This is a genomic window from Lysinibacillus sp. C5.1, from assembly GCF_016350185.1.
Classification (GTDB): domain Bacteria; phylum Bacillota; class Bacilli; order Bacillales_A; family Planococcaceae; genus Lysinibacillus; species Lysinibacillus sphaericus.
Genome location: NZ_CP066226.1, coordinates 1,108,255 through 1,338,940, shown reverse-complemented (window position 1 = coordinate 1,338,940; position 230,686 = coordinate 1,108,255). Strand labels below are relative to the sequence as shown.

General features: G+C 36.8%; 208 protein-coding genes, 5 pseudogenes, 1 riboswitch and 2 other annotated features (2 of these 216 running past the window's edge). Of the genes and pseudogenes, 36 read left to right on the top strand and 177 right to left on the bottom strand.

What is annotated here, in order from left to right:
- From I5435_RS06140 to I5435_RS06100, 9 genes are all read right to left on the bottom strand, one after another.
- Positions 1-256, bottom strand: partial view of a response regulator transcription factor gene (locus tag I5435_RS06140; RefSeq protein ID WP_024361488.1) — the 5' portion only. 461 nt of this gene lie to the left of the window's left edge; 256 of the gene's 717 nt are visible here — the first part of the coding sequence; the start codon lies at positions 254-256; the stop codon falls past the left edge of the window.
- 115 nt (positions 257-371) lie between these two features.
- Positions 372-1,553, bottom strand: coding sequence for a c-type cytochrome biogenesis protein CcsB (gene ccsB, locus I5435_RS06135; protein WP_108029605.1), 1,182 nt, complete (start codon positions 1,551-1,553; stop codon positions 372-374).
- Positions 1,550-3,223: a cytochrome c biogenesis protein ResB gene (resB, locus tag I5435_RS06130; protein WP_025218908.1), complete on the bottom strand. Its 1,674-nt coding sequence runs from the start codon at positions 3,221-3,223 to the stop codon at positions 1,550-1,552. The genes ccsB and resB overlap by 4 nt, the downstream gene beginning before the upstream one ends.
- Positions 3,224-3,236: 13 nt before the next feature.
- Positions 3,237-3,770, bottom strand: a complete 534-nt coding sequence (gene resA, locus I5435_RS06125) for a thiol-disulfide oxidoreductase ResA (RefSeq protein ID WP_024361491.1) — start codon at positions 3,768-3,770, stop codon at positions 3,237-3,239.
- A 275-nt stretch (positions 3,771-4,045) separates the two neighbouring features.
- Positions 4,046-4,777 (bottom strand): pseudouridine synthase, encoded by a 732-nt coding sequence (locus I5435_RS06120; RefSeq protein WP_025218907.1) that lies wholly within the window; start codon positions 4,775-4,777, stop codon positions 4,046-4,048.
- A 329-nt stretch (positions 4,778-5,106) separates the two neighbouring features.
- Entirely contained in the window at positions 5,107-5,688 is a 582-nt protein-coding gene (locus I5435_RS06115) for a hypothetical protein (RefSeq protein WP_025218906.1), read from the bottom strand.
- A gap of 126 nt (positions 5,689-5,814) precedes the next feature.
- On the bottom strand, positions 5,815-6,885 hold the full coding sequence (locus I5435_RS06110; protein WP_024361494.1) for a D-alanyl-D-alanine carboxypeptidase family protein: 1,071 nt from the start codon (positions 6,883-6,885) through the stop codon (positions 5,815-5,817).
- 79 nt (positions 6,886-6,964) lie between these two features.
- Positions 6,965-7,558, bottom strand: a complete 594-nt coding sequence (gene scpB, locus I5435_RS06105) for an SMC-Scp complex subunit ScpB (RefSeq protein ID WP_024361495.1) — start codon at positions 7,556-7,558, stop codon at positions 6,965-6,967.
- Entirely contained in the window at positions 7,530-8,309 is a 780-nt protein-coding gene (locus I5435_RS06100) for a segregation/condensation protein A (RefSeq protein ID WP_024361496.1), read from the bottom strand. The genes scpB and I5435_RS06100 overlap by 29 nt, the downstream gene beginning before the upstream one ends.
- A gap of 55 nt (positions 8,310-8,364) precedes the next feature.
- On the opposite strand from I5435_RS06100, the gene I5435_RS06095 reads away from it, so the two are divergent.
- The gene (locus I5435_RS06095; protein WP_107895149.1) at positions 8,365-8,868 is read left to right on the top strand and encodes a DUF309 domain-containing protein; all 504 of its coding nucleotides are present in this window, start codon (positions 8,365-8,367) and stop codon (positions 8,866-8,868) included.
- Here I5435_RS06095 and I5435_RS06090 read toward each other — a convergent pair.
- From I5435_RS06090 to I5435_RS06030, 13 genes are all read right to left on the bottom strand, one after another.
- Complete coding sequence (locus tag I5435_RS06090; protein ID WP_024361498.1) at positions 8,865-9,236, bottom strand: GNAT family N-acetyltransferase; 372 nt, start codon at positions 9,234-9,236, stop codon at positions 8,865-8,867. The genes I5435_RS06095 and I5435_RS06090 overlap by 4 nt on opposite strands.
- Before the next feature lie 200 nt (positions 9,237-9,436).
- Positions 9,437-10,756 carry a diaminopimelate decarboxylase gene (lysA, locus tag I5435_RS06085; RefSeq protein ID WP_337983405.1) on the bottom strand — a complete coding sequence of 440 codons (1,320 nt, stop codon included), beginning with the start codon at positions 10,754-10,756 and terminating at the stop codon, positions 9,437-9,439.
- 225 nt (positions 10,757-10,981) lie between these two features.
- Complete coding sequence (locus I5435_RS06080) at positions 10,982-12,424, bottom strand: spore germination protein (protein ID WP_024361500.1); 1,443 nt, start codon at positions 12,422-12,424, stop codon at positions 10,982-10,984.
- 15 nt (positions 12,425-12,439) lie between these two features.
- The gene (gene sigF, locus I5435_RS06075) at positions 12,440-13,228 is read right to left on the bottom strand and encodes an RNA polymerase sporulation sigma factor SigF (RefSeq protein WP_024361501.1); all 789 of its coding nucleotides are present in this window, start codon (positions 13,226-13,228) and stop codon (positions 12,440-12,442) included.
- A 10-nt stretch (positions 13,229-13,238) separates the two neighbouring features.
- Entirely contained in the window at positions 13,239-13,679 is a 441-nt protein-coding gene (spoIIAB, locus tag I5435_RS06070) for an anti-sigma F factor (RefSeq protein WP_024361502.1), read from the bottom strand.
- Entirely contained in the window at positions 13,672-14,025 is a 354-nt protein-coding gene (gene spoIIAA / locus I5435_RS06065; protein WP_024361503.1) for an anti-sigma F factor antagonist, read from the bottom strand. The genes spoIIAB and spoIIAA overlap by 8 nt, the downstream gene beginning before the upstream one ends.
- 358 nt (positions 14,026-14,383) lie before the next feature.
- Entirely contained in the window at positions 14,384-14,860 is a 477-nt protein-coding gene (gene tnpA / locus I5435_RS06060) for an IS200/IS605 family transposase (RefSeq protein ID WP_337982998.1), read from the bottom strand.
- A gap of 312 nt (positions 14,861-15,172) precedes the next feature.
- Complete coding sequence (locus I5435_RS06055) at positions 15,173-16,423, bottom strand: thymidine phosphorylase (protein WP_337983404.1); 1,251 nt, start codon at positions 16,421-16,423, stop codon at positions 15,173-15,175.
- A gap of 13 nt (positions 16,424-16,436) precedes the next feature.
- Positions 16,437-17,618 carry a phosphopentomutase gene (gene deoB, locus I5435_RS06050; RefSeq protein WP_337983403.1) on the bottom strand — a complete coding sequence of 394 codons (1,182 nt, stop codon included), beginning with the start codon at positions 17,616-17,618 and terminating at the stop codon, positions 16,437-16,439.
- Positions 17,619-17,746: 128 nt separating this feature from the next.
- Positions 17,747-18,649 carry a site-specific tyrosine recombinase XerD gene (gene xerD / locus I5435_RS06045; protein ID WP_337983402.1) on the bottom strand — a complete coding sequence of 301 codons (903 nt, stop codon included), beginning with the start codon at positions 18,647-18,649 and terminating at the stop codon, positions 17,747-17,749.
- A 201-nt stretch (positions 18,650-18,850) separates the two neighbouring features.
- Positions 18,851-19,315, bottom strand: coding sequence for a ferric iron uptake transcriptional regulator (gene fur, locus I5435_RS06040; RefSeq protein WP_024361507.1), 465 nt, complete (start codon positions 19,313-19,315; stop codon positions 18,851-18,853).
- A 124-nt stretch (positions 19,316-19,439) separates the two neighbouring features.
- Entirely contained in the window at positions 19,440-19,952 is a 513-nt protein-coding gene (locus I5435_RS06035; protein WP_024361508.1) for a hypothetical protein, read from the bottom strand.
- A 65-nt stretch (positions 19,953-20,017) separates the two neighbouring features.
- Entirely contained in the window at positions 20,018-20,563 is a 546-nt protein-coding gene (locus I5435_RS06030; RefSeq protein ID WP_024361509.1) for an NUDIX domain-containing protein, read from the bottom strand.
- Positions 20,564-20,639: 76 nt separating this feature from the next.
- Here I5435_RS06030 and I5435_RS06025 point away from each other — a divergent pair, with 76 nt between their 5' ends.
- On the top strand, positions 20,640-21,539 hold the full coding sequence (locus tag I5435_RS06025; protein ID WP_337983401.1) for an aldo/keto reductase: 900 nt from the start codon (positions 20,640-20,642) through the stop codon (positions 21,537-21,539).
- Positions 21,536-22,000 (top strand): VanZ family protein, encoded by a 465-nt coding sequence (locus I5435_RS06020; protein ID WP_337983400.1) that lies wholly within the window; start codon positions 21,536-21,538, stop codon positions 21,998-22,000. The genes I5435_RS06025 and I5435_RS06020 overlap by 4 nt, the downstream gene beginning before the upstream one ends.
- 135 nt (positions 22,001-22,135) lie before the next feature.
- Here the strand turns inward: I5435_RS06020 and I5435_RS06015 are convergent, their stop codons facing one another.
- The gene (locus tag I5435_RS06015) at positions 22,136-22,402 is read right to left on the bottom strand and encodes a YqkE family protein (RefSeq protein ID WP_024361512.1); all 267 of its coding nucleotides are present in this window, start codon (positions 22,400-22,402) and stop codon (positions 22,136-22,138) included.
- Positions 22,403-22,424: 22 nt separating this feature from the next.
- Entirely contained in the window at positions 22,425-23,609 is a 1,185-nt protein-coding gene (locus tag I5435_RS06010) for an acetyl-CoA C-acetyltransferase (RefSeq protein ID WP_337983399.1), read from the bottom strand.
- A gap of 257 nt (positions 23,610-23,866) precedes the next feature.
- Here I5435_RS06010 and I5435_RS06005 point away from each other — a divergent pair, with 257 nt between their 5' ends.
- Positions 23,867-24,841, top strand: coding sequence for an alpha/beta hydrolase (locus I5435_RS06005; RefSeq protein WP_024361514.1), 975 nt, complete (start codon positions 23,867-23,869; stop codon positions 24,839-24,841).
- A gap of 43 nt (positions 24,842-24,884) precedes the next feature.
- Here I5435_RS06005 and I5435_RS06000 read toward each other — a convergent pair whose 3' ends face one another.
- The 5 genes from I5435_RS06000 to sirA all read right to left on the bottom strand — a co-directional run bounded on the left by I5435_RS06000 (position 24,885) and on the right by sirA (position 27,323).
- The gene (locus tag I5435_RS06000) at positions 24,885-25,355 is read right to left on the bottom strand and encodes an S-ribosylhomocysteine lyase (protein WP_024361515.1); all 471 of its coding nucleotides are present in this window, start codon (positions 25,353-25,355) and stop codon (positions 24,885-24,887) included.
- A gap of 174 nt (positions 25,356-25,529) precedes the next feature.
- On the bottom strand, positions 25,530-25,727 hold the full coding sequence (locus I5435_RS05995) for a hypothetical protein (protein WP_108029599.1): 198 nt from the start codon (positions 25,725-25,727) through the stop codon (positions 25,530-25,532).
- A gap of 138 nt (positions 25,728-25,865) precedes the next feature.
- Positions 25,866-26,372 (bottom strand): cysteine hydrolase family protein, encoded by a 507-nt coding sequence (locus tag I5435_RS05990; RefSeq protein WP_337983850.1) that lies wholly within the window; start codon positions 26,370-26,372, stop codon positions 25,866-25,868.
- Positions 26,373-26,578: 206 nt separating this feature from the next.
- Entirely contained in the window at positions 26,579-26,797 is a 219-nt protein-coding gene (locus I5435_RS05985; RefSeq protein WP_024361518.1) for a YneF family protein, read from the bottom strand.
- A gap of 100 nt (positions 26,798-26,897) precedes the next feature.
- On the bottom strand, positions 26,898-27,323 hold the full coding sequence (gene sirA, locus I5435_RS05980) for a sporulation inhibitor of replication protein SirA (RefSeq protein WP_024361519.1): 426 nt from the start codon (positions 27,321-27,323) through the stop codon (positions 26,898-26,900).
- 230 nt (positions 27,324-27,553) lie between these two features.
- Here sirA and I5435_RS05975 point away from each other — a divergent pair, with 230 nt between their 5' ends.
- The 5 genes from I5435_RS05975 to I5435_RS05955 all read left to right on the top strand — a co-directional run bounded on the left by I5435_RS05975 (position 27,554) and on the right by I5435_RS05955 (position 30,973).
- Positions 27,554-27,907 (top strand): lmo0954 family membrane protein, encoded by a 354-nt coding sequence (locus tag I5435_RS05975; RefSeq protein WP_337983398.1) that lies wholly within the window; start codon positions 27,554-27,556, stop codon positions 27,905-27,907.
- A gap of 16 nt (positions 27,908-27,923) precedes the next feature.
- The gene (locus I5435_RS05970; protein WP_337983397.1) at positions 27,924-28,562 is read left to right on the top strand and encodes a PspA/IM30 family protein; all 639 of its coding nucleotides are present in this window, start codon (positions 27,924-27,926) and stop codon (positions 28,560-28,562) included.
- An 89-nt stretch (positions 28,563-28,651) separates the two neighbouring features.
- On the top strand, positions 28,652-29,332 hold the full coding sequence (gene liaF, locus I5435_RS05965) for a cell wall-active antibiotics response protein LiaF (RefSeq protein WP_024361522.1): 681 nt from the start codon (positions 28,652-28,654) through the stop codon (positions 29,330-29,332).
- Complete coding sequence (locus I5435_RS05960; protein WP_025218886.1) at positions 29,329-30,366, top strand: sensor histidine kinase; 1,038 nt, start codon at positions 29,329-29,331, stop codon at positions 30,364-30,366. Before liaF ends, I5435_RS05960 begins: the two co-directional genes overlap by 4 nt.
- On the top strand, positions 30,341-30,973 hold the full coding sequence (locus tag I5435_RS05955; RefSeq protein ID WP_024361524.1) for a response regulator transcription factor: 633 nt from the start codon (positions 30,341-30,343) through the stop codon (positions 30,971-30,973). Before I5435_RS05960 ends, I5435_RS05955 begins: the two co-directional genes overlap by 26 nt.
- 111 nt (positions 30,974-31,084) lie before the next feature.
- Here the strand turns inward: I5435_RS05955 and I5435_RS05950 are convergent, their stop codons facing one another.
- Positions 31,085-31,591: a hypothetical protein gene (locus I5435_RS05950; RefSeq protein WP_337983396.1), complete on the bottom strand. Its 507-nt coding sequence runs from the start codon at positions 31,589-31,591 to the stop codon at positions 31,085-31,087.
- 81 nt (positions 31,592-31,672) lie between these two features.
- Here I5435_RS05950 and I5435_RS05945 point away from each other — a divergent pair, with 81 nt between their 5' ends.
- A complete protein-coding gene (locus tag I5435_RS05945; RefSeq protein WP_337983395.1) occupies positions 31,673-32,311 on the top strand; it encodes a hypothetical protein in 639 nt (212 codons plus the stop codon).
- A gap of 357 nt (positions 32,312-32,668) precedes the next feature.
- Here I5435_RS05945 and tkt read toward each other — a convergent pair whose 3' ends face one another.
- Together tkt and I5435_RS05935 are read right to left on the bottom strand one after the other, a co-directional pair.
- Positions 32,669-34,663: a transketolase gene (gene tkt / locus I5435_RS05940; protein ID WP_337983394.1), complete on the bottom strand. Its 1,995-nt coding sequence runs from the start codon at positions 34,661-34,663 to the stop codon at positions 32,669-32,671.
- 297 nt (positions 34,664-34,960) lie between these two features.
- Positions 34,961-35,194 (bottom strand): DUF896 domain-containing protein, encoded by a 234-nt coding sequence (locus I5435_RS05935; RefSeq protein WP_024361527.1) that lies wholly within the window; start codon positions 35,192-35,194, stop codon positions 34,961-34,963.
- A 172-nt stretch (positions 35,195-35,366) separates the two neighbouring features.
- Between I5435_RS05935 and I5435_RS05930 the strand changes: the two genes are divergently transcribed.
- Positions 35,367-35,879: a GNAT family N-acetyltransferase gene (locus I5435_RS05930; protein ID WP_024361528.1), complete on the top strand. Its 513-nt coding sequence runs from the start codon at positions 35,367-35,369 to the stop codon at positions 35,877-35,879.
- Between the two features lie 56 nt (positions 35,880-35,935).
- Here I5435_RS05930 and I5435_RS05925 read toward each other — a convergent pair whose 3' ends face one another.
- Both I5435_RS05925 and yneA read right to left on the bottom strand, forming a co-directional pair.
- Positions 35,936-36,598, bottom strand: a complete 663-nt coding sequence (locus I5435_RS05925; RefSeq protein WP_024361529.1) for a YneB family resolvase-like protein — start codon at positions 36,596-36,598, stop codon at positions 35,936-35,938.
- On the bottom strand, positions 36,598-36,912 hold the full coding sequence (yneA, locus tag I5435_RS05920) for a cell division suppressor protein YneA (protein WP_337983393.1): 315 nt from the start codon (positions 36,910-36,912) through the stop codon (positions 36,598-36,600). The genes I5435_RS05925 and yneA overlap by 1 nt, the downstream gene beginning before the upstream one ends.
- Before the next feature lie 165 nt (positions 36,913-37,077).
- On the opposite strand from yneA, the gene lexA reads away from it, so the two are divergent.
- Complete coding sequence (lexA, locus tag I5435_RS05915; protein ID WP_024361531.1) at positions 37,078-37,695, top strand: transcriptional repressor LexA; 618 nt, start codon at positions 37,078-37,080, stop codon at positions 37,693-37,695.
- 141 nt (positions 37,696-37,836) lie between these two features.
- On the opposite strand, the gene I5435_RS05910 is transcribed toward lexA, so the two are convergent.
- From I5435_RS05910 to proS, 29 genes are all read right to left on the bottom strand, one after another.
- Positions 37,837-38,292, bottom strand: coding sequence for a GNAT family N-acetyltransferase (locus I5435_RS05910; protein ID WP_025218880.1), 456 nt, complete (start codon positions 38,290-38,292; stop codon positions 37,837-37,839).
- Positions 38,293-38,544: 252 nt separating this feature from the next.
- Positions 38,545-39,267 (bottom strand): gamma-glutamyl-gamma-aminobutyrate hydrolase family protein, encoded by a 723-nt coding sequence (locus I5435_RS05905; RefSeq protein ID WP_024361533.1) that lies wholly within the window; start codon positions 39,265-39,267, stop codon positions 38,545-38,547.
- A 12-nt stretch (positions 39,268-39,279) separates the two neighbouring features.
- A complete protein-coding gene (locus I5435_RS05900; RefSeq protein ID WP_337983392.1) occupies positions 39,280-40,032 on the bottom strand; it encodes a prepilin peptidase in 753 nt (250 codons plus the stop codon).
- A gap of 297 nt (positions 40,033-40,329) precedes the next feature.
- A complete protein-coding gene (locus tag I5435_RS05895) occupies positions 40,330-42,420 on the bottom strand; it encodes a DUF2339 domain-containing protein (protein WP_337983391.1) in 2,091 nt (696 codons plus the stop codon).
- A 91-nt stretch (positions 42,421-42,511) separates the two neighbouring features.
- Complete coding sequence (locus I5435_RS05890) at positions 42,512-42,763, bottom strand: phage holin (protein WP_024361536.1); 252 nt, start codon at positions 42,761-42,763, stop codon at positions 42,512-42,514.
- A 450-nt stretch (positions 42,764-43,213) separates the two neighbouring features.
- Positions 43,214-43,894, bottom strand: coding sequence for a 4'-phosphopantetheinyl transferase family protein (locus I5435_RS05885; protein ID WP_108029593.1), 681 nt, complete (start codon positions 43,892-43,894; stop codon positions 43,214-43,216).
- 88 nt (positions 43,895-43,982) lie between these two features.
- A complete protein-coding gene (locus I5435_RS05880; RefSeq protein ID WP_025218877.1) occupies positions 43,983-44,786 on the bottom strand; it encodes an ABC transporter ATP-binding protein in 804 nt (267 codons plus the stop codon).
- Positions 44,787-44,819: 33 nt separating this feature from the next.
- Positions 44,820-47,174, bottom strand: coding sequence for an ABC transporter permease (locus tag I5435_RS05875; protein ID WP_337983390.1), 2,355 nt, complete (start codon positions 47,172-47,174; stop codon positions 44,820-44,822).
- Between the two features lie 55 nt (positions 47,175-47,229).
- A complete protein-coding gene (locus I5435_RS05870; protein WP_024361540.1) occupies positions 47,230-48,552 on the bottom strand; it encodes an MFS transporter in 1,323 nt (440 codons plus the stop codon).
- 293 nt (positions 48,553-48,845) lie between these two features.
- On the bottom strand, positions 48,846-49,595 hold the full coding sequence (locus I5435_RS05865) for a thioesterase II family protein (RefSeq protein WP_108029591.1): 750 nt from the start codon (positions 49,593-49,595) through the stop codon (positions 48,846-48,848).
- Between the two features lie 26 nt (positions 49,596-49,621).
- Positions 49,622-50,452 (bottom strand): hypothetical protein, encoded by an 831-nt coding sequence (locus I5435_RS05860; RefSeq protein ID WP_337983389.1) that lies wholly within the window; start codon positions 50,450-50,452, stop codon positions 49,622-49,624.
- Positions 50,449-56,214 carry an amino acid adenylation domain-containing protein gene (locus I5435_RS05855; protein WP_337983388.1) on the bottom strand — a complete coding sequence of 1,922 codons (5,766 nt, stop codon included), beginning with the start codon at positions 56,212-56,214 and terminating at the stop codon, positions 50,449-50,451. Before I5435_RS05855 ends, I5435_RS05860 begins: the two co-directional genes overlap by 4 nt.
- A 16-nt stretch (positions 56,215-56,230) precedes the next feature.
- On the bottom strand, positions 56,231-66,922 hold the full coding sequence (locus I5435_RS05850; protein WP_337983387.1) for a non-ribosomal peptide synthetase/type I polyketide synthase: 10,692 nt from the start codon (positions 66,920-66,922) through the stop codon (positions 56,231-56,233).
- Positions 66,923-66,956: 34 nt separating this feature from the next.
- Positions 66,957-67,433, bottom strand: a complete 477-nt coding sequence (locus I5435_RS05845; protein ID WP_024361545.1) for a DUF6790 family protein — start codon at positions 67,431-67,433, stop codon at positions 66,957-66,959.
- Between the two features lie 46 nt (positions 67,434-67,479).
- On the bottom strand, positions 67,480-69,432 hold the full coding sequence (locus tag I5435_RS05840) for an aminotransferase class III-fold pyridoxal phosphate-dependent enzyme (protein WP_105928919.1): 1,953 nt from the start codon (positions 69,430-69,432) through the stop codon (positions 67,480-67,482).
- A 22-nt stretch (positions 69,433-69,454) separates the two neighbouring features.
- Positions 69,455-72,292 (bottom strand): type I polyketide synthase, encoded by a 2,838-nt coding sequence (locus I5435_RS05835; RefSeq protein WP_024361547.1) that lies wholly within the window; start codon positions 72,290-72,292, stop codon positions 69,455-69,457.
- A 15-nt stretch (positions 72,293-72,307) separates the two neighbouring features.
- Entirely contained in the window at positions 72,308-74,158 is a 1,851-nt protein-coding gene (locus I5435_RS05830; protein ID WP_337983386.1) for a beta-ketoacyl reductase, read from the bottom strand.
- The gene (locus tag I5435_RS05825; protein ID WP_337983385.1) at positions 74,139-79,769 is read right to left on the bottom strand and encodes a beta-ketoacyl synthase N-terminal-like domain-containing protein; all 5,631 of its coding nucleotides are present in this window, start codon (positions 79,767-79,769) and stop codon (positions 74,139-74,141) included. The genes I5435_RS05830 and I5435_RS05825 overlap by 20 nt, the downstream gene beginning before the upstream one ends.
- A 72-nt stretch (positions 79,770-79,841) precedes the next feature.
- A complete protein-coding gene (locus I5435_RS05820) occupies positions 79,842-80,816 on the bottom strand; it encodes an electron transfer flavoprotein subunit alpha/FixB family protein (RefSeq protein ID WP_258841945.1) in 975 nt (324 codons plus the stop codon).
- 23 nt (positions 80,817-80,839) lie between these two features.
- The gene (locus tag I5435_RS05815) at positions 80,840-81,610 is read right to left on the bottom strand and encodes an electron transfer flavoprotein subunit beta/FixA family protein (RefSeq protein WP_337983384.1); all 771 of its coding nucleotides are present in this window, start codon (positions 81,608-81,610) and stop codon (positions 80,840-80,842) included.
- Between the two features lie 12 nt (positions 81,611-81,622).
- On the bottom strand, positions 81,623-82,762 hold the full coding sequence (locus I5435_RS05810; protein ID WP_108029583.1) for an acyl-CoA dehydrogenase family protein: 1,140 nt from the start codon (positions 82,760-82,762) through the stop codon (positions 81,623-81,625).
- Positions 82,710-83,801 (bottom strand): HAD-IIIC family phosphatase, encoded by a 1,092-nt coding sequence (locus I5435_RS05805; protein WP_024361552.1) that lies wholly within the window; start codon positions 83,799-83,801, stop codon positions 82,710-82,712. The genes I5435_RS05810 and I5435_RS05805 overlap by 53 nt, the downstream gene beginning before the upstream one ends.
- Positions 83,798-84,046, bottom strand: a complete 249-nt coding sequence (locus tag I5435_RS05800) for an acyl carrier protein (RefSeq protein ID WP_025218865.1) — start codon at positions 84,044-84,046, stop codon at positions 83,798-83,800. Before I5435_RS05800 ends, I5435_RS05805 begins: the two co-directional genes overlap by 4 nt.
- Positions 84,047-84,062: 16 nt before the next feature.
- Positions 84,063-84,896, bottom strand: coding sequence for a 3-hydroxyacyl-CoA dehydrogenase family protein (locus I5435_RS05795; RefSeq protein ID WP_337983383.1), 834 nt, complete (start codon positions 84,894-84,896; stop codon positions 84,063-84,065).
- Between the two features lie 344 nt (positions 84,897-85,240).
- Complete coding sequence (locus I5435_RS05790; protein ID WP_337983849.1) at positions 85,241-85,870, bottom strand: response regulator; 630 nt, start codon at positions 85,868-85,870, stop codon at positions 85,241-85,243.
- Positions 85,857-88,103, bottom strand: coding sequence for a sensor histidine kinase (locus I5435_RS05785; RefSeq protein ID WP_337983382.1), 2,247 nt, complete (start codon positions 88,101-88,103; stop codon positions 85,857-85,859). Before I5435_RS05785 ends, I5435_RS05790 begins: the two co-directional genes overlap by 14 nt.
- 4 nt (positions 88,104-88,107) lie before the next feature.
- Positions 88,108-88,284: a competence pheromone ComX gene (locus tag I5435_RS05780; RefSeq protein WP_105928920.1), complete on the bottom strand. Its 177-nt coding sequence runs from the start codon at positions 88,282-88,284 to the stop codon at positions 88,108-88,110.
- Between the two features lie 12 nt (positions 88,285-88,296).
- Positions 88,297-89,166 (bottom strand): class 1 isoprenoid biosynthesis enzyme, encoded by an 870-nt coding sequence (locus I5435_RS05775; RefSeq protein ID WP_337983381.1) that lies wholly within the window; start codon positions 89,164-89,166, stop codon positions 88,297-88,299.
- A 932-nt stretch (positions 89,167-90,098) separates the two neighbouring features.
- On the bottom strand, positions 90,099-91,535 hold the full coding sequence (gene proS, locus I5435_RS05770; protein ID WP_337983380.1) for a proline--tRNA ligase: 1,437 nt from the start codon (positions 91,533-91,535) through the stop codon (positions 90,099-90,101).
- 203 nt (positions 91,536-91,738) lie between these two features.
- Positions 91,739-91,954: a binding site (T-box leader), on the bottom strand.
- 228 nt (positions 91,955-92,182) lie between these two features.
- Between proS and I5435_RS05765 the strand changes: the two genes are divergently transcribed.
- Together I5435_RS05765 and I5435_RS05760 are read left to right on the top strand one after the other, a co-directional pair.
- Positions 92,183-92,539, top strand: a complete 357-nt coding sequence (locus I5435_RS05765; protein WP_107894719.1) for a YbgA family protein — start codon at positions 92,183-92,185, stop codon at positions 92,537-92,539.
- Positions 92,540-92,611: 72 nt separating this feature from the next.
- Positions 92,612-92,959, top strand: a complete 348-nt coding sequence (locus I5435_RS05760) for a BRCT domain-containing protein (protein ID WP_024361560.1) — start codon at positions 92,612-92,614, stop codon at positions 92,957-92,959.
- A gap of 143 nt (positions 92,960-93,102) precedes the next feature.
- Here I5435_RS05760 and I5435_RS05755 read toward each other — a convergent pair whose 3' ends face one another.
- Complete coding sequence (locus I5435_RS05755; protein WP_036204821.1) at positions 93,103-93,714, bottom strand: peptidylprolyl isomerase; 612 nt, start codon at positions 93,712-93,714, stop codon at positions 93,103-93,105.
- A 109-nt stretch (positions 93,715-93,823) separates the two neighbouring features.
- On the bottom strand, positions 93,824-94,657 hold the full coding sequence (locus tag I5435_RS05750; RefSeq protein ID WP_024361562.1) for a metallophosphoesterase: 834 nt from the start codon (positions 94,655-94,657) through the stop codon (positions 93,824-93,826).
- Between the two features lie 293 nt (positions 94,658-94,950).
- Between I5435_RS05750 and I5435_RS05745 the strand changes: the two genes are divergently transcribed.
- The 3 genes from I5435_RS05745 to I5435_RS05735 all read left to right on the top strand — a co-directional run bounded on the left by I5435_RS05745 (position 94,951) and on the right by I5435_RS05735 (position 98,430).
- Positions 94,951-95,760: a hypothetical protein gene (locus I5435_RS05745; RefSeq protein WP_105928921.1), complete on the top strand. Its 810-nt coding sequence runs from the start codon at positions 94,951-94,953 to the stop codon at positions 95,758-95,760.
- Positions 95,750-96,139 carry a hypothetical protein gene (locus I5435_RS05740; protein WP_227665417.1) on the top strand — a complete coding sequence of 130 codons (390 nt, stop codon included), beginning with the start codon at positions 95,750-95,752 and terminating at the stop codon, positions 96,137-96,139. Before I5435_RS05745 ends, I5435_RS05740 begins: the two co-directional genes overlap by 11 nt.
- A 269-nt stretch (positions 96,140-96,408) precedes the next feature.
- On the top strand, positions 96,409-98,430 hold the full coding sequence (locus I5435_RS05735; protein ID WP_258841942.1) for a HelD family protein: 2,022 nt from the start codon (positions 96,409-96,411) through the stop codon (positions 98,428-98,430).
- On the opposite strand, the gene I5435_RS05730 is transcribed toward I5435_RS05735, so the two are convergent.
- Entirely contained in the window at positions 98,422-99,144 is a 723-nt protein-coding gene (locus I5435_RS05730; RefSeq protein ID WP_024361566.1) for a MerR family transcriptional regulator, read from the bottom strand. The genes I5435_RS05735 and I5435_RS05730 overlap by 9 nt on opposite strands.
- 239 nt (positions 99,145-99,383) lie before the next feature.
- Entirely contained in the window at positions 99,384-100,085 is a 702-nt protein-coding gene (gene istB / locus I5435_RS05725) for an IS21-like element helper ATPase IstB (protein WP_337983379.1), read from the bottom strand.
- A 285-nt stretch (positions 100,086-100,370) separates the two neighbouring features.
- Here istB and I5435_RS05720 point away from each other — a divergent pair, with 285 nt between their 5' ends.
- Positions 100,371-100,559 (top strand): hypothetical protein, encoded by a 189-nt coding sequence (locus I5435_RS05720; protein ID WP_337983378.1) that lies wholly within the window; start codon positions 100,371-100,373, stop codon positions 100,557-100,559.
- Between the two features lie 652 nt (positions 100,560-101,211).
- On the opposite strand, the gene I5435_RS05715 is transcribed toward I5435_RS05720, so the two are convergent.
- The 20 genes and pseudogenes from I5435_RS05715 to I5435_RS05620 all read right to left on the bottom strand — a co-directional run bounded on the left by I5435_RS05715 (position 101,212) and on the right by I5435_RS05620 (position 119,244).
- On the bottom strand, positions 101,212-101,499 hold the full coding sequence (locus tag I5435_RS05715) for a hypothetical protein (protein ID WP_337983377.1): 288 nt from the start codon (positions 101,497-101,499) through the stop codon (positions 101,212-101,214).
- Positions 101,500-101,800: 301 nt separating this feature from the next.
- Positions 101,801-102,316 carry a peptidoglycan recognition protein family protein gene (locus I5435_RS05710; RefSeq protein ID WP_337983376.1) on the bottom strand — a complete coding sequence of 172 codons (516 nt, stop codon included), beginning with the start codon at positions 102,314-102,316 and terminating at the stop codon, positions 101,801-101,803.
- Positions 102,317-102,995: 679 nt separating this feature from the next.
- Entirely contained in the window at positions 102,996-105,185 is a 2,190-nt protein-coding gene (locus tag I5435_RS05705; RefSeq protein WP_337983375.1) for a glycoside hydrolase domain-containing protein, read from the bottom strand.
- 312 nt (positions 105,186-105,497) lie between these two features.
- A complete protein-coding gene (locus I5435_RS05700; RefSeq protein ID WP_167492674.1) occupies positions 105,498-105,659 on the bottom strand; it encodes a hypothetical protein in 162 nt (53 codons plus the stop codon).
- Between the two features lie 323 nt (positions 105,660-105,982).
- Positions 105,983-106,384 (bottom strand): hypothetical protein, encoded by a 402-nt coding sequence (locus I5435_RS05695; RefSeq protein WP_337983848.1) that lies wholly within the window; start codon positions 106,382-106,384, stop codon positions 105,983-105,985.
- An 81-nt stretch (positions 106,385-106,465) separates the two neighbouring features.
- On the bottom strand, positions 106,466-107,044 hold the full coding sequence (locus tag I5435_RS05690; RefSeq protein ID WP_337983374.1) for a hypothetical protein: 579 nt from the start codon (positions 107,042-107,044) through the stop codon (positions 106,466-106,468).
- Positions 107,045-107,523: 479 nt separating this feature from the next.
- A pseudogene (locus I5435_RS05685) lies at positions 107,524-108,459 on the bottom strand (IS30 family transposase).
- A gap of 620 nt (positions 108,460-109,079) precedes the next feature.
- A pseudogene (locus tag I5435_RS05680) lies at positions 109,080-109,946 on the bottom strand (IS3 family transposase); the annotation flags it as partial.
- Positions 109,907-110,467 (bottom strand): helix-turn-helix domain-containing protein, encoded by a 561-nt coding sequence (locus I5435_RS05675; protein ID WP_025220230.1) that lies wholly within the window; start codon positions 110,465-110,467, stop codon positions 109,907-109,909. The pseudogene I5435_RS05680 and the gene I5435_RS05675, both read right to left, overlap by 40 nt.
- 169 nt (positions 110,468-110,636) lie before the next feature.
- Complete coding sequence (locus I5435_RS05670) at positions 110,637-111,185, bottom strand: hypothetical protein (RefSeq protein ID WP_337983373.1); 549 nt, start codon at positions 111,183-111,185, stop codon at positions 110,637-110,639.
- A gap of 64 nt (positions 111,186-111,249) precedes the next feature.
- Positions 111,250-111,966 (bottom strand): tyrosine-type recombinase/integrase, encoded by a 717-nt coding sequence (locus I5435_RS05665; RefSeq protein WP_337983847.1) that lies wholly within the window; start codon positions 111,964-111,966, stop codon positions 111,250-111,252.
- Positions 111,953-112,120, bottom strand: a complete 168-nt coding sequence (locus I5435_RS05660; RefSeq protein WP_238600123.1) for a hypothetical protein — start codon at positions 112,118-112,120, stop codon at positions 111,953-111,955. Before I5435_RS05660 ends, I5435_RS05665 begins: the two co-directional genes overlap by 14 nt.
- 4 nt (positions 112,121-112,124) lie before the next feature.
- Positions 112,125-112,325, bottom strand: a complete 201-nt coding sequence (locus tag I5435_RS05655) for an NUDIX hydrolase (RefSeq protein ID WP_337983372.1) — start codon at positions 112,323-112,325, stop codon at positions 112,125-112,127.
- A gap of 159 nt (positions 112,326-112,484) precedes the next feature.
- Complete coding sequence (locus tag I5435_RS05650; RefSeq protein WP_337983371.1) at positions 112,485-112,703, bottom strand: hypothetical protein; 219 nt, start codon at positions 112,701-112,703, stop codon at positions 112,485-112,487.
- A 44-nt stretch (positions 112,704-112,747) separates the two neighbouring features.
- Positions 112,748-113,344: a hypothetical protein gene (locus I5435_RS05645; RefSeq protein ID WP_337983370.1), complete on the bottom strand. Its 597-nt coding sequence runs from the start codon at positions 113,342-113,344 to the stop codon at positions 112,748-112,750.
- 802 nt (positions 113,345-114,146) lie between these two features.
- Entirely contained in the window at positions 114,147-115,124 is a 978-nt protein-coding gene (locus tag I5435_RS05640; protein ID WP_337983369.1) for a bacteriophage abortive infection AbiH family protein, read from the bottom strand.
- 428 nt (positions 115,125-115,552) lie between these two features.
- On the bottom strand, positions 115,553-116,440 hold the full coding sequence (locus I5435_RS05635; RefSeq protein ID WP_337983368.1) for a hypothetical protein: 888 nt from the start codon (positions 116,438-116,440) through the stop codon (positions 115,553-115,555).
- A gap of 520 nt (positions 116,441-116,960) precedes the next feature.
- Entirely contained in the window at positions 116,961-117,530 is a 570-nt protein-coding gene (locus I5435_RS05630) for a hypothetical protein (RefSeq protein ID WP_337983367.1), read from the bottom strand.
- Positions 117,531-118,108: 578 nt separating this feature from the next.
- A complete protein-coding gene (locus tag I5435_RS05625; RefSeq protein ID WP_337983366.1) occupies positions 118,109-118,702 on the bottom strand; it encodes a GNAT family N-acetyltransferase in 594 nt (197 codons plus the stop codon).
- A 257-nt stretch (positions 118,703-118,959) separates the two neighbouring features.
- Positions 118,960-119,244 (bottom strand): CD3324 family protein, encoded by a 285-nt coding sequence (locus I5435_RS05620; RefSeq protein WP_107894599.1) that lies wholly within the window; start codon positions 119,242-119,244, stop codon positions 118,960-118,962.
- A 530-nt stretch (positions 119,245-119,774) separates the two neighbouring features.
- Here I5435_RS05620 and I5435_RS05615 point away from each other — a divergent pair.
- A pseudogene (locus I5435_RS05615) lies at positions 119,775-120,938 on the top strand (IS1182 family transposase); the annotation flags it as partial.
- Between the two features lie 177 nt (positions 120,939-121,115).
- Here the strand turns inward: I5435_RS05615 and I5435_RS05610 are convergent.
- From I5435_RS05610 to I5435_RS05560, 11 genes are all read right to left on the bottom strand, one after another.
- On the bottom strand, positions 121,116-121,445 hold the full coding sequence (locus tag I5435_RS05610) for a DMT family transporter (protein ID WP_024361570.1): 330 nt from the start codon (positions 121,443-121,445) through the stop codon (positions 121,116-121,118).
- Positions 121,446-121,467: 22 nt separating this feature from the next.
- Positions 121,468-121,797, bottom strand: coding sequence for a DMT family transporter (locus tag I5435_RS05605; protein WP_337983365.1), 330 nt, complete (start codon positions 121,795-121,797; stop codon positions 121,468-121,470).
- A 359-nt stretch (positions 121,798-122,156) separates the two neighbouring features.
- Positions 122,157-123,101, bottom strand: coding sequence for an NAD(P)-dependent oxidoreductase (locus I5435_RS05600; RefSeq protein ID WP_108029564.1), 945 nt, complete (start codon positions 123,099-123,101; stop codon positions 122,157-122,159).
- Positions 123,102-123,126: 25 nt separating this feature from the next.
- Positions 123,127-124,059 carry a sugar phosphate isomerase/epimerase family protein gene (locus tag I5435_RS05595; RefSeq protein WP_108029563.1) on the bottom strand — a complete coding sequence of 311 codons (933 nt, stop codon included), beginning with the start codon at positions 124,057-124,059 and terminating at the stop codon, positions 123,127-123,129.
- Complete coding sequence (locus I5435_RS05590) at positions 124,056-124,790, bottom strand: HAD hydrolase-like protein (RefSeq protein ID WP_024361574.1); 735 nt, start codon at positions 124,788-124,790, stop codon at positions 124,056-124,058. Before I5435_RS05590 ends, I5435_RS05595 begins: the two co-directional genes overlap by 4 nt.
- A gap of 77 nt (positions 124,791-124,867) precedes the next feature.
- Positions 124,868-126,190, bottom strand: a complete 1,323-nt coding sequence (locus I5435_RS05585) for an ABC transporter substrate-binding protein (RefSeq protein WP_108029562.1) — start codon at positions 126,188-126,190, stop codon at positions 124,868-124,870.
- A 98-nt stretch (positions 126,191-126,288) separates the two neighbouring features.
- The gene (locus tag I5435_RS05580) at positions 126,289-126,429 is read right to left on the bottom strand and encodes a hypothetical protein (RefSeq protein WP_337983364.1); all 141 of its coding nucleotides are present in this window, start codon (positions 126,427-126,429) and stop codon (positions 126,289-126,291) included.
- A gap of 158 nt (positions 126,430-126,587) precedes the next feature.
- Positions 126,588-127,109, bottom strand: coding sequence for a carbohydrate ABC transporter permease (locus I5435_RS05575; RefSeq protein WP_337983363.1), 522 nt, complete (start codon positions 127,107-127,109; stop codon positions 126,588-126,590).
- Positions 127,110-127,124: 15 nt separating this feature from the next.
- A complete protein-coding gene (locus I5435_RS05570) occupies positions 127,125-128,015 on the bottom strand; it encodes a carbohydrate ABC transporter permease (protein WP_024361577.1) in 891 nt (296 codons plus the stop codon).
- Entirely contained in the window at positions 128,016-129,170 is a 1,155-nt protein-coding gene (locus I5435_RS05565) for an alkaline phosphatase family protein (protein ID WP_337983362.1), read from the bottom strand. It lies immediately after the preceding gene.
- Positions 129,167-130,255 (bottom strand): ABC transporter ATP-binding protein, encoded by a 1,089-nt coding sequence (locus I5435_RS05560; protein WP_337983361.1) that lies wholly within the window; start codon positions 130,253-130,255, stop codon positions 129,167-129,169. Before I5435_RS05560 ends, I5435_RS05565 begins: the two co-directional genes overlap by 4 nt.
- A gap of 400 nt (positions 130,256-130,655) precedes the next feature.
- On the opposite strand from I5435_RS05560, the gene I5435_RS05555 reads away from it, so the two are divergent.
- Positions 130,656-131,204 carry a GbsR/MarR family transcriptional regulator gene (locus I5435_RS05555; protein ID WP_337983360.1) on the top strand — a complete coding sequence of 183 codons (549 nt, stop codon included), beginning with the start codon at positions 130,656-130,658 and terminating at the stop codon, positions 131,202-131,204.
- A 198-nt stretch (positions 131,205-131,402) separates the two neighbouring features.
- Here the strand turns inward: I5435_RS05555 and I5435_RS05550 are convergent.
- The 5 genes and pseudogenes from I5435_RS05550 to I5435_RS05530 all read right to left on the bottom strand — a co-directional run.
- Positions 131,403-131,705, bottom strand: a pseudogene (locus tag I5435_RS05550) (group II intron maturase-specific domain-containing protein); the annotation flags it as partial.
- Positions 131,706-132,063: 358 nt separating this feature from the next.
- Positions 132,064-133,143, bottom strand: coding sequence for a saccharopine dehydrogenase family protein (locus I5435_RS05545; RefSeq protein WP_108029556.1), 1,080 nt, complete (start codon positions 133,141-133,143; stop codon positions 132,064-132,066).
- Between the two features lie 102 nt (positions 133,144-133,245).
- On the bottom strand, positions 133,246-133,566 hold the full coding sequence (locus tag I5435_RS05540; RefSeq protein ID WP_337983359.1) for an ArsR/SmtB family transcription factor: 321 nt from the start codon (positions 133,564-133,566) through the stop codon (positions 133,246-133,248).
- Between the two features lie 563 nt (positions 133,567-134,129).
- Positions 134,130-134,600 carry a hypothetical protein gene (locus I5435_RS05535; protein WP_108029554.1) on the bottom strand — a complete coding sequence of 157 codons (471 nt, stop codon included), beginning with the start codon at positions 134,598-134,600 and terminating at the stop codon, positions 134,130-134,132.
- Positions 134,601-134,866: 266 nt separating this feature from the next.
- Entirely contained in the window at positions 134,867-135,277 is a 411-nt protein-coding gene (locus I5435_RS05530) for a hypothetical protein (RefSeq protein ID WP_229388843.1), read from the bottom strand.
- A 569-nt stretch (positions 135,278-135,846) separates the two neighbouring features.
- Here I5435_RS05530 and I5435_RS05525 point away from each other — a divergent pair.
- The gene (locus I5435_RS05525) at positions 135,847-136,851 is read left to right on the top strand and encodes a nucleoid-associated protein (protein ID WP_108029552.1); all 1,005 of its coding nucleotides are present in this window, start codon (positions 135,847-135,849) and stop codon (positions 136,849-136,851) included.
- 97 nt (positions 136,852-136,948) lie between these two features.
- Here I5435_RS05525 and I5435_RS05520 read toward each other — a convergent pair whose 3' ends face one another.
- The 4 genes from I5435_RS05520 to I5435_RS05505 form a co-directional block, all read right to left on the bottom strand.
- A complete protein-coding gene (locus I5435_RS05520; protein WP_024361589.1) occupies positions 136,949-138,199 on the bottom strand; it encodes a DUF4179 domain-containing protein in 1,251 nt (416 codons plus the stop codon).
- On the bottom strand, positions 138,196-138,696 hold the full coding sequence (locus I5435_RS05515) for a sigma-70 family RNA polymerase sigma factor (RefSeq protein WP_024361590.1): 501 nt from the start codon (positions 138,694-138,696) through the stop codon (positions 138,196-138,198). Before I5435_RS05515 ends, I5435_RS05520 begins: the two co-directional genes overlap by 4 nt.
- A 127-nt stretch (positions 138,697-138,823) precedes the next feature.
- Positions 138,824-139,735 (bottom strand): hypothetical protein, encoded by a 912-nt coding sequence (locus I5435_RS05510; RefSeq protein ID WP_024361591.1) that lies wholly within the window; start codon positions 139,733-139,735, stop codon positions 138,824-138,826.
- Positions 139,736-139,957: 222 nt separating this feature from the next.
- A complete protein-coding gene (locus I5435_RS05505; RefSeq protein WP_337983358.1) occupies positions 139,958-140,950 on the bottom strand; it encodes a zinc-dependent alcohol dehydrogenase family protein in 993 nt (330 codons plus the stop codon).
- 241 nt (positions 140,951-141,191) lie between these two features.
- Here I5435_RS05505 and I5435_RS05500 point away from each other — a divergent pair.
- Positions 141,192-141,753, top strand: a pseudogene (locus tag I5435_RS05500) (cysteine hydrolase family protein).
- 165 nt (positions 141,754-141,918) lie between these two features.
- Here the strand turns inward: I5435_RS05500 and I5435_RS05495 are convergent.
- Positions 141,919-142,332 (bottom strand): GNAT family N-acetyltransferase, encoded by a 414-nt coding sequence (locus I5435_RS05495; RefSeq protein ID WP_024361594.1) that lies wholly within the window; start codon positions 142,330-142,332, stop codon positions 141,919-141,921.
- 24 nt (positions 142,333-142,356) lie between these two features.
- Positions 142,357-143,583: an MFS transporter gene (locus I5435_RS05490; protein ID WP_337983357.1), complete on the bottom strand. Its 1,227-nt coding sequence runs from the start codon at positions 143,581-143,583 to the stop codon at positions 142,357-142,359.
- A gap of 62 nt (positions 143,584-143,645) precedes the next feature.
- Positions 143,646-143,906, bottom strand: a binding site (T-box leader).
- Positions 143,907-144,160: 254 nt separating this feature from the next.
- Here I5435_RS05490 and I5435_RS05485 point away from each other — a divergent pair.
- The 9 genes from I5435_RS05485 (at position 144,161) to I5435_RS05445 (ending at position 150,593) form a co-directional block, all read left to right on the top strand.
- Positions 144,161-144,685 (top strand): sigma-70 family RNA polymerase sigma factor, encoded by a 525-nt coding sequence (locus I5435_RS05485; RefSeq protein ID WP_024361596.1) that lies wholly within the window; start codon positions 144,161-144,163, stop codon positions 144,683-144,685.
- The gene (locus I5435_RS05480; RefSeq protein ID WP_025218844.1) at positions 144,678-145,385 is read left to right on the top strand and encodes a DUF3600 domain-containing protein; all 708 of its coding nucleotides are present in this window, start codon (positions 144,678-144,680) and stop codon (positions 145,383-145,385) included. Before I5435_RS05485 ends, I5435_RS05480 begins: the two co-directional genes overlap by 8 nt.
- Positions 145,386-145,702: 317 nt before the next feature.
- Entirely contained in the window at positions 145,703-146,122 is a 420-nt protein-coding gene (locus tag I5435_RS05475; protein WP_024361598.1) for a hypothetical protein, read from the top strand.
- Positions 146,123-146,632: 510 nt separating this feature from the next.
- Positions 146,633-146,992, top strand: a complete 360-nt coding sequence (locus I5435_RS05470; RefSeq protein ID WP_024361599.1) for a GntR family transcriptional regulator — start codon at positions 146,633-146,635, stop codon at positions 146,990-146,992.
- Positions 146,993-146,995: 3 nt separating this feature from the next.
- On the top strand, positions 146,996-147,862 hold the full coding sequence (locus I5435_RS05465; protein ID WP_024361600.1) for an ABC transporter ATP-binding protein: 867 nt from the start codon (positions 146,996-146,998) through the stop codon (positions 147,860-147,862).
- Positions 147,859-148,554 (top strand): hypothetical protein, encoded by a 696-nt coding sequence (locus tag I5435_RS05460; RefSeq protein WP_108029548.1) that lies wholly within the window; start codon positions 147,859-147,861, stop codon positions 148,552-148,554. The genes I5435_RS05465 and I5435_RS05460 overlap by 4 nt, the downstream gene beginning before the upstream one ends.
- Before the next feature lie 21 nt (positions 148,555-148,575).
- A complete protein-coding gene (locus I5435_RS05455) occupies positions 148,576-149,319 on the top strand; it encodes a CPBP family intramembrane glutamic endopeptidase (RefSeq protein WP_337983356.1) in 744 nt (247 codons plus the stop codon).
- 35 nt (positions 149,320-149,354) lie between these two features.
- On the top strand, positions 149,355-149,891 hold the full coding sequence (locus I5435_RS05450) for a DJ-1/PfpI family protein (RefSeq protein ID WP_024361603.1): 537 nt from the start codon (positions 149,355-149,357) through the stop codon (positions 149,889-149,891).
- Positions 149,892-150,266: 375 nt separating this feature from the next.
- Entirely contained in the window at positions 150,267-150,593 is a 327-nt protein-coding gene (locus I5435_RS05445) for a CotD family spore coat protein (protein ID WP_024361604.1), read from the top strand.
- A gap of 53 nt (positions 150,594-150,646) precedes the next feature.
- Here the strand turns inward: I5435_RS05445 and I5435_RS05440 are convergent, their stop codons facing one another.
- The 7 genes from I5435_RS05440 to I5435_RS05410 form a co-directional block, all read right to left on the bottom strand.
- Positions 150,647-152,209 (bottom strand): sensor domain-containing diguanylate cyclase, encoded by a 1,563-nt coding sequence (locus I5435_RS05440; protein ID WP_337983355.1) that lies wholly within the window; start codon positions 152,207-152,209, stop codon positions 150,647-150,649.
- A gap of 462 nt (positions 152,210-152,671) precedes the next feature.
- Positions 152,672-153,211, bottom strand: a complete 540-nt coding sequence (locus I5435_RS05435; protein ID WP_337983354.1) for a PadR family transcriptional regulator — start codon at positions 153,209-153,211, stop codon at positions 152,672-152,674.
- A gap of 88 nt (positions 153,212-153,299) precedes the next feature.
- Positions 153,300-154,448, bottom strand: a complete 1,149-nt coding sequence (locus I5435_RS05430; protein WP_337983353.1) for a YhgE/Pip domain-containing protein — start codon at positions 154,446-154,448, stop codon at positions 153,300-153,302.
- A gap of 288 nt (positions 154,449-154,736) precedes the next feature.
- Complete coding sequence (locus I5435_RS05425; protein ID WP_025218839.1) at positions 154,737-155,336, bottom strand: hypothetical protein; 600 nt, start codon at positions 155,334-155,336, stop codon at positions 154,737-154,739.
- 198 nt (positions 155,337-155,534) lie between these two features.
- Positions 155,535-156,869, bottom strand: coding sequence for a type I glutamate--ammonia ligase (glnA, locus tag I5435_RS05420; protein ID WP_024361926.1), 1,335 nt, complete (start codon positions 156,867-156,869; stop codon positions 155,535-155,537).
- 99 nt (positions 156,870-156,968) lie between these two features.
- Complete coding sequence (locus I5435_RS05415) at positions 156,969-157,343, bottom strand: MerR family transcriptional regulator (RefSeq protein WP_024361927.1); 375 nt, start codon at positions 157,341-157,343, stop codon at positions 156,969-156,971.
- 222 nt (positions 157,344-157,565) lie between these two features.
- A complete protein-coding gene (locus tag I5435_RS05410) occupies positions 157,566-158,816 on the bottom strand; it encodes a methionine gamma-lyase family protein (RefSeq protein WP_107894619.1) in 1,251 nt (416 codons plus the stop codon).
- Between the two features lie 147 nt (positions 158,817-158,963).
- Here I5435_RS05410 and I5435_RS05405 point away from each other — a divergent pair, with 147 nt between their 5' ends.
- The gene (locus I5435_RS05405; protein ID WP_024361929.1) at positions 158,964-159,569 is read left to right on the top strand and encodes a trimeric intracellular cation channel family protein; all 606 of its coding nucleotides are present in this window, start codon (positions 158,964-158,966) and stop codon (positions 159,567-159,569) included.
- 220 nt (positions 159,570-159,789) lie between these two features.
- Here the strand turns inward: I5435_RS05405 and cobT are convergent, their stop codons facing one another.
- The 56 genes from cobT to I5435_RS05125 form a co-directional block, all read right to left on the bottom strand.
- Complete coding sequence (gene cobT / locus I5435_RS05400) at positions 159,790-160,845, bottom strand: nicotinate-nucleotide--dimethylbenzimidazole phosphoribosyltransferase (RefSeq protein WP_337983352.1); 1,056 nt, start codon at positions 160,843-160,845, stop codon at positions 159,790-159,792.
- Between the two features lie 110 nt (positions 160,846-160,955).
- Positions 160,956-161,130, bottom strand: a riboswitch (cobalamin riboswitch).
- 124 nt (positions 161,131-161,254) lie between these two features.
- Positions 161,255-161,557, bottom strand: a complete 303-nt coding sequence (locus I5435_RS05395) for a rhodanese-like domain-containing protein (RefSeq protein ID WP_024361931.1) — start codon at positions 161,555-161,557, stop codon at positions 161,255-161,257.
- A gap of 98 nt (positions 161,558-161,655) precedes the next feature.
- Complete coding sequence (hfq, locus tag I5435_RS05390) at positions 161,656-161,886, bottom strand: RNA chaperone Hfq (protein ID WP_024361932.1); 231 nt, start codon at positions 161,884-161,886, stop codon at positions 161,656-161,658.
- A gap of 107 nt (positions 161,887-161,993) precedes the next feature.
- Positions 161,994-162,878, bottom strand: coding sequence for a tRNA (adenosine(37)-N6)-dimethylallyltransferase MiaA (gene miaA, locus I5435_RS05385; protein ID WP_029747180.1), 885 nt, complete (start codon positions 162,876-162,878; stop codon positions 161,994-161,996).
- Positions 162,865-163,782 (bottom strand): alpha/beta fold hydrolase, encoded by a 918-nt coding sequence (locus tag I5435_RS05380; RefSeq protein ID WP_337983351.1) that lies wholly within the window; start codon positions 163,780-163,782, stop codon positions 162,865-162,867. Before I5435_RS05380 ends, miaA begins: the two co-directional genes overlap by 14 nt.
- Positions 163,783-163,785: 3 nt before the next feature.
- Positions 163,786-165,432 carry a glycerol-3-phosphate dehydrogenase/oxidase gene (locus I5435_RS05375; RefSeq protein WP_025218836.1) on the bottom strand — a complete coding sequence of 549 codons (1,647 nt, stop codon included), beginning with the start codon at positions 165,430-165,432 and terminating at the stop codon, positions 163,786-163,788.
- Positions 165,433-165,449: 17 nt separating this feature from the next.
- Entirely contained in the window at positions 165,450-166,943 is a 1,494-nt protein-coding gene (gene glpK, locus I5435_RS05370; protein WP_337983350.1) for a glycerol kinase GlpK, read from the bottom strand.
- A 97-nt stretch (positions 166,944-167,040) separates the two neighbouring features.
- Positions 167,041-168,927 (bottom strand): DNA mismatch repair endonuclease MutL, encoded by a 1,887-nt coding sequence (gene mutL / locus I5435_RS05365; protein WP_337983349.1) that lies wholly within the window; start codon positions 168,925-168,927, stop codon positions 167,041-167,043.
- Between the two features lie 14 nt (positions 168,928-168,941).
- The gene (gene mutS, locus I5435_RS05360) at positions 168,942-171,509 is read right to left on the bottom strand and encodes a DNA mismatch repair protein MutS (RefSeq protein ID WP_337983348.1); all 2,568 of its coding nucleotides are present in this window, start codon (positions 171,507-171,509) and stop codon (positions 168,942-168,944) included.
- A gap of 355 nt (positions 171,510-171,864) precedes the next feature.
- A complete protein-coding gene (gene cotE / locus I5435_RS05355) occupies positions 171,865-172,485 on the bottom strand; it encodes an outer spore coat protein CotE (protein ID WP_201262133.1) in 621 nt (206 codons plus the stop codon).
- A gap of 179 nt (positions 172,486-172,664) precedes the next feature.
- Complete coding sequence (locus I5435_RS05350; RefSeq protein WP_069510014.1) at positions 172,665-173,102, bottom strand: YlbF/YmcA family competence regulator; 438 nt, start codon at positions 173,100-173,102, stop codon at positions 172,665-172,667.
- Positions 173,103-174,647: a tRNA (N6-isopentenyl adenosine(37)-C2)-methylthiotransferase MiaB gene (miaB, locus tag I5435_RS05345; RefSeq protein WP_229388811.1), complete on the bottom strand. Its 1,545-nt coding sequence runs from the start codon at positions 174,645-174,647 to the stop codon at positions 173,103-173,105.
- A 230-nt stretch (positions 174,648-174,877) separates the two neighbouring features.
- On the bottom strand, positions 174,878-175,891 hold the full coding sequence (locus tag I5435_RS05340) for a histidinol phosphate phosphatase domain-containing protein (RefSeq protein WP_337983347.1): 1,014 nt from the start codon (positions 175,889-175,891) through the stop codon (positions 174,878-174,880).
- Positions 175,891-176,673 carry a DeoR/GlpR family DNA-binding transcription regulator gene (locus I5435_RS05335; protein WP_025218832.1) on the bottom strand — a complete coding sequence of 261 codons (783 nt, stop codon included), beginning with the start codon at positions 176,671-176,673 and terminating at the stop codon, positions 175,891-175,893. The genes I5435_RS05340 and I5435_RS05335 overlap by 1 nt, the downstream gene beginning before the upstream one ends.
- Complete coding sequence (locus I5435_RS05330; RefSeq protein ID WP_025218831.1) at positions 176,670-177,671, bottom strand: ABC transporter ATP-binding protein; 1,002 nt, start codon at positions 177,669-177,671, stop codon at positions 176,670-176,672. Before I5435_RS05330 ends, I5435_RS05335 begins: the two co-directional genes overlap by 4 nt.
- Positions 177,668-178,453: an ABC transporter permease gene (locus I5435_RS05325; RefSeq protein ID WP_024361944.1), complete on the bottom strand. Its 786-nt coding sequence runs from the start codon at positions 178,451-178,453 to the stop codon at positions 177,668-177,670. Before I5435_RS05325 ends, I5435_RS05330 begins: the two co-directional genes overlap by 4 nt.
- The gene (locus I5435_RS05320; RefSeq protein WP_370510656.1) at positions 178,453-179,283 is read right to left on the bottom strand and encodes an ABC transporter permease; all 831 of its coding nucleotides are present in this window, start codon (positions 179,281-179,283) and stop codon (positions 178,453-178,455) included. The genes I5435_RS05325 and I5435_RS05320 overlap by 1 nt, the downstream gene beginning before the upstream one ends.
- Before the next feature lie 99 nt (positions 179,284-179,382).
- Positions 179,383-180,216, bottom strand: coding sequence for an alkaline phosphatase family protein (locus I5435_RS05315; protein WP_024361946.1), 834 nt, complete (start codon positions 180,214-180,216; stop codon positions 179,383-179,385).
- A complete protein-coding gene (locus I5435_RS05310; RefSeq protein ID WP_337983346.1) occupies positions 180,206-181,294 on the bottom strand; it encodes an ABC transporter substrate-binding protein in 1,089 nt (362 codons plus the stop codon). The genes I5435_RS05315 and I5435_RS05310 overlap by 11 nt, the downstream gene beginning before the upstream one ends.
- 255 nt (positions 181,295-181,549) lie before the next feature.
- Positions 181,550-181,924 carry a 2-oxoglutarate ferredoxin oxidoreductase subunit beta gene (locus I5435_RS05305; protein ID WP_227665416.1) on the bottom strand — a complete coding sequence of 125 codons (375 nt, stop codon included), beginning with the start codon at positions 181,922-181,924 and terminating at the stop codon, positions 181,550-181,552.
- Between the two features lie 209 nt (positions 181,925-182,133).
- Complete coding sequence (locus tag I5435_RS05300; RefSeq protein WP_024361949.1) at positions 182,134-183,000, bottom strand: 2-oxoacid:ferredoxin oxidoreductase subunit beta; 867 nt, start codon at positions 182,998-183,000, stop codon at positions 182,134-182,136.
- Positions 183,000-184,739: a 2-oxoacid:acceptor oxidoreductase subunit alpha gene (locus I5435_RS05295; RefSeq protein WP_337983345.1), complete on the bottom strand. Its 1,740-nt coding sequence runs from the start codon at positions 184,737-184,739 to the stop codon at positions 183,000-183,002. Before I5435_RS05295 ends, I5435_RS05300 begins: the two co-directional genes overlap by 1 nt.
- 428 nt (positions 184,740-185,167) lie before the next feature.
- A complete protein-coding gene (locus I5435_RS05290) occupies positions 185,168-185,434 on the bottom strand; it encodes a stage V sporulation protein S (protein ID WP_010858535.1) in 267 nt (88 codons plus the stop codon).
- Between the two features lie 230 nt (positions 185,435-185,664).
- On the bottom strand, positions 185,665-186,462 hold the full coding sequence (locus I5435_RS05285; protein WP_024361951.1) for a TIGR00282 family metallophosphoesterase: 798 nt from the start codon (positions 186,460-186,462) through the stop codon (positions 185,665-185,667).
- Positions 186,463-186,629: 167 nt separating this feature from the next.
- On the bottom strand, positions 186,630-187,781 hold the full coding sequence (locus I5435_RS05280; RefSeq protein ID WP_337983344.1) for an acyltransferase family protein: 1,152 nt from the start codon (positions 187,779-187,781) through the stop codon (positions 186,630-186,632).
- 61 nt (positions 187,782-187,842) lie between these two features.
- Positions 187,843-189,345, bottom strand: a complete 1,503-nt coding sequence (locus I5435_RS05275) for a lipopolysaccharide biosynthesis protein (protein ID WP_337983343.1) — start codon at positions 189,343-189,345, stop codon at positions 187,843-187,845.
- Complete coding sequence (locus tag I5435_RS05270) at positions 189,342-190,385, bottom strand: glycosyltransferase family 2 protein (protein ID WP_337983342.1); 1,044 nt, start codon at positions 190,383-190,385, stop codon at positions 189,342-189,344. Before I5435_RS05270 ends, I5435_RS05275 begins: the two co-directional genes overlap by 4 nt.
- A 4-nt stretch (positions 190,386-190,389) precedes the next feature.
- A complete protein-coding gene (locus I5435_RS05265) occupies positions 190,390-191,730 on the bottom strand; it encodes a hypothetical protein (protein ID WP_025218826.1) in 1,341 nt (446 codons plus the stop codon).
- Positions 191,727-192,248: a glycosyltransferase gene (locus I5435_RS05260; protein WP_337983341.1), complete on the bottom strand. Its 522-nt coding sequence runs from the start codon at positions 192,246-192,248 to the stop codon at positions 191,727-191,729. The genes I5435_RS05265 and I5435_RS05260 overlap by 4 nt, the downstream gene beginning before the upstream one ends.
- A gap of 240 nt (positions 192,249-192,488) precedes the next feature.
- Positions 192,489-192,908, bottom strand: coding sequence for a glycosyltransferase family protein (locus tag I5435_RS05255; protein WP_337983340.1), 420 nt, complete (start codon positions 192,906-192,908; stop codon positions 192,489-192,491).
- Between the two features lie 38 nt (positions 192,909-192,946).
- Entirely contained in the window at positions 192,947-194,065 is a 1,119-nt protein-coding gene (locus I5435_RS05250) for a glycosyltransferase family 4 protein (protein ID WP_024361957.1), read from the bottom strand.
- 63 nt (positions 194,066-194,128) lie between these two features.
- Positions 194,129-194,893: a tyrosine-protein phosphatase gene (locus tag I5435_RS05245; protein ID WP_025218824.1), complete on the bottom strand. Its 765-nt coding sequence runs from the start codon at positions 194,891-194,893 to the stop codon at positions 194,129-194,131.
- Between the two features lie 31 nt (positions 194,894-194,924).
- Entirely contained in the window at positions 194,925-195,629 is a 705-nt protein-coding gene (locus I5435_RS05240) for a CpsD/CapB family tyrosine-protein kinase (RefSeq protein WP_337983339.1), read from the bottom strand.
- Between the two features lie 31 nt (positions 195,630-195,660).
- Positions 195,661-196,359, bottom strand: a complete 699-nt coding sequence (locus I5435_RS05235; protein ID WP_337983338.1) for a YveK family protein — start codon at positions 196,357-196,359, stop codon at positions 195,661-195,663.
- 325 nt (positions 196,360-196,684) lie between these two features.
- Complete coding sequence (gene rny, locus I5435_RS05230) at positions 196,685-198,244, bottom strand: ribonuclease Y (RefSeq protein WP_024361960.1); 1,560 nt, start codon at positions 198,242-198,244, stop codon at positions 196,685-196,687.
- 454 nt (positions 198,245-198,698) lie between these two features.
- The gene (gene recA, locus I5435_RS05225; protein ID WP_024361961.1) at positions 198,699-199,763 is read right to left on the bottom strand and encodes a recombinase RecA; all 1,065 of its coding nucleotides are present in this window, start codon (positions 199,761-199,763) and stop codon (positions 198,699-198,701) included.
- Between the two features lie 243 nt (positions 199,764-200,006).
- Positions 200,007-201,266, bottom strand: coding sequence for a competence/damage-inducible protein A (locus I5435_RS05220; RefSeq protein WP_108029532.1), 1,260 nt, complete (start codon positions 201,264-201,266; stop codon positions 200,007-200,009).
- Between the two features lie 17 nt (positions 201,267-201,283).
- Positions 201,284-201,862: a CDP-diacylglycerol--glycerol-3-phosphate 3-phosphatidyltransferase gene (gene pgsA, locus I5435_RS05215; protein ID WP_024361963.1), complete on the bottom strand. Its 579-nt coding sequence runs from the start codon at positions 201,860-201,862 to the stop codon at positions 201,284-201,286.
- Positions 201,863-201,909: 47 nt separating this feature from the next.
- Entirely contained in the window at positions 201,910-202,821 is a 912-nt protein-coding gene (locus tag I5435_RS05210) for a helix-turn-helix domain-containing protein (protein ID WP_174412969.1), read from the bottom strand.
- A 16-nt stretch (positions 202,822-202,837) separates the two neighbouring features.
- Positions 202,838-203,626 carry a DUF3388 domain-containing protein gene (locus tag I5435_RS05205; RefSeq protein WP_337983337.1) on the bottom strand — a complete coding sequence of 263 codons (789 nt, stop codon included), beginning with the start codon at positions 203,624-203,626 and terminating at the stop codon, positions 202,838-202,840.
- Between the two features lie 227 nt (positions 203,627-203,853).
- On the bottom strand, positions 203,854-204,111 hold the full coding sequence (locus I5435_RS05200; protein WP_024361966.1) for a DUF3243 domain-containing protein: 258 nt from the start codon (positions 204,109-204,111) through the stop codon (positions 203,854-203,856).
- A 48-nt stretch (positions 204,112-204,159) separates the two neighbouring features.
- On the bottom strand, positions 204,160-204,888 hold the full coding sequence (ymfI, locus tag I5435_RS05195) for an elongation factor P 5-aminopentanone reductase (RefSeq protein WP_025218820.1): 729 nt from the start codon (positions 204,886-204,888) through the stop codon (positions 204,160-204,162).
- Positions 204,888-206,186, bottom strand: a complete 1,299-nt coding sequence (gene yfmH / locus I5435_RS05190) for an EF-P 5-aminopentanol modification-associated protein YfmH (RefSeq protein WP_337983336.1) — start codon at positions 206,184-206,186, stop codon at positions 204,888-204,890. Before yfmH ends, ymfI begins: the two co-directional genes overlap by 1 nt.
- Complete coding sequence (gene yfmF / locus I5435_RS05185) at positions 206,183-207,454, bottom strand: EF-P 5-aminopentanol modification-associated protein YfmF (RefSeq protein ID WP_024361969.1); 1,272 nt, start codon at positions 207,452-207,454, stop codon at positions 206,183-206,185. Before yfmF ends, yfmH begins: the two co-directional genes overlap by 4 nt.
- A gap of 221 nt (positions 207,455-207,675) precedes the next feature.
- Positions 207,676-208,635, bottom strand: coding sequence for an ABC transporter permease (locus I5435_RS05180; RefSeq protein WP_024361970.1), 960 nt, complete (start codon positions 208,633-208,635; stop codon positions 207,676-207,678).
- A gap of 1 nt (position 208,636) precedes the next feature.
- Entirely contained in the window at positions 208,637-209,683 is a 1,047-nt protein-coding gene (locus tag I5435_RS05175) for an ABC transporter permease (protein WP_024361971.1), read from the bottom strand.
- A complete protein-coding gene (locus I5435_RS05170) occupies positions 209,683-211,230 on the bottom strand; it encodes an ABC transporter ATP-binding protein (protein ID WP_024361972.1) in 1,548 nt (515 codons plus the stop codon). Before I5435_RS05170 ends, I5435_RS05175 begins: the two co-directional genes overlap by 1 nt.
- Positions 211,231-211,585: 355 nt before the next feature.
- Positions 211,586-212,668, bottom strand: coding sequence for a BMP family lipoprotein (locus I5435_RS05165; RefSeq protein ID WP_229388783.1), 1,083 nt, complete (start codon positions 212,666-212,668; stop codon positions 211,586-211,588).
- A 53-nt stretch (positions 212,669-212,721) separates the two neighbouring features.
- Positions 212,722-213,450 carry a GntR family transcriptional regulator gene (locus I5435_RS05160; protein ID WP_024361974.1) on the bottom strand — a complete coding sequence of 243 codons (729 nt, stop codon included), beginning with the start codon at positions 213,448-213,450 and terminating at the stop codon, positions 212,722-212,724.
- A gap of 188 nt (positions 213,451-213,638) precedes the next feature.
- A complete protein-coding gene (locus I5435_RS05155; RefSeq protein WP_337983335.1) occupies positions 213,639-215,933 on the bottom strand; it encodes an FtsK/SpoIIIE family DNA translocase in 2,295 nt (764 codons plus the stop codon).
- 305 nt (positions 215,934-216,238) lie between these two features.
- Positions 216,239-217,906 carry a ribonuclease J gene (locus I5435_RS05150; RefSeq protein ID WP_024361976.1) on the bottom strand — a complete coding sequence of 556 codons (1,668 nt, stop codon included), beginning with the start codon at positions 217,904-217,906 and terminating at the stop codon, positions 216,239-216,241.
- 323 nt (positions 217,907-218,229) lie between these two features.
- On the bottom strand, positions 218,230-219,129 hold the full coding sequence (gene dapA / locus I5435_RS05145) for a 4-hydroxy-tetrahydrodipicolinate synthase (protein WP_024361977.1): 900 nt from the start codon (positions 219,127-219,129) through the stop codon (positions 218,230-218,232).
- Between the two features lie 13 nt (positions 219,130-219,142).
- Complete coding sequence (locus I5435_RS05140; protein ID WP_024361978.1) at positions 219,143-220,180, bottom strand: aspartate-semialdehyde dehydrogenase; 1,038 nt, start codon at positions 220,178-220,180, stop codon at positions 219,143-219,145.
- Between the two features lie 82 nt (positions 220,181-220,262).
- Positions 220,263-220,853: a dipicolinate synthase subunit B gene (locus tag I5435_RS05135; RefSeq protein ID WP_024361979.1), complete on the bottom strand. Its 591-nt coding sequence runs from the start codon at positions 220,851-220,853 to the stop codon at positions 220,263-220,265.
- The gene (locus I5435_RS05130; RefSeq protein ID WP_024361980.1) at positions 220,847-221,626 is read right to left on the bottom strand and encodes a dipicolinate synthase; all 780 of its coding nucleotides are present in this window, start codon (positions 221,624-221,626) and stop codon (positions 220,847-220,849) included. The genes I5435_RS05135 and I5435_RS05130 overlap by 7 nt, the downstream gene beginning before the upstream one ends.
- Positions 221,627-221,635: 9 nt before the next feature.
- Complete coding sequence (locus I5435_RS05125) at positions 221,636-221,899, bottom strand: YlmC/YmxH family sporulation protein (protein ID WP_024361981.1); 264 nt, start codon at positions 221,897-221,899, stop codon at positions 221,636-221,638.
- Between the two features lie 145 nt (positions 221,900-222,044).
- On the opposite strand from I5435_RS05125, the gene I5435_RS05120 reads away from it, so the two are divergent.
- Genes I5435_RS05120 through I5435_RS05105 form a run of 4 tightly spaced genes read left to right on the top strand, consistent with a single transcriptional unit; the run spans position 222,045 to position 224,525 of the window.
- Positions 222,045-222,422, top strand: a complete 378-nt coding sequence (locus I5435_RS05120; protein ID WP_024361982.1) for a GntR family transcriptional regulator — start codon at positions 222,045-222,047, stop codon at positions 222,420-222,422.
- The gene (locus tag I5435_RS05115; RefSeq protein ID WP_025218814.1) at positions 222,423-223,271 is read left to right on the top strand and encodes an ABC transporter ATP-binding protein; all 849 of its coding nucleotides are present in this window, start codon (positions 222,423-222,425) and stop codon (positions 223,269-223,271) included.
- Positions 223,268-223,894, top strand: coding sequence for an ABC-2 transporter permease (locus I5435_RS05110; RefSeq protein WP_337983334.1), 627 nt, complete (start codon positions 223,268-223,270; stop codon positions 223,892-223,894). Before I5435_RS05115 ends, I5435_RS05110 begins: the two co-directional genes overlap by 4 nt.
- 16 nt (positions 223,895-223,910) lie before the next feature.
- Positions 223,911-224,525 carry an ABC-2 transporter permease gene (locus tag I5435_RS05105; RefSeq protein WP_337983333.1) on the top strand — a complete coding sequence of 205 codons (615 nt, stop codon included), beginning with the start codon at positions 223,911-223,913 and terminating at the stop codon, positions 224,523-224,525.
- 220 nt (positions 224,526-224,745) lie between these two features.
- Here I5435_RS05105 and I5435_RS05100 read toward each other — a convergent pair whose 3' ends face one another.
- The 5 genes from I5435_RS05100 to truB form a co-directional block, all read right to left on the bottom strand.
- On the bottom strand, positions 224,746-225,969 hold the full coding sequence (locus I5435_RS05100; protein ID WP_337983332.1) for a M16 family metallopeptidase: 1,224 nt from the start codon (positions 225,967-225,969) through the stop codon (positions 224,746-224,748).
- Between the two features lie 73 nt (positions 225,970-226,042).
- Complete coding sequence (pnp, locus tag I5435_RS05095) at positions 226,043-228,157, bottom strand: polyribonucleotide nucleotidyltransferase (RefSeq protein WP_024361987.1); 2,115 nt, start codon at positions 228,155-228,157, stop codon at positions 226,043-226,045.
- A 282-nt stretch (positions 228,158-228,439) separates the two neighbouring features.
- Entirely contained in the window at positions 228,440-228,709 is a 270-nt protein-coding gene (gene rpsO / locus I5435_RS05090; RefSeq protein WP_008178982.1) for a 30S ribosomal protein S15, read from the bottom strand.
- 170 nt (positions 228,710-228,879) lie between these two features.
- A complete protein-coding gene (gene ribF / locus I5435_RS05085; RefSeq protein WP_024361988.1) occupies positions 228,880-229,830 on the bottom strand; it encodes a riboflavin biosynthesis protein RibF in 951 nt (316 codons plus the stop codon).
- A gap of 13 nt (positions 229,831-229,843) precedes the next feature.
- Positions 229,844-230,686, bottom strand: the 3' portion of a protein-coding gene (gene truB, locus I5435_RS05080; protein ID WP_229388778.1) for a tRNA pseudouridine(55) synthase TruB. 69 nt of this gene lie beyond the right edge of the window; 843 of the gene's 912 nt are visible here — the last part of the coding sequence; its start codon lies off the right edge, out of view; the stop codon is at positions 229,844-229,846.

Sequence of the window (230,686 nt, the reverse complement as noted above, 5' to 3'; positions counted from 1 at the left end):
CGCCTTTTGCAGTTAATAAAATAATTGGCGTTGCAGCTCTTTCGCGAATTTCTGCACATACCTCAAGCCCATCTTTTTCAGGCATCATAATATCTAGTAAAATACAGTGGTACTCTTTTTCTAAAGATTTTTCGATCGCTTCTTCACCATTCTCTGCTTCGTCAACTTGATACCCTTCGCGCTCCAAATACATTTTTAATAAGCGTCGAATACGATCCTCGTCGTCTACTACTAATACTGAAATATTTTCTGACACTTTCACGATCCCTCTCTTCCGATCTTTCTCTACCCTTCTATTGTACATGGTACGCTACGACTTGAAAAGAAAAGAAAGCCCTTTCGCAGCAGCGAAAAGGCTTTTCGTTCCCCTGTTACGCGTAGGAGTGTAAACCTGCAAGAATTAAGTTAACGGCAATAAGGTTAAATAATATAATACCAAAGCCAATTAATGCTAACCAAGCAGATTTTTCACCTTCCCAGCCCTTAGATAAACGTAGATGTAGGAATGCTGCATAGAATAACCATGTAATCAGGGCCCATACTTCTTTCGGGTCCCAACCCCAGAAACGACTCCATGCAAGTTGTGCCCAAATCATCGCAAAAATGAGTGCACCTAAAGTAAATACTGGGAAACCAATAATAACAGAACGATAACCGACTTCATCCAGTAATTGTAGATTTACACGTTTAACAAGCGGTTGGAATATCGCGCTTATGCGACGACGTGCAATAAGGCGAATGAATAAGTATAGTAATGAGCCTATTAATAATGACCACACGACCGTTGTTAATTTTTTAGCATTAATCAGTGCAGGCATTTCTACTAATGGAGACATACCATGTTCCTCTACTACCTCATACTCATTCATCCCAAAAATAGGTGGCAAATTATAAGTAATTTGGCGAGACATACCTTCTTTATCGATATACGTGTATTTCGATTCATAATCCATCGCACTAAATGTAGATGACACAATAACAAAGCCAAGCACAACGACTAAGCAGTACATAACTGCTTCAAGCCAGAAACGTTGCTTTGAAGGTTTGTTTAGATCTACAACTTTTAATAAATAAATTAAACCTGCAACTGCACTAATCGCTAAAATCGATTGCCCCATTGCAGCCGTAATAACGTGAATTGTTAACCAATGACTTTGCAATGACGGTACTAATGGACTTACTTCTGTCGGGAACATCGATGCATAGGCAATGATTAATAACGCTACAGGTAACGCCACTAAACCAAGCGCTGTTAGGCGATAAATAAAGTAAATTAAAATAAATGCACCAACAATAAACATCCCGAAAGCAGTCGTAAATTCAAACATATTACTAACAGGTGCGTGACCTGTGTGAACCCAACGTGTAATAAAATAACCAATTTGCGAAAGGAAACCTATAATTGTTACGACAATTGCCATTTTACCCCATTTATCTGTGTTTTTGCCAGAAGCATTGGATTGTTTAATGGCGCCGCCAAATAGTAAAGTAGCTACTAGATAGGCTAAGAATGCAACAAATAATAGATTTCCACTTAAGTCAATCAAACTCATAAGGTGTTGTCACCTTCCTTTTTAGTATTGCCACGATTTGTGGACTCTTCGCCTTCTTCAGACGGCTCTAACTGATCCTTATATTGCGGTAGACCAGCAAATGCAGTCACGGCATCTAAATCTTTTTTCATGCTGAACATATTTTTATTGACATGAGCAGCCATCAGCACACGGCCATCAGGCTCTACTTGTAACCAAAGTCGACGGTGGTTCCAATATGAACCGATTGCAACGCCGATCATGAAAATAATACCACCAACAAATAAAATTGGGATTGTGCGGTCTTTACGTATTGTAAAACCAGACATATCGCGTGTTTCCACACTTTCAAACTTCATTTTGTACTGGTTTTCACCTAGTGGCTCTAATGTTTGTTTAATCGCAACGAAGCTAGTTTCACCCTCTGGTGTTTCTGGTGTTGTCATTTTAAATAGAAATGCTGGATTATTAGGAACTGACGTCGCTGTTTGCGGTACACCATTTTCAAATCCAGAGAAGTCTGGTGTGTAAACAAGTAATTTAACAGATACACCATTTCCTAAATCGTATTCTTTTTTAGGGTTTGTTAAATCAATTCCTACTTTACCAAGTGATTGCTCCGTTGATTTATTTACTAATTGGAAATTCATTTGCTTCAATTCATTTAAGCGATAATCCATTTGATATAGTGCATAGCCTGCTTCTTTTAAAGGATGATTCACTCGAATTGAATAATCTCTCACCTTTTCTAGATTTTCCGTATCACCAGCAATAGCGTCTTCAGGTTGCTTATATAATGTAATATCCGTTTGGAAGTTTTTCGCAACGACGTTAACACCTTGCTTTAGCTGTTCACCTTGTGGTGTATTATCATGTGTTTCTAAAATAAAGTCTCGATTTTCAATAAAATAACCGTCCATGCCAGTAATTGCACGTGTTTCACCTTCACGTACCCATATCGATTCGTCGACATAGAAACCAGGAACTAAACGCAACATTACCCCAGTTAAAAAGATAATGAGGCCTACATGATTTATGTACGGACCGTAACGAGAGAAGCGGCCTTTTTCTGCTAACAAAGCACTGCCGTCTCGACGAACAATGTATTTCATCTCAGTCATTTTCTTTTCAACTTTACTAAGCGTCTCTTCAGGACTTGCTGTTACCTGTCCTTCTGCAACAATACGTTGGCGCTTTAAAAAACTTTCATGACGCTTAACACGTTGATTTTTCAATGATTTATAAAGTGGTATACCACGGTCAAGACTGGCAACAATAATGGATACCGCAAGCATTCCAACTAAAATTTGGAACCACCAAGAGCTATATAAATCAGACAGCCCTAATGTATAATAGATTTTCCCCACAAAACCATAAACATCCTCGTAATAGGCTCCCTTTTCCATGTCAGAAGCTTTTACGTAAAACTCTTGTGGTAGTAACGTTCCGATTGAAGCTGCTATTAATGTAATAATAATTAATGCTATCCCTACTTTAACACTTGAGAAAAAATTCCAAATTTTGTCGACAATTGATTTGTTGTACGTTTTTGAGCGAATAGCCGTACCATCATACCGCATGTCGACAACTTTATTTTGCTTTTCTTCTTCGGTTAAAGGACGACCGCATTTCTCACAGAGCTTCGTGCCAAACGGATTACTATGTCCACAAGCACAAATAATATTCTCCATCGTCTATTACCCCTCATTTTGGCTTTATTAATTCCATGTAAGAAGCGATTGTCGCCTCCGTCATTTCTCCAGTAGTAATCTTCACTACCTTACCGTCCGGATCAATTAAAACTGTTGCAGGTAAATTTCCAACATTGTAAGCAGTCATTACACTTTTTGTTTTGTCAATTACAACAGGAAATGTCAGGCCGTACTTATCAACAAAATTTTGTACTTCTAAATCCGTTTGTGCAATGTTGACAGCCAATGTCTGTACACCTAAATCCTTGAAAACTTGGTATTGGCTATTCATTGCAGGCATTTCCTTCTCACATGGTTTACACCAAGTTCCCCAGAAATTCAAAAATACCCCCTGTCCTCTATAATCAGACAGTTTGTGTTTCTCGCCATTTAAATCTACTAACGTGAAGTTCGGTGCTTCAGAGCCAACAGCTACTAACTCTACCTTTTCCTTTGTCGCTGTCCCGTATACGGTATACCCAATTGCGATCGCTAAGATGGCTAAAATAATAGTGCGGGTTACGAGACGTTTTTTCTTTTTCTCCAAGTTAATAAACCCCCTACTCAAATACGCCTCGAGGGTATTTGTCGATATTTCACTTCCACTTAAGAAATATCTGTTATCTCTCCCCCGAGACTTACTTTGTTTACGCGCCTGCTGGATAAAATTAAAACAGGTGTACTATTCTCACCTATTATAGCAAAATGATACAAATTCGCTTAGTTATTAATTATGAATGATTTATGAACGTTTTCACACGAGGAAAGTGAAAAACCCACCATACGTATAGCGGTATATACATTTTCCATGTTGTTATTCGTTTAGCCGATTTGCCCAGTTTCAGCTAACACGCGCAGTTGCTTGACTTCATGTTTCGACAATTCACGATATTCTCCTGGTGTTAGACCATATAAATCTAAAAATGCAAAACGTTCACGCTTTAGTTTGACAACCGGTGTACCGATTGCCTCAAACATACGACGTACTTGACGATTTCGCCCTTCATGAATTGTAATTTCACAAATCGCCTTGCCCGCCTGCTCATCAAAGGAAGTCATACTTACTTTTGCTGGTGCTGTTTTGCCATCTTCTAATTGAATACCACGTTGTAGCTTTTTTAAGCCCTCAATTGTTGGTATACCTTTAACACGTGCAATGTATGTTTTGTCAATTTTAAATTTTGGATGCGTTAACATATAGGAAAACTCTCCATCATTTGTCAGTAATAATAATCCAGATGTATCATAATCTAGACGACCAACAGGGAAAATACGTTGCGGAATATGTTTAAATAAATCTGTGACAGTTTTGCGTCCTTTATCATCCGTTACTGCCGAAATTGTTCCACGTGGTTTATATAGTAAGTAGTAAACTTTATCTTCTTTCTCAAGTTTTACACCTTCTACTTCAATTGTATCCGAGTTGGATACCTTCGTTCCAAGTTCACGTACAACAACGCCGTTTACCTTTACTTTACCTTCTACAATCAATTGCTCAGCTTTACGCCTTGAAGCGACACCTGCATATGCAATCACTTTTTGTAATCTTTCCATTGTTTCACCTCTAGTTAAAAATGTAACCTTTTGAAGGTTATTTTTCCCGTCAATCTGTGAAAATTATGTCATACTTTTGTGCAATATAAAAGAGAAACTCATTCCGCACTAGTAATACGATTATTCTAAATAGTGTATTATTTGCTAGTTTCTCATTTAATTGTCTTAGCACTACATAAAATAACCTAGCTATTTTTCGATTTATTTCTAATATAGACCAAACCACCAAATTTTAAAAAAAGGTGCCTGACACCCAAAAAATTCTGAACATTCATATTTGTTTCGGTGTCTGGCACCCTAAAAAAAGCTACCCTTTTAGGTAGCTTTTTTTATTGATATACATTTTCTATGGTAACGCCATTTTTACTTAATTCAAGATTGATAAATGGTTTTGCCTTTACTAACTTAGCTGTTAAAGATTGTTCAATTGTCGAGCCGTCATGCAACGTAAAAATCAACTTATCTGGTTTCGTCACACCATCTTTTTGCACGTTTGTTTGTTCTGCTTTAATGATTTCTTCCCAGCTTGTCAAATCTTCTTGCACACTAAAAAATGCATTCATATGGAGCCCTTTTTCATCCATTATTTGATAATGATTGATACATAAAAATAAAAATAAAAGGACGAGCAACCAAGATGTGCCGACAATCGCCCGTTGTATATTTCTACCCTTTTTTGTTTTTGGGACAATGATTATATTTACCAAAAGAACCGTCGCCATGCCAATTAAAGCAATCATTAATATAATATACGCTTTAAAAGTAGTCTCGAAAAGGTAATAGTCGTTAGGTCGATAAAGCAGCTCTTGAATGGGAAATAGCAAAATAAACGGAGCGATAAAACTTGATAAAAATAAAACAATAATGACTGCTATTTGATTGTGCTTTCGATTCACTTTAGTAGTAGCCATAATTGTCCCTCCTTGCCACCATGCTTTTACAATTCGACTAACATAATTTTACACTAATTACGATAAATATAAAATTCTTTTTTACATCTAGAATATATAGCATAAATAAAAATCAGCGCATCGCTTTTAACGATCCGCTGATTCTACTTTAACGGGTATAGCATAAATTCGCTCTTCCCCTAGAAAAATCGACAATACTGCTTCCTTTCTTTTTCTAGAAATTTGCAGTACTTGCCTTGCAATCTTTTTTTCCTCTTTATTTAATTGCAATTGAATTGGTTGCTCTAATCGGATAGCCAATTTATCATTGACATTATATTTTCCCTTTTTCACAACCGTCTCCATATTATAGTTTTGCCATACTTCATTCGCTAAGCCTCTGTGAACATTCCAATCATCCGATTCATTTAACGTCACAACTATACATGTTTGCCCGTCTTTTTGAAAAGCGGTTGCTAACGTTCGTCCTGCTACCTTTGTAAAACCAGTCTTTCCTGCAAAAGCTGTTCCCGTTGCCGATTTTAATGAGCTTACAGGTTGCTCCGTCTCATCATCTACTTCGACTGCGACACCCGAACCTTCCCGCAATAGACGATGCTTATTTTCCCATAGTATACCATTTACTGTATTGGCACGATAAAGGACGGTAGATGCAATTTTCTCAAAGGTTTTGTTTTGAAGTGCGATTCTTAGCATTTCAGCTGTATCTCTTGCAGAAGACAAATGCTCGTCGTGATGCAAACCTGACGGGTTCATAAAAACTGTATTGGTAAGTCCCGCAATCACAGCTCTTTCATTCATTAATTTGACAAAGCCTTCTACCGAACCGCCTGCATGCTCTGCTAATGCTGTCGCAGCATCATTACCTGACCGTAACATTAAACCATATAATAACGTTTCAACCGTCACCGTCTCGCCCGCTTGCAAATAAATAGAAGAGCCTTCAGCCATTGCAGCTTTAGGAGAAATAATGACTTCATCTTGAAGATCACTATTTTCAATCGCGACGAGAGCTGTCCAAATTTTTGTTAAGCTCGCAATGGGGAGCCTCGCATCGCTATTAGAACCTGATAATACTCGACCTGTCTCACCGTCAAGCACGACATACCCACTTCCGCCTCTTGCTAAACCATTTTGTGGGATAGTTAAGATTCCCACAGCTATCATAAACACCATTAATCGTCGTAACCGTAGCAACAAGCCACTCCTTATTTTAAGTGATAGATAAGTAGAACTATGAAAATTAAAAGGAAAGCACATAGTACTTTTCTTTTGATTACTTAACGCCATTAAACGTTTCTTGGAATTTAGTCATAAATAAATCTGTTTCTTGTTCTGCTTCACCATTGTCCTCCTCAGGTAATGGAGGCATTTCTTCAATACTATTTAATCCGAAGTAGTTTAAGAACTCCTTCGTTGTGCCATATAAAATCGCACGACCTGTCCCCTCAGAACGTCCTACTTCTTTCACTAGCCCTCTTGAAGCGAGCGTTTGCAGTGGTCGTTCACATTTGACACCACGTAAATCTTCGATGGCTACCCGTGTAATGGGCTGTTTATACGCCACAATGGCCAACACTTCTAAAGAAGCCTGAGACAATGATTGCGCTGTTGGATTTTCTACTAATTTTTGAATCGTATCTGCTAATTGTGGTTTTGTAATTAACTGGTAAACACCTGCGATTTCCTTTATTGTAATTCCTCTAGTATCATCTTCGTCAAATGCTACACGCAGTGCCTCCATTGCGGGCGCAACTACTTCTTCTGCTTCACCAAGTAGCTGTGCTAATTGCTTAATTGTTAAGCCATCATCTCCTACAACAAATAATAAAGCTTCAATTCTACTCTGTAGGATTATTGTCTTCGTCATCATCCCATTCCTCCTTCTGTAATGTGACCGTTAGTTCTTCAAAATTACCATCTTGCTCTACAATGACAATCTGACGTTTCATCAGTTCAAGCAGTGACAGAAACGTTAAAATAAGTGTTGGTTTATCTTCATAAGGAAAAAGCTCGAAAAATGATGCACGTCCACCTGTTAAACGTAAAGAATTCACAACAGAACGCATTTGCTCCTTTACTGAGCGCTCCTGCCTCGTGACAGTTGTTTTCAATGGCTTCTTTAATTTTTTTCGGCGCATCAGCTTCTGGAAGGCGCCAAGCATATCATAAATATTGACGTTCATATCGAATAACGCCATCTGTTCATCAGGTGCTAATTCCGATAAATCTGAAGGTGGTCTTGTAAATACCTGTGCTCTATCTGTTTCAAGCTCTTGTAGATTACTTGCCGCTTCTTTATATTTTTTATACTCTATTAAACGTTGTACCAGTTCTTCACGAGGGTCAGGGCCATCGATTTCGATTTCCGCATCTTCTAGCTCTCCTTCATGTATTGGTAATAGCATTCGGCTCTTAATAGCCAAAAGTGTTGCCGCCATCACTAAATACTCACTCGCCTCATTTAATTCAAGCACCTGCATCGCATGGATATGATCAATATATTGTTGTGTAATTTCAGCCATTGGAATATCATAGATATCAATTTCCAATCTGTGAATTAAATGCAATAATAGATCCAGAGGACCTGAAAAGGCTTCTAACTTTACTTCATAAGACATTATTTTACCACCCTGATATTCAATGTTCTTTTAGTATAGTGGAAAGGAGTTCAAAATGCATCCACAGCACCATACTTTATTTATTGATTACTGTGCCTATTTCAATGGCAATGGGGATTTTTTTGAATGCCATGAAGTGCTTGAGGAATATTGGAAAGACATTGCGCCCGGCAATAAAAAGCATCCTCTTGTTGGCTATGTTCAACTAGCGACAGGATTATATCATTGGCGTCGTGGCAACGCAACTGGTGCTTTCAAAATCTTACATAAAGCACTCACTAATTTTCAAGTCAATAAAGGCAATGTGTTTTTTAACGAAATCGACTACACAAAACTACTATTACAATTAACCGAAACACTTAGCCATATTCAAATGGGCAAGTCCTTTCAAGCTTTTCAATTACCGCTGACACCTACTTTACAAAATTTAGTAACAGCTCGCATACAGCTTTTACCGGAAAGCAACCCTAACTATCTTCTTCATAAACATATGCTACGTGATCGCTCACATATTCTTGCTGAACGACAAGAAAGCAAACAAAGAAAAAGCAGACGTTAACTTTCGTCTGCTTTTTCTTCATTACATTGTATACATTTGCTAACAAATTCACGCGTTTCATCCGTTGCACGCAATTGTTCGTATTGGCCAAGTTCTGCCACTTCTTGTAGCATTTCCTTTGCTACGCCTTCTCCTCTGTAAGAAGGAACTACAGAAACGTGCTGAATTGTTGCTGTGTGATTGTCTGTTACAAGCCCGACGATACCAACGTATTCATCGTTCTTTTTCCATAAGTATAATACCCAATTATCATCATTTTCATAGGATTGGATTGTCTCTGTGAGCTTTTTTATGTCTTTTTCGTTAGGCATAAACGAGAGTAGCCCCATTGCTATTTTCTCGAAAGCTTTTTTATATCGAATTAACATATTTGTCTATTCCCTCTTTTTCTAGCTGTACATAATCTTTGACTATCCTACACGATTTGTACTATTACCGCAAGCCAATTTTCTGTCTTACGAACCAGGGCCGAGAATACCTTGCGACGCTAACACCCAATAGACAACGCCCCACAACAAAATAAATGTCGTCATAGATGCCAATAATACCCATTTGTTTTTTCTCAAATTTATTCACCCTTTTTTAACGTTAGCGGGAGATCATTTTGTACAATATCTTCGTAACTTTCACGTTTAATCGCTAATTGATGCTGTCCATTTTCTACAAATACCACTGCTGGACGTGGTACACGGTTGTAGTTGCTTGCCATCGAGTAGCCATATGCCCCTGTACAGAAGATTGCTAATACATCACCAGAAGCTGCCTCTTGTAATTTTGCATCGATAATCAATTTATCGCCCGATTCACAAAGTTTTCCAGCTACAGTGTACGTTGCTTCTTTTGGTGCATCGGCTTTACTAGCGATGACTGCCTCGTATTTTGCATCATATAATGCAGGACGAATATTATCACTCATTCCGCCATCAACTGCAATGTAGTTACGTACATCTGGTACTGTTTTTTGAGAACCGATAGTATAAAGTGATGTTCCTGCATCACCGACAAGTGAACGGCCTGGTTCAATCCAGATTTCTGGCATTGTTAGTCCAAGTACAGTTGCTTTATTTTTCACAACAGTAATCATGTCCTCTACATACACTTGTGGCTCAAGCGGTGCATCTTCTTCTGTATAGCGAATACCGAAGCCCCCACCTAAGTTTAACACAGTACACGTAAAACCGTGAGTCTTGTTCCAATCAGAAATCTTGTCGATTAGTTTTTCACCTGCTAAGCCAAAGCCAGCTGTATCGAAAATTTGAGAGCCAATATGGCAGTGTAAGCCTAAAAGCTGTAAGTATTCGTGTTTAAAAGTTTGCTCAAATGCTTGATCGGCTTGACCGTTGTTTAAGTCAAAGCCAAACTTAGAATCCGCTTGCCCTGTCGTAATAAAATCATGCGTATGTGCCTCAACTCCTGGTGTGACACGTAATAAAATACGCATTTTTTGTTGACGGCGCTCAGCAATTTCTTTTAAAAGTTGAATTTCATAGAAGTTATCTACAACAATACAGCCAATTTTTGAGTCAAAGGCTAGCTCCAATTCTGCAATGCTTTTATTATTACCATGGAAGTGAATACGCTCTGTTGGGAAACCTGCTTTTAATGCTGTAAATAGCTCCCCTCCAGAGACAACATCCAAGGATAGGTTTTCTTCTGCTGCTAATTGATACACCGCTACACATGCAAATGCTTTGGAAGCATACGCTACTTCAGCCTTTACCCCTAGCTTTTTAAATGTATCGATAAAGCCGCGTGCTCGCTTACGAATAAGCGCTGTATCGTACACAAATAATGGCGTACCATATTCTTTTGCAAGCTCTAATGTATCTACTTGTCCTATTGTTAAATGTCCGTCTTCAGAAATCGCTTGTGTTCCATATAAATGCATTTGCATCTCTCCCTTTTCACGTCTCCATTTTGTGACATTTGCGTACCTCGTGGTATATCAGTCCTTACTCAAACATTTCCATCGAGACATTGTCTTATCTTAGCAGGTATTGGCATGTCACAAGATAAAAACACATAACCATTCACTAGCAAAGATAATTTTTGCAAAAATCACAAAATACTATATGTGAACTTTATCACATGAAAAAAGTGAGTGCAACGGCTCCTATGATCTTTTTCTCTGTTTGGAAGCGACTACATATGGTCTTAGTGCATCCGACGTCATAGGGAAGCGGATAATGACGCGAAGCATCGCAGTTGGGAAAAATGGAACGAGCGGCCATAAATATGGTGCTTGTAACGGACGTAATGAACATAAATAGGTAAATAATAAAAACAATCCAATAAATAATCCATCTTCTCCCCAAATACCTGTCATAATGAGCAAAACAAATCGGAAGAGCTTAATGGAAATACCTAGCTCGTAAGATGGAATAATAAACGTAAAGATGGCTCCTACCGCTGTATACAATACAACTTCGGATGAGAACACACCAACATCAATGGCGATCTGCCCAATGATTACCCCGGCTACTAAACCCATCGCAGTAGACAATGGTGTCGGGGTATGGATGGCGGCCATCCTTAGAAATTCAATCCCAATATCGGCGATTAGAATTTGTAGTAATATCGGAATATGCGATTTATCCTGACTACCTAAAAAAGATAGCGAATCAGGTAATAATGATTCATTCGTTACAAATAAATACCATAAAGGTAATAATAATAACCCCATAATTGTTCCGAAATAGCGCATAAAACGCACAAAGGTCCCGACAGTAGGTGCTTGTCTATATTCTTCAGCATGCTGCAATAAATGGAACATCGTAACGGGCACTAAAATAACGGAAGGTGAAGTATCCACCATAATCGCTACATGCCCCTCTAGTAAATGAGCAGCGACAATATCAGGACGTTCTGTATAGCGTACAAATGGAACTGGGTGAAACTTTTGCTTAAACAGCCATTCCTCTAGTGATTTATCGGCCATTGTCAAACCATCATGATTAATTTGACCAAGACGCTGTCGCAATTTATCGAGCATTTCCTCATTAGCAATATCCTTCATAAACGCAATTGCGACATCGGTTTGACCGAGCTTGGATATTTTATGTAGCTCGAAGCGTAAATTACTGTTGCGAATGCGTCGACGAACTAAAGCTGTATTTTGTGAAATCCCCTCTGTAAAGCCATCCCTAGAACCGCGAATTACTTTTTCATTATCCGGCTCTTCTGGTGAACGCCCTGGATAATTTCGAAGCTCTGCAATATAACAGTAACCACTTTTCGTAATAAAGGTTACTTGCCCACTTAAAATAGCAAGCAAATAGGCTTTACGTTCCGTTTCTTCAGAACGACCATGAAAGTTGAAATGTGCTTCAAAATATTCTCGCTCATCATCAATATCAATGTCTTCTTCAGGTAACATATTGGATAGTAATTGCGTCAGGGCTTCCCCATCTACTAGTCCGCTAATATATGCACAAAGAACCGGCAAATCTTTGACAAATAAATGCTTAATACCTACGTCAAATGATTCGCCGTCTCCAAATTGCTCTTTAAGAAAATCTTCGGCTTCTTCTAAGCTGTTAAATAGTTTATTTGTCATGCTGTCACCATTTTCTTAGATGTCTTTTTCTACTCCGTGTTCAACCGTGGCACTCGTCGCCATCCAACTTTTCAACTGCGCTAAAATCTTTTTCTCTAAACGAGATACTTGTACTTGTGAAATGCCCAGACGAGTTGCGATTTCAGTTTGTGTACAATCTGAAAAATAGCGTAAATAAATAATGGATTGTTCCCTCGGATCAAGTCTTGTCAACACTTCTTTTAACGGAATATATTCAAAAGGTTGCTCTGATTTTTCATCCTTCATTTGATCCATTAATGTAATGGAATCCCCTTCACTTTCATACAATTGCTCATGTAAGGAAGCTGGATCCCTTAAAGCATCCGACGCTGTCACAATTTCCTCAGTTGTGACGCCAAGAACCTGCGCTAATTCTTGAATGGTCGGTGGATGCTCATTATTTTTAATAAATTCATCCGTCGCATGGCGGATTTTAAAGTTGAGCTCGCGAATTGAACGGCTCACCTTTACCATGCCGTCATCCCTTAAAAAGCGCTGTATTTCACCGATAATCATCGGGACAGCATATGTGGAAAATTTCACATCGTACGCTAAATCAAACTTATCTACAGATTTCATAAGGCCTATACAGCCTATTTGAAATAAATCTTCGAGCTCCACGCCCCTTGTTGTAAAGCGTTGGACGATAGACCACACAAGCCTCGTATTCCCCTCAATCATTCGTTTACGAGCTTCATGATCGCCCTGTTGTGAACGCGCAATTAAATCACGCATTTCCTCCTGTGACAAAAGCTTATCGGACGACTGTTCTATCGGCTTCACGATAGCAACCTCACATTACCGCCGTGCGAACCGAATAAAATTTTTTCGTAAACGTAACAGTTGTACCTTCCTGCCACTTGGACATGACAGTCAACTGATCTGAAAAGCTGTCCATAATGGTAAAGCCCATACCAGAACGTTCCATTGCACTTTTCGTCGTAAACAAAGGCTCCATCGCTTGACTGACATCCGCGATGCCTACCCCTTTATCCATCACAGACACCGTTACAATATCATCCTCACGCTTTGCGTGAACTGTAACGACCCCTTTTCCATCTTCTTCATAACCGTGAATAATGGCATTGGAAACAGCCTCTGAGACAACGGTTTTAAATTCTGATAGCTCATCAATTGTTGGATCTAATTGTGCAATAAAGCCCGTTATCGCCACACGTGCTAAGGCTTCGTTTTCGCTAATTGCTAAAAAAGTTAATGTCATTTCGTTATCCATTTACAATCCCCCTAACTCGATCAATCGCTTCTTCCTCTGTTGCATCCATCATCCACGGACCTAAGCCTGAAAATTGAAATACTTTTCGCATCGTCGGCGATGGATTTAATAAAATTGTTCGTCCAGCGACTGCTTCTAACTCACGCATTCGACCAAGCACTAGGCCTACACCTGAACTATCCATAAACGATAGTCGCTCAAAATTCCAAATGATGGTCGTTACAGCCCCCTGAAAAATTGCTGTAGAAATTTTAGCCCGAATTTGCTCTACTGCATGATGATCGAGCTCCCCAAATAAACGTATAACTACTGTCTCCCTTGTTACCATTTCTAATTGAAAATGCATGAACATCGCCTCCTCCTCGTGCAATTCCACATTCCATATAACAAATCCTTGCTGTTGACAGAACTAGTGCAAAGTCTCTTGAAATAGTGTCAAATCGACATTCTTATGGCTTTTAGGTTAAGTGCAGTATGGGATAAATCAAAAGGTTTTAAACGTCGTCTACATTTTTTGTCAGTGTGTCATTGTAGATAGCTAATTTATGTAGGTATTCAATACGAGGAGAACGAATCAGAACCACCAGTCTAACTGGTGGTTTGCTCTACGCGTGAAACGCTGGGGTACTGGCCCATGTCTAAAGACACACTGAAAGGTCCACCAACCGCACTCCGTTTTCACGCTACCACTAAAGTGGTTTTATTTATTTTCTCTTCTTATTTTTTATTTCTTCTCCTGTGAATGGGTCAATGAATTCTTTCATGCTCATTTGATCCTCAAGAATATCTTCTTGTAATTGATTTTTTATATATTCCTGAATAATTTTTCTATTTCTTCCCACGGTGTCTACATAATATCCTCGGCACCAAAACTTCCTGTTCCCATATTTGTATTTCAGGTTCGCATGTCGATCAAATATCATTAAACTACTTTTCCCTTTCAAATAACCCACAAATGATGAAACACTTAATTTTGGTGGGATACTCACTAACATGTGAATATGATCAGGACAGGCTGTTGCTTCAATTATTTCTACTTCTTTTCTTTCACATAACTGCCGAAGAATTCGACCAACATCTACCTTGATTTGTCCATAAATAATCTGTCTTCTATATTTTGGCGCAAAGACGATGTGATACTTACAATTCCATGTCGTGTGTGCTAAACTTTTATTATCCATTTAGATCCCCTTTCGTACGGAGTCGGTTGACCAGACCTGATTTCATTGTACGGCTGGGGTTTTTTTCTTGTCCATAGCTAGAAGCTCTTTAGAACCCCTCGCATAGCAAGGGGTTTTCAAAAAAATACAAAAAAAAGTGTTAGATTGACTGCCATCAATCTAACACTTTTTCGCTTCGGCGGTGCTTTCCGCTCAGCACAGTAAGCCGCAACCCTCGCTAACGCGCAGGTTTGTCGCGTCTTACATTTTGTGCGTTCTGAGCAGAATCACCGCCCTTGCTATCATATACTAGCGTTTTCTGCTAATTTATACTTATGCCATTAAATAGGCTTGCTGTACTTTAGTGATTATTTCTTCGTTAATTTCACTGTTTGAATACAGATAGGCAATAGTTTCATCCGCACTGACACGGTCACCTTTTTTGGCAACTAGCTGGATGCCTGCATCATAATCAAGCGAGGATTCCTTCGTTAAGCGACCAGCGCCAAGACTAACACTTGCTTCACCAATCATTAATGCATTAATGGACGCAACAACACCCTCTGCCGCTGCTTTTACAGCCACCTTATGTGCTGTGTCATTTTGCACAATATCCGCTAGATCGCCGCCCTGTGCTACGATAAATTCCTCAAACTTCGCAGCTGCTGAGCCATCTTCCAACACTTTTTTGACAGCTGCTACCGCTGTTATTTCATCTACTCCAGCCGCAATCTGATACATTAGAGAAGAAATAATAATGCACTCTTCTAATAAGTCTGCGTGCGTTTCTTCTAAGCGACCTTTTAGCAAGGCATACGCCTCTACTACCTCAAGTTTATTACCGATCATTTTCCCTAAAGGATTATCCATATCGCTAATATGAGCGACAACTTTGCGGCCTAATTTTTCACCAATTGCTGTCATCGCTTCAGCCAATTTCTTCGCTTCTTCTTCCGTTTTCATAAAGGCACCAGAGCCACATTTCACATCTAGCACAATGCCATCTGCACCACTTGCAATTTTTTTACTCATAATCGAGGCAGCAATTAACGGAATAGAGTCGACAGTACCTGTCACATCTCGCAATGCATAAAGTTTTTTGTCGGCAGGTACAAGATTGCCTGTCTGACCAGCAACCGCAATTTTATGTTTATTGACATTATCAATGAATTCTTGTGACGATAATTCTGTTTTAAAACCACGGATTGATTCTAATTTATCGATTGTGCCACCTGTAATACCTAAGCCTTTACCACTAAACTTCGCCACTGGAATACCTAGAGAAGCAATAATTGGTGTGACGATTAACGTGACTTTATCACCGACACCGCCTGTAGAATGTTTATCAATTTTAAAACCTTCGATTGAAGTTAAATCAATTACATCACCTGATTCAATCATTGCCTTCGTTAAATAAAACGTTTCTTCGTCAGTCATACCAAGTAAGCGAATAGCCATTAGCAATGAGCTCGCCTGATAATCCGGAATAGCACCTGTTGTATAGCCTTCAACAAAGTATTGAATTTCAGCTTGTGTCAGTTCTTTGCCTTGTTTTTTCTTTTCAAAAAGCTGCACCATATTCATAGACAATTCCTCCTTATTTTAAATCATTTAAGAAACTCTTACCGAATGGTGGTGCTTCTACTTTGAAGTTTTCAGCGACAGTTGCTGCAATATCTGCAAAAGTCTCACGAAGAGCAAGCTCGCTTCCACCTTTAAAACGTGGTGAATAGACAATTAGTGGCACGTATTCACGTGTATGGTCTGTGCCAGGGAATGTCGGATCATTACCATGGTCAGCCGTAATCATAAGTAAATCATCTTCTGACATTGCCTGTAAAATTTCAGGAAGACGCGCATCAAATTCTTGTAATGCGTTACCGTAGCCAAGTGGATCACGACGATGCCCAAAATTGGCATCAAAATCTACTAAATTTAAGAAGCTAATCCCATGGAAATCTTGTTTCGCAACTTTAGCGAATTGATCCATACCGTCCATATTATTTTTTGTACGAACTGCTTCAGTAACCCCTTCACCATTGAAAATATCAGAAATTTTACCAATGGCAATTACATCAAGACCAGCATCTTTCAAAGCATTCATCGTTGTACGTCCAAAAGGCTTTAACGCATAGTCATGACGATTTGGCGTGCGTGTAAAGTTACCTGGCGTCCCGATAAATGGACGTGCAATCACGCGTCCTACTAAATATTCTGGCTGTAATGTCAACTCACGTGCAATCTCACAAATTTTATAAAGTTCGTCCAGTGGAATGATGTCTTCATGCGCAGCAATTTGTAACACAGGGTCAGCCGATGTATAGACAATAATAGCCCCTGTCTCCATATGTTCTTGTCCAAAGTCTTCAATCACCTGTGTACCACTTGCAGGCTTATTACACAGTACTTTGCGTCCTGTACGTTGTTCAAGCTCGGCAATCAGTTCGGCAGGGAAACCTTCAGGATACACTTTAAATGGTTTATCAATATTAAGACCCATTATTTCCCAGTGTCCTGTCATTGTGTCTTTCCCGACAGATGCCTCTTGCATTTTACCGTAGTATGCTTGCGGTGTATTTGTTGCTTGCAGTCCTTGCAGTGGTTCGATATTCGCTAAGCCAAACGACTCCATCACGGGCATTGTAAGCCCATTCATTTTTTCAGCGATGTGACCTAAAGTATGTGCGCCTGCATCGCCGAATTTAGCTGCGTCTGGTGCTTCACCAATCCCAACTGAATCCATTACAACGACATGGATTTTTTTAAATGCTTTATTCATAATTATTGCCTCCTAATCTCACGATTCCATTTTACCAAAAACAAGCGAAAGGATAAAGGTCAGACATCCGACTAAGTAATTTATTTTCCTTAAACAAGAAAAAAGCTCTATCTGTCACTTATTTTTTATTAGGCACGCGGATGGTACTGCTTGTAGACTTCTGAAAGTCTCGTTTTACTAATATGCGTATAAATTTGAGTTGTGGAAATATCTGCATGCCCTAGCATCTCCTGCACTGCACGTAAGTCAGCTCCATTTTCCACTAAATGAGTAGCGAATGAATGACGTAACGTATGTGGTGTAAGCTCATGTTGGATGCCCGCCTTTAATGCGTGCTCCTTCATTAATTTCCAACAACCTTGCCTTGTTAAACGTTTCCCTCGTTGATTAATAAAAAAGGCATCTGTTTTTGGGTATTTCCCCTGTAATGTACCTCGTGCACCATCTAAATAAACACTCAATGCAGAAAGGGCACTTTTACCAAGCGGAATAATGCGCTCCTTGCCTCCTTTTCCAAATACACGTACAAAGCCCATCGTTAGATGAATATCAGCCAAATCGAGTGCAATCAGCTCACTTATACGCATGCCAGAACCATATAAAAGCTCTAGCATTGCTACATCTCGAACACCTTGTGGCTTGCTGCAATTCGGTACTGCCAGCAATGCTTCGATTTCTTCAATCGATAGAATATTTGGAAGTTTTTGTTCAATCGTTGGCATTTCTAAATGCACTGTAGGATCTGTTTCTGTGCGCTTTTCTCGAAGTAAAAATTGGTGGAAGCTACGAATGGATGAGATATGACGTGCAACAGTACGGCTCGTCTTTCCTTGCATGCGCAGTTGCTCTAAATGGCGCAAAATTGTTGTGCGTTCAATAGTGCGAAAATCAGCCATTCCCTCAGCTTCTTGCAAAAAATGGACATAGTTTTCTAAGTCTCGGCGATAGGATGCTAATGTATTAACGGATAATTGCCGCTCTACCTGGATAAAATGGATATAATCCTCTATTGCATATTGAAATTCATTCATCACAACGCCCCCTCACTGTCAATTATTCTCTATTTTAGCACGCCTATAAAAAAAGTGCGAAAAGCCCACACTAGAGCTGAGTCGTAATTTGCTTAGGCTTTTCCTCCCTTTACTAGAATAATAGAGCATCACATCATGCATAAAAAAACAAAAAACTGCCTGATGCAATCTATACGCAAGATTTCATCAGACAGTTTCTCGTTATTGTTCTTCATTTGTGTCGTCGTTTTTATCATGACAACGCCAGCAAATACCGTGGAAAGTTAGTCGGTGATCTTTTATAATAAAGTTCCAACGTTTCTCAACAACGGCTTCCACATCTTCAAGTAAATCTTCTTGAATTTCATCTACAGCACCACACTCGATACAAACGAGATGATGATGGAAATGCGCAGCTCCCTCTTGGCGTAAATCGTAGCGTGATACGCCATCACCAAAGTTGATTTTGTCGACGATTTTAAGCTCTGTTAGTAATTCTAACGTTCTATAAACAGTAGCCAGACCTATTTCTGGTGCCTTATCTTTTACTAAAAGATAGACATCCTCTGCACTTAAGTGGTCCTCTTCATGCTCTAGCAAAACAGCAACTGTTGCTTCTCGCTGCGGCGTCAGCTTATAACTAGCACTATGCAACTGTTTTTTTATACGATCAATTCGGCTTTCCATGTGACGCCCCCCTAAACTTATTTCATTATACCAAAGGAGTAAATCCTATTACAAGATAGTGAATAGATTTCAAATAAGCTTTTAATGTTTTTAGCTGTTGCTTCATATGAACGTATTTTATGCATCATTTGAGTACATACGTTATAACGATAAACTCAGCAACTATTATGATGAAAAAAGCGATAAAATTCAACAAAATTGTCCGTCCATTCGTCTTTTTCCCGATTTTTCGCTTCGACCAAGCAGGTACTAGTAAATTACATAGGACTAGCAACAATATACAATAGATAAGCTGAAATGGAAACCACCAAATCGTATATAGCCAAAATGCTTCAAGTTTTTGTAGTAAAAATACAGAGCTAAAGCCAAAAAACGTTGCGCGTATTGCTACTGTAACACGTACTAACACTTTTAAGACACTATGTGTTGCAAGTAACAGTACAATACCGATTGAAGCGGCTACAGGTAACACTAAACGAACAATAGATTGCCTGTCCACATCTGCTAAACGAGGTTCTATAAACAAAATAAAAGGCTCTGCATTCGCCCCTCCAATAATATGAAAGCAGATGACGCCACAAACGAAGCTCACTGCAACAATTGATGCGTGATAAAATATAGAAACCGTACGAGACATAAGCATGCTCCTTTTCTATCAAGGTTTGTACAGCTTATGCTCGTCCGCTTCTATTATGCTAAACTTTATTTTTCTTGTTGCAATGCCAACCACAGCACAGCAAACGCTGTTTTCGCATCATAGATACGCCCATCAGCAACCATTGCTTGTGCCTCTTCCAACGAAACTTCTAGTAATTCGACAAATTCATCTTCGTCTAGTTCTGCACTATTTTCAATGTGATATAAATCTGTCGCCACAAATAGATGTATGATTTCATCCGCAAAACCTGGTGAAGTGGCAAAGGCTTGTAAATACTTGAATTGATGTGCACCATAGCCTGTCTCTTCTTCCAATTCACGACGTGCAGTATGAATTGGCTCCTCACCGCTTTCAAGTTTACCTGCTGGAATTTCTACAATGGAACGTTCGAGCGCTTTACGATATTGCTCCACCATTACGAGCTTGCCTTCGTTGGTAATGGCAATGATTGCTACCGCTCCAGGGTGTTTAATAATTTCACGCTTAGCAGACTTCCCGTTTGGTAATGTGACATCATCAACCTGTAAGTTCACGATTTTGCCCTTATAGATAGGTGTCGTCTGTGTCGTTATTTCTTCAAACTTTTTCATTGCCCATAACCTCGCTTGTTCTTCAGATATGTTCATTGTACCATTACAAGTAGAGAAATCGAAGGAGGGCGTTCGTATGAAAAAAAGACAACTCGGCTCAAGTCATTTATTTATTTCAGAGATTAGTTTAGGAGGTATGTCTCTTTCGACAGATAAACATAAGGCAGCAGCCATACTTGATATGGCGTTAGATGCGGGCATTAACTACATTGATACAGCAGATTTATATGATTTCGGTGCCAATGAACAATTAATTGGTGAAATTTTAGGCAAACGTCGACAAGATATTATCATCGCAACGAAAGTAGGGAATCGTTGGACAGAAGGGGTGGACGGCTGGCAGTGGGATGCCTCCCCTACATATATTAAAGAAGCTGTTCATAAAAGCCTAAAAAGACTCGGTACAGATTACATTGATGTCTATCAACTACATGGTGGCACAATAGAGGATGACTGGGACGGTATTATCGACACATTTGACAACTTAAAAAAAGACGGTGTCATTCGAGAATACGGCATATCCTCAATTCGACCAAATGTACTGAAACGTTTTTTACCTGCTAGCTCGGCAAAAAGTGTCATGATGCAATATAGTGCGTTAGATCGTCGCCCAGAAGAATGGTTAGATTTTATAGCTAGTGAGGGGGCTTCGGTCGTAACACGCGGCACCATCGCAAAAGGATTATTAACAAATAATTGGAAAGAACGTTTGCAACAGGTCAATGGCTATCAAACATACACTGTAGATGAATTAACAACAACATTAACAAACTTATCCAAACACTATGAAGATTTACATGCATTAGGGCTAGCCTTTAATTTGAAGGAACCCACTATAGCTTCAACGGTGATTGGTGCTAGTTCGCAGGAGCAACTCGCCCAAACACTAAATGCCTATGAAAAAATAAATGCAATCACTAATTTTGATAAAGCGAACGCTTTGACTAAAACAGACCAATACGTTGACCACCGATGAAAAAATGGTTCGTTTTACTTTTATTTTTAATCATTCTTGCAATATCCTCTAGCATGACTTATGAACAACAGTCGATTATTCCTGAACTAGAGGAACTATTAGCGCATAAGCCTTTTGAAAAACAACTGTCCGTTTTAAAAATCCCCTATTGGGATACAGTCGTATCTATAGAAGAGCGAGGCTACTTTAAATTTGTAGAATTTCTAATTCGAAAATTCACGCATTTTGTAGGATTTGGTTGTATTGCACTGGGGATTTATTTTGCGTTAAGTAAACGTCGATTCGCTGCGCGTATAGCCATTGTCATTACGGCTGTCATAGCCTCGCTAGATGAATTTCGTCAAAGCTTTACACCTGGACGTACCATGAGCGGACAAGATGTCCTAGTAGATACAGCAGGCGCTATTGTATTGATTAGCATTGCCGTAGTCGTAAAGAAACTACGGTCGCTTAGAAAATAAAATTTTGTTTTTATCAACAATTTCCTAAGAGTTTGTGGCGATTCTCTCGTGGATAGTGGCGTCAAAGCATTCTAAATCAAAATTAACAAAAAAACAGTGAATCTCATTCCAAGAGATTCACTGTTTCTATCAAACTTAAAATTTCGAGCCTTTGTCACCGTATTCGTTCAATAATTCTTCGAACGTTTTGTTTTTCTCACGTTGCTTACGCTCAAAAGCTAACTGTGCTTGACGCTCTTCCTCTGCCGCTTGCTCTTTCGCTGACAAATCTTGTTTCGCAGCTTTTAACTTCGCTAACACATCGCCAGCAAGCTGATCTGCTAATGTAACAGCCTCCTGCTTTGGTAAACTAGCAGAAATACCAGCGTCAACACGTTGCTGTTGTTTTCGTTTTTTTCCCATTACTTTCACCTTCTTACTAACTTTAAGGGCGTTGAACAACTGTTGCTACGCCTTGTCCCCCACCGATGCATAATGTAGCAAGGCCTGTTTTTGCATCACGTTTTTCCATCTCATGTAACAGTGTCACTAAAATTCGTGCCCCACTTGCTCCAATTGGATGACCAAGGGCAATTGCTCCCCCATTTACATTTAGTTTATCATGATTAAAGCCTAGTTCGCGATCGACAGCAATCGATTGTGCTGCAAATGCTTCATTTGCTTCAATTAAATCTATATCTACTAGCGAAACATCCGCCTTCGCTAATGCTTTCTTCACCGCTGTGACCGGCCCAGTTCCCATAATCGATGGATCTACACCTGCGCTCGCATTGGCTGAAATAAGCGCCATTGGCTGAATACCTAACTCGACAGCCTTCGCTTTTGACATAACAACCACCGCTGCTGCTCCATCGTTAATACCTGAAGCGTTCGCTGCAGTTACAGAGCCGTCCTTTTTAAAGGCTGGACGCAGCTTGGATAATGATTCCGCCGTAACCCCTGCACGTGGAAATTCATCTTGGTCAAAAATAATCGACTCGCCTTTACGTTGTGGGATTTCCACAGCCACGATTTCATTATTAAATTTCCCTGCTGCAATCGCCGCTTCTGCACGTTGCTGTGATCGCGCAGCAAAAGCATCTTGCTCCTCACGTGAAATTTCATACGCATCACATAAATTTTCGGCAGTAATCCCCATATGATAGTCATTAAATGCACACCATAAGCCATCATGAATCATCGTATCCACAACTTTTTGATCGCCCATGCGGAAGCCTTCACGTGCATTTTTTAATACATAAGGCGCTTGGCTCATATTTTCGAAACCGCCTGCCACGATGATATCTGCATCGCCAGCAACAATTGCTTGTGTTGCTAAATGCACTGCTTTTAAACCTGAGCCACATACTTTATTAATTGTTAAAGCTGGCACTGTGTTCGGAAGTCCCGCAGCAATCGATGCTTGTCGAGCTGGATTTTGTCCAAGACCTGCCGATAAAACATTCCCCATAATGACTTCATCGACTTGTTCACCTGCTACACCAGCACGTGCTAATGCTTCTTTAATAACGATACTTCCAAGAGTTGTTGCTGGTACATCTTTTAATGTTCCTCGGAATGAACCGATTGCCGTACGCACGGCACTAACAATCACTACCTCGTTTGTCATAACCATTCTCCCCTTTTCCCCGTTCAAAAATCAACACTGCATGCATATGCTACTAGCAGATATGTATATTTTAACAAATGTTTAGACGATTTTCGATAACAGAAATAATCGCAGTTTTTCAAAAGTTGTTGTAAAATGTTGTCGTGTTTTAAACAAACGTAGTTGGGAACATTACAAATAAGAAATGTGCATTGACTTACGATCAGTTAAGTACAATGCCTAGACATGAAAAGAAATAGGGTGTGGAGGTGTAGAAGATGAAAAAGAAAGTGCTTTTATTTTCAGGTATTACAACGACGCTTGCTGCTGCAGCAACGGGGCTGTTCGGCTTTGCGCTTTCCAATAAATTAATGTACATTCAAAAAAAAGATCCCGAATTTATTCGTGAACGTGAGACAACTGCCAAACGCTTTGACGAAGCTTGGTACAACAAAAATTTTAAATGTGAATTAAATATTGACTCTCCCAATGGTTATTCCATTCACGGCATTATGTTTCAACCATTACAAACAAACAATACAATGATTATTTGTCACGGTGTGACAGAAAATAAAATTAACTCGGTCAAATATGCACGCCTTTTCGAACGGTTAGGATACAATTCTGTTATTTTTGACCATCGAAGACATGGCGATTCCGGTGGCAAAACGACTAGCTATGGCTATTATGAAAAAAATGATCTAGATGCTGTTGTAAAAACAGTGAAAGCGATGATTGGTGAAAATGCCTTGCTCGGCATCCATGGGGAGTCAATGGGTGCTGCAACCATGCTGTTGTACGCAGGAACGGTTGAAGATGGCGCTGATTTTTATATTGCAGATTGTGCCTTTTCGGATTTCTCAATGCTGCTTAAGCAAATCGCCAAGACCGAATTTAAATACGGCTCCATTATTCCGATTCGTTTCGCAGATTTCTTTATCCGGTTACGCGATGGCTATTCATTTAAGAGTGTAACGCCCTCTGAAGCTGTGACCCATATTGAAAAACCGATTCTCTTTATTCACAGTATTCCTGATACATTTATACCTGCTTCAATGTCACTCGATTTATACAATAAAAAAAATGGACCTAAGAAATTGAAGCTTTTTGAAAAAGGGGCGCATGCTCAATCCTTTAATGAAAATATGGCTGAATATGAAGATCTCATACATGACTTTTTAGAAAGTTTTATTTATGAAAAAATCAATCATGATGCTTCATCATCCAATGTGATTCCTTTTCACTTTCGATAAGTGAAAAAACCTTGCAAGCTTTGACAACTTGCAAGGTTTTTTATTATTCTGCAAAAACAATATGCCATTCGTCTCGCTTCGCTAAAAATTCTTTTGCCAGCGCCTGTGCGCCTTCAAGACTATGACTTGCAGCCCAGCCACATTGCACTTCGTTGCATGCTGGAACAGCCGTTGCCTTCGTTACATCTGTAAAAGTTTTTTCTAAAATCGTCAGCAATTCATCATAATCATTATGATTAATCAACGATACATAAAACCCTGTTTGACAACCCATTGGACTAAAGTCAACGATGTGATCTGAATAATTGCGGATAATATCTGCCGATAAATGCTCCAAAGAATGGAGTGCTGGCATTTCCATATGCTCTTTGTTAGGCTGTTTTAAGCGAATGTCGTACTTATAAACTTCATCGCCATTTTTCCCCACTTTCACACCCGCTAAACGAACATAAGGGGCTTTCACTTTCGTATGATCTAAATCAAAACTCTCGACATTTGTTTTTTCGCGTTCCATTGCTAACAGCTCCTTTTCTAACAATACTAACTATTATACCTAGTTTTCTATGAAATGTGTAAATTTTTGAAATAGAATGATAATTTAGGGGCGAATTTACTAAAAAAGAAGACAAAACGCCCATTTCGTTTTGTCTTCCCGCTGAAATTTATTTTTGCTGGTGTATTGCGGCTTCTACAATGGAAATTCAAAGTCTTGAACACGGCTCGGTATGTTTAAAAGCAATGTAATCACAACACTCATTGAGATTAGTATTAACACTGACTTCCATTGTAATTTAAAATCGTTCTTTTTCAGTAATAACATTTGATTAATAAAGTGAAAGAACGAAACAAACAGCAACACAACAACAAACTGTAAGAAAAAATTCATTGTTGTCACCATCCTTTACATGTACAGAGTTCTCGCTAATGTTTAAGTAATATTTTTATCGTCAGTTACTTTGGTTTATGCAGCTACCAAGGCAAGTTGACGTTTCAAGCAGGCAAGTCACCAGTTTCTTCTATTTTCTTATTTTTCTATAAATCTCAAAAATCTGTTGTTCCATATATTTTCGTAAAAATCAATTGTCTCTCTTGCTGTCATAAAAGGATTATTTAACGTAGAAGTAGCATGACGAACCATCAAGTTTTCGTATCCTAAACCATGGGCAAATTTAATCGTTGCATCCATGCAGTATTCTGTTTGAGCGCCGCAAAATTCTATGCGTTGTACTGCTAATTGCTCTAAAATCGTTTGTAAGTTTGTTTTGTAAAAGGAATTGGCATGTTCTTTTCTGACCAAATAATCTTGTTCTTGTACATTTAGCTCGGCATGAATTGCCCAAATTTCCTCTTCAGGTACTAGTTCTTCGTCACAATGTTGAACAAAAATAATTGGTTTTTGGTGTTCTCGATATAGTGCAATTCGATTATTTACTTTAGTGAGTAAATTTTGTAAAGCAAATAAATGCTCTCCACTGAAACATACACCATTTTGTAAATCTATTACGATTAAAACATCTGCATCAGCCTTCATCATTTTCCCCTTCTTTCATAAATCACCAACCATTTTATGTTAGATTAACAATAATTATAAATTTAATAATGGAGGAATTCACTTAAAATAGATTAAATCTAGATTTATCAGCCACGAACTCTGCTAATTTAACTAAGTCACTTCCTTTTTTAAAAAACGAAAAAAGCAACCGGTTACCTAAACCAGTTGCTCCTTAAAAATTCCAATTATTTTTGGAATTTGTTCATTTGCGTCATCATTTGGCGTACTTGCTTTTCAGACGGCGTACGACCCATTTGTGCCATCATCATTCGAATCATTTGTTCGTTAATTGGTGGGTTCTCTTTTAAATATTTCATCATAGCTTGACGTGCAAAGTAGAAACCAAGTGCTGCACCAGCTGCTAATGCGATAATTACAATAATAATCCAGCCCCATGTAGGCATACAACCAACCTCCTCCACTACAATATACCGAGAAAAAAACTCTCCACGCTCCATTATACACCAAATACTAGCGTGTTACTATATATTATAGTGAAAAATCCTAGTGCATTGTATACTTCATCGGCTTTAGCCAACCACACTCATTATCTTGTTTATTAAAGGCAATAAAACGCTCACTCATCTTGGCTAGCATTTGAAATAAGTCCAAATCAAGCATGCGCGAGCCTTCGCAATAGACACAAATTTTACGATCTACTAGATAAATCGCCATTTTTCCTTTTATCGGATGTTCTAAAAATAAAGCATTACGCGCTCTTTCTAAATGTGCATATTTGGAGTCTAGCTGTGCTTCTAACATGATGGCAATGTCATCGAAGCGAACAGTTTCACATATATACGCGAGTTCTTTTAAGGATTTCTCATTGGCATCTTCACAGCCTTGCATCATCTCTAACAACTTACGCTCTCTGCCGAAAATAAACGTTAAATGCTCTTCTTTTATTTTATATATGGAATAGGTTCTCACCAGAAATCCCCCTTCGCTCAGTTTCTTTAACGTAAGTATAGCGGATTGTCTCTAGTTAATTTGTCAAACGAAGGAGGCAACCATCTTCTATTTTTGTCGAAAACCTTCTACTTTCAGCTTAAAAAATAACTGCTCCGCCTCAAGACCTAGAGGAAAATCCATTTCCAGTCCGTTTTAGATGTTCTCGTAAGCAGGTAACATAAAGGTACAAACGAAAGGAGCTAAAACATATGAAAAAATTTCTTTTATTAACTGGAGGTATTATTGCAGCATGTGTCGCACTTGCCTTAATCGGACCAATTACTGGCCTAGTATTTTCAGTTGCATTCGTTGCACTAGGCATGCACTTCTACATTGGTAGTAAATCGACATTTGCAAAAATTATTTGGTTTACAGTTGGTTTAATTGGTGTACTATCGGCTATCTCTAATATTCCAGCAATGATTGGTCTTGCAGCAATCGCCATTATTTATGTGATTTACAAAAAATGGAATGGCGAAAAAGTGAACATCCCAACAATTGAAGTGAAAGAAGAAGATCCGTTTACAAACTTTGAAAAAGAATGGTCAAACTTAACAAAATAAAAGGAGCGAACTAAAAATGAACTTATTACAACGTTTTAGATACACAATTGAGGCAGACTTACATCAATTATTTGATAAAAAGGAACAAAAAAATCCTATTGCGATGTTAAATCAATACATTCGCGAGGCTGAAAAACAAACTGAGCAAACGGGTACATTATTAGAGCGCCAGGGCAAACTAAAAGAAAAAATGGAACTGGAGCTTAAACAAAATGCTGATTTACTAGCAAAACGTGAAGCACAACTTCAATTAGCACTTGCGAGTGGCGAGCAAGATTTAATTGATTTTGCTTCTGACGAAGTAGCAGCCTATACTGCTCGTAACCATGCATTACAGACAAGTATCGAGGTGAACACGCGTGAATACTTTGAACTTGAACGCAAATTTGAAACAATGAAACACAAAATTAAAGATATGAAAGTTCGTCAATTACAGCTAATGGGCAAAGAAAATGTTACACGTGCGCACCATCAAATGGATGGCATGATTGCAAACAACAATAAAACGAATTTCGAAGATTTAGAATCCTATATCGATAAACTTGCCCATCGTATCGACAAAGATCATGAGGTAACAACTTTCGAAGCACGCCTAGCAGCACTTGAAAAAAATTCAACTGAAGCTGTTTCACCACTACTCATTGAAAAGAAATAACATGTTATAATAGAAAGAAATGCGCCACTAAAAGCGGCGCATTATTTCTTGTTGTAAAATATTACATAGTAGAAAGAAAGGTGACCCTTTTGCAAAACTTCACAACTAATAAACTCACATTTTGGGTACTATGCTTCTTTTTACTCGTATTTGTAGAGCTTACTATTTTCAATAACGGCGGTGCTTTTTGTTTATTAATCGGTGCTGTCCTGCTCTATTTAAGCTTTTCAAAAAACAAGCGATTTTTAAAATGGACAGGAATTTTCTTTATTGCAATTGCTCTCTTTACGATGTGGAGTTTGCGACTATTTATCGTCATACTGCTCTTATACATGCTCTATCAATACTTACAACGAGAAAACGAACCGAAAATCGTCACATTGGAATTTGATAAGTTACCGGCAACTAAAAACGAACTATTCGGTACAATACCTGCGCCTGAAGATGCTTACAAATGGCAAGATGTACAAATTCAACGACTCGCTGGTGATATTACAATCGATACAACGCAAACAGTTTTACCTGCTGGCCCAAGTCTCGTTACGATTCGACAAGGCATTGGTAAAGTACAGATTTATGTCCCTTATGAAATTCCTTTTCGCTTACACTACACAACGCTATTCGGAGACTTTACATGTTTGCAAGGACATCCACAGCGGCTTCTGAATGAAAGTATCGTGTTCTCAGATGGCAACCCTGAGGATGCAAAACGTACCCTCGTCATTCACGTCGCTACATGGCTAGGAGATTTGGAGGTGCTACGTAAATGATTGCCTTTCTTTCTAGAGCTTTCTCTATATTTTTCATATTGATTGGCGCGGCATTCGGTCTCCTTTTTGCGATTTGGGGTGAACCAAATGAAAAAGTATGGGAACCTTTGTGGCAACAAGACTATGATAATATTCCATTAGGTGGCATAATTTTAATCAGTCTCTTTGCGCTTAGTTTCTTTATTGCAAGCTGGATTAGCATGACTGCACGCGCGCGTGAGGCGCAAGCAACTCGCTTTGTAAAAGAATTAATCGAGCCGGATTTTGTTTTACCTAAAAAACATGCACTACCGAAGCCACTGAAAAAAGCACTTGTTCAAACGAGCGAATTGATTGATACACAGCGAAAAAGCTTACAGCGCCTTTCCAATGAACGAGCAGAAGCCAATGATAAAGTGATTCAAGAGCGCATTATTGCCGAACGTCAACGACTTGCACGTGAGCTCCATGACTCGGTTTCACAACAATTATTTGCCGCTTCAATGTTACTTTCTGCCTTAACGGAAAGCGATGAAAATGCCAAAAGTTTAAAGCAAGTAGAAAAAATTGTACAGCAGGCCCAGCTAGAAATGCGCGCATTATTATTGCATTTACGCCCTGTTGCACTGCACAATAAAACCCTCGCCCAAGGCTTAGAGGAATTAATTATTGAACTACAACAAAAAGTATATTTTCATATAGAATATGAACTAGAAGAAATAGCTTTAACAAAGGCTGAGGAAGATCACCTGTTCCGTATTGCTCAAGAAGCATTATCCAATACATTGCGCCATTCTAAAGCAACAGAAGTTGAACTACTTCTTGTTGCCCGAGACAATCTTGCTATTTTACGCATTCAAGATAATGGTCTTGGCTTTGATGTAGAGGCTGATAAATCGACTTCCTACGGTTTACAAAATATCGCTGAGCGAGCCGTGGAAATTGGTTGTAGGTATAAAATTGTTTCGGTACCTGGAGAAGGTACAATAGTGGAGGTAAAAGTTCCGCTACAGAAGGAGGTTGTTGAAGTTGATTCAAGTATTAATAGTGGATGACCACGAGATGGTACGAATTGGCGTATCTGCCTACCTGTCAGCACAGCCTGATATTACTGTTGTGGGGGAAGCTGAAAATGGCGTCGAAGCTGTTGAACGTGCGCTCGCCCTTCGTCCTGATATTATTTTAATGGACAATGTCATGCCTGTGATGACCGGAGCTGAAGCAACTGTTAAAATACTTGAAGCTTGGCCAGAAGCGAAAATTATGATGGTCACAAGCTTTTTAGATGACGATAAAGTGTATCCCGCTTTAGAGGCTGGTGCGATTAGCTATATATTAAAAACATCCAATGCTAAGCAAATTGCCGATGCCATTCGTAAAACAATGGGCGGAGAAACTGTTTTGGAGCCAGAAGTCACATCTAAAATGATGCACCGTATGCGCTATGGAACAAATACACCCCTTTATGAGCAATTAACTGAACGTGAAATGGAAGTTCTTTTGTTAATGGCAAAAGGCAAGGCAAACCAAGAAATTGCGGATGACTTATACATCGCCTTAAAAACAGTGAAAACCCACGTCAGCAATATTTTAGCCAAACTAGACGTTCAAGATCGAACACAAGCTGTCGTCTACGCCTTTCAAAATGGTTTAGCAAAGTAATTTTTATTAATGTCGCTAGGTTTGTGGCGGTTCGCCGAGTTTTAGTGGCGATCGTAACATCGAAAAGATCAAAAAATACCGCAGCGCTCAATAGGAGCTTGCGGTTTCTTTTTAATTATTTGTTTGTATTAATCTAGCTAATAAATCAAATAAACTCCAATAACCTTTTATTAAATCCCCATTTGTATTTCCATTCAAAGCAACGCCAAAAGTAGTACCTTGATAATAACCGATAAAATAATCTTGAGCTTGATTTTCAAATGTATTTTCGTACGTGTGGTTAGGAATAATAAAAGCTGAAATAGCTTTGTCTGACTGAACAAATACAATCGGTATAGAGGAATTTAAATAAAATTGAGTATATTGTTCGTCGGAAGCTTCTTGTAAATAATCTTTCGTAATCATGATAGCATCAAAAGAATCTTCATTTTTTTTATGTAAATCTTGTAACATTATTTTTTTAAATTTTATATTGTTTTCTTTAATTAACGAAGGTATTTCCCCTACAATCCCAATTTCTATAACTTCATGTTTTTTGACGATATTTACTTCTTCATTTGAACATCCCACTAATAAAAATAAAAAAGCAAAAAAAGAAAAAAAGTATTTTTTAATCATTTAAGCTCACCTTTTACATTTTTTTATGCTTTATGATAAAATTTCTTTTAATAATATTATCATATTGAAAGGATTGAGGATATGAAAAAAATATTGTTATCGCTTTTGATATTAGTTTCCATTTTTGCTTTTCAACTGACGTTTTCAGGAACAATCGCAGAAGCACAAGAGAGTTCGAATTCAATTGAAATTATTGATGGGACATCATTAAGCGAATCCGAGCTAGAATCTATTCGCGATAATGAAGAATATATGATAGAACTTACATATAACCAGGCTTTAGAAAGAGCTGCTGAAGTTTCTGGTAAGTCAATAGAAGAATTAAAAATACAACACCCGCCTTATAGTTTCAGAAATCCAGCAGCTTGTGGTTGGCTGGAAACAGCAACAACACTTTCTGTAAGAAGTTACAGACCACAGCTAATCGTTATCATTGAAACTTGTCGACACGGATCCTTTGGCTGGGTAACAAAAAAACAACCTTTTTTACAAGAGTTTAAAGCGGGTAGTAAAAAATTTGATGGAACCATCAAAGTAGATTTGGATAACACAGGATATACTTATGTAGTAAATGGTTCATTCTATGATCATGGAACAGTAAGTCATACTGGAACTACAGGAATTGATGCAATATTTACTGCAACTTACGCTGTATCTTATGCGAGTAATTGGTATGGTAGCCTTTATACGGGTCTTCAGTATAAAAGAGTAATTAAATAAAATTAGAGTAGCGCTTGCTACTTTCAGATTGTCGACAAAAGGTATCAAGCAATTCAACGCGGATGCCTTTTGTATTTTTTTACCTTTTTATGGACAAGAAATATATTTTTGCCACATTGAATATAGTCTTCCACAATACCCTTTCCGTTAAGTAGCTTACCATGTACAAGTAGCCAGCTTTTTTCATTGTTGTAAAAGTAAACATCGCCCGCAATGGAAATCAACGGTAGTTGTCATCTACATATATTTTTAAAATAAAAAAAAGACTGTAGACAACCTCGAAAATATCCGAGTTTGTCTACAGTCTGACCGTAACGCTTAATTAGAGCTTACGGTATTTTTTATGGAAGCCAAATCTTATAGTGCTTTAACTTTTGCTACAACGTTTTCTACAGTGAAACCGTATTTTTCCATAACTAACTCACCTGGAGCAGAAGCGCCGAACTTGTCGATTGCAAGAACGTCACCTTCAAAACCAGTATATTTGTGCCAACCGAATGATGCACCCATTTCGATTGCTAGACGTTTTGTAACAGCTTTTGGAAGAACCGATTCTTTATATGCTGTATCTTGTTTTTCAAAGCGATCCATTGAAGGCATTGATACGACTGCAACGTCCATACCTTCAGCTTTTAAAGCTTTTTGCGCTTCAATTGCAAGTGAAACTTCAGAACCTGTTGCAATTAAAATAGCATCTGCTACTTCTTTCGATGCAGGTGAAACAGTGTAAGCACCTTTTGCTACACCTTCACGAACTGTTTCGATTGACGCGTCAAGCACTGGTAAGTTTTGACGAGATAATACTAATACAGTTGGTGTTTTTTCTGATGATACTGCAAGCTCCCATGCTACTGCTGATTCGTTCGCATCTGCTGGACGAACAACAGAAAGGTTTGGCATTGCACGTAATGAAGCTAAATGCTCGATTGGTTCATGTGTTGGACCATCTTCCCCTACAGCGATTGAGTCATGTGTGAATACATATGTCACAGGAAGACCCATTAATGCAGAAAGACGTACAGCTGGACGTACATAATCAGAGAATACGAAGAATGTTCCGCCAAAGACGTTAACACCGCCGTGAAGAGCCATACCGTTCATCGCAGCGCCCATTGCAAATTCACGCACACCGAACCAAATATTGCGACCAGCATAGTCATCCGCTGAGAAGTCGCCTGCACCCTTCATCGTCGTTTTATTTGAGCCTGCAAGGTCAGCAGAACCACCGAAGAATGATGGTGTTTTCTTCGCAATCGCATTAATTGCATCACCTGAAGATGAACGTGTTGCTACAGATTTACCTGCTTCATAAACTGGCAATTCTGCTGCGAAATCTTCTGGTAGCTTACCATTCATCGCATCTTCGAATTGAGCTGCTAATTCTGGGAACTCTGCTTTGTAAGCTTCAAATTTTGCATTCCAAGCTGCTTCCGGCTGTGCACCTTGTACTTCAGCTGCTGCATTGAATGTATCATATACTTCAGCAGGAATTTGGAATGGCTCATGTGCCCACTCATACGCTGCTTTAGTTAATACAACCTCATCAGTGCCTAGTGGCGCACCGTGAGAATCTGCTTTACCTGATTTGTTTGGAGAACCGAATCCGATGACAGTTTTCACTTCAATCAGCGTTGGCTTGCCAGTTGATTTTTTTGCTTCTTCGATTGCTTGGTTAACAGCTTCTGTATCTGTACCGTCAGCCACTTTTAAATAGTTCCAGCCATATGACTCAAAACGTTTTTGTACGTTTTCTGAGAATGATTTTTCTAAATCACCATCTAATGAAATATCATTTGAATCGTATAACACGATTAATTTTTCAAGTTTTAAATGTCCAGCTAATGAAATCGCTTCAGCCGCAACACCTTCCATTAAGTCGCCGTCGCCACAAAGCGCAAATGTATAGTGATCGACAATTTCATGTCCTGGTTTATTATAAGTCGCTGCTAAATGACGCTCTGCCATTGCCATACCAACTGTCATCGCAATCCCTTGTCCAAGTGGACCTGTTGTTGCCTCTACCCCAACCGTATGGCCGTATTCTGGATGTCCTGGAGTTAATGAATCCCATTGACGGAAGTTTTGAATTTCTTCCATTGGTAGGCCGTAACCGCCAAGGTGAAGTAGGCTATATAAAAGCATAGAGCCATGACCTGCTGAAAGTACGAAACGATCGCGGTTATACCATTTTGGATTTGCCGGATTATGGCGAAGTTGTTTTGTCCAAAGCGTATAAGCCATTGGCGCTGCCCCCATTGGTAAGCCTGGGTGACCTGAATTTGCTTTTTCAATTGCATCAATTGACAATGTTCGGATAGCATTAATCGCTAGTTGGTCCGCATGTTGAGTCATTATGTTGTGACATCCTTTCTCGTCCTATATATTGTTCTACTACAGTTTAGTCAACATTGTCCTAGAAAACAATGCTTTTGTTATACTATTTGAGATTTATGACATACTTTATCATCATTCTGTAACTTAGACATAGCAATGATAGAAATAACGACAAAATTACTGCCTATTTTGGAGGAAGGTTTAACAAATAAAAAAAGAAACCTTCTTCAGTGAGGGCAAGGATTTTGCTAGAAATCTATAGTGAAATGTCCACGCGAAATGTGTTTGCTTACATCCTGCATGAAATGTGTCATATTAATTTAGAAATTTATTTTTTTTCGCTTGTTTTACCTTCTCAGGCGTTACGTCATTACCTTCTTGATCGACAACTTTAACATTTTCAATTGTATTGCGCATCGTTGCTCTAAATGTATCTAAATATTCTTTGCGAAGGGATGTACGCTCTTTCGCTTCTTCTTCCGTTAAACTGCCCGCTTTAGCTTTTGCTGCTAATTCATTGATTCGATTAATTTTTTCTTTGGATAACATCGTTACACACCTTTCAATACCTTGATGACTTCAGTATGCAAAGTATAGCATGCTTTCCCTTAAAATGCAGTTATACCAACCCTTAATCACACAGCTTAGCCACAATTTACATGACTTCCAAATGTTAGTAGTGTATAACTATTAATAAAGAACACATATTGGGGGAAATAAGGTGAACATTACAACACAGCGATTACATATCCGAAAATTTGAAATACAAGATTGGCAGGCTGTTGTTAACTATATGTCCGATCAAACCGTGATGCACTATATGCCAGAAGGCGTTTTAACTGCACAACAAGTGCAAAAATTTATATCAGATAATCGTGATGAAGCAAAGCATTTCGCCATTGTTTTACAGGAGCAGTCACAGGTTATCGGTCATCTCGTATTCCATCCTTACTTTGGCGAACATACATATGAAATTGGATGGGTGTTAAATCCTGCGTATTATCGTAAAGGCTATGCGTCGGAGGCAGCACAAGCACTATTAGATTACGGCTTCACGAAAATGAAGCTTCATCGAATCATCGCCACATGTCAGCCCGAAAATATCGCTTCTTATCGCGTTATGGAAAAAATCGGCATGCGTCGTGAAGGATTTTTCAAAAAATGTATACCACATGGTGACGATTGGTGGGATGAGTACTATTACGCTATTTTGCAGGAAGAATGGCAAAGTTGAGCTCTCTACTACACTTCAAGACTGTTAGTAGAATAAAAAAAGACTAGCAGTGCAAATTATTTGCCTGCTAATCTTTCTTGATGTTCTTGATAGCGCCTATGTACGGTTGCCTTACTAACTTCGAAGCCAAGACCTCTAAGTGTCATGGCTATTTCTTCAAAAGTAAAGCCCCGATTTCGCAACTTCACAATTTCTTCTACCGGTACTTCCTTGCGCTCCTGACCATTTGGATTGCCACGATTGGACAAGTTATTTTCTGGACGATAGCCATTTTCTACTGCCCGACGCATACCGCGGCGAATTTTCGCATTATGAATTTTACGCTGATACTCCTCTACAATCGCTAATATTTCAAGCAACATCGTGTCCATCTCATTTAATTGGACAGGCCCCGCATCTCGCATCGAAAAAACATCTGTATCTGTTTTTTGCAATAAATGGAGTACAGCCATTCGCGCATTCCCACGCCCTAAACGTGTTTCATCTTGCACAAATAATGCTTGAATTTCTTTTTCTTTAATAAAATCGAGCATCTCCAGTAAACCTTCGCGTTCCACATCATAACCACTATGTTTGTCCTGAAAAACCTGTATCACTTCATAGTTTTGTTCCTTGGCATAACGCAGCAATTCTTCTTGTTGTCGTTCTAATGAAGAACTTTGGGTCTCTTTTTCCGTACTAACCCGGCAGTACAGTACAGCCGTTCGTTTTTTATTCATCATTTTCCACTTCTCGCAATTTCAATAGAATTGGTGGGCATCTTATTGTCACCCACTACGGGTATAACGAGTGATTTCCCTGCAACAATATTAACGCTATGTAATTCGTTCTCGGCTTTCACAAGGTTAATCCAGTCATCCGTACCCATTTTACCACGGTATTGTTCGGCTAACGACCATAAGCTATCGCCATGCTCTATATGAATTTCAGTGTAGGTAATGTCTCCAGGATCAGTTATAAAAAGATAGCCTGCAAATAAGAAAATTGCGCCCAATAAAATTGAAATATGTGTATTTTTTTTAAACCAATTCATGCATCATATCCCCTTTTTAGAATGTTTGTTCGGAATGAATGTTCTTATAATAAAGCGAACAAACGTTTTTGTCAAACACTTTTCGAACCTATGTTTGCATAAGTGTTCGCATTCTGCTATACTATCTAGTAAGAAGAATGATATGAAAAAAAGAGGTGAGCAATCATGAAAAAAGTTTCGAAAAGACAAGAAGACATACTAGCGTTTATCAAAGAAGAAGTACGCGCAAAGGGCTATCCACCATCTGTACGTGAGATTGGTGAAGCAGTTGGACTTGCATCAAGCTCAACAGTTCATGGACATTTAGCTCGTTTAGAGCAAAAAGGCTTTATTCGACGAGATCCTACTAAACCGCGTGCAATTGAAATTTTAGAGCCTGAGGATTCGATTCAAAAGCAAAGTGTTATCCATGTACCACTTGTAGGGAAGGTTACTGCTGGATCTCCAATTACAGCGATTGAAAATATCGACGAATATTTCCCTTTACCGGATATTTACGGGACAAGCGAAGATCAGTTATTTATGCTAGAAATCATGGGTGAATCGATGATTGAGGCAGGAATTTTTGACGGGGACTTAGTCATCGTCAAGCAAAAGGCAACAGCCGATAACGGTGATATCGTCGTAGCCATGACCGAAGAAGATGAAGCAACTGTCAAACGCTTCTTTAAAGAAAAAAATCATTTCCGCTTACAGCCAGAGAACGCTACAATGGAACCGATTATTGTAGACCAAGTTTCGATTTTAGGACAAGTTGTCGGCTTATATCGCCGTGTACATTAATGCATTCTTATACTAATTTCGCGAAAAAATAATGTTCGATTAGGAAAGCCACGAAATGTTGATGGGATAACATTCGTGGCTTTTGCATGTGTGCTCAAACTTACATTTAGGAGCGTTTGATGGCATATATCATTAAGTTCATCAACGTGATAACGATTGTTTAATGTTCTTATGTAGAAAGATGATTCTTTCTATTTCTTCAAAACCATTTTTTTTATAAAATTCTTCGGCAGGTATCCCTCTATCTGTCAGCAGTACAATGTTATCTATTTTGTTATTATCGAGTTCTTTAATTAAATGATTTAACAGCGCTCTTCCAATTCCCTTATTCTGCTGTTGTTGTTTTACGTACATTTCATTAATAAAGAATTCATCTCCGCTCCACCAAACTCTATTGACTCCTAAAATACAGCCTAAAATCTCGTCATTTTCTATTGCTAAAACGCCTAAGAATCCAGGTGTCTGATAAAAATCTAATAAATATTTTTTAGCTTGCGAAAATGTCCATTTATCATTCCAAGGCGCATCATTAAATACTTCAATAAATGTTTCGGTACATTTACTTAAATCCTCTTCCACTAATAATTTATATTCCATTACAACCACCCCTTTATTTAACATATAAATACAATTATAACATTTATTATTAATCCTTTGTTTCACTGTAATTACCTGAAGAAACTCTGCGTAACTGCCTTTTGCCTTGAAGTAATTATCAATTTGCATAGTTAGAATTTCTCTTAAACTATACCTCCAATTATGACAATAAAAATACAGCCTTTTCTATGTGAAAGACTGTATTTAAAGGCTAAACTATTAAATTTTCGTTTGGTTTCTTAGCTGTCATCCCTATGCTTCTCTTTTATATAGCATGCTCGCTTTAACGAAAGCTGAAAAAAGTTTTTGTGCAGCAATATCTCCTACAATTGCCTGTTCTTCTGGGTGCCACTGAACTGCTAGACAAAACGGAAACTCTTCATGGACCACCGCTTCGACTAGACCATCACTAGATTTTGCTGCAACGACTAGCTTCTCTGCTAAAACATTTACTGCTTGATGATGAAAGGAATTAACAGCAATTTTTTCTTCTTCAATAATTGTTTTTAACAATGTATGAGGTGTTATGTGAACATAATGCGTTGCGACGCCACGAGCTGCTTGTTGTGCATGTTTTAACAGTTTACTACTATGATATTCACTATCAACATCTTGGTATAATGTTCCACCTAATGCAACATTGAGCATTTGAATACCACGGCAAATACCGAATATCGGCATTTTCCTTGTAAAGGCTGCATTAAGTAAGGCCAGTTCCACCTTGTCTCTCTCCGGGTGTATCTTTCCTAGCCTTGGTAAAGGTTCAGCACCAAATTCAAATGGATGAACATCGTGCCCACCCGATAAAAGTAAACCATCCGTTAACGATAGAATTTGTGCCGCATCTTCCTCTACCCCCAGCGGAATAATAAATGGGATCCCTCCAGCCTCAATAATGCTTTCGCTATAGGCTACATTTAATCTCGATGATAAATCATCTTCCGCAAACGCCGTTATACCTATAATTGGTTTCATCTATCTCCCTCCTTACCATAATCCTACATACCACTGTATTATGACATTTCCATAGAAATACACTATGACCGCTGCTAGTGCGATGGCAGGGCCAAATGGAATCGCTGTTTTTCTACCTTGCTGGCGCACTTGCAGCACAATCATTCCAGCAACCATTCCAATAACGGCTGCTATAAATAATGTCAATAGTGTGTGGATTGTACCTAATACAAGGCCGAGTAAAAAGAATAATTTTATGTCGCCACCACCAATTCCACCACGCGACACAACTGCGATACTATATACTACGCCAAAGCCAACGACAGCACCTACAATACTATCCCACCAAGGCGTCAAAGGCGCTAGCATACGCCCAATCACCAATAATGGCAAAAAGCACAATAGCACTTTATCTGGTATAAGCATATAGGTAATATCCGATACAACCACAATCACCAATAATGAAATCAATAATAATGCCACGATAAATTGTTCACTAAATCCATATTGCCAATATGAAAAGGCAAATAATATCCCGGTCAGCAGCTCGATGAATGGATAAATCCATGCAATTTTTTGCCCGCAGCTACGACATTTGCCTCCTAAAAATATATAGGACAATACAGGTATTAAATCTATTGCCGTCAATTGCCTCTGACAGGTCGTACAGTGCGATGGTGGTTGGATTAGCGACTCCTTCATCGGCACACGTAAACCTACCACATTAAAAAACGAACCAAATACAAGTCCAAATACGAATACAAGTATTGTATAAGCCATTTCCATTTTTCTTACCCCCTAAACTAACATAGTGCTTATACTTGTTGTCCTTTATAATAAGGTTGTGACCTCGACGGTCGTGGTAATAGTAGACTCTACATTCTGCTAATGTTTCTAGTTTGATTTCACTATTGGTGAATGATAATTATAAAATTCTACAGCCGCTATGCGTGTTCCTGTCACCACTTTATTGACAATAATACTTTCAAAGAGCACGTATTTGAGTGGCTTTTTTACGCCAAAACAAATTTACCGTAAAATAAAAGACCATTTACTAGTCACACTAGTAAACAGTCTTTATTTTTATTTCCTCAACAATCTGCCCGACAGTAGCATGCCGATGCCACCAATTGAGATGAAAAGTATTGCGCGTATTAATAAATCGAGTGCGGATAAGTCGAAGAATATCAGCTTTATAAAGGCGATGGCTAATATGATAAAGCCGGAAAGTCGAAGCATTCGTAAGTGCCGCACTGCGCCAAGCCAAAGTGATAGGCTTGCCGTGAGAAAGAGCGTAATTGTTGTTAGTGCAATGCTAAGCTTCCAATCTAGTAAGTCGTTATAAGCAAGTTGTGACACAAGACCACATACTGCTAGCATCGCACTTACTACACCTATACTAACAATGGCATCTAAAAATTTCGGCATATAGTCTTGATAGATTCGATAAATACGTCCCTTCATGAGCAAATCCAGGATGATAGCCTTAATCGTAGCAATGAAGGTTAACCGTGTCATAATATTGAGCCATTCAATCCCCTGTATATTAGAAGGAATAACGTTTAACATAAATGTAAATAACAAGAATAACACAGTCAGCACTGGCGTTAATGCCCGCCCTTTAAATGTTACTGGTAGAAACAGTGACACTACAAACAACAATACAATGCTAATACTCATTAGATGTGGGGTATTACTAGCACTTACAATATAAACACTATCCAGCTTGCCTATATAGGCGATAAAGTAACTAGCTGTAATAACTGCTATTATATCAAGCACATATAAATCTTTCATCCATTTCTCAAAGGCATTTAATGTTTCTTTACGACGTAATGCATACATATAAATAACGAAGAGATATACCCCTGGCATCAATAAAGCGAGATGTTCTATACTAAAAAATGGGGTTGGCTCGTGTATAACAAAGCTAACAATCATTGCCACGAAAAACCCTATTGAACTGACAACTTTCATCACACTTGCTCGAAGTCGCAAGCTCATCATAACGCCTGCAAATAGTATGAATGGAAGAAGTAAATCATCTACTTTTTCTGGTATATTCATAATCAACAGCGTATTACAAAGTGTAATAAATGCGAGTGTTACGGCACTATCAAATGCCTCCTGCCATTTTTGCTTATAGCCATAACCCGCTATAACTATAAATAACATACATAAACCGAACAGTAGGAGCTCTTTATAATCAAGTGGACTACTTATCAAGTTCATCATTAGTAAGCTAAAGACCCCTAAACTAAATTGCAGTCCAACATAAATATGCTTCCACTTCGATTCAACATTATACAAGCGACACCAACTCGTGTAGAAAATAGCGAGTGTCATGAACAAACCTAAGGCAAACATTCCTTGATTATCATTATTCATAAAGGCGACAATACTAATTGCCAAAATTGAGAAAAAAGTAGCGACATAAAGCGCAATTTTTTGTTTATGTTGAAGAATAACAAATTGCAACATTGTAAATAAGACAATGACAAAGAATAATATAATGTATGCGCTAAAATCCATGTATTCTAGTAAATAAGGTAATAACAATGAGGTGAAACTGACAAATAAAGTAAGTACCTCATTTTTCTTTAGATAGCTGATTGCTATGCCATAGCCAATGAATAGGATGGCAATAAACAATGCTAATGTTAAGCCCAATACATCGTATAGCATAGCACCAGCAGCAGTAGTTAAAATACCTACGATAAATGCCCCTCCATATAAGGAAATGGTTACGGCTGATGACCCTAGCTTTTTATGTTCTACTACATATGCTATGGTTGCTAATGCGATGGATAATAAATAAGCGAGGATGATTTTTACCTCGTTTGATAAGTAGCCATAATCACTAACTAGTTTTAGCCCCCATAACACACCCAATACTAAAATAACCATAAATACTTTCGGAAGCGCCCACATAATTTGCTCTTCGATTGAACGCCCTTGTTGTACATTTGTTTTTGCTGTTGGTATTGGTGAAGTTGGTGGTGTTGGCTTAGCTTTTGCGATTGGTAAGGCAGATTGGCCAGTGATGGATTTGTTGATGTTTTGTATCGTAGTCTTTTCTTGTGACTGTCGGTGCTTTAACTCATCCATTTCCCGCCGTAACGCTACCATCTCTTTTTCTAGCTTAGCAATTCGCTGCTCCATTTCTAGCGACAATTCATCATCCCCCTTAGCGATTAGAATTTTCTTACATTATATCATATTCACTTTTATTGTAAAATTACACTTTTATAAATATCATTAAATTTTATCGAGGTTTTCGATACATTAAGGCACGTTCACTATCACTGGTACCGCTCGTAGTCGGATCGACAACAACCCCCATTAAAACAAGAATCGATAACACTGTATTCAAAATGGACGTTAGTTGCTCACTCATTGCACTTGTTAAATCATAACCAAACAAGGCGCCCACTTGTTGAGCGAGTAGTAACAGCATGGAAAATAAAGCTAATAAAAACGGCTTATGCATGAATCGAATCTTCCAGTTAATTCTCATAAATGCTCACCTCCCCCCTCCTCACCACAGTATATGCACCACGTCACTTGACACATATGCAAAAATATAGCTTTAACGAGGAATAAATGAATGCTTCCTCCCAAATTGTCGTTACACTTTCTATCAACAATAGGCGCTAACGTATCGAAGATTTACATGGATTAATCGATGATTTACACCGACTTATCAGTGCTTACAACCTTTTCTATGAACTAAAAGTTACAACTTCACATACTATAGAAAGGAACGATTTGATAAAGGGGATGTCAAATGTCTTGTAGGGAAAGACCCGATGTGTGGGACGAAGATGGAAGAGATATTGAGCGTTGGGAAAATGACGGTGGTCGAAGTAATTTTACGAAATACTTCTAAGCGGCTATATAACGGTTTCCAAAAACCCTGTAAAAAAAGCAGGCTGTCCTCTAAATAACTAGGACAGCCCGCTGAACATTACCATATATCAAGATGGTCAAAAGAAACAATGGAAATCGGTTCTTTCGATAACTGCTTGGAACACAAGGCAACGATATGACAATCATCTAAATCAAACAATTGAAAGCTATACTTTTGTGACAGTTGGTTGCTTTCATACAGTTGTATTGTTTCGGGTTGAATGCAAAACGAAAAAGAATCAAGTGGCATAGTCAATCCTTTTCCCTCAGCCTTTACATAACTTTCTTTCAATGTCCAAAGTTTATAAAAATACTGTATTTGTTTGTCTTTTGGTTGACTTAAAATATCTTGATACTCACTGCTTGTAAAATAGGCTTTTGCAATGTCCATCTCTATCATTGCTACTTGTTCTATATCTATTCCAATAGGCGTATCACTCACTGCACATACAACCCAGTCACCTGAATGCGCCAAATTAAAATGAATCTGATCGAAATTTTGAAGATTAGGCTTACCATATTCATTGATAGTGAAATGAATATGGTCATTTGTCATGCCAAAGTCCCTCTTTAAAGAATGACGCAGAAGAACTTCTGCCAATATAGAGCGCTTTTTATCTTCATCAAAGTGAAATTTACTTACTTTTTCTTTTCTTTCAGCAGATATCCTTAGCTCAAATTGTTGGAAAATATCTTGATACGCTTTTTCTGTTATTTTTATTGCATATTTATATATCATTATTGTGCTCCATATAAATTTTAATACTGCTAGTCTTTGGATTTCACTTTATAGTATAATTTTGCAACAAGAAATACAAAAGCGTAAATTACTTGGCCATTTTCTCTTCATCCTTGTTGCTATAAGTATCGGTACTTTCCACTATCCATTTCATAATGCTTTCTTCTCTTTCCTTAATATTGTCAACCTTCGCATCAAATTTATTCATTTTCTTAGAAGCGACAATTTTTCCATCTACCATAAATAGAACTCTTTCAGTTTTTGCAGCAACTTTTGCATCATGTGTTACCAGCATAACTGTTGTTCCTTTTTTATTGATTTCTGTTAAAAGTGACATAATCTCTGTCGCTGATTTAGAATCTAATGCGCCTGTCGGTTCATCTCCAAATATAATATCTGGATCATTAATTAATGCCCTACATATCGCGACCCTTTGTAACTGGCCCCCTGAAGCTTGATTAATATTATTATTTTCAAGCGCTGCAATTCCAGTCATCTCTAGTAATTTTTTTGCTCTTTTATACACTTTAGTTTTATCTGCATCTTTGGATACAAGCGCAGGGAACATAACATTATCAATTAACGAGAGGTTTTTTAAAAGATTTATATTTTGGAATATAAAACCCATATTATTTAAGCGGATCTTCGCTAGATTTTCTTCTTTTAGTTTGCCAATCTCATTCCCTTTAAAAAGTACATCCCCAGAAGAAATTCGGTCCATACCACTTACATTATATAAAAGTGTTGATTTTCCACTGCCTGATGGGCCCATTACGGCTACAAATTCGCCCTCTTTAATTTCTAGATTTACATCTTTTAAAATATGCAGTTCATTATTTTTTCCTAATTCTACTATTTTGTTAATTCTTGTCGCCTCTAAAATATTATTCATATCTATTCCTCCATTGCATCGTCTTTCTACTTCTTAACCCTTTAAAATAACAGATAAATCATCTTTTACAGTTACTTTACAGCACACAGATATCGTAATACCAACTACTACAATTAATGCTAAAGGACATAGTAGCCAAGTCTGCCATGCAACGTTTACTAACTCTATTTTCGCAGCGCCCATAGAAGACATCCCCATACTTACAAGATACTCTCCTAAGTAATTCGAAACTAGTACACCTAGGAAAATTCCTACTAGTAGTACTAGTAGTGTTCCTGCCATATATTGTTGTTTAATATGATTGGCTGTTAATCCCATGCTTCGCATAATAGCGATTTGAGACATATCTTTTGATAATAACATTCTCAGGAATAAGGCTGTAATTAAAACAATAATGATTAATGAAATGGCAATTCCTCCGATAACAACCGTACTCATTTGGCTAATAATATTGCCAAGCGTTTGCTGAGTATATTCTTTAATATCATTGACCTGTGCAGAGGCATATTGGCTTTGATAATATTCCATTTTTTCTGGGATATTGACATCTTTAGCCACATCCATGTTCACTATATACCAAAGAATCGCATTTTCATTTAATTCCAGATTTGTTGTTGCTTTTGCCGTTTTCCCGCCATTTGTAATATCTTGATAGATACCACTCACTGTCATCTTCTTCTCTGCTCCAGCAACCTTTACAATTACCGTATCTCCGACTTTTTTATCTAATCCATCTTTAGAAGCATTCGCATAAGATAGAGCAATTTCTCCATCCTCTTTCGGCGCATATCCCTCCAAATAACTTAGTGGAAATACTGAAAAATCACCGGTTTCAATATTTATATAATCCCATGCACCTTCTGCATTTTTAACTTGAAACGAGCCTGTAATATAAGCAGCGTGTTTTTCAATATCTGGATCATTTGCTAACTCTTCTTGCAATTTTTTATAATCTTCTGTAATCGTATCTGTTTTTCGAAGGTCAATCCTCATATCAGATTTCCCTACACCCATATAAGTAGAGAATTCCGGTGAATTCATCGTATTATATACACTTATTGGAAGTATGATAATAAATGTACAGATAACAAATATAACGATAAGTAATCTATATAATTTGAAACGCTTAAATACATCCCTAATCCCCATATAAATATTGGTACTGAAAAATTTATTTTTTAGCAGGGAGAAGCTGTATTTCTTATTCTTACCGCGTTGCATAATATCTGAACGTAGTGCTTCTACAGCAGAAATCTTATCAATTCGTTTTAGCACTTTCTTGAAGTACAACGTAATGATGAAATAAACAAATAATGGCGCTATAAGAGAAAGTACATATTTCAAGTTACCTGATAAATCAGAAGATATGTAAAGTCTCATATTCCCCGTAAACAGATTAACAACTACAAAGGACAGTAAATATCCCACAATACCTGCAACTACAGATATAGCTCTATACTTATTAAGATATACCTTTTTAATATCTTTCTTAGAGATTCCGATCGCTTTCATTACACCGATTTCTCTTAAATCCTCATCAATCGTTGCTAAGAATGTCAGTCTAATACAAAGCGATGCAATAATAATAAGCAAAATACTAATCAGTATAATAACCATTGCTACAATCGTATCTGACATTGCATTAAAGATTAAGAATATTTTTCCGCCAACTGTAGGTCCATTTGCTGGAAGACCTGCATCAATATATGCTGTCTGAACAGCTTGAGCATCGCCAGTCTCATGTAGTTTGAATTGAATTAAATATTCGCGTTCGCCTACTTGATTGACCAACATTTCATTATAATCAGATTGATTGATAACAAAACGTTTTGACGAAGTAAGTGAAGAATTCATCTCATAATCTCGGGCATAATCTGAAATAGTAAAGTCCTTTTCATAATCGCCTCTTTTTACCGTAATCGTTTCGCCAACTTTTAAGTCATATTGCTGCATAAAATAAATAGGAACAGCTACAGTCCCTTCTTTTACGTCCAACTTATTGTTGTTTAGATCCAATATATAGTCAAAACTTTTATTTTGAACAACAAATGATATGTCCTGTACAGTACCTGCCATTGTATTGTTGTTTCCAAAATGTATATTATTTCCATCTAAAGTGAGAAGAACCATCGTTTCCTGCATAGCAATATGTTCACGTTGTTCTTCTGTAAATTTATCAATATCTCGCTGATTATAATCTCCTGCATGCATCTGCGTGATATCGGCTGGGTGTGCTCTTTCTTGCAGTTCTGACATTGACTGCGTTAAATTTGCAATGATATTTGTTGCACTAGCTCCTAAGATTACTGCCATCGTTATAAAAATAAATATTGTTGCCGTAACAATTTTCTTTCTGTAGCAATCATTCTTTACCATCTTCAGAAACAAAGCTATTCCTCCTTCATCTAACTACACGACTTTACTATTTATTAAATTTTTATTATTAAATTGACTGCTCAGTTGGTATTAACTCAGTATCTTTTTGTTTTTCCATTTCTCGAATACCTTTAGATTTTGAAACAAATAATGCCGTAATTATTAGTCCTACTCCAGAAAGAATGATTAAAAAACCAATTCCCCTTGTTTCACCAGTACCTATAATTTTTCCAACAGAATTTGCTAGAACGCCTCCTTCAACTAACGCTGGGTTAAATACGTAATCGGCCAGAACACCTGCAATAACGTAAGCAACGACGAAACCTATTTGTGATATTAAAGAAATCAGTCCCCATGCTCTACCTTGCTTCTCATTGTCTATCGATTTTCGTATTAAAACATCAATACATGTCGTTGCAAATGGTAATGAAGCAAAGAATAAAAATCCGGAAATAATAATAACTGGGATACTTGTTGTGGCGCCGAATCCTGCCATCGTTATACCAGATACAATGAAACTAACGACCATTACTTTTACAAAATTTCTTTTGATAATTCCTGTACCGATTAAAATACTGGATACCATCATACCGCATGCTACAACTGTCTGAAGTATTCCGGTTGTTTTCTCACTCGCAAATGATAAAATCATAGGTTTTGATAGTACTTGAATAATTCCCATATAGAACATTAAAACGGAAACCAGTACTATAAGAAGCATAACCCCTTTTGATTCAACAATAATTTGCCAGCCTTCTTTTAAATCTTTGAAAAAGTCTAAATCTTTTTTCTCCAAAGGCTTTACCGAAAGCGATTTTCTTACAAAAAGAATTGTTGAAACTGTTACAGCAAGTGTCAAAATATCAATGATGATAATTAATTCCATACTGTAAAATGCTAAAATTAGACCACCAATAATTGGTGAAATCAAAAATTTAGAAGAGGAAGCAATCCCCACCATACCACTTGCCTTAGCATATTCATCCTCTGATAGTAAATCCGTTAGTGTTGCTTTATACGCTGGATCTAATAATGATGCGAAGGCTGAACTAAATCCTACACAAAGACAGATTTGCCATACTTGAATATTTCCTGTATTCATTAGCACTAATAACAAAACGAGTCCCAACCCTGAGACACAATCACCAATAATCATAAGGAGTCTTCTGTCAAATCGATCTGCAAGAACTCCTGCAGCCGGACTGAATAAAATCATGGGAAGTAGCGCTGCCATTTCAACCATAGCAACATCCAATGCGGATTTCGTAAGTTGCCAAACGTATACGCCAAGACCGAAGGCAGTCATACCAGTACCGATATTAGATATCAGCTCCCCCATCCAGATGACCAAGAACTTTTTAAATCCTGCATCTGTCTTTACGTCATTCATAATTCGAATCCTCCTTCGTTTAAAAATTTACTCCAATATTATTTTACAATTTTATCCGTTAAATAACACATATATATTTGAATTTTTTTTATTTTTTTCCATAATCTAATACCTTTTTATATGTAAAAACAGCTTCAAATATCGGTTTCTCATTTTCAAGTATTATTGTTATGCAAGCAGTCCTCTTTTTATTTCCGTAAAACACGCTCTTTCTGTCTGCGACACTCTGTTTATAAAAGTTGCACCATTCAATTCCCAGATCTAAGAATCCATAGACCTGGGAAGAACAGTAACTACCTCACTTTAACTTCTAAGTTAAGAAACTGATTGATGAACGTGACAACTTCCTTTTCCATATTATGAATAAACATATGCTCTGCATTTTCAATAGAAGTTACATTTAAATCTTGAACAAGATAATCATCCCACATGATCGCTGAACGAATATTCTCTGATTTATCATTTTCTCCCCATAACAAATGTGTTTCGATATCAATTTTTTTGTATGGCGCTTTTGCTGAGGATTCTAAAATGCCATAATCAGCACGAAATATTGGAAGCATAATATTCATTAACTCTTTGTCTTTTAATACAGCCTCTGGCATACCACCATAAACCTGTATTTGCTTTATCAAGTCCTCATTACTCAACTTGCTATACTGTTTATTTGCAAAACTGGATGGTGCAACAGATGCAGATAATATTAATGTTTTTGGAAGAATTTTTTCTTGATTTTGAAACATTCTTTCCAACAAAAAATATGAAACTACGCCACCCATGCTATGCCCCAAAAATACGCTTCCTGGGCGAATAATCTTTGATATCTCCTGATAATATAGCGAAATCAGTTCATGAATATCACTAATTAATTCAAGTTGAGAACCAAAATGTCCAGGAGGATTCGCCACCCATATTTCAACATCCTCCGGCATTGCACGCACAATTTCATTGAATGAGTTGACATAGCCTCCTAGATAAGGAAAACAAATTAACTGCCCCTTACTACCTTCTTTGGATTTGAAAAATGTTTTTAGCTCCATCATGATATTTCTCCTATTTCAACTAAATATTATGCTCCAATCCCAACATATTCGGGTAATACTTGAAGCTTTTGTTCAATATTTCTCTTCTTCGTAAGGAAATGCATAATAACAACAGATATTGCGAAAAATGCAATCTGCAATAATTGAACTTGTGCATTAAAGTAATATAACTCCAGTCTCGCACCTGATGAAATGAGCCAGAATAATAAAACGTAAAACAGTAGATTTCCGTTTGTCGCATTAAACATATAACTAATAAAAATAAGGAATAACATTAATTGAATAACGTACAATGGGAAGATAGCTGCCAATTCAAATGATGTAATTACATATCCAGGTAATACATAGATCCCGAATATAAGACCTGTTATCACACCCGCTTTTATATTACTGTTATATTTTTTCTGAAGATACGGCATTAAAAATCCGATCCAGCCAAGTACTCCACCAAGAATTCCTGCTTCTTCAAACAGATTTTTAACTACTTCTATGACCATTTGCTTAAAAGTTAATGTCATCTCTGGTACTTCAAAACCAACAGCAATGGAACCGTAATGAATACTACCTACATAAAGAAGAAACAAACCGCTTATGATTGGAAACCATATGAAATCTTTTTTTCTAGGAATAAACTTAGAAAATAGATTTTTTATCGCCTCAAAGCCGCCCATTAACCAATAAACAAATAAACCTGCAATGGATGGCGAATACAAAGCAATCATAACAATCGGGTTCGTAAAGGACGTTTCACCAAAAAGTTTTGTAAAAAAATCATTGAAAATCATAGATGCTGATGCAAGCCCCCAACATAAGCCAAATGTAATAATTAAATAAATCGTTAAATATTTATTTTTCATTGTGATACCCTCCCTTGTTCGCTTCTTTTTTCTACAATAGTTCTAAATTTTTTCTCATCAATTCCAATAACATCTTCAATTTCAATGTAAAGGTGGTCACTATCATAATTTAATGTTACAGACATACGGGCAAGGCTGTTTTCAGTATTGTTATGACTAAATGCTTGTTTCTCCTCCGCTTTAACAAATCCTTGGAAATTATAGAGGATGAAATTACAGTACTGTTTATCATTGAAATAGTATTTTCTAAGGAGTTGATTTAATTTTGGATAGTCCTTACTAAATCGTTCTTCCCCAAGTAATGCGAGATAATTGATGGAATGATCTTTACAAAGTTGAATGGCCGTTTCAACCGATGTTCTATTTCCTTTTTCACTAATAATCGGTACAATATCTAAAAACTCGCCTACGCTATTATAAAAATCCTTCCCCTGATAACTTCTTGCATACTCCAGCACTGCAAAGGGAATGACTTCTGTATTTGTGTAATCTCTTAAAATATCAGATACAAAATCGAATGCATACCACCAAATATCTAAATGCTTTTTATCTGATAAAGGAATGATAATTTCTATATTATTTCGCAAGGCTGTATTACGCTTTGGTTGTGCCATTACCTTACGATTATTTTCACTCCACTTCACCAAATTAAATTTTTCAATTAGCTCCTTCTCACTAATCCCTAATGGCCCTTCGTTTAGCACATCAACATACTCTTTAAAACTTCGAATAGTATTTTCCATGCTCGTTGTACCTTTTAACCCCTGTTCAATCTGAGTTTTGATAATCTCGGCACTCATACCATCGAATATCAAATGATTGGCACCCCAGATAATGAGATGTCTCGTATCACTTTCTTTTAGTACACACATTCGCCATAGTAGTTCATTATTTGAGTAGGTTCTTAAAAGTATTTCTTCACTAAGCTTATTGATGATAGTTGTTTTTACACTCTCGGTATACATAGATATATCTACATATGTAAGATAATTACTCATAATGGTTTCTAATTTGAGTACTTCATGTTCACACCATTTCTTTTCGCCATCGGTTTCTACTAATGAGCAGTGAAGCAACTGATTGTTACTTATTACGTCTGCAATAGTATTCTTTATTCTATTTTTCGAAATTATTCCATCGAAATGGCTTATAAATCCACTATAGTTCGACCCCTTTGACATATGACCTTTCTGAATTGGGGAAAGAGAAAACGCCATTCTCGTATCAGATGCAGTAATAATGTCAGAGAGACCTTCAATACGCGCAATAACATTCTTTACGAGACTAGTAATTTGTTTCGCATTTAATTCTATATCTTTGCTTGTCCTTATTTTATCAATCATAGGCGGCGATACTTCCGCAAGCGGTTCTATGGATGCAGCAATTTTTTCTGCTGTCTGGTACTGGAAAATTTCATTAATTTTGAGGTCCACACCTTTGTTAGACAATGCCTTCACTAAAGCAATGGCTTTAATTGATTGACCACCGAAATGAAAGAAGTTGTCTTTCAATCCAAATTCTTTAACATCCAGTATCATCTGCATTGTTTTCAGAATCGTTTTTTCTAAAGTTGTTCTTGGCTCATCCTGCACCATCACTTTTTGAGAATATTGTTCTGCGTTTACAAGCGCTTTTCGATCAACTTTTCCGCTAAAGTTGAGAGGAAATTCTTTTAAGACCACAAATTTAGATGGAATCATATATTCAGGTAATCTATTATTTAAATGATTGCGCACATACTCTCCATCATATTTTTCTATATGATGATTTTCATTCACCGTATAGTAAGCCGTCATATATAGCGTGTCTAGATGATCCCTTTCGGCAGTAACAATGACATTTTTTATTCCATCGATATTTTTTATATGTCGCTCAACTTCACCAAGCTCGACTCTGAATCCTCTTAGTTTTATCTGAAAATCTTTGCGACCTAAAAATACAAGTTGGCCTCTGCTGTTCCACATCACTTTATCACCGGTACAGTACACTCTTTTACCGCCTACTGCATCAAGGGTAATAAATTTTTCATTTGTAAGGTCTTCTCTATTTAGATACCCTACTCCTACCCCATCTCCACCTAAACATAATTCACCTGCAACGTTCATCGGTACCAACTGTTTCTTTTCGTCCACAACATAAACTGTTGTATTCGATATTGGAATACCAATAGGAATAATGGAAACATCCTCTATATCATCTATCGGGTAATATGTTGCAAATACTGCCGATTCGCTTGGACCATAGGCATTAATAAGCTTCCCCTTGCCAATTTGATTTACTGTTTGTTGCGCATGTGTGAGCGAAATCTGCTCTCCCGCTACAATGATTTTACGTACATTCTTCAAAAATTCGACTTTTCCGTCAACTAACATATGGAATAAAGCGGTTGAAATACAAAAAACACTAATTTCTTTCTTCTCTATAAATTCCGCTAGCAAAGCAATATCAAGGGAGGTCTCTCTTGGAATAATGACAAGATTGGCACCATTCAGTAAAGCGCCATAAATATCAAATACAGAACAGTCAAATACATAATTAGATATCTGCATAATTCGGTCATTTTCGTTAATATCGATATAGTTCGTATTCTTCACGACACGCACGACATTTTTATGCTTAATTAATGTTCCTTTCGGTTTTCCTGTAGAACCGGACGTATAGATAACATAAATCAGATCATCACTATTGAAATATTGCGATGTATAGGTGGATTCTATGCCCATATCTTGTTCTCGATTGAGTGTATTTTCATCTTTATCGATTAGGAATTTTTCAATATTTACACTTATTTTTTCTTCCAAAGAATAATCTGTAACGATTACTTTGCTGTGACAATCCTCTAGAATATAATCAATTCTCTCTTGAGGAAATTTAGGATCAATCGGCACATAGACAGCGCCAAGTTTCATAATGCCCAACATACTGACAATTTGCATATAACCGCGGTCTAAAAGTATGGCCACCTTATCTTGGTATCCAACATTTCTATCTTTAAGTTTTTCAGCTAACTGATTTGCCATATTATTTAACTGTTTGTAAGAAATTTTATCTTCCAACCATTCAATAGCAATAGCATTTGGCGTATCTCTAGCATAGTCTTCAAAAATAGTTAACACTGTTTTATGTGCTGGATAATCCGTAGTCGTTTGATTTACTGTTTCAATAAGCCAGTTCCGCTCTTCCACAGTCATCATATCAATATCTTTAAGCTTTACGTTTACATCCTTGAGCATTTGCGAAATGATATAAATAAGTCGCTCGCCCATGATTCGAATCGTATCTTCTTTATACAATGCTTTTGAATAGTCAATATCCATATAAAATTGCTGATTCTTTTCTTCTAATGTAAAACTAATATCAAATTTCACATTAATTTCGTTATTTTCATATGGTGTTAAGGAAAGTCCTTCAATATTGACCTCATCCGTACCAATATTTATATAATTAAACAAAATATCAAATAACGGATTTCTAGATACACTCTTTGGTATACCAAGTTCCTCCACTAGCAATTCAAACTGACAATCTTGATTATCATAAGATTTGACTAGCTTATTTTTTGTATACTGAAGAAATTCTTCTAGTGGTATATCTTCATCGAGCTCACTTTTAATAGCCAAAGTATTAACAAACATACCGACAATCGATTCTAATTTTGCATGGTTTCTGCCTGAAATAACTGTACCAATGACAATATCTTTTTGGTTTGTATATTTCCAGAGCATGATATTAAGGGCTGCCATAATAAACATGTATGGTGTGATTCCATGCTTCTTAGTGAAAGCAAGAATTCCTTGATTTATATCATGTTCAAAAGAATAGTGAATTTTACCGCCTTCATAGCTTATAAACTCTGGTCTGTCATAATCGGTATACAAATCTAGTACTGGAACACCTTCTTTAAATTCATTTTTCCAATAGTCCAGTTGCTTTTGCACTTTTCCGCTGTTGTAAAAATCGTTTTGCCATTTAGCAAAATCTTTATATTGAATCTCTAAATCTGGAAGCTCCTCACCCTGATACATACAGCCGATTTCTTTTAGCAGGATATCTAAAGAACTCTGGTCCGAAATAATATGATGCATATCCAGAACCATGACATGTTCTTCCTCATTTAAGCTAATAAAAGTTACGCGCAATAATGGTGCTTTTTCAAGGTTAAATGGCTTTAAATTTGCTGTTATTGCTTCTTCTAACCGCTCTTTTTCAGACGTTTGAAACTTTACTTTGAAATCGACATTGTCTTCAATAATTTGAACTATTTCACCATCGACCATGTCGAACCGAGTTTTGAATGCCTCATGTCTTTCGACCACTTTAGAAAAGCATTGTTGGATTTTAGTATGCTCTAATCTTCCTTTGACATGATAGACGGCTGCAAAATTATACGGGATTGCATCCTCCACCAATTCGTTCATTATGTACATTCTCTTTTGTGCAGAGGATGCTTCATAATATTTCTGAACGCCCAGCTTTTCAATTACATCTACTGATTTTTGATCTAAATGCGCATCTATATATTGTTCCATTTTGCCAAATGTTGAATGAATAAATACGTCAGACACTGGAAACTCAATTTTTAATGTTTCCTTGATTTTCGAAGAAAGCATAATTGCATTCAGTGAATCTCCACCCATTTCAAAGAAATCACTCGTTTTCTGAATATCTGTTACACCAATTACTTCTTCCCAAAGCTTCCTTAATACAACAGCAGGGTCGAGTTGCTCCATTTCAACTTTTTCTATAGTAGAATGTATTGAATTATTACTTGGTAAAGGATTTATGGAATTCACTACGTCACTATCATATTCTTTTTTATCGAAGACATATGTTGGTAGTGCAACTCTTTTTAACGAAGAAGTAGTAGCAGCACTGATCATATCCCAATCAATTTTCAGCCCTCTACACCATAGGTCCCCGATAAGGCGGTAAACATTATTGATAAAGCTATCACTCGAATTTTCTATCAGATTCAAGACATTTTCAGCTTCAACATTTGTCATACATCGTTTTGTAATCGAATTTTCTAAATCACTACTGCCAAGTTTTATGACAAGTGCATCTTCAATATGTTGTTTAGCTTTTATACCAGGCTTTTTTATTAACGGAATCTGTTTTTTTCTTAAATCATATTTTTCATAAATGGCTTCATACGTAGCAAGTTGTCCATATGTTTGAATTATGCTAATTGCATCCCTCAAGGTCACTGCACCTGCGCAAACCATAGATACAAGTTCAGCAATCCCTTCCCCAACTAATGCGGATGGTTGAACGCCAAGCTCCCTTAGCATCTGGACACATGCATATCCACCTAGCAATGCTCTATAACACTTGACCTCATTATCATCATTTTCAATGTTTCTTACTTTTTCTGCAGTTTGCTGTGGTAACATTTTTAATAGCTGCTCTACTGTACGTTCATAACCTTTTAATAGGGGATAGAGACCTTCTACCGTCCCGCTTTTTCTCCATAAAATATTAACATCTTGTACACCAGGTAATATCAATACAAGGTTTCGTTTCCTTTTCCCATTGTTACTGCAGACATGGAAAGTACTACTTTCCATGTCTTTTCTGCTCGTAACAAACACTTTTCTATGTTCTAATGCTCTTCTCCCTTTTTGAAGGGTCCAGGAGGCATCTGCTAAATCAATATGATGGAGTTCCTTTAAATAACTCATCACTTGCGCAGAGGTATTATTCAAAGCCTCCCAACTCTTTGCAGAGAAAGGTAAAATGTATGAAATATTGTCTCTTTGCATGTTGTTCCATACCTCCTTACTTTGGCGCTTCTTCTAAAACAATATGTGCATTCGTTCCACCGATGCCAAAAGAGCTGACTGCTGCTTTTAGTTTCCCATGAGTTGTTTCTAGCTTCTTCGCCTCAGTATTGAAATAAAATGGACTGTTGTTTAGATCTAGTTTTTCATTAGGCTGATTAAAATTAATCAATGGTGGTACTACTTTTTTATCAAGCACTAAAACTGTTTTTATAAATCCTGCCACTCCTGCTGCTGCATCAAGATGACCGATGTTTGCTTTTACCGCTCCAATAGCACAGTAATTTTTTTTATTCGTTCCCCACGCCTGTTTTAAAGCTTCTATTTCAATTGGATCTCCTAAAGAAGTTCCCGTGCCATGTGCTTCTACAAAACTAATCTCCTCTGGTTTAATACCAGCGTTGCCTAATGCAGATTTAATGACATCTGTTTGGCCTTTAATACTTGGTGCCGTATAGCCAATCTTGTCAATACCATCATTGTTAACTGCAGAGCCTTTAATGACTGCATATATATGATCGTTGTCTTTTAAAGCTTTTTTCAAAGGTTTTAACAATACGACGCCGCATCCGTTCCCAGAAACCGTACCTGATGAATCATCAGAGAAAGGTCGACAATGGCCATCTTTTGAAAAGATCATACCTTCATGCCATAGATAGCCTTCTTTTCGAGGATAGGAAATACTTACTCCACCTGCGATTGCCATATCCGCCTCTCCATTTATAACAATCTGTGCTGCTTGATGGATTGCAACAAGAGACGTAGAACATGCCGTCTGAATGTTCATATTAGGACCTTTTAAATTCAACTTGTAGGCAATTCTAGTTGTCAGAAAATCCTTCTCATTGTATGTGATTGCTTCGAATGCATCGATGATATCATTCTGGTTGTTCCCAAACTTTGACATCCATAACAGATTGGAACCACTTCCAGCGTACATAGCAATTTTTCCGTCATAGTCGAATGAATTGTATCCCGCATTTTCCAATAGTTCATACGTACATTGATGCAATAAACGTATTTGAGGGTCCATCATGCTCGCTTCTTTATCCGAATAGTCAAATAGTTTTGCGTCAAAATATTCTACATCCTTTAAGAAGCCTTTTGCCCTTACATAATTCTCTTTCTCAAATACTTCTTTAGGAATGCCACTTTGTAAAAGATCGTCATCATTAAAGAAATGAATACTCTCCTTGCCATTGACAATATTCTGCCAGAATGAATGAATGTTTTCTGCGTCTGGGAATCGACATGCCATACCGATTACAGCTACATCATCATTACGAATTCCCTCGGTATTCACCGCTTCAGTTGAATCCTCGAAGGCTTCATCAAATCCGTCGTCATCAAAATAATCTTGATCAAATGATGGTTCCTCGGCAGTCGTCTCGTTTTGGCTACCATTCTTACCACTTTCCTGTGATAATTCTTGAACTAAACCATCTATGGTCGGATATTCAAAAAGCTTCATTACTGGAATCGTTAGCCCTAACTCACTATTAATCTTGTTATTGACCATCATTAATGTTAATGAAGTCCCTCCTACATCAAAGAAGTTATCATAGACACCAATATGGTCTTTTTGTAAAATCTCTTTCCAAATTTTCAGTATTTCACTTTCAAGTACTGATTTTGGTGGCATATTAACCTCAAGTACTTTCTTTTCCTCTAAGGTTGCTAATGCATTTTTGTTAATCTTTCCATTTGGAAGAACAGGCATGTTATCTAATTGCATATATTCAGTAGGTACCATATAATTTGGCAATTTTGACTGTAACCAGTTCTTTAGCCATAGTGAATCTTTTCTTGCTGCACTAGGCGCATCATCCTTTAGGCAATAATATAATGTCAAATTTTTGTTATAATCTGCATCTTCATTTGCCTTTACTACAACTATGTTGACATTTGAATGTTCTAAAGCAGCTTTTTCAATTTCACCAAGCTCAATTCGATACCCTCTGATTTTAATCTGATTATCTAATCTACCAGAAATTTCGATTTCACCATTAGCATGCATTCTCCCTCTATCACCCGTTTTGTAAACTTTAATACCAGGTAAATCTTCTACTAAAGTGAACTTTTTATCTGTTTCTAGCTTATCGTTGTAATAGCCCCTTGCAAGGCCTTCTCCTGCAATACATATTTCTCCATAAACACCATACGGTTGTAACTGTTGTTCTTCATTCAAAATAAAAATTTGTGTATTGGCAATTGGCTTACCGATACTTATATAATCTGAATGTGTAAGATCTTTTGTAGTTGACCATATAGTAGTTTCAGATGGTCCATACATGTTATAGATACTTGCTAGAGATTTTGACCTTATATCTTGAAGTAGTTGAATTGGGAAATTCTCTCCACCACTTAAAATACATGTCAACTGTGATAATGCCGGTGCAAACGCAGGATTATCGACAAATGTTTTAATTCTTGATACCGTACTTAAAATATGCGTAACCCCATATATTATAATTTTTTGTGCAGCTAAAGTTGAATCTAGCTGTTCGATTTCATCTGCCATGTATATAGAATGACCTGTGCACATTGGTACAATGGATTCAAATGCAAAAATGTCAAATGATAATGTCGTTAAGCAAATGACTCTATCCTCTTCATTTCTAAAAATCCTTCTATTGACAATATCGTATATAAAATTAATGACAGAGGCATGATTGACCATAACGCCTTTTGGTTTTCCTGTTGATCCAGAAGTAAATATCGTATAGGCTAGTGAATTTACGGTGCAGGTAACTTCAGGATTTTTAATATTCTGTCCGTTTGCTTCTAATGCCCTACAGTCTATAGAGACACCGTTATAATCGACTGTTCCTACATGATCTCTATCTACTAACAATGCCTTTGGTTTGCTTAATTGCATCATATGGTCAATTCGCTCTTTTGGATAATTATGATCAATCGGAACATAGGCAGCCCCTGCTTTTAAAATGCCAAGCATACCAGCTAACATATTTTCATCCCTTGTTGTCATAAGTCCAACTAAATCTTCGTGTGCGACATGTAAGGATAGTAACTTGTGGGCAATTATATTGGCTTTTTTATTCAATTCTCGGTATGTCCAGACTGTACCATCTGAAGTAATCAATGCTGTTTTATCTGGATGTTTATCGACATTTCTTTCAAACATTTTGTGAAGTGTTACTTGTTCTGCTATATCAAGCTTGGTCTCTTCTAATTGTTTTAAGATGTTGTCTTTATCTATAGAAGAAACTACAGTCATTTTGCCAATTAGCGTTTCGCTATCCTTTAAGATACTTTCAAGAATTGTCTTGTAATTACTTTGCATTCTCTCCATCGTATCCTCGTTAAATAAATCAGTTGAAAAGTCAATAAAACAGTCAATTTCTTTATTCTTGCTCTGTTGTTGACATGTTAGAACTAAATCATAAGCAGAAGTTTGCGTATCAAATTGGAATGGACTAATTTTTATGCCATCAATATTCAAATCGTGAGTCTCCATGTTTTGGAAATCAAAACAAACATCAAACAGTGCGTTGCGGTTAAGTGTCCGCTTAATATCCAGTTGCTCAATCAAATCATCGAATTGATATTCTTGATTTTTTAATGCTTGAATGGTATTTTCTTTCACTTCATGGAAGAAATCGATAAACTTTTTCTTTGCCATTGGCTTGTTTCTTATCGCAAGCATATTAACAAACATACCCATGATATCCTTGACTTCATCTGTTGTACGTCCTGCTACTGGTGAACCAATCACGATGTCTTCCTGTCCAGAATATCTTTGAAGCAATACATACCAAGCACTTAGTAACGTCATATACATCGTGGCACTATTTTTTTGTGCAAACTTTTCCAATCTCTCCGCCATTTCACTTTCAATAGAAAAATGAACTCTTTTTCCTGCGAAAGTTTTGATTGCAGGTCTTTCCTTATCAATCGGAAGCTCCAATACAGGAATCCCATCTTTAAACATCTCAGTCCAATATTTTTTAGATTCTTGTATTTTTTCAGATGCTAGATACTGATTTTGCCATTCTGCAAAATCTTTATAGTGCACAGTTAATGGTGGCAACGAAGAAACATATAAATCATTAAAATCTTTTGTTAAAATTTCAACAGATGTTCCGTCTGCAATAATATGGTGTACATCGAATAGTAGTATGGATTTTACATCTGAAACTGTCACTAATTTCAGTCTACATAAAGGCGCTTTCGATAAATCAAAAGGTCTTATGAAGTCGTCAATTAAATCTTTTATTTGATCATCATTGTCTATCAATTGTTCTGTAAAAGTTAATTCCATATCTACATGGTCTTCAATCAGCTGGACAACTTTATTATCTTTAATGTCAAAGGATGTTCTTAATATTTCATGTCGCATCAATAGTTTTTCAGCAACTTGTCGCACCTTTTCCTCACTTAGTTTTCCTTCTATTATTGTGGCTGAAGGAAGATTATAGGCGGTACTTGTTTTATCCAGCAAATGCAAACTATACATACGCTTTTGCGCTGAAGAAGTATTATAATAAGCAGCTTTTTTTAATGGGACTATTTTATTTTTATTTACAGAATGTCCATTCAAACTAGCGATATAGGCATTCATTTTCTTTGGTGTCGTATGTTTAAATATTTCAGTAACAGCTATTTTTATACCTGTTTTACTCTCTATCACATTAGAAAGGCTTACCGCTTTTAATGAATCTCCGCCTAATTCAAAGAAATCCTGATTTTCTGTGATATTTTCAAATCCTAGTACGGATTTATAAGATTCAATAATGCATTCCTCTAAAGAATCCTTGCTTTCAATTGTTGCCGTAACTTGCTCTGAAGCTTCGAGTACTTTTTGTATTTCCGGATTACTTCTCAATGTATTTCCTTCTTGAGCTATTGTAATCGTAATAGGGTATCGTTTTTTCTCGAAATGATAGACTGGTAACGACACTCTATTGCGGACGTTACTGCCCATAAATTTCTGCCAATTTAGTTTTACTCCAGCACTCCAAGCAAGTCCAAGTTTTGCATAAACATATTCCAAATCATGTTCTTTTTCTATTGCGTGCCGTAAAATATTTAGGAATATTTGTCCTTCTTTTCTCTCTTTATGCTGTAATGCGAAGGTACATAAAGATCTTCCTCCACCTATCTCGATAAAGGCTGCATGCTCATCTTGTAAGATTAATGCTAGGTTTTTATCAAATTGTACTGGGTTTATAATATGTTCTGCCCAATATGTTGGCGTGCACATTTCATTTTCCTTCACCCATTCACCAGTGACATTTGAAACAATCGGAATGGATGGATTATTAAATTGAAATGCTTTGAGATATTCGCTGAACTCCGTTGCGGCATCCTGCATCATATAGGTATGGAATGCATGTGAGGTTTTAAGTATTGTCGCACCAATGCCTTTTTCTGACATTATTTTTTCAAATGCCTCTATTTTTTCTTTCGTTCCACCTACGACACAACGATCCGAAGTATTATTTAATGCTAACGATACGCCATCAATTAGCATTTCTTTCACTTCGTCTACACCTTTCATTACAGCAAGCATGACACCTGACTTCTGCTTCTGCATAATATCTCCACGGGCTCTGACAATTTTTACGGCATCAGCAAGACTCCATACGCCTGCAACTGCTGCGGCTGTTACTTCACCAATACTGTGTCCGATAAACGCCTTTGGCATTATCCCTACATCTATCAGTATTTTGGCAAGTGAAAATTCCGTAACAAACAATGCAAATTGACTATATTTTGTCTGATTAACGAGAGAGGAATCTGCATTGCCATAGATAATATCAAAGAATTCATGTTGTTCTTCTTCATTGAGATAGCCGAATATTTCATCAACATACTGACGGTAACGTTTACCTATAAAGCTGTCTGTTGCGTAATATAACTCTCTTCCGATTCCTTGATATTGGCTGCCCTGTCCTGAAAACATAAAGTAAACATTCTTACCTTCGTCAGCTTTTTTACATTCACTGTCAAGAATATCTTCTATAAATTCATCGACATTTATATCCTTTCCAAGATGCTCATTCACTACAATAGCTTTTCTATATTTGAAATGCTTTCTGCCCGCCATCAATGTCCAAGCAGCATCGGAACGGTTTATACTTTGATCTGACGCAACATACTTTAGCGTTGATTTTATATTTTCAATTAATGCATTTTTTGTTTTTGCTGAAAACAGGAACAGATTTGTTTTTTCTTCCTTACTGCTGTTTTTTACAGTTGGTGCTTCCTCCAATACCATATGTGCATTCGTTCCACCAACACCAAATGAATTAATGCCAGCTCTAAGAGGGAGATTGTTGTTATTTTGCCATTCCATACCATTACTTTGTACAATAAATGGTGTCTCATCAAAATTAATCTTTGGATTAGGATTTTTATAATTTACTGTCCCAGGTATAAATCGATTCTTTAAGCTTAATGCAACTTTTATCAATCCTGTTACACCTGCTGCCGTATCAGTATGGCCGATATTGCCTTTTACAGAACCTAATAAACTGTATCTCTTTTTATCTGTGGCAAATGCTTTTGTTAACGATTCAACCTCAATCGGATCTCCTAATATAGTACCTGTCCCATGTGCTTCAATATAGCCGACCGTTTCGGGATCGATTTCTGCTCGTTTATAAGCTTCCCTTATTACCTCCGCCTGCCCATCTACACTTGGCGCAGTAAAACCTGCCTTTTGACTGCCATCATTATTAATAGCAGAGCCTTTAATAACTGCATAAATATGATCTCCCGCTTCCAGTGCCTCATCTAGTCTCTTTAATACAACAATTCCCATTCCATTTGAAAATATTGTACCGCTAGCTTCTGCATCAAATGGACGACAATGCCCATCAGATGAAAACATCATCCCATCTTGATACATATAACCACCATCATTTGGAAGTTCAACAGTAACACCGCCAGCAATAGCTATATCACATTCTCCTAACATGAGAGATTGACATGCTAGATGTGTCGTAACGAGGGTCGTTGAGCATCCAGTAAGTGATGAGAACACAGGCCCTTTAATATTAAATTTGTAAGCTAACCTTGTTGCAAGAAAATGATTCGTACTCATTGTAAATGCTTGATACATATCACTGTAATTGTCATTATTGCCCAATGCTTCGTTATACCATTGGAAATCATCTGAACCACCGATGAAGATGCCCATCTTATCTTCTGTCGATTCTGGATAATATCCCGCATCCTCCAAGGCCTCCCATGTTCCTTTGTACAAAAGCCTTAACTGCGGCGACATAAGATTTACTTCGCTCGGTGTATATTCGAAAAATTCTGAATCGAAGTATTCAATGTCATCTACACGACCTTTAGCCTTTACATAATTCTTGTTGTGAATCGTTTCTTCACTAATGCCAAGGTTGCGAAGTTCTTCATCATTATAAAAATGAATACTCTCTTTTTCATGTTTCAAGTTATGCCAAAAATCCTTAATATTATCGGCACCTGGAACGTCAATTGCCATTCCAATAATGGCAATATCAGAATAGACTGATTTTTTCTTTCTCTTGAAAAAATTCTTTCTGTCCTGAATTTCTACCTTTTCGTTTTTCATCATTTGCTCAGATAATAGACGTATCGTTGGGAATTGATATAAAACAGTAATAGAAAATTCCATATCAAGTACTTGCTTTAATCTGCTATGTACTAGAATCGCAGCCATGGAATGCCCACCGATTTCAAAGAAATTATCTTCTATTCCTACATGATCAATTTCTAATACCTCTTTCCAAATACGAGCAATAATTGTCTCTAATTCAGATTCTGGTACTTGATTAATTGTCGTAGTGTGATGATTATAGGTAGTATCTGCAATAAGTATTTTCCGGTCTATTTTCCCACTACTATTAATCGGCATTTTCTCCCTATGAACAAAGAATGCTGGAATCATATAGTCTGGTACATAATGACTTAAAAATGCTCTTAACTCAGCTACAGGCACTTGTTGTGGAGCAACATAATAAGCACATAGTACAGGTAAATGGTTGGAAGATTGCTTCGTAACTACTACAGCTTCTAAAATGCCGTCAAACTGAACCATTGCATTTTCAATTTCTCCCAGTTCAATCCGTAATCCGCTAATTTTAACTTGGTGATCCATTCTCCCCATAAATTCGATATTGCCGTCAGGAAGCCATCTCGCCAAATCACCTGTTTTATACATCTTCTTAAACCAAACGGGATCTTTTCTTTCATCATAGAATGGATTTTCACAAAATTTTTCATTTGTAAGTTCTTCTTTATTGAGATAACCTCGGGCCAATCCTACTCCACTTAAACATAACTCACCAGGTACACCTACCACCTGAAGTTGATTATTTTCGTCAATAACATACCATCGAATTTCATTTAACGGATGTCCAATCGATACATTCGAAACACGCTCGCATTTTTGAATAGAATGGTGTGAAGCCCACATTGTACATTCTGTTGGACCATAAACATTTTCAAGATTTACAGCTAGTTTCATGTCAAAAAATTTATCAATTATATCAGCAGTTAATGCCTCTCCTCCAACAAAAATCCATCGTAAGGAGTGTAACTTTTCTTTATTATTTTTTTCATTCAACAGTTCTAAAAATACCTTGAGCATGTTTGGTACAAAGTTTATATGGGTTACATGATAGCGATCTATAAATTCTAAGATAAGTTCTGGATTTTTCTCGCCATCATGTTCTAAAATACACAGAGCACCTTTTCCCATAAACCAGCCATACAGTTCCGTTCCCGAAATATCGAATGAAAAAGGCGTTTTATATAGATAAACATCGCCTTCTTGAACAGGGAAACGTCTTTCCAAATCCATAATTGTATTGACTACACTATGGTTTTCAATCATTACCCCTTTTGGCTCACCAGTCGAACCTGAAGTATACTCAATGTAGGCCAAGTCAAAAGGATTTAATACAATATCAAGATTGCTATCATCCCCGCTGTATGTTTCATTATCATCAACAAAAATAATTTGTTTATCCTGACAAAAATCATATTGCAAGTCTTTCGATGTAATTAAAATATTGATATCGGCATCGTTAAAAATATAATTTTTTCGATTTTCAGGATAATAATTTTCGATTGGTACATAAGCACAGCCAGCTTTCAAAATTCCTAATATAGTAAGAACCATTTCTTTAGAACGTTTTAACTGTACGCCAATTACTTCATTCTCTTTTTTCTTGTGTTGCAATATTTTTCTTGCTATCTGATTCGCTTTTTTATTGACTTCTTCATAGCTCATGCTGCCATTATCAAAAAGAAGTGCTGTATGTTCTCTATACGTGCGAACTCGCTCATGGAAAATATCTATAATGTGCATTGGTTTATAATCGAAGAATGCACTCTGATTGAAAGTATTCAAAATATGCACTTTTTCATCTTCCAAAAATAAGTCGATATCTTTCACTAGTACATCCGTATGCGCTGTTACAGTTTCTAACAGTTTAATAAAACGTCTTCCTAGCATTTCGATCATTTCTTCTGCATAGATATCAGACTTGTACTGAATCTTAATCATGTCACCATCAGGCATTTCAGCAAGAATTACCATCATATTTCCAGGGAACATCGTATTGTCCATTTCAAATGTGTCACATTCTACGCCTTCCCATGTCGGTTTACTATATTTGTCATAGACGAAGGTAATATCGAAGATTGACTGAATCCCTGTATAGATACTAGATTCTGTTTCACGGGCAATTAAATTGTTGGGATATCCGATATTTTTATATGCTCCAATCATTTCCTCATACATTGCCTCAATAACATCTTTAAATGGTTTATGATTGTCGATTGTTACACTTAATGGCAATGTATAAATAAAGCATCCTATCGTTTCTTCAAAGTCGAATCCCGGTCTATTTGTGAATGGACTAGAAACTACTACATTCTTTTCATTACAGCATTTTCCCATCAATGCACTAAATGCCGCTAAACAGAAAATAAACGGTGTCACTTCTTCTTTTTGAGATGCTTTCTTTATACTGTTCATTAAATCCTTAGAAATTCGATAAGACTTCTCTTTCCCTATCCCGTTATGATGAGCATTCGAGAAGTCCTTTGGAAAGTTCAAAGCATTTGCATCTTTTACTTTTTCTCGCCAATATTCCTTTTGTTTTTCATAGTTACCATTCGCCAGTTTTTTATTTTCGCTTTCAACAAAATTTAAAAATCCGCAGTCTTCTTTTAATTCAATTACTTCACCATTTAGCGAATTGGAATAATAGGTAAATAGTTTTTTGATAAAAATATCAAGTGACACTCCGTCAGCAATAATATGATGAAGATTCAGTACTAGAATAAATAAATTATTATCCTCTTTAATTAAGGACACTCTAAAAAGTGGTGCCTTTGATAAATTAAACTCATAGCCAACCTCTTCGTTAACTATTTCATCTATTCTCTTATTATGATGTTCCTTGGAAACATCATAATAATGAACAGCAGCATCTACTTCTTCATTAATTACCATGGACAGACTGCCATCTAGTAATTCAATATGACTGCGCAGTGCTGCTTGTTCATTCACCAACATTTGTAATGCCTTTTCGAACTTTACAATATCTATTTCATTCTTTATTTTTATTGCCGCTGAGATATTATAATTATTTTTTTCTCCTGTTTGGCATTCAAAATAGATTCCCTTTTGGATCTCTGATAATTCAATCTTTTTTTTCAGCATTTACACAGCACTCCTAAAATGGATTTTTATGTTTTTAGCCAATTACCCATATTCCACCAATAACAATAGATAATACGGTTATAAAGGTCTGATATGCAATATCCATTATGATATTTGCAATGCTGTCCGCGTCTGCCTTTTTATTCATTTTCATAACATTCCAGTGTGACCAAAGACCACTAATTCCATATATATACATAGCTACGATTGTTCCTAACCAGAACCCATCTCTAAACCAAATACACATAACGCCCATAACACCTAGACCCAATTGTGAAAACCCGTATTTTATCTGGAACGGCCCACCTGGCCAACCGACCATTTTGGCATTTTGTTTTGCAAAAATCATATTACTTAATAATCCTGTAATACCTAAAAGTCCAAATGTTACTACGAACTGATGAAGTAAAATTACCGAGCAGATCAATTGAGGGTCAGACGGAAATCCCTTCATATATAAGTCGATAACAGCTGTAACAATTCCTAATCCCCATAACACTAAAAAGAACATATTTTTATCTCCTATTTATATAAATCTATTTTCTGTCCAATCTTGTTTATTGATTAAAAAAATTGGCTTCTTTCATTTCATATACAGTTTTCTTGACAGCCTCTATAACGTATTCGATATCTTCTTTGGAATGCTCTGTAGATAAGAAACAATTACGTCCTTCCCAAATATAGATACCTTTTTCTAACAAACCATAGTAGAATATTTCTTTTTCTAAATTTACGGTAAATCTAAATAATGAACCAAACTGATTGATACGAATATCTACGTGTTCACGTTCAAAGAATTGATTTAATTCGTTGACAAATTCAGTAGTTTTTAGATTTAATGTTTGATAAATAGTGTGCTTATTTTCCTTTATATATTCGAGCACTGCATTCGTAGCTGCCATCGCCATCGGATGATGACAGAAAGTACCTGCAACAAATGTTCTTTTGTCTTCATTAGGAGGAACAGAGTCGTCTCCGAAGTTCCACATGCCACCATCTATACTATCTAAATATTTCTTCTTACCCGCTAAAACACCTATTGGCATTCCGCCACCAATAACTTTTCCATACGTTACAATGTCAGCTTCCACACCAAAGTATTCTTGTGCTCCACCACTAGCAATTCGGAAACCTGTAATAATTTCATCAAAAATTAAGGCAACGTTATTGTCTTGTGTCACTTGTCTTAATTTCAACAGGAAATCCTTCGGTTGAATATCTGGTCTTCGGCTTTGGATTGGTTCCGTTATAACGGCCGCAATCGTATCACAATGTTGTTCGATATATTGCAAAGAAGATTCGGAGTTAAAATCCAACATCACAACGTCTTGCACTGCACTATCAGTAATTCCCGGTACTAATGAAGTAGTTGTATGATTTGAATCATCTAAATAATTCGGCATTCCTAAAAATCCATCGTAAGTTCCATGAAAAGCTCCTGTAAAACAGACGATTTTCTTTTTACCTGTAACAGCTCTTGCTACTCTAACTGCAAACATATTTGCTTCTGTTCCAGAATTACAGAAAAATACTCTGTCTACTCCCGCTAACTCGGAAATATTTTGGGCTACTCGTCCAGTAAGCCTGCCCATTGGACCAACAGGCATTCCCTTTTCAAGTTCATTTCTCAATGCTTTTCTAACAAATTCTGGGCTATGTCCAAACATTAAGACCCCAAAGCCCATCGTCAGATCAATCATTGTATTGCCATCAATATCTATTATCTTAGAACCTTGGCCTTCTTCCGCAATAATTTGATAGAGCATTTCTTTATATAAAGGTCTAAAGCCCGCAGAGTTTCGATTACTCGCATATATATTTCTATATTGTTGGGTTCTATCCTTTGAATTTTTAGTAAAAATATTAATGCGTTGTTCTATATTTTTAATGTATTTTAATTGAAGTTCATCTACTTCATCTTCTTTGTTAAAATCTAGCTTTTTATAAGGCTTGTAATAATCATCGGATTTTGCCGGGGCTATTGCCGAACTGACTTCCTTTTGCACACCCTTTGTTTTCTGGCCATTATTTTGTGCTTTCGTTGTACTGGCAATTACTTTTAAAATCTCATTTTGTTTTGTCATAACATCATATTGGTTGTTAAATACTTGCACCATCATATCCATATCTAATTTTCCTACACTATGATAAGTGACTTCGTTTGTAGAGTTGTTAAGTTCTTCAGGTAGCGCGTCAATAACATCCATTACTTCTTCATACGTTTCCTCTTGTTGTTCAGCCTCCACAATGCCATTTTCTGCAATGTAATCTGCAATTAGTTGTAACGTATTTAAAGTTGTAAAAAATACATCTAAAGGAATTTCTACCTTGTACTTTGCATGGATTTGCTTGGCAAGTGTTAGGAGAAGGATTGAATCAAGACCATAGGAAATTAATCTCTTCTTTTCATCTATTTCTTCTTTTTCCATGGCGGATATAATATGAACAATTTCTTTTAATTCTTCTATTACGATCATCGTTTTTGTTTCATCTAGAACTAGATTCTTCATTTTTTTACTCCTTTCTTGCTGTTTATTTAAAAATATTTTCAAGAAGCTGTTTCTGTAACATTAGTTGCTCATTTTGTTTTTCCAATAACTGTTCCAAATTCACATAGCTTGTATCTGCTACAGAAGTTGCTTTGTTTTTCCACAAGGTCTTTCTCTCAAAAGGATAGTTAGGTAAAATAATTTTCTTTTTATTGTAATTTTTATAGAAGCTATTCCAATCAATTTTCATCCCATTAAGATATAAAGATTTCAAAGATTCCAACAACTGCTTATAATCGCCTATTCCTTTTCTAAGTGATGGAACAAAAATGGCATTGTCATTTTGCAAACATTGGCCTGCTAAGCCACATAAAGTTGCATTACCACCAATTTCAATAAATGTGGAAACGCCTAATTTATCTACTTCCTGCATCGCTTTCATAAAATGAACCGTTTTTTCAAGATGTTCTGTCCAATACCCTTTATTTTCAAATGTACCGACGTCCTCTAGCTTTCCTGTTACACTTGAAATAATTGATTTTGGCGTTTTATTGCAAACAACATGCGCTAAACTTTCCCCATATATTTCTTTATATTCTTCCATTGCAGTTGAATGATAAGGATATGGAATATTTAAATCGGTAACAAAAGCTCTGACCTTTTTATGTAATTGATTAATTACCATATCAACTTCTTCACTTAGACCAGATACTGTAATATTTTTAGGTGCATTAACAGCAGCTATTGATACATTTTTACATCCGCTTTCCAATATTGCTTCCTTCATCGTCAATTCATCTACTAACACGCCCACCATTTTGCCATTCGGTGTCACACTAACCATAAGTCTACTTCGCATCGCAATCATGTTCGTAGCATCTTCAAAACTTAGCATGCCGACATAACATGCTGCGGCATACTCGCCAACACTATGCCCAATCACATAATCTGCTTTTATATTGAATGAATCCCAGATTTTCGTTAAAGCGTATTCCAACGAGAATATAATTGGTTGCGAATAAAGCGCATTTGTTAATAGTTCTTCGTTTGCTCCAAACAAAGTGTCTTTGATAGAAATGCCTAGGAGCTCCTTAAATCGATTATCACAAAGATCGAAGGTTTCTCTATACGCTTGCGAATTTTCATAAAATTCTCTTGCTGCATCTTTGTAGATGGAGCCTTGTCCTGTAAATAAAAATGCAATTTTTTTCTTTTTACTTTCTGCTTGTCCAATGTAGTATGCCAGTGAATCTTCATTTTTGAGCACATGATCTATTTCTTCAATAATTTGCTCTTTATTGTTACCAACTATTGCGAACCTGTATTCATGTTTATCTCTTGTAATATTTGTTGAATAGGCAATATCACTAAGTAGTTCTGTGGAAACGCTAAGGTAATCTCTTATTTGAGAAATTGCTTTTACTAACACATTTTTGTTCTTTGTTGAAATCGTTAGCATACTTTCAGGTAGATTACTTTTTTCAGTTTGTGGTGTATTTTCTTCGTGCTCTGCTTCTTCTAGTATTAAATGAGCTAATGTTCCACTAATGCCATACGCACTAATACCCGCTCGTCTTTTTTTCCCATTACTTTCCCATTCCGAGAGCCTATCGACTACTTGAATTTTATCCCAATCAATATTGGGGTTTGGATTTTTAAAATGGATACTTGGCAAAAGCTGTTTATGTTTTAAGGAAAGTAATACCTTGATCATACTTGCCATCCCAGATGCCGCCTCTAGATGACCAATATTCGACTTTACAGAACCAACCTTTATGGGTGCTTTTCTGTTTTTAAACACCTCACAAATTGCCTGTGCTTCAATAAAGTCACCAAGAGAAGTTCCTGTCCCATGAGCTTCAATATAATCAATATCGTCTACATCTAGCCCTGTCCTTTTCAACGTTTCTGCAATCACTCTTTGCTCTGCCAGCCCATTTGGTGCAAAGAAGCCATTGGATTTACCATCTTGTCCGACATATATCCCTTTTACTAATGCCTCTATACTGTTGTTATCTCTTTTAGCATCACTTAATCTTTTTAATATGATAATTCCACAGCCTTCGCCTCGGCCAAATCCATCAGCGGATGCATCAAAAGTTTTACAACGTCCATCTGGTGATAAACCACTGTTTTGAGATAGTCCCACATAGGGCTCTGGATTTAGCAGCAGATTTATCCCTCCAACAATGGCTACATCACATTGACCACTTTTTAGGCTGTCTACTGCCATGTTCATCGCCGTTAATGACGATGAACATGCAGTACTTAAACTTACTGCTGGTCCTTTAAAATCATAAAAATAAGATATTCTACCTGCAGCAGAATGAGAGGATGCTCCAACAAGTGAATATAAACCAATATCTTTTATATCCCCTGACATCATTTCTCTGTTTACATAGTCAACTGCGTCGATTCCTATAAATACGCCTGTTTTACTGCCCTTCATCTCTTCGATATTCAGACCAGCATTCTCCATTGCCTCCCAGCTTACTTCCAATAGAAGTTTTTGCTGGGGATCGACAGATACTGCCTCTAGTGCAGAAATTTCAAAATGCACATTATCAAATGTCTTAATATCTTGATCTATAAAGGAACCATAACGCGTATACATTTTTCCCTTATCTTGCCTATCTTCACTGAAAAACGCTTCAACAGGGAATCTTTCAGGTTTGATATTAGTAACAGCATCATATCCTTGTGATAATTTGTCCCAGAATAAACTGCTGTTATTTGCACCGCCTGGAAATCTACAATTATAGCCAATTATTGCAATTTCATTTTCCTCTTTTGATTTTTTCAATTCTAAATCTAGTTCTTTGATTTTTTTAGCAGCCTTTAATAAGGCCTCTTTATATTTATTTTCAATGTCATTGTTCATATATAACACCTCTGACTATATCGTTAACTTATCAATTTCAGATAATAAGTCATCTATGTTTTCGGATTGTTCTTCTAATTCACCCATATTTTCATTTTCAAGAATTAGAACTTCACTTAATAAATAATCAGAAAGTTTTACGATGGTTGGATAATTGAAAAATACAGAGACATTGACATCGATACCTAGCAATTTATTAATCGCTGTTCGCATAGAGAATATCATTAAAGAATCTGCACCTTGTTCTTGGAATGCTTTATCTATGGATAGTACTTGGTTATGATCAAAGCCCATAATTTTCCCGCAAATACTTTGCAGTTTTTCAATTAGGAGTTCATTTTGGCCTTCACCTGATAAACTCATAAGCGTTTCCAAGAAATTGTCCTTTTCATCTTGAACTATATCCACATGTAGGTCCTTTTCAGACACTAATTTGGATAGGAATTCTGTCTTGCCTGCTGCAGTTTCCAAAGATTTTACTAGGGTATTCCATTCTATATCGGCAATTACCAGATTCTCATATGGTTGATCCATAAAATCATTAATAATGCTTTGTCCCTGGCCTTTTGAAAAAGTTTTCATACCCATTCTTGCCATCGTACTCGATATCGCATCATTATCTGCTGCCATCCCACTTTCATTCCATGGTCCCCAGCAGAAAGTATAACCAGGAAGCTTGTTCATGTTCATATATGTTGCAAATGAATTCATAAAATGATTGGCAGCAGCATAGTTGCCTTGTCCCATATTTCCAATAACACTCGTGATAGAGGAAAGCATCATGAAGAAATCCAATGTTTCCTTGTCAATTGCATTGAAAACATTAAGCGTTCCAACAACTTTTGGATTCATAACCTTTTCAAAATCCTCCCAATTGAGGTCAATCAACATCTTATCGTTTAACACACCTGCTGCATGAACGACGCCTCTAATAGGAGGCATCGTAAATTGAATGTCATCCAGCGCTTTTATCAGACTTTCATCATTACATACATCCGCATGGACAATCTTTACTTGCACTGCTTTGTCTATCAATTTTTGAATCGCTACTTTGGCATGTTCACTTGGTTCACGTCTGCTTATTAAAATAAGGTTTTTAGCACCTGCATTTACAAGTTGTTCAGCATAAGCAAGACCCAATGCTCCTGTTCCACCTGTAATTAAATAAGAAGCTTCTTCTTTTAATACAATTTTCTTATTTTTTTCTAACCCTTTTTTCAAATAATCCGCATGAGCAATTAATCTTCCTACATAACGTTCGTTTTCTCTGAAGCAAACTTCCTGTACACTATCCCCTAATACTTCATGGATAAAATCACTATTTTCATAGAAAGTTATTTCATCCGTATCAATGATGCCACCAAAAATTTCAGGATATTCTATACTCATTACTTTTGCTAATCCCCAGACCATTGATCCTGATAAATTTAGTTTTTTCTCATGACGAAGCTTTTGCACATCTTTGGTCACGATTTTAATTTTGCTACCTTGTGTGTAACCCTCTTCATTCATAACTTGAACCAAATAGTGTAATGCTTTAATTGCTCTATAATTCACCTTATTATTCGCTAGATTCGGAACACTATCCTTAGTAGTACAATAAATAATATTTAAGTTTTTCTTCCCGCTGTCTTTGCATACATCTGCAAGAAGCTTCGACCACTCTTCTTTATTGTCCTGATTGATCGTATAATCATGGGTATTTTTCTTTAGGAATTCATCTCCATGTAGTACACATATTGTGTTTAAATGGTGTTTCTCCATATTTTCTTTTAAACTTGCTGCCGCAATTGCCTCATCTGCAATCAGAAGGTACTGTTTATTGACTGGCAACTCCTCTAATTTTCTAATGGCATCTGTTTGCACTACTCATTTCTTGTAATAAACTTTCGCTTTCTGTAATTTTAGCCATGAGGTTATCTATTTTCATTAATACTTCGCCTTTTTCGTTATATACAATAACGTCCGCATACGTAATATCATTTTTTACAGTTGATTTTGAATAACACCATAACTGATCGGATTCTCGATAGTTAAACGTCAATTTCTCTAAATAGTATGGAATAACTGTTTTATTGCCATCTTCATTAACATTTGTACGTTCTTTTAATTTTTCTAAAACTAAGGCAATACCTGTTTGGAATATGGAGTCAATTGTTCCTGGGTAGAGTACATAATCTTTAAAGTATGGAATGGTTTTTAAAGGCTCTACCACACAGACACATTCATCTTCTCCGTAGCTAATACGCTTAATCCGTTGGAAACCTTCTCCTAATTCAAAACCAGATTTACTCATAAAATAGTAGATACTATTTTCAATATTTTCTTCATAGGACAGGCGTTTATAATCATCCATATTTGCTGTCATTTCTGAAAACTCATATTCATCTTGCATACATACATTGCCTTTAGCATGCATTAGCCATTTATCATATTTAGAGTTAAAATCTCTACTGACAATATTAAATTTGTAATCATTGTCTTCTTTTTCTAAACAAATTTGCACCTGTTTTTCTTCATCATCTGTTGCAGCTAATGGTACCCTGAAATCTACTTTACTTAACACGCAACTTTTAGCATTTCCAATTTCTTTCACAGCCGAAAGTATCATGGCCATATGGGCTGCTGCTGGAGAAATAGCTGTTTTGAAAATTACATGTTCTCTCATAAAGTAAGGTTCCAATGCAGTAAATTTCCTTTGGAATACTACAGCGTCACTCATTGATGGAAGATCAATTCTTTGGCCTAGAATATTATGATAATCTTCAGCATTGATACTCTCTGATGCTCTATCGTATTTCAAATCCATCCAATATTTGTTCTTCTCATATGGATAGTTAGGAAGTTTTACTTTGTTCCAATTCGTTTTACCAGCGAACGTAATATTGCTCCAATCCACATCTACACCCGTTACATAAAGCAATGCAATTTCATTTGCCAGTTGTACTTTATCTTCCTTCTTCATGTTTAAAGTAGATGCAATGACTCTTTCATCTTCAAAAATTAATTTACAAAGTGCTGCCAACACTCTATTACTTCCTACTTCTAGCAATAAATAGTTTTCTTTTTTATCAATGCTTGTAACCGCTCCAAAGAAGTCAACTTTTTCTCTAATATGACTAGTCCAATAGTCGCCATCAAGAATTTGACCTTCTTCTAATTCTTTGGCGTAGAGCGACGAAACAAATTTTACCTTAGATTCTTTATAATCCAATTCTTTTGCTATTAAATGGAAGTCGTCTAATATTGGCTCCATTAGCATAGAGTGAAAAGCATGAGATACCTTTAATTCTTGTACACGCATGCCTTCCATCTTTGCCTTCTCAACCACTTTTTCTATATCTTCCGCCATTCCAGAAATTACACAAGTTTCTTCAGCATTGTGTGCCGCAATACATACCGTCTCTTGGAATCCAGTAAGAAGTTTTTGTACTTTCGCTTTATCTGCAAAAACAGTTGCCATCTTACCTTTTCCAGGTGCAGCATCCATCAGTCTTCCTCTTATTGAAACTAGTTTAATAGCATCTTCCAGTGTCATAATCCCTGCTACAACTGCTGCTGGATATTCACCAATGCTATGTCCCATCACTACCTCTGGTTTAACACCATAGCTCTCCCACAGTTTGTATAAAGCATATTCCACCGCAAAGATTAATGGTTGCGCATAAACCGTTTTTTCAATCACTTGTTCCTCTGCATTTTCCCCATATATTAAATCGGCAATGGATTTTAATAAATACGGTTTAAACAATCGATCACAAGTGTCAAATGCCTGTTTAAAGACAGCATTAGAATCATAGAGTAGTTTCCCCATATTGAGATACTGTGAGCCTTGTCCAGTAAACATAAAGACAACTTTTCTATCTTTTTGCATCAACTGGTGCTTATCTATATTTTCAAAGACCCCTTCTGCATACCCATCTTTTAGATAGCTTTCTAGTCTCTCAGCAATCATTTTTCTGTTACTGCCACATACAGCAAATCGGTATTCTAAATCCGCTCTTCCTAGATTGGCTGTATAAATAATATCTTCTAATTCATTGTCCAAACTATTTGCTATCAAATTATAGTACTGTTCAATTAGTTCATTTAATGATTTCTTGCTTTTTGCTGAAATTTTAAGTATATAATCTATGCCATCTTGGATGTTTGTTTCGTTTTTACCGAAATCCTCATTTTTGTATTCTTCGATAATCGTATGGGCATTTGACCCACCAAATCCAAAGCCATTAATAGCTGCAGCTCTTAAGCCATCCTCTTTTTTCCACGATGCATGTTCGCTTATCACTTCTACATTTGCACCTTCCCAGTCAATAAACGGATTCGGTGTATGGAAGTGAAGATTTGCAGGAATCATATTATGCTTCATGGATAATAAAACTTTAATTATTGATGCTACCCCTGCAGCAGCCTCCAAATGACCAATATTAGATTTTACAGAACCTATCTTTAATAGATTATTTTTACTTCTGTTCTTTCCGTAAGTTGCACCAACTGCATGAACTTCGATTGGATCTCCAAGTTTTGTGCCTGTTCCATGCATTTCTACAAAATCAACATCATGAGGATCCATACTGGCATGCATCAAAGTTTTTTCAATCAATTTTTCTTGCGCTTCCCCATTTGGTGCAGTTAGGCCGTTACTCTTACCATCCTGATTAATTCCAGTTCCTCTGATAATACCTAGAATTTCATCTTGATCTTTAATAGCGTCAGATAATTTTTTCAGTATAAGGACGCCACCGCCTTCTCCACGCCCATAACCATTTGCCGCTTCATCAAATGCTTTACTATGACCATCTACTGATGTCGCTTGCAGTTTCGAAAAACCGATATTAGTCGTTGGAGATTCCATTAAGTTAACGCCAGCTACAATTTGCATATCGGCTTCTCCGGCCTGCATTGCGGTACAGGCTAAATGCAACGCCGAAAGCGTGGACGAGCATGCGGTATCAACTGTAATACATGGTCCTTCAAATCCAAACGTATAAGATACCCTTCCACATGCAGTACTCATACAGCTTCCTGTCAGAGCATATGCACCAATAGTTGATAATTCTCCTGAATATAATTGCGCTAGATTGTATTCATTATTAGACATGCCTACATATACGCCGGTGTTCGATCCGTTGTATTTAGTGATATCCATATTTGCATTTTCAAAAGCTTCCCATGTGAGCTCTAATAGCATTCTTTGTTGGGGATCAAGGGCAGCTGCTTCTTTTGGAGATATATTGAAAAATCCTGCATCAAATTCATCAATATTGATATTTAAAAAACCACCCTTTTTGCAATACATTTTTCCCGGAACGGTTTTATCTTCATCATAATACTTTTCAATTTCCCATCTATTTTCAGGAACATCACATACGCCATCTACTCCATTTACAAGCAAATTCCAGTACTCATCAATACTATTAGCACCACCTGGAAAGCGACAACTCATTCCAACGATTGCTATTTTATCTTGCATATGCTGCTCTTCGTTCATGTTCCCTAGACTCCTTTGCTTCTCTTCTAAATTAACAAGTGAATAAATATGTTCAGACAAATCATATATAGTGAAATACTTAAAAATATCAGCAACAAGAATATTTACGTTAAATTCTTTATTTAAATTTTCAATAAACGATGGGATATTAATAGATACAATGCCATATTCAGAAAAAGGAATGTCATGCGCTAATACTTTTACATCGAAACGACTCTCAATATATGTCACAATTTTCTTCGCAATAGAATTTCGAGAGTATCTCGTTTTTTCAGTATTAACCATTTGGCTTTTCTTACTATAATTCAAGTTATTTAGTATTGTTTCATATGTGCCAGCATTATATTTTTCAGTTAACCCACGTCGAAATGCTTTGCCACTGTTTGTTTTAGGAATATCTTCAACGGGTACTACCTCACTAATAGTCAGTCCCATTTTTTCAAAAACCATTGAAATAATGTCGTTTTTAAAGTCCTTAAATTCTTCTATATCCTTGTTATTTTCAAAGTCCATTTGTGTTTTTATAAAAACAATCACTTTCTCATTGTCATTTTCCTGCTTTGTTCCATTGCATACTGCACACTGTTGGTGCTTTGTATTATGCAAATGTTTATTTATTAGTTCTTCAATCTGTGCGCACGAGACTTTTTTCCCGTTGGCTACAACAAGTTCTTTTTCTCTTCCAATAATGATAAGATTGTTATCTTGAATAAATCCTATATCCCCTGTACATAACCATTTCTCTTCAAAAAATACTTTATCGGTCGCTTCTGAATCTTGATAATAACCTGCTGTAATACAAGGACCACTTGCACAAATTTGTCCTAAACGCCCTTCTGGGAGCTCTTGGAAGTTATCATCGCGGATACTAAGTTGTACAGTTTCCAAAGGCGTACCCATTTCAAGAAATACATTATCTGCTGTTTCGCCATCCGCTAATTCCCTACACTGCACTTTGTCACCAATCACAAGCTTATCGTTTGTAATTTCGAATGTTCTAGCATGCTTTCCTAATCTATTTGCGGTTAACATAATTGTCGCTTCAGTCAATCCATATAGCGGATAAACCTTATCTATAGAAAACCCATAAGCATTTACTTCGTTACAGAATTCTTTGTATAATGCTTGACTAACCGACTCCCCACCTAAAAACATGCTATCTACACAGGACAAATCCCATTTAAAGTTTTTCTCCGAATTCATATAAACATTATTAAAATGCTTCAATGCGAATGGCAGTGAACCAATTCTAGTTGCGCGATATTCATTAATGGTTTCCGCCCAAATTAACGGCTGATTCATGTACAATTTAGTAGAAAGCAGGCATTGATCTGCGCCCGCCATTAATGGTACAAGGTGGAATATGACTAAACCATAACAATGTGTTAATGGTGTCCATGATAAAAACTTATCATTTTCATCTATTGCATAATGTTTAACAAAGCCATATACGTTAGCAGCCACATTGGATTTGCTAATCATTACCCCTTTTGGCGTGCCCGTTGTTCCAGAAGAATATAAAATATATAGGATATCTTCTGGTGAAGTTTGATACTCTACATTCAGATTATTCGGACACTTTAAAATCTCAGTATAGAAGTCCTGAAGGCATAGCACTTTCCCTTTGTCCTTATCCTGTTCACTATCACTGACGATAATTGGATGAACCGACTTTTCCAATACATGTGTTAAAAGACTATCGACATTACTATTTTTACTTGCATCAATCGGAACAGCGATATAGCCTCCTATTGCACACGCCCAAAATGAATATAAAAAGAGCTCTAGATTTTCACACCGAATAATGACTTCTGCATTTCTGCTAACACCTTGCTTTTTAAATATTTCAGAAACATAAAAACTTCTATTCCATAGTTCTCTGTATGAAATAAATTTTTTATCCTCTTTTGAAAGGACAATTGTAATTCCTTTATCTGTTTTACTAAGTTTTTTTAGTGCTCCTAATATATCATCTGTTTTTTTCATTCCATTCCCTCCCCTATCAAACCTTCTAAAAGCTTTTTATGTCTTATAAAACGCTAAGTACATCTCTTGTACCTATCCTTCAGCCATTTTTTCTAATTCAGCCAGTACTGCCTCCACATCATCTACGATAGCGTAATCCGCATATTCGAATATGGGTGCATTTTTATCTTTATTGATGGCAACGATTATTTCAGCATTTTTAACGCCAATCATATGTTGGCTAGCGCCCGATACACCGAATCCTACATAAATAGGTGAAGCCAGCATTTTCCCAGACTGACCAATCATTCTCTCTTTTTCAATATATCCCGCTTCAACGACTGCTCGGGTTCCAACTATTCCAACATGTAGTTTATTTGCAATTTGGCAAATTTTTTCAAAAGTATCTTGATTTTTAACTCCTCTACCAATACAAAAAACTTTATTTAAATTGTTCATCTCTTTCTTTTCGAACTTTTCTATTCGCTCTAGAACACCCCATGAATTGGACAACTTCTCCATATCATCATCGTATGTAACTTCCTCTATCATTCCACTACATTGCCCAGCCTTCATTTGTTTTGCAAAGATGTCTTTTTTCACAGTTGCGATGATAAATTCGCCATTAGAACAATTGTTTTTGGCAATTGTCACACTATTAAAGGCAGTTCTCAAAAAAGACAGTTCGTTATTTTCATCAAATTGAATATCAGTACAACCTGCTATAAGCCCGACCTCAAATCTGGCAGATAATATCGATGCCGTTATTTTTCCATTGCTAGATTCCGGAACCAATATGACTTTTGGGATGCGTGTCTTTATCATATTTGAGATTATATTTGTAAAATATGTCATATCAAATGGCTCGTTTTGTCTACAGATCACTATATTGTCTGCTCCATATTGAAAGAACTTATCAAGTTGCTCACTATCCTTATGTCCAACACATAATACTGTTACCTTATAGTTGCATTGATTACTGAGACTACTAGCTTTTGTGATGACCTGTAATATATTTTCATCGTCGTATTCTTGAAAATCACATATGATAACAATTTCTTTTTCCATTCAACGTTCATCCTTCATGCAGGTTATCGTTTACTATTGTGTGCCTTATCTGTTACTAAGTTATAGATTAAAGCCGCTTTTTCTTGTGCCGTTTCTTCTATATATAGCTTTTTCTGTTTTGCTTCTTTTTGAACATGCCATTCTTTCACCTTTACACTAGCAAAACCACACTTTTCTACATCAACAGCTAAATCAGTAGCATTCCATACAAGAATCTCTTTTTTTCTTGCTTTTTTTAATGCTAGTAAATTGATTAAAGGCTGCGTAACTACATAATCGTAAAAAGAAATAACAGCGGGTGGTTTCAATCTCCCAATAATTGTTTCAGTGTCTTTTATTTGTTTTAGCTGAATTGCTGAAGCCTCATTCCCTAAAATCTCAGCTATATCAGTTAAACAATAATAGTTAAGACGTTCTCCTATGCCATATACTGCTTGTCCAACTTCTCCATCACTACTTCGTCTTCCACATGCTACAAAATCCACATCTTCTATTTTTTTGATTGCCTGTACTAAAATGTATGAAGTAGCGACTGTATCCGAACCTTCGAATAGCTCATCATTTAATAGAATGGCTTTATCTGCTCCTAAAGCAATAGCCTTTTGAAGCAATCCTTTTGTACTGTGATTACCCATACAAAGACAGATAATTGTGCAATCAATCGATTTTTTTAATTCTATAAATTGTTGTAATGCATATAAGTCATATGGATTTATAATAAAGTCCTCTGTTCGTAATTCATTTGGAAACATCTCTTCAGCTTTGATTGGTTTTAAACATACTACAACTTTCATGAGCACTCCTTATCACATATATCTTGCATTGGCCATATTATAAATTGTATTTTTTTGCATTTCATTTGTGCCTGAATAAATACTGCTTGCCAGGGCATCCCTTAGCTCTCGTTCCATTTCATACTCTTTTGTATATCCATATGCACCAAAAATTTGCATTGCATCTCTACACGTTTTTATGTAATTTTCACTTACAAAAAGTTTAAAAATAGAAGTTTCAAGGTAAGCAGATTTTTTTTGATCTTTTAACCATGCGATTTTATATAACATTAATTTCGCCATTTCTATATTTACTTCCATTTCGGCAATTTTATGAGATACTGCCTGATTTGAACCTATTGGCTTTCCAAACTGTTTTCTTCCATTTGCCTGTTTGATGCATTGTTCCATAATTCGTTGCATCACACCAATATGTGGCGCAAATTCAAAACATCTTTCCCATTCTAGCGCGCCTGTGAGAATATTATTACCATAGTTAAATTTCCCTAATATATTATTCTTTGGCACTTTTACATTATCTAAAATAAGTTCACTCGTCGGACATGCATTCAAGCCCATCTTTTCGATATCATTCCCTGTCGTTACGCCTTCAAAATTGCGCTCAACGACAAAAGCAGTGATTTTCTTATCTGGAACTTCCTCCGTAACAGCGAAAACAATAAAAATATCAGCGATAGGACCATTGGAAATAAACATCTTTGTACCATTAAGTACAAAACAATCATCTTCTTCCTTTACATTTGCAACCATCGCAAATGCATCAGATCCTGCTTCAGGCTCTGTAATAGCAATTGCCCCAATTTGTTTCCCTTCAACCATCTGTGGTAAATACTTTTCTTTCAATTCATCTGAACCATATAAATTGATTAAATTTTGACATACCCATATATGATTATTAATCACAAAAATAAATCCATTATTTTTACATGCATATCCAAGACTTTCAAAGACCATTGCCGCAGTCTCGTAGCTTTCCCCAAGACCTCCGTATTTTTCATCTACAGTTATCCCTAATAATCCAAATTCACTAACCTTTTTCCACATATCCATGGAGAATTCTTCGTAAAATTCACGTTCATTAAGATTTTCTCTCGCGAAATCAATGATTTCCTGACTGTATTGTTTCTGCTCTTTCTTTACTGAAAAATCCATCAACGTTCTCCCCTTCATAAACAAACGTTACATAGTCTGGTATAATTCGCTCGTATGACATATCTGCTTCAAATATTACGACATCACCGTCTTTACCTAACTCTTTAAAGCCGTTAAATTTGTATGTAATGTACATAATTCTATTTTTATCTGTTGGAATAAATTGTGCTCGTAAAGTTTTATTATTTTTTATCGATTCATTAATAAGAAAATTCATGAAAATATTACCAATACCTTTGGACATTACTCTGCATGACATAAGAAGTAGCTTCAAATCCCAAACGTCAGCCTTCTTTTCTACAAGCGCCAAGCCTATTTTTCCGTAAGTACCATATTTATCATCAAGCTGTGCAACATACACTTCATAATCATCTGCTTCAAGAAAGTTCTTTAATTCATCATAAGAATAAATGTAACCTGTGGAATTTAACTGGTGTGTTCTGACTGTAAGCTCTTCAGCTCTCTGAAGATCGTCTTCCTTAGCTTTGTCAATTTTGAAAGTCATATTAAGCGTGGATAAAAATTCTTCTTTCGTACCACTATACGCTAGCTCTTCTTTATTTCTTTGAATATCACTGTGGTACATTTTCCTTCTATTTTTCGAATCATTTGTTATAAATTTTGGCATCATTCTTTCCATATCTAGGATTTTGTCAATATCATTTGCGTCGATACATAAAATTTCTGGATAACTGAATAACACTTCTTCTCGTTCAAATTCTTGGTCATCTACAAAACTCAAAGTATCTATACCAATATTGATGTCTTTTGCAATTTGAGCAACAGCTTCTGACTTACTGTTCCAGCTAATTTGAGGATAAATAAAATAGTCCCACAAACCAAATTCTTCAAGTTTTTCTTTGGCCATATCATAGTTGTTTTTACTGCTTATTGATTGCAAAATTCCTCTTCTATCTAGTTCCTTTATTACTTCAACTACATTTTCTTTTAAAGTTAAATTGTCATTCTCTATTAAAATTCCATCCCATAATGTATGATCTAGATCCCAGACAACACATTTTATTTTCTCCCCACTCATACTGTTTCCTCCATTGCTAACTTCTTTTCAACTAAGGCAACAATTGAATTGATATCTTTAAAATTGTCCAAATCTAATTCCATATTATCGATGGAAATATCAAATTCAGTTTCAATAAAATTAACTAGATTCATTGCAAATAAAGAATTAACTAATCCTTTTTCAAAAATATTGTCTGTGTCATTGATCTCCGTAATTTTTATAAACTTTGATAAAAACCCTTTAATTTTCTCTTTTGTATTCATTATTATCACCTTTCTTTTAGTAAGAATAAAAACCTTTTCCGCTTTTTCTTCCAGTTGAACCTGCATATACCATTTGTTTTAAAAGGGGACAGGCTCTAAATTTTGGATCTTCATAATGGGTATATAATACTTTTAATGAATCTAATACCGTATCAACACCGATTAAATCAGCTGTTTCCAGCGGACCCATTTTATGACCAAAAGCATTTTTAAAAATGTTGTCAATTTGCTCTGCAGTTGCCACTCCCTCATACACTAGGGCTGCAGCCTCATTCATAAATAAATGAGATAATCGATTAGATACAAATCCCGCGCTGTCCTTAATTACTTCAATTTCCATTCCTGCTTTATTTAATAACTCACGAACATGCCGAACGGTCTCTTCAGATGTTTTCCATCCCTGTATAACTTCAGCAAAATTTTTCATAGGAACTGGATTCATAAAATGTACACCTATCACTTTTTCAGCTCTATCGGTATATGAACCAATAAGCGTAATCGGAATGCATGAAGTATTCACCATGTAAATACATTTTTGTTTACAAACCTTCTCTAAATTTCTATAAACGATTTCTTTCGTTTTAATATTTTCATCTACATTTTCAATAATAAAATCCATATCTGCAAAATCTTCATAACCTGATGTAATGTCGATATTGGCAACAATTTTTTCAGCATCTATCGTTTTATTAAACATACCTGCTATTTTTAAATTCTTTTTTATCTCTTCCCGTGCAGTTTCAAGAACATTTGAAGAAATATCATATAAAACAACATTATGACCATATTGTGCAAACCTTTGGGCTACACCTTTCCCCATTACACCGGCTCCAATTACACCAATTTTCATGTTAACCTCCAATAGCTTTGAACTTTTTTATTATAGTTTGTAGTAAAATTTATTAATGTCGATATACTAAACTACCCCAGTAACATCACTTGTCTCTCGTTATTTAAATTCTACCAATACATTTACCGTACTTTATAGGGCGGGTTTCCGATTAAAATAATGCGGAAAACCACACTTGACATAAAAAATAAATATTTACACTAGTTGATAGCAAAGTAAAAAAAAAAACGACAAAACACTTTACCAGTGTTTTGTCGTTATTAGATGTGTATTAATATTACAAAAAATTGTTGCTTTATTAGCAAAAAACGCATAATTTATGAACTTCAGTCGAATCTTTATACCTAATTAAAATGATATTTATCAGTTTCTAAAGTAGTTAATTCATTCCATTTAACGGCTGCCTCTGCTCGTGATTCAACACCAAGCTTAGAAAAAATTGTGGTTAATACTTTCTCTATTGTCCGTTGGCTTAAATGAATTTCCAGTGCAATAGCCTTATTCGTATAGCCATCTCTGACAAAATCTAAAATTTGTCGTTCTCGCTCTGTCAAGTTTATAGATTCTTTAGCTCCAACATTATGTACACACAGCTTTTTAAGAAGCGAAAGTGAAATAATAACTTTCCCTTCAAGTGCATATTGAATTGTATCAATCAATTGTTTTCTACTTTCCGTTTTACTAATAAATCCTGATATCCCCTTGTTTAATAATTCGGGTAAATATTTCTCGATATTATAACCTGTATAAATAATCGTGATTGCTTCAGGATGAATTTTGAGTAACTTTTGAATAAATTGCAGTCCATCCATCCCTGCTAAATTAAAATCAATTAAGTAAATATCATAAAATGATTCGGATAAGTGCTGTAATGCAATACAGGGTTCTGTAAACACCACTGCTTGACAGTCTAGTTCAGCTTGCAATATGGCCCGTGTGCCTTCACCAATAGCAATATGATCATCCAATACCATTATTTTCAAAATCCTCACCTATTTTCATAGATAGTTTAATGTTTGTCCCTTGCGGCTGATTTGAGCTTATTAAAAATGTCCCCTGATAATACTTGATACGCTCCTTCATCCCCATTAGTCCTATACTTTTCATACAGTCTTGTTGAATATTTTCATCAATATCAATACCAATTCCATCATCCCAATAGTCAATAAAAACTTTTTGTGCTTTGGATGTTAATGAAATATGGACAGACTGTGCTTGTGAATGTTTATTTGCATTGGAGAGCAACTCTTGAATAATACGATAAATTGTAGTGGATTGCTGCAATGATAAACCTTCAATCCTTTGAATATCCACTTTAATCAAGAAGTTAAAACGAATTTTACATTTCTGTATTAACTCCTCTAACGAGCGGTGGAGACCAAGCCTATCGATTAAAGGCGGATATAAATTTTCACAAATTTCTCTTGTATTATCCACAATATCCAGTACTTCTTCACGCAAATGCATAAAAGCCTCTTTGTCATCTTTTTCTTTTGTTGCAGCTTCTTCCATATTACGACTCATATGAATCAAATCTTGTAAAATCGTATCATGTATCTCTGTAGATAACCGTAAACGTTCTTTCTCTGAAGACAAAATCCATAGCCTATTATACCATCGTGGTGCATGCAATTTGTCTAACTTCGTCAGTTGTGCCATAAGTTCATCCAACTTAAGTGAATTATCGATAATGCTTTGAACATAATACAAAAAGAGTTCAAGCATTTTTAAAGATTCGGACGGTATTTTACGAAATTTTGTGTCTGTGATTGCCAACAACTTAGAGTCTACTGTTTCATAGAGTACCAATATGTATTTCGTGTCATGTTTATAAATTAAATTAGGACAAATAGCACGACATTTATGTTCTTCTATATAACCAAGAGATTGTGTTAACTGGTCTTCTATAATCTCAATATCATTCAGCATTAACATTAGATTAAGCTCTTGTTTAATATATTCCATAAGTTTGTCGAAGTTAGTAGCATAATGTGCTGATGATTTAATGAAGCGATAAAAATTGGAAAAATTGTAGTTCTTTAAAGTACTTAAATAGCGAGCATTCCGTACTTCCATACTTTCCTTGTATGACAACAGTAAGATGGAGGAAATAAACGTAATCAAAAAATAAAGACTGTATATGTAAAACGAGCGTACTTCCTCAAGAGATAGTAAAATAAATGAAAGTACCAGACTAAAAGGAATCGCCAATTGTAAATGTGAAAACATGCGATCAAGCGCATATTGTAAGTTAACAAAATTCCCCGCCATTTCTAAGTAAATCAGACAAATAGGGACCACTAACAAAAATAACGCCGTCACATCTGCAGGTAGAAATGGATGCACATTAAAAATTGTTGGAATGCCATAACATAATGCGAACGGTCCGATTCCTAAAAAAAAGATGCAGAATAATGGCTTGGCATAGTATTTAGTATTGCTTTTAGCTGCGACAATAATATTAATCGCTAGTAAGCAGGATAAAATTAAATAGACTGATAGTTCAAATATAATTTGTACTTTAAGAAGATCTTCAATAAAAATACGCGCTATATTTATCACTACAATCATTATACCAATAACAAAAAAAGCATTACGCAACTTTTTTTGAAAAGCATCACTCATTGTTCTTAAAAAATAATTACAGTAGAAAATACAATTCACAATGCTAAGGAAAATCGCTAATGAATTAATAACAATACTAATGAAATCTCCTCGTCCTGCTGCACCTGCACTTATATACGCTAATGCTGTAAACTGTAAATGAAAAATCAAATACTGTTTGTTTTTAGTAAGTATTTGTTTAAATAAAAAAAGACAAAAAGCAGTTGTGATTAAGGTATATAATAACGGCATTATTAATTGCTTTATTAATTGTGCGTTTATATTCTTATTTGAGACGATTAACTTTTCCACTTTTCCTTCATGCCAAATTGTTATGCTATGCGCTTGTGTAATTAGAAAAGGGGATGAAGTATTGGCTGTCAGCTTCATCCCATCTAATTCTAAAACTTTCGTATAGGGCACTATATTTTGAGATGCTGCCCAACTTTCCTCTTCAATCTGTTGAATATACCAACTTTGATCTTGTGATTGAGCCAGTGTAATCCCAATTATAGGCCCGCTAACGACAACGGATAAACAATACAATTGTATGAAAAAAGTGAGAAAAAGCGAAATTAAGATTTTAGCTTTTCCTTGTTCCATCTGTTTACGGACGCCAATACATTAAATATGAATCCTTTAATGTTTTCTTTTCACCGTGTTCAAAGGATTCTAAAATTAAACTTTGCTCTAACTCATTTACATTTAAAAGTGAAACTCTTTTTTCTTTTAAAAGATCTAAAATATTGCGATTTTTATGAATATATTGAACGATTTCTAACATATCCTTCACCTCTTAAATATATTTTTTAAATAATGATACATCATGAGTTGGATAAATTTCTTTTAGTAATTCAAGTGCAAGATTACGGTATTTAGACTGTAATAGATGCATGTATATAGATAATCCTGAAGCTTCGATTTGCTGTGGCGTAATGCAAATATTCATTGTTGAATCGCCGTGCTGACTATAATACAAGCGTAATTCATCAAATGCTGAATCTTCATATTGTAATAGATACAATATTGGCAGTGTTCTTTTTTTGTCTTGTAAATCTCTTTGTAAGTTTAATAAGTCGCCATAATCATTATTTAACTGAGCAACCATTGCAATATAGTGTGCACTCATTTCAAGCTTTGCCGTATACTTTCCAGTTGCTAATACTTCTCCGAGCAATGAAGAAAGTGCTATTAACGAGCCGGATTTCTTTTTAACAACAGCTTCATACATCTCTTCAGATGTAATCTCGTTTAGTAGGTCATGATGCTGACCATCAACTGCTTGAAGTAAGTAATGGCAAAATAAACGGGTAACCTCACTTTTATAAGGTATTTCCACCTTTTGTAGCTCCAACATAACGATACTAACGAAAGCTGTCGAAGCATTAAGCAATACATTCCCCTCTATCCCCCATTTTGATTCATCACCGTCTTCGATATCATCAACAATATCTGTAAAAAGAATCCAAAGTTCTAAAAGATTAAAAACTTCTTGGATAGATTTTGTTAATATACCGCCATTCAATTGAAAATGTAATTTACTTAAATCACTAAAATCACCACCTTCATGTTGATCTAACAAGTAGGTTAAACAACGGCTAAACTCATCCGATAGTTGATAATTACTGACAATTCGCCTTAATGATTGTTTTATTTCTTCCATCATTCACCTTACCAATTATTTATTTTAATTGCGATTTGGCTTTGAGCTACTTCTAACAATCAAAATGAATAGTTAACAATGCAGATATTCTTGGTGTTTGACTTCGGGTATTTCAAGTAAATATTACTTCCACCTTCAAATAACAAAGAAGTTGTGCTTCCTAGAATGAACAAAAGGCAGCGCACATATTGCTAAGAATTCATTACATTAAACATACTTAATTTTGACTGTTATGTATCACCACTTTCAAACGGCATCAGAGGCATAAATAATAAAGGTGATTTCGCTCTTTTGCATGAATGGAAAAGCCCATCTATTTACAATCTGTTGAAGAGCTAATCAATTAAATTTGTCATCTACGACTCATGATAGTTATCCTTTTTTCCAATCATTAACTATTATACCTAAAATACTAAAATTGTAAATATATTCATAAATATTAATACCTATTAACAATATAATGCATTAATTTACATAATTCCGCAACTATAGTTTCATAAATTTTATTAGTACAAATATAGCAAGAAAGAATTTAAGTAACTCACTATAAATGCTGTATTTCACAAAGGATACGCTCTATTGCAGGTAAAAATAAATTAAAGGAATGTTACACAGTGTAAAGAAGTTTTCAATAGGTGACTGCATTTATTGTTTCTATATGAGGGACAGCCTCAAAATCAGCTATAAACATCAAGACGAGAAAGGCAATATCGCCGGATTTTTTTAGTTTTGGGAAGAAGCTATTCTGGAGACTATAAATACAAGAATTAAAATATTAGTAGAAGATACATTTCAAAGAGGAGGAAATCATAAGGAAATACTATAAATCTAAGCACAATTCAGTTAGAAGGGCATCAAGAGTGGATTCCACTTCTTGATGCCTTTTGTCCATACTCTGAGCATGTTACCATGCTTTCTACCATACAAAGTAAGATTTAGTAAGCGCGGGCAAACCAAACTGTATGTTGTGCTTCTTTCCCACAATGAATGCAAGTATGCTTTGTAACTGGTGGGTTAAATGGTATATTACGAGTTGTAAATTTTGTTTCTTCTTTTACCTTTTCTTCACACGCATCATCTCCACACCAACCCGCTAAAATCCAACCTGGGATTGTTTCATTTTGTTCAGATTTAGCTAAATGCTGTTTTAACTGTTCCATTGAATCGATATGGGTATGCGAGTTGTTTGCACGGAAAGCTTTTGCTTTTTCAAATAGTCGCGTTTGCATCGTTTCAAGTTCTGTTTCTATGCTTTCAACAATTGTGTCTAAAGAAACAGTTACTTTTTCTTCTTCATCACGGGCTTTCATTAAGCTTTGCTGATTTTCTAAATCACGTGGCCCCAATTCAATACGCACAGGTACACCTTTTAGCTCCCATTCATTAAACTTATAACCAGGTGATTGGTCTGAATCATCAAGACGCACACGAATGCCCTTTGCTTTTAACGTTGCAAAAATTTCATCTAATTTCTCGATAATCTTAGTGTTCTTTTTCCACGGACCAACTGGGATTAACACAACTTGCGTTGGAGCGATTCTTGGCGGTAAAACAAGACCTTGTTCATCACCATGCACCATAATAACAGAACCGATTAAACGGGTAGACGTACCCCATGATGTTGTATGCACATGGACATGTTTATTTTCTTTATTTAAATATTTGATATCAAAAGCTTCGGCAAATTTCGTACCTAAATAATGAGATGTCCCTGCTTGTACGGCCTTGCCATCCTTCATCATCGCTTCAATCGAAAATGTATCAACTGCTCCGGCAAAACGTTCTGATGGCGTTTTTTGCCCATCATAGACAGGAATGGCTAACAGTCCTTCGACAACTTCTTTATAAATAGCTAACATTTGCATTGTTTCTTTGCGTGCATCTTCTTCATCGACATGCGCCGTATGACCTTCTTGCCATAAAAATTCTGAAGTACGGATAAACGGTAGCGTTTTCTTTTCCCAACGGAATACATTGGCCCATTGATTGATTAAAACAGGAAGGTCTCGATAACTTTTAATCCAATTAGAATACAAATGTCCAATCATTGTTTCCGAAGTTGGGCGCAGCGCTAAACGCTCTTCTAATTGTTCACCTGCCGCTTCGGTCACCCAAGGAAGCTCTGGTGAAAATCCTTCAATATGATCCTTTTCCTTTTGGAAAAAAGATTCTGGAATGAGCATTGGGAAGTAGGCATTGCGGTGCCCTGTTTCCTTAAAACGCTTATCCATCTCCGCTTGAATATGCTCCCACAGTTCATAGCCGTCTGGTTTAAAGGCAATACAACCACGAACCGGCGTATAATCCATTAAATCCGCCTTTTGTATCGTTTCCACATACCATTTTGAAAAATCATTTGTTTTTTGAGACATCTTCTTTTCCTCCTATTTTGAAAAATCTATTTTGCTTCGGCAAAATTGCATCTGATTTTTTTCGAGCCTGCTCAAATAGCTCCTTTTAAAATCTGTGATACCCACAGGGGCATTTAACTTAATTTGGCATGCATCCATATATTTCGTCTTCATCGCCTAGCTAATGCTAAATCAAGTTCATAAAAAAAGCATAAAGCATCCTAATAAAGGACGTCTTTACGCTAGTTGACGTGGTACCACCTTAGTTCGGCATAATATGCATATTACGCCCTCTAAACGTTTGTAACGAAACGACTCGGTTAGTTGTTAACTGACATCTCCGTGGTAGGGTTCAATAAGAAGGGGTGCTATAGCTCTCAGCCTAGGCTATATTTTCTGTTTCACAATTCTTATTTACTTAGTCACATCATCGATTGTATATGTATACATTAATATACCAATTTGCTAAATGTAATTCAATCATTACGATAGGTAATTGAATGATAAAATATAGTTAGTAATACTACGCTAGCTCTTGTATCATCCTACCCAAGTTCTCCTATTTTTAATAAATGCTTTACTAAAATAAATACCAACATTAAAACATTTTGATGTTTTCATTAAATCAAGTAGAATGAGTTTGAAACACTTATATGAAAGGTGATTATATGCAACGTCAACTAACAGAAAAATTATGGCGTGAAGAAAAATATCGCGTCATGTTCCATAGCCAAAAGCATTACAATCAACTCCGTCTGGCAATGCGCGACATGATGAGCCATGAGCAAATTAAACAATTAATCGAAGTTGCATTACAACAAACGCCAACTGAAGGCAGCATGCGCAATGCCTGTCAGCATATGTGGGGGTATTTCCGTAAAGTAGCCTCAATAGAAGAAAAACGAACATACGAGCAATTGCTTCTTACTTATCAAATACCAGCGCTTCTTTGTTTTTTACAACAATTAGCCATTCAATATAACGTTACTTATTTACGTGAAAGTACTATTTTACAAATACAGTAGAAGTAGTTATTGCCTTTATGCAAGTCTACAAATCAACACCCCTCTTACTATCAAGCTCTTAGGAGAATCTATATGAACACCAATAAGGACAACAATGACGTTATCTTTCTTACTAATCCAACAGAACGTATAATGCATCCATTTTATAATAAACAAATCGTCTTTACAGGGGCTCTTTCCACGATGACACGCGCAGAAGCTGCAAAAAAAGCACGAGCTTGTGGCGGTTTAATGCAAGGGGCAGTCACTAAGGACACCGCTTTTGTTATTCTCGGTCATAACCGACGAGGCAAAAGCACGAAACATTTAAAAGCAGAGCAACTCATCCAACTTGGACACGACATTCAAATTATTGCTGAAGATGATTTTATTTGGCTTATTTCCATGCAAAAAGAGTATATACCATCTTCTTTACAATAACTGCTACTTTGAACTAGCGAACTGCCACAAGCTTGACTATGAACAACGTATAGACGGAACAAATGTAATCTCCTACATAAAAACACGTTGACCAGCTGCGCATCACCGCATCCAATCAACGTGTATTTTAATGTGATTATTTACTATTTTTGCACTACTGGTGCAGGATAGTCAAAGCCCTTTGTATCCACTTCGACTTTTTTCATGATTTGATCTTCTAATGGCTTATCTGTGGCATCACGTTCCACAGCAACGATTTCATCTACCGTTTCCATTCCTTCAATCACTTTGCCAAATGCAGCATATTGTTTATCAAGATGTGACGCTTCTTCTGTCATAATAAAAAATTGAGAGCCCGCAGAATTTAGGTCGTCGTTTGTCCGTGCCATTGAAATGACACCGCGTTCATGTTTTAAATTATTTTCAAAGCCATTCTCAGTAAACTCACCTTTAATCGAATAATCGGGACCACCTGATCCATTTCCTGAAGGATCGCCCCCTTGAATCATAAAGCCAGGAATTACACGATGAAAAATAAGTCCATCATAAAATCCTTTGTTTACTAAGGAAATAAAGTTTGCCACTGTATTCGGCGCTACTTTAGGTTCTAGTTCAACCACAATTTTTTTATCATCGTTCATTGTAATCGTCACAATTGGATTTTCTTTCACAGCCGATGCATAATCTACTTTTTCTTCCGCTGTCTTCTCCTCTTTTGACGTCCCACAACCCGTCACAATAAAAACTACTGCCATTAGGCTAAAAACAACATACAATACTCTAGATTGTGCCAATAGTCTTTCCACTCCCTATATCAGTTTATTAAAGTATATAACTATGAGATTATTCATCACAACTTTAAACTTACAAATGAATAGTAAAAACAGCGATTTCAGGCGGAACCATAAAACGAGCAGCGATTCTAGACGTGCCAATACCCGTATTGACATAAAGCTGCATGCCATTGTCTTTATTAATCGTATAAAATCCATCATCATATTTTTCAGCCAACGACGTCTTTATAGTTTTCATAAAGGGAATCCTTATTTGCCCTCCATGACTATGTCCAGCTAACAGCAAATTAACAGAAGTATCTTGTAAAAGCTCTGCCATATCTGGCTCATGCATCAGTACAATTTCATAATCATACGTATCATCCATTTGCGATAGCAATAGGTCTATATCCGGCTTTCCAAGTAAACCATCATCCATTCCTCCGATAAATAGCTTTTTATCATTCGTAACGGGAACCGTAACGCCACTATTATTCAATAATGTAAACCCAGCATTCGTTAATAAATCTTCATATATTTTAAAAGCTCCGCCACCATAATCGCGATTTCCCCATACAGCAAATTTTCCAACCGTCGCGTTAAGTTGCGATAAACTATCAGTGACTTCTTGTTTTTTTGGAAACGTAGAAAAATTTTCGAATAAATCCCCTGTAAACACAATCATATCAGGCGAAATTTGATTAATCTTTTCGACTAAACGATTTAATTGATTGACGGTATATGTTTCACTAACTTGAATATCTGATATTTGAACTATTTTAACTGATGCGCCTTTGTCTTCATTTAAATGATACGAATGAACGACGAGCATCTTTGGTTCAATTTTAAAAGCGTATCCTACAAGTAAACCTATTAATACTACGACTAATAAAACGATTTTTACAACTCTTTTAAAGTTCTTCATTCGACTGCGAATGCCCCTTTCAAACTGATAGGTGCGTATTAAGCTCTTTTCACAACTGAAAAGGTACTAAAAAAGAACGTGCACCCAACCGATGCTCGCTCTTTGTTTATGTTGATTTAACTAAATCAGACCTTATGGTAAAACGAATATACGAGTCTACTACCACCACTCCATACTGTAAATCATTTTTATCGAAGATGCCATACATTATTACCGAAAAATTGCTAAAGCTATAGGGTTTTAAAGTATCACTTATGTATAATAGAGGAAAGTCATATTAAGGACGTGGTACAATGCGAATCGAAAGAGTCAGTATTCCTAAATCGGCACAGCCTATAATTAGTACATCTAGTAAAGGCGACCAATCAAAATGGCGTATTGGTGACAAATGGGTAAAACAAAATGCTCGTGGCTATGAGGGTCATGCAGAAGTATTGGCGACTCTTGTACTTAGCTGCTCCTGTTTGCCTATCAACCGCTACGTTCAATACTTTCCTTGTGAAATTGAATTACCTGATGGTGAAATGACTAAAGGATGTTATTCATATGATTTTCGTGGAGATTTACAAGAAGTTACACTCGAACGGTTATTTGAGGCAAATTTCACCTCAACTGATGCTATTACTACGGACAAGACACTATCAACAGCAGAGAAATTTCAGCAACTATCTGCACAAATTGAAAGCTTTACAGGGCGTAACGTACGAAAAGAATTGGCACAATTATTTGCTTTTGATGCACTCATTTTAAATGAAGACCGTCATACAAATAACATCCTTTTTTTGTATGACCCTAAGCATAAATCATGGTCACTCGCCCCTATTTTTGACAATGGGCTAAGCCTATTATCTGATGAAAAAGATTATGCACAAGGTAAACCGATTTCCATTTTAAAACGAAAAGTAAAAGCAAAGCCACTTAATTCATCGTTTGCAAAGCAACTTTCACTTTATGACGGCCCACCGTTTATTAATAAAAAGCTTTTAATGGCACGCCTGGAAGATAATCCTTTAGATTTTGGCCGTGCAAAAACCGTTTTACTATCACAACTGAACGACCCTATATTTCAAAAGTTATGGATAGAAGGTGATAATGATGATTGATTTTATGAAATTTGATGTCATGTGGATGGACGAGGTGATTGCTTCCGTAGATTTAAAGCCAGCTAATGGTGGTACACCTTATGTTGTTAATTATATTGAAGATTTCAATAAGCAGTTTTCACCAAACATGGAAGGGCATATTACCCTCGAAGAATTAGAACGTTGGTTGAAATGGCGGACTTTCCCCCCTACTCGTATGAATGCACAGGAACTTCTTGAAAGTCTAGGTTTACAAGCCTATAATCGCTGGGGCATTGTCCGTAAAACACATGGCGTTATGGCAGATGACGAGATTTGGTTACGCTTTAAAGGTGAAACATTGACACATCGAGATGTCTGTTTACGTAAAGATTTATACTACCCTGATTTGGAAACATAATGGAGAATAGCTATTAATTAAGTATTTGACCAAACTTTGCAATCGCTTTCGAGCAGCCATTTATGCTCGGCTTCAAATATCCGTTCTGTCCATGGGGCATTTTCTGCTATTGCAATAAATATTTTTTTGCAAAAAATATTCTAACCATACAATTTTTAATCCTTGAAACAGCGAATTAAGTGTTGGATTAAAATGATAACCCTCCACTATAACACCAGCGAGATTCTTTTTGATAAACTGGGTGAAAAATTTGAGATGGAGGGATTCTTATGATAGATCCAAACGAAATAACATATCTTGAAAAAACTTTAAAGCAATTAACAATTACAAATAAAAAACTTTCAACAGATATAAATCATCAAGATTATCGTTTTAAAGATTTACAAAAATATATGGTTGAATATAAAAGTGAACTGGATAAATTTGAAGTGTATAATTACCAACAAACGTTAAGTATGATTGATAAGCGAGGTTTCGCTCATGTGACGGAACGTGAGCAGATAAGAAAGCTAATTACCTCTCCATATTTCGGACGATTCGATTTTTTATATCTTGGAGACGACCTTTGTGAGGCAGAAACGATTTATATTGGACGTTTTGGTTTTGCTGATGAAGAAGGAACGCAATTAATTTATGACTGGCGTGCACCTGTTTGCAATATGTACTACGAGTTTGAAATTGGTAAAGCACATTATGTTGCGATGGATAAACAATTTGATGGTGAGCTTATTAAAAAACGTCAGATTAAAATAGAAAATTCTAAACTGCAATATGTGCTTGATAGCTCATTAACGATACAAGATGAAGTTCTTCAGCAAACATTGAATCAGTATGCAAGTGAAAAGATGAAAACAATCGTCACATCGATTCAACGGGAGCAAAATAAGATTGTGCGAAATGAATCCGCACATAATGTCATCATTCAAGGCGTTGCTGGCTCAGGAAAAACAGCTGTTGCTTTACATCGCATCGCCTATTATTTATATAAGTTCCGTGATACGTTACAAGCTGAACGTATTTTTATTTTGTCCCCTAATAAAGTATTCGGCGACTATATTTCTACTGTCCTCCCTGAGCTTGGTGAAGAGCCGATTCGTTCCTTTACTTTGGACGAGTTTACTTCAAATTTATTGCCAGCTACTGTAACATTTACACCATTTGAAGAAGAAACGAAAAGCATTATATCGAATCCAAACAGTGCGTTGGCTACTCGTGCAAAAATCAAAGGAAATTATCAATTTGTACAAAAACTACAAGCTTTTTTGAATCAATTAGACTTGAAGCTTCTTAAAAACGAAAGTATAACGTTTGCTGGTGTAGAACTAAAAGCAGATTATTTACAAGGGCGTTTCCTTCAATATAGAAAAGAGCCGGTTGTCATACGATTAGAGCTTTTAGCAGATGATATTATTCTTGTACTCAAGTCCAAGCGAACTAGAGAAGGTAAATTACCAACTAAAACTGAAATTACAAAGCTCTTAAAAAAGCGTCTCTTGTTTACTTCACCATTCGCAATTTACCGTGCCTTTATTGACACACTTGGCGAAAATATAGTTAAGTTTTCAAAAAGGCGATTTGAATTTAATGATGTCTACCCTTATCTATATGTCCAAATTTATTTTAAAGGAATTAAAAGATATGAGCTTGTCCAGCACTTTGTGTTGGATGAAATGCAAGATTATACTCCTATTCAGTATGCAGTATTGTCTAGTGTGTTTACTTGTAAACGAACAATTATTGGTGATTTTAGCCAAGCGCTTTTGCCGTATGACACGATATCAAAAGAGGCATTTGCAGCCATGTATAATAATCTAGAATACGTAGAATTAACAACAACCTACCGATCATCGTATGAAATTGCCATGTATGCGAAAAAGTTTATGCTTAATGGTGAAATTCATCCGATTGAAAGGCATGGGAGGGAACCAATTGAATTAATGTATGACACATTAGAACAAATGGTAAAACAAATCCATGAAAATGCGAGGAATGACTATCAATCTACCGCTATTATCTGTAAAACAGAGAGGGAGTTACAAGTGTTGAAAGAGCATTTAAACTTATCATTTACAGTACTGGACGGTCTATCAGAAAAGTTTGACACAGGGCTACTTTTAACCACAATACAGTATGCAAAAGGGCTTGAGTTTGATATGGTCATCATCCCCTTTGTAAACAAAGTTAATTATCATACTGAATTTGATAATGGACTACTTTATATCGCTTCCACACGGGCAATGCATGAATTAATGCTTTTAGTAGACAATAACGCCCCTTCTCCATTACTGTAATGTTTTTAGTATAGCGATGATGGATTCCAAATCTTTCATCGCTATTTTTAATTGAGTAATTAAATCATCCGTTACATGAAAAAAGTCATCTTTAAAGGTGGACGATTGTAATATTTGTAGTAGATTGAAATCTTCTTTCGATTGTTCCATTTCCCGAAATAAATTGGCAATGCTTGTAATCGAGAAGTGTGCACTACGTAACGTACGAATAATTAGCAATTTTTGTATATCGCGCTCAGAATAGATTCTTCGATTTTGTGTGTTTCTCTTTACAGTAAATAAATTGTTCCGTTCCCAATTCCGTAATGTTTCTTCTGTTAACTGAAGCATTGACGCGACAGTTTTGTGGGAAAATGTTTCAGTTGAAGTTGGTTGATTTTGCAATAAGTGTTCAACCGTTTTAACTGCTTTTAAAGCATAATCATATTCTGTTTGCAAAAAGCTTAAATAGGATTGTGCAGCATGTAAACATTCCTTAAACTGTTCGCTACCGCTTAGTAGTACTATTTTTGTGGCTTTTTTCCGCAGATTATTTTGAATAAATTCTTGTCTAAAAGCAAGCCGAGCAATTTTCATTTGTATTAGATGAAGATAAGAATATTCTCTGTAACCATTCTCTTTTCTCGGCACAGGCGAAATAAACTTCCATTCTTCGTAAATTCGAACCGTATTCGGATGAACCTGAACTAGTTGGGCAATTTCACTAGTTCTCATAAAAGACCGCCTCACTAACTAAAGATAGTATGTAATGATATTTAATAAGTATATCAAATGGTAAATGCCAGTGATAACAATAGCTAGGTCAATGGGGTACCAATCCATAGAATAAAGAAAATGATTGATTATCGGCATAAAAAAGCACCCAATGAAGCAAGATATGCTCCCAGGTGTAGGCATCTATATAAATGTCAACACAATTTTGTACACTTTCGCTTGCGTAAGCTTGTACAAAATCACTCGTTTTCTTTCGCTAAATGGTCCCTCATTCGATACGAGCTACCTACGACTGTTACAACCGTTGCGTGATGTAAAACACGGTCTAGTATTGCATTTGCTAGCTTTGGTTCTTGGAAGACTTCATCCCATGATTTGAAATTCACGTTTGTTGTAAAAATCGTACTACGCTTTTCATAACGCATATCGATGAGCTGAAAAAAGAGCTTCGCGTCTTCTGGTTCAATTGGTAAGTAACCAATCTCGTCAATAATCAATAACTTATACTTCGTATAATGCTTCAATCGGCTTTCTAATCGATTTTCGAGTTTTGCTCTCTTTAGATTCTGAATTAAATCATGGCACTTAATGAAATAAGTACTTGTTCTTTTCTTCGCAGCTGTAATCCCGATTGATGTGGCCAAGTGTGTTTTCCCAACACCACTCGGACCTAAAAAGACAATATTCTCATTTCCTCCAATAAAACGAAGTGTTAAAAAGTCTAAGATTTGTTGCTCATTAATGGACGGTTGAAAACTAAAATCAAAATCTTTTATCTCTTTTAAATGTGGAAATGCACCCACTTTCACCATCGCATGCATCATATTTTGTTCCCGCACATCAATCTCATAGGTCGTTAATTTAAACAATGTATCAACGAAAGACATTTGGTTATGCACACTGAAGTCAATGACTTCATTTACATGCCTTTGGCAAGCCAACGTACTACCTCCTTGTAATAAGGCAAGCTCTGTTTTAGATGGCCAGTTGCTAATGGACTTTTTTATAAAATCTTGCGATAGATCATTAGCTTGCTATCAAAGTCTAAATGAAATTGCAGATTCGACAGGATTGACTGTATATCGTGTGCGCCAATTAATTAAAGCGCTTGATGAAGTGAAAATTATAAAGTACATAAAATGCAGTTATTATCTGCACCTAAAGGTGCTACTTCCACATTTGAACTAAATTTACAACACTACAATGAAAGAATGAGGTTGAAGTAAATGAGCATACAAACCGCTAATGAATATGTACCACATAGCTTCCCTACAATCGTAGTGGAACTGAACATATTAAAAGAGTTTATTGAGGATTTAAACCTTTTAGACGAATGGAGACTATACAAATCCATCGTACGAGAACAACAACAAATAGAAAAGCTGCGGGCTAACGGTATGCTTATAGATTTTTAATAGTAGTAACTTGTAAAGGGAGCATTTTCAAATAATAGCTTATCTCTTGTTGAAAACTTAACAATCTTCCAACAAATGAGACTAGAATTACAGCCAAAACTAGTAGAACGTGCAAATGATACTATGAAAGCCTTCTGTCAACAGAATTATAAAAATTATTTAAATGTCATTTCTAAATTAGAATTAGATAGCAAAAATGGTGACAGCATTATTATCATTAAGACTAAAATTTGAGAGCAAAATATTTTATATTCTAAATTTTTATAGAGGAAATCAATTTACACTTAATAATTATGAATTTTTCACATTATGATATAATAACACAACATTGAAATAGCCTGTAGTTATGACAATGAAAAGTCGAAATATACAGTATACGTGACAGGTACTCTCCGATATACCTATACGAGCGCATAATTACGCTGATTAATTTAACTTTCAACACTCAGTTGATAAATCTTGAAATTTTAATCGTCCCACTTCTTTTTCAATTCCTCATACCACTAAGCGTGTTCTGCATTTCTTATTTCTAATTGATTAATTATTTCTTCCGTTTCAGGGTCTTTAGTGAATGCTATAAATGTGACATAAGCAAACATAACAAATAATCAGAGCAAATACATATAATGCTATTGTAAAAGTTTGGACGACATTATTTTTGGTAACTTTTAGTACAGTCGCTTGCATCAGAAGTGGTCTTGTACAAAAGTTCTTCTTCTTTAGTTAATGGTCCAATTTTTTGATTAAAAACAGTCATAATTCTCATGTTCATGTGTCTATTGCGGTATTCTCTTTGGTCATCTGCGAACGAGTTAAACCAAGCGCGAAGTTCACAATCCTTTACCCATCTGTCGTACTGCTCATCAGTCATGGCATGTGGTCTTTCTGGTTTATTAATTGTAAGGATTCCCTGTTTTAGGGACTCCTCTTGCTCACCCAATTTGCCCCAATCCTCGTCAACTACGTAATTAATTGTTGATTAAATTCCATTCGATCCACACGCTCCCTACACAATTAGTAATTACAAAGTTACTCATTTTTGTTGAATTCCTTAAAACCGAAAGGCGATAAGGTTTCAAAAGTTTTGAAGTCCAATTTTATATATAATGGTAAATATGAAAAAAATTGATTATTCTCTCAGACGGTAGACAAACTCGGAGATTTCGATTTTGTCTACTGTCTTTTTATATCGAAGTAAATGGATTTATTAGCATTTGGTATTCTTCTGCTTAGTTACCGAATCATTTATTCAACTCCTTCAGTTTTAATGCAATTTGGTCTTTAACTGATTTATCACGCCCCTCATCAAGGATGCGATGAGGACAATTCTTCCTTTTTCCTTTACTGTTAATCCAATCATAATGCCATTTCAAACGATCTATGCCCCAACCATATTGTTTAAGTACATATGCAACGTATTCTATTGCATTTTTTTCAGCGTTAAAGTATCTAGGGCCACCTGATTTGCTGTAGCAGATCTCTATTCCAATAGATTTACGGTTTCCTGTACCATTTGGACCGTCTCCGGCATGATAACCATTCCGGTTAAAAGGGATGGCTTGTACAGCGTGCTTATCATCAATTGCAACGTGGTAGCTTACCGGATCAGGATTCCGGTGCATGAATGCTATTTCGTTAATTGCGGTCGCATCGTTATAAGTGTTATGAAGTGTAATATATTCTGGTACCATCCTGTATGGCGATTTAAGCTTATATAATGACTCTGGGATGAAATTATTGATAATAGTATATGACATATATCTTTCTCTCCTTATTTCTTTGATATATTTATAGCTATTAGACTTGGGTAGGTATAACTTCAAAATTTCCGAAGTGTTGGCTGTACCCCTTTATTATCTAAATTTAGTAAAGTTAAACATCGAAAAATTTTATCTCTTTTTCATCATTCTTTGATAAAAGAGGGACGCATGAAAACCTTAAACAAGGATTTTTTTAAAGGTTTATTATTTAATAATGAATTCACTATTAAGACTTCATTACTTATCTATGCATTAGATGGGTATTAGCAGCTCTATAGTATCAGAACCACCAGTCTAACTGGTGGATTGCTCTAAGCGTGAAACGCTTTTGGGGTACTGGTCCAATTGGTGAACAACATGACCGGTGTTTTTAAATAATATATTATCTTTGTACATCTAATTGTTCTAATTTTACTTCTAAGACTCATAAGCTAATACTAATCAACTCTCAATAACGATAATTATGTGAAAACGAAAGTCCTCCAGTTAAACAATCTGGAGGACTTTTAATAGTCTAATAAATATACCGAATCCCACTAAGTAGGAAGTCACCTTATTTTTTTGCTCTTCTTCTCGATTGAGATAAGACTCTATTTTCCATAAAATTAACTGTTAAATATTCATAAAAAACCAGCTAGTTTCCTATCAGTATATAGTGACTTTACTAGAAACACTTCTATATTAAATTTACTTCATAGAAGCGATCTAGACCATGATAATATACAGGATTTGCATCATCAAACGGAACTACATAAGTATACACCGTTCCTAAGTCATCTCCAAAAAAACTTATAGCATCTTTGCCAATACGATGATTAACTATAAGATCATCATATTTTTTAAGTTTATCATTAGCAATTTTTTGGGCTATTATTACTTTGTGTGTAATATCATCAAAACTCATAAAAGTAGAAAAACCTGGCGCATTAAATGTCACTGCGTTTGATTCAACCCAAGGTAAATTTTCATCAATCAATTCGCTTTGTACATATTGTGCTAAGTACCCACCTAGTGAATGACCTGTAATATACAAATGACTCATCATTTCAGAATGAGTTTGTATTACTTTTCTAACATAATTAACAGCATCATTAATTTGTAAACCACCCATGTTTAACACTACTTGTGCGACATCTACTACAAAGTCCAACGCCTCATGTGAACCTCTAAAGGCAACTGTATAAGCATATTTTCCTGCGGAAGTTCCTTTTCTATACAAATGTACATCAAAAGAAGTATTTGAATTGGTATCAACGTCGATTAACGTCCAGCCTCCTGGACTCTCAAAATCCGCTGGTAGATCTTCTTTCTTTTTATACGCATTTCTCGCCATTTCAACAAGCTGAAGTGTAAAGGGTAACTTATCAATTTCTGTTTTAGTAACACCATTATCTCGACCTGATTTAATATTATTATCTATTTCGATAGCACCACTACCTGATCCAACTTTAATCGTTGAAATTTGATCAAAAGCCCAGTTTTTTGGTAGCGGATATCCTAAATTCCCACTAAATCCTGTGGACATCCCACTAACAAAACTTGTCTTTGCATAACCTTTCTCTGAAACTTGAATACATACGCTTCGAGGCCCATAAACACCTACTTTATAAGATCCACCAAGTTGAACCATTTTCTTATTTATGGCATTGAAATGAGGAAGAATATTATCCGTAATATCTGTCCCATATGCATCAAAATCAACTGCAAAATAAATAGTAGTACCATCTTGGAATCCATAATCTTTTGCTGCATCGAATGCTGCTTTTGCATCCAATCCACCTTGTTTCGCATTAAAACTCGAAGCCTGTGCACCATAAGTTTGAAAAATTGGAAATACAGATAATCCGGCAGCAAAAATATTTTTCAATTCACCTGGTTGTAGTTTTTTATTTATACCACCTGTAACATTAGTAAGATAACGTCCTACAGTTTCATAACCAGCAGCCTTTAAAGCTTTGCCTCTCTCTAAAGTGACTTCCGTTATACAATCACAAGCCGTTCCTTTTCGACTCGGATCCCCCGTACTAACTAATGCTGATAACCAAGTTGACTTATTAGCAACACCATCAACAGGCAGTAGTGTGAATCCTTGGAATTCCTTAACTTTATTTACTATAAGCGCATTATATGTTGTTGAAAATGGACTAGAATCATATCCATTAAAGTATAACGCATACTGGAATAATGTAACAAATCTACCCGAACTACCTTCTTTTAGAATGGGTAATCCATCCTTTGTCGCAGGACCAATTGAGCCAGTTTGAGAAGCTGCAGGAATTCCCATTTCTGTTTGCAAGCCATACACTAAAGCTTTATTTGTACCTCGTTGATAATGACCATCTGTTGGTTGAACTCCAGCAGTTTTGTAATACTTATTATTTAAATCTTGTTGAATTTGTCTTATTTTTGCATCTCCACCTGGAGTGAGGCTATAAGCATCCATTGTTAAGAAAGCTTTAAAAACATAGTCATAAACTTTCCCATCTCTCACAGGTAATCCAGCATCGGTTTGTAAATTAATAACCCCTGCTTTTGTCCCCTCACCAAACGTTCCTGTAAATCCAGTTGGATTATATCCCTTGCAATACATTGCCCCCTGAAGGATCATTACAATATTTTTCGCTTGATCAGTATCTGGAACTTTTCCTAATTCAAGAATACCAAAACGATTATACGCACTAGCAGTTGTTGGACCAAAGCTATTGGCAGTATTAGTAATTCCTAATTCAAGTTGCAACGCTCGGGTTAAACCGTACACCGTTGGCCAACCCACTTTTCCATTTTCCGGCACCCTTTCGTTAAACCCTGGTAAGTGACTATACTCTTGATTAACCCATCTTTGAACTCTCAATACCATTTCATCCATTGTTATCTCTCCTTTTCCATTTTTATGAGCAGATTTGAGAGCAATTCACTTGTAATTTCTCCCTTCTCACCAAAATGAGCTTTAAACTCACCTTAGTGAAAGATCCGCTCACTACAATGAAATGTGTGGTAATTTATGCATTTTGTGACGACATGGGTGAAATATGTTTGTTACATACAGGAACATACATTCTATATCAATACTACTAAATTTGGGTTTCTTTCTATTTTGTTGCGATAATTATTAATAGATTGCGAAAAATTAAATAATTTAAAAAAGAAAAAAGCCTTCCACGAATGGAAAGGCTATATCCTACTTCTTAATTGTTCTTTCTTGTTTTAGTTTTAATTCATCTTTTATATCATCGACATCTAATGTTAAACGTTCGACACCAGTAGCTAGTCTTTCAAATTGCTTGGTAATATCATTGATAAAGTTAGTCAACGTGCTTTCACGCTTAATAAAAATTGCCAAGATTTTCGATAAATCCTGGTGTAGCTTTTAAATAAAGTTCGATTAGTTGCAAACGCTGATTTATACAGAAAGAAACTAACTGTTTTAAAACAAAGTTTAATCCAAACAGTTAGTTCTTTATTTATCTCGTGTTGTTTTTATAATAAAGATTGATTTCCAAAGTAAGTATGACAGTAGTTATTCCTTTCCATAAGCGTGTTTCTGCTTCTTTGACCGGAACTAGTTATTGGAATATGAGGGTGTTTAGTAGATATTAGAGAATAGTTTTAGTAAATGAAAATCCAAAAATGGAGCATCCTATTATTAGGACAGCCCCATTGCATTTAGTATTGAAGACTTTTCTTATCGGTTTTAACCGAAGACGCTATAATGACAAAACCTAACATTAATATAAAGATTAAATCGAGTAAACCTGTATGCATTGTGACACTAAACACTGTAATAACAAATGCATATGCAACGGTGTGAAAGCTTCGAATACCAGATCGTTTTACCTTATTATAGATGAGGGAAATTAAAGCACCGTATAATAGGAAGCCAATCGCTACTAATAAATAGCCTCCATCAAGGAATATCTTACCAATAAATGTAAGCGTTGTGTTTCTTGATTCACGTGTAATAAACTTCCCTTTCTCCACACCTATCGAGTTGACAACCTTTGTAACTTTCATACGAGGTGAAATTTGTTCACCTGGTAAAACCGTATTGAAGATACCACGGTGAATTTCCCCATTCAGATAACCTTCTTCCTGGGTGTACTCTATTATTGTACTTAATACTATATGACCAGTTACACTTTCATCATTTTATCTACGCATCCACAGTGGTGTTTGGTTTACTTTATATTCTGCAGTCACCAGTTTTTTCCTTTCCTCAGCTGTCAATTCTACATCAGGCTGATTCCGTTTATTAAAATCCTTCGTTGTATCTTCTGTTAGTACACGTATAAAGCCAAACATAGAGAATGCCACAGCAATCACGAATAAGGCCGAAAGGAACCAAGTCAGTTTCACACGTTTTACAACATAGTGGAAAATGATAATGCCTGTAAATAGCATAATGATTAGTGGCGTACGATAAGCCATCAATAAAAATAAAAACATCACAGCAGCAAAAATCGAACCATAGACGAATGCTTTTTTCCAAGTCATTTTCTCTTCCAAAATCATTTTATAAGAAAGTAATAATAACACCCCGAACCATAATAATTGGCTAAAGAAGTATAACTTTGGACTAATATTTCGTCGATTCGATTCATCCGCAATACCTAATCCTTCGCTAAATAGAATCATTAAAAAGCAAGCTAATCCAAGTAATGTTAAGAGTACAACAAAATGAATCAATATTTCCCTAAAAACGATAGCCCAAATGATGGGATTGTCCATTGCATTTTATCAATGAGGTACACACCTATGTAATAACATAAAAGAGCTAAAAAAACAGCAGGCCAAATCGACTCACTTATTTTAAATTGTTCATACCGGTGAAAATCAAATAAACTTGTAAAAAAATAAAGTATTAATATAAAAGGTAAAAAGAAGTATGGTGAGAACATATCAATCCTATTAACCTTTGCTAAAGTTTCTTTCAATTTTTTCATAAATGTCATACATCTTATTAGATGTTATTGCCCTCCCATAGGATGAACTCGTAGTAATTCAGCTCTACTTTGTCCATTGAATTTTTGGAGCCTAATCTTCCATTCTAGTTGTCGGTCATTTCTTACTTTGCAATTAAAATTAACATCGGATGATAAACTCTCACGACTTCCCTCCCCTTGCTACTTTACTATAAAAAGTACGGAATAAATGCAGATTCCAAATATGAATAAATATTCCATAGTAATTAATTATATGATCGTTTGTCAAATTAAGTGCAACAATTCTTCACAAAACGCCTCGTATGGTGTTTTCCAACCAAGGCATTTACTTGGTCGATTGTTGATGAAATGGAGTGCTTGATTCATGTCATCTAGTGTCACGTGATTGAAATTCGTTTTCTTAGGGAAGAACTCGCGCAGTAAGCCGTTGCCGTTTTCATTACTGCCACGCTGCCAAGCAGAATAAGCATCCGCAAAATAGACTTGGATGTTTAGTTCTTTTTCCAGCACATTGTAACAGCTAAATTCTTTTCCTCGATCGGTTGTTGCCGTTTGGATTGCTCCTTTGGGCAATTGTTGGTGTAACTTTTTGATGGCTGCTTCCATTGATTTTGCAGAACGGTCTGGCATCAAAATGCCTGTATACCAACGGGTTTTGCGCTCAATAAATGTAGCGACACAGCCCTTTGCTTGCCCACGTCCAGAAACTACTGTATCTAACTCCCAATGTCCAAAGGTGTCCCGTTTACGGACTTCTTTTGGCCGTTTTGAAATGGGCGTGCCGATATTGAATCGTCCTCTTGTTTCACGAGGTTTCTGGCGTTTTCCTTTTTGACGAAGTACCGTTAAAGGTAAATCTAATAAGCCGTTATACGTCCAACGGTAGATACTTTTAAAGCTCAGCTTTCCCGGATACAAGCGGCCGACAATCTATTCAGGTGACCATGTTTCCCCCAACTTCTCTTAAACAGCTTCTTTTAAAGCGGGTGTTAGTTTTAACTTCGCACCACAGTTCGATTTATTTGCTTGATAGTGATTGTGTGCAACTTCAGCTGACCAATTTGTATGGCGTTTCAGCTCTCTAGAAATGGTGGAGGGACTACGTTTTAGCTGCCTTGCAATTTCTCGTTTGGAATAACCTAATTCAAGATAGGCCTCTATTTTAGCGCGTTCAAATATGGTAAGATGAGTATAGCTCATAACGATTCCTCCTCAAAATGTTGGTGTGGTAACTACATTTTATACGAGGTCGTTATGGGTTTCTTTTATTTTGTCTTAAAGGTGTTGCGCTTAATATTACAATTCATCATATAAATAAAAGAGCTTCATATGTAACTGACTTTTAGGGAAATCTGTAAACAAAGCCGTTCCAATTCCTCTGATGTGACTTGCACCAGTGACTATTGCTATAGAACCATCTAATTTGATACTCTCTCCCCCTCTTTAGCAAAACTTTAAATGTTATTTCGCGTTTCTTAATAAAAAAAACCTGCCCCGTTTGTTCAATAAGGAAAAAGAGCTGTCTGAACAGCTCATAGATCTTCTACTAAAGCCCCCGTTTCGCAAGTTTATAATCTTTACCTGTTGTATACATAAAAAGATTTATAAAAGTTGCTACTATCGCAATAAGACCTAATATTAACCACATAATTATGGCTCCTCCCTTTTCAATACAGACGTAAATTGTAGTTATATGGTTTCGTAACCATATTTAGGAAACATATCGTAAAAGAATGTTATTTAATAATATGGCCCTTTAATGAAAACGAGCGCTGATCCTTGTTACCGAAGGTAGTGACCCCTTAAAGTTAGAGTTTTTATTATGCAGCTAATTGGCTGGCATGTTTTCGGTAATTTACCGGACTCATGCCGGCCAGTTTTTGTTTAATACGAACATTATTATAATAATTGATATACTCTTTTATTTTCTTTTGTAATGCTTCATAAGAGATTAATTGTTCTCCATAATACATTTCCTGTTTTAGTAAGCTAAAGAAGTTCTCCATGGCCGCATTGTCTGCGCACGTTGCTTTACGAGACATGCTTTGAAAAATCCTGTTCTGCCTCAATGTTTTCACCCATGTATTGTGTTGATAGTGCCATCCTTGATCGGAATGAATGGTTGTCCGATATTCAGCACGCTTTTGAATAATTGGAAGCGCTTGTTTAAGTGAATCTAACACAAAATCTAGGCTCGGCCGTTTTGACATACTTAACCCAATAATCTCACCATTATATAAATCCATGATCGGACTTAAATATAATTTTTCATCATCTGTACATTTAAATTCAGTTACATCAGTCACCAATTTTTGAAGGGCATATGACGTTCTGAATCTACGATTCAAAAGGTTTTTAGCGACTTTCCCAACTGTTCCTTTGTATGATTTATAGCGTGATTTACGCACGAATTTCACACATTTCAACCCTAGGTTTTTCATAATTCGTTGTACCTTTTTATGATTTATTGTATGTCCTTGCACTCTTAATTCCGCATGAATTCGCCGGTAGCCATATCGACCTTCATGTTTTTCGAAAGTCTCTAAAATCAAGACTTTCCACTCTACGTCTGGATCCTTTTGCCCCATCAGTTTGATATGATAATGATACGTCGCTTCTGGAATATCCACTTGTTTTAAAATATCTTTTAATCGAAATCCTTCTTGTTTAAGTTCGAAGGCGATGGCAGCTTGTGCTTTTCGAGGAAGGCATCTGGATTCTCTCGAAAAGCCTTCAACTTTTTTAAATACGCCACCTCTAAACGAAGCAGTTCATTTTCGCGTTCTAGCTGCTCCTCACGTGACATTGTTTTTTCTTGGTTATTCGCTGTTGATTTTTGTTTCTTAGACATAGACGGGCGCCCCTTTAATTTTTTTTGCAGGCCCTCTATCCCTCCTTTTAAAAAACGATGATACCAACTAGCAACTAAAGTTGGATCATTCAAGTTAAAGTGAATCGCAGTATCTTGATAGGAAGCACCTGTTCGTTTCATAAAGTTTAATACATCTAATTTAAATTGAACAGAATAAAACTGCTTCGTTTTCTTAACGGATAAGCCACTTTGCCCAAACTCTTTAAAAGCACGGACCCATCTCCTTAATGGAGAATCACCTATACCATACTTCTTCGCTATCGCTCTATATCCTAGAGAGCCACTTAAATATTCTTGAACCACCATCAATTTGAATTCTTCATTATATTTAGTCATAAAAAATCACCTCAAAAGTTAGTTTTTCACTCTAACTTTTGGGGTGCAGTACCGAATCGCGCCCGATTGTGGAAGATTATAACCATAATTCTTGTTAAACTAAAGCAGCCCGTTAGTTGAAGAACTAATTTTACGCATAACTCCCTTATAATTGTTGTATGGTACTATATTATTCCGCATGTTCTTTCATTAATTTATCAAGTGCTTTACCATAAGCATCTTTGTTTTCCTTACTTAACTCATAAAGTGCGTTTTTCCAATTATCTCCATCTACACCTGATAAATGTGGAGTACTTTTTAGTACAGCTTCTTGCATATTCGGCTTATCCTCTTTACTAGCGTCTTTAATAAGCTTTATTGCTTTTCTTGCATCTGTTACCCCTACTTGTATTTCTTTGTGAATGTCTTTGTATTTATCAGGAACTTTTACATATTCCATATTGTCTAAAATCTTATCCATCTTGTTTGCTGTTTTTAAAATATCTTTTTCTTTGTCTTCCATAGCTTGCATCGAGTTTACTATTAATAAATCCTTCATGTATTGAAACTCTACTAATTGTTCACAAATATAATAGGGATACTGTTTCTCTGATATTACTGTTTTCATTGTTGATTTGCTTAACTGCTCAGTCTTAGGAGTAGACTCTTTATTTTCTACCGCACAACCTACTAATAATAGAATAGGTATTGCTAATGATACGAGTTTCGTTGCTTTCATTATATATCCTCCTTTTAGAAAGTATTGTAATTCTACATGAGTGTCTTGATTGAATAAAAGTTTTTTAAAAGTATTTACTGTATAAATCTTGTTTTAGCTTTCCGCTTAGTTGAGCGTATATCTTTGTAGTCTCACTCTTTTCATGACCCAGTAAACTTTGAATGACATCAATTGGTGCACCGTTATTAATCATATGCGTTGCATAGCTGTGTCGTAATTGATGCGGATGTATACTCTTTTTTATACTAGCACGATTTGATATGCGCTTCGTAATATATCTTAAATTATCACTGCTCATTCGCCTTTTCGGCCGTCTGTCCGTAATAAACAAACAAGGTTCTTTATCCTCTCGTTTATCTAAATACCTTTTTAACCAAGTAGAACAGCGGGTATTAAAGTACACCTCCCTTTCTTTATCACCTTTCCCTTGTACAATTACTGAATTCGATTGAAAATCGATATCTTCTCGATTTAATTTTACAATTTCACCAATACGGCAGCCAGTTGTATACATAAACTCAAATAGTGCTTTCTCCATCGTTGTTTGACAAGCTTCCCTTAGATGTTCTATCTCTAATTCTGAGAGAAATTTAGGAATCCTTTTACCTAATTTCAGCTCTTTTAATTTAGTTGCAGGATTTTTTAGAGTATAACCTTCTTCATGTGACCATCTAAATAATGATTTAACACAACGAATCCTATGTCCTAAACTGGAAGGCTTTAAGTGGTCTCCTGATCGTATTATATATTCCTTTAATCTATCTGTATTAAACTCGTTCATATCCAGAATTGCGCTCGATTGTAGAAGATTGTTTTTCAACTAAAACCCCTATAATAGTATAAAATTGTGGACGCATTTTTTCAAAATTATAATGAATCCCTAACTCCTCGAATAACTCTCTTGAAGCAGCTTGCTGATTTGTGTCGCCTGCAATAGCACTACCACCACAAGTAATATCCCAAAAGATTCGACCAACCTTTCTTAAAAGGCTGACGCTGTTGAATAAGCATTTCTCCTTTTGAATTAAATATACAAACGTGTACTACTAAATGAAACTCGTCTGAAACCATTTCATCTCTGCGAGTTATTTGTTTCGCTATTTTATTGCGATGTTTATCATATAAATCCCACTTTTCCATTGTTAAACTCCTTATGGATTTTTAGTGTAACTAGACTTTTATTATATCGCGAAATAAGTTAATAAAAGTAAAATATGAAAAAACTTAAATTCTAATTTTATATTTGTTAGTCTAAATTTTCCCAAGGCGTCATTTGGTAATATCTATTTAAGTTTTTATTCAACAATCTGGCCCGATTGTGAAATAAGAAAAGATCTTGCATATCAACACAGGCTCTTTTACTTTGTGTTTAAGTGCATAACCAACTTCGTTTTGGTTAGCTACCGCTTGCAACTCATTTACTTGTGCCTGATATTCTTTTTTTAAAGCGATTTCCCGCTCTTCAGCTTTTTGATATAAAACAAAACCACCCGCTGAACATAAAATGAGCATCCCCATAGAGCCCGCTAATGCTGCGCTGGCACCCTTTTTAGCGCCTTCAGTTAATTGAGTGCCAAGTTTAGTTGCAGTACCTGTAAATTTCTAGTTAAATCAGTCTTTTCTTTTGTCGATGAACTTGGTGTCTGCATAAGTAAATCTTCATTAATTGATACAGTATCAGTAGAATTAACCTCACCTGGTGGTTCATCATCGATGATTTCAAAATCGATATTCCCTGTACCAAATCTTTGAACATTCACGAATCTTGCAGGAGCAGCTAATTGTTCAAGCATTCTTTGCTGACTCATTGTTCGTTCATTAAAAATATCTAGTACATTACGAGCAACTAGTTGACTTAGGAAAGAATCTTGTTTATCTCGCATACATAAATAAACTACACGTAAATTGCTATCATAAACAGAGCGCCAATATTCTATTAATTGAAGCATTTCTAAATCACGCTCTGCCGCTTCAGTAAGGTCAGAGGGTAAATATAGGTCATGAATAATCACCATAGAAGGCGAATTTAATTCAATAGTGTCGTTTAAATATTTTCTGTGATATACCTCATTTTCTATTATTTCAAGGCCACCTTTTGTAAGTAAACTTCGTATACCTTGAGAAAATGTAGGCTCGGTTATCGCAAGTAAAATTGACACTTGCATTCTCCTTCCGTGGGCATGAGTGTGTAAAAAACACAAAAACCCCAGTCTTATCAAATAAACGCATGAATCACATTAGCGCATTTAGCGCCGCGTTTTGATAAGACTGGGGTATTCCCATTCTTTAATTATAAAGTTGTTTTAAGTAGTAAAGAGAAGGTAGGAAAGTCCTTGCCTTCTCTATATTACTTAAGTTATATTCGCTCAATGTAGCAACCACACTACTTAAGAGCAATAATTTTAGAAAAGATAATAATCTTTACAAGAAGAATAGAAAGTAAATTTCAATATGAAACTTATTTTTATCTACAACAAATTTAGCATAGCTAACCATTTTAGTCAAACCATTTTTGGTAATCTTTTCATTATTTTTGAAAATATTACCAATATCAACTTAATCGTTTACAAGACAAAGAGCAACGGAGACTTAAATATAGGCTCATCGTTGCCCTTTGTAAATTCCCAAACAATTGTTGTAGCTTTGGAAATAAGATTGATTATAAAACATTCCTATCCATATCTAATAGCACTTCAAAAACCCCATTTTGAAAAAGAATTTCAAAATGGATTTACTCTTTTTAGATAAGTATGAGATCTTAATAAAAAAGTTTGATCATTTTTCTGCTATGATGTCCTAAAATCACTTATTTTAATGATTAATTTTCGCTTTGTATTTATTAAATTAAAGGAGGATTATTCTCAGATAATAAATCCAACTATAATTAATAATACTCCTAAATACAGTAACGTGGTTGGACCCATAAATAACTTGATACATTTTTCTAAATGATTTACCAGTTTATATCTTAATACTGAAGGTATTGAAATGTCCTTTAAACCCAAGATCTTTCAGACTAGTAATTTGACTACCGATAATCTCTTTATCATAATCATTCAAATACCAAATAACGTTTTCAGTGTTAATCCTCCTGAAAATTTCTTCCATATAAATAGCATCAACATCACTAAAAGAAAACCCATAAGAGTATATTTCATTTATATTTTCTGACTCAATTTGCTCGAAAAAAACCAAGTTATTTTCTAAAGCCACTTGAGTTTGTTTTCTAAGTTGGTTGTCGATTTCAGTTAGAGAACTTTCTGAACCAATATGACTTTGCATATAAGCTTCATAATAGTACTGAGTATTTCCATGTCCGAAGAAAATTTCTTCTCCTTGTCGTCCATGAATATGACAAATATTATCTTCGCTAATATCATAAACCTCTTGTAAAGTTTCAGTATAATTAAAAGTTAAAAAGAGGTCATCTTTAATAATTAGCTTCTCAAAGTCTAGTTTAGGTTCAACCGAATCTAAACTGATTGAGTTTACCCATTCTGAAAAATATCTTTGAATAGTTATCGTTGGAATAACTAGACCTGCAGCAATATCCTCATTCACATAGGACGTTTTAAATAGATCTACATCCCCATCTTTATCTAAAATATCATCTATATAATCAAAAGCTTCACTAAAATCAAGCTCCCCTAATGATTTTTCAATTTCATTCCACTCTCCATTGTATTCAATGCATTTATTTTTACTAGCTATATGCGCTGAATATTCTGCAGAGGTAATAAGAGAAAACAACATAGATAGCACCTCTACCTCATTATAAGTTGGTCCCCCATCTTTATCATGTATAGCCGTAGGAGTGACAAATTTATCCATGGTTATCTCGGGGTGTTTTTCTAGTAGATATTCTTTGAAATGTTCATATTTGGTTTTTAAACTATGGCTAACATCAAAGCCATTACCGATTATAAATAATTTAGTCATTTTTCACTCTCAACTTTTCATGTTTTCTAGTTCAACGATTTCTCAAACTCTTCTTATACAATTTTGATTTTAAGCTTTAAAATTTCAAACCTTTATGAATACTCTTTTATACTTAAACCTGGCAAACGAACAAACGAGGTTAACTATTGGTTTTCTCATTTTGTCCCCACCTATAAAATAATACTTCTTATATTTAATTCTATAAAGTTAATCGAGAACCTTCTTCAACAAAACTGTCCCTTTAATTCTTTATTTGTATAAAAACTTGTATAGCAAGTCTCTTATCGAATTAATCAGTACCTTTTGTTATTCCACAATCTTCCCCTTTAATGAAAACAAGCGCTAATCCTAATTACAAAATATTACTAATAGGGGTAGCACCATGTGTATTTTTAGTCAATTCCAATTAAGTAATTCAACCTAAAATTCTATTCCATATTTTTTTTAGTTGCGTAATCACCATAAAAGTAAGTGTCCCAAAAATCACCATATTCAGGAGTGGCAATTATTGTATATTTCCCATTTTCGTCAACTTCAAACAAAACTACACTATTATGTTCCCATCCCCCAAAATGTTTTGAGTCATCTACGAGCATATAGATACTGTATATACCCTTTGCTAATACTTCACTTTTCTGGAAGTCCTCAATTAATTCTTTGGCGTTTGGAATAGGGTGTTTATTTTCGTTAATGTCAAATTCAAAATAAAAATTTACCACTCCTAGTTGCGTTGCAAACCTGCCATGCTCACCATCAGGAATATTATTTCTTGGGTCACTTGGTATCAGTGTAGGTAAAAGTTTAGCAGTATCTATCTTTTGTGTCGTTTTAAACTCGTCAAGTAGCTCTTGATAATTAGCTACACCTATCTCAATATTGTCGTAGGGAAATATTGAAACTGGGGCATTTCTTACTGGTGCATATTCATTAGGGTATTTCACTAAACCATATTTTGTTATTATCTGTTCAACTACTTGAACTACCTTTGGATGTTGCTCAATATATGCACCCTTGAATTGTGAAAGGTAAATATCGTCACCACTTTCTTTTTCTAAAATCTTCAAAGTATCTCTATCAATCATTAGGAACGGATAAGCACGATATGGCTGTTTCATTTCTATATAAGTTTGATGGTCAATCCCTTCAAACCAATTATTACTTGTCTGAATAACAGAAAACTCACCTTGTATTCCATAGTTTGTTTCTAAATATTCTTGTATTGGTTGATTCAGATCATCTTTAGAGAAACATCCACTAAGAATTAGGATTGATGTACTTGCTAAGATGACTTGAATCAATCTTTTAATACTCTTCATTTTCCAAACTCCATTTCTTGAATTTTAATAATATTATAACATTTTTAATTCAACTAAACTGCCACGTTGGCATAAGTACACTTCTTCACAATCTTAATGAAACAATTAATAAAGTCACTCCATAATCTGGCCCGATTATGGAATAAGAAAAGATCCTGCAACTCGCACAGGATCTTTAATCAATCTATATTTTAGGTAATCCAACCTTGTTATAAATAATCAATATTTTTATATATCTACAATTGTATTACATGTTCAACTTTAAGCGTTTTAGTTCGTAATTGGCACCAACCTTTTGTGGTGCTGCAAATGCATGCGTGACAGGTTCTCCTGTGTCAAACCATTCATCTATTAGTACCCATATAGTAAAAGGGAACTTGTGTAATCCGATTTCTTCTTGAATTACATTAGCAACCGTAACGCTAGAGCACGATATAACTACAATTTTTTCTCCATCGGCTCTTGATTCAGATACTGGAACATAACCATGTTTTTCGTATAGATTTCGATATAAATTTAATCAATCCTTTAAAAAGCCTAGGAAATTCTGCTTTAATTGAGCTCTTTCAAAAATCATCCATGCCCGACTATCATACTCCTCTGTGTCTTCTCCGACTTCCATAACAGCTAACGGCTTCTTATACCCACGTTGTTCACCTATTGTTGGATACCATTTCCATTTGCGAGCAATACTTTTCTCTGCAAAGCAACAACGAATTTCATTCATCGTCACAAAACGTTGAATGGTTGCATCGGCATTGCTATCAAGCCAAGCACCTGCATCCATGAAAAAGACGCCATTATATAGGTAGGACATAAGTAAGTAACCTGCAGGACCTAAGTTAATCGGTGCTGGGTTACGTAGGTTTAACCGTTCACCATTTTCATCTAACACAGAATCTAAATAACACTTATAACGTTGAACGAAACCTTTTTTTCTTAGAAAATTTATATGAGCGCTAGTAGCTGAATAACTCATAACAGTACTTAAAAATCGACGCAGCTGTTCATCATTGGCACATACTGCGTCGCCAATAATTTTAAGCACTGTCAAACGTTCTTGCCGTAATTCTTCAGTCCAACTATACATTTCTCCTAATACAGCGTTCAGATTCACCAAAGGAGTGTAGTTTTCGGGAAGCCTTAACTCAGTGATGAAATTTTGATGATCCCATAAAGAATAAGCGCCATCCTTACGACTTGACCCTCTATATTAACAAATACCGCTCGATTTGTAGGGTTTTGTCCTGTTACGATCCCTTTATACGTGTGTTCTCATAATGTGCCTTCTTCATCGTATGTGAGAAGTTCTTGCCAAAATTGTCCGATTCGTTGTTCTTGAGCTCTCTTACCATTTAAAATCAACTTATTTTCGTCAATTAAAATTTGGTCTATTAAGAAGTGAGGAGGGCTACTTTGATAGCACCTCACTATCACAAATGATATGCTTACAAATGATAATGTAAATATGCACACTTTTGCTTGAATAACTATGTACAGAATTGATTTTCTTTTTCATACTAATCTAGAGGTGATTAGTATGTACATAGCGCTAAATGTTGAAATGGATTTTGAAATCAACAGTCTTTCAGATTTACCAAAATTTAAACAACTAATGGAGCGCTTGGTTAGTAAGTAAACGTCTACATTATTGTTGAAACACTCCCACTAGTTGAATATTTCAATAGCCTTAGTGATTTTTTTTCCTTTCCAATCCTCTTTGTTAAGAGTGTAATGATAGTGAATTTGGTCTTCAATTTCAATTTCTCCATTAAAACGAAATCCACATTTTTGAATAACTTTATTTGAGCCTAAATTGTGAGGTAGAACAAATGTATTAAGTAGCTCTACATCTGTATTCTCAAACAAATATTTTATCAATCCTTTTACTGCTGTTGTTGTGTATCCACGACAACTGTATTGCTTTGAAATTGCATAAACAACTTCTCGGTTTGGTTCACTTAGCTCTTCTTTAATACCTGTATTGCAGAAACCAATAAATTCTCCAGTTTCCTTCAATATAATTCCCAACTTCAAATAATTAGCACCACTAATATTAGGTACAGCTAACAAAAACTTTTTATTGTCTGGAATTTCATAATTCGTGACCCAGTTTAATCGTTGTTCTTTTGTTGAACGCCAATCTGGCAGAAAATTACAAACTTCAGGTTGTGAAGTAAGCTCATAAATAGCATCAGCATCTTCAATTCTAAATTCTCTAAGCAATATGTCACCACAATCTATTGTAAATAAATTGTTCATATCTATCCCCCCTCTTCCTTTGCTAATATTCATTTTGCAAAAAAACAATTCCTTAAGTAACAATGTCCGCCCATACTTCCACTTCAGTTCATTAAACTAGATAAACTACGTCTGGGTATCAAAAATCAATTAGCTGGCTCCCTTACCTTTTATAAGAGTTGTTTAGATTATATCTGACTTACATCACTTGAAAAAACCTCAAACTTATTTCATAAAAGAAAATAAGCCAATGCGGCATAAAACTACATTGGCTTATTTTAAAAATTTGTTCTTTTTCTTTTTTCTTTTAATACAATTCTTTGAATACTTTTTGATGACAAATAATATTTTTCACACAAAGAAGCTATATTCAACCCCGATAGATAATCATTATATATATTAGAATTTCTTAGATCCAATTCTCCTCTGGTTGCAGTACTGGACCCCCAACTCTTTTTACTATCTTTTCTTCGTGGAATATAAATATATTCACCATCAACATATTTCTGTATTAACTCCACCAACTCAGTTGGAAGTATATGCTTTGCTTTTTTATAGCTCATTTTTGCACTCCTAATTTTAGTATTTCTTTTAGGAAGAGCAAAGGCTATTTTCAATTATTTTATTATGCAATAGCCTTTGCTATGCAAAAATAGTATTCCTTCTCATACACTCATTCCTCCTTGCAATTTTAGATTTTAATACAATTCCGCTTTACATTTAATACATATTATACCATATCTATTTTTGATTTATAAGAATCCAATACCTTAATCTGCTTCAAAAATTAGTTGTTTCAAAATAAATATTAACACTTTATTGTTAAACTAACCGACTTCGTTAGTTTAATAAGAAAAAAGAGCTGCCTATGCAACTCAATAATCTTCAAAAAAAGCGCCCGATTGTAGTATATTAAGTAAGTGACCTTTTACTTGTTAATGTAAAAGCATCCCGTAAGCTCAATAAGAAATTATTTTCTTTTCTCATAGATCTCTTTTACGAATTGTTCCTTATAGTCTGTGTATTCATTTATTCCACCATTAAAGTAATAATTGCAAGTAGAGCTATACGTAACCATGCCATATAAAGCAATTTTATTGATGGAACAAAAATTGAAGCGAATGCAAATAAATTTACATTCGTTTGGAAAAAGTCGATTGAGAAATATCATAACGGACTCATTGAAAAGTCCAACCAGCTATACAATGAGCTACTTGAAAAAGAAATCATACCCGAAATGGAACGGGAAAATGAACAGGAATTAGCATTGGAAGACCTTGACCAAATGGTCAAAAAAGTAGATGAAGTGATTTCTGAATACGATCGAAAAATTGGGGACTCATCGGATGTGGCAGAGCGAAAGGCTTTAAGAAAGGAACGAAAATTCCCAAAGCAAACGCGCAAACAATTAATCGACTATATGGAACGCAAACTAAAATATCAAAGAGACTTCGAAATCTTTGACGGACGAAATAGTTACTCGAAAACAGACCCGGATGCGACATTTATGCGTATGAAAGATGACTATATGAAAAATGGTCAATTGAAGGCAGGTTATAACATACAAGTAGCAACAGAGGGTCAGTATGCGCTTGCCTACAGCATTTTTTCGAATCCAACGGATACACGTACATTAATCCCATTTTTGGATGAAATCGAACAACATTATTTGAAGTTACCAAAACATATCGTAGCAGATGCTGGATATGGAAGCGAACAAAATTATGATGATATCCTTGTGAACCGTAAGCGAGAAGCCTTAATCACATACAACATGTATGTAAAAGAACAGAGGAAACCGTATAAGCAAAACGAATTCAATACAGGGAACTGGGCTTATGATGAAGAAAATGATCGATATACTTGCCCAAACCAACAACAGCTTGAATTTAAATATCGTACCACGAAAACGGATAAGTATGAGTACACGCGTGAGTTTAAGGTATACGAATGTGAAGACTGTTCCGGCTGCCCCCTCCGTTCATTCTGTACAAAAGCAAAAGAAGGAACGAATCGAAAGTTAACAGTGAATGAGAAGTGGGAACAACAAAAAGAACATGTGAGAACAAAGCTTTCAGAAGAAAAAACGAGTACCATTTATCGTCAACGCAAAATTGACGTGGAACCCGTTTTTGGATTCTTGAAGGCTGATTTGCGTTTCACTCGATTTTCTGTACGAGGAAAATCGAAGGTTGATAACGAGATGGGTCTCGCATTAATGGCTGTGAATTTTCTTAAATTCACAGCCATTAGCTAAAAGCTATATGGAGACAACATAAAAAACAGAGAAATCCAAATTTAAATAAATTCAAATTCGGATTTCTCACTAATCGAAGCTAGTTATGTCCCAGCCTCTTTCAGAAAGATTTTTTGTAATCATAGGATACAGGCCTCTTGCTATATTTCTGATTCACTAAAGTTTAAGAAAAATCGCTTATTTTTCTGGACTTTTAGAAGCATCTAATAAAACTACCCCTCCAATTATTAATACTATGCTAACTAATGTCATGATACTGAATGGTTCTCTCCAAAAAAGTATTCCAATTACCGCTGTTAATGCTGTGCCTACTCCTGACCATATCGCATAAGCTAAACTTAAGGGAACCGTTTTAAGACATAATGATAAGAAATAAAACGCTAGTCCAAAACTAACGATAATTCCAATGGAAGGGAATAATTTTGTAAATCCTTCCGATAATTTAAGCATTGTCACGCCAACTATTTCACTAATAATGGACATTCCTAAAGCCATATAACCTTTCATATATTACCTCCGATTCTAAAGGTTAATGCGTGCTACCACTTGAGAGTCTTAATACGACAACTCCACCAATGATTAGGGCTAAACCTAAAAATTTTTTAAAATTAAAACCTTCTTTATAAACAATAACGCCTACCAAAGAGGTTAATGCTGTTCCTACCCCAGACCATATCGCATAAGCCGTAACCAATGGAATTGTTTTAAGAGATAAAGATAAGCAGTAAAAAGCTATCCCCATACCTATTACAACTCCGATGGAAGGGAATAACTTTTTAAATCCATTTGATACTTTTAGCATTGAACTACCAATTACTTCGCTTACGATGGCTATTGCCAAAATTACATATAGATTCAAGATTAATTCCTCCTATTTTTTCATATTTACTTTTTTGCATAATGTATCCTCTAGATAGTTTCAAATACTATACAGATTTCGTCATTTCACCTTTTCGAAAGAAGGTCAAAACATCCATTTATAAACTGGTTCACTTGATTCAGGCATCACAAAAAGGCACCCGGCTGTCTTGCCGCGCGCCTTCTGTTCTATCAGTATGCATGCTCTGTTCCCTTCCAGTCTGTCACGCCCGATAAGGATATGTAATCTCTTCAACATCGTCCTAACCCGGAGCACCTCTATTGCTCAGGCTAGTATGTCTATGCGTGGGGCAAACGGGCTAGAAGGTAATCCTAGATTCCACATCACGAAGCTATACTTTATTTGATTTGATTCAAATTGTTTTGCGGTGATTCATTGCGCATGACTCTTTCGATATTTTGGACAAAGAAACGATACCTTGCTTCATGAAATTTTGTGCCATCCGGCATACCTGCAGAATGCGGGGTTAAGACAACATTTTTCAAAGTTCGTAGTTTACTATCTAAATCTAATGGCTCCACAGCAAATACATCCAGACAAGCTCCACCGATTACATTATTTTCTAAAGCTTCAATCAAATCATCTTCGCATACAATCGGCCCTCTTGCTGTATTTACCAATAATGCATTACTTTTCATTTGCTTTAAAAATGTTTTATCGACTAAATTTCTTGTAGACTCGTTTAGAAAAATATTGATTGTAATTACGTCAGAATTTCTAATTAATGTATCCAAATCAACCAATTCTACATCATTATTACTTTGAATATTTTTATTCGTGTCATATGCTAGAACATTCATTTTAAAAGCTTTGGCCAGTTCCGCTACTCTGGAGCCAATCGCCCCAAAACCTATAGTACCGATGGTTTTTCCTAGCAACTCGCTGCCAGTATACTCTAGCTTCGTTTCATCTCCTTTATTTTTCATAAACTGATCCAAGAACGAGATATTTTTGTAATACCCAAGAATCAATGCCATAATATGTTCGGCAACTGCATTCGCATTGACTCCAGCCGCATTACTTACCCAAATATTTCTTTTGCTACACGCTTCAATATCAACATTGTCAAAACCAGCGCCCGTCTGAACAAATTTTAACTGTTGTGCTTTATTTAATAAGGCTTCATCTACTTCGATATGCTCTGGAATTAATACATTCGCTTCACTGATAAATTCTTCGATTCGCTGAGGTTCAACGATTTGAATAGTCCAGTTTTCAGGGAACGATTGCGTAACTCTCTGTTTAGAATAATCGTTAAAGTAACCTGTGATTAACACATTCATTTATGCTACAACTCCTATAATCAATTTATGCTTGAGCCCAAGCTTCAAAGAAAGTACGCTTTATATTGGCAATAACTAGCTTAGGTGATTCATTCTCAAGAGAACCCACTTCAAATGTCAGCACAGGCTTTCTTGTTGGTTTTGGACGTGTAAAAAAGTCAATGTCATTTAGCGTTTGGATGAACTTTGTTAACTCGCCAACGCCAACTTCTGAATCCTTCACTCCAAAAGGAATATGCTTATCGCCGAAATAATGGGCTTGTCTGTCTTTCAAATAACAATTTCCGATATGAATATGCGTGAGATAATCTTTGGCAAGCCACAATGATTGATGTGGATTTTCTCCCATAATCGGAAGGTGACTTTGATCTAGGAGCAGACCAAAATTGTTATACTCACTTTGGATTGTTCTTGCTACATGTACCGCCTCATGGGTAGGGCCCAGCAAATATTTGCGGTCAACATGCCGATCCCCGATTTCTAAAGAGATACAAAGCTCATACGTACCCGCTTTCTCTTTCGCATACTTGCATAGTTCCATGGTTGAAGCTATAAAAGCGTTTATATTATGTTGTTTGTTTTCTTCTCCTTCAAATTTCCCCGTCACGATGTGCATGATTTTTGCATCCATTTCATAGCAATGGTCAATCAGCATTTGACACTTTTTAATTGAGTTGTTTCTTATAGCCGGGTCTAAGGAGCTTAGATCAATGTGTAATTCTCGAAACGCATCTCCGCCATTAAAAATCGTTTCCACACCACTGTACTGAATATACTTTTTAGCGAGATCCCTTGTCTCTTTATCGGCGATATACGAGACTTCCACTGCCGTAAAAAAGGGGTCTTCCAGTATAGTCAGCAGACTTGAAACCATCTGTTCCGGCTTGCTTTGTGGAAAGGGAAACAGCTTCGGCAGGACAATCCCGATGCTCGCCATTTTTTCCAGTTGATCCATCATACGATTTTACCTGACTCGATAAGTGCTGGCAGTTCTTTCACAGTATCAAGAACATGTGTATGATAATACTTGCCCCATACTTCAATTGGTGTCGATCCTTGGGTTACACCAATAACCGCTTTACAGCCTGCGTTATAGCCTTCGAGCATGTCTGCTGGCGTATCGCCAATTTTAATCACATTTCTCACATTTTGAACGTTTAAATATTCCATGGCTTTGAAAATCATAAATGGCGCTGGGCGTCCTTTTCCCTCCGGAACCATATCAAGATCTACCGCATAATCAATCAAACCATCCTTCACCCAGCCAAGTGACTCCATAATAACGCTGTTGATTTCTTTATGAAACCCTGTGCCTGTCGCTACTTTAATGCCATTTTCTTTGCACCATTTAAGCGTTTCCGTTGCTCCCTCAATTTCTCGGCAATTCTCCTGATAATAAGCAATCATATATTCGGTATATCGATCATAGAGTTTGACAGCCTCATCTTGAGTTGAGTTGTCGATATCTACTTCAAAATTTTTAAAATCGATAAAGTTCCCTTTTGTTCTCGCAATTAAAAATTGATACAAATGAATCTTGTTTGTTCCCATATGGTTGCTGATTTCATCTTTTGTAACGTTTAATCCGTAATCCACAGCTGCTTTATAAAGACAATCCCTAACTCCGTTATTATCCTCTACAAGGGTACCAGCTAAATCGAATACAGCTAATTCAATATTATATTTCATTATAAAACTCTCCATTTCTGTTATATGTGGGGTGAAACTACTTGCTGCTCTGTACAGCAGTTCATTATTAATGTCGTTTACTGTTTCAGAATTTTGTCTAGCTCTTTCTGCGCTTTGTTTTTCGCCTCTTTTAATGCTTTTTCCGCAGGGATATTTTCAATTAGTACTTTGTCTTTCGCTAATTCGATTTCAGCATAAATTTTACCACCGGTCGGATCAACAAAAGGTGCAATGCCATTTGTTTTTATCTGTTTCAAAGGAACTGATAAGTTTGGGTTTTCCTTTAATTTATTTTGGAAAATTTCCGTGTTTTCAGCGCTTTCTCGAATTGGAATATATCCCGTTTCTACTGCCCAGTAAGCTGTTTTATCTGCCTCCGAGAAGAACTTTACAAATTCCCAAGCACCCTGCTGTTGTTCTTTAGGAGAATCTTTGAACAAGTTAAACATGACAGAAGTAGCGACTGGTCTCGGTTTGCTTCCGTTAAATCCTTTTTGCATTCCTGTTGCTATTTTATTGAAATCTAAGTCTCCTCCATCACCTGAAGAACCCGTATATCCCGCTGATTTCCCATTCATTACATTGTCAATCGTTTTATACCACCATTCCCAGCCATTTCCGCCATAAACAGTGTCCATTATTTTGTCCTCATGAATCCACTTTCTAATATTATCCCAAGCATAAATCCATTCATCGGAATCGATTGTAACGGTTTTACCGTCTTCACTGACGATATCCCCACCAGCTGAACGGGCATAATCAATCATATGTTCTGAATACCACATAATCGACCAACCAGTAATTCCTTCTTTTTCTTTAATAAGCTTGGCTGCTTCCGCTAATTCCTCGAAGCTTTCCAAAGCATTATAATCAATATTGTATTTATCAAAGATATCTTTTCTGTAATACATCATTTGTGAAGAAACAAATGCCGGCACACCCAAGGTTACATTATTGTACAATCCTTGCTCCAAAAGAAGAACGTCGTCTTTTTTATATTCTGGTTGATTAATTTGATCTTCTAAGGAAAGTAAAACATCACTTTTTGCCAACTTCATAAATTCCGGATAGCGGTTAATTGCTAAAGCAGGAGGTTTACTAGCTGCAAGTGAAGCTTGCAGTGCTTGTAACGTCTCAGTGTAGTCCCCTTGGACAATCGGTACGACTTCATATTTGTCATTACTTTTGTTAAAATCTTCGATGATTTTTTCCATCGTTTCTCCGAGTTTACCGCCAAGACCATAATAGAATTCAAGTTTAATTTTTTCCTTATCGGACGCTACACTTGCATTTGTATCTTTGGAAGCCTTGTTCGAGCAACCCATTAATGCTGTCAATATAAGTGCAAAGCACATGAGAGACAGAAGTACCTTTTTAATCCTGCTTTTACGTTTTTCCACTGTTGTTTCCTCCCAATTAATTATTGTTTTAGTCTCATGCTTCCAACATAACTTTTCATAATTATCGGAATATAGTCGATTCGCATCACCACCTCATCTTATTTATTAACATAGAGATTAGCCATTGAATGGATAATTCTTTTACTAAAAATAGCCAACAGCAGCAACATTGGCACTAGTGAAACTGCGCAGGCAGCCATTGCCAAAGGAAAATCCATTTCATAACCTGCCTGACTCATAAATAATCTTCTCAAACCAATTGTGACAAACATGTTTTCTTCTGACTTGATTAACAGTGAAGGCCACATATAATTGTTGTAGCTATAAATAAATGTGATTAATACCAATGAAGCAATTGCATTTTTGCAATAAGGAATATACACGGTGAAAATAAGCCTTAAATGCCTGCTCCATCCAATTTAGCTGCATGTACCACATCCTTAGGCACCTGAATAAAAGCTTGCCTCAAGAAAAATATGGCAAAGATACTGATACTTTCACTGAAGATGTAACCCATATGCGTATCCAGTAAATTCACTTCAGACAGCAAAATAAAGGAGGGGATGTAAGTGATAGCTGATGGCAACATATACGTCGCCAATATTAGTGCAAAGCAAAATTTCACCCATCTTTTCTGAAACGTCTCGAATACATACGCTGCAAGTATTGCTGATACGATTTGAATCACGATAATAATTAGACTCACGTAAATACTGTTCCACAGATAAAGCAGTATATTGGTATCGGTAAATAATCTAATGTAGTTGTCAAAGTGAAAGGTTGTAGGAAAAAATTTTCCGCTGTATATTTCACTTTTTGGTTTAATAGAAATCATGAACATCCAGATGAATGGAAAGATCATCGTTATGCTTAATAAAATTAATGCTGTATAATTTATACCAACTTTTAATTTTGCCAAGTTCAAATCCCCACCTCATTTCTTAAACAAGTATTTAGATAAAAAGAAGTTAATCGCGCTAATCAGCAGACAAAGCAGAAGGAAAATTATCGCCAATGCCGAAGCAGATCCCGTTTCATACCACTCGAAAGCTAACACGTAGAAATAATATAAGATTGTTGAAGTTGCACCTGAAGGTCCACCTTGCGTCAAAATGTAAATCTGATCATAGGCTTTAAGCGAGTTTAAAGTATAAAAAATGAATAAAAATACAAGGATAGGCGAGATTGCTGGCAATGTAATTTTTATTAATTTTCGTAATCCTTTTCCACCATCTAAATCATTGGCTTTCTCCACCTCTGGATCTAATTTTGCCATTGCCGAGGTTAGCAACAATATACCAAGACCTAAATATTGCCAAATAGTGACGATAATGACTACTGCCATTGCGGTGGTTTGACCTCCCAACCACTTAACTGGCTCTGCACCTAGTTCTTTTAGAATTGCATTAACAATGCCTGAATCCGTATCAAATATACTGACCCATACCATTGAAACGACCACAGTTGGTGTAATCCATGATGAAAAAGCGGAAGCGACAAAAAAAGTACGAAACGCTTTAATCTTACTTAACGGTATAGCTACAAGTAATCCAATTAGGATTGGCGGAAGCACTGTGAAAACTGTAAATACAAGCGTATTCATTAAAACTTTCACAAAAAAGGAATCACCCATTATATTTTTATAATTTTCTAGCATTACATAATCATAGGTAGGTGAAATGTAATCCCAATTTGTAAAGCTAATGTGAAATGTTTTTATCATTGGATAAATCCAAAAAATAATTAAGGGAATAAGTATTGGTAACAACAGTGCAAGCGACCATAGATTGTCTTTCCCATTTTTAATGCTGATTGGCTTAGCCATCTATGCATGCCCCCTAATCAGTTCATTGATGTTTTTACCATCACATTGGTGTGAGATTTCAAACAACCTAGCTAAAGTAGGTGCAATGTTCTCGATATGCGTTTCTTCAATTATTTTGCTATCCTCGATTTGATGACCGATACACACCATAAATCCATTCATTTCATCCACATTGGACTGATGATAACCATGCAAGCTTTTCAAATTCTTGTACTTCGGTTGTTCTGGAGGAACAATGTCTTCACCGCATACCGTATTGTTCATATCTAAAATACCGACTGGTTGATAGTCAGAACTGGAGTGACTTGCTAGCTGATGAAAATGATTCACTTGTGGAAATTGGCTAAAAAACTCCATAATTTCTTTGTTATGCTGATGTTCCAACAAGCTATAAAATAACAACGCTCCACTTCCGTCGCCGACAAATCGTATTTCTTTGTTGTACAAACTCTGCCGCCAACGACTTTGCGCTAAAACCTCATTTGGATAAAAGAATGATTGAACGTCGCTTTGCCCATGATCAGAAAAGATAATCAAGTTGTATGGTTGTTGCAACTTTCGCAACAACTGATCAATTTGGGCAATATGTTCGATTAGCTGGCCTAGGCAATTAACTGCCTCCTTCGAGTCCTTCCCGTGTAGATGGGAAAATGCATCATATCCAACAAACCTTGCAGCGATAAAGTCGTATGCTTCTGATTCAATGGCTTGTAATATCTCACGCAATGATGTGTTATCGATGTTTTCCACTGAAGCGTTTCCTTGCAACTTTTTTTTGCTGCTGGATTCTGTAACTAAATCATGAATATAAGGATTTCCTGTTGTTAACGGCCAATGGATACAGCAGCTTTTCAATGCATTTTTGGCAAGTGAATAAAATAAGGTCTGTTTATGTAGTGTTTCATTACAAATGATGTCGTGATCTCCGTACAGCTCTATTCTTTCCATCGTTTTAGAATGGGTGACAATATTATCCACCACAAAATGTTTGGGATGATGGTTCCCCGTTATCGCCGTCGCATGAGCATTAAAAGTAACGGATGGAAACGTTGTAATCAGTTTTTTACAGTATGAAAATCCGTTATTGATAAAATCCTGTGAATATCGTGCAAATATTTCATGACTTACACCATCTAATGAGATAAGAATATTCATTGCGGGCTCCTTAAGTTTTTTTGTGTATTTTTGTCAAACATATGGACCTGATTTGCATACATTCCTACGTTCAACTTCTGACCCTGCGTATAAGTTTCAGTAAAGCTTTTTTTCACTATAAAATTGAAGGATTGATATGTTAGATGTAACAACACATCCGTACCAATAATTTCAGTAAACAGCACCTCCATTTCTAAGGTATTGTTCTTATCTTCTGAAATGAAGCAATGTTCAGGCCTAATACCCGCTACAACCTCCGTGTGGCTTTTTAATACTTCTATTGGCAAATTTGTCTCCAGCAACACTCCATCTATATCTACATAGACTTGTCCATTTCGGTCTATCAGAAATGCATTTAAATAATTGATAGGCGGTGAGCTAATAAAATTCGCCACGAACATATCCACTGGACTATCAATTATTTCCATAGGTGTTCCAATCTGCCTAAACTTTCCTTCTGCAATAATGGCGATTCGATCTCCAAGGGTAACAGCCTCCACTTGATCATGCGTGACATAGACAAACGTAGAATTTAGTCTCTCATGAAGCTTTTTAATTTCAATTCTCATTTCATTTCGTAATTTCGCATCCAGATTGGATAACGGCTCATCCATTAAGAAGACTTTTGGTTCTTTAACTATGGCTCGTCCAATTGCAACCCGCTGTTTTTGCCCGCCCGATAATTGACTCGGAAATCGTTTCAACAATGGCGTTATTTGTAAAATATCTGCTGCCGCCTTGATTCGTTTTTCTCTCTCCGCCTTTTTTACCTTTTTTATCTTCAAACCGTAAGCCATGTTCTCAAATACCGTCATATGCGGATAAAGCGCGTAATTTTGAAAAACCATCGCTACTCCTCTATCCTTAGGCTCCAATTCATTTACACAAACATCCCCAATATACACTTCACCTTGCGTAATTTCTTCAATACCGGCAATCATACGTAGCAAAGTGGACTTACCACACCCTGATGGACCTAGCAGTACCAGAAACTCTTTATCTTTGATATCAAGATTAATATTATCGAGCGTGGATTTTTCACTTGTATATTGTTTTGACAAAGACTTCAACGTAATACTCGACATTCTTAAAATTCCCCCATTTATATTATTGTTGATCCGTTATAGCTACTTCGAAGTGATGATTCCACTAATCTCTGGTAAAATCTTGTCTATTGCATGTACGCCAGAAGATATTGATATAAGGAACGCAACCAAACATCGCCGACAGAATGCTGTAAGATAATGTAAATATATCACCTGATCATTTCACTCTAACTATCAACATTATTTATTTTGTTGTTCAATTTTCTTTGTACATTTGATAAAATTATCCTAAATAAGGTTAAAACCTTTGTTTGTACAAAATTTATTGTACACTCAATATAAACTTTATGTGTTAACTGGATATTAATCGCTTGTTAATTTAAAAATGTTTTTTGTAAATCAATTGTATGAGTTTAGCAAAATGATAAGGAGTGTTTACATGGAACAGAAACCAACCAAGGATTGTGAAGGAGTGTCGCAGAGTCGTAACGAATTACGCGCTCAGGTCATCGAGGCCATCGCGCAGACGATGGATTTGTATGGCGCTAATCATTCATTCGGTAAGCTATATGGCATTATGTTTTTCGAGGATAAACCGATGACACTTGAGGACATGAAAGACTATATGAACATGAGTAAGAGCAACATGAGCTATGCCATACGATCGCTGATGGATTCTAGAATGGTCACCAAGTTGGAAGAGAAAAAGGAACGAAAAGATCAATATGTGGCGGAGACCGATTTTTTCCAAACATTTCGTGTCTTCTTTACACTGAAACTCCAGCGGGAAATCGACATCATGCTTGGGGCAATCAACCAGGTAATTCCCGAGCTATCTGAAATTGCACTTGCGGAGGGTACCCCCGATGCCGAAAGACAGGAATGCTTGCGTGACCTACATAAGTTACGACACGGTGTATCGTATTACACTTGGCTTCAGAATTTCGTGAATAGACTTCGGGACGGAGATTTTTTAGATTTGCAATAATGAGCGCTAGGCTATTTAGAAGCGAGTGACTGGGCTACGCAAAAGCAACTTTTCAAAGGCGTAACAGCGATAGGGAAAATCCACGCCTTCTACGATGAAAAAGGGAATCGAATCCCCGTATAAAATCGAGTAGGAGGGAGTGATTAACTTCCGACCTCTCACACCACCGTACGTACGGTTCCATATACGGCGGTTCAATTAAGATGAATAACGCAAAGTTTTGTAAAGAACTTGCAGACTTTTCAGCCCTTGGCTTTCCCAATAGGAATTGCCGAGGGTTCTGTGTAATATGGGGCTTTTCGAAATGCGCCAGTACCCTTTTCGAGTATTCCCCCACTCGTATGCTTTCCCGTAAGGAACGTTTAAGCGAGTAAGATTCCTGACTCTTGTTCGGGGTTTCTTCCAATTCTTCCATAAGCACATTCGTAATCTTCGCTTAATCCAACTATCCAACGTTTTAAAAATAGAATGTGTATCTGCTAGAGCGAAATATCCACACCAAACCTCTACTTCTGTCTTCGTGGCTCGGGACTTGCACCCTATAGTTTATACGCATGCCGGGCGCACATTAAAAATGAGTCCGGTGCAATACCGAACTCATTTTACACAAGCGCCTAACGAATTTACCGTGTCAAACTTTTACGGGTCACTTCAGTTTTGTGGCTTTTCTTATGAACATTACTTTTACGTCTTTTTATACAGGTGGCGTAAACGGTTGACGTATCAGTATTTTTACTTGTTTTGTTTGTGCTTCTACTTTGCATAAAATCGTGTATATTTCTTAACGTTGTAAATCCGCATAAATCTGACGGGACCCCTATCAGGGTTTATTTGCCGATTTCGTCCTACAAAATTTGAGTTAGTGAGATATAAGAACTCCATATTGTTTGAAAAAATTGCTAATTTCAGAGGTATCCATCCGTACATCAGGTAAATCTTCTGGAAAATAAATTTCTGGAGCTAGCGGTTTGTCCTCTGGTATGCGCAATAGCTTTTCTGCTTGGACAGCAGCTCCCAAGGCGGTAAGATGAGTCTGACCAAGCGGATCAGAAATTGTGATTTTTCGTTCAACCCAGTGCCCATTCTGATCTCGTCCCTTTAGATGAATAAGGATGTGATGTGCACTGCCAGTACCCGGATTGTAGAGCAGGCTTCGTCTAAGTGAACGGAATCGCTCTCCACTTATCATTTTCCATATTCCGCTCTTAACCATTCCGACAAGCATCGAGGTAGCGGCTTTGCTGTCAAAAGAGATGCGGAAGTTGGCTGAGTCGACATTGCCAGCCCTTAGCAATGTCACATGATCAGGAGTGTCAAGCCGGTAGCATTTTGCAGTATATCCATCTGGAAATTGGACTTTCACCGGCTCTGTCATTGGAAATACAAGACGTCTTCCTTCCGGTTCCGTAATATAGAATGGAATGGTCATACGATCCATGTACGCCGCAGAATCAGGTCCTGCTTTGTCCTGCAGCGAGTATAGCGCATGAATATTAACGACGACGTTCTGAAGTGAGGTCGAATGCAGCTTGGCGAATAGTGAAGCAGTTCCCGCCATCCATCCGGAAGACAGCACGACAGGGGAATGAAGATCTGTTTTTTTTAACTTGGTGACCGATTGTTGGAATAGCTCTGTCCAGCGAGTAAGATCGATGAGTGGAATTTTCCTTTTAACTGCCGACAGAAGCAGCCGATCCTGCAGATCGTTTACTGAGTTAATGATTAGCGATACATTGTCGGTTACATAAAGTAGTGGATCATCCGCATTATTATCAACTACGATTGTTTGGACCCGTTCGGACTCGAAAGGTGCCGCTTTTTCCGGTGACCTTCCTCCCAAAGTGATATCCAGTTCGGGGTGCCGATCATGTAATATTTGAGCAATCTGTCTGCCTACTGCACCGTATCCTCCTACAATAAGTACCATTTTTCTGTTCATATTATCAATCTCCTTTTAAATAATTAAATGATTAAACGTTTAATCTTATAAACATAATGCTTATAAAAAAAGGGATGACATGTGCTAGTCAAGTTAATGACATTAGCACTGGCATTCCTCTTCAACGAAATGGACAAGCTGTTTCATAAGGGCTATTACTTCGTCAAACTCAAGACTGTAGAACATTTGCGTGCCCTTCTTCTGAACCTTAAGCAGCCCTGCTTGCCGTAATACTTTCAGGTGATGAGAGACGTTAGGTCGTGACATGGGAATAAGTTCTGTAATTTGCGTCACATTCATACTCTCTTTGTCGATCAGCAACGCTATGATTTGCTGCCGAATAGGGTCTCCCAAGCTATGAAAATAGAGGCTTAAATTCTCGAAAATATGAATTGCCTTCTGATTGCCAATAAATTCGTCCATGCTCATTGCACACTCCGTTATAATGTTTAATTGTTTAAACATATTGTAAAGCGTTTCACAAAATAAGTCAATGTGTTGATGAGTTTCATCCATCTATATGTATAGTTTAACAGCAGGGAAGTTGTAAATCCGTATAAATGTGACGGGACCCCATTACTCCTTCCCCCTTTATATTGAACCCATTTAAATGGTATGCCTAAAATAAAAGCGATACTCAAACTAAAAATAGCAATGTTTTTCCGCACAAAATTACCTCCTTTCGTGATACGTTCCAAGCTGAACGTAGAATTGCCACCTAGCAAAATTGTATTATTTGCTAATATGTTATTTGTTATTATTAAATTCTATTATTTTATGTAGTTTATAAAATCTATAATTTTCTAAATAAAATGGTTGATTATCGGCATAAAAAAGCACCCAATAAAGTATGATATGCTCCCAAGTGTAGGCATATAAAACAAATAAAATTTTGAGAGCATATCATTTGTGATAGTGAGGTGCTGTCAAAGTAGACCCTCTTTACTTCCAAACGGTTATTTACTTTTTACATAGCAGTTGTATTTTTAATGGAGGACATCCGTATTATTTGAAATTACAATGTTTTCTTTACTAATATTTGCTTCCACCGAATCTTGTTTGAAAACATGGATAATCCCATCTACTACGTTTTGAATAATTTTGTCATCAAATGCTGACTCCGTGCGTAGCACAACTGAACATGCTATTTCTTGATTCTTTGTATCGCCTATATTTGATTCAGTGGTTGCCGAAACTAGAACATCTTCACCTTTTAAACCTGTTTGTTCTGCTATGAGTGATTGTATATCTGCCTCTTTTGCTCTCCGCCACTGCGTTGTTTCTTCATCGACTTCTTCCATCACTCTTACCTTCTTTTCACCATTTGGCAAAAACTCAGTCAATTCACTTGTCACCTCGGGTTTTGGTTTTTTTTGCCCAATAAGATAGTACGATATAGCAATCATCACAATCAGAAGCAGCGAAATATAGTATATTTTTTTAGATTTACTTTTCAACGAAATCACACCTTTTTAATTCACTCGATATGAATAGTTAACTACTAAAGTTCCGCCCACAAGGCTTCCTAATGAAACATCATTGAAATTTATAGTTTTATCTGCTAGAAGAACACGTTTATATGTGATGTATCCTCCAGTACTTACAATAATATTATTGTTATTTTTTATGTAGGTATTTGTATTCCCTACGCTAAAGCCAGAAGGGGGTGTACCAAAAATAGAAACATTATTTACTGTTATTCTATATACATCTTTTCCAGGAGCTATTGGGCTACCGTAGTATAGTTCACAGTATATATAGTTATATCTCCAGAGCCTACTATGTTCGTAAGTCTTAAACTATAATTATAATTTGTATTTGCTTTAATAGAATCTCTACTTCTACCAATTGCTCTTGTTCTTAAAACCTCTTGATTAGAAATTTCAGCATTAACAATAATCCCTTCTCCAACTGGAATATCATAAACTAACGAAGATTCATTATTAAAATCCTGATTTGCATGTTCATTTAAGTAGTCAAATACAATTCCTAATCTTCTATCAATTTCTTCTTGATTAATATCATTTTCATTACCGTAATTAACTTCCGCGGTAATTGATTCTGCTAAAGCTTTATTTTCTCCTATACCTATTGAAACTAATAATAAAAGTAATACAAACATGAATTTTTTCATAAATTCTTCACTCCTATATTTTTTTACTTTTAAGGATGTTTAGGTTATTTCTTTACTTTTAAGATTTTAGTAAAAAATTAGTATCATTAGACAAATTTGTATTCTCTAAAAATACTCCGCTACACATCATTTGCTGTAAAATTGATAGAAGACAAACAACATCAAAAAATTCATTTACATAAGTTTAACTACTATTAAAACTTGTATGAATCATCATAGCTTCAATCTCCCTTCAAGTATTTTTTAATAATTTATCAGAATTTTTCGTTTAATTCAATTAAAAATAGAAGGATATTATTAAAAATTCTATTTCACTTTGCTAAACTTATTGTAAAGAAAAAACTAGTTTGCAGGAGGGTTAAAAATAACAAAGAAGCAACTACGTTTATGCGTCTCCTTTCCTATAACCTAATTTTCTATATTAAATATATCAAAACACTAGCATTACATTAAAGTAAAATCCGAATCCACATCAACTCCTGGTCTATCAACATATAAAATCCATATCAAAATTGTACGGGGTGTGCTATGGTAAATTATCGAAACAAATATATCGAAGGTGGAAAAGTATGTTAGAAGTTAGTGAAAGTAAATTAGCTCAATATGTTGTACATTATGTAAGCGATACCCTTGTCTATGGAGAGGAAGCATTTTCTCAACCTGAAGTTATGCTGGAAGCAGCATTTACACAATTAGCATTTAATAAACTCGACTTTGAGCAGCAATATGAATTTTTTCATGAAACAGCTATCGGCTTAAATGAAGTGTATACGTATGTAAAAGCTATTTTTGATGAGGACGCTAGTTTTCTAGAACAATCCAAGCATATCGCTAGCCACTTACATAGTGCATCTGGGCATCCGAATATTAAAAGTGGCGAGTTGTTTATTGGCTTATTTGACAATTGTTTTCTGTCTACAGAGCCAAAGAAAGTTATTGCCATTGTCAAAATTGAAGAAAAAGAAATGTTTTTAGATATAAAAAATGAACAAAATAAAATGACTGTTAATGGCATCGACGGCATTAACGTTAAGAAAATGAATAATATGGCTGTCATCGTTGATATGGGAGCTGATGAAGCGCCAGTTGTCTTTATGAAAACGAAGAAAAAAGAAGATGTCGTGTACTGGCAAGAACGTTTTTTAAAAATTAAAGTAGCTGATGAACATTACCATAAAACAAACTTGGCATTAACAGAATGTAAGAAGTATATTTTGAAAGAAGATCGTTTTACCAATACCGAGAAGTTAGGCTTGCTAAATAAAACGCTCGATTATTTCCACAGTGAAGAACAATTTCAAGTCAACGATTATATTGAAACTGTATTCGATGCAGCCGATTCAACGCAAAAAGACATTATCGTCAATTCAGTCAAGCCCTATGAAACCGTGATTTCCGAAAGTGCCCTTGCTAAAGCTGAAAAAAGTTATAAACGTAAAATTAAATTGGATTCCGCGATTGAAATTCAAGTGAACGTCCGTGATATCGAGCAACTGGAAGAGCTTATTGAGGTAGGCTTTGATGAGGAAACAAATCGAAAATTTTATAAAATCTACTTTAATGAAGAAATATAGTCCTACGTAATAAAAATAGTGTTAGATTGATTGCGTTCAATCTAACACTATCGCCTTAAAGATAGGTGAAATCGCCAGTAAAACCATACCAGCAAAATTATTGCAATGGAATCTTTACTTCAATATCTTCCCCAATCGGGTTATAGTAATAGTTGAAAAATATTTTAGCTTTACCATTATATTGATCAAAGGACTCTGTTGAATAGAGATACTCATCATCATCTGAAAATGTGCCGCCTTTATATGCTAATGTCGTGCCATCTGCTTTTAAACCACTTCTATAAAATATATGTCGTATACGACCATCCCAATTTTTTGCAGCCGTTTTTAAACTTTGTTGCTCTACAGAAATATCCCAATCTAAAAAATCAGGTTTTGAGAGTACTTCTTGTCTACCAAAATCAACTTCGATAAAGTCCTCCCCCTTTGGAACAGCTTGAACAGCGCCTATCAACACCGTTAATGACTGTGGATTATCAAAATAATTACTTTGCAAATAGAGCGTATATTTGCCGTCCCGAATATCTCCGTTCATTGAATGACTACTACGAATGCTTTCTCTACGCTCACCACTTTCCGTTACGACTGCAATATCATCAAGTGCTAATATTTGCATTGTATTTGCTTTGTCTACTTCAATGTCAAGTGCCAATTTTAGTGGGGTACGGCGAATTTTTGTAATAGTAAACTTTTGACCTTCGACTTCAACAGTACGATTAGCAATAAAAACTTTTTCCTCCGCAATTTCGTTTTGTAAGGAAAACGGTATCGTCATTTCAATTTCCCCTTGATTCTTATCTTTAAAACGAAATACGGCTGTAAAGTCCCGTGAAGTATAGGCCATTGGCTCAGAAAAACTATATTCCACTGAAGATGAAATAAATGCTTGATTTCCCCCACCCATCGTAAATGAACAACCACATTTAATTTCATCGTCTCCTTGGAACAATTGGACTTCCTCCAGATTTAATTCAAATGAAGCATCCGCATCATAGTAAAGGACAAAACCTGACTGATCTGCTATCACGCCTTGTAATGTAAGAGATAGACCATCTTTCGTCTGCGTCTTATTAATTTCTTCATAATATTTATGCTCCACAATATCTTTTATCCCTTTATCTCTTACTACCGCTGATACAATGGCGTCCAAGCCAGGTATTTTTGCAACATAGCTAGCAACAGTTGGCGAAACGCGAATAGAAAGTAATAGACTTAAGCAACACAAAAATACGATTGCTACAGAAGCCATACGCTTCTTTGTTCTTTTTTCTCGCTGTACTTTGCGCAATACATCCATTCGAATTTGTTGAAGTTGCTCCTTTGGCACATCAATTGGTGGTTTTTTCATAGCCAGTCCTCCTTTTCTCTTGCGAAGTTTCTAAGCTTCTTTAGAATGTGATGAAGTTTAGACTTTACAGTACCTTCTGGAATTTGATTGAGCTCGGCAATTTCCTTGTTTTTAAGTTGTTGAAAATATTTCATATAGACGATTTGTTGCTCTGACAAGGTTAATTGCGCTAATAATCTCTCAATATCTGAGTAAATGGCCCATTCAAATACATGATATTCTTCGATCTGAACGGTTTGTTGACGTTTTCGCAAATGGTCTTTACAGCAATTGATTAAGACGCGCACGAGCCATGTTCTGGCATATTCGGGTTGTTGAACGGTATGCATTTTTTTAAGCGCCTTATAAACTAGCTCTTGCATCACGTCTAAAGCGTCTTGCTCATTTTTCATATATGTAAAGGCCATGCGATATAAAATTTCTTCGTCCACTTCAATAAGAGAAAGTATCGCTTGATGATCTCCACGTATGGCACGCTTTGTTATTTCGAATTCCATTCTTTTCGCCTCCTTCCTCCATTAGACTGTAAAATACTTTATTTCGTTCAAAAATGATTTAATCTAACAAAAAAACCTTCAAATTCTTAATGAATCTGAAAGTTTTTGAATGAATATTTAAAATTAGTTAATCTTGGAAGCTTGTTAAAATGCCATCTTCAAAATAAAGGTATTGACCATTTCCATAAACCCATTGTTCATAAGACCCGTATACTGTTACGGTTCTATTAATATCAATTGGTTCACCCCATAAAGATGCTTTTACTTCGTCATAGGTCATTCCTAAAGTAGGATTCATCCCTCTAGCAGCTTCAATTTTTTCGTCTCTTACTCTCGCCTCTTCCTTTCTTATAATCATCGTATTTAAATTTCGCTGATATTCACTTTCAATATAGTTCCAATCGGTTTTCGTTATAGGTCCGAATGATAAAGGACTTTTATAAGATGTATTCGTTACCCCTGCAATAATTTCATCTTTCATTCTTCCATAATATTCAGGATCAACAGCAAGTGCTAAAGCTCCAGAAGCCTTGTACGAATTTTGGTCAGTTTGTAAATAAAGAGCATAATTATACATTGCTAAAAATTCATCATTATCATGAAGTCCTTTTTCATTATCATACACTTCTTGAACCTTTTGAAAATCCTTGTTTCTAACTGCTTGTTCCATTTCATCTAGCACTAACTCTTTACCTTGTTTCGAAAACTTCTCCATTTTAATCCAATTCTCACGACTGACCGCTGACCTAATTCTGTAATACTTCGAACTTATAAAAGTATAATTATTTTCACTTATCAATTGGTCCACAAATTTTATACTAAATTCATCTACTTTATCAGTTTCCGATTCAGGTAAATCTAAAGTTTCCAATTTCACCAAAAGATCCTCATATTTCTTTTCCTTTAAAAGCGTTTCTAATGCAAGGATTTCAGATTCTGCCCTTATTTCATTTTCTTCCTTAACAGTTTTTTCACTATTACAACCTGATAATAGTAAACTGAAGCCCAATGCTAATACTAAATGTTTAATCTTTATCAATCAGTACACTCCCTTACTATGTTCTTTTTATGTATTCATAAATCGCCATTATAAATCTATTTTGGTAATCTATAACAAAGTCTATTTTATATTTTCATATAATTACAATCAACCTATTTAGTGATCAATTAAAAGGAAGCTATCCATTCTACCCTATCGATAAACAAAAATGGACCTCACGAAAGTGAAGCCCATTAATCGACTCATGGCTTAGAAATATACTTAATAGCTTGTTAAAAATACTTTACCGTTCGTCTTTTTAGTAGCTTCAACAGCGTCAATTGCCTTTGTTAAATCTGATAAGTCATAGGTGGAATCGGCCTGCATCAGGCGCAATTTTTTGTCATTGATGAGCCTAGTCACATGAGTAAACGTTTCTTGCCATTTGCTCACGGATACATTTTTATTCCAATTCCTTAAATGAAACATATTCGCATTCAATTGTGCGCCATTTACAATATGTGCCCAATTGACTTGAATTCCTGATAGTAGACCTATCGTTAAGAAGTGCCCATTAGGATGGACACATGTAGCTAATTCATTGCCATCAGAGCCTCCAATCGAATCAATTGCTGCATTTGCACCTATTCCATTTGTCAATTCCATAACGGTTTCATAAAGACCACTTCTAGAAGTATCTATTACATCAGAAGCTCCTAGATGAAGTAATTTCTCTGTATGCTTATTATTTCTTGTCACGCCAATCAATCGAAAACCTATTATTTTAGAAAATTGAGCAAAAATGTGTCCAATAGCTGAACCACAAGCATTCACCAATAATACATCATTTGCTTTTAATTTTAAAACTTCTGTACAAACTACCCACGCAGTAACTGGATTGATATACATTTGAGCAGCTGTAAAATCATCTATTAAATCAGGTACAGGAACGCTAAATTCTGCTGATGTTTTAACAAATTCTTGCCATGTTCCTTCTCCACGTAAAGGTAACACACGTTTACCAATAAGATTCTTCGAAACAGAAGAACCTACATTCTCAACAATTCCAACTCCTTCATAACCTGGAATGTTGGGCAATGCTATACGATGAGCATACGATCCTCTAATAGGAATTAAATCAGAGGGATTAATTGGTCTTACTAGCATTCTTACAAGCACTTCATTATCCTTAGGTGGTTCAATCGTTTTATACTCGAGTTTTAATACCTCTTTAGGGCTACCAAATTCATTGAAATGAATATATTTCGCATCCATCTTATCATGCTCCTTATTAGTACTAGAGTAATTGAAGTATAGCATTATATGATGTATTACTTCGTCAACAGTATATTGATTTTCATCACAGATGGTATAATTTAACTGACTAGTAGTCAAATTTTGTTTAGGAGGTTGATAGGATGATAAACAAACGAAATGGGCACTTAAAAAACTAGGGGATTACGACTAAGTAACCAATCTTTTAGCGTCTCCCCACATTTTGAAAGGGGAAAATTATTTGAAGCAACTATTATTAATCATCGACGCACAACAAGCATTGATTGATGGAAATCAAGAAACAGGTCAAATTTTCAGTAAAGAGAAGCTTATTATTACTATTAATAAAGTAATTAACAAAGCAATAGCAGCAACAGTTCCAGTTATTTTTGTAAGGGATCTTGATGTAGCTGAAGGACAGGGATGGATTTCAAATTCACAATGAAATTACTGTACCTACTGAAGCAAAGATCTTTGATAAATCTGCAACAAATTCTTTTTATGGGACAGGACTGCTTGAACATTTAACAACACAGCATATTGAACATATTGTTATGATGGGCTGTGAAACACAGCACTGTATAGATAGTGCTGTTAGAACAGCAACAATCAGTGGTTTTGATGTAACGTTAGTCGAGGATGGGCATTCAACATTGGGCAATGCTGTTTTAAGTTCCGAACAAATTATACAGCATCATAATACTACCCTGCACGGTCATTATAATGTTGACCACTTTTCTATTGTTAGAAATTCCGAGGAAGATTTATTTCGTCCCACTCATAATTCTTATCGGAATAGTTAAAATTAGTCATTCAATGAAGAAAGCCGGCAATATAGCACAAAGGACTTGCATGTATTTATGCGCAAGTCCTTTATGTGGTATGTTATTTCGACTGTTGGAAAGTCAACTTTTATTCTCATTCGTGCACACAGCCGCCATTTCAGAACTTTATAGTACAAACGTTTTTTAAAGCTTTTTTGTGTAATAATATCGCTTACCTGTTAGTGGATAATGGGTGAGTACAAATTCTTCTTTATAGCCAAGCTTCACGTAAAAATCAGGTGCCTGAAAACTAAACGTATTTAAAAATGCATATTTACAACCTCTATCTCTAGCAATCTTCTCTGCTTTATCCATTAGTTCCGTACCAATATGCTGTCCACGAAGTTCTTCACTTACCCATAAATACTCAACTTCTAGCCAATTTCCATGTGTCTCTCCAATTAACCCTGCAACTCTAGTTCCTTTTTCATCTTCTACAAAAATTCCAATATCTTTTACTACCTTTTCTTCAAGATTTGAAAGATTGTATTTTAATAACGCTTGAAAAATATGGGCTTTCTCCTCGTTAGTAACATTTTCACATTCAATATATTTCATTTTTCTGCCTCCTCTATTGCTTTATTAATTATTGAAAGAAGATACCTCTTTTTTAAAATACGCTTGCTTTTTTGTCCCCGTTACAGCTTTCCAAGCCAATAACCCTAAGAACAAGAAGAACATCGCACCAATTAAGCCGACAGGTCGAATCGAAGTGAATTCAGCGGCTAAACCCATTACAATCGTTACGGCTACAATAATACTTGCTTCAATAACACGAAAGAGGCTTTCAAACCTTCCCATTATCTTTACAGGTACATGATTTTGGTAAAAAGTTAGATAGCCTGTATTTGCAAATGTTACGGCAAAGCCTATTAAAAATACACCTGGTACTGCACTAAAAAAACCGCTAGCACTATAAAATACTAGATATCCAATTGAGGTGAAAATAGTACCGACACCTATTAAATGATTCACCGCAAGATGCTTTGTAAATATAGAATTAATGATAGACCCGATGATAATGCCAGCTCCAAAAATACTTAGTAAATACCCATAATTAGTATCTGAAATTGACAGTACACCTTTAGCAAATGCTGCCTCTAGAGAATCGATTGCAGTCATAAATATCGTAGTACCACTAAATAATAAATAAATTTTGGTGATATAAGCATTTTCCTTTGTAAAATTCACAACTACATGACAATCTTTTTTTATTAATTCCCATGAAAATCTTTGCATTTTTGTTTCTTTATCTCTTACATCAACATTAGGTAGCATCATGATAAGAAGTGCCGAAAAAAGTAATGCAATTGCATTTATATGAATGGCAGTATACGGTGTGCCTAGCCAAAATAATATACCCGCAATAGCAGGCCCTATTAATGAACCACAAGAATTGATAAAACTACGTAGTGCATTAAAACGTTGCCGATCTTTCACAGGGATTAGTTTCGTCATATACACCATCGATGTAGGCTGAAATATAGCACTGCCCACATTTATGATAAATGCTACTCCATAGACATAAATAAGCGAAGGTAAAAAAGGAATTACCGCAATACATAATGCCCGGAACATGTCCAATCCCATCATAAGTAGCCGCGTATTTACCCGATCAATTAAGCTACCTGCCCAAGTATTTGAAAAAATCGTTGCGATTGGACCGAGGATATATAATAAAGCAATGGCAAGTGGGGAACCTGTTTCATTCAATAAGATTAAATTAAGTGCAATCAGATAAACCCACGCACCCACATTTGAAATGCCTATCCCGCCTAACAGCATTAAAGGATACTTCCATCTGGACATTATCACCACTCCTATTTTATTTTTAATAAAACAAAATAAAAAACTCACCCCCAAGATAGTATCTTGGGGGCGAGTCATATCGCGGTGCCACCCCAGTTCGTTTCTACATTGCTGTAGCAACCTTATCGAGTACGGCATTTTTCAAAATCGTGCGATACTCTATCCCGTTAACGTGAGAATACGTTGCATCATCATTGTGTCAACAAATAAATCCAATGCACAGCTCAAAGGCTTGTTTCAACATATTTCGTATCCCTCCTTTTCAGCTCCCAGAGGTCTCTGTAGATCGTACATATGTTTACTCTTCTTTTCATAGCTTTTCATATGTAATTTTGTAAATCTTATACTATTTTAAATTAAATTTCAATACTAAAAGAAATTGACTATTTTTTTCATGTCTAATATAACACACTAATGAGGGTTGATTATCCATATGCGTCTCGTCACTTTTAAAACTATACTTTCATAATTGACATCCAATTGACAACTACTTTTAATTTTTTGATAAAAAATTTAAGCCAAAACACCTGATCGTTTGTCTAATAGACGTACAACGAAAACGAAAGGAGGAAATACGATGAAACTTGAACGTTTAGTAAAGAAAGCACAAAAAGGAAATGATAAAGCCTATGTAATGCTTTTCCAACAGTACGAAGCAGATATTTATCGAATGGCTTTTGTCTATGTAAAAAATAAAGAAGATGCATTAGATCTTGTTCAAGAAGTGGCCTATCAGTCTTTTAAAAAAATCAGTACATTGAAAAAGCCTGAATTTTTCAAGACATGGCTAATGAAAATAACGATTAATTGTGCCCTAAACTTAATTAATAAAAATAAAAAAGTAATTCCGCTAAATTCAAACTTGGACAAGATTATGAGGACGGAAGATGAAGATATTGCACTGACGTTATCTTTAAATAAGCTAATTGACACTTTACAAGAGGATGAAAAAAGTGTCATTTTACTAAAATATTATGATGATCGGACATTAAAGGAGATTTCCGAGATATTAGATATCCCACTAGGAACCGCAAAGTCTGTCCTATACCGCGCTCTAGATAAGCTTCGTCAAAATTTTAAGGAGGTAGATAGCTATGCATAATGATCTTAAACAAGAGCTTTCACAAATTGACATCCCTGCTGAAATCCACGAAAGAAGTAAATTGGGCATTAAAAAAGCAAAATCCGAAAAAGGTGGTAAATTGAATCGTTTTGTTAAGAAACGATTAGCTATCGCTGTGATTTCCGCTTCGTTAATGATTCCAACAGGCGTATTTGCTTATCAAGCATTACTTGCCGATGAATTATATGGTTCTTTTGATAATCTAAAAAAACATGCTGCAAATGTGACAATGGAAAGTTACTTATTATTCAATGCAAAACTCGATCAAGCAAAAGGTGACTTAGGAAAAGAAGAGTATGAACAATTTAAAGAATTATTAAATGTCTTTACAAGTGCCAAAATTGAATATGGCAACCACAATGGCAACATCGATTATTCTCAAATTCCCGTAGAGCCATTAGAGGAGATTAAAGCCGCTATGTATGAAGTGCAACCATACTTTGACAAATTGAACGGCCTTCCATCAAGTAAAGACGTTTTAACGGCTGAAGAATATGAACAATATATACAAGCCCTCATGACCTATGAAACGACGATGGCACAACTAGGTGTTTCTAGTGTTCCAGACGTCGAGACAATGCCTAAAGAAATGCAACAGCAATTCATCGAAGCTCAAAATTACTTACAATATGTAAATGACAAGCAGGTTGAAGTAAAAATTGACGCGGGAATTGAATGATAACAAGAAAACAGCTTGGGAGTAGAATATACCAAGCTGTTTTTCTATTGTCCCTCCTCATCGGAGCCGATGAGGCAACACTTCCACGTTATGTTTCGTCATACTTTTAGTAGTACGCTACAATTCCCTTAATAATGTATAAAAACAAAAAATGTTAAAACTTATAGGTGCAAACGTAACGTCATAAAGTGTAAAATATCCACTATAATTAAGATATATAATGTTGCCCAACTAGTATTTGTCGGCGATGTCATAAGTATCTTTTCTTCGTGGTTTTTGACAAGTTGTGCTATATTCAAAGTGTCAGGAGTGAGTTGATGAAAAAGTTTTTAACAATTATCACAATAATTCTTGTTTTACTCGGAGCAGCTGGCTATGCCATGTGGCATTTTGGGACAAATATTGCTTCCGAAAAAATTATCGAAAAAGTGGAGTCTACTTTAGATGACGAAAATCTAGCAGAAGTAAAAACCTATATCGAGAACGATCCGAAAGTTCAAGAAATTGTAAGCGAGGCAGCAACTACAAATCCGGATACTCTCCCCTTCCAAACTAAGGAAGAAGCGATACGTGTGTTAATAACAAAAGTGGGCGTTAATCGTTTACTTGATATTCAGGAACAAGCGCAAAACGGTTCAATTAGTGAGGATGAAATATTATCCGAAATGGAAGGTAAACTATCTGAAGATGAAATTTCTGCTTTAAAATATGTTTTATATAAAGAATTGAATAAATAAAACGAGCCCTAAACGTTTAAATTGTCACAAGCAGTGATGCTAAGAAAACACAGCTATTGTTATTTCTTACACTAACGCCAACCACTCAAAAGTCTCACAGTGAAAAGTGGTTGTGGCAACCCATTGGTGCTGGTGGGTCTAACAATATGGACTCGATTCCTCTTTAGTGGAATCGAGTCTTTTTTTATAGACATTACCGCAAAGCACGACTAAATAATGGGTCCTCCAACAAATCCTCAAGACACCTGGCATTTATTTTTTTCATGCGCGTCCCCTTGCTCACAGTTATAAACGACGACCTCCGCCATGCTATTTTATCACCTTCCTACTCATGCAACTCCGAAACGAACTAACCTAGCCCAATCATAAAAGGACAAAATTTGAAAATAAACTTTATGAAAACTAGATTTTTAAAACTAGATATAATTACCAACAATAAATTGACAATTTAATTGCTTCGTTGTATGGTTAGTTACATAAGTAATGAACCAATTAACTAGGAGGTGGATTGTGATTTATTCGTTAAGCAATGAAAAACCAATCTTCCAGCAAATTCGTGAACGGGTTGAAGATGCCATTCTTGATGGGCAACTACAATCTGAAGATCGCATTCCATCAACCAATGAATTTGCCAAAGAGTATCAAATAAATCCTGCAACAGCAGGCAAAGGTGTGAACGAATTAGTGGAAAAAGGTGTCATTTATAAAAAACGAGGCGTAGGTATGTTTGTCAGTACAGATGCACGAAAAATTTTAATTGCAGAACGTAAGGAAAACTTTTTTGCACAACATATTGAACCGTTAAAAAAAGAGGCGGTACGATTAGGCATCTCTGACGAAGAATTACAAAATATGTTACAGAGGGGATAATTTATGAAGATTGATGTTAGAAATGTTAGCAAACTGTATAAGCAAAAACATGCTTTAAAAAATGTATCTTTTACGATTGAAGGGCCAAAAATCATCGGTTTTTTAGGTCATAATGGCGCTGGTAAAACAACATTTTTAAATTTATTAGCAGGGCTTATTCCTACAACTGAAGGGCATATACGTATCAATGGCGAGAATGTTTTCAATGCCCCTGCTATATTGCGTAACATTTGTTTTGTTGCAGAGAGTGGCAATTTTCAAGAAGATATGACGATCGCACAATGTTTAAAGACTAATCGTTTTTTCTATCCAAAGTGGGATGAACAGCTTGCAAATGAGCTTCTTCAAGTATTTGCCCTTAATCCAAAAGATAAAGTGCGCAATTTATCTAAAGGGATGGTATCTGCACTTGGTATTATTACAGGGTTTGCTAGTCATGCTGCCATTACCATTTTCGATGAGCCCTATATCGGCTTAGACGTAGCTGCCCGCAATACATTTTATGATTTATTAATTGATCAACAAATAGAACATCCAAGGCTATTCCTTTTATCGACGCATTTAATAGATGAAGCCAGTGAATTGTTTGAAGAAATCCTTATTCTGCAAGAAGGTGAGTTATTGCTGCAAAAAACGGCGGAGCAATGGGATCAGTATATTGTTGCAGTAAAAGGAAATGCTCAAGATGTTGAACGCGCAATACTAGACTTAGAAGTCATTTACAAGCATATTTTTATGCATGATATGACGGCCGTTGTCTATGCCAACGGTCGTGCAATCGAAGGTCAAAATATTACATTAGAAAATGTATCTTTACAAGACCTGTTAGTGTATTTAAGTAAACAGCAGAAAGAGAGGTTAGTAAAATGAAAACAGTACAAGGTAGCTTATATGTATTTTTTCAAAGCTATAAGAAAAGTAATATTATTTTTTGGTGCATTTTGTTCGCCATTGTCCTACTGTCATTTTTTATTGATTCCTTTTTTGGACAATATATTACTTTTGCTATGACCATCTCTATACCTGTCTATATTTTTTATAGTACGATGGGGGCTAAAATTTTAAATAAAACATTGCCTTATTTTTTAAAGCTTGGCTTAAGCCGTATGCAGTATGTTTGGAACGTAGGCTTATTTTTCATCGTTTGGAGCCTTATTGGTGCATTTATAATAGCCTGTACTCACAAAATGATTTCCTTCGTCTCAAATCTATTAGATTATCAAAATATGGTCATTATTCACCCTCTATTCTTTTTTAGCAGTTCGGATTCATTTTTTCTAACAATGGCGATAGATACCGTGTTACTACTACTTTGTTTAATCTCTAGCCTGCTTTTAAATGTCGTCTTTTATCGCTTCGGCACATTAGGTGGCTACAGTTTTATTGGTGTAATGGCTTTGATTCCGATAATGATGGTAATTTTCGGATGGTACTCGCCACTTTTGCTGACATTATCGAAAGCATCCACTTTGCAAATAATCAGTAGCTTACTAGGTATGATTATTATCATTTATATTGTCATTTCAAGTGCATTACGAAAAGCTCCTGCAATGCCATCATAAAACCTTGAAGGGATCGACAAAATGAAAAAAATGATTTGTAAAATTGTAGGTTTAGAACTGCTTCTTCTATTTTTTTATGTTGCCAACGGGGCTTACGTTTCCATTCAACAACCTTCTAGTCCCTTTTTGCAATTTGCTTTGTTGATTCCTTTAGCAATCGGTCTCGTTCTTTATATAATTGCCAAAAAGAAATGGCGTCATTATTTCTTTATTCCCATTAATATCGGAAATATCTTTGTCTACTCACCTATGATTTTCGTATTATGTATTATTTTATTTAGTACGAAAGGGTTAAATTTCGAATCCATTAGCGATTTATTGCTCATGTTTATCATGCAAATGTTTGTTGTTGCTTTTATTGAAGAAACAGTTTTTAGAGGCATCTTGCTGCGCTTATTGTTATCTAAGGGAACTTTTACTGCTATTTGGCTTTCTAGTATTCTTTTTGGCGTGACGCATGCATTGCAACTTATTGGGGGACAATCGCTGGAAGATACCATTATACAGATTATTTATGCCTTTCTTGTAGGTCTCGTTCTTTCGTTACTTATAATCGATGGGCAATCTATTATTTTGACGATTGTCTTCCATGGTTTCAACAACTTCTTTAATTTTATGGGGAATGCAGAAAGTTCCATGTTAACAGCGTATCTTATCATTTTTGTACTGTTTGTTTATCTGTTATTTTTATGGAGACGTGTTAAGAAAAAGGCAGCGGTACAATCTCTGCGTAGTAGCAGTTCTGTACAAAATTTCTATCATTAATATATAGATATTACGCATGAAAAGAGAGGATAAAAATGAAAAAAACTGCCGTACTTTTATATCCGCAATTCAGTGAATACGAATTAAGTGTAGCGTTATCGATATTAATGCAAGGGAAAAAACCTATCGTAACGATTGGCTTAAATCATCAGAAGATTATGGGCGAATCTGGTTTAACTTGTCTAGCCGATAGGCAATTAAGCGAAATTAATGTAGATGAGATTGATAGTCTCTTATTACCTGGCTGTATGGATATTGGAACATTAGTAGATGAGCAAGAATTATTATATTTTATTAAGACATTGGATTTACAAGGCGCAGTCATAGCTAGTATTTCCAGTTCCCCTTATCTTTTAGCCAAGGCAGGTGTACTAAAGGATAAATACTATACAGTCGGTTTACCACTTGAAGGCATGAAACAATTGGGTGTTTTTGATCTTAGCTATTACGCCGATGAACTAATAGTTCAGGATGGTAGGATTATCACGGCTAGAGGTAGAGGTTTTATTCAATTTGGTTTAGCCTTAGGTAAAGCGTTACAGCTAGATTTTGATGCACAATGGTATAAATAACAGTGCCAAATAACAGTGCCTGTCACCCAAACAATTTTATTTAAATACTGATGATAAAACCCATAAAAACAAAGGATAGTTCTCGCCAATAGCTTGGCTTCAGAACTATCCTTTATTAGTTACATGATACTTTTATTTAACAGCTGCATTTTCATTTCTTTTGCTGTATACGTAAATTGACAAATAGCCTAAATCCCTTTTTGACTTTTCACCATAATACTTTTTCAATTTAACATCACACGGGCAAGAAAATTCATGCTATTGGGGCGTTTAAGAGATTTAACTAGCCCTTAATAGGCATACAAATAGACCATTTAGTCTTACATCTCATATGTTAATTATGAACCACAACTTATCAAAACAGGAGGTAATAACATGTTTAATCGTAAGCGTCACCATGGAAGAGGACCACAATGCTGCCCACCACAAACAATGCCAACACAATTTGACCCACCACAATTTTTACCGCCAGAGCAATATGTACGCACAAATTACATTCATACAGTTGTACCACACGTTCAACCTGCACATATTACAACAGTGAACAAACATATTATCGATCATCAATACTACTTCCCATGCACAGAGAACGTAGTAAATGAATGCTGTGAAAATCATACACTATGTGGTATGCCACATAATCACTGCCATATGCCACAACAACACATGGGTCACCATAAACATATGGGCATGGGGTATTAATTTGTATGCGATGAGACTTTTGATGTCTCATCGCTTTTCTTATATAACTAACATTATTTTTCGCCTGCTGTTTTTACCTGGTTCCGACCTGCTTGCTTAGCAAGATACAATGCTCCATCTGCCGCTTCAATCAATGCTTCTGTCGTACTAGCCATTTTAGGATACTCTGCAACTCCCGCTGATAGCGTTACTGGACGACCACAAGGACTGTTCGAATTTGCTAACTGTTGTCTTAAATTTTCCGCTACAATGGCTGCCTCTTCAACAGTCGTATTAGGTAATAGAATAATAAATTCCTCACCGCCATAACGACAACAAATATCGTTTTCTCGTGCCACTGCTTTCATTTTTTTGGCTAAATATTGTAATACTTTATCTCCCACTGCATGGCCATAGGTATCGTTGACGCTCTTGAAATGATCCAAATCGAGTAAAATAATTGAATGCATCAATTGATTTTTCTCCCATTCAGATAGCGTAGCATCCATTGTTCGTCGGTTTGTGACCCCAGTTAAAGGGTCGGTTGTCGACTGATCTTTAAAATAGGAAACTTGCCCTTGCAAAAAGGACAAACTTCGAATAAGTGCACTCTTTAAATAATATGCTTCAAAATACCAACTGCGTACAGACTTTAACCCTTCAACACTTCTCGAATCTAAGCTCTCTTCTGTTAATGTTGCTAACTGCTGCAACGGGCGGGCAATTCGCGCTGCGGTCCATAATAAAACAAAAATCGACAAAAGCATCAGCGGTATTGCATTAATTGCTACTTCTTGTACTCGATCAAACGAAGGCTCTAGCGCTACCTCTAATGGTCGTTGAGAAATGACACCCCAACCAGTTATCGGTACTACACTATATCCAGCCAACATTTCAATATTTTTAGTATTCGTGACTAGCTGTGCACCATTTTTCCCTGATACTACTGCTTTCACTACTTTATTTTCCATTACAACATCATTGATGCGACTTGGATCTTGATGGTAGATAATACGTCCATCTGCATCTACTACAAACACATAAGAACCGTCATTATAATAATGCTCCCCTAACAGCAAATTAAATACATTATGTTCTTTTAAATAAATTGTACCTGCTACCATTCCCAAGTATTCGTTCTGCGCTGAAAATATAGGATAGGAGATAAAAATAATTAGTCTCCCAGTAATCCCTTTATACGGTTTCGATACGAGAGGCGTTTTTTTGGATAATGCCTCTTTCCCTCCTACAGAGGTCAAATACTTTCCTTTTACATCTACAGAAGGTGGTGAAACTGACAGTACTAGACCATCGGCATTCGACACTATAACGGAGTTAAACATATTATTTTGCATTTTCAAACGGTCTGTTTCTTTATCCAATGCTGCTTCATCGCCCATAATTGATTCCATATGATCTGCGCTGTAACCTAAAATTTGAAAGGCTTCTTCTAAGTAGGCGCTTGCGGTAGTTGCCAATTTTTGAGCATATACACGATTTGTTTCAAGTGAATTTTCCTTGATGGAATCCACATTCATACGATAACCACTCCATATGCTACCGATGCTTGTGAAAAAAAACGCTGCCATAGCTAAACCCATTATTAAATGTTTTAGCCTCAACTGTCTTGATTTCATTGTCTTCTTTTACTCCTATTTATGTATTTTGACTAGCTATTACTTAAGTTAAAAGACGCATATTTCTTAATCTATTAAAACACATATATCATTTTATTTTACAATTTATTTGTATATATTTAAAGTTATTGTAAAAGCAATATTGTCAAAGGCCTATATAATTATTGAAAAGCAAAACTATTATCATAATTTGGACATAAAAAATTACTATAACCTTAGTTATAAATTTTATTGTCAGTATATTTTCGTATTTTTTAATAAGTATTTGCTGATAACACTTTAAGTAATTGCTAAATTAAGCTTTCTATCGGAATTGCCTGATAAGAGCTGCACTTTCCCCTTCGTCGGCACTTATCATTCAATTATATAATAATCCCTTGATTATTTGCGGGAAAAATCTCATTGAAAAAATAAGCGCAAAAAAGACTATTTACAATCATCATTGCAAATAGTCTCTTTCTATTATATTTCTCCTTTTCGTATATGCTCAATTAATCTTTCTAGGTATTGTATGGAGCCCTGTATTCTAAAATTCGCATAATCGCTAACAAATTCAGCCAGCACTTCTACTCCTGGTTTCATAAACTGTTGTCTATCTGAATTAAAGAGATTATCCCATTTTGAATGCATCGCGTTTAACTTTTTTTCTAAAATATGAATAACCCGATCGCGGTCAACATGTTTGATATTGGCTAAACCAATAACCATATCACCAATTGTGTTTGCATTTTCAAGTGATTTATAAATCTTTTTTGGCAAGGCTTCGCGTCCTTTTTCCGTTATAGCAAAAACGTGCTTATCTGGTCGATTATCTTCTTTTATAACTTCTTTCGTCTCAATTAGTCCTTGCTTCGCTAACGATTCAAAATGATAGTATAACTTACTTTCCGTCAAACCATTAATTGAGTCAAGAGACTGTAATTCAGAAATTTGTTTTTTTAAATTATAAGGATAATTATCTTCTTCCATAAGCTTGCTAAGAATGAAAATTTGAATTGCCATTATTTCAGCTCCTTAGGCAAATATTAGTTCCATTTTATCAAAACTAATGATTTACTTCATCAGAATTTTAAGTGCATATTTCTTTGCTCTATTGTTCTACAGTTATTGGTAGGGGTTTATGAAGCATCCAAACGATCAGTACATTTATAACCATCGCTACAAATCCAACTGTTGTTAATCCTAAAATAAAAGGTGTGGCACTAATACTACCAAAAATATTGCCAAAGTATGCTTGAACAGAATAATACATTGGTGAAATATGGCTAATCCACTCATACGGTAAATACATCATTTCACGAGATATTGTTGCACCGTTAGCAATTGTCTGAATTAATAAAATTGGAATGTTTAAAATCATTCCTGCTTCCCCAATTAATAACACAACAACCGCATTGAAGTTAAAGCATGCCCAATAAATTAAAATTTGTTGCCCTAATATTTGGAAGAACACATCAGTTCCCGATAAATCATTGATAGCAAATGACATGCCCGTTGAAACAAGCCCAGCCAAAATACCAATGAGTATCGCTGTTAATTGCATATAAACGAATAAACGTGTTTTCGTTGCTTTCCCACGATTTGCTTTAAACGCTCCTACTAATTGCATTGCGCCAATCATAGCACCTACATAAAGCGCCATCGTTAAAAACATTGGTAGCATATTGTTATGCATGCCTTCTGGCACATCATTAATTGTCTCGATATTTCCTACATAGCTATTTTCAATTTGCTCTGCTAATTTGGCTGCTTGCTCTTGTGGTAAATGTAAGTTCATTAAAATCCCTTGCGCTGTTTGTTGTGAAAACTGTGCACTTAGTTGCTCATTTATTTGCATAACAATTTGTTGCATAGAGGACGATACAGCGGTTGCACTTGCTTCGTTAATGGAGAAATCGATGCTTGATGAAACATCTCCTTTTTGTAAATCAGCAGAAAATGTCTCTGGAATGTGAACGACTAACGCTAAGTCGTTTTTCTCTAAATCTTTTAATGCCTCTTTATTAGTAATATCTGTTTCAATATCCTTAAATGGAAGCTGTTCAGTTAAGCTATCAGCTATTTGGGCACCATATTCCCCTTTATCATCATTAATAATCGCAATTGGTAATGCATCAATATTGCCTGGTATCGCTGTGTAACCTGGTAGGAAGATACCCAACATACATACAGCATAAAAGATCCCCATAAAAATAGAGCCCTTGGCACCTTTCGTTTTTAAAAATTCTTTAAACTTCATTTAATTAGTACTTCCTTTCTACGAACACCTAGTCTATTTATATTCTAAACAAAGTAGTTTAATTTAAGTAGTTTAATTAAACCGTGAGTGTAATTTTACAAAAATACTGTTTACTTTGCAATAAATAAAGATAGCCGACTATCATTAATTTCTATTTTTTGTCCAAACTGTGAAGTAGAAAATGGCATATTATCAACATTACAAAACGTTAAACACACATCGCGCAACAAAAAAGCATTGCAGTTAAAAACTGCAATGCTTTTTTATAGTGTATAGCACCCATAGGCATTACCTATTCATCTCGTTAAATAAATCATAGCCATAAAATAAAAATTTTAATTTTACTTTTATAATACATTGTTCAATTCTTCTATTTTTTTCTTCTTCAGAATACTCCATTGGCATTTTTACACAAACACCTAAATCAATCCACTTGATTATTTCTTGTTCGTTATCCCAATAGATATGTTCTAGTTTAAAATCAAAATCATATCGATTGACACTCATCATTTCCTTTTTGGCTTTAATCAATTGATTAAGAATTTTTCTTAATTCTTCAAGACTTATACCTTCTTTTAGCATCTCTAAAAGCGTTTTACCTTTTGCTTTTTCTATAAATAAATAATCTCTTTTTTTATAAGCGAACATCTTAGGAAAATATGGACTATCATGTAACTCCAGCAAAGCACAAATATCATTATCGCCTTTTCCGTCTGGTAATAACTTCTTTAATATAATTTCTTGTTCTTTATCCTCAAAAACAATGGAACGTCTTCTAGAATTTTGTATAATTTTCACATCTTTATTTAACACTCTTTTAAAGTTATATAAGTAAATTGAATTCTTACTTTCTTTCGGTAGCTTATGAAAAAATTTTGTTATTTGCACAGTCAATGCTCCTTTCATCCATAAAAAAATTTTAAAAAATATTTGGTTATTATTCAATAATTGACAAAAGTGTTTTTTTAAAATAATTAAATACTATATTTTAGGAGTGTCAAAATAGCTGTGGACAGTTTGTGGGCTTGACAAAAGGATTTGTGGGCAAAAAAAACGTTGGAGCCCATGAGCTCCAACGTTTTTTGATTAATACATTTTTAAATATTGGTCGCGTTCCCATTGGTGTACAGTTGTACGGTACATATCGAACTCGATTTCTTTTGCTTCTTTGAAGTTTGCGTAAATGTGTTCACCTAAAGCTGATTGAGCCACTTTATCTTGTGCAAGTAATGTTAACGCATCGTCTAGTGCTGGTGGTAAATTCGCAATACCGTTCGCTTTGCGTTCTTCTTCTGTCATTACATAGATATTGCGGTTAATCGCTGCAGGTGGCGTTAATTGTTGACGGATACCTTCTAGACCCGCTTCTAAAATAACAGCCATCGCTAAATATGGGTTTGCTGAAGGATCCACTGAACGTACTTCTACACGAGTTGAAAGTCCGCGTGCAGACGGGATACGAATAAGTGGTGAACGGTTTTGTGCAGACCATGCAACATAACATGGCGCTTCATAACCTGGAACTAAACGCTTATAAGAGTTTACTGTTGGGTTTGTTACGGCTGTGAATCCTTGTACGTGTGCAAGAACACCTGCCATAAATTGCATTGCTGTTTCAGAAAGACCTAGCTCTGTAGATTCATCGTAGAATGCATTTTCTTTCCCTTTAAATAAAGATACGTTGAAGTGCATACCAGAGCCTGCTTCACCGAACAATGGTTTTGGCATAAATGTAGCATGTAGACCGTGTTTACGTGCAATTGTTTTAACAACTAGTTTGAATGTTTGGATGTTGTCACAAGCTGTAATAGCATCTGCATATTTAAAGTCGATTTCATGTTGACCTGGTGCTACTTCATGGTGTGAAGCTTCGATTTCAAAGCCCATTTCTTCAAGCTCTAACACGATATCACGACGACAGTTTTCACCTAAATCTGTAGGCGCTAAGTCAAAATAACCACCGTGGTCATTTACTTCTAATGTAGGTTCACCTTTTGCATCTAATTTGAATAAGAAGAATTCTGGCTCAGGTCCTAAGTTGAAGCTTGTGAAGCCCATATCTTCCATTTTTTTAAGGATACGTTTTAAGTTGTTACGTGGGTCACCAGCGAATGGTTCGCCTTTTGCAGTGTATACGTCACAGATGAAACGTGCTACTTTCCCTTTTTCTGAAGTCCAAGGGAACACTACGAAAGAATCTAAATCAGGATATAAATACATATCCGATTCTTCAATACGTACGAAGCCTTCAATGGACGAGCCATCGAACATCATTTTGTTTTCTAATGCTTTGTCTAGTTGACTAACAGGAATTTCAACGTTTTTAATAGTACCTAGAATATCCGTAAATTGTAAACGAATGAAACTTACATTTTTCTCCTCGATTAAACGCTTGATGTCGTCTTTTGTGTATTTACCCACAGTTTTCCACACTCCTATAAATTGTCTTGCTTATATCATTACCCTACCCTACTAAAAAAATAATAAACTGATTGTAATTTGAACCATTTCGTATTTATTTTAATAGAATCGGGATAAATCCCCACGTCGGATGGATGATTTTTGCATGCGCTGCGCTTGACGCATTTCTTCGCGCATAATCCGACGTAATTCTGTGTCGGTTAAATCTGGTTCTTCAGCGGCAATAGGATCTGATTTTTTGGCAAATATTTTTTTAATCTTCGCCATATTCATGCCCTGCTCCAAGTAATCTTTTATTTCAAGAAGTATATCGACGTCATTTAATGAAAACATACGACGATTGCCTTCTGTTCGGTGTGGCTCAATTAAATGGTGTTCTTCATAATAACGAATTTGGCGTGCCGAAAGCTCGGTCAATTGCATCACGATACTCATAGATAATAACGGCATAGTTCGTCTAATTTCACGACTCATTTAAGTCCCCCCCAATACCCGCTTATCATATAACGAAAAAAATTCACTGTCAACAAAGATGTTAGGTTTCCTAACATGGTTTTTTAATTTTTTTTAGAATTGATGCAAAATTGTTAAAAACTAGTCAAAATACCTGAACGAAACATACACTTTTACAGTTTATCTATTTATATTAGAGATAAGCCCCATCACTAAACTGTAATGGGGCCTTGTTAATAAAGTCTATTTTTGTAAGCCTTGAACTGCACTACAAATAGCAAATTTCACGTGCTCATATGTCAAGCCACCTTGAATAAATGCTGTAAACGGTGGACGAATTGGACCGTCTGCTGTCAGTTCAATACTCGAACCTTGAATAAATGTGCCTGCCGCCATAATAACATCATCCTCGTAGCCTGGCATATAAGCAGGCTCTGGTGCATAATGCGCATTAATTGGCGAGTTGGCTTGAATTTCACGACAGAAAGCAACCATTTGCTCGGCTGTATTAAACGATACCGATTGAATTAAATCTGTACGTTCAGCATGATAACTTGGGAACGTCGTCATGCCTACTTCCTCTAACATAGCCGCTGTGAAAATCGCACCTTTTAATGCTTGGCTGACTACATGTGGTGCTAGGAAAAAGCCTTGGTAAAAGTCACCTAGCGTATTTAATGTAGCGCCTGCCTCCGCACCAATTCCTGGTGATGTCATACGATATGCACATTTTTCTACTAAGTCAGCTCGACCTGCAATATAACCACCTATTTTAGCTAAACCGCCACCTGGATTTTTAATAAGCGAACCAGCCATTAAATCCGCACCTACTTCTGTAGGTTCTTGTGCTTCCACAAATTCTCCATAGCAGTTATCTACAAATATAATAGCATTGGGTGCTAATTCACGTACCTTGGCACACATTTCTGCAATTTGCGAAATTGTAAAGGATGGACGTGATGCATAGCCTTTTGAACGTTGAATGGCTATCATTTTTGTGTTCGGTGTAATGGCTGCAGCGACTGCAGACCAGTCAACCGTTTCGTTATCGATTAAATCTACATGTCGATAACCAATTTTATAGTCCTTTAGCGAGCCCGTATCTTTGTCTCCTCCATCGACAATCGACTGTAATGTGTCATATGGTTGGCCTGATATATAAAGCAATTCATCACCTGGTCGTAACACGCCGAATAGACTAAGCGTAATTGCATGTGTTCCAGATATGATTTGAGGACGAACAATTGCCGCCTCTGCTCCAAAAACTTCCGCATACACACGTTCAAGATTGTCACGGCCTTCATCATCATAGCCATAGCCATTGGATGGATGTAAATGAAAATCGCTCACTTGATGCGTTCTAAATGCTGAAAGGACTTTTTGCTGGTTGAAGAACGCCATATTTTCTACTTTCGTATGATATGGGCGGACTCTTTCCTCAATTTTTTCCGCTAATGCTAACGTTTCTGCTGTTAAATGGGTTGTAAAAGTCATTGTTTTCGTCTCCGTTTCAAATTGTTCTTTCCTATCTTATCAATTTGTTTGCAACCCTGCAAAAAATGCTATTGTGTCTAGCTGTTAAATACGCTAAGCTAAGGGGCGGACTTACTACAAATTATTCTCGTTTAAGGAGGGAAAGTGATGGCTTGGGAAGTTTTTAGCATAATTGGGACAATTGCCTTCGCTATTTCCGGGGCAATAATTGCAATGGAAGAAGAATACGATTTATTCGGTGTATATATACTTGGCATTGTAACTGCATTCGGTGGCGGTGCCATTCGTAATTTACTTATCGGTTTACCAGTTACAACGTTGTGGGGACAGGATATGATGTTTCAAATTGCAATCGCTGCCATTACGATATTTTTTATTTTTCCTCATCATCTTATACAGCATTGGCATCGTTGGGGCAATTTTACAGATGCTATAGGCTTATCGGCTTTTGCTATACAAGGGGCATTATATGCAGTGAAGCTCAATATGCCCATTAGTGCGGTTATTGTAGCCGCAGTCTTAACTGGTTCAGGTGGTGGAATAGTTCGTGATTTATTGGCAGGACGTAAGCCACTCGTGCTACGTGATGAAATCTACGGTGTCTGGGCAGCACTTGCTGGTCTACTTATTGGATTGGAATTACTAGAAGGAGATATCTTTTTATACGTGTTATTCGGGGTAATTACAATTTTACGAGTACTTTCATATATGAAGAAATGGCGCTTACCTTTGCGAAAATTGAATCGAGCTTAAGGATGTAGAACTTAGCTATTCTTGCTTTTGCAATAAATAAAAAATTAGAAGTGTTCACCTAGTTGTTGATAGCGGGTAACAACGGCATAGCAGAAAAGTGTTAGATTGATTGGGTTCAATCTAACACTTTTTCTCTTTTGCCCCAGCTTCCTTTTGGCTATAGACAATTACTCTTTAAATGTTTAACTATGATTTTTCCCTATCGGCACTTAACAAATGATTACTTCTCTACCAGCCCGACAGACTCAGCTAATGTCGCCATGTTGCTCACCATAGAGCAAGCTGCATCGAGTATTGGAAAGGCTAAAGCTGCACCAGAACCCTCTCCCAATCGCATGTTCATATGAAGCATCGGCTCCACTCCTAACAGTTCAGCAGCTATTTTTGCCCCCGGTTCTTCAGAGGCATGGGAAGGAATAATATAATCTTGCACTTTCGGTTCGAGTTCATAAGCGATAAGAGCAGCGACTGTCGAAATAAAGCCATCAATTACAACGGGCTTACGATTGGCAGCAGCCGCCAGAATTACACCAGCCATCGCACCTATCTCTAACCCACCCACTTTTGCAAGTACATCAATCGCATCATGACGATTCGGTTTATTTAAGGCAATGGCGTTTTGAATGACTTCAACTTTATGCGCAATTCCTCCTGATCCAACCCCTGCACCGAATCCTGTCACTTCTTGTGGGTGACACGCATGCAGTACGGATAAGATAGCCGCACTTGGTGTAGTATTGCCAATCCCCATTTCACCTGTACCCAATACATTAACTCCTTGTGCTATTTCTGCCGTTGCTACTTCAATTCCTACTTCAATTGATTGAATGGCTTCTTCCCTTGTCATGGCTGGACCTTTTGCCATGTTATCCGTCCCGTATTTTATTTTTTTTATTATAACACCCGCATCGAGCGGAATATCCTGTTTTACCCCTACGTCCACTGTTACAATTTTGGCATTCGTTATGTTTGCAATAGCACAAACACCTGTTATCCCTTTTGGAAAATTTAATGTTTGAAGAAATGTTACATCTTGCGGATTGGATGTTACGGCTTCATCACACACACCGTGATCGCCTGCACAGACAATAATTGCTTTGTTATCAATTTTAGGATAGAGCTCTCCTGTAATACCAGCCAATTGTATAGCCAGTGATTCAAGTTTTCCTAAGCTACTTGGTGGCTTGCTAAGAGAATCTATATAGTCCCTTGCTTTTTCCATTATTTCGTTATTAGCATGTTGAATCTGTTGAAGTGTTTGTTGTAATAATTGCATGTTCATTTCTCCTTTTTAAATAGCCTATTACATAAAGATTGAAATAAAAAAATGGAAAAACCTGTAGTTTATCTCATAACAAATAAACTACAGACTTTTCCATCGTCTATATCATCCGAAGCAATTAGGCAGGTCTCCTGGCTCAATTTCAACATTTTATAGAACCTTCCCAGCTATGCTAGTGGTATTCTCTATAAAACTCCGTTTTACAGTGGTGGGACCGCTAAAGATTTTCACTTTATTCCCTATTCTCCCAAAGTGGGCACCTAATGCTTTTATGTAATTACTTTAAATTTACGACAAAGTGTTTTTAGTGTCAATATTGAAAAAATTTTTGTACTCGCACTTTAGTCCAATAAAAAACGAGGTACTTAACAAGCTGACCTGTTACATACCTCGATATATCTTCTTATTTAAATTCTAATTCTCCATCATAAGCAAGCATGCCACCTTCAAGGTTTGTTACGTCAAAGCCTTGTGCTTCTAAGTATGCACAAGCATTTGCAGAACGTCCACCTGCTTTACAAACGATAATATATGGTTTAGTCGTATCTAATTCATCCAAGCGCTCAGGGATTGTCCCAAGTGCAATATGTTGCGCACCAGGGATAACACCTTGTGCTACTTCATCGTCTTCTCGCACATCAATAATGTAAAGGTCTTCGTTTGCATCTAATCGTTCTAATAATTGTGTTGTATCCATCGATTTCATCTATAAAATCCTCCAATATATCAATTTCCTATTACATTATAGCGTGAACGAAAAAAAACAGCTAGTGATGTAACACTAACTGTTTCTATTTACTTTATTTATTCTTCTGCCTCTAAAAATTCGACTTGCTTTGCTGGAACGAATGTAGAAATTGCGTGTTTGTAAATGAGATGCTGTTTACTTTCAGCATCTACTAATAATACTGTAAAGTTATCATAGGATTTCACAGTTCCTTTTAACTGGAACCCGTTTAACAGAAACACAGTTACAAAAACACTGTTTTTACGTAGATGGTTCAAAAACGTATCTTGCAAATTGATTGATTTCATAGAATGCGCCTCCCCTACTCTCTTTCTACCTCTTCATTCCTATAGTAGCATGTTCTACCAATTTATCAATTAGTAATTTTTAGAAATTATTAAAGTTTTTAGTCTTTTCAAATAAAATGAATATCCATTTTATTGCGGAAATAAGTCAACTGTCTTTTCGCATAACGTCGAGAATTTTGCTTTAAATTTTCGATTGCTTCTTCTAATGTACATCTACCATCTAAGTAATCATACAATTCCTTATAACCGATCGCTTGAATCGACTGTACACCTCGAATATTTTGTTGCCATAGTCCCTGCACTTCTTGCAGTAGCCCTTTATCCATCATGACATCCACTCGGAGATTAATGCGCTCATAAAGTTCTTCGCGAGACATATTTTGACCAAGTCCTATAATTAAGTGGCGATACAATGGGATTTCTCCACGATTGTGTTCCTCTGACGCCTTTGAAACACCACTTAATTCAATCATTTCTAACGCTCGAATCACACGTCTTGTATTGTTTGGATGAATTGTTTCAGCAGTTTTCGGATCAAGTGCTGCTAACTTAGCATGCATAGCTTCTGGACCTAACTTTTCTAGCTCCTCATAATAAGCTTTACGTGCTAGGTCATCAACCTGCTCGTCTGTAAATTGAAAATCATAAAGGACTGCTTGTACATATAGGCCAGAACCTCCAACAATAATCGGTAGCTTACCACGCGCCTGTATCTCATTAATTTTAGAGCGTACTAACGCTTGGTATTCCGCTACTGAAAAGGATTCCGTTGGCTCTTTGAAGCTTAATAAGTGATGTGGCACACCTTCCATCTCTTCTTCAGTAATTTTCGCTGTACCAATATCTAAACCTTTATAAATTTGCATGGAATCGCCATTAATAATTTCACCATTGTACTTTTTGGCTAGTTCAATGCTTAGTGCTGTTTTACCTGAAGCTGTTGGCCCAACAATTGCTACGACCTCTGCTTGCTGTATTTTATTTTCTATCATACTTTTCTAACCACCGTAATAAAACTTGATGAACCGCCTGTTGATTGTCTTCATTTAAAATTTCATGTCGTTTATCTTCAAATAAATAGACAGTAACATCTTGTAATCCTGCTGCTGCAAATTGTTCAGCTACGGAATAAACACCTAGACCACTATCGCCAACAGGGTCCTTGCTACCGCTGATCAATAGAATCGGCAAGTTTTTCTGTATTTTTTCAATCTCTTTTTTTCGATTCAATACCATAAAGCCAGCTGTTAAGTCAGCAAAAAATTGATTGCTTGGAATAAAGCCACAATATGGGTCGTCAATATACTTTTGCACTTCCTGCTCTACCGAACATAGCCAATCATACCCGGTTTTAGGATTTGGAAACTGCTTATTAAAGCTACCAAAGCTCAACTTATTTAATAAAGGGCTCTCGGTTTCTTTACCGTGCCGCATTGCGAATACTTGCGCAACATAATGTCCTATCCTATGCAACGCTGAAACACTTCCTGTTCCACAAAGAATAACGTTAGCAACATTTGCTCCATAAAGTTGAATAAATCTTCTAGCAATAAAGGACCCCATACTATGCCCGAATACCATTAAAGGCACATCTGCAAATTGAGCATGTATAGCCATCATGACTTCATGCGCATCTTCCACAACCCGATCAAAACCATTTTTTTCAGCGAAAAAGCCTAATGTGCCATTATAACCTGCCGTCTCCCCATGCCCGCGCTGATCATGCATGGACACGGCATAGCCAGCCGCACAAAGAATTTGTGCAAAGTTTACGTAACGACCGCTATGCTCTGCCATACCATGTAAAATATGAAAATGTCCCTTACAGGGAATAGTCGGCGTCAAAATTCGTGTAAACACAAAATGTCCATCAGACATTTTCATATAACGCTCCATCTTTTACACCTCCACATTAGGAAAACTTGTCGCATCTAGAATCGCTTGTTCTAATTGAGCAATATAAGTATTTCTTTGTGACTCTGAATAATGTAAACGCTGCTGCATCACTTGCACTACTTGTTGTTTATAACGTTTCACTGCATCAATATCAAAGTATAGTAAGCCCGTACGACGAATAAAGAAATCACAAGGTGTATATACCATTTCCGCTTCTATGCCATATAGTAGCATCGCATGTAAAGCGAGGGGCATCGTACTACCATGCTCATGTAAATATTTCACCTGATCAAATAATGCGTCAACATTGGTACCGTATTTTTGCACTAAATGCTTCGCCTCGTCATAATTCAGTCCATATTGAACACCTTCTCTTGCTTTATAGGCAGTATAGTCTGGGAAATTAATCGCATTAATGCCCTTTGCACCAGAAAGCGACAACTCACGTGTCATACATGGACTTGCATGCTTAAATTTATGTGTTTTCACAATTTTATCAACGATCGTTTCAGCCATTTGACGATAGCCTGTTAGCTTGCCACCTGCAATGGTCATCAAACCGCTTGATGCTGTCCATATTTCATCTTTACGCGAAATTTCAGAAGGATTTTTGCCTTTTTCAAAAATAAGCGGACGTACACCTGCCCAAGAAGATTCTATTGTATCTCTTGTAATTTCGGCTGTAGGGAATACTGTTTTAGCAGCCTCAATTAAATAATCTACATCTTGTTGTGTGGCAGTAGGATGTATTGGATCGCCTTCATAAACTGTATCTGTTGTTCCTATATATGTTTTGCCATCTCGCGGAATAGCGAAAGCCATACGACCATCTGGAATATCGAAATAAACGGCTTGTTGCAATGGGAAATCCTTTTGACTAAGAACGATATGGACACCCTTTGTTAAACGTAATTGTTTTTTATCTGTTTGCTTATCTTTATGACGTACTTCATCTACCCAAGGGCCAGTAGCATTGACGATTTGCGCAGCATGTACTTCCACTGTTTTTCCAGTGATATGGTCTTTTACTTTTGCCCCAATCAGCTTTTTCTTGCTATATAAAAACTCTGTCATTTCTGTATAGTTTACACAAAGCGCGCCATATTCAACCGCTTTTTTTAGCACTTCAATTGTTAAACGTGCATCGTCAGTCCGATACTCTACATAATAGCCACCGCCAACTAGCTCATCGCGCTTTAAAAGCGGTTCTAGTGTGGCTGTTTCTTGTGCACTTAGCATCGTGCGACGTTCTTGTTTTTTGACACCTGCTAGTCTGTCATAAACCTTTAACGCCACCGAAGTCGTAAATGGTCCAAGTGTACCGTGCTTATATAAAGGTAACAGCATCTTTTCAGGTGTCGTTACATGAACAGCATTGTCATAAACAATTTCACGTTCACGCCCAACTTCTGCCACTACCCCTACATCAAATTGTTTTAAATAACGAAGACCTCCGTGAATAAGCTTTGTTGAACGGCTAGAGGTACCCGCCGCAAAGTCTTGCTTGTCAATTAGTGCAACTGATAAGCCTCTCGACGCCGCATCAAGTGCAATCCCCGCACCCGTAATGCCACCTCCAATGACTAATACGTCAAAGCTATACTGCTCTAAATAATCCATAATTTTAGGACGATGCTCAAATGAAAACATACTTTCTCCCCCATTAGCTATGATTTGAATAAACGTGTAGCCTCCACAGCTCTCTGCCAGCCTGCATAGAAAATCTTACTTTGCTCTACAGTCATTTTCGGTTGATAGGTTTGCCCGTTAACCCACAATGCTGTTAAAGCCTCTTTATTTGGCCAAAAGTTCGTTGCTAGCCCAGCTAAATAGGCTGCCCCGAGCGCAGTCGATTCATTAAGCTTTGCTAGCTCTACCTTTAACTGCAAAATATCACTTTGGAACTGCATTAATAGACCATTACTGACAGCGCCACCATCTACTCGCAACACTTCAATTGGTGTGCCCGCCGCTTCTTCCATTGCATCAAGAACATCTTTCGTCTGGTAAGCTAGTGATTCAAGTGTTGCGCGGATAAAATGTTCTTTCGAAGTACCACGCGTTAAACCAAAAATAGCCCCGCGTGCATCGGTATCCCAGTATGGCGTGCCTAACCCTACAAATGCAGGAACTACGTAAACACCATCGGTATCAGCTACCTTTGTGGCATATTTTTCAGAGTCCTTTGCGGTACGAATCATGCGAAGCCCATCACGTAACCACTGAATAGCTGATCCTGCCACAAAGACACTGCCTTCTAACGCATAGGTTACCTTCCCATCAATGCCCCAAGCAATCGTTGTCAACAAACCATTTTCAGAATGTACCGCTTGGTCACCCGTATTTAATAACATAAAACAACCGGTACCGTACGTATTTTTAGCCATGCCTTTTGCAAAGCATGTTTGACCGAAAAGAGCGGCTTGCTGGTCACCGGCAATTCCTGCAATTGGAATTTCTTCACCAAAAAATATACTTGGTGCCGTTTTCGTATAAATTTCTGACGAGTTTTTCACTTCTGGCAGCATCGACATTGGAATATTTAAAAGTTCGCAAAGTTCTGCGTCCCATGTTAGTTCATGGATATTATAAAGTAAAGTCCTTGCCGCATTCGAATAATCCGTAATATGTGCCCTTCCTTTTGATAATCGCCAAACAATCCACGAATCAATCGTACCGAACAGTAAATCACCTTGTTCTGCCTTGACACGTGCACCATCAACATTGTCTAAAATCCATTTAATTTTTGTTGCGGAGAAATAAGGGTCCAGTCGTAATCCTGTTTTTTGCTGAAACATACTTTCATGGCCCTGTTCCTTCAACGCTGTCACGATGTCTTGTGTTTGCCTTGATTGCCAAACGATTGCATTGTAGACAGGCTGGCCCGTCTGTTTATCCCAAACAACCGTCGTTTCTCGCTGATTTGTAATGCCAATTGCGTGTACTTCGCTTGCTTCATGTCCACTTTCTGATAACACAGCTGCGATAACAGCGAGTACTGAACCCCATATCTCATTGGCGTTATGCTCAACCCAGCCAGCCTTTGGAAAATACTGTTGAAATTCCTTTTGTGCCACATGGACAATTTCACCTTTATGATCAAATAATATCGCTCTTGAACTTGTTGTTCCTTGATCGATTGCTAAAATAAATTCACCCATTTATTCCCCTCCTTAGGTTTTCACACCACGCTCGAAATCGCTGTAGGCTTCTTTTAAGGATATTGGTTACAATACGAACGCGTATGCTTCGTTGTTATTACATTACCCGTTTAAACATTTTTTCCACTTCATAGGTTGTAAAATGGATTAACACCGGCCGACCATGTGGACAAGTAAACGGATTATCCGCTTTACGTAAATCATCTAATAACGCAACCATTTGCTCTTTCGTCAAATAATGATTGGCCTTGATAGACTTTTTACAGCTCATCATAATGGCTGCCGCCTCACGCATTTTTTTGACATCTGCTGTTTTTGTAGTCAAAACTTGCTCGATTAACTCCTCAATGATGTCCTGTTCCTCGCCATTTGGAAACCAGCTAGGATGCTCACGAATAACAAATGATGACTGTCCAAAATCCTCTAAAAACACACCAACGGCCTCTAGCTGCTGTCTATTTTCACGCAGAATCAGTGCCTCGTCTGCTGCATAATGGAAGGTCAATGGCAGTAATAATGCTTGCCGTTCATTTGGATTTACTTGTCCTACTTTTTCACGGTAAAACTCATATTTAATACGTTCTTGCGCTGCATGCTGGTCGATTAAATAAAAACCGTCCTCCATTTGCGCAACAATATAAGTGCCATGTATTTGTCCTACTACTTCAAGCGCAGGAAATGGTTCTTTTTTAGGCTCTTTCATTGGAGATTCTACTATTTGAGGCTCCTCATTTAAAAAGTCCATATGGTCGTTTGATGACGCTTCTTCTATCTGATTGGTTTCGATTGGTTGAATTGGTTGCCAGTGCTCTTCTATCACTGTAGGTGCAGGTTCTTCCATCGGTAATATGCTAGATTCCTGAACTGTTTGCGCATCATAAAGCTTTTCAACGATAGCATTCATTTTTTCTACATCAAGTTGCGGTACAGGCTTCCACATGTTCAGCTGTTCCGTTGCAGGTTTTGCAATCTTTTCCTTCTTCTCCATAAGTGGAACGCGCATAACATCGCGAATTTTGCCCCGTATCGTTTCTTCAATCAGTTTAAGTAGCTCTGGTTCTTTACTTAAACGTATCTGGTGTTTGGCTGGATGGACATTGACGTCTGTTAAATAAGGATCCCCTTCAATAAAGAGCGCTACGATTGGAAAACGTTCAATCGGTAAATACGTATGATAGGCATCGATAATGGCCTTTTGCACTAAATAATGTTTGACCCAACGCCCATTCACAAATAGCGACATATAATTTTTGGAAGCACGTGTCACCTCTGGTAAAGACACGTAACCCGTCACCTTATAGTCATGGGACTCGCCGTGAAACGGTACCATTTTTTTGGCGTTGTGCACGCCATAAATCGCGGCTAGGACTTGCTGTACATCACCTCGTCCATTCGTCTGCAATAATTGCTGACCGTTATGTAGCAATCGAAAGGCAATTTGTGGATTACCGAGTGCTAGCCGATTCATCAAATCTATCGTATGCCCAAGCTCGGTTTGTATCGTTTTCATATATTTTAAACGAGCAGGGGTATTGAAAAATAGCTGTGCCACTGTAATATCCGTTCCTTTTCGTAAAGGACCGGGCTTTTGGGTTGTGACATGTCCCCCTTCTAACTCTACATACGTGCCTGATTCGCCAGTTGAAGTAATCATCGTCATTTTGGATACCGATGCAATGGATGCTAATGCCTCCCCGCGAAATCCTAACGTACGGATACGAAATAAATCATGTTCCTGATGAATTTTACTTGTTGCATGGCGTGAAAAAGAGATTAGTGCATCTTCCTCATCCATCCCACTACCATTATCAATCACTTGAATTGAAGTGAGTCCCGCTTCTAGTAAAAAAACATCAACGGACGTACTGCCAGCATCAATCGCATTTTCGACTAGTTCCTTGACAACAGATGCCGGTCGTTCTACTACTTCTCCCGCAGCAATTCTATTGGAAAGCCACGCGTCCATAATTTGAATTTTTCCCATGGCGCATCACTCCTTTATTTTTTAGCGTTGACTAATTGCTGTTGTAATTCGTATAAGATATTCATAGCCTGCATTGGTGAAGTACCAAGGATATTCACCTTCTCCAAGTTTCTCAATACTTCAGCCTCAGCTGAAGGCAACGGCTCTTGTTCCGTAAATAATGACATTTGCACGGGCTGTTCAACGACCTCTTGTGATACTGGTAATGCTTTTCCTGCTTCAAAGTTTTCGAGCAATATACGAGCTCTCGATAAAATTTCCTCTGGTAATTGTGCCAATTGCGCCACATGAATGCCATAAGACTTATCGGCCGCTCCCTTTTTCACCTTGTGTAAAAAGACAACCGTGCCATTCTTTTCAGTGGCAGAGACATGCACATTTTGTAATCGAGGTAAATCCTTTTCTAAAGCTGTCAATTCATGATAATGCGTAGAGAAAAGGGTATTGGCACCTATTTTGTCATGAATATATTCCATCATGGATTGCGCAAGACTCATTCCATCATACGTAGAAGTACCTCGACCAATTTCATCAAACAGCATTAAGCTATTTTCAGTGGCATGCATAATCGCATGCTGTGATTCTAGCATTTCTACCATAAATGTTGATTGTCCAGCAGCTAAATCATCTGCAGCTCCAATCCGTGTGAAAATTTGATCTGTAATTGGTAATCGCGCCTTTTCCGCTGGTACATAGCATCCCATTTGTGCCATTACAACAATCAGAGCAACTTGGCGCATATATGTACTTTTACCGGACATATTCGGCCCAGTAATGAGCATCATATTGTGATTTTCTTCAAGTACGCAATCATTCGGTACATACATTTGCTTATTGAGCATTTTCTCAACTACAGGGTGACGACCTTCTATAATCTCTAGCGCACGACCCGCGTGAAATTCTGGCTTTGTAAAACGATATTTTTCTGAGACGCTTGCAAAGCTAAGCAATACATCTAATTCACTTATACTCGCTGCTAGTGCTTGTACCCGTGGAATATATGATTTTAATTGTTCACGAATTTCAACGAAGAGGTTGTACTCTAAAGCTAAGCTTTCTTCCTCTGCATTCAAAATAAGTGCCTCTTTTTCTTTTAATTCCTGCGTAATGTAACGCTCTGCATTTGCAAGTGTTTGCTTCCGTTCATAGCGTGTTAAATCCGCCAAATGAATATTGGACTTTGTAATTTCTATATAGTAGCCAAAAATGCGGTTATAGCCAATTTTCAAGTTTTTAATGCCTGTTTTTGTACGTTCTTCCTGTTCTAACTGGGCAATCCAGTCCTTCCCATTGCGAGATGCATAGCGAAGTTCATCTAATCGTTCGTTATAACCATCCCGAATCACATCGCCTTCTTTAATGGTAATTGGCGGATTATCTGTTATAGCACGTGCTAATAAAGCTTCAACGTCCGCACATGTATCGAGTGTTGCCCCTAGCTTTTGCAATGTTTCTTTTTGTGCTCCAATTAGCTGTTGTTGAATAATTGGAACTTGACGTAATGAATCACGAAGCTGTGCTAAGTCACGACCGCCTACATTACCGAAAGCTACACGACCCGCTAAACGTTCTAAATCATAGACTTGTTTTAAGGAAGATTGTAATTCTGATCTTACAAAATATTCTTCTAATAAATCACTGACCATTGCAAGTCTTGCCTCAATAGCTGAACGTGAGGCTAATGGTTGATGTAGCCATTGTTTCAGCTTGCGCCCCCCCATCGCAGTAACGGTGTCATCTAATAGCCATAACAACGTACCTTTTTGGTCGCCGCCACGAATGGATTGTATAAGCTCTAAATTTCGTTTCGAACTAGAGTCAATACGTAAATAGTTTTTCATTTCATTAAAGGTAAAGGCTTGAATATGCGAAAGTGACCGCATTTGTGTCTTATCTATATAATGAAGTAATCGCAAGCAGGCCACTTGTATAGTTGCTGGCACTGCTTCTAAATAGCTGGCTGCTTTGTCCATCGCCATTTCGTCTTCTTCAACGGATAGTACAATGCCGACATTGATTGCATGTTCTGTTAACAAAAGCTGTAAGCTCTCCGTCACGATTAATTCTCGAATACCATATGCCTGCATTTGCATAAGAAGGGCTTTTCCATCCCCCTCAATGGATGAGGCAATCGCTTCACCTGTAGATAAATCCAAGTAGGCATAGCCAAATGTAGCAGCATCCAGCTGTTCTGCTGCGCCAATGTAATGATTGCTTTTACCATCTAGCGCCTTCCCTTCCATAATGGTACCGGGAGTAATCAGTTGGACTACTTCACGTTTGACTACGCCCTTTGCTTGCTTTGGATCCTCTGTTTGCTCACAAATTGCAACTTTATAACCTTTTTGCACAAGTGTTTCTATATAATTTTTAGCCGAGTGATGTGGCACGCCACACATCGGAATACGCTCCTTGGCACCTGCATCTCGACTCGTTAATGTAATTTCTAATAGTTGTGATGCATTAATGGCATCTTCAAAAAACATTTCGTAAAAGTCACCTAATCTAAAAAATAAAAAAGCATCCTGATAATCTTCTTTGACTTGCAAATATTGTTGCATCATTGGTGTATAGGTTGTCATATATAAATTCCCTCGCTCTTGCACTAAAATCAAATATGCTATGGCATATTTACGTCTAAATCATTTTATGTGTTGCCTCTATGTGCACACCCTTTTCGTTACTTCCTTCATTGTGATAGCGAACCTTGACGCATCAGTACGTCTTCTCCAGCGCTTATGCTTGGGGCTAAGTGTTTGTTTAGCAACGATCCTGTACGATCCAAAGTTTCACCCTCAACGATTTTCTTCAAAGACAAGTAGACGTCATCCTCTGATTGTTAGTTTTATTATAACAAAAGATACATGCGAAACGCTTATTTCACCTTTGTAAAGATGCTAGCATTTCGCATGTATCAAAAAAATATCATCTTGTGATTTATCTTGGTCGTTCATCAGGAAACGATGAGGACTCTAAAACAAACCTACCATCGCTGCTTGAGCTAGACGAACTGGAACTAGAACTAGACGAGGATGAAGATGATGATGAGCTTTCATCATTAAAGTTCCATTCCTCTTCGAAATCTAGCGGATGTACACTAATACAAATTGTCATTTCACCCATTACTTCGACAATCGTCTCACGCTCTACTACAATTTCAAATTTCGTGCCACATGGAGAAATTATCGCTTCCATGCAATTTGGTTCTTGTATCACACGCACACGTACATCATCGCCAACTGTTACTTCGCCATCTCTAAAATGCAGCTTTACCTTATCTTTATAGTGAACCGTTTCTGAAAACACTGCTGTTTTCGAATGATTACTATAAGCATACCATACATTAACATCAAACTTTCCTGACACTTCTACAAATTTACCGACTTTTTTTGCTGAACAAGTATGGTTAATTACCCAGCAACCGAGAATGCTCGTCGGTTTATTTGTTGGACATAACGTTACACGTTCTTCTGTTCTCTTCTTCCCTTTGGCAACTACTGCTTTCGTCACGATTTGTCGTAAACGTTTCAGCGCAATTCCTCCTTCGACTCTTTTCACTCCATCATATGCAGGTAGCGCCCATTGGGTGAACAGATTTCATAGAATCTAATTGATTTACTTTCTACAATTTTTTATTTAACAGCGGTCACAGAGGCTCTAATTCAGTGTAGATTCCCTTCTAAATTTCGGCATAAAAATAGCCCGAATGCTGTCATTCGAGCTGTTTCTTCTATTATTTATGAGCAACTACCTGGCTGTGTATTTTGTACATACGAACCCGTTTCACCACGTAACACATCGCCACCTGTTGAACGTACAATTTCGTTTGTCACATTGTTAGCAATTGTATTTGATACTAATTGTAATAAGTCATTGACATCGCCTTGTGATTCTTTAAATTGCTGCACAACAGGAATATCATTAATTTCTTCTTCAATTTTTGCAATTTTGTCTTCAATCATTTTTAACGCTTTTTCTTTACCTAGGTGTTGAAAGTTTACTGCTTGCTTTTGTAAGCTTTTTAAACTTGCAATACGTTCACGAACAAGTTGGTTTTCATTAATTTGTGCTTCCGCTTTTTTGAAAAACTCAACTTCTGGTGTATTGGCAATCATATGCGCAATTTCATGGGATTTCTTAATTAAATCTTCTTTTGTATACAATACTTGAGTCATTTACGCTTCCACCTTTTCATTTTTTACTACTTCCACAAATTCACCAGTTAAGGAATAAGAAGTAGCCTCTATTATTTTTACTTTCACTAACTGACCAATCAACTCTGAAGGTGCTTTAAAATTCACGAGACGATTTTTACGCGTATAGCCAGCAAGCACATCATCACGACGTTTACTTGTTCCTTCTACTAACACTTCAACCACTTCGCCCATCAAGCCTTCTAGCGCTTTTCTAGAATATTCTTGTACGACAGCATTTAAACGATGTAGACGTTCCTTTTTCACCTCTTCAGGTACATTATCAACCATTTTAGCGGCTGGCGTTCCTTCACGAGGAGAGTAAATATACGTAAAGGCCATATCAAAGCCTACTTCACGATATAAAGATAACGTCTCTTCGAATTGCTCTTCCGTTTCGTTTGGGTAACCAACAATAATATCCGTTGTTAATGTAACACCGGGGATAGCGGCTTTAATCTTATCTACTAAGCTAAGGAAATGCTCACGACTATATTTGCGCGCCATAATTTTTAATACGTCATTTGAGCCTGATTGTACCGGTAAGTGAATGTGTTCAACTAAATTGCCACCTTTCGCCAATACCTCGATTAAATGATCATCAAAATCACGCGGGTGACTTGTTGTAAAACGAATACGTGGAATATCTATTTTTCGCAATTCATTCATTAAATCGCCAAGTCGATAATCCATGTCCTCAAAATCTTTGCCGTAAGCGTTGACATTTTGCCCTAATAGCATGATTTCTTTATAGCCTGCAGCAGCTAGCTCACGCACTTCTGCTATAATTTCCTCTGGACGGCGACTACGTTCTTTACCACGTGTATAAGGTACAATACAGTACGTACAAAACTTGTCACAGCCATACATAATATTGACCCAAGCTTTTATGGAACCTAGACGTTTTTTCGGCAAGTTTTCAATAACGTCGCCCTCTTTCGACCAAACCTCCACAACCATTTCTTTCGACATGTACGCTTCTTTTAAAATATTTGGTAGGCGATGAATATTGTGCGTACCAAATACCATATCGACGTGTGGATACGTTTTTAAAATTTTATTGACTACGGATTCTTCCTGTGACATACAACCACAGACGCCAATTAACATTTCTGGATTTTTACGTTTATATTTTAGCAGGAAACCAAGCTCTCCAAATACTTTGTTTTCTGCATTTTCACGAATCGCACATGTATTCAGTAACACCACATCTGCTTGTTCGATAATGTCAGTTGAAGTATAGCCAAGTTGCATAAAAATACCAGCCATTACTTCTGTATCATGCTCATTCATCTGACAGCCGTACGTACGGATATAAAACGTCCGCCCTTCACCCATGCCAGCGAATTGTTCAGCAATTTGGAAGTCTTTATGATACTTCACTTCTTCTTTGCCACGTTTTTTTGCATCTTTTAATGAAGGTGCCGTAAAGACCTTCTCAAAATATTTACTATAATCCTTTTCAGGCTTGTCTTCTTTTTTTGGTTGATTGACTTGTTGACTTGTTAAGCGTTGTTCCTCATTCATTGCAGGTCAGGTAACTCCTTTCAAACGAAATCCGTGCATTCGAATTCCCATTTTACTATTATACTGAATGATTACTACTTCCTACAAGGTTTGCGTACTAAATGTCGTGGTTTTGACTTAAATACACTTTCTTAGCCCGAAGAATTCGACATTTCCTCTTTTGTAAAATCTAGTTGCCACTGCTTGCAACAGAAAAAATCACCGATGACAGGTATCAACGGTGATCTTCGTTAAAGCTCGAGATATTTCTTGGTGCGTTGTTGGAAGCCTAAAAGCTTTTTGACACCCAAAGTTTTTAGCCAATCTGTATTGGCAAATGTATAGTTTCCTAAATCATCTGGGAAGTGGGCGTCTGAAGATACGGTAAACTCGACACCTCGTTTCACGAGAACTTGCAAAAATAGTGGACCGGGGCACATTTCTTTAACGGGATAGCGATAATATAACCCTGCGTTTATTTCTGTAGCGGTTTGTGTTGTGACAAGCGCCTGTGCAATCTGTTCATACCATAAAAGATTAAACGCCTCATCCTGCACATGATAATTAAAGACTTTAAAATTATCCAAATGAGCTACAAAATCAAACATATTAGACTGAATCATTTGCACAACCGTGTTATAAAACTGTGTATACGTCATCTGTAAAGTTGGCTGGTCCATCTTTTTAAATAGATGCTCCGTTTGTGGATTATCAAAACCCCAGCCATCTATAAAATGAACCGAGCCAATTACATAATCCCACGGATGCCCTTGTAGGAGCGCAGTCAATTCTTCTTCACCGCCTACAAAATAATCCGCTTCAATCCCTAATCTTAACTCAACACCTTGCTGACGCCATTTATCCTTTGCCTTGTCAATTGCCTTTACGAAATCGTCCATACTTTCTGTCATCACACTATTTAGCCAGTATCGTTGGAGTTGACCGATTTCTGTTGATTCATCCAATTGCATATAACGCTCAAAATAGGAGCGCGTTTCCTTAAACCGATACAAATGATCCACAATGCCTACCTCTCGTAAACCAAGTTGCTTTGCCCGTTGTAAATATAAATCGAGCCATTCTTCACTATAACATCCATTATGCAATCTTTTAGCAAGCGTTGCCACTTGCCACTCCATTAAAGCTTTCGAGCCATTGTCAACATTTTTTAGGTCATGAAAATTGGCTATAGCTTGTGAAGTTCGCTCCAACCAACGAAAAGAATAAGGACCCTCCTCTAAATGTACATGATAATCAATTGTCATCAACTCTTCCCTCCACTACATACTGTCCATTGTTCTTCGTACGCTTGCCATTCCTCAGGACAAGCCATTTCACACATGATTTCCGTACATTGTGCCAAATCACAAATTTGATAAAATGATTTGCCATTAAGCTTTGATGCATCCGCTAGTAATATACAATTCTTACTTTGTTGAAGCATTTTTTGGGAAATCAAGGATTCATCTAAATCATAATCATAGACAATGCCATCCTGGATGCCCCCGCATGATAAAAATGCCTTATCAAAGTTCATATGACTTAACCACTCCAACGTCATCGCACCCGCAACTGAAGCTTGCCTTGGATTTGTTGTACCGCCTAGTAAAATAACTTTCCCTGTCATCCGTCTTTCTTCAATGGCGAGATTAAACTGTGCGGCGGCGGCAATAGAATTAGTGACAACCGTAATATCATCAACTGCCATTAAGTAATCCGCTATATGGACTGTCGTTGTCCCTGTATCAACGGCAATCGTATCTCCATCACAGATACGCTGAGCAGCCTGACGCGCAATAGCACATTTCGCCTCTTTATGCATTTGCAGTTTTCGCAAAAATGCTGGCTCCGTTCGAACGTTGGTATATTTGATTGCCCCTCCATGCACTCGGGTCAATAAATGCTGTTGTTCTAGCTCATCCAAATCTCGACGAACTGTTTCAGGTGCTACGAGCAGTGTCTCAGCAATATTTGCTACAATAATTTTGCCATCAAGCTCTAACTGCTTTAAAATAAATTCAAAACGTTCAATTTTTGCATATGTCATGACAGTGCAATCACATCTTCCTTCGCTACATAACAGTTGTAGTTTTTACCCAATTCAAGCGTATGCCCACGTTGATGTAACTGCTCCATTGTAAACATACAGTCACCTTCAAGCGTTGTACGGATAATATTGCCACTCATGAGTGACTGTGTCGCTACACCGCGAAGGCAAAGGTCACCTTCCATCATCTCTAAATGAAGAGCTTCTGGTCGTATGGCAAACTTGTTATTATCCCCAGGTAATTTTTCTCCAATCATTGTCTCTAACACTTGTCTAGGAATAACATTATAATGACCAATGAAATTGGCGATAAATTCACTTTGTGGATTGGTATAAATCTCTGTCGGTGTACCATATTGCGCAATTTGCCCATTACTCATCACAAATATTTTGTCTGACACAGCCATAGCTTCATCTTGATCATGTGTTACTAAAATCATCGTCATGCCAAGCTTGCGTTGTATTGCCCGTAAATCGGTCTGCAATTTTTTTCGTATTTGGGCATCAAGTGCACTAAGAGGTTCATCTAAAAGCAATACTTTCGGTCGCACAATAAGCGCACGTGCAAGCGCTACACGTTGCTGTTGCCCGCCGGATAACTCCTTTGGATAAGCATTCGCTTTTTCTGTCAAATGGACGATATGGAGCATTTCTTGTACACGTTGTTCTAGCTCTGTATTATTAACTTTTTGCATCCGCAAACCAAATGCTATATTTTCTTTAACAGTCATATTGGGAAATAGCGCATAAGATTGAAAAACCATGCCCACTTGGCGCTCTTTCGGTTGGACACCATTCATGTTTTGTCCTTCCAATTGAATTTCTCCTGCTGTAGCATTTGTTAAGCCCGCAATAATACGCAAAATGGTACTTTTCCCACAGCCACTCGGCCCTAAAAGCGTAATTAATTGACCTTTTTCAATTGTCATATCAATATTGGATAAGACAGTTGTTTGGTCATATTTTTTATGAAGTCCTTCAATCACAATATAGCTCATAAATTCGTCGCACCTTTCGAACGTTTCGTTAATATCGCAATAGCGAACGTTAATAAGCCCATCAGAACGATATAAATAAAGACAACTGCGCTAGCAATATGACCGCTCGTACTTAGCTTTTTCATTAAATAAATTTGTACCGTTTCAAAGCGTGAGCCGACGACTAAGTTAATAAGTACAAATTCTCCAAATAGTACGGAAAACGATAATAATGCACCTGCAAACAAGCCTGGATAAACGGTAGGCAACAGTATTTTCGTAAATGCCTGTGTTTTCGTTGCGCCTAATAATTGCGCAGCATCCAATAGCTGTCTTGCATCTACATTACGCAAGCTATTGCGCGTGCCTTGATAAATATAGGGCAAAATACCGATTACATAGGCACCCAATACGACCAAGATCATGGGTACACCTATTGTTGAATACACCCGAATCAAGCCAACAGCTAAAATAATCCCTGGAAATGAGTAGACCATTACAACGGCAACTTGAATCCATTTCTCATACTTTGGAAAATACAAAACGATGACAAAAATTGCAGGGACAATAACGATTAGTGCGATGATAACTGCCCCTCCCGCAAGGAGGACAGAGCGGCCAAATGCTTGCATAAATGCCGTATCTTGAAACAGTGTAGCAAGCCACTTGAATGTTAGCCCCTCGGGAAAAATACTTTTATGCCACTTTGACGAAAAAGCATACAGCATTGTCGCTACAATCGGTAATAGCAAATACAACATTAAAAAGAGGAAAATGATATTAGCTAAACTTCTTTTTTTCACTATAATTTCCCCCTCGTCTTTTTAATGCTCCATTCACTTATCAGCATGGCAGTTACCATTGTTACCGCTAGCAATACAGCAATCGCACTTGCCAACTCGGGTTGTGCAAATATATCCCCTTTAATGAGTGCTCCAATACGAATGGCCACTAAATTGTAATTACTATTTGTCAAAGCGTAAGCAGATGCATAGGCACCCATTGCATTGGCAAACAACACACTAAAGGTTCCAACAATCCCTGGTAACATAACAGGTATCCCTACCTTCAGCCAAAACTGTAAAGTAGAAGCTCCTAAAAGAGCGGCTGCTTCCTTCCATTGCTGCTGAATACCATCATAAATTGGATACAATAGCATCAATGCTAATGGCAGTTGAAAATAAATATAAATGAGTAATAGACCACTCCAGCTATAAAGGGAAAACGACGATAAAGCGCCAATTTCCCACTTATCAAATAGCAAAGTAAATAATCCACTATTCCCAAGCAATACAATAAACGCAAAAGCTAAAGGAATACCTGAAAAATTTGATGTTAAATTGGTAAGTATTAAAATTTTCTCCCGTACCGGCTGTGAAAAGTGCGTAATGGCATACACTGCAAACAATGTAACGACGAGCGCAATCACAGCCGAAATAACGGATAATGTCAAACTATTTTTAAAACCTTGTAAAATATACGTATTCGTTAAGACAGATTTGTATTGCGCTAACGTAAATCCTTCGCTATTACTAAAGCTCGTTATCAGCATATACAGTAAAGGCACAAGGAAAAATAACAGAACAAGTAATAAGAAAGGTGTAAGCCAGGCAAACGATTGCCGCTTAGAAATCAAAACAATCACTACTTTCTAACTTAAAGATTTTGTTGCTCTTCGGCTTTCAAATTTATAATGCAAATTGTTCAAAATTCCCTGATATTATTCAATGTTTTATTTTACTGTCTGAACTCCCTCTAATAGTAATGGCACCATTTCCTCTGAAGGCGCTATATTTAGCAGGTGACAGCAAAGAGGTGCCACTTGTAGCTGTGATACTACACCGTCTTTTATACCTGCTTTCACTGTTTGAGAGATGACAAACATCGGTACATGTCGATCCTCCATCGTTGTCCCACCATGATTACCATCACTTGTCATCCCATGATCTGCTGTCACAATGACATCATATCCTTGCGCCATGCATTTAGGTATAAACAACGACAATAGGGCATCCACAGCTAATACACGATTACGATATTGCGCTGAATTTGCTGTAAATTTATGCCCGTCATCATCTACATTCATCGGATGAATATATAAGAAATCCGGTTGTTTTTGGTCCATTAACCATGCGGCATCTGCAAACAAATGGCTATCAGGATAATGATCCTCAAAGTAAAACAAGCCATTTTCAATCGGTAGCTGTTTATCGAATTGTAAACGATCTTCCATATGTTGAAAGGGTGCACGATTATAAAGTTCACTTACCCAATAATAGGCAGCCGCTGCAGTCGATAAACCATTGGACTGTGCTAAATGGAATAAACTATTTTGTGTTGATAAGCGCACCGTCATATTACTCGTGACGCCATGAACAATTGGTGGAGTGCCCGTTAAAATCGTTTCATATAATGGTCTCGATAGTGATGGTACTTCCGAACGTACTTCAAAACGCGAGGCCATCTTGCGTTCTACTAAATGTTGCATAAAGCCCATATGTGTACAGGCAGTATCAAAACGAAGTGCATCAACAACAATGAGGACAACTTTGTTATTATTTGGCATGGATTAATACCTGCTCTTGATACATTTGTGGAATTTGCTTTGTTGTTTCCTCCCACTGCTTTTGGTCGCTAACAGGTTGCGCATTTTTATACATATCTGTTGGTAATAATAAATCCTTTACTTCTTGAGGTAATTGCACATTTTCACGAATTGGTCGGGCATAACCCTTTGCTAAGTTCTCCTGTCCTGCATCCGATAAAATATATTCTCGTGTTAACATTGCAGCATGTGGATTTTTTGCATATTTATTAATAACAGTTGCGTAGCCTGATGTGACAGAGCCTTCCGATGGGACGACTACATCAAAACGTTGCTCATCGATTTGATGACGATAACCTAGTGCATTGAAATCCCATAAAATTGCAACATCAATCTCTCCTTTTTCTAAATTAGCGACTGTTGGATCACCTTGTAGGCGTCCTTGTTTTGCTAATTCCGCAAAAAAGTCGATACCCGGCTGAATATTGGATTCATCTCCACCGAAAGCCATTGCTGCAGCTAATATCGCAAATTGTGCTTGGTTTGCAGTTAATGCATCTCCAATGCTGACATGATAGTCGCCATTTTTAAGATCTTCCCAAGACGTAGGTGGATTTTTCACATTGTTTTTATCTGTTAGAAATGCAATTGTCCCTGTATAACCAACAATCCAATGGCCCTCTTCATCTTTTGCCCAGTCAGGAATATCATCCCAATAGGAAGTTTTGTATGGCAATGTTAGACCTTTATCTTTAGCGATTGGACCAAAGGCAATTCCTACGTCGCCAATATCGGCTGTTGCATCGTCTTTTTCTGCTTCAAACTTCGCTAATTCCTCTGCACTCGACATATCTGTGTCCTGATGTTTGAGAGTGTACTCTGTTTCAAGCTCTTGCCATGTCTCTACCCAGTTTGCCCATGTATCTGGCATACCGACTGAATTGACAGTACCTTCTTGTTTTGCCTTTTCTGTAATTTCATCAAGCGTTAAATCACTTTTGATGTCATTTGCATTAGACGAACTGTCAGAACATGCTGCTAACATAGATATTGCTAATACACCAACTAAACTTTTCTTCCATAGCTTTTGAATTGCCATGAGTTGGACCCTCCATTTGTTTATGTTTATTTTTATTTGCTTACAACAGTAATCTTATAAAACAAACATTAAGCAAGTATGGATGGATTTAAAATATTTAGTAAAAAATATTGATTGTTTATAAATTTATGTGAAGTTTTTTAAGTCGTAGGGGAGTTATATAAAAGATGCTATTCTATCAAGAAGATAAGGAGGAATCCAGTTACGTATGCGCACGTTTGTTTAGTTTTCAGACGTGCACACACCCTAGATGAATCAAGAAAGTCCTAGAAAATCTGCATATGTATGCGGTTCATTTTCCTTTAAAATCGTTAAAAATGTAAAAGCAAGTTGAACAACTGACCACCATTTCATATTATAGGCCATTTCAAAACGGACAGGTTCTAATGTAAAAACGTCCTGAAAAATATGTAGCGGCTCAATTTGTTCATCCTTTAATATAGATAGAAAACCTAAAAACAATGTATGATCTTTCACTTCAATCATTTTCCCATCAACGAGTGCATCGATATTTTCTGGCTGGTGAAATTTACAATGTGTTGCAACATAGCGTTCTAAATCTTGCGCACGTTGTCGTTCTTCTCGTTCCTTTTTTTTCGCAATAAAATCAATGATATTATTCACGAACATCGCCTCTTTTTTTCTTTTATTGTATCATTTTTTCATTTAATTTTACCCGCACACACCCCCTATTAATCATTGGTGCAATAATTTCAGAATTGTTTGGGTGCCTGACACTCAAACAAAAAGACAGAAGGCGTTAAGATATTCCATCTTAATTGCCTTCTGTCTTCATTTTGAAAGCCTCAATCGAGCATAGTGGCTTTCAATGTTTTTACTTACATAAACTCCTGCACAAGTGCATCGAATTCATTTTCGCTCATTTTAATGTCGATATCCGTTAATGGCAACTCAGCGTAGCCAGGTACTTTTTCTTGATAAGAAGTTGTTTCTTTATCTTGATAAATAATACCTGTTACTAAGCCTTCATGCTCCATTACTGTGCGCATTGCCATGCCACGGTCAGCATTATCATAACCTTCAATATCAGCTAGCTTTGTTAAGTTTTCTTTAAACCAATCGTACGTATTCACTTTGTTGTACGTAACACATGGTGAAAATACGTTGATGAAAGAAAAGCCTTTATGGTTAATGCCCGCTTCAATTATAGCTGTTAATTCTTTAATATCCGTTGAGAAGCCTTGAGCCACAAACGTTGCACCACTTGTTAAAGCTACTTCCAATGGTTTTAATGATGGCTCAATTGCACCACCTGGCGTTGATTTTGTAATAAATCCAGCAGCCGAGCGTGGAGATGTTTGCCCTTTTGTTAAACCGTAAATTTGGTTATCCATCACAACGTATGTGATATCGATGTTACGACGGATGGCATGAATAGTATGACCCATACCAATCGCAAAACCATCTCCGTCACCACCAGAGGCAATGACGTTTAAATCACGATTGGCCATTTTCAAGCCTTGTGCAATTGGTAATGCACGACCATGAATACCGTGGAAACCATATGAATTAATGTAACCTGAAATACGACCTGAACAGCCAATCCCAGAAATAACAGCTAGCTCGTTTGGTTCAATGCCTACATTTGCTGCTGCGCGTTGAATCGCAGCCTGCACAGAGAAGTCGCCACATCCTGGGCACCAGTTCGGTTTCACTGTATTACGAAAATCCTTAAATGTTGCCATTAGCGAGTCAACTCCTTCACTCTATTTTCTAGTTCACCTGGTAAAAATGGTGTACCGTTATATTTTGTAATCATCTCAATTTTATCGTGGCCACCAATATTCATTTTCATAATATTAGCTAATTGACCTGTGTAGTTGTTTTCCACAACGATTACTTTTTTCGCTTTCGCTACAAGAGGTGCCATCTCAGCAGAAGGGAATGGGTGAATTAAACGGATATGCGCGTGGTTCACCTTCATGCCTTGTGCGTTTAAACGCTCTTGTACTTCTTCAATCGCTCCACGTGTTGAGTTAAAGCCTACTAATAAAACATCCGCTTCTTCATGTGGTGCATTTTTGTAAACTGGTGTATCAAACTTCAGCGCTTCTAGCTTGCGGAAGCGTTTGTCCATTTGTGCACGACGATTGCCCGTTGCTTCAGATGGTTTCCCTGTTTCATCGTGCTCAACACCAGTAACATGGTGGATACCATTTAAGTGACCTGGTAACACACGCGGCGAAATACCGTCTTCTGTATCTTCATAACGTTTGAAGTAAGCTTTATCTGCTGAAGCATCAATATCATCCGTGACAATTTTACCGCGGCGAATTTCAATTTTATTGTAATCGAATGGTTCAACCGTTTGTTTACCAAGTGATAATTGTAAATCTGTCATTAAAATAACTGGCAATTGTAATTCCTCTGCAATATTAAACGCTTGAATAGTATCAAAGAATGCTTCTTCCATTGTAGAAGGTGCGATGACCACTTTCGGAATTTCACCATGCGTACCATAAAGCATAGCCATTAAATCAGATTGCTCTTGTTTCGTTGGTAAGCCAGTAGATGGGCCCCCACGTTGTGTATCAATCACCACTAGAGGCTGCTCAGTCATACCTGAAAGACCGATTGCTTCCATCATAAGTGAAAGACCAGGACCTGCTGACGCTGTAAATGAACGAACACCACCGAAGTTTGCACCAATCGCCATCGTCGCTGCAGCAATTTCATCTTCTGTTTGAATCACAGCGCCACCGAATTTTGGCAATTTTTTAATAAGGTATTCCATAATTTCAGATGCAGGTGTAATTGGATAAGCTGCCATAAAGCGTGTACCCGCAGCTAATGCCCCAAGTGCTACTGCATCATTACCGATCATAAACATACGGCGTTTACCATCAGCTGGCGCTAATGCCCACTCACCAACGCGATCGCCTAATAATTCATTCATCATGTCATGACCGCGCGCAATGGCCTCCATGTTTTTCTGAACAACCTCTTCACCTTTTTTACCGAAGATGTCATCCACAACATTTTGGAACACAGCGTCTTCTAAGTTTAGAAGTGAAGCAGTAGCTCCAATAGCAACCATGTTTTTCATTAACGTTGTACCTAGTTCAGCTGCCACTTCTGTGAATGGTACGGCAAATAATGGCGCTTTTGAATCCTCTGGCTTTACAGGTTCAAATTTTGCATCGGCTAAAATAATCCCTTTTTCTGTTAATTCTTTATAATTGACGTCGATTGTTTCTTGATCGAACGCCACTAAAATATCTAAATCATCCGCAATGGAACGTACTTCTGTTGGACGAACTGTAATTTTATTATTAGTGTGGCCACCTTTTATACGAGAAGAGAAGTGACGATAACCGTATAGGAAATAACCTAGACGATTCATTGCCATCGAGAAAATCTCACCTGTACTCTCAATCCCTTCACCCTGTTGCCCACCGACTTTCCACGAAAGCTGATGTAACATCTCAACAACTCCTTAAATCCAATGTATACTATTATTTTTTTCCTTCATAAGTTTAACACGAAGAAACGGTCTACACTATTGTTATTCAATGAATTAGACGAAATTCAGACCTTTGACTGAAAATGTTGTTCAAAAAGTTGTAATTTTCAAATCAATTAAGTATAAAAAATTAACTCACTAATTTCAAGTGTAGAATAATTGTATGAGTGACTGGCACGTAAAAAAATCCACTTCGCTTTTTGCGGGCACGATACAAGCCGCAACCCTCAATTTTACGAGGCTTGTACGTTGTGTGTATCCCACAGGAGCATTCGTGGATTTTTACTTTATTCGCCCTACTGACAGAGCGATAAATATTCAGAATTGTTTCGGTGACTGGCACTAATAATCGGTGGGGGTTTCCCCCCACCGATTAAAGTTCTACTTTATTATCGAACACGTTTTTCTACTAGCAGCTTTAAGGCTGTACGTTCTTCGCCTGCAATCAAAATATCGGCAAACGCCGGAGCGCAAATTAAATCTGTGCCACTTGGCGCTACAAATCCGCGTGCAATGGCCACTGCTTTTACGGCTTGGTTAAGTGCACCTGCCCCAACTGCCTGCATTTCTGCTTGCCCTTTTTCTCTTATTACCGCGACTAATGCACCTGCAACTGAATTTGGATTAGAGCGTGACGATACTTTTAATGAATCCACAATTATTCCTCCCCGTTTCGCGAATAGTGTTTACGCTCAACAACTCATGTCCCCCTTTTTGGTCCCCAAGTTATTGTCCGTAGCTCATTTTATGCTCGGCAATATGAAAATAGACTATTTTTCAATTCTTATATATTGTAAAGCCTTAAAAAACGAGTTATTTTCTTTCGTTAAATTAGCTCGACACAACAAAAAAACTACTGCACATGAAAAATGCACAGTAGTTGATCTTACGCCTGAAACGGATAGTCCTCATTAATATAAATTCTTTCACAACGCAATGCCTTTCCTGTCTTGTCATCAATCTCAACAAAAAAGCCACTTAACACATCACGACCCTTTTTTGGTACTTCAAAACGAGACGGCATATTTGTTTGGAACTTGTAAATTACACTTTCCTTTGTCATGCCTAAAATTTCATCATACGGGCCAGTCATACCTACGTCTGTAATATAAGCAGTACCGTTAGGATAAATGCGTGCATCTGCTGTTTGCACATGCGTATGCGTTCCAACGACTGCCGATGCCTTACCATCCAAGTGCCATCCAAGCGCTATTTTTTCGCTTGTCGCTTCTGCGTGGAAATCCACAAATACAAGCGGTGACGTTTTACGAGCTTCTTCAATCAATTGTTCAGCCATTGCAAACGGATCTTCATGCGGTGGCAAAAATACACGACCGTGTAAATTAATAACCGATAATGTAACGCCATTTTTCGCAATTTGCACCATGCCCTTACCCGGTGCCTCAGACGAAAAGTTCGCAGGTCGAATTAAATAATCAGCATCATCAATAAAATCAAAAATATCTTTATTATCCCAAGTGTGGTTACCCATAGTAATAACATCTACACCCATTTGTAATAAATCATTATAAATATTACGTGTAATCCCACGACCTGCTGCTGCATTTTCACCATTTGCAATGACAACATCTGGACTAAACTTCTTTTTTAATCGTGGTAAATATTTTTCTACCGCATCTCGGCCAATTGAACCGACGATATCTCCAATAAAAATTACTTTCATTTTACAAAACCACTCTTTCTATCAATAACACTCATTAGAGTTTACCATTTTTTCTTCATCAATCGCAAAATATAAAGAAAAACCATCACTAAATTATATCCCATGTTTGCATTCGCTTGCTTTAATTTCTCTTTTCAGCTTAAAGCATCTCATCCAACTGACATTCATTAACGTTGATGAAGTACCTGTTTTGTTTTACCAGCAGTTTTTTTGTCGTTAGCTAAGCTTTCTTCCGCATGTACTTGCCCTACTAAATAAGGACCAAACCGCCATTTATTCAGTAAATACGTAGCACAGATAGAACATATCGTGCTGCATAAAAATGTAGTGATAATAACAGTAAATACACTTACATCATCTATAAATTTTATAAAAATAGTTTTTAGTAAAATAATAAAAAGAGGATGTAGTAAATAAATCCCAAATGAGTAACGGCTAATAAAAATAACAAACTTAGGCATGTACCTTACTTTATTTGCAACATAGAACAATAAAAAGGCTACGCTCAATGTATAGGGGATTACATCAATCCTCTTGGAGTGAACTTCAGTAATCAAGCCAGACCATTGACTGGCGAGTAATATACCGAGTGTAAGTATACCTACACTCGGTAGGAAATAACGCAATCGCTGGAGTATCAATAAAAACTGCTCATAGTTTTTACCGCAATAATAAGCTACGACAAAATAGGCAATCCAAGCAGGAAATGGCATCTTATTTAACACATTCCATTCCACTTCTAGATAAGGAAGGAACGATAAATACCGAAAAGGATCGAAAAAATTAAAGACTGCAAGGTAAGAAAAATTAACAAGACATGCCGTCATAATCACTTGGTAAGCACGGTATTTGGATACAACAAATTTTACAAATAATGGATGTAAAAAATAAAACTGAAAGACGATCACGATAAAATACCCGTGGAAATCACCTTCAAAAAAATTTAAAATAATCTTCTTATCAAATTCAACATTAGTCATGCTTATTGAATGAAAAGCCGCATCCAAAAAACCGATAAAAATAAACGGAAGAAAAATATAGTTAAAACGTTTTTTATAAAATTTTTTTGGCAGTTGATGTGGATAGGAATAAGCAATAACAAACTCCGAAATAAAAATAAAGACAGGTGTTCCAAACATCAATGCTAATTGAATAGATGTTAGTACAATATATATTGTATTTTTCTCTATATCGAACAAGTCCAACCCTAAAGTGACACTATGCATTAAAACAATTCCTAAACAGGCGACAAACCTTAGTAAAAATATTTCCTTCACAACTGGCTTCATTTTTCCACCTGCCATTTCTAAGCAATCCATCTATTTTCATTCGAGTGTTCTAGCTTGTATGCCCTCCTCACTACCAAGAGAACGCTGCTAGTCATTGGAATACACGTTTTAAATGCAGCAAAATTTCCCGCATCGTTGTAGGTTGGAACATAAAATTCCCCATCACAACTACTAAAATGGTCCATAAAGAAATGCATATAGCTGCTAAAAACCATGCCTTTGCGCTCACAATATGTAGTTCGATTAAAAATAAAAATGGGGATGCCGCGATAAATGCCAAAACACAATTCAGCGCTATTTTTTTAACCGTAATACGTACGGAATTTTTTAATATTTCTTTAGATGTATATAAGATTAAGTCACAAGTACGATAGGCATACGAACACAGTCCGCCTATTAAAATGCCTTCCGCCCCTAAAAATTGCACTAAAACAAAGGACACAGAAAGATTAATGGCCGCTTCAATCATAGCTTGATTTTTTGTCTCTTTAAAATGCCCTGCCGAATTCACTAATGTATTCGCAGGAATTCGTATTGCATTGGCAATGCCTACTAGGACAAAGAGTGCAGCTAACCATGGTCTTATATAGTTTGCATCCTCAACACCCGCTGTATAAATCGTGATAAAAGGCAAAATTAACAGAGCTGTACATGTGTAACCGAAAGCAACGACTGCAAAAAAAATACATTCAAAATGATGAAAATGTCGTTGCAGTGCCTCTTTTTCTTCTTTTACAAGTATGTCTCCAAAGGCTGCTAACATCGCACCGGAGAAAGCTGAAATAAATAATGTAACAGCATTAAATACCATATTGTATACAGTAAATACACTAACCTCTGCAAGTCCAAGAAAAATGGTAATTAACATAAACGGTGTATTAAAAACAACAAGCGAGGCGATTTGATGGATTAAAGCATCCCATCTTTTTTTTATAGCTGGTGTATTTGGTGTTACTTTACTATTAAAATATGGGTATTTTTTTTGGACATATACTTTTAAAAAAAGAATATCTAGTAATAAAAGAATGCTAGAACTGCCAACTACAATAATGACTGAAAAGCCAAGGGTTAGTAAAGTTAGGGATAGCATTGTACTAACAACTAATAAACATGTTTGAATTCGGAACACAATATAGCTTTTTTGATCTGCTGTTAGCAAAACGTAATATTTCCCAATCAAAAAATATTCCCATACACCACTGATACCTAAAATCAGCACCATATAAAATGCGGTTAGAGGTGACACATCATCCTTTACCAACAGCGGATAGAACATAGCCAACAAGGCTACTAATACAACAAAAACCATACCCGAACGTCGATAAAAATAATGCGTGGCTGAAAGGATGCCATTTATCTGTTCTTTGTCGTTCATAGCTAATGGTTTGTAAAGTGCTGCGACGGATGCACTACCGATACCCGCTTCTACAATTTTTAAATAACCTAAAAATTGCTTAATCGATGTAACAAGTCCATTCGTAGCAGAACCGTAAGTCGTCATAAATAATCGAGGCAAAATAAAATTCATCACGGCGGTAACAACTTGCAACACGACATTGGAAAATAAGTTTAATAAAATTTTCCTTGTTCTCATTTTGCTCCCTTTATAGTCTTACTAATATTGGTTTTTTGTTTGACCCTAGCCAATACATATAGTAAAAAAATAGATTGTCTCTTTAATAAAAAAATGATTAGTTTCACTTTGAATGGCAATTTATTTAGACAAATTGCCTGTAACACCTCAGTAATGTCGCGATGTTTAAGCATTTTTTTGAGAAAGGCTCTTTTTTCACGTAAGGTTTTCTCATTCTCTCGATGCAATTCATTCTGGACTCCTGCAATCACTAAATAGGTCAAATAATACTGTAGTTGATTTACAAAATAAGGGGCTGGGGATAACTCTCTCAAATGTTTATATAAGACAAGTGTTTTCTCAAAAAACTGCTGATCATAGCTAGCTGTCATAGAAGAAGGATTTTGGCGATAATGATAAAGATACTGTTTGTCTAATAAATAGATACTTTTCGCATTAAGTAAACTTGGATATGTACAGGCAACATCTTCCCCCATGCGTATTTGATCGTCCACTTGATATTGAAATTTTTCAAGAAGTGACTTTTTAAATAATTTATTTGAAACAGAAGGAAATAATCCAAACTGATAGTATTGCCCCGCATACAGCATAATCGAGTAAACTTCTTCTATCATCCTATCCTTTTGATATAATCCAGGTTTCACAACTTGCGTAGCTTTAACTTCATAATCTTGATAATTTTCTATAATATCGCAAATAACAATATCTACGTTAAAAGCCTGTGCTGCATCACATAGTGCTTGATACATGTCCGCTTCAATCCAATCATCACTATCTACATAGCCAATATATTTTCCTTTCGCAATGCTTAGACCCGCTTTGCGCGCACTAACAAGGCCACCATTTTCTTTATGCACAACAATAATTCTTGCATCACGTGCAGCATAGTCGTCACATATGTTGGGACTATTATCCGTTGAGCCATCGTTGACCAGTATTAATTCAAAGTCCTCAAATGTTTGTCTTAAAATACTATCTAAACATTGCCGTAAATAGAGCTCCACATTATAAATAGGCACAATAATACTTAATAATGGCACTGCTTTACCTCCCAACCTCATGCTCCTGCGTTTTATAAAGTGCTAAGGCAAACATAATCATTAAAATATGAAAAGGGAAATAATCCATAACGAACGAATCAAGTACAGTATTAGCTATTAACATAATATAGAGAGGAATTGCGTTGATGGTTAGGTATTGAAAGTTTGTTTTACTATTACTAATGTTTTGACGGAGAACTTTAGTTAAAGTGAAGATATAGAGTAATGCAAGTGCTACTCCTACTACACCAAGATAATAAGGCGTGGATAGATACATTGTATGTGCCATTTTTGCAGTAGAGAAGCTCGTGCCAAACCCCGCTCCAAAAACAACGATTTTCGTACTTTGTAAAATTTCTGTCGCAAACATATTCCAGCTACTCACTCGACCAGTCGTAATAGCATCTGTCGATGTTCCTGCACCAAAAAAGCGAACCCAATAAATTTCGAATAGTCTCTCGTAAAAAAAAAATAACGAAACACTTAACACTACGACGATAAACGAAGCAAATTTAATCGCTGTTTTAACATTGTGCTTTAGAAACATAATGAACGTTAATAAAATGAATGTGATAAATGTGATAATAAACATTTTAGAATAAGTAAATACACCAAATATAGCTAAGATTATAATAAGCACAATCGGTGTAACTTCTATTTTATTGTCGTAACAATAAAGAACGAGTAAGCACGCAATAGCTATTAGAATTTGCAAACTAAAATAATTCGGATCTAAATCTAAACCTGTAAACCGTGTATTAATGGTACTTGTCGTTTTTACTGTATTAACGATTGTCATGGACTCAATAAAGTGATTAATCGCTGGAACCGAAAAACTTACCCACCGTACGAGAGCAGCGCTTAATAAGCCTACTGCATAGACATACGTATATCTTCTAAAATAACCCTTAGAATCGATGAACAGAACGGCAAAAAAGATGACACTATAATTTAATACAAAGCCAAACGCTTCGATAACATTGCCACTACTAAACAGTGTTGCCATAACAGCAAAAAACACAAAAAGAACATACGTTAAAACAAGCTGTGTTGAAATCCTCTTCTTGTGTATAAAGAGTGTTACTATACTTAACACAATATAAAAAAAGCATAGCACGACAAAAAGTGAGTGACCTGTTAACTCAAACTTTATGACATACACCCATGAAATAAAAAACAGTAAATAATCAAGTCGATGTGGTTGCTTATCCAACAGCATCGCTGTCATTACAAATAGGATAAAAAGCCAAAGAAAAAGCGGATTATCTGTATACATTTTTAACACAACAAAAATACTGGAAACAATACAGAGCAAAATACTATAATTTTTTCTTTTTACTATCATTGACGATCAAACTCCAATACTAATTGCTCTCGTGCCTTTCGATTTGTATAGCTATTTTCTTCAATATACTTTTTCATCTTGTCGAGACAATCCTTATTTTGGATGATATTAGCAATGACCGCGTAAATATCCTCTATATCCCCATCTGTTATCAATCCATTGAAACCATGTTGTATTTGTTCACCTGCTGCTGCAAAATTCGTCGTAATAACGGGCGTTTCTAATATTAATGCCTCGCCAACTACCATCGGATAACCTTCATACGCTGAAGTTAATATCAGGACATCGCTTTCTTTAATAAACGGATATGGATTATGACATTCCCCAACAAATTCAACTACATCATCTACACCTAATTGTAATGCTAATTGTTGATTAAAAAGTAAGTCTGGTCCATCACCTATAATTCGCCAATGCAATCGCCCGATAGAAGACTCTTTTAAAAGCTTACATATATATGGAATAAGGTCGAATCTTTTTGTGGCATTGTCCATTCTACCAACAGATACTAAATCCATCGTTCCTTTTTCAAATGGCGTATAATATGTTGCTAACTCTTTAATTTCCGCTATCGGAAAAAAATTGTAGACAACTTGTATTTTATGTTGATAGGGCGGGAGAAATTTTAGTAAATTTCGCTTACATGCTTCAGAAACACAAATTAATCTATCAAAATTTTTATAGGTTTTGATACAAACCTTATAATTAAAATTTGCTCTTAATGGATCGGTATGTATCCATGCAAGCTTTTTATGTGCCTATACAAATTGATCGACGAATAAATTTGTACCTCGGTTAAAATAACTATTTGGTGCGTCATTAAAATAAGAAATGGCTATATGATAGTGTTTACTAGGGCGATGATTTTTTAAAAGTAATGTATAAAAGTTGTTGGAGCCAATAATGCGTACAAGCAACATACATACTATGCGCAGCAAAATATGCCAGACATTTTTTCTCTGTTTCACGACATAAAAGGGGGTAGCGATTAGTTGTAATAATAAGTTGCCGATATTTACATTGACGTTAGGAGGGATGTCCTTTAAAAGCTCACCTTCACCAAATGTAAAAATATCAATTTCATATTGTTCATCAACACTAAGTTCTTTTAATGTATTAATTAACGCCTTTTGAATACCGCCCATCTGAAAATTTTGCGCAACAAATAATATTTTCATAAAGTCTGAAATCCCCCTAAAATCCAATATTATATGTGCTATAAATGGCTATACAATGTAATGATACGCTTTTCCATTTCGCTCCAGCTATAGTGGTCTTCATATAACAGTTTCATTTTACGAGAGATCTCTGGCCATTCTTTTTTACGCTCAATTAACTTTTCAATAGCTTGTTGTAAACTATGTTGATTATAATCAATTAACTCTCCTAGATTATGTGCTGCTACTACTTCCGACATTCCAGTATTTTTCACCATAATTAAAGGTTTTCCGAGCATCAGTGCCTCATAAAATTTATTCGGTGCTGCATAATAGTGATTAGAAACTTCGGGGTCGTAAATGGCAGTCATAATGTCACAACTATTTTCTAAAGCGAGTGTTTTGTCATACGGAATCTTCCCGTAATAGAGGATATTGTCATACTTTTGCGCGAGTTCGGCCAATCCGTCTGCATACTCGCCAAATCCGCCAATATGCAATTCATAGTTTCTATTTGCTTTTACTATTTCAACTAGTTCTTTAATAAGTCTTTCCTTGGCTAATATGCCAACATAGACTATTTTTACTTTATCTTTGTTCAACTGTACGTCATGATTTAACGGCATAGGAAGTGGCGTATTATAAATCACCTCTATTTTTTTGGGTGATGCATTCGCTATTTGACCTTTTCGTTTTTCTGTACAAATAATAACAGCATCCACACGATTCAACAGAGCGATATCTATCTTTTCAACAATCTTTCCTATCATTGCTGGCCCATGAAAGGGAGCAGTAATGGAATCAAACATATCATAAATAACTTTTTTACGGAGTAACTTCCCGCATATCGTGCCGATAAATGCTGTATCGAAGTCACAAGCGTGTATAATATCATAAGTATTTTTATGTTGAAGTAGCCATTGAAATAGTTTTATTTGAAATCGCAATAGTGGAAATAAATTTTTTTTAAATCCGCCACCAAAAGTAGCAGGGATGCCAAACCTTGTGATTTTAATGGGCTGTGTACGCTTTAGAAATTGTACTTTTTCCTTATATTTGCTATCTCTATCCCAAGCTACTATTTGTACATGCCAGTTATTTTTTATAAGGCTGTCCACTTCCTTTTCAACTCTAGGATCTGGAGATATTGGATTACTTCTCATAAAAACAACTCTCATCCCTACTGTCCCCTTATTTATTTAATCCCTTCTATCAGTCATGCATGTTTAATTTTTGCTTATTTAAAATAATCTCCAACCTTTTTTTGTAAATTGATTGTCAGGTTCATATACGATGACAGGCTGATTATGGATGATTCGTGCATTATTGGCTAAAAAATCATCCACTGCATCTAATTGTTTGTGCTTTTCTAAAAAGCGAAGTCCTTTTTCAAATAACAATGGGCGTGTCATAACATTATGCACATCCGAACCGTATGTATGAACGAGGTTCGAGCGAACTAATCTCAAAGAGAGCTGTTGAATGGATTTGCCAAAATGGCCAGCTAAACTGCCTGCGGTTATTTGTGCGAGTGCCCCCTCTCGTATAAGTTGCTCCAAGCAACTTGGATCTTCTGCTATGGCTGTATTGCGTTCTGGATGTGCAATGATTGGTGTAATACCCGCTGTCAATAAATTGTAAATCATTGTTCGTGTATATGTCGGTATGTAACCTGATGGAAGCTCTAATAATAAGTAATTCGAATCGGCTAATGTGTGCAACTGCCCGCTCTCTAACAACGCTAAAATATTCCCCGCCAGTCTCACCTCATGCCCAGGATAAAGTGTTAACGACATGTGTCGGTTGTCAATTTCCTGCTGTAATTTTATAATTTGTTCATTCACTTCATGAAAAGGAACATTATATAACGGGTGCAGGACATGTGATGTAGCTATCATAGCTGTAATGCCTTCTGCAATGGCTTGTTCAAATAATTGGAATGTCTCCTCTACTGTTTCTGGACCATCATCAACATTCACTAAAATATGGCTATGCATATCGACCATTACATTTCACTTCCCTATCTATACCCATATCCTAACGGTAATAGTGATCATAATATTCGCCTAGTGGTGTTTTATAATTATTTAAAACGACACCTAAAATATTCGCCTTTGACGCCTCAAGACTTAATTTTGCTTTTAGTACGCTTGTATTTTCCACTACACCACTATTGACAATTAATAGTGTGCCATGGCATTTATTAGCTAAAATTTGCGCATCCGTGACCGATAGCAATGGCGGAGCATCAAAAATAATGATGTCAAAATCTTTTATCAGTTGAACAATGACGCTATCCATCGTTTTAGAAGCTAAAAGTTCTGCTGGATTAGGAGGAATTGGTCCGCTTGTCATAACAAAAAGATTCGTAATCTCTGTACTGTTTAACACTTCTGCCATTTCATATTGTCTAGTCAGTAAATTTGATAGTCCCCTTATATTGGCTAAGCGAAATGTATAATGCATAGTTGGCTTACGTAAATCTGCATCAACAATTAATATCTTTTTTCCTTCTTGTGCAAAGACAACGCCTAAATTAGCCACATTTGTGGACTTCCCTTCGCCCGGTGTGGCAGATGTCACTAAAATGGTTTTGATTTCTTGGTCGGGCATTGCAAAGGTAATGTTTGTTCGGATGGTACGAAATTGCTCTGAGACAAAGGAATTACTATTTGCAACTGTCACAAGCTTCCTGCCCATTTTGGCTAGTTTTTTTTTATTTGCTCTTTTATGTTGAAACATTGTTACTCCCTCCTTCTGTTATGGGATTTAATCATATATTTTTATAGGTTGCATCGTTTATTTTGCTAATGATACCCATAATCGGCAAGCCAATGATTTCTTCGATATCTTGCTCTGTCTTAACGGTTGTATCCAAGCATTCTAGTAATACAGCAAAGCCAGCGCTTACGATGAACCCTAGCATCGCAGCAACCACAATATATAAATTTTTGTTTGGCGCCACTGGCTCAGGCTCGTCATCTAATGTCGCTACTGACAAAATATTAATATTATCTATCGTCATTAACACTTGAATCTCCTCTTGAAATACCCCAGCTACTGTATTGGCAATATTAACTGCCATATCAGCTTGCTTGTCTTGAACGGCAATATTCACAACTTGAGAATTACTCGCACTCGATACAGTAATCTGTTCTTTTAATTTTTCTGGTGTACTATCTAAATGAAGTCGGCTAATCACTTTCGATAAAATAGCAGGGCTTTGAATAATGACATTATACGTATTAATTAAACGCAAATCCGTTTCCACCTGTTGTACACCTAAACGTGATTGTTGGTCGATATTTTTTTGATTTACTAACAGCTGCGTTTGTGCTTCATAAGTAGGCTTTATGATAAAAAAACTAAAGAACGCCGTGACTAATGCTAAAAAAAGTGCAAAGCTCATAATATACAGCAATTGCTTTCGTACTATTTTCACTACATCTTGCAAGGTGATAGTTTCTTGCAACGACCCTCACTCCTTGACATTACATATACTGGCGATTCTATATTTTTGTCAGTTCTTCTGGCATTTTTCACAAAAAGTTTTATGGCCTATTATATTATTGATTGCCTTCTTTTATTCATCTTGAAAAAGAGCTAATACGAAGTGTTTCTTATATAAAATTGGACACAAAAAAAGTGTCCCCCTCTGTGGGAACACTGAACAATACAAGATGTTGTTGTGCATTTTTTACTTGAGCTAAATGTTAGCTCTTTTCAAAAAGGCACTGCTTGATGACTCATGTAAAAAGACCCCTCTTGCTTGTAGCCAAGAGGAGTCTTATATTTTATTATTTCGCGTACTCCACTGCACGTGTTTCGCGGATAACAGTTACTTTAATATGTCCTGGATAATCTAGTTCTTCTTCAATGCGCTTACGAATATCACGCGCAAGTCGATGAGAAGCTAAATCGTCAATTTTTTCTGGTTGAACAATAATACGGATTTCACGTCCTGCTTGGATGGCATATGATTTTTCAACACCATCGTAACTTTCAGAAATCTCTTCTAATTTTTCTAGTCTGCGAATATAGTTTTCCAGTGTCTCACTTCGAGCACCAGGACGCGCTGCTGATAATGCATCAGCTGCAGCTACTAATACTGCAATGACAGATGTTGCTTCTGTATCACCATGGTGAGAAGCGATACTGTTAATAACAACAGGATGTTCTTTATATTTCGTTGCTAACTCCACGCCGATTTCAACATGGCTTCCTTCAACTTCGTGGTCGATTGCTTTCCCTATATCATGCAATAAGCCAGCACGACGAGCTAACGCTACGTCTTCACCAAGTTCAGCAGCTAGTAAGCCTGCTAAATATGCTACCTCCACCGAATGTTTTAGGACGTTTTGCCCGTAGCTTGTACGATATTTCATGCGGCCCAAAATCTTCATTAGGTCAGGGTGTAGATTGTGGATGCCGATTTCAAATGTCGTTTGTTCCCCTGTTTCACGAATTTGTTCATCTACCTCGCGACGAGATTTTTCAACCATTTCTTCGATTCGAGCAGGGTGAATACGACCATCCTGTACCAGCTTTTCAAGTGCAAGTCGAGCCGTTTCACGACGAATTGGATCAAAACCAGATAAAATAACAGCTTCTGGCGTATCATCGATAATTAAATCGATACCTGTTAACGTTTCGAGTGTACGGATATTTCGACCCTCTCTACCAATAATACGGCCCTTCATTTCATCATTTGGCAAGTTCACAACAGAAACAGTTGTTTCTGCTACGTGATCTGCAGCAAAGCGTTGTAGTGCCAATGATAAAATTTCACGCGCCTTTTTATCAGATTCCTCTTTCACACGCGTTTCAGATTCCTTCGTCATCACTGCAATATCAGTTGCTAGCTCTTTTTCTACTTCACTTAAGATAATAGTCTTAGCTTCATCTCTTGTTAATGCAGAAATGCGCTCTAGCTCTGTTTTTTGCGCTGCAACGAGCTCGTCCACTTTGCTTTCCATCTGTTCAATATGCTGTTGTCTTTCAGCTAGAGCTTGTTCTTTACGCTCTAAGCCGGCTTCTCTCTTATTTAGAGCATCATCCTTGCGATCAAGATTCTCTTCTCTTTGCAATAAACGGTTCTCTTGTTTTTGAAGTTCTAAACGACGGTCACGAATGTCATTTTCGGCTTCAGTGCGAAATTTGTGAGTTTCATCTTTGGCTTCAAGTAGTGCTTCTTTCTTTAATGCCTCCGCTTCTCGTTTTCCTTCTTCAACGATTGTTTCAGCGACATGTTTAGCACCAGTGATTTTTGAGTCATTCACTTTTTTCATGTAGATATAGCTAACAGCGGCACCAACGATGAGTCCAAGCAAAGCGGAGATGATAGTAATTCCATCCATATGAACACCTCCTCTTGCTATTTGGGTAATACAGTTTCAGTCGGCGCATACAAAAATTGTACTGCCTATTTTAAAGTCATAATTCAGAAATTATACATATTTAATTGTATAGCTAGCCCCAAGCTCTGTCAAGGATAGACGGGCATCTGTTCGCCTATCTGAAAGAAAAAAAGTAAGTCATATCCATAAGGACTATAAATTTACTGTATCTTTTGTGCTAGATAAAATACCTATGCTCCTTAAAAATGAATTTATTTGGGACAAAGGTGTCAATACAATTATTACCACAATTACGTACATCTTAATACAATTATTTTCACTTTCTTTGACAAAACGAAGACTTCTTTCTTACTGGCTATACTTTAGCAGACGGTCAAGCGCAATTCATGCCTATGAAACTACAATGAAAACAAAAAAATCGTCCTCACCCCATTAGAGTGAGAACGATGTATTATTATTTGTCATCTTCAAGAAGAAGCATTAACTCTTCATCCATTTCCTCATCATCATGTGCAGCAATGGTATAAGATGATGCAGCTATGCCATAAGAAGAACGAATTTTATTTGCAATTTCTTCTAAAATAGCAGGGTTTTCTTTTAAATATTGTTTTGCGTTTTCACGTCCTTGGCCTAGACGCTCATCACCATATGCATACCAAGATCCACTTTTTTGAACGATGTCTAATTCTACACCTAAATCCACCGTTTCGCCTTCTTTAGAAATCCCTTCACCATACATAATATCAACTTCAGCTGTACGGAATGGTGGCGCTACTTTATTTTTGACAATTTTAATTTTCGTACGGTTACCCATAATGTCATTACCTTGTTTGATTGCTTCAGCACGACGTACTTCTAAACGAACTGAGCTATAGAATTTTAGCGCACGACCACCAGGAGTTGTTTCTGGATTTCCGAACATAACACCAATTTTTTCACGAATTTGGTTAATGAAAATAGCGATTGTTTTAGACTTATTAATCGCACCTGAAAGCTTACGTAATGCTTGAGACATTAAACGAGCTTGTAAACCAACGTGCGAATCACCCATATCGCCTTCGATTTCAGCTTTTGGTACAAGTGCTGCAACAGAGTCAATAACGATAATATCAATCGCCCCACTACGCACTAATGCTTCTGCAATTTCAAGCGCTTGCTCACCTGTATCTGGTTGAGATAGTAATAGTTCATCAATATTTACGCCTAATTTTTGAGCGTAAATTGGATCTAATGCATGTTCAGCATCGATAAATGCTGCTTGTCCGCCCTTAGCTTGTACTTCCGCAATCGCATGAAGCGCAACGGTCGTTTTACCTGATGATTCTGGACCATATACTTCAATAATACGTCCACGTGGATAGCCACCAACACCTAATGCTGCATCAAGCGCTAGCGAACCACTTGAAGATGTAGCAATTTCTAAATCTGTTTTTTCGCCTAGCTTCATGATAGAGCCTTTACCGAAATTCTTTTCAATTTGTTTTAACGCCTGTTCTAAGGCTGCTTTACGATCACTCATTGTTTTTCCTCCTTTGAAACTGTTCACTGTTTTTATCTATCTCTACTATACTTGTTTTTGAGAGAACACGCAAGAAAAAAGCGAACATTTATTCGATTTTTGTGCAAAATAAAAATTTGGATAAGTTTTTCCTACCCAAATTCCCATTTTGAACTATCATAATCAATGCTATTTTTAGTGTAATAGCTTCATAACCTGTACATGCATCTTACACTTTTAGAAGTGATAGACTTGTGAAGCAAGCTAAATACGTTTCTTGTAACCTCGTGCTTCCAATTGCTGCATTAAATAGTGACAAGTAAACTTCACGGCACGCAATCGGTTTGTATTGCGCATACCCGATAAGTGAAGTAAATACGTAATTGGCTCTTCGTCATCTATGGCAATACCAATCCATACCGTTCCTACCGGCTGATGGTCATGTGCTGTAGGACCAGCCGCACCTGTTAGTCCGATACCGATACTTGTACCAAATTTTTGACGTACTGCACTAGCCATTGCCGCAGCACATTCACTGCTCACAATACCATGCGTATCTAGTAATTGTTGAGAAATGCCAAGCTGCTTTACTTTCGCATCTTCGGTATAGGTCACCAGTCCTCCAATGAGCACATTGCCTACACCTGGTATTTCAGCCAGCTCTGATTGAAATAAACCAGCTGTTAAACTTTCTGCCGCAGCAATCGTTAAATTATTGTCCTGCAACATTTCCACCGTTTTTGAGGCGAGTGAGTCATCATTTATGCCATATTGATAGTCGCCAACAATAGCACGAATTTCTGCCACTTTTGCAGCAATCAACTGGTGCGCGTCGTCCTCTGATTGGGCCTTCGCTGTTACGCGTAAAGTGACCTCTCCATCAGCTGCTAGCGGGGCAACCGTTGGATTGGTTTGTGTATCTAAAATATCCTGTACATATACTTCTAACTCTGCTTCCCCAATACCATAAAAACGCATTACGTGAGACACAATTACTCCGCCATCATTAAGCATTTTACCAAGCTTTGGCTTCGCTTCAAATTGGAACATCGGCTCTAATTCCTTTGGAGGGCCAGGAAGTAAAATATAAGTGCAATTATCTTTTGTTAAAATCATTCCTGGTGCCATACCATGATGATTAGCAAGCACCTCACTACCTGCTAATATTAGCGCCTGCTTGCGATTATTGTCCGTCATTGAACGGCCTCGTTTAGCAAAAAACTCCTCAATATATGTCAATGCAACTTGATCGAATACAAGGTCTACTCCAAGATGGCGAGCAATCGTCTCCTTCGTCAAATCATCCTTTGTTGGACCTAAGCCTCCTGAAAAAATAATGAGATTAGCGCGCGATTCCGCAATGCTAATTGCTTCTTCTAACCGTTTTGAATTGTCACCAACAACGGTATGATAAAACACATTAATTCCTAACTCAGATAGCTGATTTGAAATAAATTTTGCATTTGTATTTGTAATCTGTCCAAGTAATAACTCTGAGCCAACTGCAAGGATTTCAGCATTCATAATCCACAAGACCTTTCTTATTTAGACTCAAGTAACACACGTCGATTTAGATAGAAATAATCCCATCCAGACCATAGTGTAAAGAATAATGCAATATATAGCATTATTTTATCAAACGGGATACCGAAATACACAAATATTGTATTGTGTAAAAGGGCTGCTGCAATCGCAACAATTTGTGCCCATGTTTTGATCTTGCCAAGCTGATTGGCTGCTACTACTTCTCCACCGCCTGCAAGAATTAAACGTAAGCCAGTTACAGCAAATTCGCGGCTAATAATAACAATAATAATCCAAGCTGGTGCCATACCAAGCTCTACCATTAGAATAAACGCTGCAGAAACAAGTAACTTATCTGCTAATGGGTCTAAAAATTTACCAAACGTTGTTACAAGATTATACTTTCTCGCATAGTAACCATCTACCCAATCCGTAGTCGATGCAATAATAAAAATAAGAGCTCCCACAAAATGATGGACTGGCATCTCTGCACTAAATAAGGTCATTGTTCCCCAGCCGAAATCAAACATCATAACAATGACAAAAAACGGAATAAGTAAGATACGTGAAATGGTAATTTTATTTGGAATGTTCATTTTACTAACACCTTTCATGATGAAAGAAAGTAGTCATCATAGGATGACTACTGTTCTTTATTGAAATTGACGACAATATTTTGCGTTACGATTTGCTGTGCATACGTTAAAAGCTCGTCATTAATATAGACCTTAGCTTGCGTAGAATTACCTAAACGAATACGTGCATAGCTTTGTGCTGTTGCATCAAACTCTACAATTTCCCCCGCTTTATACACACGCGTATCAGTCAGTAATTCTTGCTGCTGTTGGTTACGAATACCAATAAATGTAGGTCCTGATACTTCAATTCGTATTTTAAATGTATCAGTACCCGTTAAAGTGTAAGATGTTGTAGCGCCATCTGCTTCGATTGTACCTGCTGAAATCGTTTGCTTAACCTCTTCGGTTTTACTATCATCTGGTGTTACATCTTCTGTCTGCTCTTTTTCTGTATTAGCTTGAGCTTTTTTATCTTCTTCCTCTTTATCTTTTTCATTATCTATTGGTTTTGGTTTTTTATCGTACTCCATTACTGGTGGTGTATCATTACTTTCACCCGTTCCTGAGTTGCTTCTATTTTGAAATAGAACCCAAATTGCCACGATAATAACAATAATAAATAAAGCGACAATGACTTTCGGCATAGCCTCCATCATTTTATTCGAAGAGGTTTTTGAAACCTTTCTTCTAGTTGAAGTTTGAGTCAATGATTGGCTAACTTGGTCGTTCGGTGTCCCTGGCAATTCGCTTTTAAATGTCTCTAAAATTTCCTCTGGATTTAACCCAACAGCCTCTGCATATTGTTTAATAAAAGCTCGTACATAAAACGAACCTGGCATAATTGAATAATTGCCTTCTTCAATACCTACTAAATAACGTTTTTGAATTTTTGTTATTTCTTGTAAATCGTCTAAGCTGTAGCCTTTAGACAGTCTCGCCTCTTTCAGTCGAGTCCCTAATTCCGCCACTAATAACACCTACTTTAATATCAAATTAAAAATTAAATCCTCCAAATGAATCGGATTCGGACATCATATGATTTTTTTCCATTATTTCATAAGTAATTTCTTCATCTGGGTGATGCCGTAGTTCAATGATATAATCAAAATCCTCAATCTTATATTCAGAATGCTGAACAAACATATCTGGATGCTCTACAACTTTAATCGAAGGCATATTCATCATTTCACGCACTAATTGCAAATGTCGCTCATCAGCGGAACGACGTGTTACAATGCCATCCAGTATAAAAATATTATTGTCACTGAATTCATCGCCTGCAAGCTTATTACGAATAGTTTGTTTAATCATTGTAGATGATAAAAAAATCCACTTTTTATTGGCACAAACACTTGCCGCAACAATAGATTCCGTTTTACCAACCCGAGGCATCCCACGTATCCCAATGAGTTTATGACCTTCCTTTTTAAAGAGTTCTGCCATAAAATCCACTAAAATACCTAGTTCATCTCGGACGAAGCGAAAAGTATTTTTTTCATCTGCATCTCGAGGAATATAATGACCATGCCTAATAGCTAAACGATCACGGAGTTTTGGTTGTCGAAATTTAGTAACGTGGATATGTTCCATTGTCGAAACAATTGTACGAAAACGCTCAATTGCTTCATCATTGTCTGTATACACTAGCATACCACGCCGGTCTTCATCGACACCATTTATTGATATAATATTGACACGAAGCATCCCTAAAAGTGAAGCAATATCTCCTAATAATCCAGGGCGATTCACCTGAATTTCATATTCAAAGTACCAATCGCTCAAACACACTCGTTCCCTTCCTATTAGTTAACGTAAAAAATCTTTTATAAGTTCCATCATAGCTGATTTTTTATGTAATGGAAAGTTAGAATACATGGAATTATAGCGTTATTTTTAAATTCTTACTAAAATTTATTGTCCCACCGGAAATAGACTTACATACGTTCCCTTTTCCACGCAAATATCGATTTTTAATATAGAAAAAAGAGGAGAGTAGCTCTCCTCTTTTTTTACTGTACATGTTTATTTTGCACAAGTTTTACGACACAATTCGCCAACGCTTGCTTTTCATCATCAGAGGCAACGCCCCATAAATCCGACAGCACTCGTTCTTGTTCATTTTTAGGGTCGATATTTGTCGCCAAATATTCGCCAATTTGTACAGCAGCTTGTTGAATCATTTTCTTTGGCATACCGCTTGATTCAGCCTGCATAACATTTTGTCCTAAAAAAGATGTCCATTTTTGCCAGTTTTCTAAAATGGTCATATGTTTCCTCCTCCTTTACACATGTAGTATGTGCAAAAAGAAGAGATATTATATGTACCAACCACCATTTAATCGAATTATTTGTCCTGTCACATAATTTGCTTTTCCTGACAGATAAAAACGAACCATTTCAGCTACATCTGTTGTATGACCGACTGAACCTAATGGAATATCTTCTAAAATGTACTGTAGTTCTTCATTACTTAAATGATTATTCATCGAAGTATTGATAAAGCCTGGGGCAATTGCATTAACACGAATACCAGATAATGCAGCCTCTTTGGCATAGGACTTCACAAAAGCATGCTGCGCACCTTTTACCGTTGCGTAAAGTGCTTCTCCAGCAGATCCTGCTTCGCCCCAAATAGAACCGATAAAAAGCACATAACTGACATCATGAGTACGTAGTTTTGAAGATAATAAAGCTGTTAATTGCATCGGGTTTTGCACATGAACACGCCATAATGCATCCATTTCCTCCGCTGTTGTATCCTCCAACAAGGCATAATGTGCTTGCCCGTTCGCAAAAACAATTGCTTGGACACTAAATACTTGTGAAGCCAATTTTTGCGCTGCTTGTATATTTGTAAAATCTCCTTGTACAAGCATAAATTCCTGCGCTGGAAAATCGCCTGCGAGCGTATCACATAAAACTTGTGCCATTTGCTTGTTATGGGCATAATGCACGTAGAGAGACCAGCCGTCTTGTGCCAAACTTCGACAAATAGCACGACCGATCTCACCCGATGCACCTACTATTAGGGCAAATTTTTTCATTATGCGCCCTTTTCTGTTGGTAACACTTTGAATACAGTTTGTTGAGATTCACCTTGGATAGAAGCAAACGCTTTAGTTAAATCTTCAATTGTTAATTCTTCTAAGACAGGGACAACGTCGAATAAATTCATATCATTAAAAGAATAACGTGTAAATTGATTCGCGATAAATTCGATTGAATTTAATGCACGTAAGAAAAAGCCGATTTTTTTACGCTTGATGCGTTCTAAATCTGCACTGGCAAATTGCGCACCTTTTTCGTATTTTTCTAATTCAGCTTTAATGGCTTTTGCTAATGTATCAGGTTCTGTAGAATCAGAGCCAATCAACGCAAAGCCAAAACCTTTTTCTAACGTAAAGTCAAACGCATAGGATTCGTCAATCAAGCCTTCATCATAAACGCGTTCATAAAAGCTTGAAGTTCGCCCAAAAATAAGCTCTAATGCAATTTGTACGGATAGCTCATGTTTTAACATTTCTCGGCCAGACAAATTCGTGTCTTTCGCTTTTAAGCCCATGTAGACCTTTGGTTTTTGCACATCCATGTGCAATGTGCGTTCTTTTACAGCAACATCCGTTGGCTCTTCCTCAAAGAAACGCTGAATTGGTGTAGGCTCTGGGAACTCTTTTTTGCCTTGATTTTCACGTATAAATGCCATCATTTCTTCAGGCTCCACGGCACCAATAGCAAATAATAGCATATTAGATGGATGATAAAACGTATTGTAACACGTATATAGATGGTCAGCTGTAATGCCGTCAATTGATTCAATTGTCCCCGCAATATCAATTTTCACTGGGTGAGTATGATACATATTTTCAATTGTGCCAAAGTATAGGCGCCAATCTGGTTGGTCATCATACATTGTAATTTCCTGACCAATGATCCCTTTTTCTTTATTAACCGTAGCCTCTGTAAAGTATGGCTCTTGAACAAAATTCAATAAAGTTTCAGTGCTTGTATAAATATTATCTGTTGATGAAAATAAATACGCAGTCCGTGTGAAAGAAGTAAAAGCATTGGCTGAAGCACCATATTCGCTAAATTTTTGGAACACATCGCCATCTTCTTTTTCAAACATCTTATGCTCTAAAAAGTGGGCAATGCCATCCGGTACTGTAATGCTTTGCGATTCTCCAAGCGGTACAAATGTGCGGTCAACAGAACCGTACTTCGTTGTGAACGTTACAAATGTTTTTGAGAATCCTTTTTTTGGTAAAATATAGACATCCAAACCATTCTCTAGTTTTTCATAGTAAAGTGTTTCATCTAATTGTTTGAATTCAATTGTTTTCATTGTGCGGTTTGCTCCTTTCCACTTAAGAAATAGACCGCTTCTAACTTCACTTGTTTCGCCATGTCGACAACATCTTCTTTTGTCACAGCTTGCCACTTCGTTGCCCAAGCTTCGACAGAAAATTCCTCTGGTAAATCTTTGTATTGGTCAAAAATTTCAATTTGACCACGCGCAGAATCAAGCGATTCCTTTAACTGATTTGTCAGCATCGCTTTCGTTTGGTCTAATTCTAAATCGGTAATATTCCCTGCTTGTATTGCCACAAGTTGTTCTTTAATCAAATTTAGTGCTTTTTCTTCATTTTTCGCCTCAATGCCAGACACCACAAATAATAAGCCATAATGTGATGCATATGAGCTAGAAGCATAGTAGGCCAAACTTTCTTTTTCACGAACATTCATAAATAATTTGGCATGTGGATAACCACCGAAAACACCATTAAAGATTTGCATTTTAGCAAAATCTGCATCACCAAATCGCACTGGTGTACTAAAGCCAATATGCAGTTTCCCTTGCTTCATTTCCTGTTGTTCGCGTACATAATCATTTTGTGGGTGTTTCTGAGGCACAACAGTTGGAATTTCTTCTGGTACACGATCTTTAAAAGGCAGTGCCTTTTTAAGTTTTGCAACAAGCTCATCTTCATTGATATCGCCTGCAACATAAATATCGATTTTGTCAGTAGTTAGCATTGATTCGTACGCTGCCACTAAAGATGCTGGAGTAATACTTTGGATGTCTTCCACTGTCCCATTTGCTGAAATAGAGGCAGGCTCATTTGGACGTAAAATTTCTTGAAGACGCATCTGTGCAAAGCGAGACTTATCATCAAAAATAGATTCAATACGTTGAATGACCATTTTCTTTTCGCGTTCTACAATGGATTCCTTAAATATACCGTTTTCTAAATTCGGCTCAAAAATTGCTGTATGCATGATGCCTAGCACATCGTTTAATACACTTGTATTCGCCAAATATTGATCGTTTACGGTTTCAACATTCATCAATACCGTATGCTCGTTACCACGCTTTGATGTATCAAAATACAACACTGTTCCGTATAGGTCATCTAAAAAACTACGAAAAGCAGCAGTTGTTGTATATTTTGCATTGCTATGTTGCAATACATTGGTTAACACCGTACGTTCAGACGCACTTTTGGCTGTTAATGCTCTTCTCCATTTTATCGAGAAATTTACTGTTTTAAATTGGGTCGTTTGTCGGATATGCAAATTGACACCTTTTGCAAAAGGTATTGTTTTAAACATATGAAACCCTCCTATCTTTCTTAATATAACAATGTACTACAAATACTATACATGTCTATTGTCTATAATTGCAAAAAGAATCCAAAGTATGTATGTGGAAAGGTAAAATAATTTACTGCATAAGGCAAAAGACTGGGCATGGTTTGCCCAGTCTTTTTATTCGCTTCATTTCTTTCCAACCTCGTCCAGTCATTCAACGAATAAAACCTGTTGCCTGATACTTATCGTTTGCCTTTAATGTAAGGTTGACCACTTGCTTTTGGTGCATTCGCTTTCCCAATAAATCCGGCTAACGCAAAAATCGTTAATACATAAGGTAAAATTTGTAGATATACTGCTGGAATATCTTGCACATACGGAATTTGATTCCCTGCAATACTTAATGTTTGGGCTAAACCAAAGAATAACGCTGCCCCAAGCGCTCCGATTGGATGCCATTTACCAAAAATCATCGCCGCAAGTGCCATGAACCCTTGCCCAGCAATCGTTGCATGTGAGAAATTCCCTGTAATTGTTTGTGCATAAACCGCACCACCTAGACCACCAAGTGCACCTGAAATAACAACAGCGATATAGCGCATTTTATTAACTTTGACACCCATTGTATCAGCTGCCATTGGGTGTTCTCCTACTGCACGTAAACGTAAACCAAACGGTGTTTTATAAATGATAAACCAAGCACCTATTGCCACAGCAAAGGCTAAAATCGAAGTGCTATATACGTTATGGAATAATAATGGTCCAAAGAACGGAATATCCTCTAAGTAAGGAACAGCAAAACGACGAATTGGTTGTTCAATCATATCTGTCTGACCTTTATCATAAATCATTTTCACTAAGAATACTGTAACCGCTAAACCAAGTAAGTTAATAGCTACCCCAGAAACCGTTTGATCGGCACGGAATGAAATCGCTGCGACGGCATGTAGCAAGGAGAAAATTCCTCCGATAACCACTGCTGCAAGCATTGCCACCCATACTGTTGCGGAACCTAATTGTGATGCATACTCTAAATTGACAAAAATACCAACAAATGCGCCGACAATCATTAAACCTTCTAGCCCGATGTTAACAACACCTGAACGTTCAGAGAATACACCACCGATTGCAGTGAAAATTAATGGTGTCGCATAAAGGATTGCAGAAGGGATGATGAAATATAACATTTCTAAAAAGCTCATGTTATTGTCCCTCCTTTTTCTTACTTAACTTTTGTAATCCTACTCGAATAACGTAGCCTGAAGCTACAAAGAAAATAATCAAGGCGATAATAATTGATACGATTTCCTCTGGAATACCTGCAGCATTCGGCATATTAAGCGCACCATATTTTAACGAGCCAAATAAAGAAGCCCCGAATACTACGCCAAGAGGTGTATTTGCCCCAAGTAAGGCAACAGCGATACCATCAAAACCAATCCCTGTGAAGCCAGCTTTAATGGATGCATTTTGGAAAGTACCAAGTGCCTCCATGGCACCACCAAGACCAGCAAACATACCTGAAATCGTCATAGCTAATATAACGTTTTTATTGACACTCATACCAGCATATTCAGCCGCATGTTGGTTAAAACCAACTGCTTTTAACTCATAACCACGCGTTGTTTTTTCTAAAATAAACCACATTACCATTACCATCAGAAGTGCAATCAGAATCCCATAGTGAAGACTTGAGTTGTCTGTTAGCTCTCTTAAAAACGGAGAACGTAATGAAGCCGATTCAAGAACACGTTCTGTTTTAAAGCTACCATCTGACAATTTTTTTATAACAGCGTTCGCAATATAAAGCGCTGTGTAGTTTAACATAATTGTCGCAATTACTTCATGAACTTTAAATTTCGCTTTTAAGAAACCTGCAATAAAGGCCCAAAATGCACCTGCTGCTGCTGCTGCAAGTAATGCCAATGGCAAGTGAATAATTTTTGGTAGTTCAAAAGCATAGCCAACCCATGCTGCTGCAAGCCAACCTAAAATTAACTGACCTTCAACCCCAATGTTGAATAAGCCAGTACGGAAAGCAAATGCTACCGCTAGACCTGCTAAAATATACGGTGTTATTTGACGAATTGTGTTCCCGATTGAATATGAATCTCCAAAAATACCTGTCCAAAGAGCACTATACCCTTGGATTGGGTCATAGCCGCTGACTACCATTACGATAGCACCAACAATTAAACCGATAATGATTGAGATGATAGGAACGAGTATATTAATGACACGATTTGACATTAGTCGTTCCCCTCCTTCGCTATATTTGTGCTATTTTTTTTACTTTGTCCCGCCATTAATAGACCAAGCTCTTGCTCTGTTGTTTCTTTTGGATTTAACTCATCCACAATTTGACCGTCATAAATAACAGCGATTCGGTCTGAAACATTCATTACTTCATCTAATTCAAATGAAATTAATAATACGGCTTTCCCTTTATCACGCTGCTCGATTAGTCGAGAGTGAATAAATTCAATTGCCCCTACGTCTAGCCCACGTGTCGGAAGTGCTGCAATCAGTAGATCCGGATCTCGGTCAATTTCACGACCAATAATCGCTTTTTGCTGGTTACCACCCGAAAGAGCTCGTGCAGGCGTCATCTCGCCATTCCCTGTACGCACATCATATTCTTGAATAACTTGTTTCGCTTTTTCCGATACCTTTTTATAATCCATTACAAAGCCTTTAGCAATCGGTGGTTGATAATATGTTTGGAGTGCAATATTGTGACCGATTGGGAAATCTAACACTAGTCCATGCTTATGACGGTCTTGTGGAATATGCCCTACACCTTGTTCAGTAATTTTACGTGGTTTCATGTTCGTTACATCTTTGCCGTTAAGCTTTACCGTACCGCTTTTCACTTTACGTAAACCCGTAATTGCCTCGATTAACTCTGATTGACCATTACCATCAATACCAGCAATCCCGACAATTTCACCTTTGCGAACATTAAGGTTAAGACCTTTTACTTTATCGATATTACGGTAGTCTGTTACGACTAACTTCTCAATCGTTAGTACTTCCTCGGTTGGATTAGCATCTATTTTTTCTGTTTTAAACTCAACCTGACGACCAACCATTAATTCTGCTAATTGGTCAGGGTTTGTTTCAGCCGTTACAACTGTACCAATCCCTTCCCCTTTACGAATAATTGTCACTCGATCAGATACATCCATAATTTCTTTTAGCTTATGTGTAATTAAAATAATCGATTTACCTTCAGCGATTAATCGGCGCATAATTTGAATAAGCTCTGTAATTTCTTGTGGCGTTAAAGAAGCAGTCGGTTCATCAAAAATTAAAATTTCTGCGCCACGATATAGCGTTTTTAAAATCTCAACACGTTGCTGCATTCCTACAGTGATGTCTTCGATTTTTGCATTTGGATCTACATCGAGCCCATACTTCTCAGAAAGCGCTTGCACCTTTTTCGCTGCATCTTTAATATTGACTACACCCATTTTTGTAGGTTCAGAACCTAAAATAATGTTTTCTGTTACTGTAAAGTTTTCCACCAACATAAAGTGTTGATGCACCATGCCAATCCCCAAATCATTGGCAACATTCGGGTTTGTAATTTTAACAGCTTTCCCACGAACACGAATTTCTCCACCCTCTGGCTGATACAGACCGAAAAGGACGTTCATTAAAGTCGATTTACCTGCACCATTTTCTCCTAGCAGTGCATGAATCTCGCCTTTTTTTAGTTGGAGGGTGATGTTATTATTTGCTACGAATCCACCAAACTCTTTGCGGATTCCAAGCATCTCAATCACGTATTCCAATATTGTCACTCCCTTATTAGGCAATTTTCTCTAAAATAATTTTTATTCACTGGTGTATTTCTTCCTGCCTCTATTGCAATACAGCACAACCCTCACCTAAAGATAAGGCATTTTCTAATTGAAAAATAAATTAATACAGGAAAGGTCATCGTTAGAAACCTTTCTTCTATTAACTTGTTACCATCATATCTTAAACTTACGATAATCTAATATAATAATTCTATTTATATATGGAAAAAATATATAAAAATAAAATGTATCCAAACAGAGTATTACAAATAGTCGAAATATAACGATAGATTGAAAAATCATCATAAGGGCAGTTGTAAAGCCCTTATGATGATTAAGAGATGAATTATTTTTCCACTTTTTCTGGAACTACGATTTCACCGCTAATAATTTTTTCTTTATATTCGTCAATAACAGCTTGTACGTCTGCTGGGATTGCACCACGAGAATCAGCCAGTTTCACACCGTCTTCAGCAAGACCGTAAACAACTGTTGTACCGCCTGGGAATTCACCATTTTTCGCTTTGTTTGAGAAATCTACTACTGCAGTGTTAACACCTTTTAACATAGAAGTTAAAGTAACGTTTGTTTTATCATCTACTTTACCTTCATCATATTGGTCAGCATCTACACCGATTACCCATACGTTTGCCTTAGGGTCTTTTGCTTTACGCTCTTTTGCTTCAGAGAATACACCGTTACCAGTTGCACCAGCAGCGTGGAAAATAATATCTACGCCTGAAGAGTACATGCTGTTGGCCGCAATTTTACCAAGGTCCGCTTTATCAAATGCAGCTGTATAGTTGCGTTGAATTTCGATATCAGGGTTAACAGCTTTAGCACCTTCAACGAAACCAGCTTCAAAACGATTGATAACTGGAATATCTACGCCACCTACGAAGCCGATTTTACCTGTTTTAGACATTTTAGCAGCCGCTACACCTGCTAAAAATGCACCTTCTTGCTCTTTGAACATGATAGATACAACGTTGTCAGCTTTTACTTCAGCATCGATTAATGCAAAGTGTTTGTCTGGGTTGTCAGCAGCTACCGCTTCAACAGCATCAGCCATCATGAAACCAATACCAAATACTAAGTCAAAGTCACGACGTAGTAAATTGTTTAAGTTCGTTTCGTAGTCAGCGTCAGAAGCTGATTGTAAGTAGTCGAAACCACCCTTACCTTTTTTCAGGTTGTGTTCTTTACCATAAGCTTGAACACCTTCCCATGCTGATTGGTTAAATGATTTGTCGTCAACGCCACCTACGTCAGTAACCATTGCTACTGAAAAAGTTTCTTCTGTCTTGTTATCGCCTGATGAAGCATTGTCTTTTGCAGGTTTTTCTTCGTCTTTCGTACCACATGCACCTAAAATTGCACTTGCAGCTAAAACTGATGATAAGACTAAACCAAATTTACGTTTTTTCATTTTGTTAACCCCCCAAGGTATTGTAATTAGCAGGAAAATAATTTAGAAATGTTCTACACCCGTTTACGTACTACATGGAAGCTGAATTTATCAGCTCGGAAATAATTTTTTGAATACAGCACTACTTGATCATTGTCATCGTAATGGAGCTGTTTCAATACTAAAAGAGCTGTTTCACGACCACAATTTAAAATCGGTGATGCTTGTTCATGATACCCAACCGGATCAATATACGTTACAGCATAGGCAACATGAATTTTACCCGATTGCTCAAGTGCCGAGAAAAGGGAAACTTCTTTTTTGTCAACAAAGTCAGTAGGCAGGAAGCTAGCTGGTAGTTTGTCTATACAATAAACTACTGGCTCACCATCTGCTGTTCTGACGCGTTCAATCGTGAGTATTTTATCTTCGCCATCACATTGGAAGCGTTTTAAATCTTCATCAGAAGGGATATTCTCAGTTGCCTTTAAAAACTTAGACCCTGGTTCCATACCTGCTGTTTCGATCATAGAAGAAATACTGGATAAATGCTCGATGCCTGATGTAAACAACGGCTTAGGATTGACAAATGTACCAACCCCATGTCGACGCACAATCACATTTTCCTCTTCCAACAGTCGAAGCGCCTCTCTAAGTGTTGCTCGACTTACTCCTAGTGATTTCGATAATTCAAATTCTGATGGAAGTTTTTCATTTTCTTTGAAAACGCCCGTCTCGATGTCAGACTTTAAACGATCAATTACTTGAAGATAGAGATGACGATGATCTGCTTTAATAGTCACATAAATCACCACCAAAATCAGAGATCAGACATCTGATGTACAACATTCCTACTAATCGTTCATAAATATAACATTTTTGCAGAATGAAATAAACTATTTTAAGCAAAATCAATAATAGAAATCATCCTTTCCTTACTTTCGACGCAAACATTTGGACATAAATTCCGCAATGATCCCATGTTTTTTCCTTAATTATCATATTGATGAATTAGCACCTGTCGAGGCTTGCTTCCCTCTGGAGGCCCTACAATACCGCGTTGTTCCATCTGATCGACAATGCGCGCAGCACGCGAATAACCAATTCGGAAGCGACGTTGTAGCATTGATACCGAAGCGGTCTGCATATTTACTACTAATTGCACAGCCTCGTCAAATAATTCATCCGTTTCTTCTAAAACAGTCTCTTCTTCACTTGGAATCATCTCTTCCTGATACTGTGCTTTTTGTTGTTCTATAACAAAGTCAACAACCGCTTCTACTTCCTGATCAGATAAAAAGGCACCTTGCACGCGTTTCGGCTTCGATGCACCAGCAGGTAAAAATAACATATCGCCACGTCCAAGCAGGCGCTCTGCTCCACCCATATCTAAAATCGTTCTCGAATCAATTGCAGATGATACTGCAAATGCGACTCGAGATGGGATATTCGCCTTAATAACACCCGTTAGAACGTCTACACTTGGTCTTTGTGTCGCTAATATTAAATGGATGCCCGCTGCTCGCGCCATTTGTGCTAAACGCGTAATGGAATCCTCGACGTCATTTGAAGCAACCATCATTAAGTCTGCTAACTCATCTACAATAACTACGATGTATGGCAATTTAGGGTGCTTTTCCTCTGTTTGTTCATTGACCTTTTGGACATGCCCATTATAACCTTCAATATTTCTCGTGCCCGTATGTGAAAATAAATCATAGCGTCGTTCCATTTCTGAAACGACCTTTTTCAGTGCTTGTGACGCTTTGCGCGCATCGGTTACAACCGGTGCTAACAAATGAGGGATTCCATTATAAACATTCAATTCCACCATTTTTGGGTCAATCATCATCAGTTTGACTTCATGTGGCTTTGTACGCATTAGTATGGATACGACAATGCCATTTATACACACACTTTTCCCGCTACCCGTTGAACCTGCAACAAGTAAATGCGGCATTTTATTGAGTTCAGCTAACACAGCTTGTCCTGTAATATCACGACCTAAAGCTACTTGTAATAGCGATTCTGGCTTTGCTCCATCTTTTGATTCTAATACTTCTCGCAATGTAACGATTGCTACCTCACTATTCGGAACTTCAATACCAATGGCGGATTTTCCAGGAATCGGTGCCTCCATCCGAATATCTTTCGCTGCAAGTGCTAATGCAAGATCATCTTGTAAGTTGACAATTTTACTAACTTTCACACCAATATCTGGCAAAATTTCATACTTTGTTACAGCAGGTCCCAAATGAACTTGTGTTACTTTTGCTTTTACACCGAAGCTTTGCAATGTTTGCTCTAGCTTTTTCGCATTTGCCTGAATAACGGAATATTCACCGCTTTGGTCATGTTGTGGAGGCATTTGTAATAGATTGAATGAAGGAAGCTGATAATCTGCATTTTCCACAGCGTCTGCACTACCAATATGAACATCATCAATAAGCTCTCCGTCTTCAATCTCCGCAGGCTCTACAGTCTGCAATGGTTCTACTCGCTCATGTGAAACATTTTGCGTAAAGGCAGAAATAATTGGCTCATGAGGAACCTCCTCTTCTTCCTCATATGCTGCTGGTGGGTGATTGACAGCTGCAACCTCGTCTGTACTTTCCGCTCTTGAACGACGATTTTTTGGTTTCTTTGGCGTATTTTTTTTCTTCTCTTGCTGTTTTTTTTGCCATTTTCCAAAGAGCACAGGCATTTTTTCAGCTAAATATGGAACGAGTGCTTTTCCTGTAACTAGAATTAAGCCGATAAAGAAAATAACCCAAGCTACCACTTTGGCTCCTGTAGCTTCAAATAATACATGAAGACCGCTAAATAACAGTGCACCTACCATACCACCGCCAAGTGCATTACTTCGATGGACTACACCATCCGTATCGATTAATATTCGCCACGACTCCCTCAAAACAGACTCCGATAATAAACCACCTGATTTTGTTAATTGCTCAAATAAAATACCATGACTAAAAATAGTCAAGCTCATAACAATGAGAACCATCCCTAACATAAGCCGGTCCTTTAGGCTTACTTTTTTCTGTCCAATCATAAGAAGCAATGCGACAAATATAAGCATAAATGGCACTGCAAAATGTAAATTCCCTAAAAGAAACATGGCAATGGTTTGTAAAATACGCCCGATCATGCCATATTCAAAAATCATAATGACCGCAATCGCGATTAAGATGAGCCCTAAAATTTCGTACATGAGCGGATGCATTTCTTTTTTATCGGATGTTGGTTTTGCTTTCGTGACTTTTTTCCTTTTATTACTTGCCATCTTTTTCACCTTCTTTTGCAATCCATTCTATATATGTAGCGAATAATATCATGTAGAACTCGATTATTTCAAAAAAAGGATTTTCCACCGTTTTATCGGCAAGAAAATCCTTCCTCCTTCGCTACTTCTTCAAAGCTTGCTCTACTTTCGACTCCTATCAAAAAACAAGCTTATTTATAAGTGCTTGACTATGTCATGTCACATTTTCATGTAAGACATTTACATACTTTTGACATTCAATCGGTAACGCAGCAAAATGTGGCGTCACTCGTTAGCAATATGCGTTAAAGAAATCTTTTAAAATTTTAATACTCCATTATGATTGGGATAATCATAGGGCGGCGCTTCGTTTTTTGGAATAAATAAGTATTTAATGTATCACGAATTTCTTGTTTAATATTTGTCCATTCGAAAGTATCTTTCCCAACATATTTTTCAATCACGTTTTTCGCAATTTCAGATGCTTCTACCATCAGTTGCTCTGACTCACGCACATAGACGAAACCACGCGATAAAATTTCGGGACCTGAAGCAATTTTCTTTTGTGCACGGTTTAAAGTGACAACAACAATGAAAATACCATCTTGCGAAAGTAATTTACGATCACGTAAAACAATATTTCCAACATCGCCTACACCGATACCGTCTATTAATACATTACCAGCTTGTACACGACCACTCATTCGCATTTTGCCATTTTTGTATTCGACAATATCACCTTTATCAGCGATAAAAATTTGTGATTTTTGCATACCAAGCTGTTGTGCTAACTTAGAGTGTGCAATCAGCATACGATATTCCCCTTGAACTGGAATAAAGTATTTCGGCTGCATTAAGTTCAACATTAGTTTTAAATCTTCTTGGCTACCGTGACCTGATACATGGACATTTTTACTCGATGTCAAAATTTCAGCTCCAGCTTTTGCGATGGAGTTCATCGTATTGGCCATTTGCACTTCCATCCCTGGAGACGGCGTAAACGTAATAAGTACTGTATCATTTTGTTTAATTTTAATGTCTCGATGATGCTTACGAACAATTTTCTCTAACGCATCTAACGGTTCGCCTCTATTACCAGTTGTGATAATAATAATTTCTTCTTCTTGATATTTTTGCATCTCAGAGATTGGAATAATCGTATCTTCTTCTACCGTTAAGTACCCTAACTGTACACCTAAATCAACAGCTTTTTCTAAAGGTTTCCCCACAATAACCACTTTGCGGAACGATTTTTGCGCTTGCGTTAGGACTTGTTGAATACGAATGAAATTAGACGCATAGACAGCTACTAAAATACGACCTGGTGCCGAATGGAATGTTTTTGATAATTGCTCTTCAATCACAATTTCAGATGTCGTATAGCCTGGTCGCTCTGCTTCACAAGACTCCGATAGTAAGATAAATACGCCTTCTTCACCTAACTGTGCCATTTTGGCTAAATCTGGTTTAAACTTACCTGTTGCCGATTGGTCGAATTTAAACTCTCCAGTATGAACAATCGCTCCTTCAGAAGTATGGAACACAACCCCTAACGAATCGGGAATACTATGTGTTGTATGGAAGAATGTCACATACGTAGAGTTGAAATTCATACGGCTACGATTTGTTACTTCAAAGAATTTCACCTGATGTGGTGCAGGTAATTCCTTTAAATGTTCTTTGGCAAGTGCAATCGTTAATTTTGATCCATACACTGGTGCTTTCACTTTTTGTAAAATATAAGCGATTGACCCAATGGCATCCTCATGACCATGTGTTAAGAAAATCCCTTTCACACGCTCTTTGTTTTCTTCTAAATACGTAATATCAGGTATTACGATGTCAATGCCCAACATCTCGTCTTCTGGGAACATTAAACCGCTATCTACTACAAATAGCTCTTCGTCAATTTCTACTACGCACATTGCTTTTCCGATTTCGCCCACACCACCTAGTGGAATGATGCGAATTAATTCATTTTTCTTTTTTGTCAATTTGTTTCCTCCTAAAAAATATCCCGAACAGCAACCACTTATTTTCATTATACGATTTGCAAGGCTTTTGCACAAATTATTTTAAGTGCCAGTCACCCAAACAATTCTATCGTAAAAATCCACTACGCTTTCCGCGGGCACGTTGTAAGCCGAAACTCCTCGCTAACACGCGGTTTGTTGCGGCTTACACCTGCGCGTTCCCGCTGGATTCTACCTTGAATTTTCACCTAGCTTGTTATGAAATTGTTTGAGTGTCTGGCACCGCAACAATAAAAAAACTATAGATAAACTCTTATTGGCGAGTTTATCTATAGTTTCACTTATTATCTAAAATTTTTAGCTTTTTCTTGGTACGTTTCCCATATTTGGTCGAAGTTCGCTTTTTCTTCATCTGTCATTTCCACCATTGGTAGTCGAACATTTAATGTATCAAAGCCTAGTTTTGTCATCGCATATTTGATCGGTGAAGGATTCGGTTGTGCAAATAGCGCACGCACTAAAGGTAATAATGCTCGATGAATTTTTGCAGCCTGTTCATGCTTCCCTTCTTCAAATAATCTGATCATTAACTGCATATCATTTCCGACAACGTGTGAAGCAACTGAAATGACACCAGCACCACCAATTGCTAACAATGGTAATGTTAATCCGTCATCCCCGCTATAAACTAAAAAATCATCTGCCGCTTCAACGTTTTCAATAATATCGCCCATTTGATCTAAATTCCCGCTCGCCTCTTTAATCCATGAGATATTAGGAATTTTACTTAAATCAACAGACGTCTCGTAGGCAACATTTATACCTGTACGTCCTGGAACATTATAAAGCATCACAGGCAACTTTGTTTCTTTTGCAATCGTCTCAAAGTGCGCGTAAATACCTCGTTGGTTTGGCTTATTATAATAAGGTGCTACTAACATAATGCCATCCGCACCATTTTCCTCAGCCTTATGTGTCATCGCGATTGAATAGGCTGTTTCATTGTCCCCTGTACCTGCAATTACCGGTACACGGCCCGCTACTTTTTCTACTGTAAATCGTACAACTTCAATTTTTTCTTCTGTGGTCATAGTTGGGTTTTCAGAGGTTGTGCCACATGCAACAATGCAATCCGTACCATTATCAATTAAATGATTAATAATACGTTCTAGTTCTGGATAATTAATCGTACCATCTTCTTTAAACGGCGTTATCATTGCCGTTCCAATTCGACCTAAATTCATCCTTACACCCCTCTTATAGTAAGTTATCCTCAAGCATTGCTTCTGCAATTTGAATAGAGTTCAATGCAGCGCCTTTTAATAAATTATCTGATACGATCCATAGGTGGAATCCTTTTTTATTATCTAAGTCTTGACGGATACGTCCTACAAAGGTAGCATCTTCCCCTTCTGCGTAAATCGGCATTGGGTAAGTTTGTGTTGCGATATCATCTTGTAATACAATTCCAGGTGCATTTCGTAATACTTCGAAAATGCCTTCTACTGTTGTCTCTTTTTCTACTTCAATATAAACAGATTCAGAGTGTCCTGAAACAACTGGTACACGTACACATGTAGCAGCTACTTTTAACTCTGGTGCATGCATAATTTTCTTCGTTTCATTAATCATTTTCATTTCTTCATATGTAAAGCCATTGTCAGTAAATTTATCAATTTGTGGAATGACATTACGGGCAATTGGGAAATGACGTTTGTCGCCACCACTCGGTAAAATATTTGCTTCTACATCTTTACCTGCATCCCAGTTTGCGCTTTGTGCTTTTAGTTCTTCAATTGCTGAAATCCCTGCACCAGAAACTGCTTGGTACGTCGATACCAATACTTTTGTTAAACCAAATGTTGCACGGATTGGTTCAAGCGCTGCAACCATTTGGATTGTTGAGCAGTTCGGATTAGCGATAATCCCCTTATGTTTAGCAAGATCGCCGCGATTCACCTCAGGTACTACTAGGGGCACCTCTGGATCCATACGGAAATGGCTCGTATTGTCAATGACTACTGCCCCGCGTTTAGCCGCTTCTGGCGCAAGCACTGCCGATACAGAACCACCCGCAGAGAATAAAGCGACATTGACGCCTTCAAAAGCTTCAGGTGTCGCTTCTTCAATTGTATACGTCTCACCATTAAATTCGATTGGTTTTCCTGCGGAACGTGCAGAAGCTAAAAACTTAATCTGTCCGATCGGAAATTTTCGTTTAATTAGCTGTTCCATCATTTTTGAACCTACTGCTCCTGTTGCACCTACAACCGCAACTGTTAACTGCTTAGTCATCTGTCATCTCTCCTTGAATACAAGTTCCATAATGTGTGCTATTGTATCATAAAAATACTGAAAATTGTGTGCAATTAATGATTTATTTGAAATATTGTATCAACAGTGGTTGTAATTGCTTTTTCTGCGTAATTGCTGCATGAACCGTGTCGACCATTTGGTCAAAATCAGCAATTAATGAATTGGGTTTTCCATGTGGTGAATCCTGACCAAATGGAATAAAGTAAATGTTTTTCGCATTGAGCAGTTTCATAATATTGATGCCATTTAAGCCCAGTGCATCATTTGTAGAAATACCTAGAACGACTGGGGAGCCATTTCGCAAAGTTGCCTTTGCAGCCATGAGCACAGGACTATCCGTCGCGGCATTGGCAAATTTACTAATACTATTGCCAGTCATTGGTGCTATGACCATTGCATCCAACGGATTGGAAGGTCCAAATGGTTCCGCTTCTTTTATAGAAGAAATAACCTTTTCCCCTGTCAAAGCCTCTATTTTCGCAATCCATTCTTCCCCTGTTCCAAAACGTGTTGCGGCATGTAATACTGAATGCGTAATAATGGGGATAACGGTCGCCCCTGCATCAATAAAATTTTGAATCTTTGGTACAACATCTTCATACGTACAATGTGAAGCCGTAATGCCTAAACCAATTCGTTTACCCGTCAGCAATTTTCTTCCTCCTCTATTGCCTTGCACAAAATTTCTGCCGCATCATGTGCAAAGTATTTCCCAGGTAATGATGGCAATAGTACATACGTTTGCAATTGGTCCGCATCAATATCTAAACAGCCTGGCTCCGAAGCTAAATCATATAACACGGCTGGCACATGATCCTGAAACGATTCTGTAATCCACTTCGCTGGAATCGTATTAATGAAAATCCCATCATGTATGGACCATTTTCGATCGTCTAAATTCGAAGCTTTATAGCCATATGCTTTTGCTTCACTCACTTGTACCACTGAACGCGCAACAATATGCACATTAGCGCCCATCTTTACGAGTAAAGATGCGAGCATTTTGGCGATGCGACCAAAGCCTGCGATCGTAAAGTTTTGTCCGTAAATACATTTCTGCTCGAGTCCGTAAAACGTGGCGATAAATCCCTCCGCCGTCAACCTTGCATTTTGCCAAATAAAAGACTCCTGTTGCAAGTAACAATTCGTGTCATTTTTTTCTAGCAATTGCTTCCAATGCATCGTTAATCGACCCGTATAAAACTTCACTTGTGATATGCCATACAATTGCTCCACTTCTATCTTCAATGGAAGTATAGGGAGAACAATTTTATTAGGCTGGAACTCTAAAACAAGTTTATTTAACTCCTCATTCCAAACTGAAGTTCTTTTATAAAATACTGTACGTGAAGGACTTCGCAACATCGTCGCTAATTCTTTTAATCTTGAGTCCTCGCCGATTACCAGCCATTTTTCGTTTTCCAAAAGCTCACCTCACTGTAAAAATTCAGACTGTACTGTCGTCGTTTTGTTAAATAAAATACGATCTTCTCCAATTAATATAATTTCATGCCACGGAATCATTTCACTAACTTTTACTTTCTTCTTTTGGAATGGCATTTTTTCTTTAATAATCTCAAATCCATGTATCTTTCCTGTCTGCACATCTAATAGGCATTCTGTGTGTGCCAGTATGCCAAAATGTACACCACCTTCAACTTGAATCAATTCTTTATCCACCATTTCAGATAATAGCATGCCTCATCTCCCTCCTTGAGCCGTTAACCCAATATATGCCGAGTTTTTGCAATTCGTGCCCCATACAAAAGTACTTCTAGGTTGCAACTTTCATACATACTGTGTATAGTGTGTATATACAGTTATAATCAAGAGGTGAAAATAAGTGCGTATCCATTTAAGCAATGCGAGTGATAAACCAATCTATGAACAAATTACTGTTCAGCTAAAAGAAGCCATTTTAGCCAATAAACTTCACGCAGGCGATGCACTACCCTCTATACGTGCACTCGCCAAGGATCTCAAAATTAGCGTGATGACAACCAAACGAGCATATGCAGATTTAGAGCGAGACGGCTTTATTGAAACGGTAGCGGGAAAAGGTAGCTTTGTTACTGAACGTAACCAAGATTTTTTACGGGAGGAGTTATTGCGCCAAGTAGAGGAGCATTTACAAAAAGCCGTCAGAATAGCTAAAACCGCCGGACTTGTAAAAGAGGAGTTAGTAGACTTACTTTCATTAATTGTAGAGGAGGACAACTAAATGAATGCCATTGAAATCCATGATTTACACAAAGGCTTTGAAGGCTTTTCACTAAAAGATATTAGTTTTTCAGTACCTCAAGGAACAGTAATGGGCTTTGTTGGTGAAAACGGTGCAGGTAAATCCACTACCATAAAATGCATGCTTAATTTATTAAAAAAAGAATATGGCGAAATTTTGCTATTCGGTAAAGATATTGTCGAATATGAGCTTGCGATAAAAAACGACATCGGTGTCGTTTTCGACGAGCTGCATGTACCTGAAACGCTGAATGCGACGCAACTCGACAAATTTATGAAAAGGGTGTTTAAAACATGGGATTCGAATTATTATTTTGAGCGATTGACGCAATTTAAGGTGCCTAAGCGAAAAAAGGTAAAAGAGTTGTCTCGAGGAATGAGGATGAAGCTATCGATAGCTTTAGCATTGTCGCACCATCCAAAATTGTTAATTTTAGATGAACCAACAAGTGGATTAGACCCAATTATACGTGATGAAATTCTCGACTTATTTTTAGCGTTTATGCAGGATGAAACACATAGCATACTATTTTCATCACATATAACAAGTGATTTAGAAAAGATAGCTGACTATATTACATTTATTCATAACGGTGAAATATTATTTAGTGAAAGCAAGGATGTCTTACTATATGATTACGGGATTTTTAAAGGGACGAATGAGGAAATAAGCGAATTACCTGAGCAAGCAATTATTCAAAAACGCGATGGTACTTTCGGGCTTGAAGTACTTGTGCTAAAAAATGAAATAAACGAAGCATTTACCGTTGAAAGACCGACTATTGAGGATATCATGCTATTTTTCGTGAAAGGTAGTGTTCAGCCATGACTGCTCTTGTAGTAAAAGATTTAATGACGATACAGCGTCAGCTAAAGACACAAGCTTTTATACTTATCCCCATGCTGCTTTTTTCCATACTAATGGGGCAAGGATCAATTATTTTTTCCTTTATATTATTTATTCTTGTTATTCAGGCTATTACTGCCCTTACCTACGATGAACTTTGCAGCTGGGACAAATATGTCAATACCTTACCCATTAGCAAGAGCGAAATTGTCCTTAGTAAATACATGCTTAGCCTTGTGTTAATGTTAATTGGTCTGATTATTGCATTACCTGTAGTTTTTATCATGAATCATTTTACAAACGATTGGGGAACCACTAATTTTTTCCTTACATTCAATCTTCTAATTGGGGCGGCATTTTGTTTGCTTGCTTTAATCTTACCGATTTATATCAAATACGGTTCTATAAAAGGTCGAATCGTTCTAATTGTTTTATGCTTTATTCCTGGTTTACTCATTGGGCTGTTAGAGGAGTATTTTGCAGATGTTGTGATTACGATTTCTAAGCTACAACAGTTCAGCTATTTAGCACCATTTATTGGGCTATTTATTTTATGGTTATCTTCTCTAATTGCAACAGCAATCTATAAACGCAAGGATTTTTAGAAGGGGGTTGTGCACCATGAAAGCTTTATTATGGCATAGATTGTCCATGCAAAAGGGGCATATTTTTATAGTGATTATCATTAGCTTATTTATAACTTTAATCAACTTCCGTTATTTTAGTAACGCTTCTATCGCCATGTTTGCGTTAATTTTATCTGCAACGATAGTTCAAAGCATGTATACGCAAGATCATAAAGTGAAGTGGGAACTCTTTGTAAACAGTCTTCCTTTAACTAAAAAAACGCAGTTACTAGCGGATTATCTCTATTGCTACAGCTTTATTGCATTACTTTTTATCACATCTGCTCCTATTTACTTTTCATCGTTTTACGAACAAAGTAATCGTTTCGAGCATTTCGCTATTTATTTCGCTAATATTAGCTGTGCGATTTTGCTTATTTGTACACAGTTTTATTTACATCATTTAGCGGAAACTAAAGGGACGCGTTCCTTTAAAATGTTCATTTATATAATAGCTATTTTTTTTATTAATTTTCCAATTCATTATTACTTAGCAATGGTAGCCGCCAATTTGTCCATTATATTAATACCAACAGTCCTTAGCGCCGTTATTAGTGTTGTCGTTTTTCGAAAATGCCATGTGCTCTATACAGCAAAAGAGATTTTTTAATGCTCCGCAATATGCAAAGCCTCATCATAAGTATCGTGATGGAGCTTTGCTCAAATTTAATTGAGTCCCAATTCCATTCCATTTGCTCGCTTTTGGGAACATATCTCTCACACTTGTGGCGACAATCCCTCTTAAGTGTCAGTTTTTCGCAAGAAAAGGCATCCAACATTTGAATCGTTGGATGCCTCGCACTTTTTATATTAGCGTGATCCGCTTTATGTTAAGCTTCAGGTCCGATGATGGAAATCGCTGGCTCAGCTTTTAATATTTTCGAGATAAGACGATCTACAGACTCCATCGTTACCGCATCGATGGACGCTAGTACTTCATCTACTGACCGATGTCTTCGGTGCACTAATTCACTAGTACCATTTCGGTTCATGCGTGCGCCTGTTCCTTCAAGGCCAAGCACAAAGCTTCCTTTTAACTGTTCCTTGGCATTATCTAACTCTTCCTCCGTCACGCCCCCCGCTACGATATCAAGTAATGTGGCATCAATAGTATGTTGCAATTGCGATAGTTGTTGACGACTTGCACTGCCGTAAATTGTAAATGCCCCAACATCTGCGTAGCAAGATTGGTAGGAGAAAATTGTATATGCTAAGCCACGCTCTTCACGTACTTCTTGAAATAGTCGAGAACTCATATTGCCACCAATAATATTATTTAACGCAATAAAGCTATACATATCCGGATCTTTGACGCCAATAGCTGGGTAAGAAAGGGCTAAATGCGACTGCTCCGTATCTCGCGTTTTCGTTATTTCTCCTGGATGGAACTGAGGATTTGTTAGGACAGGTACAACAGCAAGTGGTGATGCTTCGTAACGTCCGAATAAATCTTCAATTGTAGTTAATAGGGTTGGAGAAATATTGCCTGCCACAGAAATAACAATTGATTCTGGTCCATAATGTTTCGCCATATAATTGCGAATCATATCTGCTGTAAATGTTTTTAACGTAGCGGCGGTCCCTAAAATCGGGCGACCTAGGGCATCATTTGGATACATGACTTCCCAAAGCTTTTCATGCACATCATCATCTGGAGCATCCTCACTCATTAATATTTCCTCTAATACGACTTGACGTTCCTTTTCTAATTCCTCTTCTGCAAATGTCGAATGAAAGAACATATCTGCTAGGATGGAAATAGCCAGCTCTGCATGATGGTCTAAAACTTTCGCATAGTAGCAAGTATTTTCTTTTGAAGTAAAGGCATTTAATTCGCCTCCAATACGGTCAAACTCTTCAGCGATTTGGCGGGCACTTCGCGTTGTTGTACCTTTAAAAAGCATATGCTCGATAAAGTGCGTAATCCCATTTTCCTCTGGTAATTCATAGCGTGAACCAGCATTGACAAATATGCCAAGTGCAACAGATCTAACATGATCAATTTGCTCTGACACAATACGCACACCGTTTTGACATGTATGTACTTGTACCAAATATTTTCCTCCTCTTATACATCCGTTTTATTTAAAAAAGGCTGCGCATCATACGCAGCCTTTTTTTATCAAATTATTTACCTTGTTCTGCGCGTTCTTTTTCTTCTTGAATAACCACTTTACGAGATAAATTCACACGACCTTGTTTGTCGATTTCAATTACTTTTACAAGTAATTGATCGCCTAGTTTTAACACATCTTCCACTTGCTTTGTACGTTCCTCTTGAATTTCAGAGATGTGTAATAAGCCATCTTTCCCTGGGAAGATTTCACAGAATGCACCGAATTTTTCGATACGTTTTACAGTGGATAAGTAGTATTCGCCCACTTTTGCTTCACGTACGATGTCTTCGATAATTTGTTTTGCACGAGCGTTCATTTCTTCGTCTGCTGAAGAGATGTAAATTGTACCATCTTGTTCTGTATCAATTTTTACGCCAGTTTCTTCAATAATTTTATTAATTTGCTTACCGCCTGGTCCAATAACATCGCGGATTTTATCTGGATTGATACGTACAATCACAATTTTTGGTGCATAAGCAGATAATTTTTCACGTGGTTGAGCCAATGTTGCAAGCATTGATTCTAAAATATGCATACGGCCAATTTTAGCTTGAGTCAATGCTTCTTCTAAAATATTACGTGATAGACCGTCAATTTTAATATCCATTTGAAGTGCTGTTACGCCTTTAGCCGTACCTGCTACTTTAAAGTCCATATCGCCAAGATGGTCTTCCATACCTTGGATATCTGTTAAAATGGAATAATGCTCGCCTTTTTTAATCAGCCCCATCGCGATACCTGCAACAGGTGCTTTTAACGGAACACCAGCATCCATCATAGCTAATGTAGAAGCACAAATTGATGCTTGTGATGTTGAACCGTTCGATTCAAGTACTTCTGATACACAACGGATTGTGTATGGGAATACAGATTCATCAGGAATGACTGCTTCTAGTGCACGCTCACCTAGAGCACCGTGACCGATTTCACGACGACCTGGTCCACGAATTGGGCCAGTTTCCCCTACAGAGAATTGTGGGAAATTGTAGTGATGCATAAAGCGTTTAGATTCCTCAACACCTAAGCCGTCAATAATTTGAACATCACCAAGTGCACCTAATGTACAAATTGATAAGGCTTGAGTTTGTCCACGAGTAAATAATGCTGAACCGTGCGTACGTTGTAATAGCCCTGTTTCAGAAGAAAGTGGACGAATTTCATCCAACTTACGACCATCTGGACGGATTTTATCTTCTGTAATTTGACGACGTACTTCGTCTTTTACCATTTTATCTAAAATAGTATGCACTTGTTTCATTGTTGTTTCATCGGCTTCTTGCTCTTCATAAGAAGCAATGATACGATCTTTCACCGCAGTGATTGCTTCATCACGTGCATGCTTTTCAGCTGTTTGAATAGCGTCATGCATATCAGTTTCACAAGCTGCTTTAATATCTGCTTGAATCGCTTCATCAATTTCAAATAATGTGACAGGTAATTTTTCTTTCCCTACTTCAGCAACAATTTGTTCTTGGAAAGCAATTATTTTTTTAATTTCTTCATGACCGAACATAATTGCTTCTAACATTACTTCTTCAGGCACTTCTAAAGCGCCCGCTTCAACCATGTTTATAGCATCCTTGTTACCCGCTACAGATAAATGGATTGTTGACATGTTCGCTTGCTCAACAGTTGGGTTCACGATGAATTCACCGTCAATATAACCAACTTGTACACCGGCAATTGGTCCATCGAATGGAATATCAGAAATTGCTAATGCTAATGATGAACCTACCATTGCTGCCATTTCAGATGTGCAATCAGGGTCATTAGACATAACCATAGAAATAACTTGTACTTCATTACGGAAACCGTCTGGGAACATCGGACGAATTGGACGGTCAATTAAACGGCTTGCTAGAATTGCTTTTTCAGATGGGCGTCCTTCACGTTTAATAAAGCCGCCAGGAATTTTACCTGCTGCATATAAACGTTCTTCGTAGTTTACTGTTAATGGGAAGAAATCAAGTGGTTTGGGTGATTTTGACATTGTTGCTGTTGCAAGTACAGAAGTATCACCGTAGCGTACTAATGCTGCTCCATTTGCTTGTTTTGCTAACTGTCCTACTTCAATTACAAGTGGACGGCCAGCCCATTCGTAGGAATAGACTTTCTTTTCGTTCATTCAATGAACCCCTCTCTATTATAAAAACACTTACTCGTCTGTATGTACTAATAGTAAGTGTACCAAAAATGCTTGTTCTATGCTAAATATTTCATGAAATAATCATACATTTAAATTCAGTTATTGCCAATTTATTTAGGATTTATTGCTTTATTTGGTTGGAATGGCGTTTTTGCTTGTTTTCATCTTATATTTTTACTTATCTTGTTGCGATTCGTCGTTAGCTAGAAAGTTTATAAACATAAAGAAAAAGCGGGAATAATCCCGCTTTTCGATTGTCAATTAGCGACGTAAGCCTAAACGATTGATTAGTTCACGGTAACGTTGAACGTCAGTTTCACGAAGATATTTAAGTAAGTGACGACGACGACCTACCATTTTAAGAAGACCACGCTCAGAGTGGAAATCTTTTTTGTGTGTACGTAAGTGAGTGTTTAAAGCGTTGATTTCAGCTGTTAAAACTGCAACTTGTACTTCTGGAGAACCAGTGTCACTTTCGTGAGTACGGTACTCAGCGATAATTTCGTTTTTACGTTCTTTTGTAATAGCCATTTGTATTGACCTCCTAAATAATTGTTAAATCCCCATTAGCACAGTAAACGTTGGAGTCATCGGTATACCGAGCTAAGGTTAAGCACTTTATGCACTTATGAATGTTACCATAAAACAATGGGGCAAGCAAGTAATAACATAGCTCATGCCATGTGATGCTGTGGACAGCGCTATTTCATAACATGGAAAAATTGTATAGCCTCTTGCTTATCTTTCTCTATTTGCATTTTTAGCGCTTCAATTCCGTCAAACTTCCGCTCGCTTCGAATACGTTTATACCAAGCAACATGTACTTCTTCCCCATAGATGTTTTTCTCGAAGTTTAAAATATGTACTTCGATAGATAATTGCTTGTCGTTTGGATCTTTAAATGTTGGTTTATAACCTACATTACATACACCATCATACCAATTATTTTGTACAAGCAGTCGTACTGCATACACACCACTTGCTGGAATGTAAGTACCCTCTAGTGCTTGTACATTTGCAGTAGGAAAGCCGATTGTACGTCCACGTTTATCGCCATGCACCACAATACCCTTTATTTCAAATGGACGGCCTAGAAGCATACGAGCAGCCTCCATATCGCCCTCTTGTAATACTTTACGAATGCGTGTTGAGCTGATTTTCTCAAGCGAGTCAGCTTTCTTATCGACCACCGTTACACCATATTCGCCATTGCTTAAGACACGCATATCTTCCATCGTGCCTTTCCCAAATGCACCAAATGAAAAATCAAATCCTGCTGTAACATGTTGAATATTTAACCCTCGAATAAAGGTATCAATAAAAGCAGCCGGTGACAGCTTCGCAAAGTCTGATGTGAAGTGTACAACAAATACCGTATCAACACCTAGTTCTTCAAACAGCTGCAATTTTTGCTGTAGTAATGTAATATAAAATACTTTTTCATTGCGTCCGCCTAGCACTAATGATGGATGCGGATCAAATGTCATAACGGCAGTCGGGATTTGTCGCTTGCCCCCCTCTTGCTTGGCCGCTTCAATAACCGCCTGATGTCCAATATGTACACCATCAAAAAAGCCAATTGCCAATGAGTACGGCTGGATACTTTCTCGCTGTTGTAATTGGTGTGGGTATTTTAAATGAATGACCTCCATACAAAAAATCCTCCTACTCTATCGTTGGGAACATTTTATGTGGCTTCATCAGCCCTTCTTTTGTTGGATGGGCTTGATAAACCGCAAATGCTTTCCCTTTGATTCCAAACACAATTTTATCATGCACCTTTAATAATGCATCTGCTGGGAGCACTTGTCCATTGAAAATTTCTTTTTCAATCGATGATGTTATTTCAATATATGGATAGTCTGATAATGCATATTCTACTGGAAGAATACATGTATGAATTTGTTCATTTTCCATTAGTTCGGCAACTTGTGCTAGTGTAAAACAATTGTCTTGTGTAAATGTGCCAGACGCAGTTCGTACAAGCTCTTGCATATGTGCAGGATAGCCTAGCGCTTCACCAATTTGTACAGCTAATGTACGAATATATGTGCCTTTGCTACATGAAATCCTTACAGGGAATGTAATTTCATGCCCTTCGTAAATTTCCTTATCATCAAGTAACTCTAACGCATAAATGGTCACCTGTCTTGTCGGTCTTTCCACCGTTTCGCCTTTACGAGCATATTCATATAGCCGTTTCCCATTGACTTTAACAGCTGAAAACATCGGTGGTGTCTGATTAATAACACCCGTTAAGGAAGCTAAGACATCCAGCAACTCGGCACGCGTAAACGCCTTATTTGTAGTATCTTCCTTAACCGTTTCCCCTTCTGCATCTTCAGTCGTCGTTGTTCGCCCAATGGAAATAACTGCCTCATAGGTCTTCCCTGCATCCGTTAAATATTCGGCAATACGTGTTGCCTGTCCGATACAGATGGGCAGAACCCCTTCTACTCCTGGATCTAAAGTGCCCGTATGGCCAACTTTTTTTGTTCGCAATATTTT

Coding starts and splice junctions, on each gene's coding strand:
- I5435_RS05115 (WP_025218814.1), top strand. CDS start 222,423: ATGAATGCCATTGAAATCCATGATTTACACAAAGGCTTTGAAGGCTTT.
- proS (WP_337983380.1), bottom strand. CDS start 91,535: ATGTCTCAAAAAACAAATGATTTTTCAAAATGGTATGTGGAAACGATA.
- I5435_RS05825 (WP_337983385.1), bottom strand. CDS start 79,769: ATGAAAAAAACAGATGATATATTAGGAGCACTAAAAAAACTTAGTAAA.
- miaB (WP_229388811.1), bottom strand. CDS start 174,647: ATGAATGAGGAACAACGCTTAACAAGTCAACAAGTCAATCAACCAAAA.
- I5435_RS05455 (WP_337983356.1), top strand. CDS start 148,576: ATGAAAAAAATGATTTGTAAAATTGTAGGTTTAGAACTGCTTCTTCTA.
- I5435_RS05665 (WP_337983847.1), bottom strand. CDS start 111,966: ATGAACGAGTTTAATACAGATAGATTAAAGGAATATATAATACGATCA.
- I5435_RS05890 (WP_024361536.1), bottom strand. CDS start 42,763: ATGAGAATTAACTGGAAGATTCGATTCATGCATAAGCCGTTTTTATTA.
- I5435_RS06115 (WP_025218906.1), bottom strand. CDS start 5,688: ATGGCTACTACTAAAGTGAATCGAAAGCACAATCAAATAGCAGTCATT.
- I5435_RS05220 (WP_108029532.1), bottom strand. CDS start 201,266: ATGAATGCTGAAATCCTTGCAGTTGGCTCAGAGTTATTACTTGGACAG.
- I5435_RS06100 (WP_024361496.1), bottom strand. CDS start 8,309: ATGTCTTATGAAGTAAAGTTAGAAGCCTTTTCAGGTCCTCTGGATCTA.
- I5435_RS05935 (WP_024361527.1), bottom strand. CDS start 35,194: ATGTTATCCAAAGAAAAAATTAATCGAATCAATGAATTAGCAGCAAAA.
- tkt (WP_337983394.1), bottom strand. CDS start 34,663: ATGACTCAACATGCGGACCAACTAGCGATTAATGCTATCCGAACATTG.
- I5435_RS05630 (WP_337983367.1), bottom strand. CDS start 117,530: ATGTATAGTTGGACTGAAGAATTACGGCAAGAACGTTTGACAGTGCTT.
- I5435_RS05975 (WP_337983398.1), top strand. CDS start 27,554: ATGAAAAAATTTCTTTTATTAACTGGAGGTATTATTGCAGCATGTGTC.
- I5435_RS05650 (WP_337983371.1), bottom strand. CDS start 112,703: ATGGGGATGCTCATTTTATGTTCAGCGGGTGGTTTTGTTTTATATCAA.
- I5435_RS05810 (WP_108029583.1), bottom strand. CDS start 82,762: ATGGATTTTTCAGTAAAGAAAGAGCAGAAACAATACAGTCAGGAAATC.
- I5435_RS05835 (WP_024361547.1), bottom strand. CDS start 72,292: ATGAACAATGACATTGAAAATAAATATAAAGAGGCCTTATTAAAGGCT.
- I5435_RS05520 (WP_024361589.1), bottom strand. CDS start 138,199: ATGAAAAAACCACCAATTGATGTGCCAAAGGAGCAACTTCAACAAATT.
- I5435_RS05745 (WP_105928921.1), top strand. CDS start 94,951: ATGCGAATCGAAAGAGTCAGTATTCCTAAATCGGCACAGCCTATAATT.
- I5435_RS05165 (WP_229388783.1), bottom strand. CDS start 212,668: ATGAAAAAACGTAAATTTGGTTTAGTCTTATCATCAGTTTTAGCTGCA.
- I5435_RS06090 (WP_024361498.1), bottom strand. CDS start 9,236: ATGTTAATTCGATATAAAAAAGCTTTCGAGAAAATAGCAATGGGGCTA.
- xerD (WP_337983402.1), bottom strand. CDS start 18,649: ATGAATGAATTTCAATATGCAATAGAGGATTATATCCATTTTATCCAG.
- I5435_RS05335 (WP_025218832.1), bottom strand. CDS start 176,673: ATGACATATGCAAAAATTGAACGTTTTGAATTTATTTTAAAGCAGTTA.
- I5435_RS05925 (WP_024361529.1), bottom strand. CDS start 36,598: ATGAATAAAAAACGAACGGCTGTACTGTACTGCCGGGTTAGTACGGAA.
- I5435_RS05440 (WP_337983355.1), bottom strand. CDS start 152,209: ATGAAATCAAGACAGTTGAGGCTAAAACATTTAATAATGGGTTTAGCT.
- scpB (WP_024361495.1), bottom strand. CDS start 7,558: ATGACGAAGACAATAATCCTACAGAGTAGAATTGAAGCTTTATTATTT.
- I5435_RS05410 (WP_107894619.1), bottom strand. CDS start 158,816: ATGACTTTTACAACCCATTTAACAGCAGAAACGTTAGCATTAGCGGAA.
- pgsA (WP_024361963.1), bottom strand. CDS start 201,862: ATGAACATTCCAAATAAAATTACCATTTCACGTATCTTACTTATTCCG.
- glpK (WP_337983350.1), bottom strand. CDS start 166,943: ATGGGTGAATTTATTTTAGCAATCGATCAAGGAACAACAAGTTCAAGA.
- yfmH (WP_337983336.1), bottom strand. CDS start 206,186: ATGAAAACAATTGAATTCAAACAATTAGATGAAACACTTTACTATGAA.
- I5435_RS05565 (WP_337983362.1), bottom strand. CDS start 129,170: ATGAATATTCTTATCTCATTAGATGGTGTAAGTCATGAAATATTTGCA.
- I5435_RS05415 (WP_024361927.1), bottom strand. CDS start 157,343: ATGAGTCGTGAAATTAGACGAACTATGCCGTTATTATCTATGAGTATC.
- I5435_RS05110 (WP_337983334.1), top strand. CDS start 223,268: ATGACTGCTCTTGTAGTAAAAGATTTAATGACGATACAGCGTCAGCTA.
- I5435_RS05670 (WP_337983373.1), bottom strand. CDS start 111,185: ATGAAAGCAACGAAACTCGTATCATTAGCAATACCTATTCTATTATTA.
- I5435_RS05140 (WP_024361978.1), bottom strand. CDS start 220,180: ATGACTAAGCAGTTAACAGTTGCGGTTGTAGGTGCAACAGGAGCAGTA.
- I5435_RS05105 (WP_337983333.1), top strand. CDS start 223,911: ATGAAAGCTTTATTATGGCATAGATTGTCCATGCAAAAGGGGCATATT.
- I5435_RS06055 (WP_337983404.1), bottom strand. CDS start 16,423: ATGAATATGGTGCAGCTTTTTGAAAAGAAAAAACAAGGCAAAGAACTG.
- I5435_RS05375 (WP_025218836.1), bottom strand. CDS start 165,432: ATGTTTTCATTTGAGCATCGTCCTAAAATTATGGATTATTTAGAGCAG.
- I5435_RS06015 (WP_024361512.1), bottom strand. CDS start 22,402: ATGGGAAAAAAACGAAAACAACAGCAACGTGTTGACGCTGGTATTTCT.
- I5435_RS05580 (WP_337983364.1), bottom strand. CDS start 126,429: ATGAGTCAGGCAGGTTATGAAATGGATTTTCCTTTGGCAATGGCTGCC.
- fur (WP_024361507.1), bottom strand. CDS start 19,315: ATGGAAAGCCGAATTGATCGTATAAAAAAACAGTTGCATAGTGCTAGT.
- I5435_RS05445 (WP_024361604.1), top strand. CDS start 150,267: ATGTTTAATCGTAAGCGTCACCATGGAAGAGGACCACAATGCTGCCCA.
- spoIIAA (WP_024361503.1), bottom strand. CDS start 14,025: ATGCATTTTCAATTAGAAATGGTAACAAGGGAGACAGTAGTTATACGT.
- I5435_RS05790 (WP_337983849.1), bottom strand. CDS start 85,870: ATGGTATTGGATGATCATATTGCTATTGGTGAAGGCACACGGGCCATA.
- I5435_RS05995 (WP_108029599.1), bottom strand. CDS start 25,727: ATGAATTTTTTCTTACAGTTTGTTGTTGTGTTGCTGTTTGTTTCGTTC.
- I5435_RS05240 (WP_337983339.1), bottom strand. CDS start 195,629: ATGTTTCAACATAAAAGAGCAAATAAAAAAAAACTAGCCAAAATGGGC.
- I5435_RS05610 (WP_024361570.1), bottom strand. CDS start 121,445: ATGAAAGGTTATATGGCTTTAGGAATGTCCATTATTAGTGAAATAGTT.
- I5435_RS05180 (WP_024361970.1), bottom strand. CDS start 208,635: ATGAGCTTTTTAGAAATGTTATATTTCATCATCCCTTCTGCAATCCTT.
- I5435_RS05505 (WP_337983358.1), bottom strand. CDS start 140,950: ATGGATGCGAAATATATTCATTTCAATGAATTTGGTAGCCCTAAAGAG.
- spoIIAB (WP_024361502.1), bottom strand. CDS start 13,679: ATGGATAACGAAATGACATTAACTTTTTTAGCAATTAGCGAAAACGAA.
- I5435_RS05820 (WP_258841945.1), bottom strand. CDS start 80,816: ATGGAAAAAGAAATTGTTATCATATGTGATTTTCAAGAATACGACGAT.
- I5435_RS05275 (WP_337983343.1), bottom strand. CDS start 189,345: ATGAGAACAAGGAAAATTTTATTAAACTTATTTTCCAATGTCGTGTTG.
- I5435_RS05545 (WP_108029556.1), bottom strand. CDS start 133,143: ATGAACAGAAAAATGGTACTTATTGTAGGAGGATACGGTGCAGTAGGC.
- I5435_RS05280 (WP_337983344.1), bottom strand. CDS start 187,781: ATGGATTGCTTAGAAATGGCAGGTGGAAAAATGAAGCCAGTTGTGAAG.
- I5435_RS06080 (WP_024361500.1), bottom strand. CDS start 12,424: ATGACAAATAAACTATTTAACAGCTTAGAAGAAGCCGAAGATTTTCTT.
- I5435_RS05255 (WP_337983340.1), bottom strand. CDS start 192,908: ATGAAAATATTATTTGTTGCGCAAAATTTTCAGATGGGCGGTATTCAA.
- I5435_RS05435 (WP_337983354.1), bottom strand. CDS start 153,211: ATGGCAATTCAAATTTTCATTCTTAGCAAGCTTATGGAAGAAGATAAT.
- I5435_RS05910 (WP_025218880.1), bottom strand. CDS start 38,292: ATGGAATATAAATTATTAGTGGAAGAGGATTTAAGTAAATGTACCGAA.
- miaA (WP_029747180.1), bottom strand. CDS start 162,878: ATGATAGAAAATAAAATACAGCAAGCAGAGGTCGTAGCAATTGTTGGG.
- I5435_RS05800 (WP_025218865.1), bottom strand. CDS start 84,046: ATGAATACAAAAGAGAAAATTAAAGGGTTTTTATCAAAGTTTATAAAA.
- I5435_RS05840 (WP_105928919.1), bottom strand. CDS start 69,432: ATGAAGAATCTAGTTCTAGATGAAACAAAAACGATGATCGTAATAGAA.
- I5435_RS05450 (WP_024361603.1), top strand. CDS start 149,355: ATGAAAAAAACTGCCGTACTTTTATATCCGCAATTCAGTGAATACGAA.
- I5435_RS05960 (WP_025218886.1), top strand. CDS start 29,329: ATGATTGCCTTTCTTTCTAGAGCTTTCTCTATATTTTTCATATTGATT.
- I5435_RS05250 (WP_024361957.1), bottom strand. CDS start 194,065: ATGAGAGTTGTTTTTATGAGAAGTAATCCAATATCTCCAGATCCTAGA.
- I5435_RS05795 (WP_337983383.1), bottom strand. CDS start 84,896: ATGAAAATTGGTGTAATTGGAGCCGGTGTAATGGGGAAAGGTGTAGCC.
- I5435_RS05570 (WP_024361577.1), bottom strand. CDS start 128,015: ATGGCTAAGCCAATCAGCATTAAAAATGGGAAAGACAATCTATGGTCG.
- I5435_RS05350 (WP_069510014.1), bottom strand. CDS start 173,102: ATGACTCAAGTATTGTATACAAAAGAAGATTTAATTAAGAAATCCCAT.
- I5435_RS05905 (WP_024361533.1), bottom strand. CDS start 39,267: ATGAAACCAATTATAGGTATAACGGCGTTTGCGGAAGATGATTTATCA.
- I5435_RS05720 (WP_337983378.1), top strand. CDS start 100,371: ATGAGCATACAAACCGCTAATGAATATGTACCACATAGCTTCCCTACA.
- I5435_RS05860 (WP_337983389.1), bottom strand. CDS start 50,452: ATGAAAAATAAATATTTAACGATTTATTTAATTATTACATTTGGCTTA.
- I5435_RS05530 (WP_229388843.1), bottom strand. CDS start 135,277: ATGAAAAAATTCATGTTTGTATTACTTTTATTATTAGTTTCAATAGGT.
- I5435_RS06010 (WP_337983399.1), bottom strand. CDS start 23,609: ATGACAAACGAGGTAGTGATTGTTAGTGCCGTGCGTACGGCAATCGGT.
- I5435_RS05260 (WP_337983341.1), bottom strand. CDS start 192,248: ATGGATTTAGTATCTGTTGGTAGAATGGACAATGCCACAAAAAGATTC.
- I5435_RS05305 (WP_227665416.1), bottom strand. CDS start 181,924: ATGTTCGTGAATAATATCATTGATTTTATTGCGAAAAAAAAGGAACGA.
- I5435_RS06005 (WP_024361514.1), top strand. CDS start 23,867: ATGAAAAAGAAAGTGCTTTTATTTTCAGGTATTACAACGACGCTTGCT.
- pnp (WP_024361987.1), bottom strand. CDS start 228,157: ATGAACGAAAAGAAAGTCTATTCCTACGAATGGGCTGGCCGTCCACTT.
- I5435_RS05785 (WP_337983382.1), bottom strand. CDS start 88,103: ATGGAACAAGGAAAAGCTAAAATCTTAATTTCGCTTTTTCTCACTTTT.
- I5435_RS05885 (WP_108029593.1), bottom strand. CDS start 43,894: ATGATATATAAATATGCAATAAAAATAACAGAAAAAGCGTATCAAGAT.
- I5435_RS05655 (WP_337983372.1), bottom strand. CDS start 112,325: ATGGAAAAGTGGGATTTATATGATAAACATCGCAATAAAATAGCGAAA.
- I5435_RS05310 (WP_337983346.1), bottom strand. CDS start 181,294: ATGGCAATTCAAAAGCTATGGAAGAAAAGTTTAGTTGGTGTATTAGCA.
- tnpA (WP_337982998.1), bottom strand. CDS start 14,860: ATGGATAATAAAAGTTTAGCACACACGACATGGAATTGTAAGTATCAC.
- I5435_RS05740 (WP_227665417.1), top strand. CDS start 95,750: ATGATGATTGATTTTATGAAATTTGATGTCATGTGGATGGACGAGGTG.
- I5435_RS05755 (WP_036204821.1), bottom strand. CDS start 93,714: ATGGCAGTAGTTTTTATTGTGACGGGTTGTGGGACGTCAAAAGAGGAG.
- I5435_RS05845 (WP_024361545.1), bottom strand. CDS start 67,433: ATGTTCTTTTTAGTGTTATGGGGATTAGGAATTGTTACAGCTGTTATC.
- I5435_RS05300 (WP_024361949.1), bottom strand. CDS start 183,000: ATGGCAACATTTAAGGATTTTCGTAATACAGTGAAACCGAACTGGTGC.
- I5435_RS05555 (WP_337983360.1), top strand. CDS start 130,656: ATGGAACAGAAACCAACCAAGGATTGTGAAGGAGTGTCGCAGAGTCGT.
- I5435_RS05405 (WP_024361929.1), top strand. CDS start 158,964: ATGGCTTGGGAAGTTTTTAGCATAATTGGGACAATTGCCTTCGCTATT.
- yfmF (WP_024361969.1), bottom strand. CDS start 207,454: ATGTTTAAAACAATACCTTTTGCAAAAGGTGTCAATTTGCATATCCGA.
- cobT (WP_337983352.1), bottom strand. CDS start 160,845: ATGCAATTATTACAACAAACACTTCAACAGATTCAACATGCTAATAAC.
- I5435_RS05750 (WP_024361562.1), bottom strand. CDS start 94,657: ATGAAGAACTTTAAAAGAGTTGTAAAAATCGTTTTATTAGTCGTAGTA.
- I5435_RS06025 (WP_337983401.1), top strand. CDS start 20,640: ATGAAAAAAAGACAACTCGGCTCAAGTCATTTATTTATTTCAGAGATT.
- I5435_RS05735 (WP_258841942.1), top strand. CDS start 96,409: ATGATAGATCCAAACGAAATAACATATCTTGAAAAAACTTTAAAGCAA.
- deoB (WP_337983403.1), bottom strand. CDS start 17,618: ATGAATAAAGCATTTAAAAAAATCCATGTCGTTGTAATGGATTCAGTT.
- I5435_RS06095 (WP_107895149.1), top strand. CDS start 8,365: ATGCATCCACAGCACCATACTTTATTTATTGATTACTGTGCCTATTTC.
- I5435_RS05315 (WP_024361946.1), bottom strand. CDS start 180,216: ATGCCAAATAATAACAAAGTTGTCCTCATTGTTGTTGATGCACTTCGT.
- I5435_RS05485 (WP_024361596.1), top strand. CDS start 144,161: ATGAAACTTGAACGTTTAGTAAAGAAAGCACAAAAAGGAAATGATAAA.
- I5435_RS05950 (WP_337983396.1), bottom strand. CDS start 31,591: ATGATTAAAAAATACTTTTTTTCTTTTTTTGCTTTTTTATTTTTATTA.
- yneA (WP_337983393.1), bottom strand. CDS start 36,912: ATGAATTGGTTTAAAAAAAATACACATATTTCAATTTTATTGGGCGCA.
- ymfI (WP_025218820.1), bottom strand. CDS start 204,888: ATGAAAAAATTTGCCCTAATAGTAGGTGCATCGGGTGAGATCGGTCGT.
- I5435_RS05760 (WP_024361560.1), top strand. CDS start 92,612: ATGAACACCAATAAGGACAACAATGACGTTATCTTTCTTACTAATCCA.
- I5435_RS05475 (WP_024361598.1), top strand. CDS start 145,703: ATGAAAAAGTTTTTAACAATTATCACAATAATTCTTGTTTTACTCGGA.
- I5435_RS05705 (WP_337983375.1), bottom strand. CDS start 105,185: ATGGATGAAATGGTATTGAGAGTTCAAAGATGGGTTAATCAAGAGTAT.
- I5435_RS05295 (WP_337983345.1), bottom strand. CDS start 184,739: ATGTTACATCAGCTTTCGTGGAAAGTCGGTGGGCAACAGGGTGAAGGG.
- I5435_RS05200 (WP_024361966.1), bottom strand. CDS start 204,111: ATGACCATTTTAGAAAACTGGCAAAAATGGACATCTTTTTTAGGACAA.
- I5435_RS06120 (WP_025218907.1), bottom strand. CDS start 4,777: ATGGAAAGATTACAAAAAGTGATTGCATATGCAGGTGTCGCTTCAAGG.
- I5435_RS05640 (WP_337983369.1), bottom strand. CDS start 115,124: ATGACTAAATTATTTATAATCGGTAATGGCTTTGATGTTAGCCATAGT.
- I5435_RS05515 (WP_024361590.1), bottom strand. CDS start 138,696: ATGGAATTCGAAATAACAAAGCGTGCCATACGTGGAGATCATCAAGCG.
- I5435_RS05380 (WP_337983351.1), bottom strand. CDS start 163,782: ATGGAGCGTTATATGAAAATGTCTGATGGACATTTTGTGTTTACACGA.
- I5435_RS05460 (WP_108029548.1), top strand. CDS start 147,859: ATGAAAACAGTACAAGGTAGCTTATATGTATTTTTTCAAAGCTATAAG.
- I5435_RS05805 (WP_024361552.1), bottom strand. CDS start 83,801: ATGAGTGGGGAGAAAATAAAATGTGTTGTCTGGGATCTAGATCATACA.
- I5435_RS05855 (WP_337983388.1), bottom strand. CDS start 56,214: ATGCAAAGAGACAATATTTCATACATTTTACCTTTCTCTGCAAAGAGT.
- I5435_RS05175 (WP_024361971.1), bottom strand. CDS start 209,683: ATGTCAAATCGTGTCATTAATATACTCGTTCCTATCATCTCAATCATT.
- lysA (WP_337983405.1), bottom strand. CDS start 10,756: ATGCATTTATATGGAACACAAGCGATTTCTGAAGACGGACATTTAACA.
- I5435_RS06035 (WP_024361508.1), bottom strand. CDS start 19,952: ATGTCTCGTACGGTTTCTATATTTTATCACGCATCAATTGTTGCAGTG.
- I5435_RS05775 (WP_337983381.1), bottom strand. CDS start 89,166: ATGATGGAAGAAATAAAACAATCATTAAGGCGAATTGTCAGTAATTAT.
- I5435_RS05395 (WP_024361931.1), bottom strand. CDS start 161,557: ATGAAATCGATGGATACAACACAATTATTAGAACGATTAGATGCAAAC.
- I5435_RS05285 (WP_024361951.1), bottom strand. CDS start 186,462: ATGAAAGTAATTTTTATTGGAGATATCGTCGGTTCAATTGGCCGAGAT.
- I5435_RS05525 (WP_108029552.1), top strand. CDS start 135,847: ATGTTAGAAGTTAGTGAAAGTAAATTAGCTCAATATGTTGTACATTAT.
- I5435_RS05125 (WP_024361981.1), bottom strand. CDS start 221,899: ATGCTATTATCTGAAATGGTGGATAAAGAATTGATTCAAGTTGAAGGT.
- I5435_RS05540 (WP_337983359.1), bottom strand. CDS start 133,566: ATGGACGAATTTATTGGCAATCAGAAGGCAATTCATATTTTCGAGAAT.
- I5435_RS05480 (WP_025218844.1), top strand. CDS start 144,678: ATGCATAATGATCTTAAACAAGAGCTTTCACAAATTGACATCCCTGCT.
- I5435_RS05985 (WP_024361518.1), bottom strand. CDS start 26,797: ATGCCTACATGGGGCTGGATTATTATTGTAATTATCGCATTAGCAGCT.
- I5435_RS05780 (WP_105928920.1), bottom strand. CDS start 88,284: ATGTTAGAAATCGTTCAATATATTCATAAAAATCGCAATATTTTAGAT.
- I5435_RS05245 (WP_025218824.1), bottom strand. CDS start 194,893: ATGGTCGATATGCATAGCCATATTTTAGTGAATGTTGATGATGGTCCA.
- rpsO (WP_008178982.1), bottom strand. CDS start 228,709: ATGGCTATTACAAAAGAACGTAAAAACGAAATTATCGCTGAGTACCGT.
- recA (WP_024361961.1), bottom strand. CDS start 199,763: ATGAGTGATCGTAAAGCAGCCTTAGAACAGGCGTTAAAACAAATTGAA.
- I5435_RS05495 (WP_024361594.1), bottom strand. CDS start 142,332: ATGAAATATATTGAATGTGAAAATGTTACTAACGAGGAGAAAGCCCAT.
- I5435_RS05590 (WP_024361574.1), bottom strand. CDS start 124,790: ATGAAATATAATATTGAATTAGCTGTATTCGATTTAGCTGGTACCCTT.
- I5435_RS05340 (WP_337983347.1), bottom strand. CDS start 175,891: ATGACAATTGATTATCATGTACATTTAGAGGAGGGTCCTTATTCTTTT.
- I5435_RS05155 (WP_337983335.1), bottom strand. CDS start 215,933: ATGGCAAGTAATAAAAGGAAAAAAGTCACGAAAGCAAAACCAACATCC.
- I5435_RS05945 (WP_337983395.1), top strand. CDS start 31,673: ATGAAAAAAATATTGTTATCGCTTTTGATATTAGTTTCCATTTTTGCT.
- I5435_RS05625 (WP_337983366.1), bottom strand. CDS start 118,702: ATGAACAATTTATTTACAATAGATTGTGGTGACATATTGCTTAGAGAA.
- I5435_RS05880 (WP_025218877.1), bottom strand. CDS start 44,786: ATGAATAATATTTTAGAGGCGACAAGAATTAACAAAATAGTAGAATTA.
- I5435_RS06000 (WP_024361515.1), bottom strand. CDS start 25,355: ATGGAACGCGAAAAAACAAATGTCGAGAGTTTTGATTTAGATCATACG.
- I5435_RS06030 (WP_024361509.1), bottom strand. CDS start 20,563: ATGAAAAAGTTTGAAGAAATAACGACACAGACGACACCTATCTATAAG.
- lexA (WP_024361531.1), top strand. CDS start 37,078: ATGAAAAAAGTTTCGAAAAGACAAGAAGACATACTAGCGTTTATCAAA.
- I5435_RS05710 (WP_337983376.1), bottom strand. CDS start 102,316: ATGTCATATACTATTATCAATAATTTCATCCCAGAGTCATTATATAAG.
- I5435_RS05850 (WP_337983387.1), bottom strand. CDS start 66,922: ATGCTGAAAAAAAAGATTGAATTATCAGAGATCCAAAAGGGAATCTAT.
- mutS (WP_337983348.1), bottom strand. CDS start 171,509: ATGACAACCTATACACCAATGATGCAACAATATTTGCAAGTCAAAGAA.
- I5435_RS05265 (WP_025218826.1), bottom strand. CDS start 191,730: ATGATAGTAAAAAGAAAAAATTATAGTATTTTGCTCTGTATTGTTTCC.
- I5435_RS05990 (WP_337983850.1), bottom strand. CDS start 26,372: ATGAAGGCTGATGCAGATGTTTTAATCGTAATAGATTTACAAAATGGT.
- I5435_RS05430 (WP_337983353.1), bottom strand. CDS start 154,448: ATGAAGTTTAAAGAATTTTTAAAAACGAAAGGTGCCAAGGGCTCTATT.
- I5435_RS05865 (WP_108029591.1), bottom strand. CDS start 49,595: ATGATGGAGCTAAAAACATTTTTCAAATCCAAAGAAGGTAGTAAGGGG.
- ribF (WP_024361988.1), bottom strand. CDS start 229,830: ATGGAGGTCATTCATTTAAAATACCCACACCAATTACAACAGCGAGAA.
- I5435_RS05595 (WP_108029563.1), bottom strand. CDS start 124,059: ATGATGGATCAACTGGAAAAAATGGCGAGCATCGGGATTGTCCTGCCG.
- I5435_RS05490 (WP_337983357.1), bottom strand. CDS start 143,583: ATGTCCAGATGGAAGTATCCTTTAATGCTGTTAGGCGGGATAGGCATT.
- I5435_RS05730 (WP_024361566.1), bottom strand. CDS start 99,144: ATGAGAACTAGTGAAATTGCCCAACTAGTTCAGGTTCATCCGAATACG.
- I5435_RS05620 (WP_107894599.1), bottom strand. CDS start 119,244: ATGAGCTATAAAAAAGCAAAGCATATACTTCCAACTGAGTTGGTGGAG.
- I5435_RS05465 (WP_024361600.1), top strand. CDS start 146,996: ATGAAGATTGATGTTAGAAATGTTAGCAAACTGTATAAGCAAAAACAT.
- I5435_RS05330 (WP_025218831.1), bottom strand. CDS start 177,671: ATGAGCTATATTGTGATTGAAGGACTTCATAAAAAATATGACCAAACA.
- mutL (WP_337983349.1), bottom strand. CDS start 168,927: ATGGGAAAAATTCAAATTATGGACGCGTGGCTTTCCAATAGAATTGCT.
- I5435_RS05690 (WP_337983374.1), bottom strand. CDS start 107,044: ATGGACAATCCCATCATTTGGGCTATCGTTTTTAGGGAAATATTGATT.
- I5435_RS05970 (WP_337983397.1), top strand. CDS start 27,924: ATGAACTTATTACAACGTTTTAGATACACAATTGAGGCAGACTTACAT.
- I5435_RS05600 (WP_108029564.1), bottom strand. CDS start 123,101: ATGAATGTGTTAATCACAGGTTACTTTAACGATTATTCTAAACAGAGA.
- ccsB (WP_108029605.1), bottom strand. CDS start 1,553: ATGAGTTTGATTGACTTAAGTGGAAATCTATTATTTGTTGCATTCTTA.
- resB (WP_025218908.1), bottom strand. CDS start 3,223: ATGGAGAATATTATTTGTGCTTGTGGACATAGTAATCCGTTTGGCACG.
- I5435_RS05560 (WP_337983361.1), bottom strand. CDS start 130,255: ATGTCGAGTATTACGTTGAAGTCTTTGTCAAAACAATATACAAGTGAA.
- rny (WP_024361960.1), bottom strand. CDS start 198,244: ATGGATGGAATTACTATCATCTCCGCTTTGCTTGGACTCATCGTTGGT.
- dapA (WP_024361977.1), bottom strand. CDS start 219,129: ATGAATTTAGGTCGAATTGGAACGGCAATGATAACGCCGTTTAAAGAA.
- hfq (WP_024361932.1), bottom strand. CDS start 161,886: ATGAAATCAATCAATTTGCAAGATACGTTTTTGAACCATCTACGTAAA.
- I5435_RS05675 (WP_025220230.1), bottom strand. CDS start 110,467: ATGACTAAATATAATGAAGAATTCAAATTGATGGTGGTTCAAGAATAT.
- I5435_RS05870 (WP_024361540.1), bottom strand. CDS start 48,552: ATGAATGACGTAAAGACAGATGCAGGATTTAAAAAGTTCTTGGTCATC.
- I5435_RS05635 (WP_337983368.1), bottom strand. CDS start 116,440: ATGAAGAGTATTAAAAGATTGATTCAAGTCATCTTAGCAAGTACATCA.
- I5435_RS05815 (WP_337983384.1), bottom strand. CDS start 81,610: ATGAAAGTTGTAGTATGTTTAAAACCAATCAAAGCTGAAGAGATGTTT.
- I5435_RS06020 (WP_337983400.1), top strand. CDS start 21,536: ATGAAAAAATGGTTCGTTTTACTTTTATTTTTAATCATTCTTGCAATA.
- I5435_RS05765 (WP_107894719.1), top strand. CDS start 92,183: ATGCAACGTCAACTAACAGAAAAATTATGGCGTGAAGAAAAATATCGC.
- I5435_RS05900 (WP_337983392.1), bottom strand. CDS start 40,032: ATGGAAATGGCTTATACAATACTTGTATTCGTATTTGGACTTGTATTT.